Source organism: Tardiphaga sp. 839_C3_N1_4 (assembly GCF_051811045.1).
Lineage (GTDB): Bacteria > Pseudomonadota > Alphaproteobacteria > Rhizobiales > Xanthobacteraceae > Tardiphaga.
In genome coordinates, this window is the sequence record NZ_JBPWQD010000001.1 from 3,687,855 (window position 1) to 3,918,540 (window position 230,686).

General features: G+C 61.4%; 208 protein-coding genes, 2 tRNA genes and 1 riboswitch (2 of these 211 only partly in view). Of the genes, 83 read left to right on the forward strand and 127 right to left on the reverse strand.

All coding sequences use genetic code 11. The annotated features are described in order from the left end of the window. Positions 1 to 1,385 carry the final stretch of an efflux RND transporter permease subunit gene (locus AB8A38_RS17675; protein WP_439086884.1) on the forward strand. It extends 1,726 nt beyond the left edge of the window, so the window shows 1,385 of its 3,111 coding nt (coding positions 1,727-3,111); its start codon lies off the left edge, out of view; it ends in the stop codon at positions 1,383 to 1,385. A gap of 9 nt (positions 1,386 to 1,394) precedes the next feature. Continuing rightward, on the forward strand, positions 1,395 to 2,300 hold the full coding sequence (locus AB8A38_RS17680) for an efflux RND transporter periplasmic adaptor subunit (protein ID WP_439086885.1): 906 nt from the start codon (positions 1,395 to 1,397) through the stop codon (positions 2,298 to 2,300). A 16-nt stretch (positions 2,301 to 2,316) separates the two neighbouring features. Here the strand turns inward: AB8A38_RS17680 and AB8A38_RS17685 are convergent, their stop codons facing one another. After that, the gene (locus AB8A38_RS17685) at positions 2,317 to 3,183 is read right to left on the reverse strand and encodes a caspase family protein (protein WP_439086886.1); all 867 of its coding nucleotides are present in this window, start codon (positions 3,181 to 3,183) and stop codon (positions 2,317 to 2,319) included. A 350-nt stretch (positions 3,184 to 3,533) separates the two neighbouring features. Here AB8A38_RS17685 and AB8A38_RS17690 point away from each other — a divergent pair, with 350 nt between their 5' ends. From AB8A38_RS17690 to AB8A38_RS17705, 4 genes are all read left to right on the forward strand, one after another. Further along, positions 3,534 to 5,270, forward strand: a complete 1,737-nt coding sequence (locus AB8A38_RS17690) for a hypothetical protein (RefSeq protein ID WP_439086887.1) — start codon at positions 3,534 to 3,536, stop codon at positions 5,268 to 5,270. A 114-nt stretch (positions 5,271 to 5,384) separates the two neighbouring features. After that, entirely contained in the window at positions 5,385 to 6,110 is a 726-nt protein-coding gene (locus AB8A38_RS17695; RefSeq protein WP_439088549.1) for a thermonuclease family protein, read from the forward strand. A 53-nt stretch (positions 6,111 to 6,163) separates the two neighbouring features. Then, the gene (locus tag AB8A38_RS17700) at positions 6,164 to 7,015 is read left to right on the forward strand and encodes an LssY C-terminal domain-containing protein (protein WP_089266719.1); all 852 of its coding nucleotides are present in this window, start codon (positions 6,164 to 6,166) and stop codon (positions 7,013 to 7,015) included. An 86-nt stretch (positions 7,016 to 7,101) separates the two neighbouring features. Continuing rightward, positions 7,102 to 8,280: a pyridoxal-phosphate-dependent aminotransferase family protein gene (locus AB8A38_RS17705; protein WP_439086888.1), complete on the forward strand. Its 1,179-nt coding sequence runs from the start codon at positions 7,102 to 7,104 to the stop codon at positions 8,278 to 8,280. Here the strand turns inward: AB8A38_RS17705 and AB8A38_RS17710 are convergent. The 4 genes from AB8A38_RS17710 to AB8A38_RS17725 all read right to left on the reverse strand — a co-directional run bounded on the left by AB8A38_RS17710 (position 8,277) and on the right by AB8A38_RS17725 (position 14,314). After that, positions 8,277 to 9,542, reverse strand: a complete 1,266-nt coding sequence (locus AB8A38_RS17710; protein ID WP_439088550.1) for an MFS transporter — start codon at positions 9,540 to 9,542, stop codon at positions 8,277 to 8,279. The genes AB8A38_RS17705 and AB8A38_RS17710 overlap by 4 nt on opposite strands. Positions 9,543 to 9,629: 87 nt before the next feature. Continuing rightward, entirely contained in the window at positions 9,630 to 10,211 is a 582-nt protein-coding gene (locus AB8A38_RS17715) for a PRC-barrel domain-containing protein (RefSeq protein WP_315840191.1), read from the reverse strand. 59 nt (positions 10,212 to 10,270) lie between these two features. Further along, positions 10,271 to 12,472, reverse strand: coding sequence for an amylo-alpha-1,6-glucosidase (locus AB8A38_RS17720; RefSeq protein ID WP_439086889.1), 2,202 nt, complete (start codon positions 12,470 to 12,472; stop codon positions 10,271 to 10,273). Between the two features lie 75 nt (positions 12,473 to 12,547). Next, positions 12,548 to 14,314, reverse strand: coding sequence for an ABC transporter ATP-binding protein (locus tag AB8A38_RS17725; RefSeq protein ID WP_315840189.1), 1,767 nt, complete (start codon positions 14,312 to 14,314; stop codon positions 12,548 to 12,550). A 17-nt stretch (positions 14,315 to 14,331) separates the two neighbouring features. On the opposite strand from AB8A38_RS17725, the gene AB8A38_RS17730 reads away from it, so the two are divergent. The 5 genes from AB8A38_RS17730 (at position 14,332) to AB8A38_RS17750 (ending at position 18,663) form a co-directional block, all read left to right on the forward strand. After that, positions 14,332 to 14,616 carry a hypothetical protein gene (locus tag AB8A38_RS17730; RefSeq protein ID WP_139285809.1) on the forward strand — a complete coding sequence of 95 codons (285 nt, stop codon included), beginning with the start codon at positions 14,332 to 14,334 and terminating at the stop codon, positions 14,614 to 14,616. Continuing rightward, on the forward strand, positions 14,617 to 15,681 hold the full coding sequence (locus tag AB8A38_RS17735; RefSeq protein ID WP_089266708.1) for a glycosyltransferase family 4 protein: 1,065 nt from the start codon (positions 14,617 to 14,619) through the stop codon (positions 15,679 to 15,681). 182 nt (positions 15,682 to 15,863) lie between these two features. Further along, the gene (locus AB8A38_RS17740; protein ID WP_439086890.1) at positions 15,864 to 17,447 is read left to right on the forward strand and encodes a Na+/H+ antiporter; all 1,584 of its coding nucleotides are present in this window, start codon (positions 15,864 to 15,866) and stop codon (positions 17,445 to 17,447) included. Between the two features lie 113 nt (positions 17,448 to 17,560). Then, positions 17,561 to 18,310, forward strand: coding sequence for a glucose 1-dehydrogenase (locus AB8A38_RS17745; RefSeq protein WP_439086891.1), 750 nt, complete (start codon positions 17,561 to 17,563; stop codon positions 18,308 to 18,310). Positions 18,311 to 18,483: 173 nt separating this feature from the next. After that, on the forward strand, positions 18,484 to 18,663 hold the full coding sequence (locus tag AB8A38_RS17750; RefSeq protein ID WP_315840186.1) for a hypothetical protein: 180 nt from the start codon (positions 18,484 to 18,486) through the stop codon (positions 18,661 to 18,663). Positions 18,664 to 18,670: 7 nt separating this feature from the next. Here the strand turns inward: AB8A38_RS17750 and AB8A38_RS17755 are convergent, their stop codons facing one another. The 10 genes from AB8A38_RS17755 to AB8A38_RS17800 form a co-directional block, all read right to left on the reverse strand. Beyond that, on the reverse strand, positions 18,671 to 20,035 hold the full coding sequence (locus tag AB8A38_RS17755) for an FAD-containing oxidoreductase (RefSeq protein WP_439086892.1): 1,365 nt from the start codon (positions 20,033 to 20,035) through the stop codon (positions 18,671 to 18,673). Positions 20,036 to 20,151: 116 nt separating this feature from the next. Beyond that, complete coding sequence (locus AB8A38_RS17760) at positions 20,152 to 21,147, reverse strand: branched-chain amino acid ABC transporter permease (protein ID WP_439086893.1); 996 nt, start codon at positions 21,145 to 21,147, stop codon at positions 20,152 to 20,154. Then, a complete protein-coding gene (locus tag AB8A38_RS17765) occupies positions 21,144 to 22,010 on the reverse strand; it encodes a branched-chain amino acid ABC transporter permease (protein ID WP_068737690.1) in 867 nt (288 codons plus the stop codon). Before AB8A38_RS17765 ends, AB8A38_RS17760 begins: the two co-directional genes overlap by 4 nt. A 12-nt stretch (positions 22,011 to 22,022) precedes the next feature. Continuing rightward, positions 22,023 to 22,727, reverse strand: a complete 705-nt coding sequence (locus AB8A38_RS17770) for an ABC transporter ATP-binding protein (RefSeq protein ID WP_439086894.1) — start codon at positions 22,725 to 22,727, stop codon at positions 22,023 to 22,025. Continuing rightward, positions 22,720 to 23,439 (reverse strand): ABC transporter ATP-binding protein, encoded by a 720-nt coding sequence (locus tag AB8A38_RS17775; protein ID WP_439086895.1) that lies wholly within the window; start codon positions 23,437 to 23,439, stop codon positions 22,720 to 22,722. The genes AB8A38_RS17770 and AB8A38_RS17775 overlap by 8 nt, the downstream gene beginning before the upstream one ends. Positions 23,440 to 23,484: 45 nt before the next feature. Then, a complete protein-coding gene (locus AB8A38_RS17780) occupies positions 23,485 to 24,729 on the reverse strand; it encodes an ABC transporter substrate-binding protein (protein WP_439086896.1) in 1,245 nt (414 codons plus the stop codon). Between the two features lie 210 nt (positions 24,730 to 24,939). Next, the gene (locus tag AB8A38_RS17785; RefSeq protein WP_439086897.1) at positions 24,940 to 25,887 is read right to left on the reverse strand and encodes a glutathione S-transferase family protein; all 948 of its coding nucleotides are present in this window, start codon (positions 25,885 to 25,887) and stop codon (positions 24,940 to 24,942) included. A gap of 19 nt (positions 25,888 to 25,906) precedes the next feature. Next, positions 25,907 to 26,116, reverse strand: a complete 210-nt coding sequence (locus tag AB8A38_RS17790; protein WP_068737702.1) for a hypothetical protein — start codon at positions 26,114 to 26,116, stop codon at positions 25,907 to 25,909. A 133-nt stretch (positions 26,117 to 26,249) separates the two neighbouring features. Next, the gene (locus tag AB8A38_RS17795; protein ID WP_439086898.1) at positions 26,250 to 27,536 is read right to left on the reverse strand and encodes an MFS transporter; all 1,287 of its coding nucleotides are present in this window, start codon (positions 27,534 to 27,536) and stop codon (positions 26,250 to 26,252) included. Positions 27,537 to 27,619: 83 nt separating this feature from the next. Continuing rightward, on the reverse strand, positions 27,620 to 29,902 hold the full coding sequence (locus AB8A38_RS17800; RefSeq protein ID WP_439088551.1) for an FdhF/YdeP family oxidoreductase: 2,283 nt from the start codon (positions 29,900 to 29,902) through the stop codon (positions 27,620 to 27,622). Positions 29,903 to 30,095: 193 nt separating this feature from the next. Here AB8A38_RS17800 and AB8A38_RS17805 point away from each other — a divergent pair, with 193 nt between their 5' ends. From AB8A38_RS17805 to AB8A38_RS17815, 3 genes are all read left to right on the forward strand, one after another. Then, positions 30,096 to 31,208, forward strand: a complete 1,113-nt coding sequence (locus AB8A38_RS17805; protein ID WP_315840175.1) for an alkene reductase — start codon at positions 30,096 to 30,098, stop codon at positions 31,206 to 31,208. Between the two features lie 81 nt (positions 31,209 to 31,289). Continuing rightward, complete coding sequence (locus AB8A38_RS17810; RefSeq protein ID WP_081422070.1) at positions 31,290 to 31,481, forward strand: hypothetical protein; 192 nt, start codon at positions 31,290 to 31,292, stop codon at positions 31,479 to 31,481. A gap of 96 nt (positions 31,482 to 31,577) precedes the next feature. Continuing rightward, positions 31,578 to 33,665, forward strand: a complete 2,088-nt coding sequence (locus AB8A38_RS17815; RefSeq protein ID WP_439086899.1) for a molybdopterin-containing oxidoreductase family protein — start codon at positions 31,578 to 31,580, stop codon at positions 33,663 to 33,665. A 207-nt stretch (positions 33,666 to 33,872) separates the two neighbouring features. On the opposite strand, the gene AB8A38_RS17820 is transcribed toward AB8A38_RS17815, so the two are convergent. The 3 genes from AB8A38_RS17820 to alr form a co-directional block, all read right to left on the reverse strand. Next, positions 33,873 to 35,510, reverse strand: a complete 1,638-nt coding sequence (locus AB8A38_RS17820; RefSeq protein ID WP_439086900.1) for a GMC family oxidoreductase — start codon at positions 35,508 to 35,510, stop codon at positions 33,873 to 33,875. A 345-nt stretch (positions 35,511 to 35,855) separates the two neighbouring features. Beyond that, the gene (locus AB8A38_RS17825) at positions 35,856 to 37,109 is read right to left on the reverse strand and encodes a D-amino acid dehydrogenase (protein ID WP_439086901.1); all 1,254 of its coding nucleotides are present in this window, start codon (positions 37,107 to 37,109) and stop codon (positions 35,856 to 35,858) included. Beyond that, on the reverse strand, positions 37,106 to 38,269 hold the full coding sequence (alr, locus tag AB8A38_RS17830) for an alanine racemase (RefSeq protein ID WP_439086902.1): 1,164 nt from the start codon (positions 38,267 to 38,269) through the stop codon (positions 37,106 to 37,108). The genes AB8A38_RS17825 and alr overlap by 4 nt, the downstream gene beginning before the upstream one ends. A 153-nt stretch (positions 38,270 to 38,422) precedes the next feature. Here alr and AB8A38_RS17835 point away from each other — a divergent pair, with 153 nt between their 5' ends. Next, positions 38,423 to 38,899: an Lrp/AsnC family transcriptional regulator gene (locus tag AB8A38_RS17835; protein ID WP_309940907.1), complete on the forward strand. Its 477-nt coding sequence runs from the start codon at positions 38,423 to 38,425 to the stop codon at positions 38,897 to 38,899. Positions 38,900 to 39,045: 146 nt separating this feature from the next. Here the strand turns inward: AB8A38_RS17835 and AB8A38_RS17840 are convergent, their stop codons facing one another. Together AB8A38_RS17840 and AB8A38_RS17845 are read right to left on the reverse strand one after the other, a co-directional pair. After that, positions 39,046 to 40,668: an ABC-F family ATP-binding cassette domain-containing protein gene (locus AB8A38_RS17840; RefSeq protein WP_439086903.1), complete on the reverse strand. Its 1,623-nt coding sequence runs from the start codon at positions 40,666 to 40,668 to the stop codon at positions 39,046 to 39,048. Positions 40,669 to 40,756: 88 nt separating this feature from the next. Continuing rightward, positions 40,757 to 41,665 carry a LysR family transcriptional regulator gene (locus AB8A38_RS17845; RefSeq protein WP_315840169.1) on the reverse strand — a complete coding sequence of 303 codons (909 nt, stop codon included), beginning with the start codon at positions 41,663 to 41,665 and terminating at the stop codon, positions 40,757 to 40,759. 165 nt (positions 41,666 to 41,830) lie between these two features. Between AB8A38_RS17845 and AB8A38_RS17850 the strand changes: the two genes are divergently transcribed. The 8 genes from AB8A38_RS17850 (at position 41,831) to AB8A38_RS17885 (ending at position 50,599) form a co-directional block, all read left to right on the forward strand. Then, positions 41,831 to 42,883: an ABC transporter substrate-binding protein gene (locus tag AB8A38_RS17850; RefSeq protein ID WP_315840168.1), complete on the forward strand. Its 1,053-nt coding sequence runs from the start codon at positions 41,831 to 41,833 to the stop codon at positions 42,881 to 42,883. Continuing rightward, complete coding sequence (locus AB8A38_RS17855; RefSeq protein WP_439086904.1) at positions 42,883 to 44,340, forward strand: amidohydrolase family protein; 1,458 nt, start codon at positions 42,883 to 42,885, stop codon at positions 44,338 to 44,340. The genes AB8A38_RS17850 and AB8A38_RS17855 overlap by 1 nt, the downstream gene beginning before the upstream one ends. A gap of 222 nt (positions 44,341 to 44,562) precedes the next feature. After that, positions 44,563 to 45,612: an ABC transporter substrate-binding protein gene (locus tag AB8A38_RS17860; RefSeq protein WP_439086905.1), complete on the forward strand. Its 1,050-nt coding sequence runs from the start codon at positions 44,563 to 44,565 to the stop codon at positions 45,610 to 45,612. A gap of 168 nt (positions 45,613 to 45,780) precedes the next feature. Continuing rightward, positions 45,781 to 46,575 (forward strand): SDR family NAD(P)-dependent oxidoreductase, encoded by a 795-nt coding sequence (locus AB8A38_RS17865; RefSeq protein ID WP_439086906.1) that lies wholly within the window; start codon positions 45,781 to 45,783, stop codon positions 46,573 to 46,575. A gap of 14 nt (positions 46,576 to 46,589) precedes the next feature. Then, positions 46,590 to 48,017, forward strand: a complete 1,428-nt coding sequence (locus tag AB8A38_RS17870) for a dihydroorotase (RefSeq protein ID WP_439086907.1) — start codon at positions 46,590 to 46,592, stop codon at positions 48,015 to 48,017. Positions 48,018 to 48,021: 4 nt separating this feature from the next. Beyond that, a complete protein-coding gene (locus AB8A38_RS17875) occupies positions 48,022 to 48,864 on the forward strand; it encodes an ABC transporter ATP-binding protein (RefSeq protein WP_439086908.1) in 843 nt (280 codons plus the stop codon). After that, positions 48,861 to 49,637: an ABC transporter permease gene (locus AB8A38_RS17880; RefSeq protein WP_439086909.1), complete on the forward strand. Its 777-nt coding sequence runs from the start codon at positions 48,861 to 48,863 to the stop codon at positions 49,635 to 49,637. The genes AB8A38_RS17875 and AB8A38_RS17880 overlap by 4 nt, the downstream gene beginning before the upstream one ends. Positions 49,638 to 49,651: 14 nt before the next feature. Continuing rightward, positions 49,652 to 50,599, forward strand: coding sequence for an acetamidase/formamidase family protein (locus tag AB8A38_RS17885; RefSeq protein WP_439086910.1), 948 nt, complete (start codon positions 49,652 to 49,654; stop codon positions 50,597 to 50,599). Here the strand turns inward: AB8A38_RS17885 and AB8A38_RS17890 are convergent. The 3 genes from AB8A38_RS17890 to AB8A38_RS17900 all read right to left on the reverse strand — a co-directional run bounded on the left by AB8A38_RS17890 (position 50,596) and on the right by AB8A38_RS17900 (position 52,806). After that, positions 50,596 to 51,615, reverse strand: a complete 1,020-nt coding sequence (locus AB8A38_RS17890; RefSeq protein WP_439086911.1) for a carbon-nitrogen hydrolase family protein — start codon at positions 51,613 to 51,615, stop codon at positions 50,596 to 50,598. The two genes, AB8A38_RS17885 and AB8A38_RS17890, sit on opposite strands and share 4 nt — an antisense overlap. A 189-nt stretch (positions 51,616 to 51,804) precedes the next feature. Next, positions 51,805 to 52,068, reverse strand: coding sequence for a hypothetical protein (locus tag AB8A38_RS17895; protein ID WP_315840159.1), 264 nt, complete (start codon positions 52,066 to 52,068; stop codon positions 51,805 to 51,807). 180 nt (positions 52,069 to 52,248) lie between these two features. Further along, complete coding sequence (locus AB8A38_RS17900; RefSeq protein ID WP_439086912.1) at positions 52,249 to 52,806, reverse strand: helix-turn-helix domain-containing protein; 558 nt, start codon at positions 52,804 to 52,806, stop codon at positions 52,249 to 52,251. Between the two features lie 266 nt (positions 52,807 to 53,072). Between AB8A38_RS17900 and AB8A38_RS17905 the strand changes: the two genes are divergently transcribed. The 4 genes from AB8A38_RS17905 to AB8A38_RS17920 all read left to right on the forward strand — a co-directional run bounded on the left by AB8A38_RS17905 (position 53,073) and on the right by AB8A38_RS17920 (position 57,118). Then, a complete protein-coding gene (locus tag AB8A38_RS17905) occupies positions 53,073 to 54,578 on the forward strand; it encodes a sensor histidine kinase (protein WP_439086913.1) in 1,506 nt (501 codons plus the stop codon). Next, on the forward strand, positions 54,571 to 55,212 hold the full coding sequence (locus tag AB8A38_RS17910) for a response regulator transcription factor (protein ID WP_315840156.1): 642 nt from the start codon (positions 54,571 to 54,573) through the stop codon (positions 55,210 to 55,212). The genes AB8A38_RS17905 and AB8A38_RS17910 overlap by 8 nt, the downstream gene beginning before the upstream one ends. A 99-nt stretch (positions 55,213 to 55,311) precedes the next feature. Continuing rightward, positions 55,312 to 55,677, forward strand: coding sequence for a response regulator transcription factor (locus AB8A38_RS17915; RefSeq protein WP_315840155.1), 366 nt, complete (start codon positions 55,312 to 55,314; stop codon positions 55,675 to 55,677). A 136-nt stretch (positions 55,678 to 55,813) separates the two neighbouring features. Then, positions 55,814 to 57,118, forward strand: a complete 1,305-nt coding sequence (locus tag AB8A38_RS17920) for a PQQ-dependent sugar dehydrogenase (RefSeq protein ID WP_439086914.1) — start codon at positions 55,814 to 55,816, stop codon at positions 57,116 to 57,118. Between the two features lie 63 nt (positions 57,119 to 57,181). Here the strand turns inward: AB8A38_RS17920 and AB8A38_RS17925 are convergent, their stop codons facing one another. Next, complete coding sequence (locus AB8A38_RS17925; RefSeq protein ID WP_439086915.1) at positions 57,182 to 58,675, reverse strand: CoA-acylating methylmalonate-semialdehyde dehydrogenase; 1,494 nt, start codon at positions 58,673 to 58,675, stop codon at positions 57,182 to 57,184. 98 nt (positions 58,676 to 58,773) lie between these two features. On the opposite strand from AB8A38_RS17925, the gene AB8A38_RS17930 reads away from it, so the two are divergent. After that, a complete protein-coding gene (locus tag AB8A38_RS17930) occupies positions 58,774 to 59,661 on the forward strand; it encodes a LysR family transcriptional regulator (RefSeq protein WP_439086916.1) in 888 nt (295 codons plus the stop codon). Positions 59,662 to 59,673: 12 nt separating this feature from the next. Here the strand turns inward: AB8A38_RS17930 and AB8A38_RS17935 are convergent, their stop codons facing one another. Genes AB8A38_RS17935 through AB8A38_RS17975 form a run of 9 tightly spaced genes read right to left on the reverse strand, consistent with a single transcriptional unit; the run spans position 59,674 to position 68,507 of the window. Further along, on the reverse strand, positions 59,674 to 60,120 hold the full coding sequence (locus AB8A38_RS17935) for a CoxG family protein (protein ID WP_439086917.1): 447 nt from the start codon (positions 60,118 to 60,120) through the stop codon (positions 59,674 to 59,676). A gap of 27 nt (positions 60,121 to 60,147) precedes the next feature. After that, positions 60,148 to 60,852: an ABC transporter ATP-binding protein gene (locus AB8A38_RS17940; RefSeq protein ID WP_092140474.1), complete on the reverse strand. Its 705-nt coding sequence runs from the start codon at positions 60,850 to 60,852 to the stop codon at positions 60,148 to 60,150. After that, on the reverse strand, positions 60,845 to 61,600 hold the full coding sequence (locus AB8A38_RS17945) for an ABC transporter ATP-binding protein (protein WP_315840150.1): 756 nt from the start codon (positions 61,598 to 61,600) through the stop codon (positions 60,845 to 60,847). The genes AB8A38_RS17940 and AB8A38_RS17945 overlap by 8 nt, the downstream gene beginning before the upstream one ends. Then, on the reverse strand, positions 61,597 to 62,589 hold the full coding sequence (locus AB8A38_RS17950) for a branched-chain amino acid ABC transporter permease (RefSeq protein WP_439078979.1): 993 nt from the start codon (positions 62,587 to 62,589) through the stop codon (positions 61,597 to 61,599). Before AB8A38_RS17950 ends, AB8A38_RS17945 begins: the two co-directional genes overlap by 4 nt. Positions 62,590 to 62,600: 11 nt before the next feature. Further along, positions 62,601 to 63,467: a branched-chain amino acid ABC transporter permease gene (locus tag AB8A38_RS17955; protein WP_092140480.1), complete on the reverse strand. Its 867-nt coding sequence runs from the start codon at positions 63,465 to 63,467 to the stop codon at positions 62,601 to 62,603. An 18-nt stretch (positions 63,468 to 63,485) separates the two neighbouring features. Further along, entirely contained in the window at positions 63,486 to 64,736 is a 1,251-nt protein-coding gene (locus tag AB8A38_RS17960) for an ABC transporter substrate-binding protein (RefSeq protein ID WP_439086918.1), read from the reverse strand. A 29-nt stretch (positions 64,737 to 64,765) separates the two neighbouring features. Further along, positions 64,766 to 67,138: a xanthine dehydrogenase family protein molybdopterin-binding subunit gene (locus tag AB8A38_RS17965; RefSeq protein WP_439086919.1), complete on the reverse strand. Its 2,373-nt coding sequence runs from the start codon at positions 67,136 to 67,138 to the stop codon at positions 64,766 to 64,768. After that, the gene (locus AB8A38_RS17970; RefSeq protein ID WP_439086920.1) at positions 67,135 to 67,647 is read right to left on the reverse strand and encodes a (2Fe-2S)-binding protein; all 513 of its coding nucleotides are present in this window, start codon (positions 67,645 to 67,647) and stop codon (positions 67,135 to 67,137) included. The genes AB8A38_RS17965 and AB8A38_RS17970 overlap by 4 nt, the downstream gene beginning before the upstream one ends. Then, positions 67,644 to 68,507, reverse strand: a complete 864-nt coding sequence (locus AB8A38_RS17975) for an FAD binding domain-containing protein (protein WP_439086921.1) — start codon at positions 68,505 to 68,507, stop codon at positions 67,644 to 67,646. The genes AB8A38_RS17970 and AB8A38_RS17975 overlap by 4 nt, the downstream gene beginning before the upstream one ends. A 150-nt stretch (positions 68,508 to 68,657) precedes the next feature. On the opposite strand from AB8A38_RS17975, the gene AB8A38_RS17980 reads away from it, so the two are divergent. The 4 genes from AB8A38_RS17980 (at position 68,658) to AB8A38_RS17995 (ending at position 75,093) form a co-directional block, all read left to right on the forward strand. Then, a complete protein-coding gene (locus tag AB8A38_RS17980) occupies positions 68,658 to 69,329 on the forward strand; it encodes a TetR/AcrR family transcriptional regulator (protein WP_320446305.1) in 672 nt (223 codons plus the stop codon). Between the two features lie 576 nt (positions 69,330 to 69,905). Next, on the forward strand, positions 69,906 to 71,558 hold the full coding sequence (locus AB8A38_RS17985) for a calcium-binding protein (protein ID WP_439086922.1): 1,653 nt from the start codon (positions 69,906 to 69,908) through the stop codon (positions 71,556 to 71,558). 242 nt (positions 71,559 to 71,800) lie between these two features. Then, positions 71,801 to 73,600 (forward strand): type I secretion system permease/ATPase, encoded by a 1,800-nt coding sequence (locus AB8A38_RS17990; RefSeq protein WP_439086923.1) that lies wholly within the window; start codon positions 71,801 to 71,803, stop codon positions 73,598 to 73,600. Next, complete coding sequence (locus AB8A38_RS17995) at positions 73,597 to 75,093, forward strand: HlyD family type I secretion periplasmic adaptor subunit (protein ID WP_439086924.1); 1,497 nt, start codon at positions 73,597 to 73,599, stop codon at positions 75,091 to 75,093. The genes AB8A38_RS17990 and AB8A38_RS17995 overlap by 4 nt, the downstream gene beginning before the upstream one ends. A 180-nt stretch (positions 75,094 to 75,273) precedes the next feature. Here AB8A38_RS17995 and AB8A38_RS18000 read toward each other — a convergent pair whose 3' ends face one another. From AB8A38_RS18000 to AB8A38_RS18010, 3 genes are read right to left on the reverse strand one after another with little or no spacing between them, the layout of a single operon-like run. Then, complete coding sequence (locus AB8A38_RS18000) at positions 75,274 to 75,894, reverse strand: type VI secretion system-associated protein TagO (RefSeq protein ID WP_439086925.1); 621 nt, start codon at positions 75,892 to 75,894, stop codon at positions 75,274 to 75,276. Next, complete coding sequence (locus tag AB8A38_RS18005; RefSeq protein WP_315840140.1) at positions 75,891 to 76,913, reverse strand: TAXI family TRAP transporter solute-binding subunit; 1,023 nt, start codon at positions 76,911 to 76,913, stop codon at positions 75,891 to 75,893. Before AB8A38_RS18005 ends, AB8A38_RS18000 begins: the two co-directional genes overlap by 4 nt. Positions 76,914 to 76,968: 55 nt before the next feature. After that, positions 76,969 to 78,243 carry a hypothetical protein gene (locus tag AB8A38_RS18010; RefSeq protein WP_439086926.1) on the reverse strand — a complete coding sequence of 425 codons (1,275 nt, stop codon included), beginning with the start codon at positions 78,241 to 78,243 and terminating at the stop codon, positions 76,969 to 76,971. A 626-nt stretch (positions 78,244 to 78,869) separates the two neighbouring features. Here AB8A38_RS18010 and AB8A38_RS18015 point away from each other — a divergent pair. Then, positions 78,870 to 79,397 carry a DsrE family protein gene (locus AB8A38_RS18015; protein ID WP_439086927.1) on the forward strand — a complete coding sequence of 176 codons (528 nt, stop codon included), beginning with the start codon at positions 78,870 to 78,872 and terminating at the stop codon, positions 79,395 to 79,397. A 63-nt stretch (positions 79,398 to 79,460) separates the two neighbouring features. On the opposite strand, the gene AB8A38_RS18020 is transcribed toward AB8A38_RS18015, so the two are convergent. The 14 genes from AB8A38_RS18020 to AB8A38_RS18085 form a co-directional block, all read right to left on the reverse strand. Then, the gene (locus tag AB8A38_RS18020) at positions 79,461 to 82,160 is read right to left on the reverse strand and encodes an AMP-binding protein (protein WP_439086928.1); all 2,700 of its coding nucleotides are present in this window, start codon (positions 82,158 to 82,160) and stop codon (positions 79,461 to 79,463) included. Positions 82,161 to 82,303: 143 nt separating this feature from the next. Continuing rightward, complete coding sequence (locus AB8A38_RS18025; RefSeq protein WP_439086929.1) at positions 82,304 to 84,469, reverse strand: oligosaccharide flippase family protein; 2,166 nt, start codon at positions 84,467 to 84,469, stop codon at positions 82,304 to 82,306. 7 nt (positions 84,470 to 84,476) lie between these two features. After that, positions 84,477 to 86,432, reverse strand: a complete 1,956-nt coding sequence (locus tag AB8A38_RS18030) for a hypothetical protein (protein ID WP_439086930.1) — start codon at positions 86,430 to 86,432, stop codon at positions 84,477 to 84,479. An 11-nt stretch (positions 86,433 to 86,443) separates the two neighbouring features. Further along, complete coding sequence (gene asnB / locus AB8A38_RS18035) at positions 86,444 to 88,429, reverse strand: asparagine synthase (glutamine-hydrolyzing) (protein ID WP_439086931.1); 1,986 nt, start codon at positions 88,427 to 88,429, stop codon at positions 86,444 to 86,446. 3 nt (positions 88,430 to 88,432) lie between these two features. Beyond that, positions 88,433 to 89,686 carry an O-antigen ligase family protein gene (locus AB8A38_RS18040; protein ID WP_439086932.1) on the reverse strand — a complete coding sequence of 418 codons (1,254 nt, stop codon included), beginning with the start codon at positions 89,684 to 89,686 and terminating at the stop codon, positions 88,433 to 88,435. Further along, a complete protein-coding gene (locus tag AB8A38_RS18045) occupies positions 89,683 to 90,903 on the reverse strand; it encodes a glycosyltransferase (protein ID WP_439086933.1) in 1,221 nt (406 codons plus the stop codon). The genes AB8A38_RS18040 and AB8A38_RS18045 overlap by 4 nt, the downstream gene beginning before the upstream one ends. Before the next feature lie 353 nt (positions 90,904 to 91,256). Further along, entirely contained in the window at positions 91,257 to 91,955 is a 699-nt protein-coding gene (locus tag AB8A38_RS18050) for a helix-turn-helix transcriptional regulator (RefSeq protein WP_315840131.1), read from the reverse strand. Positions 91,956 to 92,239: 284 nt separating this feature from the next. Then, the gene (locus tag AB8A38_RS18055) at positions 92,240 to 93,514 is read right to left on the reverse strand and encodes a polysaccharide biosynthesis/export family protein (RefSeq protein ID WP_315840130.1); all 1,275 of its coding nucleotides are present in this window, start codon (positions 93,512 to 93,514) and stop codon (positions 92,240 to 92,242) included. Next, positions 93,492 to 94,661: a hypothetical protein gene (locus AB8A38_RS18060; protein WP_315840129.1), complete on the reverse strand. Its 1,170-nt coding sequence runs from the start codon at positions 94,659 to 94,661 to the stop codon at positions 93,492 to 93,494. The genes AB8A38_RS18055 and AB8A38_RS18060 overlap by 23 nt, the downstream gene beginning before the upstream one ends. A 119-nt stretch (positions 94,662 to 94,780) precedes the next feature. Then, the gene (locus tag AB8A38_RS18065) at positions 94,781 to 95,788 is read right to left on the reverse strand and encodes an SDR family NAD(P)-dependent oxidoreductase (RefSeq protein WP_315840128.1); all 1,008 of its coding nucleotides are present in this window, start codon (positions 95,786 to 95,788) and stop codon (positions 94,781 to 94,783) included. Between the two features lie 5 nt (positions 95,789 to 95,793). Then, the gene (locus AB8A38_RS18070) at positions 95,794 to 96,498 is read right to left on the reverse strand and encodes a sugar transferase (protein WP_315840127.1); all 705 of its coding nucleotides are present in this window, start codon (positions 96,496 to 96,498) and stop codon (positions 95,794 to 95,796) included. A 2-nt stretch (positions 96,499 to 96,500) separates the two neighbouring features. After that, on the reverse strand, positions 96,501 to 97,700 hold the full coding sequence (locus tag AB8A38_RS18075) for a DegT/DnrJ/EryC1/StrS family aminotransferase (RefSeq protein ID WP_410001759.1): 1,200 nt from the start codon (positions 97,698 to 97,700) through the stop codon (positions 96,501 to 96,503). Positions 97,701 to 97,712: 12 nt separating this feature from the next. Beyond that, the gene (locus AB8A38_RS18080) at positions 97,713 to 98,435 is read right to left on the reverse strand and encodes a sugar phosphate nucleotidyltransferase (protein WP_116659414.1); all 723 of its coding nucleotides are present in this window, start codon (positions 98,433 to 98,435) and stop codon (positions 97,713 to 97,715) included. A 559-nt stretch (positions 98,436 to 98,994) separates the two neighbouring features. Continuing rightward, entirely contained in the window at positions 98,995 to 99,795 is an 801-nt protein-coding gene (locus AB8A38_RS18085) for a response regulator transcription factor (RefSeq protein WP_315840126.1), read from the reverse strand. 642 nt (positions 99,796 to 100,437) lie between these two features. On the opposite strand from AB8A38_RS18085, the gene AB8A38_RS18090 reads away from it, so the two are divergent. Next, entirely contained in the window at positions 100,438 to 101,121 is a 684-nt protein-coding gene (locus AB8A38_RS18090; protein ID WP_315840125.1) for a response regulator transcription factor, read from the forward strand. 162 nt (positions 101,122 to 101,283) lie between these two features. On the opposite strand, the gene AB8A38_RS18095 is transcribed toward AB8A38_RS18090, so the two are convergent. The 26 genes from AB8A38_RS18095 to AB8A38_RS18220 form a co-directional block, all read right to left on the reverse strand. Further along, complete coding sequence (locus AB8A38_RS18095) at positions 101,284 to 102,270, reverse strand: helix-turn-helix domain-containing protein (protein ID WP_439086934.1); 987 nt, start codon at positions 102,268 to 102,270, stop codon at positions 101,284 to 101,286. A gap of 173 nt (positions 102,271 to 102,443) precedes the next feature. Continuing rightward, entirely contained in the window at positions 102,444 to 103,085 is a 642-nt protein-coding gene (locus AB8A38_RS18100) for a response regulator transcription factor (RefSeq protein ID WP_439086935.1), read from the reverse strand. After that, on the reverse strand, positions 103,082 to 104,224 hold the full coding sequence (locus tag AB8A38_RS18105; RefSeq protein ID WP_315840122.1) for a sensor histidine kinase: 1,143 nt from the start codon (positions 104,222 to 104,224) through the stop codon (positions 103,082 to 103,084). Before AB8A38_RS18105 ends, AB8A38_RS18100 begins: the two co-directional genes overlap by 4 nt. Continuing rightward, on the reverse strand, positions 104,221 to 105,375 hold the full coding sequence (locus AB8A38_RS18110; RefSeq protein ID WP_315840121.1) for a histidine kinase dimerization/phosphoacceptor domain -containing protein: 1,155 nt from the start codon (positions 105,373 to 105,375) through the stop codon (positions 104,221 to 104,223). The genes AB8A38_RS18105 and AB8A38_RS18110 overlap by 4 nt, the downstream gene beginning before the upstream one ends. Positions 105,376 to 105,503: 128 nt before the next feature. After that, complete coding sequence (locus AB8A38_RS18115) at positions 105,504 to 106,934, reverse strand: alginate export family protein (protein WP_439086936.1); 1,431 nt, start codon at positions 106,932 to 106,934, stop codon at positions 105,504 to 105,506. Continuing rightward, complete coding sequence (locus AB8A38_RS18120) at positions 106,900 to 107,808, reverse strand: glyoxalase (RefSeq protein ID WP_439086937.1); 909 nt, start codon at positions 107,806 to 107,808, stop codon at positions 106,900 to 106,902. The genes AB8A38_RS18115 and AB8A38_RS18120 overlap by 35 nt, the downstream gene beginning before the upstream one ends. Positions 107,809 to 107,825: 17 nt before the next feature. Further along, positions 107,826 to 109,460: an MFS transporter gene (locus tag AB8A38_RS18125; protein WP_439086938.1), complete on the reverse strand. Its 1,635-nt coding sequence runs from the start codon at positions 109,458 to 109,460 to the stop codon at positions 107,826 to 107,828. Beyond that, a complete protein-coding gene (locus tag AB8A38_RS18130) occupies positions 109,457 to 109,879 on the reverse strand; it encodes a DoxX family protein (protein ID WP_439086939.1) in 423 nt (140 codons plus the stop codon). The genes AB8A38_RS18125 and AB8A38_RS18130 overlap by 4 nt, the downstream gene beginning before the upstream one ends. Next, positions 109,876 to 111,762, reverse strand: a complete 1,887-nt coding sequence (locus AB8A38_RS18135) for an amidohydrolase (RefSeq protein ID WP_439086940.1) — start codon at positions 111,760 to 111,762, stop codon at positions 109,876 to 109,878. The genes AB8A38_RS18130 and AB8A38_RS18135 overlap by 4 nt, the downstream gene beginning before the upstream one ends. Before the next feature lie 63 nt (positions 111,763 to 111,825). Further along, positions 111,826 to 112,116 (reverse strand): XapX domain-containing protein, encoded by a 291-nt coding sequence (locus tag AB8A38_RS18140; protein WP_315840116.1) that lies wholly within the window; start codon positions 112,114 to 112,116, stop codon positions 111,826 to 111,828. Between the two features lie 31 nt (positions 112,117 to 112,147). Next, on the reverse strand, positions 112,148 to 112,795 hold the full coding sequence (locus tag AB8A38_RS18145) for a hydrolase (protein WP_315840115.1): 648 nt from the start codon (positions 112,793 to 112,795) through the stop codon (positions 112,148 to 112,150). Between the two features lie 97 nt (positions 112,796 to 112,892). Beyond that, complete coding sequence (locus AB8A38_RS18150) at positions 112,893 to 113,459, reverse strand: hypothetical protein (RefSeq protein WP_439086941.1); 567 nt, start codon at positions 113,457 to 113,459, stop codon at positions 112,893 to 112,895. Positions 113,460 to 113,842: 383 nt separating this feature from the next. Continuing rightward, on the reverse strand, positions 113,843 to 114,370 hold the full coding sequence (locus tag AB8A38_RS18155; RefSeq protein ID WP_315840113.1) for a DUF5943 domain-containing protein: 528 nt from the start codon (positions 114,368 to 114,370) through the stop codon (positions 113,843 to 113,845). 1 nt (position 114,371) lies between these two features. Continuing rightward, positions 114,372 to 115,349, reverse strand: coding sequence for a dipeptidase (locus tag AB8A38_RS18160; protein WP_439086942.1), 978 nt, complete (start codon positions 115,347 to 115,349; stop codon positions 114,372 to 114,374). 82 nt (positions 115,350 to 115,431) lie between these two features. Next, a complete protein-coding gene (locus AB8A38_RS18165; protein ID WP_439086943.1) occupies positions 115,432 to 116,151 on the reverse strand; it encodes an ABC transporter ATP-binding protein in 720 nt (239 codons plus the stop codon). Then, positions 116,148 to 116,936, reverse strand: coding sequence for an ABC transporter ATP-binding protein (locus AB8A38_RS18170; RefSeq protein ID WP_439086944.1), 789 nt, complete (start codon positions 116,934 to 116,936; stop codon positions 116,148 to 116,150). Before AB8A38_RS18170 ends, AB8A38_RS18165 begins: the two co-directional genes overlap by 4 nt. Continuing rightward, positions 116,933 to 118,099: a branched-chain amino acid ABC transporter permease gene (locus AB8A38_RS18175; protein WP_439086945.1), complete on the reverse strand. Its 1,167-nt coding sequence runs from the start codon at positions 118,097 to 118,099 to the stop codon at positions 116,933 to 116,935. Before AB8A38_RS18175 ends, AB8A38_RS18170 begins: the two co-directional genes overlap by 4 nt. Continuing rightward, on the reverse strand, positions 118,096 to 119,007 hold the full coding sequence (locus AB8A38_RS18180; RefSeq protein ID WP_068737795.1) for a branched-chain amino acid ABC transporter permease: 912 nt from the start codon (positions 119,005 to 119,007) through the stop codon (positions 118,096 to 118,098). Before AB8A38_RS18180 ends, AB8A38_RS18175 begins: the two co-directional genes overlap by 4 nt. 22 nt (positions 119,008 to 119,029) lie before the next feature. Continuing rightward, positions 119,030 to 120,214, reverse strand: a complete 1,185-nt coding sequence (locus AB8A38_RS18185; protein ID WP_439086946.1) for a branched-chain amino acid ABC transporter substrate-binding protein — start codon at positions 120,212 to 120,214, stop codon at positions 119,030 to 119,032. Positions 120,215 to 120,480: 266 nt separating this feature from the next. After that, positions 120,481 to 121,332, reverse strand: coding sequence for a formyltetrahydrofolate deformylase (gene purU / locus AB8A38_RS18190; protein WP_439086947.1), 852 nt, complete (start codon positions 121,330 to 121,332; stop codon positions 120,481 to 120,483). Positions 121,333 to 121,623: 291 nt separating this feature from the next. Then, the gene (glyA, locus tag AB8A38_RS18195; RefSeq protein WP_439086948.1) at positions 121,624 to 122,913 is read right to left on the reverse strand and encodes a serine hydroxymethyltransferase; all 1,290 of its coding nucleotides are present in this window, start codon (positions 122,911 to 122,913) and stop codon (positions 121,624 to 121,626) included. A gap of 9 nt (positions 122,914 to 122,922) precedes the next feature. Continuing rightward, a complete protein-coding gene (locus tag AB8A38_RS18200; RefSeq protein ID WP_439086949.1) occupies positions 122,923 to 124,296 on the reverse strand; it encodes an L-serine ammonia-lyase in 1,374 nt (457 codons plus the stop codon). A gap of 29 nt (positions 124,297 to 124,325) precedes the next feature. After that, entirely contained in the window at positions 124,326 to 124,895 is a 570-nt protein-coding gene (locus tag AB8A38_RS18205) for a sarcosine oxidase subunit gamma (protein ID WP_439086950.1), read from the reverse strand. Continuing rightward, positions 124,888 to 127,878: a sarcosine oxidase subunit alpha gene (locus AB8A38_RS18210; RefSeq protein WP_439086951.1), complete on the reverse strand. Its 2,991-nt coding sequence runs from the start codon at positions 127,876 to 127,878 to the stop codon at positions 124,888 to 124,890. The genes AB8A38_RS18205 and AB8A38_RS18210 overlap by 8 nt, the downstream gene beginning before the upstream one ends. Continuing rightward, positions 127,875 to 128,168 carry a sarcosine oxidase subunit delta gene (locus AB8A38_RS18215; protein ID WP_068737808.1) on the reverse strand — a complete coding sequence of 98 codons (294 nt, stop codon included), beginning with the start codon at positions 128,166 to 128,168 and terminating at the stop codon, positions 127,875 to 127,877. Before AB8A38_RS18215 ends, AB8A38_RS18210 begins: the two co-directional genes overlap by 4 nt. 16 nt (positions 128,169 to 128,184) lie before the next feature. After that, a complete protein-coding gene (locus AB8A38_RS18220; protein ID WP_231078505.1) occupies positions 128,185 to 129,438 on the reverse strand; it encodes a sarcosine oxidase subunit beta family protein in 1,254 nt (417 codons plus the stop codon). Positions 129,439 to 129,714: 276 nt separating this feature from the next. On the opposite strand from AB8A38_RS18220, the gene AB8A38_RS18225 reads away from it, so the two are divergent. The 3 genes from AB8A38_RS18225 to AB8A38_RS18235 all read left to right on the forward strand — a co-directional run bounded on the left by AB8A38_RS18225 (position 129,715) and on the right by AB8A38_RS18235 (position 132,028). Next, positions 129,715 to 130,230 (forward strand): prolyl-tRNA synthetase associated domain-containing protein, encoded by a 516-nt coding sequence (locus AB8A38_RS18225; protein WP_231078506.1) that lies wholly within the window; start codon positions 129,715 to 129,717, stop codon positions 130,228 to 130,230. A 250-nt stretch (positions 130,231 to 130,480) separates the two neighbouring features. Then, positions 130,481 to 131,503: a GlxA family transcriptional regulator gene (locus AB8A38_RS18230; protein WP_439086952.1), complete on the forward strand. Its 1,023-nt coding sequence runs from the start codon at positions 130,481 to 130,483 to the stop codon at positions 131,501 to 131,503. Between the two features lie 33 nt (positions 131,504 to 131,536). After that, the gene (locus AB8A38_RS18235) at positions 131,537 to 132,028 is read left to right on the forward strand and encodes a GNAT family N-acetyltransferase (RefSeq protein ID WP_439088552.1); all 492 of its coding nucleotides are present in this window, start codon (positions 131,537 to 131,539) and stop codon (positions 132,026 to 132,028) included. Between the two features lie 736 nt (positions 132,029 to 132,764). Here the strand turns inward: AB8A38_RS18235 and AB8A38_RS18240 are convergent. From AB8A38_RS18240 to AB8A38_RS18260, 5 genes are all read right to left on the reverse strand, one after another. Continuing rightward, entirely contained in the window at positions 132,765 to 133,595 is an 831-nt protein-coding gene (locus tag AB8A38_RS18240) for a hypothetical protein (protein ID WP_439086953.1), read from the reverse strand. 435 nt (positions 133,596 to 134,030) lie between these two features. Continuing rightward, complete coding sequence (locus tag AB8A38_RS18245) at positions 134,031 to 134,489, reverse strand: hypothetical protein (RefSeq protein WP_439086954.1); 459 nt, start codon at positions 134,487 to 134,489, stop codon at positions 134,031 to 134,033. Further along, positions 134,443 to 135,465: a hypothetical protein gene (locus AB8A38_RS18250; RefSeq protein WP_439086955.1), complete on the reverse strand. Its 1,023-nt coding sequence runs from the start codon at positions 135,463 to 135,465 to the stop codon at positions 134,443 to 134,445. Before AB8A38_RS18250 ends, AB8A38_RS18245 begins: the two co-directional genes overlap by 47 nt. A gap of 1,346 nt (positions 135,466 to 136,811) precedes the next feature. Continuing rightward, positions 136,812 to 136,901, reverse strand: a tRNA-Ser gene (locus AB8A38_RS18255). 301 nt (positions 136,902 to 137,202) lie between these two features. Then, the gene (locus AB8A38_RS18260) at positions 137,203 to 138,297 is read right to left on the reverse strand and encodes an ROK family protein (protein ID WP_439086956.1); all 1,095 of its coding nucleotides are present in this window, start codon (positions 138,295 to 138,297) and stop codon (positions 137,203 to 137,205) included. A 248-nt stretch (positions 138,298 to 138,545) separates the two neighbouring features. Between AB8A38_RS18260 and AB8A38_RS18265 the strand changes: the two genes are divergently transcribed. Beyond that, on the forward strand, positions 138,546 to 139,886 hold the full coding sequence (locus tag AB8A38_RS18265) for a TadE/TadG family type IV pilus assembly protein (protein WP_439086957.1): 1,341 nt from the start codon (positions 138,546 to 138,548) through the stop codon (positions 139,884 to 139,886). 95 nt (positions 139,887 to 139,981) lie between these two features. On the opposite strand, the gene AB8A38_RS18270 is transcribed toward AB8A38_RS18265, so the two are convergent. Next, positions 139,982 to 140,875 carry a LysR family transcriptional regulator gene (locus AB8A38_RS18270; protein WP_439086958.1) on the reverse strand — a complete coding sequence of 298 codons (894 nt, stop codon included), beginning with the start codon at positions 140,873 to 140,875 and terminating at the stop codon, positions 139,982 to 139,984. A gap of 155 nt (positions 140,876 to 141,030) precedes the next feature. Here AB8A38_RS18270 and AB8A38_RS18275 point away from each other — a divergent pair, with 155 nt between their 5' ends. From AB8A38_RS18275 to AB8A38_RS18290, 4 genes are all read left to right on the forward strand, one after another. Continuing rightward, positions 141,031 to 142,194: a mandelate racemase/muconate lactonizing enzyme family protein gene (locus AB8A38_RS18275; RefSeq protein ID WP_439086959.1), complete on the forward strand. Its 1,164-nt coding sequence runs from the start codon at positions 141,031 to 141,033 to the stop codon at positions 142,192 to 142,194. 466 nt (positions 142,195 to 142,660) lie between these two features. Beyond that, entirely contained in the window at positions 142,661 to 143,155 is a 495-nt protein-coding gene (gene rplU, locus AB8A38_RS18280) for a 50S ribosomal protein L21 (protein WP_439086960.1), read from the forward strand. Positions 143,156 to 143,235: 80 nt separating this feature from the next. Next, the gene (gene rpmA, locus AB8A38_RS18285) at positions 143,236 to 143,508 is read left to right on the forward strand and encodes a 50S ribosomal protein L27 (protein WP_068737821.1); all 273 of its coding nucleotides are present in this window, start codon (positions 143,236 to 143,238) and stop codon (positions 143,506 to 143,508) included. A 133-nt stretch (positions 143,509 to 143,641) separates the two neighbouring features. Further along, positions 143,642 to 144,232 (forward strand): GNAT family N-acetyltransferase, encoded by a 591-nt coding sequence (locus tag AB8A38_RS18290; RefSeq protein ID WP_439086961.1) that lies wholly within the window; start codon positions 143,642 to 143,644, stop codon positions 144,230 to 144,232. Between the two features lie 72 nt (positions 144,233 to 144,304). Here the strand turns inward: AB8A38_RS18290 and AB8A38_RS18295 are convergent, their stop codons facing one another. Continuing rightward, positions 144,305 to 145,222: a DMT family transporter gene (locus tag AB8A38_RS18295; RefSeq protein ID WP_439088553.1), complete on the reverse strand. Its 918-nt coding sequence runs from the start codon at positions 145,220 to 145,222 to the stop codon at positions 144,305 to 144,307. 164 nt (positions 145,223 to 145,386) lie between these two features. On the opposite strand from AB8A38_RS18295, the gene obgE reads away from it, so the two are divergent. From obgE to AB8A38_RS18310, 3 genes are all read left to right on the forward strand, one after another. Then, positions 145,387 to 146,436, forward strand: coding sequence for a GTPase ObgE (gene obgE, locus AB8A38_RS18300; RefSeq protein WP_439086962.1), 1,050 nt, complete (start codon positions 145,387 to 145,389; stop codon positions 146,434 to 146,436). Positions 146,437 to 146,487: 51 nt separating this feature from the next. Continuing rightward, complete coding sequence (gene proB, locus AB8A38_RS18305; protein WP_068737827.1) at positions 146,488 to 147,618, forward strand: glutamate 5-kinase; 1,131 nt, start codon at positions 146,488 to 146,490, stop codon at positions 147,616 to 147,618. A gap of 137 nt (positions 147,619 to 147,755) precedes the next feature. After that, complete coding sequence (locus tag AB8A38_RS18310) at positions 147,756 to 147,977, forward strand: cysteine rich repeat-containing protein (protein WP_439086963.1); 222 nt, start codon at positions 147,756 to 147,758, stop codon at positions 147,975 to 147,977. A gap of 55 nt (positions 147,978 to 148,032) precedes the next feature. Here the strand turns inward: AB8A38_RS18310 and AB8A38_RS18315 are convergent, their stop codons facing one another. Next, entirely contained in the window at positions 148,033 to 149,718 is a 1,686-nt protein-coding gene (locus tag AB8A38_RS18315; RefSeq protein WP_439086964.1) for an MFS transporter, read from the reverse strand. A 165-nt stretch (positions 149,719 to 149,883) separates the two neighbouring features. Here AB8A38_RS18315 and AB8A38_RS18320 point away from each other — a divergent pair, with 165 nt between their 5' ends. Further along, on the forward strand, positions 149,884 to 151,260 hold the full coding sequence (locus tag AB8A38_RS18320; protein ID WP_439086965.1) for a hydrolase: 1,377 nt from the start codon (positions 149,884 to 149,886) through the stop codon (positions 151,258 to 151,260). Positions 151,261 to 151,484: 224 nt separating this feature from the next. On the opposite strand, the gene AB8A38_RS18325 is transcribed toward AB8A38_RS18320, so the two are convergent. Continuing rightward, complete coding sequence (locus tag AB8A38_RS18325; protein ID WP_439086966.1) at positions 151,485 to 152,315, reverse strand: hypothetical protein; 831 nt, start codon at positions 152,313 to 152,315, stop codon at positions 151,485 to 151,487. A 256-nt stretch (positions 152,316 to 152,571) separates the two neighbouring features. Here AB8A38_RS18325 and AB8A38_RS18330 point away from each other — a divergent pair, with 256 nt between their 5' ends. The 4 genes from AB8A38_RS18330 (at position 152,572) to AB8A38_RS18345 (ending at position 157,130) form a co-directional block, all read left to right on the forward strand. Beyond that, positions 152,572 to 153,957: a cytochrome P450 gene (locus AB8A38_RS18330; RefSeq protein WP_315840088.1), complete on the forward strand. Its 1,386-nt coding sequence runs from the start codon at positions 152,572 to 152,574 to the stop codon at positions 153,955 to 153,957. Positions 153,958 to 154,092: 135 nt separating this feature from the next. Next, positions 154,093 to 155,502 carry an adenylate/guanylate cyclase domain-containing protein gene (locus tag AB8A38_RS18335; protein ID WP_315840087.1) on the forward strand — a complete coding sequence of 470 codons (1,410 nt, stop codon included), beginning with the start codon at positions 154,093 to 154,095 and terminating at the stop codon, positions 155,500 to 155,502. Between the two features lie 157 nt (positions 155,503 to 155,659). After that, positions 155,660 to 156,139: a TerB family tellurite resistance protein gene (locus tag AB8A38_RS18340; protein ID WP_439086967.1), complete on the forward strand. Its 480-nt coding sequence runs from the start codon at positions 155,660 to 155,662 to the stop codon at positions 156,137 to 156,139. 211 nt (positions 156,140 to 156,350) lie between these two features. Continuing rightward, positions 156,351 to 157,130: an SDR family NAD(P)-dependent oxidoreductase gene (locus AB8A38_RS18345; RefSeq protein WP_439086968.1), complete on the forward strand. Its 780-nt coding sequence runs from the start codon at positions 156,351 to 156,353 to the stop codon at positions 157,128 to 157,130. Between the two features lie 111 nt (positions 157,131 to 157,241). Here AB8A38_RS18345 and AB8A38_RS18350 read toward each other — a convergent pair. Beyond that, positions 157,242 to 157,317 (reverse strand) — tRNA-Ala (locus AB8A38_RS18350). A gap of 196 nt (positions 157,318 to 157,513) precedes the next feature. Between AB8A38_RS18350 and AB8A38_RS18355 the strand changes: the two genes are divergently transcribed. From AB8A38_RS18355 to folD, 3 genes are read left to right on the forward strand one after another with little or no spacing between them, the layout of a single operon-like run. Further along, a complete protein-coding gene (locus AB8A38_RS18355) occupies positions 157,514 to 157,804 on the forward strand; it encodes a YggT family protein (RefSeq protein ID WP_068737841.1) in 291 nt (96 codons plus the stop codon). 15 nt (positions 157,805 to 157,819) lie between these two features. After that, positions 157,820 to 158,167, forward strand: a complete 348-nt coding sequence (locus AB8A38_RS18360; protein ID WP_439086969.1) for a DUF167 domain-containing protein — start codon at positions 157,820 to 157,822, stop codon at positions 158,165 to 158,167. After that, positions 158,164 to 159,048, forward strand: a complete 885-nt coding sequence (gene folD / locus AB8A38_RS18365; RefSeq protein ID WP_439086970.1) for a bifunctional methylenetetrahydrofolate dehydrogenase/methenyltetrahydrofolate cyclohydrolase FolD — start codon at positions 158,164 to 158,166, stop codon at positions 159,046 to 159,048. The genes AB8A38_RS18360 and folD overlap by 4 nt, the downstream gene beginning before the upstream one ends. Here the strand turns inward: folD and AB8A38_RS18370 are convergent. The 3 genes from AB8A38_RS18370 to AB8A38_RS18380 form a co-directional block, all read right to left on the reverse strand. Further along, complete coding sequence (locus AB8A38_RS18370; protein WP_439086971.1) at positions 159,045 to 160,526, reverse strand: M20 family peptidase; 1,482 nt, start codon at positions 160,524 to 160,526, stop codon at positions 159,045 to 159,047. The two genes, folD and AB8A38_RS18370, sit on opposite strands and share 4 nt — an antisense overlap. Positions 160,527 to 160,557: 31 nt before the next feature. After that, positions 160,558 to 161,097 (reverse strand): inorganic diphosphatase, encoded by a 540-nt coding sequence (ppa, locus tag AB8A38_RS18375; RefSeq protein WP_315840083.1) that lies wholly within the window; start codon positions 161,095 to 161,097, stop codon positions 160,558 to 160,560. A 103-nt stretch (positions 161,098 to 161,200) separates the two neighbouring features. Continuing rightward, the gene (locus AB8A38_RS18380; protein ID WP_068737851.1) at positions 161,201 to 161,710 is read right to left on the reverse strand and encodes a GNAT family N-acetyltransferase; all 510 of its coding nucleotides are present in this window, start codon (positions 161,708 to 161,710) and stop codon (positions 161,201 to 161,203) included. 279 nt (positions 161,711 to 161,989) lie between these two features. Between AB8A38_RS18380 and AB8A38_RS18385 the strand changes: the two genes are divergently transcribed. Then, positions 161,990 to 162,883 (forward strand): alpha/beta hydrolase family protein, encoded by an 894-nt coding sequence (locus AB8A38_RS18385; protein WP_439086972.1) that lies wholly within the window; start codon positions 161,990 to 161,992, stop codon positions 162,881 to 162,883. A gap of 22 nt (positions 162,884 to 162,905) precedes the next feature. After that, a complete protein-coding gene (locus AB8A38_RS18390) occupies positions 162,906 to 163,328 on the forward strand; it encodes a thiol-disulfide oxidoreductase DCC family protein (RefSeq protein WP_439086973.1) in 423 nt (140 codons plus the stop codon). Between the two features lie 9 nt (positions 163,329 to 163,337). Here the strand turns inward: AB8A38_RS18390 and AB8A38_RS18395 are convergent, their stop codons facing one another. Next, positions 163,338 to 164,591: a flavin monoamine oxidase family protein gene (locus AB8A38_RS18395; RefSeq protein ID WP_315840080.1), complete on the reverse strand. Its 1,254-nt coding sequence runs from the start codon at positions 164,589 to 164,591 to the stop codon at positions 163,338 to 163,340. 93 nt (positions 164,592 to 164,684) lie between these two features. On the opposite strand from AB8A38_RS18395, the gene maiA reads away from it, so the two are divergent. Next, the gene (maiA, locus tag AB8A38_RS18400; protein ID WP_315840079.1) at positions 164,685 to 165,350 is read left to right on the forward strand and encodes a maleylacetoacetate isomerase; all 666 of its coding nucleotides are present in this window, start codon (positions 164,685 to 164,687) and stop codon (positions 165,348 to 165,350) included. A gap of 196 nt (positions 165,351 to 165,546) precedes the next feature. Here maiA and typA read toward each other — a convergent pair whose 3' ends face one another. Continuing rightward, entirely contained in the window at positions 165,547 to 167,370 is a 1,824-nt protein-coding gene (gene typA, locus AB8A38_RS18405) for a translational GTPase TypA (RefSeq protein ID WP_315840078.1), read from the reverse strand. Between the two features lie 229 nt (positions 167,371 to 167,599). Next, on the reverse strand, positions 167,600 to 169,153 hold the full coding sequence (locus AB8A38_RS18410) for an alkaline phosphatase D family protein (RefSeq protein ID WP_439086974.1): 1,554 nt from the start codon (positions 169,151 to 169,153) through the stop codon (positions 167,600 to 167,602). Positions 169,154 to 169,296: 143 nt separating this feature from the next. Further along, a riboswitch (cobalamin riboswitch) is annotated at positions 169,297 to 169,489 on the forward strand. 106 nt (positions 169,490 to 169,595) lie between these two features. On the opposite strand from AB8A38_RS18410, the gene AB8A38_RS18415 reads away from it, so the two are divergent. Further along, complete coding sequence (locus tag AB8A38_RS18415; RefSeq protein WP_439086975.1) at positions 169,596 to 171,863, forward strand: TonB-dependent siderophore receptor; 2,268 nt, start codon at positions 169,596 to 169,598, stop codon at positions 171,861 to 171,863. Positions 171,864 to 171,865: 2 nt separating this feature from the next. Beyond that, positions 171,866 to 173,314, forward strand: coding sequence for a PepSY domain-containing protein (locus tag AB8A38_RS18420; RefSeq protein WP_439086976.1), 1,449 nt, complete (start codon positions 171,866 to 171,868; stop codon positions 173,312 to 173,314). On the opposite strand, the gene AB8A38_RS18425 is transcribed toward AB8A38_RS18420, so the two are convergent. Next, positions 173,311 to 174,729 (reverse strand): TAXI family TRAP transporter solute-binding subunit, encoded by a 1,419-nt coding sequence (locus AB8A38_RS18425; RefSeq protein ID WP_439086977.1) that lies wholly within the window; start codon positions 174,727 to 174,729, stop codon positions 173,311 to 173,313. The two genes, AB8A38_RS18420 and AB8A38_RS18425, sit on opposite strands and share 4 nt — an antisense overlap. Before the next feature lie 201 nt (positions 174,730 to 174,930). On the opposite strand from AB8A38_RS18425, the gene AB8A38_RS18430 reads away from it, so the two are divergent. Continuing rightward, positions 174,931 to 175,254 carry a 4a-hydroxytetrahydrobiopterin dehydratase gene (locus AB8A38_RS18430; protein ID WP_439086978.1) on the forward strand — a complete coding sequence of 108 codons (324 nt, stop codon included), beginning with the start codon at positions 174,931 to 174,933 and terminating at the stop codon, positions 175,252 to 175,254. A gap of 81 nt (positions 175,255 to 175,335) precedes the next feature. Further along, positions 175,336 to 175,719 carry a YkvA family protein gene (locus tag AB8A38_RS18435; protein ID WP_439086979.1) on the forward strand — a complete coding sequence of 128 codons (384 nt, stop codon included), beginning with the start codon at positions 175,336 to 175,338 and terminating at the stop codon, positions 175,717 to 175,719. 22 nt (positions 175,720 to 175,741) lie between these two features. Here AB8A38_RS18435 and AB8A38_RS18440 read toward each other — a convergent pair whose 3' ends face one another. Further along, on the reverse strand, positions 175,742 to 176,716 hold the full coding sequence (locus AB8A38_RS18440) for an NADPH:quinone oxidoreductase family protein (RefSeq protein WP_439086980.1): 975 nt from the start codon (positions 176,714 to 176,716) through the stop codon (positions 175,742 to 175,744). 119 nt (positions 176,717 to 176,835) lie between these two features. Between AB8A38_RS18440 and AB8A38_RS18445 the strand changes: the two genes are divergently transcribed. From AB8A38_RS18445 to argG, 6 genes are all read left to right on the forward strand, one after another. Beyond that, positions 176,836 to 177,675 (forward strand): SDR family oxidoreductase, encoded by an 840-nt coding sequence (locus AB8A38_RS18445; protein ID WP_439086981.1) that lies wholly within the window; start codon positions 176,836 to 176,838, stop codon positions 177,673 to 177,675. A gap of 214 nt (positions 177,676 to 177,889) precedes the next feature. Next, complete coding sequence (locus tag AB8A38_RS18450; RefSeq protein ID WP_439086982.1) at positions 177,890 to 178,507, forward strand: invasion associated locus B family protein; 618 nt, start codon at positions 177,890 to 177,892, stop codon at positions 178,505 to 178,507. 204 nt (positions 178,508 to 178,711) lie between these two features. Next, a complete protein-coding gene (rlmN, locus tag AB8A38_RS18455; protein WP_439088554.1) occupies positions 178,712 to 179,890 on the forward strand; it encodes a 23S rRNA (adenine(2503)-C(2))-methyltransferase RlmN in 1,179 nt (392 codons plus the stop codon). A gap of 2 nt (positions 179,891 to 179,892) precedes the next feature. Further along, complete coding sequence (locus AB8A38_RS18460; protein WP_439086983.1) at positions 179,893 to 180,369, forward strand: hypothetical protein; 477 nt, start codon at positions 179,893 to 179,895, stop codon at positions 180,367 to 180,369. Between the two features lie 45 nt (positions 180,370 to 180,414). Beyond that, positions 180,415 to 181,209: a phosphatase PAP2 family protein gene (locus AB8A38_RS18465; protein ID WP_439086984.1), complete on the forward strand. Its 795-nt coding sequence runs from the start codon at positions 180,415 to 180,417 to the stop codon at positions 181,207 to 181,209. 68 nt (positions 181,210 to 181,277) lie between these two features. Then, complete coding sequence (gene argG, locus AB8A38_RS18470; protein WP_439086985.1) at positions 181,278 to 182,615, forward strand: argininosuccinate synthase; 1,338 nt, start codon at positions 181,278 to 181,280, stop codon at positions 182,613 to 182,615. 85 nt (positions 182,616 to 182,700) lie between these two features. Here the strand turns inward: argG and AB8A38_RS18475 are convergent, their stop codons facing one another. Next, positions 182,701 to 183,363, reverse strand: coding sequence for an O-methyltransferase (locus AB8A38_RS18475; RefSeq protein WP_439086986.1), 663 nt, complete (start codon positions 183,361 to 183,363; stop codon positions 182,701 to 182,703). 90 nt (positions 183,364 to 183,453) lie between these two features. On the opposite strand from AB8A38_RS18475, the gene AB8A38_RS18480 reads away from it, so the two are divergent. Both AB8A38_RS18480 and AB8A38_RS18485 read left to right on the forward strand, forming a co-directional pair. Continuing rightward, positions 183,454 to 184,092 (forward strand): TetR family transcriptional regulator, encoded by a 639-nt coding sequence (locus AB8A38_RS18480; RefSeq protein ID WP_439086987.1) that lies wholly within the window; start codon positions 183,454 to 183,456, stop codon positions 184,090 to 184,092. 109 nt (positions 184,093 to 184,201) lie between these two features. Then, complete coding sequence (locus AB8A38_RS18485) at positions 184,202 to 185,956, forward strand: alkaline phosphatase (protein WP_439086988.1); 1,755 nt, start codon at positions 184,202 to 184,204, stop codon at positions 185,954 to 185,956. Between the two features lie 279 nt (positions 185,957 to 186,235). On the opposite strand, the gene AB8A38_RS18490 is transcribed toward AB8A38_RS18485, so the two are convergent. The 3 genes from AB8A38_RS18490 to AB8A38_RS18500 all read right to left on the reverse strand — a co-directional run bounded on the left by AB8A38_RS18490 (position 186,236) and on the right by AB8A38_RS18500 (position 189,199). Next, positions 186,236 to 188,275, reverse strand: a complete 2,040-nt coding sequence (locus tag AB8A38_RS18490; RefSeq protein ID WP_439086989.1) for an OmpA family protein — start codon at positions 188,273 to 188,275, stop codon at positions 186,236 to 186,238. A gap of 198 nt (positions 188,276 to 188,473) precedes the next feature. Continuing rightward, on the reverse strand, positions 188,474 to 188,713 hold the full coding sequence (locus AB8A38_RS18495; RefSeq protein WP_068737881.1) for a hypothetical protein: 240 nt from the start codon (positions 188,711 to 188,713) through the stop codon (positions 188,474 to 188,476). Then, positions 188,714 to 189,199, reverse strand: a complete 486-nt coding sequence (locus tag AB8A38_RS18500) for a pyridoxamine 5'-phosphate oxidase family protein (RefSeq protein ID WP_089266897.1) — start codon at positions 189,197 to 189,199, stop codon at positions 188,714 to 188,716. Positions 189,200 to 189,346: 147 nt separating this feature from the next. Between AB8A38_RS18500 and AB8A38_RS18505 the strand changes: the two genes are divergently transcribed. Further along, a complete protein-coding gene (locus AB8A38_RS18505; protein WP_439086990.1) occupies positions 189,347 to 189,733 on the forward strand; it encodes an MAPEG family protein in 387 nt (128 codons plus the stop codon). A gap of 37 nt (positions 189,734 to 189,770) precedes the next feature. On the opposite strand, the gene AB8A38_RS18510 is transcribed toward AB8A38_RS18505, so the two are convergent. The 9 genes from AB8A38_RS18510 to sdhC form a co-directional block, all read right to left on the reverse strand. Further along, positions 189,771 to 191,750, reverse strand: coding sequence for an ABC transporter ATP-binding protein/permease (locus tag AB8A38_RS18510; RefSeq protein ID WP_439086991.1), 1,980 nt, complete (start codon positions 191,748 to 191,750; stop codon positions 189,771 to 189,773). A gap of 51 nt (positions 191,751 to 191,801) precedes the next feature. Then, entirely contained in the window at positions 191,802 to 193,931 is a 2,130-nt protein-coding gene (locus AB8A38_RS18515; protein ID WP_439086992.1) for an ATP-binding protein, read from the reverse strand. A gap of 99 nt (positions 193,932 to 194,030) precedes the next feature. After that, positions 194,031 to 194,804 (reverse strand): ABC transporter permease, encoded by a 774-nt coding sequence (locus tag AB8A38_RS18520; protein ID WP_093757930.1) that lies wholly within the window; start codon positions 194,802 to 194,804, stop codon positions 194,031 to 194,033. Beyond that, complete coding sequence (locus AB8A38_RS18525; RefSeq protein WP_439086993.1) at positions 194,801 to 195,589, reverse strand: ABC transporter ATP-binding protein; 789 nt, start codon at positions 195,587 to 195,589, stop codon at positions 194,801 to 194,803. The genes AB8A38_RS18520 and AB8A38_RS18525 overlap by 4 nt, the downstream gene beginning before the upstream one ends. Before the next feature lie 30 nt (positions 195,590 to 195,619). Beyond that, positions 195,620 to 196,636 carry an ABC transporter substrate-binding protein gene (locus AB8A38_RS18530; protein WP_439086994.1) on the reverse strand — a complete coding sequence of 339 codons (1,017 nt, stop codon included), beginning with the start codon at positions 196,634 to 196,636 and terminating at the stop codon, positions 195,620 to 195,622. 205 nt (positions 196,637 to 196,841) lie between these two features. Beyond that, positions 196,842 to 197,624 carry a succinate dehydrogenase iron-sulfur subunit gene (locus AB8A38_RS18535; RefSeq protein WP_068737894.1) on the reverse strand — a complete coding sequence of 261 codons (783 nt, stop codon included), beginning with the start codon at positions 197,622 to 197,624 and terminating at the stop codon, positions 196,842 to 196,844. A gap of 24 nt (positions 197,625 to 197,648) precedes the next feature. After that, positions 197,649 to 199,487 (reverse strand): succinate dehydrogenase flavoprotein subunit, encoded by a 1,839-nt coding sequence (gene sdhA / locus AB8A38_RS18540; RefSeq protein ID WP_315840057.1) that lies wholly within the window; start codon positions 199,485 to 199,487, stop codon positions 197,649 to 197,651. A 3-nt stretch (positions 199,488 to 199,490) separates the two neighbouring features. Beyond that, a complete protein-coding gene (sdhD, locus tag AB8A38_RS18545) occupies positions 199,491 to 199,892 on the reverse strand; it encodes a succinate dehydrogenase, hydrophobic membrane anchor protein (RefSeq protein ID WP_068737898.1) in 402 nt (133 codons plus the stop codon). Next, positions 199,889 to 200,287, reverse strand: a complete 399-nt coding sequence (sdhC, locus tag AB8A38_RS18550; protein ID WP_439086995.1) for a succinate dehydrogenase, cytochrome b556 subunit — start codon at positions 200,285 to 200,287, stop codon at positions 199,889 to 199,891. The genes sdhD and sdhC overlap by 4 nt, the downstream gene beginning before the upstream one ends. Positions 200,288 to 200,533: 246 nt before the next feature. Here sdhC and AB8A38_RS18555 point away from each other — a divergent pair, with 246 nt between their 5' ends. Next, positions 200,534 to 201,382, forward strand: coding sequence for a sulfite exporter TauE/SafE family protein (locus AB8A38_RS18555; RefSeq protein ID WP_439086996.1), 849 nt, complete (start codon positions 200,534 to 200,536; stop codon positions 201,380 to 201,382). A 232-nt stretch (positions 201,383 to 201,614) separates the two neighbouring features. Further along, a complete protein-coding gene (locus tag AB8A38_RS18560; protein WP_439086997.1) occupies positions 201,615 to 202,475 on the forward strand; it encodes a cation diffusion facilitator family transporter in 861 nt (286 codons plus the stop codon). A gap of 74 nt (positions 202,476 to 202,549) precedes the next feature. Here AB8A38_RS18560 and AB8A38_RS18565 read toward each other — a convergent pair whose 3' ends face one another. After that, a complete protein-coding gene (locus tag AB8A38_RS18565; protein WP_439086998.1) occupies positions 202,550 to 204,064 on the reverse strand; it encodes a malonate--CoA ligase in 1,515 nt (504 codons plus the stop codon). 416 nt (positions 204,065 to 204,480) lie between these two features. Here AB8A38_RS18565 and AB8A38_RS18570 point away from each other — a divergent pair, with 416 nt between their 5' ends. The 3 genes from AB8A38_RS18570 to AB8A38_RS18580 all read left to right on the forward strand — a co-directional run bounded on the left by AB8A38_RS18570 (position 204,481) and on the right by AB8A38_RS18580 (position 206,755). Further along, a complete protein-coding gene (locus tag AB8A38_RS18570) occupies positions 204,481 to 205,068 on the forward strand; it encodes a fasciclin domain-containing protein (RefSeq protein WP_315840053.1) in 588 nt (195 codons plus the stop codon). Between the two features lie 256 nt (positions 205,069 to 205,324). Then, positions 205,325 to 205,960, forward strand: coding sequence for a cytochrome b/b6 domain-containing protein (locus tag AB8A38_RS18575; protein ID WP_093757926.1), 636 nt, complete (start codon positions 205,325 to 205,327; stop codon positions 205,958 to 205,960). 12 nt (positions 205,961 to 205,972) lie between these two features. After that, positions 205,973 to 206,755 carry a molybdopterin-dependent oxidoreductase gene (locus tag AB8A38_RS18580; protein WP_439086999.1) on the forward strand — a complete coding sequence of 261 codons (783 nt, stop codon included), beginning with the start codon at positions 205,973 to 205,975 and terminating at the stop codon, positions 206,753 to 206,755. Here AB8A38_RS18580 and AB8A38_RS18585 read toward each other — a convergent pair. Next, entirely contained in the window at positions 206,742 to 207,875 is a 1,134-nt protein-coding gene (locus AB8A38_RS18585) for a YbfB/YjiJ family MFS transporter (RefSeq protein ID WP_439088555.1), read from the reverse strand. The genes AB8A38_RS18580 and AB8A38_RS18585 overlap by 14 nt on opposite strands. Before the next feature lie 191 nt (positions 207,876 to 208,066). On the opposite strand from AB8A38_RS18585, the gene leuB reads away from it, so the two are divergent. Then, the gene (gene leuB / locus AB8A38_RS18590; RefSeq protein WP_439087000.1) at positions 208,067 to 209,179 is read left to right on the forward strand and encodes a 3-isopropylmalate dehydrogenase; all 1,113 of its coding nucleotides are present in this window, start codon (positions 208,067 to 208,069) and stop codon (positions 209,177 to 209,179) included. A 74-nt stretch (positions 209,180 to 209,253) separates the two neighbouring features. On the opposite strand, the gene AB8A38_RS18595 is transcribed toward leuB, so the two are convergent. Together AB8A38_RS18595 and AB8A38_RS18600 are read right to left on the reverse strand one after the other, a co-directional pair. Further along, positions 209,254 to 209,631: a hypothetical protein gene (locus AB8A38_RS18595; protein WP_089266485.1), complete on the reverse strand. Its 378-nt coding sequence runs from the start codon at positions 209,629 to 209,631 to the stop codon at positions 209,254 to 209,256. 186 nt (positions 209,632 to 209,817) lie between these two features. Beyond that, the gene (locus AB8A38_RS18600) at positions 209,818 to 210,621 is read right to left on the reverse strand and encodes a hypothetical protein (protein ID WP_439087001.1); all 804 of its coding nucleotides are present in this window, start codon (positions 210,619 to 210,621) and stop codon (positions 209,818 to 209,820) included. Between the two features lie 115 nt (positions 210,622 to 210,736). Here AB8A38_RS18600 and AB8A38_RS18605 point away from each other — a divergent pair, with 115 nt between their 5' ends. After that, positions 210,737 to 211,771 (forward strand): aspartate-semialdehyde dehydrogenase, encoded by a 1,035-nt coding sequence (locus AB8A38_RS18605; RefSeq protein ID WP_439087002.1) that lies wholly within the window; start codon positions 210,737 to 210,739, stop codon positions 211,769 to 211,771. 102 nt (positions 211,772 to 211,873) lie between these two features. Here AB8A38_RS18605 and AB8A38_RS18610 read toward each other — a convergent pair whose 3' ends face one another. Next, a complete protein-coding gene (locus AB8A38_RS18610) occupies positions 211,874 to 212,527 on the reverse strand; it encodes a carbonic anhydrase (protein WP_315840049.1) in 654 nt (217 codons plus the stop codon). A gap of 129 nt (positions 212,528 to 212,656) precedes the next feature. Between AB8A38_RS18610 and AB8A38_RS18615 the strand changes: the two genes are divergently transcribed. Then, positions 212,657 to 213,535, forward strand: a complete 879-nt coding sequence (locus AB8A38_RS18615; protein WP_439087003.1) for an HpcH/HpaI aldolase/citrate lyase family protein — start codon at positions 212,657 to 212,659, stop codon at positions 213,533 to 213,535. Positions 213,536 to 214,613: 1,078 nt separating this feature from the next. Here AB8A38_RS18615 and AB8A38_RS18620 read toward each other — a convergent pair. From AB8A38_RS18620 to AB8A38_RS18630, 3 genes are all read right to left on the reverse strand, one after another. After that, positions 214,614 to 215,405 (reverse strand): hypothetical protein, encoded by a 792-nt coding sequence (locus AB8A38_RS18620; RefSeq protein WP_439087004.1) that lies wholly within the window; start codon positions 215,403 to 215,405, stop codon positions 214,614 to 214,616. Positions 215,406 to 215,426: 21 nt separating this feature from the next. Then, a complete protein-coding gene (gene leuD, locus AB8A38_RS18625; RefSeq protein WP_089266479.1) occupies positions 215,427 to 216,032 on the reverse strand; it encodes a 3-isopropylmalate dehydratase small subunit in 606 nt (201 codons plus the stop codon). Positions 216,033 to 216,103: 71 nt separating this feature from the next. Then, complete coding sequence (locus tag AB8A38_RS18630) at positions 216,104 to 216,505, reverse strand: metallopeptidase family protein (RefSeq protein ID WP_439073674.1); 402 nt, start codon at positions 216,503 to 216,505, stop codon at positions 216,104 to 216,106. A 205-nt stretch (positions 216,506 to 216,710) separates the two neighbouring features. Between AB8A38_RS18630 and AB8A38_RS18635 the strand changes: the two genes are divergently transcribed. Further along, the gene (locus tag AB8A38_RS18635; RefSeq protein ID WP_439088556.1) at positions 216,711 to 216,998 is read left to right on the forward strand and encodes a hypothetical protein; all 288 of its coding nucleotides are present in this window, start codon (positions 216,711 to 216,713) and stop codon (positions 216,996 to 216,998) included. A 1-nt stretch (position 216,999) separates the two neighbouring features. Here AB8A38_RS18635 and AB8A38_RS18640 read toward each other — a convergent pair whose 3' ends face one another. Then, positions 217,000 to 217,215 carry a hypothetical protein gene (locus AB8A38_RS18640; protein WP_439087005.1) on the reverse strand — a complete coding sequence of 72 codons (216 nt, stop codon included), beginning with the start codon at positions 217,213 to 217,215 and terminating at the stop codon, positions 217,000 to 217,002. A gap of 245 nt (positions 217,216 to 217,460) precedes the next feature. Here AB8A38_RS18640 and AB8A38_RS18645 point away from each other — a divergent pair, with 245 nt between their 5' ends. From AB8A38_RS18645 to AB8A38_RS18655, 3 genes are all read left to right on the forward strand, one after another. After that, positions 217,461 to 217,787, forward strand: coding sequence for a hypothetical protein (locus AB8A38_RS18645; RefSeq protein ID WP_439087006.1), 327 nt, complete (start codon positions 217,461 to 217,463; stop codon positions 217,785 to 217,787). A gap of 163 nt (positions 217,788 to 217,950) precedes the next feature. Next, positions 217,951 to 218,391 (forward strand): hypothetical protein, encoded by a 441-nt coding sequence (locus tag AB8A38_RS18650; protein WP_439087007.1) that lies wholly within the window; start codon positions 217,951 to 217,953, stop codon positions 218,389 to 218,391. 311 nt (positions 218,392 to 218,702) lie between these two features. Next, positions 218,703 to 219,365, forward strand: coding sequence for a hypothetical protein (locus AB8A38_RS18655; protein WP_439087008.1), 663 nt, complete (start codon positions 218,703 to 218,705; stop codon positions 219,363 to 219,365). Positions 219,366 to 219,450: 85 nt separating this feature from the next. Here AB8A38_RS18655 and AB8A38_RS18660 read toward each other — a convergent pair whose 3' ends face one another. From AB8A38_RS18660 to AB8A38_RS18685, 6 genes are all read right to left on the reverse strand, one after another. Beyond that, positions 219,451 to 220,620: a winged helix-turn-helix domain-containing protein gene (locus tag AB8A38_RS18660; protein ID WP_439087009.1), complete on the reverse strand. Its 1,170-nt coding sequence runs from the start codon at positions 220,618 to 220,620 to the stop codon at positions 219,451 to 219,453. A 202-nt stretch (positions 220,621 to 220,822) separates the two neighbouring features. Beyond that, on the reverse strand, positions 220,823 to 222,238 hold the full coding sequence (gene leuC, locus AB8A38_RS18665) for a 3-isopropylmalate dehydratase large subunit (RefSeq protein ID WP_439087010.1): 1,416 nt from the start codon (positions 222,236 to 222,238) through the stop codon (positions 220,823 to 220,825). A gap of 113 nt (positions 222,239 to 222,351) precedes the next feature. Then, positions 222,352 to 222,576 carry a hypothetical protein gene (locus AB8A38_RS18670; protein WP_439087011.1) on the reverse strand — a complete coding sequence of 75 codons (225 nt, stop codon included), beginning with the start codon at positions 222,574 to 222,576 and terminating at the stop codon, positions 222,352 to 222,354. A 16-nt stretch (positions 222,577 to 222,592) separates the two neighbouring features. Next, the gene (gene rplS / locus AB8A38_RS18675) at positions 222,593 to 222,991 is read right to left on the reverse strand and encodes a 50S ribosomal protein L19 (RefSeq protein WP_089266471.1); all 399 of its coding nucleotides are present in this window, start codon (positions 222,989 to 222,991) and stop codon (positions 222,593 to 222,595) included. Positions 222,992 to 223,113: 122 nt separating this feature from the next. Next, the gene (trmD, locus tag AB8A38_RS18680) at positions 223,114 to 223,866 is read right to left on the reverse strand and encodes a tRNA (guanosine(37)-N1)-methyltransferase TrmD (RefSeq protein ID WP_439087012.1); all 753 of its coding nucleotides are present in this window, start codon (positions 223,864 to 223,866) and stop codon (positions 223,114 to 223,116) included. 50 nt (positions 223,867 to 223,916) lie between these two features. Next, complete coding sequence (locus tag AB8A38_RS18685; RefSeq protein WP_439087013.1) at positions 223,917 to 224,351, reverse strand: winged helix-turn-helix transcriptional regulator; 435 nt, start codon at positions 224,349 to 224,351, stop codon at positions 223,917 to 223,919. Between the two features lie 132 nt (positions 224,352 to 224,483). Here AB8A38_RS18685 and AB8A38_RS18690 point away from each other — a divergent pair, with 132 nt between their 5' ends. Continuing rightward, a complete protein-coding gene (locus AB8A38_RS18690; RefSeq protein ID WP_439087014.1) occupies positions 224,484 to 225,353 on the forward strand; it encodes an SDR family oxidoreductase in 870 nt (289 codons plus the stop codon). A 3-nt stretch (positions 225,354 to 225,356) separates the two neighbouring features. On the opposite strand, the gene rimM is transcribed toward AB8A38_RS18690, so the two are convergent. From rimM to ffh, 3 genes are read right to left on the reverse strand one after another with little or no spacing between them, the layout of a single operon-like run. After that, positions 225,357 to 225,881, reverse strand: a complete 525-nt coding sequence (rimM, locus tag AB8A38_RS18695) for a ribosome maturation factor RimM (RefSeq protein WP_439087015.1) — start codon at positions 225,879 to 225,881, stop codon at positions 225,357 to 225,359. Between the two features lie 6 nt (positions 225,882 to 225,887). After that, positions 225,888 to 226,220: a 30S ribosomal protein S16 gene (rpsP, locus tag AB8A38_RS18700; protein ID WP_089266465.1), complete on the reverse strand. Its 333-nt coding sequence runs from the start codon at positions 226,218 to 226,220 to the stop codon at positions 225,888 to 225,890. A 48-nt stretch (positions 226,221 to 226,268) separates the two neighbouring features. Next, on the reverse strand, positions 226,269 to 227,786 hold the full coding sequence (ffh, locus tag AB8A38_RS18705; protein WP_439087016.1) for a signal recognition particle protein: 1,518 nt from the start codon (positions 227,784 to 227,786) through the stop codon (positions 226,269 to 226,271). A gap of 347 nt (positions 227,787 to 228,133) precedes the next feature. On the opposite strand from ffh, the gene AB8A38_RS18710 reads away from it, so the two are divergent. Then, positions 228,134 to 229,198, forward strand: a complete 1,065-nt coding sequence (locus AB8A38_RS18710) for an MBL fold metallo-hydrolase (RefSeq protein ID WP_439087017.1) — start codon at positions 228,134 to 228,136, stop codon at positions 229,196 to 229,198. A 53-nt stretch (positions 229,199 to 229,251) separates the two neighbouring features. On the opposite strand, the gene AB8A38_RS18715 is transcribed toward AB8A38_RS18710, so the two are convergent. Both AB8A38_RS18715 and AB8A38_RS18720 read right to left on the reverse strand, forming a co-directional pair. Beyond that, on the reverse strand, positions 229,252 to 229,959 hold the full coding sequence (locus AB8A38_RS18715; RefSeq protein ID WP_439087018.1) for an SIMPL domain-containing protein: 708 nt from the start codon (positions 229,957 to 229,959) through the stop codon (positions 229,252 to 229,254). Positions 229,960 to 230,029: 70 nt separating this feature from the next. Next, positions 230,030 to 230,686, reverse strand: partial view of a GyrI-like domain-containing protein gene (locus AB8A38_RS18720; RefSeq protein ID WP_439087019.1) — the 3' portion only. It continues 90 nt past the right edge of the window; the window shows 657 of its 747 coding nt (coding positions 91-747); its start codon lies beyond the right edge, outside the window; its stop codon occupies positions 230,030 to 230,032.

Here is a 230,686-nt window from a genome sequence, read left to right on the forward strand (position 1 = left end):
CACGGCTCCGCAAGCGACCTGAAGTGAAGAGCGTGTTCGTCGATGGTGGTCACGTTCCACCCGGCACCTATGAAGTGCGGCGCGCAGCTCTCATCATCAACTACACCCCGAAGAGCGAACGCGACAGCGCACATACACAGCGCCTGCTTGAACTCGATATCAGCAAGGAACTCGAAAGCGTTCCGGATATTCGCTACTGGTTCCTCGACGAGAACGGGCTGCGCGCCATCTCGCTGGTGGTGACCGGCACCGACAGCAATATCGTCGCCAATGTCGCCAGCGAACTGGCGACGCAGATGAAGCGCATTCCACTGATCTCCAACGTGATCTCGGAAACCTCGCTGGATCGTCCCGAGCTGCGCGTGCAGCCGCGTGCCGATCTGGCGGCACGACTCGGCGTCTCCACCGAGAGCCTGTCGGAAACCATCCGCGTCGCCACCATCGGCGACGTCGGCCCGGCTCTGGCGAAATTCGATGCCGGCGATCGCCTGGTGCCGATCCGCGTGCAGCTCGAAGACACGGCACGCGCCGACTTCCAGATCCTCGAACAATTGCGGGTACCGCTTGGCGGCGGGCGCGGCGGCGTGCCGCTATCCGTCGTTGCCGATATCAAGCTCGACCAGGGACCGACAAGCATCAACCGCTACGACAGAGAACGTCAGGCCACCGTGGCCGCGGATCTCGTGGGTACCGCCGCACTCGGCGATGCCCTGAAGAAGATCTACGAACTACCGGTCATGAAGAGCCTGCCGAAGAATGTGAGCGTCAAGCAGTCCGGCGACGCCGAAAGCCTGAACGAACTCGCGGATGGTTTCGCCACCGCAATTTCGGCAGGCCTGATGATGGTCTATGCGGTGCTGGTGCTGCTGTTCGGCACGTTCCTGCAACCGATCACCATCCTGTTCTCGCTGCCGCTCTCGATCGGCGGCGCGATCCTGGCGCTGCTCCTGACGGGCAAGCAACTCACGACGCCTGTCTGGATCGGCATCCTGATGCTGATGGGCATCGTCACCAAGAACGCCATCATGCTGGTGGAATTTGCAGTGGAAGCCATTCGCGAAGGCAAGCCGCGAGAGGTCGCGATCATCGACGCCGGCATGAAACGCGCGCGGCCGATCGTGATGACCACCGTTGCCATGGTCGCTGGCATGATGCCGTCCGCACTGGCCTTCGGGGCCGGTGGCGAATTCCGCTCGCCGATGGCGCTTGCTATCATTGGCGGGCTAATCTTCTCGACAGCGCTATCGCTGCTGTTCGTGCCGGCGATGTTCATGATGATGGACGATGTCGGACAATTAGCATGGCGCTTCGGGCGCAAACTGCTGGCGTCGAGCGGTGAGGAAGACCCGCAAAACGGTCAACCACCCGCCGTCCCGCACAAATAGGCATATGCAATGACCCTGCCCGTCGCCTCTTCCAAGCGAACCACCACATGGGCCAGATTGCTGGTCGCGTTGTCGCTATGCGTGTTCACGCAGCCGGCTCTGGCCGCCGACGATCCTGCTGATGCCCCGAAGGGTGCAGCAGTGACCGTGCTGACCGCCGCGAAGTCCTGCTTCTCCGCGACGGTCGAAGTCTCCGGCATCCTGATCCCGCGCGAGGAAGTCTCGATCCGTCCCGATCGTCCGGGCCTCAAGGTCGCAGAGGTCATGGTCGACGCCGGCGAGAACGTCACCGCGGGCCAGATCCTCGCACGCCTGACGCCGCCCGAAGGCGGCTCGCTGCAAGTGCAGGCGACGGTTGCAGGATTGGTCAGCGCCTCGTCCGCCGTGGTCGGATCACTCGCATCGGCCAAGGGCGAGGCTCTTTTCAACATCATCGCGCGGAGCGAGTTCGAATTCATCGGCCAGGTGCCGACGCGCGACCTGCCGAAGCTGAAAGTCGATCAGCCGGTCAAGGTCAAGGTGATCGGCGCTGGAGAGCTGGACGGTAAAGTGAAACGCGTCGCCTCCACCGTGGAGCCCAACAGCCAGCTCGGCCAGGTCGTGGTCTCGATCACCTCGGGCCGGCGGCTGATGAGCAATTCCTACGCGCGTGCCATCATCAAGACTGGCGAAAGCTGCGGCGTCGCAGTGCCATTGACCGCCGTTCTCTATAGTGCCGGCGGCACCGTCGTGCAGGTGGTGCGGCGGCAGCGTATCGAGACGCGGCGCGTCGAGATCGGGCTGATGTCAGGCGGACGCGTGGAGGTACGCGAAGGTTTGAGCGATGGCGATGTGATTGTCGCGCGGGCGGGCGCCTTGCTGCGCGAAGGCGATCCGGTTCGTCCCGTGATGGCCAGCGCAGACGCTAACAAATAAACGCGATGGGGAAAGCTTAGCTGCCGGCTTTGGCCGTTGCGCTATCGCCGAGCAGGACGTCTTCGACGAGCGACGACGACACGGCAGGAACCTGCTCACCGGCGGTCGCGCGGGTAACCGCAACGCGGGTGTTGGTGAAGACGGACTCGGCACTCGCCGGCTTGGCCTTCATGTTCTTCAGTAATTCGGTTGCGAGCAGGCTGTTCTGACCATCCACATCGTCGGCAACCTTGCCCGGCGTCGCCGAGGTCAGGATCAGCGCATTCTCAGGAACATCGATCGGCGCGAGACCACGGGAGTAACCGCGGAAGCGACGCTCATAGGGATTGCGGCGGGACGCATCCAGCACGACCAGTTTGGCCTGGGCACCCTGCTCCTTCATAATATCGAGAACGGCCTCGACGCTCATGCCATCGCGACGGATGTCACGCTCTTTCCAGATCGCGGCATCGACCGGGATCATGTAGCTCTGGCGGCCGACCTGGACGCCATAGCCGCCGAAATACAGCATCACGACGGTTTCAGGCTTGATCTTGGCCTTCAGGCGCTCGACAGCGCGGGTCATGTCATCGCGGGTCGCGTCTTCCACCACATCGACGTCGAAACCGTCGCGGCGGAGTGCGCTCGTCATGGCACGTGCATCATTGATCGGCTGGCTCAGCGGCGCGCCGGCGTCGGGGTAATGACCGTTGCCGATCACCAGCGCGATGCGCGACGCCTTCGCCACGGGATTGATCGTCCCGGTCACCGTCTCGGCCTGTGCGGCTTCCAGCGAGCGCTTGTTCAGCGCGGCATTGGCGCCAAGCACCAGCGACACCAGACCGACAAAAGCTGCGGCCACAGTGATCGAGCGACGGGATACGCGAAACTGCCGTACGTTCATAACGTCATTCCTGCTCATCGTTCAGGCACAACCGTGGGTCGCGCGAACGTCGAAATAGGTTTGAAGGGATGCCAAACCAATGAGTATTAAATGCGCTCAATTTGCGGCATCGCAGCAAACTGGTTGTTAACCCGCCAGGGCCACCCGGGCAACCGGTAAAGGCCGGGATTTAAGACAGGGTTACTGACTGACCAGGCTAAGGTCTTGAACGCGCTTGCGCTTCACGCAATTGTAATCCCGACCGATTCGTGCAACTTTTCAAAGGCTTGCAGGTGTCGGGAGGCGATTGCGCCGCAGCAGCGGCGGGCGGTTTTCGAAGCGTGCGCAGGGACCGCACTGAAAGAAACCTCATGGGTGTGACTTATTTTGCCGGCGCCGCATACCGCGCGCTGACAGCCAGCAAGGACGGCCCGTCGCTTTACGACCTCTGCGACCCCCTCTTTCACAAGCACACCGGCGGCGACGCCCATATCGTCAAGTTCTACAAAACTGCGCTCGGCAATGCCGCGCTCCGCCCGTTACTTTGCCGCGCGGGCCTGCCCGAGCTGCGCGATCCCTCCCGGTTCAAAGCCTTACAGCAGGCCCTGAGAGCGGCGCGCGACGACGAGAACCCCGATTGGGAAGCCATCGGCCAGCCCATCGCCGAGCTGCTCGACACGGTTACATTGAGCCATCCAAAGCCGAAGCCCGTGACGGCGTCAGCGCAGGCGCCGTCGCTGCGCGAGATCGACAATGTCATCAAGGCCTGCGGCACGCATCTGCTGCGCTCGTTCGACCGCAACGGCTTCATTCCTACTTACGCCGCGTTCAACCTGATCGGCGATCCCGACATGCATGGCCGCGATTTCCTGATGGCCCTGACGGGCCTCAATTCGCGCGGCTACAAGAATTCGACGCTGCTGTTCACCCTCGCGCGCATCTTCATCGCCCGCTCACCGGCCGGAAAACTCATCAATCCGCCATGGACCGGCATTGCCGAACCCATGTGGGAGCCGGTGCAGATCCGGCATCGCTCGGCCTATTACGACGCCTTCTTCACCGAGGCGCTGCTCAGCTTCGGCGAAACCGGGCTGCCGTCGCCGGACCAGACGACATCCTCGCGCCGCGCCATCGATGCGATGGTTGAATTCTGTCTGGTCACCAGCCGCGAGGAAGTCCGCTCGCATGACGGGACGAGCGTGAACGTCATCACCGCGCTGGCGCCGCCGCCGCATCCGCGCTTCAGCCGGCTGTTCGCACAGATCAAGCAGGACCTCGGCTTCGGCATCTATGTGCCGGACTGCGACACCACCGCCTGCTCGTTCTCCGCCGCCACACAGGCCGGCTCCACCGACCCGATCCTCGATCAACCCCTGCTCGACTTCTATGCCGGTTATCAGGTCGGCAACGGCAGCAACGAGCCGATGGTCACCGTGCCGATCAACGACCACATCGACTATGACGGCGCCATCGTCACCTGGATCGACAATCTCGCGGGCGAACGGCCCTATGGCAACGATCTCGATCCGACGCTCAATCTCGACGTGCTCGAGGTCTCGTTCCGGAATCTCGTCCGCTGGAAGGTGATGGAGACGCCGACACGTCTGGAAACGATGCAGCGGATCATCGGCTTCCAGCGTCGCCTCGTGGCATCCGGCGCCTTCGCCGATCCGAAATCGCACATCTACTATCTGCCGGAGCTCTACAGCGCCTATTTCGGCCGCTGCTATGCGGCTTTCCGTGAATTGCCGGCCGCGACGCAACAGGCCATCGATACCGACGGCACGTTCGACTTCATCCGCCTGCGTGTGCTCGCTTATGTGCAGGACGAGTTGATTGCGTGCGAGATGAATACCTTCGATGCGGCACTCGCACTGATCGCGCTCGGACATCTCGGCGGTGAGCTCGCGCATTTCGCACCTGCGCTGCGCTGCATCATCACGGCAACAGGCGAAGGTGGCCGCAAGGGCCCGTTCAAGGCCTATGAATGGAACAAGATGAAAACGCCGACACGGATTCTCGTCGGCGGTCCCGAAGTGACCTCAGCCTTCGTGCTGATGGGTCTCGCGCTGGCGCGGCGGAGAATGATGAACGGCCACGCGGCATAGTTCATCGCGCGAAGTTGAAGGTATGAAGGAGCGACTGCGCTGGCATGGGCGGCGAAATGCCCGCACTGTCTCCGGATTGTCGTCATGATTTTGCAATCAAACGGTTCGATGCGCATGTTCCGCACCTTCTCTCTTTTTATCGCAATGCTTTGCATTCCCGCACTGGCACAGGCCGCCGACGTGACCGGGGTGCCGAAGATTCGCGATGGCGACCAGATGACCATTGGCGCGACCCGCATCCGGCTCGCCGGCATGGACTCGCCCGGTCTCGATCAGTTGTGCCTGAATGCCGCCGGCGAGCGCTGGACCTGCGGCGTCGCGGCACATGAAGCGCTTGTTGAACATGTCGGCGACAAGAGCTGGACCTGCCACGTGCTACGGACCGATCGCTTCGGTCGCTCGGTCGCCAGATGCGAGGTGGACGGCGAGGATATCAGCCAATGGATGGTAAAGAGCGGCTGGGCGCTCTCCTATGTGCGCTTCTCGCATGCCTATGATGCCGACGAGAAAGCCGCACGTGAGGCCAAGGCCGGACTTTGGGCCGGCGCATTCTTTGCGCCCTGGGACTGGCGCGTACGCAACAAGAAAACCACCATTCTCGGCTCGATCAAGCCTCCGGAGGATGCCTTGCCGATCCTGCTGGCCTCGGCATCCGGCCACGTGGCGCCGTCGCCGGCCTGCCGGATCAAGGGCAACGTCAACCGGGCCGGCGTCTGCATCTACCACACGCCCGAAAGCCGCTGGTATGCCAAGATCAGCATGCGGATCAGCAAGGGAACACGCTGGTTTTGCTCTAAAGAAGAGGCCGAAGCCGCCGGCTGCCGCGAGACCCGACGATGACATCGTGGCGCTGACGTGGCAGGTTCCCCGCTCAGATTCGATCGAGCGGAACCGTGGCTGACCTGCAGACGGATGTCATTGCGCAAAAACAACGCCGCAGCCGGACATTCCGGGCGGCGCGGCTGACGCTGCTCGCTTTGGTCATCTATGGCGGCATCGCCTATCTGTTGCTCCCGGAACTCTGGACTCATTACGAGCACCAGAAGAGCCTTGCCGGATTGCCGATGACGACGATGACCGCGCAAGGCATTCCCGGCGATCCCATCAATGTCGGCCTGATCGGCGACAAGAAGGACGTGCTGTGCGCGATGCATGCTGCCGGCTGGTATCCCGCCGATCCCGTAACCTTGCGCTCGTCCCTCGAGATTGTCGGCAGCGTCCTGCTCGACCGCCCCTACCGCGAAGCACCGGTGAGCCCGCTGGTTTATCTCGGCCGCCGCGAGGATCTCGCTTTCGAGAAGCCGGTCGGCAACAGCGCTGATCATCGCCACCACATCCGGCTCTGGAAGGTCCTCGACAAGGGGCAGGAAGATCGCCCGGTCTGGCTCGGCGATGCGACTTTCGATCGCAGCGTCGGGATCAGCAAATACACCGGCGCGATCACGCATCACATCGCCGCCGATATTGACGCCGAGCGCGCGGTGCTCGCGGGCGATCTCGAAAAGGCCGGCATGGTCGAGGCCAAATATCAGGTCACCGGAATCGGCCCAACCGTCGCCGGCCACAATGGCGGCGGCGACCTGTACTACACGGATGGCGAAGTCTGGATCCTGCGGCTGGTGGTGGCCTGTGCCAAACACGACGGCCCTCCCGAGACGATCCCGAGCCCGGCGGCGACCGAGATCAAGGACCAGATTTTCCAGGCCATCGCGAATGTGATCGGGCGTGATGCGCTGACTCACTAAGCAGTGAAATTCAAACCACCTCACACGCGCTTTGATTTCGCGCTGCGCCATGGCACCATGGCCAAAAATACCAACAAGGATTGAAAATGGTCGTTCGTGCAGGTCGTGAATTTCTCGCCATCCCCGGCCCCACCACGATGCCAGACGAAGTATTGCGGGCGATGCATCGTCCGCCGCTGGATATCTACTCCAAGGAAATGGTGCAGCTCACATTCGGGCTGCTGCGCGATATCGGCACGTTGTTCGCCACTAAAGGCAACACCTATATGTATATCGCCAACGGGCATGGTGCCTGGGAAGCGACGCTCACCAATGTGCTGTCGCGCGGCGACAAGATCCTGGTGCTGGAAAGCGGGCGATTCGCGGTCGGCTGGGGCCATGCGGCGCGCGCCATGGGCGTCGAGGTGCAGAGCCTGAAGGGCGACTGGAATCGCGCCATTCGTCCTGCCGAAGTTGAAGCAACGTTGCGACAAGACACCAAGCACGAGATCAAGGCTGTGCTTGCAGTGCAGATCGACACGGCGTCAGGCGCGTTCAACGACATTGAAGCCATCGGCAAGGCGATCAAGGCCGCCGGTCATCCCGCGCTGTTCATGGTCGACACCGTGGCGTCGCTCGGCTGCATGCCATTCGAGATGGATGCATGGGGTATCGATGTCGCCATGTCAGGCTCACAGAAGGGCCTGATGACACCGCCCGGCCTCGGCTACGTCGCGGCGAATGATCGTGCGCGCGAAGTGCACAAGACTGCCAATCTGCGCACGCCCTATTGGGACTGGACCGAGCGCGACGGCGACGAGCACTACCGGAAACATTCGGGCACCGCGCCGGTGCACCTGATGTTCGCGCAGCGTCAGGCCATCGACATGCTGTTCGACGAAAAGCTCGTCAACGTATTCCAGCGCCATCGATTGCTGGCGGAAGCCGTGCGCCGCGCCGTTGCCGTATGGGCCGATGGCGGCGTACTCAGCTTCAACATCATCGAGCCGAAAGAACGTGGCAACACGGTCACGACGGTGCGGATGGACAACCCGACGCCGTTGCTCGATTACTGCCGCGACAAATGCGGCGTCATTCTCGGCGTCGGCATCGGCGACCTGCACGGAAAAGCATTCCGTATCGCCCATATGGGCCATGTCAACGCGCCCATGATTCTCGGAACGCTCGGCGTGATCGAGATGGGACTGCAGGCGCTCGGCATTCCGCACGGCAAGGGCGGCGTCACGGCGGCGGTCAACTTCCTCGGCGAAAGCGTCGCGCCCTAAGGTCCGCTCTCAACCTCGCCGTGGTCGCGGCGGGTTTCCGGCATCACCAGCCAGATCAGCAACAAGCCAAGCCCGGCGACGCAGGCCAGGCCGACAAAGGCAACCGGCGCGCCGAGCTTGTCGGCGACGAAGCCGGCGGTCACCGTGCTGAGCGACGCGCCGATGCCGGTGGCGGTGCCGACAATGCCTTGCGCAAGGCTGAAGCGACCGCTGCCAAAGGCGATGTCGGCGACGATCAGCGGGATCATCACGCTGAACACGGCTGCAGTGACGCCGTCGAAGACCTGCACGGCGACCAGCGCAAACGGGTCGGTGACCACGGCGAATAGCAATCCGCGAATCACGAGCGCGGCGAAGGCGATCAGCAGCAGCGGCCGGCGGCCCCATTGCTGCGCCTTTCGGCCGACCGTCGGCGAGGTCGCCGCGACGATGGCCTGCGGTACCACGATGCAGAAGGCGATCAGCGCCGGTGCCCAATCGGCCGAGCGCGTCGTGACGACGCCCGCCATCAAAGGCAGCATCGCGGCATTGGCAAGCTGCAGCAGCAGCACAGCGCAGGCGAAAATCAACAGTGGTTTCTGGCGCACCAGATCGCGAAAACGGATCGGCTTCTTACTCTCGGCCTCTTTGGTGCCGGCACCATGGGCCTGAGCAGAGTTGATCTCCTGGGGCCGAATCCGCGACAGCGCATAGAGCACCGGCAGCGCCAGCAAGAAGGTGACGATAAACACCGACCGGCTGGACAGCAGATAGCCGCAGGTGCCCATGACGGCGGCAGCGACGCCATTGCCGAGCGAGGCGAAGCGCGCATTGCGCCCCAGCCGTTCACCGATCCGCATCGGCCCGACCAGCCCCAGGCTGATAGCGGCAATCGCGGGGCCGAGCACACAGCTCGCCATCGCATGCAACGTCGCTGCCGCGACGATGACAGGAAACACCGGCAGCGCCGCGTAGGCTAGCGCACAGCCGCCGATCGTTGCGACCGCGGCGCCGGCGACCAGCCGCGTCGAGCGCGCCGCATCGATGATCGCACCACCCGGAATTTGGCCGAGCAGCGCGACGATGCCCCCGATCGACAGCACGAAGCCGATCTCGACCTGCGTCCATTTCTGCGTGGTGAGATAGACCGCGACGAACGGACCGAATCCGGTTTGCACATCGGCGAGAAAGAAGATGAACCAGTCGAGCCCGCGCAGGCTCTGCTTCGACGGCTCAGGACCCCGCTGCGGCTCCTGCGGGCCCAGCTCGGACTCCGGCGCAATCCCCGGCGCACAGGCGACCTCAGGCACCGCCGCGACATCATCGCGGCGGGAGAGATCAGCTGCACGTGTGGTCGCGTGAACCGCCAATTAGCGCTCCTGCATGGTGAGAGGCGGAAACCTCAGCGGCGTCAGTGTGCCGGACGCGCCGAGCACGACGATGGGCTGGTCGTCCTTGTATTCCGGCGCGGCACGCACCTGTTCGCGCGTGAGATCGAGCGTGATGCTGGCGGTCTTGTCGGCCACGTTCCAGAAATGCAGCGCCCCCCAATCGACCACGATCTTGCGCGAGCCGACCCCGAGGAATCCGCCGAAGTCGATGACCGCGCCGCGCACCTGTCCCGCGCGATCGACGATCACGTCGGCAATGCGTCCCATATTCTCGCTTGCGGGACTGCGCACGTCGCGGCCGAGAATGCCCTTGGCATCGAAAGCGTCGATCACCGTAACCGATGGCGGCTTGGCGACAGGCGCAGACGCGACCGGGGGTGGCGTTGCCGGCTGCACGGCAGCCGCATCAGGTGCGGGCGACGGCACGGACGGCTGCGCTTCAGGGGTGGATTTCGCTGACGACGCGGGCGGAGGCACAGGCGCATCCGCCGCCTGGCACACGGCCACGGCGTTCAACGCCAACGCGACAGCCAATCCGGCAACGGTGCGAATTGCAGGCATAGAAACTCCCTCACTCACGCGTTTCGCTGATGGGCACGACCCCAGCGCCAGGCGACGCGTCAATGCGTCAATACGATCGATACCTGGATTTGACCGCGGGTTCGCAGCACTTCCAGCGACACATCGTTCTCGTGTTTGCGCAGGCAGAGATCGACGCTCGACTCGCCGAGCCGGAGATCACGCAAAATGACGTATTGCAGGAAAGCGGGCAGCCGCGGATTGCGGAAACGAATCTCGCCGCGCGCGACATCGAATTCGATTCCTAACGCTGCCTCGAGCAGAGTATACGGCGTTGCGCTGGCCCAGGCCTGCGGCGCGCAGGCCACCGGATACAAGGTCGGGCCGCGGCGTTTTTCGCGCTGAAAGCCGCAGAACAATTCCGGCAATCGTCGCAAGTCCATATAGGCCGCGGTGTCGAACAGGCCCTTGAAGACGGCCTCGACCGAATGCTTCAGGCCATAGCGTGCCAGACCGAGTGTAATCAGCGCATTGTCGTGCGGCCAGATCGAGCCGTCATGATAGGACATGGGATTGTAGCGCGCCTCCCCGCGCGCAATGGTGCGAATGCCCCAGCCGGTGAAGAAATGCGGACGCATCAGGTCAGCGGCGACCATGCGCGCACGGTCTTCACGGACGATGCCGGTGAACAGCAACTGGCCCGCATTGGAGGCGCGAACCGCGCAAGGCATCTTCTTGCCGTCGAGCGCAAGCGCATAGGTGCCGAGTTCCTCGCACCAGAAAGCTTCCTCGAACCGCGCAGCAAGATGCTCCGCTTCGGCCTCGAGCTGCCGGGCCTTGTCGGGCAGGCCTATGCGCAATGCGAGACGCGACGCCAGATGCTTGGCGGCGAAGACATAACCCTGCACTTCCGCCAGCGCGATATTGCCCTCAGCGAGCTTTCCATCGGCATGGAAGATGGCGTCATACGAATCTTTCCAGCCCTGGTTCTGAAGCCCCTGTTCGGTAGCGCGCTGATATTCTACGAAGCCATCCTTGTCGGGATCGCCCGGACCGTCGATCCATGCGAGGGCCGCCTCAACGGCCGGCCACAGCTCGCGCAGGGTTTCATCATCGCCGGTGCGCTCGACATACATCCCTGCGAGCATCACAAAGAGCGGCGTGGAGTCGACGCTGCCGTAATATTGCGCGAACGGAACTTCGCGGAGCGCAGCCATCTCGCCGCCGCGCATTTCGTGCAGGATCTTGCCGGGCTCGGCATCCGCCAGCGGATCGACCGATTTCGCCTGAAATGCCGCAAGCCGTTTGAGCACGCCGCGCGCCACGCGCGGATCGATCCACAACAGTTGCAACGCCGTGATCAGGCCATCGCGGCCGAATGTCGTGGAGTACCAGGGAATACCGGCATAGGGGTATCGCCCCTGCGGCGTATTCGTCATCAGGATGCTGAGATCGGCCATCGCCTGGCAGAGCACCTCGTTGAAAATATCATTCGAGGTCTCGACCGTCGCCGCACCCTTGCTGAAATTGCGCATCTCGCGGCGATGCGCGAGCAACCCACGAAAGAACGGCACAGGCTTGTGGCCGGCCTCGGCGTTGCAACTGGCGGCAACGAACAGCGACGTCGTTTGCTGCGGCTTCAGCTCGAAGTGGTAGGTCGCGGTATTGGCTGCCAGCCGCGTCGGGCGCGGATCGAAATGCACCATCGTGCTAAGCGACCGGCCGTCGAGGCCGGTATATTCCAGCGCAACGTCACTCGGTCCGATCAGGCGACTCGTGGCGATGCCGCGATGCTTGCGTTTTTCGCCGCGCACCTCGAACAGATCGGCAAAGTCATTGTCGAATGTGAGCGTCAGATCGAAACTGGCGCGGTGTTCGCCGTGATTTTGCAGGCCGATCCGCTGATAGGCCGCACCACGCCACAGGAAGAACGTACGCACGATGTGCAGCATATCTTTCTGCAGCACGAGGCGGCCGTTGCGATAGATATCCGGATTGGTCAGATCGACGGTCAGCGACGAGTTGTCATCGCGCAGATTCGAGCCGAGCAACAGCGGCTGAACGTCATTCAGTGCCAGTTCCAGCCGCGCGAGATAACGCGTATCGGCATTGAACAGGCCATCCGGCCCACCCGCGGACGCGCCGATGTCACCATGGCTGTCGAGCACCACGAACGTATCGTCGTGCTTGAGCGCACGCCGCGGACGCGACGCAGGACCCGTCATCGGAATGTAAAACGGCGATTCGACTGCCTTTTGATCGGCGATAGCGTTCAACTTGGTCGCGGCGGCATCGATGGGCATGGACGACCTCGGCCGGTTGTAAGGTGAAGACAGGCACAAAGATAAACGCAGCGCCTGGAGAGGATAACTGAGTCGTCAGGCTGCGTGCTGCGCGAGACGGCTCATTTCCTGTGTGACGAGTTCCCTATACGGCCCCTCGCCCTGCATCAGATGATCAGGTTTACCGTCCTCAATGATCTTGCCGCTCTGCAGCATGACCACGCGATCGAAATTCCGCAGCGTTGCGAGACGATGCGCGATCGCGATCACCGTGCGGCCACGCATCAGACGCGCCAGCGCCTCACGGATCGCCTCCTCCGATTCACTGTCGAGGGCAGCCGTCGCCTCATCCAGCAACAAAATGGGCGCGTCCTTCAGGAAGGCGCGTGCAATGGCGATGCGCTGGCGCTGCCCGCCGGACAGTTTGACGCCGCGGTCCCCGACCATGGTGTGAAGACCTTCCGGCAGCGTCTCGACGAAGTCGCAACGCGCCGAAATGGCTGCACGCAATACCTCATCATCCGTCGCTTCGGGACGTCCGTACCGGATGTTCTCCATGATGGAGCGATGGAACAGTGAGATGTCCTGCGGCACCACGGAGATCGCGTGACGCAGGCTGTGCTGGGTCACGCGTGAAATATCCTGGCCATCGATGGTGATGCTGCCATCCTGCACGTCGTAGAAGCGCTGCAGCAATACAAACAGGCTCGACTTCCCGCCGCCGGATTGGCCGACAAGGCCAACGCGCTGGCCGGCATTGAGCCGCAACGTGAACTTGTCGAATACCTGCAGACCGCCGGGGTAGCGGAACGAGATATTGTTGAAGGCGATCGCTGCACCTGATTTCACCAGCGGCTCGGCTTCAGGATGGTCGCTGAGTTCATGCGGCACCAGCAATGTGGAGAGCGCCTCGGACAAGCGCGCAACATGTTGCGTGACATCCACGAGCGCCACCGCAAGATCTCGCGTCGCGTGCAGAATCGAGAGACCGAGCGTGCAGATCAGAACGACGTCGCCGGTGCTGGCACCGCCGCCTTGCCAGAGCATGATCGCCCAGGCGAGCAGCCCGATCGTCAGCACGACCGTGATGGCCGCATGCGTCAGGCGCAGACGCTCAAGATAGCGCAGGCTGCGACCGCGGGCGTTCAGCTCACGATCGACCGTTTCATCGAAGCGGTCATGCTCGAAGCTCAATCCGCAGAATGCGCGGACCAGCGGCATATTGTTGATGACATCGACCATTTCGCCATCGACGGCGGCCGCCTTGCTGGCGAAATCGTCATGCAGTTTCTTGCCGGCCGCGGCCATCTTGAACATCATCACGACCACGGCGCCCGCCACGACTGTCAGTCCCGCCGCCATCGGCGGGCTGACGGTTCCAATCAGCATGATCGCCGCGAATGTCGCGACGCAGGGCGGCAACACGTTCCAGACAAACATGTTTTCGACGGTGAAGACCGCGTTGGATGTTGCCGTGATACGGCTGGTCAGCATGCCGGGCAGCCGATCCGAGAAGTAGCTCGGTGCGTGTCCGGTCAGATGGCGAAAGATGTCGCGCCTGAGATCGCCGGTGACACCAACGAATGTGTAGCTCGCGGTCCAGCTGGCCACGCGCCACAGGAACATGTCTGCCGTGATCAGCGAAATCAGAACGCCAAATGCGATCCAAACGGTATTACCGGCTCCCTGAGGTCCCGATGAGAGGCCATCGACTAAAAATTTAATTCCATATTGCGTGCCCACCGAACAGGCGACGGCAGCAAGCACGGATATCAGGATGATCAGATGCGATGCAGAACGCATCCTGATGTAGCGCATCACGAAAGCGAAAGGGCGATACGCATATCCGGAAAGACTGTCCATGTGATTGTCAAAACCCGTTGAATAAGAACAAGAATCTCGACGGACAGCGTCCCCGCCCGCTGATGGAGATGATGCCATCCCGAATTTCCCACGCTCTCGCCATCTCGGCGCAACATTCGGGCAGCATTAACACTCCGGAAACCGTGGTTGAACGTGATGGCATCAGCAAGACCACAGTGTGGACGAACTACGCAGATCACATAGGAACCTCGCAGATGCGAGAACGTTCCAGCTTCAGGCATACCGGTACCGACACGTCGTCGCTGAAGTTGTTCATCACTTCCAACATGGGAGATATGTAAATGCGCATCGCGCAAGTTGCTCCGCTGACAGAAGCCGTTCCGCCGAAACTCTATGGAGGCACGGAACGCGTCGTCCACTGGTTGACCGAAGAGCTGGTGGCGCAGGGGCATGATGTTACGCTCTTCGCCAGCGGTGACTCTCAAACGTCAGGCAAGCTTGACGCCGGATGGCCGAAGGCGCTGCGGCTCGATGGCTCTGTCCGCGATCCCAACGCCCTCCATATGGAAATGCTCGAGCGCGTAAGACAGAAATGTGACGACGACGAATTCGACGTTCTGCATTTCCATCTCGATTACTATCCGTTCTCGCTATTCTCCCGCCAACCCACACCATTTCTCACGACGCTGCACGGCCGTCTGGATCTTCCGGAACATCAGCCGACCTTCACGACTTTCTCCAAGATTCCCGTTGTTTCGATTTCGAATGCGCAGCGGCGCCCAGTGCCGCAGGCGAATTTCGTGCGCACGATCTATCACGGCCTTCCCGAGAAATTGCTGACGCCGCAACCGATCACGCCGAGCTACCTCGCCGTGCTCGGGCGTATTGCGCCCGAGAAGGGCGTCGACCGCGCGATCAAGATCGCCATCCGCGCCGGCATCCCGCTGAAAATCGCGGCCAAGATCGACCGCGCGGATGAGGACTATTACGAGCAGGTCGTTCGCCCACTGATGGATCATCCGTTGGTCGAATATATCGGCGAGATCAGCGACCGGGAGAAGCCGGAATTCCTCAGCGGCGCCTATGGCCTGCTGCTGCCGATCGACTGGCCCGAGCCGTTTGGCCTGGTGATGATCGAATCCATGGCCTGCGGCACGCCGGTCATTGCCTATAACCGCGGCTCGGTGCCGGAGATCATCGACGAGGCCCTCACCGGCTTCATCGTCGAGGACGAGACCAGCGCGGTTGCCGCGGTGGGTCGTCTCGCCGGCATGGACCGTACAGCGATCCGCAAGCAGTTCGAAACCCGCTTCACCGCCCGGCGTATGGCTCTCGATTATGTGGCCACTTATCGCAGCATGATGGAGCATAGGGTGTCGCTGCGACTGGTCAGCAGCGCAGAGTAGTCTGAAGCGCATGGCATCGAAGGGCGGCCCGTCGGGTCGCCCTTTTTCGTGCTGGCCTGCTGCAAAATCACTGGCCCGCTGTACAGCCCGTGCGACATTTGCAAGATAGATGACAGACATCAGATCACGGCATTGGCCCGAATCGACGTCCGACCGTTTTTCTCGCATTTCGACAGGCCATCATGACCGCCGTTTCCCGCTTCGAAATTATCCTCCTGCTGATGGCTGTCATCGTTTTGCTCGACATGATCGCGCGGCGTTTTCAGCTCCCGCGCGCGGCTGCACTGATCCTCGGCGGCATCGGCTTCGCGCTGATCCCGGGCACCCCGGATGTCGAGATCGACCCCGAGCTGGTGCTCGTGTTGTTTCTGCCTCCGCTGCTGATGTCGAGCGCTTGGTTCACCTCTTGGCGGGATTTCCGCGCCGATCTGCGCATCATATTGCAGCTCGCTGTCGGCGCCGTCTTCTTCACCACCCTAGTGGTCGGCGTCGTTGCGCATCTGGTGATGCCGTCGCTGCCCTGGGCCGCCTGTTTTGCGCTCGGCGCCATCGTCTCGCCGCCGGATTCGGTGGCGGCCAAGGCCGTACTGCAGAGCGTGCCGCTCCCGCCGCGCATCATCGTGCTGCTGGAGGGCGAGAGCCTCGTCAACGACGCATCGGGCCTGGTGCTGCTGCGCTTCGCCATCGCGGCAGCGCTGACCGGCTCGTTCAGCGCCACTGCAGCCACCGTGAGTTTCTTCTCGGTCGCCATCGGCGGCCTGCTTGTTGGCATCGCCTTCGCCTTCGCCGCCATCCTGGTGATCAAGCGCATCAAGGAAATCGACCTCGCCATTGCATGGACCTTCCTGGTTGCCTGGATCTCCTATATCGCCGCGGAAAAACTGCACGTCTCCGGCGTGCTGTCCACCGTCGCCTGCGGCATGATCCTCGGATGGAAGCAGCACGAGTTCTTCGGCGCTGCGACGCGCACCCGCGCCACCGCAGCGTGGAGCGTCGTCGTGTTCGTCCTGGAATCTCTGGTGTTTATCCTGATCGGGCTGTCGCTGCGCGGCGTGCTGTATCGCCTCGGCGGCTATGACGCGGTGGTGGCGCTGTTGCCGGTGACGGCTGCGGTCATCGCAGCAGTGATCCTCGCGCGCTTCGCCTGGATGTTTCCGGGCACCTATCTGCCGCGCATGCTGATGCCGAAGCTGCGCGCCCGCGACCCCGCTCCGCCATGGACAGTGCCGTTCATCATGAGCTGGGCCGGTTTGCGCGGCGTGGTGAGCCTCGCTGCCGCATTATCATTGCCGGAGGAATTTCCGGGCCGCGACGTCATCCTGGCGATCACCTTCGCAGTCATTCTGGTGACGGTCCTTGTCCAGGGTTCGACCCTGGCACCGATCGTGCGCCGTCTGATCAAAACCGACAATGTCCGCACACCGCATCACTCCAAACTGAGCGAGGCGCAGGCGCGCGCGCGGGTTGCAACCGCGCAATTTTCTGCCGTCGAGAAGGCGTCACGCAATGATGACGGTACACATCGCCATCCGCGCCTGTTCGAGCAATATACCTATCGCAAGGGCGCCGCGGCGCGCTATGCCGAAGAGGCTGAGGCACTATCGCCACACCGCATCGACCATTACACGACGGTGCTAGCCGCCATCGAAGCCGGCCGTGCAGAGCTTCTGAAGATGCACCGTGAGGGCGAAATCCACGACAGTGTGCTGCATGCGATCGAGGAAGGCCTCGATCTCGAAGAAGTCAACGCAAGACGTTTCCTGTAAAGGCCACGCTTCCTCTAGCAGCCATTCGCCGTGGCGCCTTCACAGTCGCCGCCATCGGCTCTAACCTTGATCGTCAAGCGCCAGACAAGGCGCAAAATCCGGGAGAAAACAACATGCGACTTCAAGGCCTATCCACCATCGTCACCGGCGGCGCATCTGGTTTCGGTGCCGAGATCGCGCGATCTTACGCGCGCGAGGGCGCCAAGGTCGTCATCCTCGATCTGAATGCCGATGGCGCGAAGAAGGTTGCGGCCGAAATCGGCGACAGCGCAATCGCCCTTGGCGGCAGCGTCACCAGCAAGGCCGATGTTGATGCTTCGGTGAAGCTCGCGGTCGAAAAATTCGGCAAGCTCGACGTCGTTGTCAACAATGCCGGTTGGACCTTTCGTAACAAGCCCTTGCTCGAAGTGACCGAAGAAGAATTCGACAAGGCATTCGACATCAATGTGAAATCGATCTTTCTGATGACCAATGCCTGCGTGCCCGTGATGAAGAAGCAGAAGAGCGGCCGCATCATCAATATCGGGTCCACCGCCGGTGTCCGGCCGCGCCCGGGCCTGACCTGGTACAACGCCACCAAGGGCGCGGTGAACCTGATGTCGAAGTCGATGGCCGTGGAACTGGCGCCCGATGGCATCCGCGTCAATTGCATCGCGCCGGTGATTGGCGAAACCGCGCTGCTGGAATCCTTCATGGGCGTGCCGGATACGCCGGAGAACCGTGCGAAATTCATCGGCACGATCCCGCTGGGCCGCATGTCGTGCCCCTCGGATATCGCCAATGCCTGCGTTTATCTGGCGGGCGAGGAATCCGAGTTCCTCACCGGCGTGATCCTGCCCGTGGACGGCGGGCGGACGATCTAGAACGAGGAAATTCATAAACCATCGAATCCGGTCAGATTCGATTCACCACTCGCGTTAAGCAGTTCACCGGCCATTCATGCGATGGTCGCGTCATGATCGAGGGACACACCTCGGCAGGGAAGGCGTCAGGGTCAGGCCGGTCAACGGTCTGACCCCTCTCTTTGGGGATCGGCATGGCACAAAAGAAGAAACCGGCTCCGCGCAAGAAGACTGCTGCGCCCGATGCGGCTCACCCCGCTTCTGCGGTCGTGACAATGGCAGCCCGTAATCTGATCAATATGGCGATTGTGTCTGCATCCTGCGCAACCACCTTGTTGACGCTGATGGCCGTACTCAAGTTCCAGACTGCCTGAGCGGCGATCACTTCATCTCGTTGAGCAGCGTCGGGATCAGTTCCGATACCGTCGGATGGATCGGCACCGCCCATTGCAGCTGGGTGTAATCGGCGCCGGCATTCATGATGTCGAGAATGCCATGGATCGCCTCGTCGCCTCCGGTGCCGAGGATGGCAGCTCCCAAAATCTTCTTCGTCTCCGCATCGACGACGACCTGCATCATGCCCGCGGTTTCGCCCTTCTCGACGGCGCGGCCCACATGGGTCATCAGCCGGGTGCCGATCAGCAGCTTCTTTCCCGTGGCTTTTGCTTGCGTCAACGTCATGCCGACGCGGCCAAGCGGCGGATCGATGAACAGCGCGTAGCCGGGAAGCCGATCGCTGACGCGGCGGCTTGCGCCATCGAGCAGGTTGGCGGCAATGATCTCGAAGTCGTTGTAAGCCGTATGCGTGAAAGCGCCGCGGCCGTTGCAATCGCCCATCGCGAAAATACCGGGCACATTGGTAGCGAGACCGTCATCGACCTTGATGTAGCCGCGGTCATCCACAGCGACGCCAGCCTTGTCGAGACCGAGATCGTCGGTATTCGGACGGCGTCCCACCGCGAGCAAAACATCGCTGCCGATGATCTCCGGCGCGCCTTCGGTGCAATCGACACCGACAGCCACGCCATCGGGATGCGGCTTGAAGGTGATGCATTCGGCATTGGTTCGGATATGGATGCCTTCGGCGAGCAGGATATCGCGGATCGCCTCTGAAATCTCAACATCCTCACGCGAGACCAGATGCGCGCCCTTCTCGACCACCGTCACTTCGGCGCCGAAGCGGCGATACATCTGTGCGAATTCGAGGCCGATGTAGCTGCCGCCTATGACCACCAGATGTTTCGGTACCCGGTCGAGCTGCAGGATGCCCGTATTGGTCAGATAGGTGACGTCGTTGATGCCCGGCATATCAGGCACGACAGCCCGCCCACCGACATTCAGGAAGATCCTCGGAGCTGTCAGCAGTTCATCGCCAACACGGATCGTATCCGCAGATTCGAAGCGCGCATGGCCGTTGATGACCGTGCATTTGTCCATACCGCGCAACCAGCCTTCGACGCCATTGCGCGAGTCGTGGATCACCTTGTCGGCGCGCGCCTTCACGCGGGCCATATCGATCCGCACGGGCGCGTCAATCATGACGCCATAGTCGGCACCGCGGCGTGCGAGATGTGCGGCATAGGCGCTGGCGACCAGTGTCTTGGTCGGCTTACAGCCGGTATTTACGCAGGTGCCACCAAACAGATGACGCTCGACGATCGCGACCGACATGCCTGCGGATGTGAGCCGACCCGCGAGCGAGGGTCCAGCCTGCCCGGCCCCGATGATGATCGCGTCGAAGCGCATGATTTCAGCTCCTAACCGGGGCGGAGCCAATGCTCCGCCGCGGCGAGAGACTATCGTTGGAAACGGCATCAGCCAACGGATGACCGAAGTTCCAGCGCCAGCAATTCCCGAACCGCTTAGGGCTTGCCGGCAACCGCAGGGCCGCGCCAGCGCGCCCAGAGCCGCTCAAACAGCGGCAGCAGCCCACGCGGCGTGACCAGAATGACGGAGATCACGACGATACCGTAGATGAAATAGTGCAGGCCGGGCAGCGTGCTGCCGAGCTTGCCGCGCAGGATTTCGCCAAGCGGCACCAGCAGCAATGCGCCGAGCGCGGGGCCATAGGCGCGGCCAAGCCCCCCGACCGTCGCGAACAGCACGATCTCGATGGTGATCACGGGCGAAATCAGCAGATAGGGATCGGCAAAAGTGAGATAGCGCACATAGGCGGTGCCGACGACGGAGGCGAGCATCGCCGAGATCACCATGGCGGTGATCTTGTAGCGCAGGATGTTGACGCCGATCGCCTGCGCCGCCTTCTCGTTGTCGCGGATGGTGCGCAGATAATAGCCGAGCGGTGAGTTGAGGATCGCGACATTGACCAGCACACAGATCGCCGCCAGCCCCAGCATCATCCAGAACGCGCCGTGGCCACCGCCAAACTGGAACGCCAGGAAATTACCCGTGTCCTTCGGCAGCAGCAGCCCCGACGCACCGCCGAGGAAGTCCCAGCCCTCGACGACAATGCTGCCCATTTCCGCAAAGGCCAGCGTGATCAGCACGAAAGAGAGATGACCGAGCTGGAAGCGGAAGTCTATCCAGGCGATGACGGCGCCCAGGATTCCGGAGATCACCGCCGAGATGACGAGACCCAGCCACATATTGATGCCGAGTTTGAGCAACAGCGCGGCCGAGAACATCGATCCGATGCCGATAAACAGGCTGTGCGCCAGCGAGATCTGCCCGGCCATGCCGCCGACGATGTTCCACGACGAAGCCAGTGCCACATAGACCAGCGCCAGCGTGAGAATGTGGACGTAATAGCTCGACAGCACGAAGGGCATGATGGCGGCGATGACCAGCGCGCCCCACCAGATCGGCGACGACAGCGTCTTGTAGAATTCCTCTCTCATCGTGCCGAGCTCCAGGTCAGGCCCTTCGGAAGAAACAGCATGATCGCCACGAAGATGATGTAAGGCAGCAGCAAGCCGATCGGACCGTCGAGATAGATGGTGCCGAAGGCTTCGGCGATGCCGATGATCAGGCCGCCGAGCATGATGCCGACGAAATTGGTCATGCCACCAAGCACAACGACCAGCAGCGTGATCACGGTGTAACGCAGACCCTGGGTCGGCTGGATCGGCGTGCCGGGCAGCAGCAGCGCGGCAGCCAGCGCGAGAATGCCGATGCCGAGCGCAAACGTGAGCACCTGGACGCGGCCGACATTGATGCCCATCAGCGCGGCGGCATGGGCATTCTGATGCACGGCGCGGATCGAGCGGCCGAAATCGGTCGAGCGCAGCATGATGTAGAGGCCAATGGCGAGCGCGAAGGAGACGACGAAGGCCACGATATGCGGCACCCGCAGCACCACGTCACCGAGAATGATCAGCTTGGACTCGACGAAAGACGGTGTGCGCGCCGGCTCACCGCCAAACACCATCAGGATGCCGTTCTGCAGCACCAGGCTGAGACCGAGCGTAAGCTGCACCACCATCAGGAACTGATGCCCGACCATCGGCCGTATCAGAAAGATGTAGACCAGCGCGCCGATCGCGGTCATCAGCGGCACCGTGATGATGATCGACACATAGGGGTCCATGGCGAAGGCCGAATACAGCGCGAGGCACATGAACATGCCGAGCGAGATGAAATCGCCATGCGAAAAGTTGACGACACCCGAGACGCCGTAGACGAGCCCCATGCCCAGCGCCAGCAAGCCATAGGTGGCGCCGATCAGAAGACCTTGGGCGAGAGCCTGATAAAGTTCGGTCACATCACTCTCCGATCACAGACCAAGATAGGCGCTACGGGTACGCGGATCGTTCTTCACGGTCTCCGCATCGCCCTCCACCGCCACCTGCCCGCGCTCCAGCACGTAGCAGCGCCTGGCGTGGCGCAACGTCAGATTCAAATTCTGCTCGACCAGCAGGATAGTCAGCCCGTCAGCATGTAGTTTGTCGATGATCTCGAAAATATACTGCACGAACAGTGGCGACAGACCGAGCGAGGGCTCATCGAGCATCAGGAGCTTGGCTTCCGCCATCAGCCCGCGGCCGATCGCCAGCATCTGCTGTTCGCCGCCTGACAGTGAGCCGGCACTCTGGGTCAGCCGCTCGCCGAGCCGCGGAAACAACCCGATGACTTTCTCCATCTGCTGCGGACGATGCTTGCGCGCATGCGCGTTGATGCCGCCGAGCAGAAGATTTTCGCGGATGCTCATTTCCGGAAACACCAGACGTCCTTCCGGCACCTGCACGATGCCGAGCTCGACACGCGCCTGCGGCGTCAATTTGCTGATGTCCTCACCCAGAAACAAGATACGGCCGGATATCGGCTTGACCATTCCGGACAGCGCATTGATCAGCGTGGTCTTGCCGGCATTGTTGGCGCCAAGCAGGCCGACAATCTCGCCCGCAGCGATCTTGGCGTTGACATCACGCAGCACCGGCACACCGCCATAGCCTGCAACCAGGTTATCGATCTCAAGCATCGAGATGATCTCCGAAATAGGCATCGACGACGCGCTGATCCTTGAGAATCTCGTCGGGCGTGCCTTGCGCGATCTTCTCGCCGAAATTGATCACCACCATACGCTGCGCCAGCCGCATGATGACGGGCATCACATGCTCGACCATCACGATGGTGACGCCCTGCTTGTTGAGCTCTTCGATGATCGCGATCGGCGCGGCGGTCTCGGCCATGGTCAAGCCGGCCATTACTTCGTCGAGCAGGATGCAGCGCGGATCGGTGGCGATGCACTTCGCCAGCTCCAGCAGCTTCTTGTCCTGCAGCGACAGTGTCGCCGGCGTCTTGTGCTCCTTGCCGCCGAGGCCGACGCGCAGCAGCGCCTGGGCTGCATAGTCGATGGCCTCGCGCATCGGCCGGCGTGTCAATGCTGCGGTCGTGACGACGTCGAGCGCCGTCATGTCGGCAAAGGACTGAACGATCTGGAAGGAGCGCATCAATCCGCGGCGCACCAGGCGATCCGGCGACACCCGGATGATGCTTTCGCCGTCATAGACGACGTCGCCCGCGCTCGGCGGAATGAAGCCGGAGATCACACCGAACAGCGTGGTCTTGCCGGCTCCGTTCGGGCCGATGATGCCGAGAATCTCACCCTTCTCGACGTCGAAACTCACCGCGTTGAGCGCGACCAGCCCGCCAAACCGCCTGGTGATGTTGGAGACTTCCAGAAATGCCACAGCCGTCCACTCTTTATGTTGCGCTCAGTCTTACTACAGCGCCGATCAGGCCTTCGGCCGCGGCGGCACCTGGGCAAATTCCTTCGGGAATACGACCTGCTGATCCTGCTCGGGAGTCCACTGGATGAACATCGCTGAACCATCCTTGAGCAGACGGTCTTCTGCGAATTGCAGGCCCTTCGGCTTGGCGATGTAGAGGTTCGGATCGCCGGCCGGAATATTGACGTTCTTCAGCGCCTCGAGCAGCGCATCGCTCTGCAGCGACTTGGCATTCTCGAGCACCTGCTGCAGCACGCGGGCCGCCTGGGCATATTGCACCGCGCCCTGGCCGATTTTTTCGAGCTTGGCGACATCGCGCAATTCCGTGACGATCTTCTGCATCGACTCGATCTTGGCGCCGGCGCTGAAGCCGGTCATACCGAACAGGTTCTTCGTCAGCACGGCCTTGCCGATCTCGGGGCCGAGATCCTTCCAGAGCGACAGATCCGAATAGCCGCCAGTGCCACCGCAGAAGATACTGCCGTGATAGTTCAGATTGTAACGCGCCTGATGCAGCAGAATGCCATCGCGCGGCGTCACGAGGCCGACAACAACGTCCGGCTTGAGCGAGCGAATGCGAACCATGGCCGCGGTCTGGTCCTGCGCACGAATATCGAGCGCGGCTTCGCCGATGATCTGGATGCCGCTCGCCTTCAGCTTCTCGACAAGGAACTTGTTGGACTGCTGGCCGGCCTCGTAATTCGAATAGGCCATGACGGCAGTCTTGATCGGAAACTTGAAATCATCGCGCAATGAGACGACGAAATCATGCATGGTCTGCGCATAGCCGCGATCATAAGGATATCCCAGCGTGAACATATAGTTCGACTGCGACCCACCGGCCCAGACCGACAGCGTCGGAATCTTGGCTTCGTCGACCACCGGCGTCAGCGCCAGCATCTGTGCGCTGAGAATGGTGCCGGTCAGAAGCTGCACCTTTTCCTCGGTGATCAGACGCCGTGCTTCAGCGGCAGTCCGCGCCGGCTGGCTGGTATCGTCCGCCAGCACCAGCTCAATCCTGGCGCCGCCCTTGCTCTTGATGCCTCCCTCGGCATTGATCTTCTTGATGATGTATTCGAAAGCCGGCTGACCTTCCTGCGCGTAAGCCGCAAGACCGCCGCTCATCGAATTGACCATGCCGATGCGGATCGCCGGCTCGGCAGCGCCTGCGCTACGAATGAACGGCGCAGCGATCGGCCTCGCCAGAACGGCAGAGGCACCAAGTCCAAACGTGCGGCGGGTCATGGTCATGTCATATCCTCCGAGTTCGCAACGTCGCTGCGGCGGCGCGCTTTCTTGTTCTGTTACGGGGCGCTGAAGTGTCGAACACTGCGTTGCAGATTGGGAGTCTGCATATCGCAGTCAGGCAGCGTTTTTTGGACTTAGCCGCCTTTGCGCAGCTGCGTCAAATTGCGGCGCGAGGAAATAACGAATGAGGGCCATGCATCCGTGATGGGGCTTTCACAGCCGGGCAATCGCAAAGCCTGCGCGCGGAAAATGTACAACCGTCGCGCCGACATCGGGATCGTCACGGCGCAGAGCGATGCTGTCATGACCCGCAGAAACAAACGCACCAATGACGGGATCGAAGCCCCAATCGATCGGCATGACCGATATCATCGCGCCTTCCGGAAATGAACCATGCTGATCAGCTGCACTGTCATCGCAGGCAGCACGAGGCGTCGCCGCAGGTTGGCAAAGCCGGGCCGTCTCCAGCGCCTGCTCGGGTGACAGATCCTCAACCGTTCCGTGCCCCAGCGCGGCAACCCGGTCCATCCACGCGAGAACGCGCGGATGCTCGGCAAGACCTTCGCTCTCACCGAGATTGCCGCGCGCGTACCAGAGCGGGTGGTAGACGGCGATGTCGGCAAGTGACGGCGCGTTGCCGAGCAGGAATGCGTCGCTCTGCGCAAGCCAATCGCTGAGCCAGGCAAGATGAATGCGAAACTGGTTGCGCAGCGCAGGAATCTGCTCACGCATCTTCACGCTGTCCCAGCCATCGAACTTGCCTGACGTGAAACTCGCGCGATCAGCATGCAGCTCCGGCGGGAAACGATCTCCGTTCAGGCCGAAGACCAGTCCAAGAGCATTGGCGAAGAGCGCGCTATCGGCCCAGGCCGCGATGATATCGGCCTGGCCGCGCGTGCCCGTCGGATAAAGCGTCGGCTCGGGAAAACGCCGCTCGAGTTCGGCCAGAATACGGCGCGTATCGCAATAGATATCCGCGCCGATCTGCAGCACCGGAATGCGGCGATAGCCTCCGGTGAGCGGCACAAGCTCTGGCTTCGGCGCAATCCGCGGCTGGATCACCGAGCGCCAAGACAAGCCCTTCAATCCGAAGGCGACGCGCACTTTCTCGGCAAACGGCGAACGCGGATAGTGATGCAGAACAAGATCGGTCGCCGTCACTGCATCCCTTGCCTGTCAGCTATGTCGCATGCACCGCCGTCGTCGCGCCGGCGGAATACATCGCCTCGAATTCGGCAATCGGATGCGGAAGTCCATCCGGACCGGTGATCTCGACATCCCAGCTGCCGTCATCGAGCAGCTCCCTGGCCTTCTTGACAGCTCCGGCCGCGTTGTCGCGGCGGAGTGAAACAGTCCCTGACGTATCGGTTCCCCTGACGAAAAACGGCAAGTCACGTCCTCCCTGTGTGAGGCGCCCCGCAAAGCGAGACCGCGCGCGACGTCTTGATCGCGTCACTCTGCGCATCAGACCACAGGACTCACGGCAATTCCAGCAACTTGCCGTCGCAATCGTCATGAACCTGTTATGCAGCCCCGCGCTGCGCTGCGGGACGCGTCAACACGAAGAAGATGAGCGTGCAGACGGTCAGAAATACCGCCATTGAGATTAAAACTGCGGGCAATCCCCAGGCTGCGGCAATCGGACTGGTAACGGATTGCATCACAGCCGTGCCGAGGAAGAATGATAGGTTCACCGCCGACATCGCCTTGCCGACATTTTCGAGACCGCTCACCTGGCGCGTCATCGCATAGATCAGCGGCTGCACGCAGACGAGCAGGCCAATAGAGACCAGCATCACGACATCGAACGACGCCGGCATCAGCGTCAGCCCAAATGCGCTGGCGAGCGGATAGCCCGGCGCGCCCAATGCCATCACCACGAACAAGGCCGCAGCGAGCAGTTGCGTCACCAAGAGCAACAGGCGGCGCTTGCCGAATTTGCGATCGAGAATGCCGGAAAGTGCTGGTGCGACGACCAATGCAACGGTGAACAGCGCCAGCGCATTGCCGGCCTCGATTCGCGACAGACCCTTGAGGTTCATCAGCCATGGCCCGGCCCACAATCCACGCAGCACAATCTGCACGGCGAGCGAAACGAAAGCGAGAATGACGATGCCGCGCAGCAACGGCGACATGCCAAGCCGCACCACCGTTCCCATCTCGGCAAACAGCGCGCGGCGCTCGCCCCGAACGGGCTTGTCCGCGGGCACGATCAGCATCACCAGACCGGCCACGACTACACCGGCTGCGGCCGCGATCCAGAAGCCGGCGCGCCAGCCCCAGTGCTCCACCACATAAGCGAGTGGGCTCGACGACAGCAGCATGCCGGCATTGCCGAGCGACAGGATGAGCCCGGACCACAGGCCGAACTGCACGGGCGTCAGTTTCTTGGCGGCCAGAGCCATTGGGCACATCAGCATGCCCGAGGTCGCCATGCCGATCATGGCCTGTGCGACAAAGAACGAGACGGGGCCGCTCGACGTGGCAGCCAGGCTGGCGCCGGTAACGGTGCCTGCGAACAGCACGAGCGATACCGAACGGATGCTGTAGCGATCAAGCGCGACGCCGATGGGAATCTGCAGCAGCGCGAAAAAGAAATGATAGGCCGATGTCAGCGCCGCCACCGTCTGCGCCGGCGATTTCAGATCGGCGGCCATCAGATCGAGAGCCACGGCCGGCGTGGTACGCAGCAGGTTCGACAGGACGTGACCGCAGGTCAGGATGACCAGAGCGGCCATCAGCGCCACACTGATGCGCGGTGCATCGGCTTCAGGCTGGATTTTCATGGCAGGTTCGGCGGCGCTATTCATGGCGCCCGCCTACGCTGAAAAAACGCACGCGGCAACTACCGCCAGAGATGAGGCGTCATGCTCTCTCAATGCTGCGGTGCAGCTTAAGCGGCAGATGCCTCGATCCGGATTGGGATCGATTTGTAAGCCGGCGTTCCCGACTTCAAATCGTGCTGGTCGAGCGACACGAGCACATTGGCCTCGGGATAATAGGCCGCCACCGATCCTTGCGGGATGTTGTAAGCCACCGCCGTCACCCGACGCAGCGCGCGCGACGCGCTGTTCGGACGATCCAGCACGATGTCGATCAGATCACCGTGGCTCAGCCCGCGGCGGGCGAGGTCTTGCTCGTTGACGAACACAACATCGCGCCGCCCGGTGATGCCGCGATAACGATCGTTCATACCGTAAATCGTCGTGTTGTACTGGTCGTGGCTGCGCAGCGTCGTCAGTGTCAACGCGGTCTCGGCGGGGCCGTCCTCATAGAGGCCGGAGAAAACCAGGAACTGCGCCTTCTTGCTCGGCGTCAGCCATTCCCGTTCCGAGGCGGCATTGCGCAGCCGGAAGCCACCCGGCTTCTTGATCCGCGCATTGTAATCCTCGAAGGCCGGAAAGACCGACTCGATGGCCTCGCGGATCTTGCTGTAGTCGGCGACGTAGTCGAGCCACTTCACCTTTGTATTCGGCAAAGTCGCGATGGCCATATCGGCGACGATCGCAGTCTCGGACTTCAGATGCTCGGATGCCGGCTTCAAGCCGCCACGCGAGGCGTGCACCATCGACATCGAATCTTCCACCGTCACCAGTTGCGGTCCCGTCGCCTGCACATCGATCTCGGTACGGCCAAGGCATGGCAGGATGATCGACTCCTTCGCGATCAGCAGATGCGAGCGATTGAGCTTGGTGGCGATATGCACCACGAGATCGAGGCTGCGCATCGCCGGATAGGTTTCCTCGGGATCGGACATCGCCACCGCGAGATTGCCGCCAAGACAGATCAATGCCTTCGAACGCCCGTCACGGATCGCCTTCACGGAGGCGACGGCATCGTGACCATGTGCGCTCGGCGGCTTGAAGTTGAACGTGCGTTCGATACCGGCGAGCAGTGCGGCGTTGGGTACTTCGGTGATCCCTACGGTGCGGTCGCCCTGCACGTTGGAGTGCCCGCGTAGCGGCGAGATGCCGGCGCCGGGACGGCCGATGTTTCCGCGCAGCATCAGCAAATTGGCGATCTGCTGCACATTGCCGGTGCCGTGGCGATGCTGGGTAATACCCATGCCGTAATTGATGATCACGCTCTTGGCCCCGGCGTAGATGTTGCCGAGGTTTTCGATATCAGCGCGCGGCAGGCCAGACGATTTCTCGATCGCCTCCCATGAGGTCGCGTCGAGATCCGCGAGCAGTGCATCAATGCCGTCGGTGTGTTCGGCGATGAAGGCGCGGTCGAGCACGCCGGGGCCGCCTTCGGCAAGGCTCGCGGCGTCGAGCGCCACAACGGTCTTCATCATGCCCTTCAGCACGGCAATGTCGCCACCGACCTTGACCTGGTAATAGGTCGACGAGATCTGCGTAGAGCTCAATGTCAGCATTTCCGCTGGATGCTGCGGGGATGTGAATCGTTCCAGCCCGCGCTCGCGCAGCGGATTGATTGAAACGATGGCAGCACCGCGCTTGGAGCATTCGCGCAGGGTCGTCAGCATGCGCGGATGATTGGTGCCGGGATTGTGCCCGATGCAGAACACAGCATCCGCATGGTCGAAATCCTCCAGCGTCACTGTGCCCTTGCCGACGCCGATGGATTCCGGAAGGCCGACGCTGGTGGCCTCGTGGCACATGTTGGAGCAATCGGGGAAATTGTTGGTGCCGAATTCGCGCACGAACAACTGATACATGAAGGCTGCTTCGTTAGAGCAGCGCCCCGACGTGTAGAACTCGGCCATGTTCGGATCGGGCAAAGCGCGCAGGCCAGCACCGATCCGCGCCATCGCATCTTCCCACGAGATCGGAAGATACTTGTCGCTGACCGGGTCATAGGCCATCGGATGGGTGAGACGCCCCTCGTTTTCGAGATCGTGATCATGCCAGCCCCAGAGTTCGCTCACCGTATGGGCCGCAAAGAATTCCGGCGTCGTGCGCTTGGCCGTTGCTTCCCACGACACCGCCTTGGCGCCGTTCTCGCAGAACTCGAATGATGACGTATGCTTTGGATCGGGCCAGGCGCAGCCCGGGCAATCAAAGCCATGCGGTTGGTTCATCGTCAGCAGGCCGTGCGTTTCGTTGACCACCGCCATCTGTCCGCGCACCGCGTCGGCCACCGCTTTCAACGCGCCCCAACCTGCGGCCGCACCCTTATAGTCTTCGACGCCCTGAACCTGCTTCTTCGCCATCGCGATCCGTCCTTCGTCGTCAGGGCCCATATGGCCCAACCTAATTCCGCCTCGTAGCATTAAAGGCTGTAGTGCAGCGAATAGATGCCATCAACTTTGATTGACCAGGGCCTGCGCTGTATTGAACGATACGAATGCCGCGACACCTGTTCACCAAGGCTATCGCCCGATTGATATTTTGAATGGAGCGCCCATGACGTCTTCTTCCCTGTTCCAGCCGCTGCAAGTCGGCCCGTATCGATTGAGCCACCGCGTCGCGATGGCGCCGCTGACGCGCATGCGCGCCGAGAAGACATCCCTCGCTGCATGGACGCTCAATGCCGAATATTACACGCAGCGCGCGACCGAAGGCGGATTGATCATCGCCGAGGCGTCGCAGGTCATGCAGGAAGGACAAGGCAACCCGAACACGCCGGGCATCTATTCGAAAGAGCAGATCGCCGGCTGGCGTCAGGTCACTGACGCCGTGCATGCCAAAGGCGGCATCATCTTCCTGCAGCTGTGGCATGTCGGCCGTGCCTCACATTCCTCGTTCCAGCCCGGCGGTGGGCTTCCGGTCGCGCCGTCAGCCATTGCGATCAACGCTACCACGCGGACGGCTTCAGGCGAGACGGTATCTTACGAAACGCCCCGCGCGCTCGAGACCAGCGAGATTCCCGGCATTATCGACGCCTACAGGCAGGCCACGCACAACGCCAGGGAAGCCGGCTTCGACGGCGTCGAGGTGCACGGCGCCAACGGCTATCTGCTCGAGCAATTTCTGCAGACCCGCAGCAATCGGCGCACCGACCAATATGGTGGCTCAATCGAGAACCGCGCCCGCCTGCTGCTCGAAGTGACCAATGCCGTCATCGGTGCCTGGAGTGCGGATCGTGTCGCCGTCCGCCTGTCGCCTTATGGTGTCTCGAATGACTCCGGCGAAGCCGATCCGATGCCGCTCTACAGCTATGTGGTCCGTGAGCTCGACAAGCTCGGCCTCGCCTACCTCCATTTCGTCGAGCCGCGCACAAGCGGCGTCGGCCGCGCGGAAGTGTTTCATAACAATGTGCCTAAAGCCTATGAGCTGTTCCGGCCGATGTGGAGCGGCGTGCTGGTCACCGCCGGCGGATTCGACGGCACCTCGGCCGAGGAGGCCGTCGCTTCCGGCAATGTCGATATCATCGCCTTCGGCCGCCCGTTCATCGCCAATCCGGATCTGCCGGAGCGTATCAAGCGGAAGGCGCCCTTCACCCCCTATAACCGGGCGACGTTTTACGGCGGCGATGTGGCTGGCTACACCGACTACCCGGTGCTTGGCGCAGGTTAGTGCCGCAGATTATTCAATAGAAAGCACTTCTGACGCGCTATAGTCTGTGTACGGCCCGTAGCGGGTCAGGAGTATCGCCCCATGGATTCCACCCTCTCAGCCGCCGAGCTCGACGATCGCATCGCCATCCTTCGCGACAATATCCGGCAGTTGATCGAGCAGGCCACCGCGGCTTCCGGCGAGAGCAACGAGGAGCGCACCGCGGATCGGCTGGCTCAGCAGAATGAGGAGCTGGACCGGCTGATCGCCCAACGTGACGCCCTTGGCAAATAGCCGAGAGGACTACGGACTGGAGGCCTGCCCGGTTGACGGGCGGGATGCGTAAAACCACGGCTTTTCCTCCAGTAAACTTTTGGCTAGCTTGGCTGCATGAACGTTCAAGCCAAGATCGACATCAAGCACTCCACCTGCCCGCATGATTGCCCCTCTGCCTGCGCCCTCGACATCGAGGTGATCGGCGGGAACACCATCGGCCGGGTCCGCGGCTCCAAGGAGCAAACCTATACCGCCGGCGTAGTCTGCGCGAAGGTCGCGCGCTATGCCGAGCGCATCCATCATCCCGAACGGCTGATGTATCCGATGCGCCGCACCGGCCCGAAAGGCTCCGGCCATTTCACCCGCATCACCTGGGACGAGGCGCTCGACGAGATCGCTTTGAGGTTCAACGAGGCCGAGCGCGACTTTGGCGCGGAGTCGGTATTTCCCTATTACTATGCCGGCACCATGGGTCTGGTGATGCGCGATGGCATCAACCGCCTCGCCAATGTGAAGAAATATTCGCGCTTCTATTCGACGATCTGCGCGACCATCGCCTGGGCCGGCTTTGCCGCCGGCACCGGCAAGGTCGCTGGCGTCGATCCGCGCGAGATGGCGAAGTCGGACCTGATCGTGATCTGGGGCACCAACCCTGTCTCGACGCAGGTCAATGTCATGACCCACGTCTCCCGCGCCCGCAAGGAGCGCGGGACCAAGCTCGCGGTTGTCGACATCTACGACAACGACACCATGAAGCAGGCCGACATCAAGATCCTGCTGCGGCCCGGCACCGACGGCGCCTTCGCCGCCGGCGTGATGCATGTGCTGTTCCGCGACAACCTTGCAGATCGCGACTATCTCGCCAAATACACCGATCACTCACCCGAGTTCGAGGCGCATCTTTCCTCGCGGACGCCGGAATGGGCCTCAGCCATTTGTGGCGTGCCGGCCGCCGAAATTGAGGCCTTCGCCCATCTCGTCGGCGAAAACAAACGCAGCTATTTCCGCCTCGGCTATGGCTTCACCCGCAGCCGCAACGGAGCCGCGCAGATGCATGCCGCGCTGTGCGTGCCCACCGTTACCGGTGCCTGGCAGCAGGAAGGTGGCGGCGCTTTCTTCAACAATGCCGCGATCTGGAAATTCGACAAGACGCTGATCGAGGGCCTCGACGTGCTCGACGAGAGCGTTCGGCGCCTCGATCAGTCGAAGATCGGTCGCATCCTGACCGGTGACGCGGAGGCCTTGCACAACGGCCCACCGGTCAAGGCGATGCTGATCCAGAACACCAATCCGATGACGGTGGCGCCCGAACAGGCCTTGGTGCGGCAGGGCTTTGCCCGCGAGGACCTGTTCGTCGCGGTACATGAGCAGTTCATGACCGAGACCGCCATGATGGCCGATATCGTGCTGCCGGCGACCATGTTCATGGAGCATGACGATCTCTATTACGCCGGCGGCAACCAGCACATCTCGGTCGGCGCCAAGCTGATCGACGCGCCGGAAGAATGCCGCTCGAACCACGACGTTCTGCAGGGCATCGCCATCCGCCTCGGCGCGAAACACCGCGCTTTCGACATGCATCCGCGCGATATCATCGACGAGACGCTGCAAGTCAGCGGCCGCGGTGGCATCGAAGGGTTGGAGGCCGACAAATGGCGCGATATCCAGCCGGATTTCCGCACCTCGCACTATCTCGACGGTTTTGCCCATGCCGACGGCAAATTCCACTTCAAGGCGGACTGGTCGGCAGTGCCAATGCCCAATGCCGGGCTGATGGGCGCATGGGACGAGATGCCGTCATTCCCCGACCACTGGGCGGTGATCGAACAGGTCGATGAGGCGCATCCGTTTCGCCTGGCCACCAGCCCGTCGCGCTCGTTCCTCAACACCTCGTTCAACGAGACGCCATCATCGCAGGCCCGCGAGGGTGCACCCAGTGTGATGATGCATCCGGTCGACGCTGCGAAATTGGGAATCGCCGATGGCGATGCCGTGACGCTCGGCAACACGCGCGGCGAGACGACACTGACCGCGCGCATCTTCGAGGGCCTGCGGCGCGGTGTGCTGATTGCGGAATCGGTGCACCCCAACAAGGCGCATATCGGCGGCCACGGCATCAACATGCTGACAGGAGGCGAAGCCGTCGCGCCTTACGGTGGGGCTGCGTTTCACGACAACAAGGTGTGGGTGAAGAAGGCGTAATCCCTTCTCCCCGCTTGCGGGGAGAAGGTGGCCGCGCGAAGCGCGGTCGGATGAGGGGCATGGCACACAACCAGCCTATATCCGCTCTATCGAAGCGAAGAAGATGCGATCCGCGAGAGATCGCCAAGCTGAAATCACGTACCACGCCCCTCACCCGCCGCGAAGACGCGGCGACCTCTCCCCGTAAAGAACGGGGAGAGGTAAGCTTCAGCGCGCATCCTCCAGAATCATGTCCGACGCCTTCTCGGCGATCATGATCACCGGTGCGTTGGTGTTACCCGACATCAGGTCCGGCATGATCGACGCGTCGATGACGCGCAAGCCTTCGAGCCCGCGCACGCGCAGCCGCTGATCGACCACCGCTTTCGCATCATTGCCCATCCGGCAGGTCGAGGTCGGATGATAGACCGTGCTGCCGCGCTGGCGGCAATAAGCGAGCCATTGCTCATCGGTCACCGTGCCCGGGCCGGGCTCGACCTCCTTCGTCACGAAGGGCTTCATCGCCGGCGCGTTCAGCATCTTGCGCAGGATCTTGAGCCCTTCGACATTCGCCGTACGATCCGTTTCGGTCGCCAGATAGTTGATGCGGATCGCCGGCGGCACCGAGGGATCAGCGCTCTTGATGCGCAGCGAGCCGCGGCTTTCGGGGCGCAACTGACAGACCGACGCCGAGAAGCCGGAAAACGGATGCAGTTTCTCGCCCATCTTGTCGGTGGAGAACGGCAGGAAGTGGATCTGGATATCCGGCGATGCCATGCGCGGATCGGTCTTGAAGAAGGCGCCTGTGGTGCCAGCAGCATAGGTCAGCGGACCGGTGCGGAACGCCGCATACTGCAGACCCATCATCGCCCTGCGAACCGGATGATTGACGAAATCATTGAGCGTGATCTTCTGCGGACACTCCATCACCATGCGGACCTGCATGTGATCCTGCAGATCGCTGCCGACGCCGGGAGCATCGAGCAGCACGTCAATGCCATGCTCTTTCAAGAGATCCGCAGGACCGACGCCGGAGAGCTGCAGCAGCTGCGGCGAATTATAGGCACCGCTGGACACCAACACTTCCTTGCGGGCGCGCGCCTTGCGTACCACGCCGTGCTGCTTGAACTCGATGCCCACCGCGCGTTTGCCTTCGAACAGGATACGCTGCGCCAGTGCTTCGGTCTCGACGCGGACATTGCCTTGCTTCAATGCCGGGCGCAGATAGGCCCGCGCGGTCGAGGCGCGGCGACCGCCTTTTGTCGTGGTCTGGAACCAGCCAGCCCCTTCCTGCGTCGCACCGTTGAAGTCGTTGTTCACGGGAATGCCGGTCTCGGCAGCAGCGGCGATGAAGGCCTCCGACAGCGGGTCGGGGCAACGCGAATCCGACACCGGCAGCGGACCACCGACGCCGTGATACTCGCTCGGTCCACGCGTCTGATTTTCTGCTTTCTTGAAATAAGGCAGCACATCGTCATAGCCCCAGCCGGTATTACCCAGCTGGCGCCAGCGATCGTAATCCTCGTGCTGGCCGCGCACATACAGCAGCCCGTTGATCGAACTGGAGCCGCCGAGCACTTTGCCGCGCGGCTGGAACACCGAGCGTCCATCGAGGCCCGGTTCGGGCTCGGTCTGATACATCCAGTTGACAGTTTTTTCCTTGAACAGCTTGCCATAACCGAGCGGAATGTGGATCCAGATATTGCGATCCTTCGGGCCGGCTTCCAGCAGCAGCACCGAATATTTGCCGGAGGCCGACAGACGATTGGCGAGCACGCAACCGGCCGAGCCGGCACCGACGATGATGTAATCAGCCTCAATGGCATCAGCCGACGCGCGATGCGCCTGCGCAGTTTGACCGCTCATGTTTCCCCCGATTGTTTTCAGCAACTGAAAACGGAAATGTCGGAGATGTAAATGGGCGTGGCCGGAAGCATGGCACGCATGCGGCTAGAATCGTCGCAATGCGAAGAGCCGCGCGACACGCGAGATCATCTCCCTCTCCCCGCTCTGCGCGGGGAGAGGGTTGGGGTGAGGGGCGAGGCACACAGCCTCTCCAGCGAAACACCATCGAATCGGAACATGTGCGATCCGATGGTTGTTTGATTGTCGCACTGTCCGTGGATGCCCCTCACCCGCCGCGAAGACGCGGCGACCTCTCCCCGCAAAGGGCGGGGAGAGGTTAAGCAAGCGAACGGCCTCAGGCTGGCGTCAGCTGTATCGCGCGATCGCCAGATCCTTGACATCCAGCTCCGGCGCCTTGCCCGAGATCTGGTCGGCCAACACGCGCGCGGTGCCGCAGGCCATGGTCCAGCCGAGCGTGCCGTGACCGGTGTTGAGATGGAGATTGCCGAGATGCGTCGGTCCGACGATGGGCGGGCCATCCGGCGTCATCGGTCGCAACCCGCTCCAGAAGGTCGAGCGCGAGAGATCGCCGGCGGTCGGAAACAGATCGGTCACCGATTTATCGAGCGGCATGCGGCGCGGGGCGGTCGGCACCGGGTGATAATTGCCGACTTCGGCGGTGCCGCCGACGCGGATGCGGTCACCAAGGCGCGTGATGGCCACTTTGTAGCTTTCGTCCATGATCGTCGACTGCGGCGCGACGCTCTCGTCGGTGATCGGCACGGTGAGGGAATAGCCCTTCACCGGATAGACCGGCGCATCGATGCCAAGCGGACGCAGCAACAGCGGCGAGAAGCTGCCAAGCGCCATCACGTAACTATCTGCGGTGAAGACACCCTTGTCGGTCGTCACCTGCGCGACCCGGCCGCCGGTGACATCCACGGACTTGATCGTGGTCTCATAGATGAATTTCACACCGAGCCCGGCTGCGATCTTTTCCAGCCGCTGCGTAAACAGATGGCAGTCACCGGTTTCGTCCTCGGGCAAACGCAGACCGCCGACGAACAGATCCTTCACACCGGCGAGGCCCGGTTCATATTTCACGCAGCCGGCACGATCGAGCACCTCATAGGGCACGCCATATTGCTTGAGCACGTCGATATCGCCGCCGGTCGCATCGAGCTGCGACTGCTTGCGGAACAATTGCAGCGTGCCCTGACTGCGATCGTCATAGGTGATGCCGGTCTCGGTGCGCAGCGTGCGCAGGCAATCGCGGCTGTATTCGGCGATGCCCACCATACGCGACTTGTTCAGCGCATAGCGTGCGCTCGTGCAGTTGCGCAGCATCTGCAGCATCCAGCGCCACTGGTGCGGATCGGCCTGCGGCCGCACCACCAGCGGACCGTATTTGTCCATGATCCAGCCGAGCGCCTTCTTCGGCACGCCGGGGCCGGCCCAGGGCGAGGCGTAGCCGGGCGAGACTTCGCCGGCATTGCCGAACGAGGTCTCCAGCCCGGCGCCGGACTGCCGGTCGATCACCGTCACCTCGTGGCCTGCCTTGGCCAGATAATAGGACGTGGTGACGCCGATCACGCCCGCGCCAAGAACCAGAACCTTCATCGCACCGTGCCTCCAGACCGGGCGGTCCACCGCGCATCGATCTCATCCGAGTAAATTCTCTCATAGCGCTGACCCAGCGAGGTCAGCATTTCATAGCCAATGGTGCCCGCGGTTGCGGCCAGCGCATCGAGCGACTGATGCCCGCCGATGATCTCCACTTGCGAGCCCCGTGCCAACATGCCGGGCGGCAGATCGCCGAGATCGACGGCCAGTGAATCCATCGAGACACGTCCGGCAATCGCCAGCCGCCGTCCACGGAAATAGACCGCGCCGCCATTGCCGAAGGCACGTTGCAAACCGTCGGCGTAGCCAATGGCCAATGTCGCCAACCGCGTCGGCTTCGTCGCGCGGAAAGTCCAGCCATAGCCGACATGGGCATCGGCCTCGATCTCCCGGGTCTGGATCACCTGCGCGGTGAGACGGACCACCGGCAGCATCGGGTTGCTTTGCGCGGGATTTGGGTTGAGGCCGTAGAGGGCAGCACCCGGACGGACGAGATCGTGATGATAGTCGCGGCCGAGGAAAATGCCGGAGGAGTTGGCGAAGGATTTTCGCGCGCCGGGGAAGCGCTTCGCAAGCGTCTGAAATGCCGCGAGCTGATGCGCATTGGCCGGATGCTCCGGCGTATCGGCGCAGGCGAGATGGCTCATCACCATCTGAATATCGAGAACACTGATGTCCATGCCCGAGAGATCAGCGACCTCACGCGGCGACATGCCCAGTCGCGACATGCCGCTATCGACCTGAACGACCGCGGGCAGAATCCGGCCGCGTTGCCGCGCCTGATCCGACCAGGCCTCAAGCTGTTCGCGCGAATTGAGCACCGGAACGATACCGGCTTCGGCGCAATCGCGCTCGCCGCCTGAGGGCAGACCGTTGAGCACATAGATCGCGACATCGCGGGGCAGATGGGTCTGGAGATCCAGCCCTTCGTCGAGATGTGCCACGAAGAACGTGCGGCAACCGGCGCGATAGAGCGCGGGCGCGACGCAATCGGCGCCGAGGCCATAGGCGTCGGCCTTGACCACGCCGGCGCAGGTGACGCCGGGGCCGACCCGCTCGGCCAATAGCCGGTAGTTGCGTGAGATGGCTTCGAGATCGATGGTGAGCACCGCGCTCGCGTGGCGCGTGCCCGTTCCGCCTGTCCAAGGTGCCAGCATCACATCCCCCGCCACGAATGATCGCAACGGCAGTATCTCACCTTCCGCATGACGCTTTACGGCGATTCCGGCCGCTGCTACGGTCATAAACGGTGATTATCGGCGTAAATTTACGTCCTTGTAGAGAAATCCTGCAAAACTTTGGCGAGAACCATGGCAAGCGACCTCGATTCGACCGACCGGAAGATCCTTCGCGAGGTGGTCCGGGATGCCCGGATCAGCCAGATGGCGCTGGCGGAGAAAGTCGGCCTGTCACCCACCGCCTGCACCCGGCGGCTCACGGCCCTGGAAAAGAAGGGTGTCATCAAGGGCTATGCCGCCGAGATCGACGCATCCGAGCTCGGCTACATGATGACGGTCCACGTCCACATCACGCTCGACAAGCAGAGCGAGGATGCGCTGTCCGCCTTCGAGCGCGAGATCGCCAAATGCCCGGATGTCGTGTCGTGCTACCTGATGTCGGGCAATGACGACTATCTCGTCCATGTGCAGGCGCGCGACATGGAGGACTATGAGCGCATCCACAAGCAGCACCTGTCGCGGATGCCCGGCGTGGCGCGGCTGCATTCGAGCTTCGCGATGCGCAGCGTGGTGAAGCGCGGTGTCTCGCTGTCGGCGCTGACGGGGTAGCACGGGCGTCTCGCCGCAAGCTCCCCCCCTCATCCTGAGGAGCCGTGCACTTGCACGGCGTCTCGAAGGATGGCGGCAGGCTCCGTGCCCGGCCAGCCATGGTTCGAGACGCGCGCAAGGGCGCGCTCCTCACCATGAGGACTGAGTTAAGGATGCAAACCCGGCGCTTCCTGGCCGGTGCGTTCGACATATTCAGTATAGCCGCCGCCATATTGCTGGATGCCGTCCGGGGTCAGTTCGAGCACGCGGTTCGACAGCGCCGCGAGGAAGTGGCGGTCATGCGATACGAACAGCATGGTGCCTTCGTAATCGGCGAGCGCCTTGATCAGCATTTCCTTGGTGGCCATGTCCAAATGGTTGGTCGGCTCATCAAGCACCAGAAAATTCGGTGGGTCGAACAGCATCTTGGCCATCACCAGACGCGCTTTCTCGCCACCCGACAAAACACGACAGCGCTTCTCGACATCGTCACCGGAGAAGCCGAAGCAGCCGGCGAGTGCGCGCAGCGTGCCCTGGCCCGCCTGCGGAAATGAGTCTTCGAGATTCTGGAAGATCGTGCGCTCGCCGTCCAGCAGATCCATCGCATGCTGCGCGAAGTAGCCGAGCTTGACGCTGCCGCCGATGGTGACGTTGCCGTTGTCGGGCTCGGCCGCGCCGGTGACAAGCTTCAGCAGCGTCGACTTGCCGGCGCCGTTGATGCCCATCACAGCCCAGCGCTCTTTGCGGCGCACCGAGAAATCCAGCCCCTCGTAAATCGTGCGGCTGCCATAGGCCTTGTGAATGCCTTTCAGGCTGACGACGTCTTCGCCCGAGCGCGGCGCCGGCAGGAAGTCGAACGACACGACCTCGCGGCGCTTCGGCGGCTCGACGCGCTCGATCTTGTCGAGTTTCTTGACGCGGCTCTGCACCTGCGCGGCATGGGACGCGCGGGCCTTGAAGCGTTCGATGAACTTGATCTCCTTGGCGAGCATCGCCTGCTGGCGCTCGAACTGCGCCTGCTGCTGCTTCTCGTTCATGGCGCGCTGCGCTTCGTAGAATTCGTAATCGCCGGAATAGGACGTCAGCGATCCCGAATCGATCTCCATGATCTTGGTGACGATGCGGTTCATGAATTCGCGGTCATGCGAGGTCATCAAGAGCGCGCCCTCGTAACCCTTGAGGAAACCTTCGAGCCAGATCAGGCTTTCGAGATCCAGATGGTTCGACGGTTCGTCCAGCAGCATCACGTCGGGCCGCATCAACAGAATGCGCGCCAGCGCCACGCGCATCTTCCAGCCGCCGGAAAGTTTGCCGACGTCGCCGTCCATCATCTCCTGCGTAAAGGACAGGCCGGCGAGCACTTCGCGGGCACGACCTTCCAACGCGTAGCCGTCAAGCTCCTCGAAGCGCGCCTGCACTTCTCCGTAACGCTCGATGATGGTGTCCATATTGTCGGCCTGATCCGGATCGGCCATCGCGGTTTCCAATTCCTTCAACTCGCCCGCGACCACGGCGACCGGGCCGGCGCCCTCCATCACCTCGGCGACGGCGCTGTGGCCCGCCATTTCGCCGACATCCTGGCTGAAATAGCCGATGGTGACGCCGCGCTCGACCACCACTTGCCCCTCATCGGGCAGTTCACGGCCGGTGACCATCCGGAACAGGGTCGTCTTGCCGGAACCGTTGGGGCCGACCAAGCCGATCTTCTCGCCCTTCAACAGCGCGCCGGCGGCTTCGATGAAGACGATCTGATGACCGTTCTGCTTGCTGATATTGTCGAGGCGAATCATGGGAACTACGGGCTCACGGGACAGGATTTAGGCCTGCCAATAAGGCATCCGGGCCCCGTACGGAAGGATATTTTGCACCGCAAAAGAACTAGGTGCCCGCCCGCATCTCGTTCAGGCTCTTCATCAGGATTTCCGCGAAAGTCGCCGCGGCTACCGGTAGCGTGCGACCGCGCAGCTGGCACAGCACCAGATCGGCGGTGGGCACATCGCGAGTATCGATCGGGCGGCCGACCAGCCCCATGCCGAGGTTCCCGGTGGGAGCCCCGATCTCGATCTGGAACGAGATCATGTCGCAGCGGAACACCAGCCCGCGCAGCATCTCGAAGGAGTTTGACTCCGCGAGCATGTTGAGGCGCAGATCGCGCCGGGTCGTGACCTCATCGAGAATCTGGCGACCGCTCAAAGTCCGATCCGGCAGGGCTGCGGGATAATCGACACAATCGGAGAGGCGCAGCATTTTCTTGGCTGCCAGCGGATGATCCGAGCGGGTGATCACCACAAGACGCTGGGGAATGCTGGCGATGACACGCAGCGACGGCCACATCGTGGGGCGATGCACCAGCGCGAGATCGACGTCGTAAGCCGCCAGCGCGGCCAGCGCGCGCTCGTGATCCATCACCTTGAGGTCGAACACCACTTTCGGATGCTTCTTCTGGAACGCAGCGACGCGCAGCGCCAGAAAATCCAGCGCCAGCGCCTGGCTGCAGGCGATCTGGATCGGACCGCGCCGCAGACCTCTGAGATCCTCCACCTGCGATCTCATCCGCTCGGCATCGGCAATCTGGCTGCGAGCGTAGCGCACGAACATCTCGCCGGCGGTGGTCAGCTTCACGCCCCGCGGCCGGCGCTCGAACAAAGGCGTGCCGATTTCGGCTTCGAGGTCCTGAATACGCCGGTTCATCGCGGAGGGTGTCAAGTTGAGCAGTTCCGCGGCGCGACGGATCGAGCCGGTGCGGGCCACTTCGACCACATGGGTCAGCAACCGCAGATGCCTCATTGCCCTCGCCTCTCGAGTGATGCCTTTTTTACACCGGTCACTGGAAAAGATAGCAGCAGATGTGGCCACCCGGATAGGCCTATCCTGATTCACGCAGGAAGATAGTCGCGAGAGCGACGTCGCCCACCGACCAATCATGTCACGTTTCGCAACAGGAAAGCATCGATGACCGAATGCCGGGCACTTCGTGGATTACTGACGCTCGTCTTGGCCTTGGGCGTAGCCGCAGGAACGCTCACTCTTGCCCAGGCTGCCGGGCCAACCAAGATCAAGTTCACCCTCGACTGGAAAATCCAGGGTCTGCATGCGTGGTACTACTGGGCGAAGGCCAAAGGGTACTTCAAAGATGAAAATCTCGACGTGACGATCGATCAGGGCGAAGGCTCGGCGGCGACCGTCACGCGGATCATGTCGGGCGCTTATGATGCCGGCTTCGGCGATATCAACGCCATCATTCAGAACGCCGCCACCAAGCCGGACGATGCACCGGTGATGGTCTACATGATCTATAACAAGACGCCGTTCGCGCTGCTCAGCAAGGCGGATGGACCGATCAAAACTCTCAAGAATCTCGAGGGATCCAAGCTTGCTTCGCCCTCCGGGAGCGCGTCGCTGAAACTACTGCCGCTGCTCGCCAAGCAGAACGGCATCGATTACAGCAAGATCAGCATTCTCCAGGTTTCGCCGGCCTTGCAGGAACAAATGCTGCTGCAGGGCCAGGTGGATTCGATCGCGGTGTTCGCGGCCACCAGCTATCTCAACCTGGTGTCGCTCAAGGTCGATCCCGACAAGGACTTCCGCTGGAATTTTTATTCTGACGCCGGCCTCGACCTCTATTCCAACGGCGTAATGGTGTCGCAGAAGCTGCTGAAGGAACATCCGGAGGCGGTGAAAGGTCTGCTGCGCGCCATTAACCGCTCGATCAAGGAAACCGTCCAGGCACCGGACACCGCCATCGACCTGCTCGCCACCGAGGAACCGCTGATCAAGAAGGATATCGAGAAGCGGCGCCTGACCTACGTTTACAACAACTTCATCAACACGCCAGAGGTCGGGGATCTGGGCCTCGGCGAGCTCGATCAGAAGCGCCTGACTTCAGCGATCTCCACCATCGTCACCTCGTTCGAACTGCCGCGCACACCGAAGCCCGACGACGTGTTCAACAATACGTTCCTGCCGGCCAAGCCCGACCGGATTCCCCCGACCATCGCGCCGTAATGACAACGGCTCGCTCCACCGGCGCGCCGCGTCGCATCACCTGCGCTCATGTGCTTGGCCCGGACGGGCCGATGCCCGGCGCGCAGGTGATCGCGCTGCAGGGCGGCAAGATCCAGTCGATCGCACGGACAACTGAAGCAGCAGAGCCGATCGTGGCGCTGCCCGCCTTGGTCAATGCCCACGACCACGGCCGCGCGGTCCGGACCAGCTCCATCGGCGCCGACGCCAAGCCGCTGGAGTCCTGGATCCACTATCTCGCATTGTTTCCTGCGGTCGATCCCTATGTAGCGGCCTGCGTCGCGTTCGCCAGCAGCGCGGTGGGCGGCGCCGGTATCGTCATGAACCATTATACCTGCGTGCAGGGCTTCACTGATCTGCCGACCGAACTGGCCGAGGTATCGCGCGCGGCACGCGATGTCGGCGTGCGCGCCGGCCTCGCCGTGGCAATGAGAGATCGCAATCCTTTGGTCTACGGTCCCTCGGAACCTGTGCTGGCAGCGCTGCCGCCGGACGTTCGGGCGGAGATCGCGCAGCGCTTCACGCGTCCGCCGCTGTCGCCGCGCGATTACATGACGCTGGTGGACGAGATTGTCTCCGCGGCCGATGGCCCGAAATTCGATGTGCAATATGGTCCTAACGGCGTGCAGTGGTGCAGCGACGCGCTGTTGCAGGCGATCGCCGAAGCCTCGGCACGCACCGGCCGCCGCGTTCACATGCATCTGCTCGAGACCAAGTATCAACGCCAGTGGTGTGACGCCAATTATCCTGGCGGGGTCGTCCGCATGCTGGACGAGATCGGTCTGCTGTCCCCGCGGCTGACGCTGGCACATTGCGTCTGGGCCCGGCCCGATGAACTCGAACTCCTGGCCGAACGCGGCGTCATCATTTCGGTCAATACCAGCTCGAACCTGCATCTGCATTCGGGCCTGGCTCCGATGACCCGGATGTGGACCGCCGGATGCCGGATCGCCCTCGGCATCGACGGCAAAGCATTCGACGACGACAACGATGCACTGCGTGAGCTCCGATTGTCACATCTGCTCCATGCCGGCAGCGGTTTCGATCAAGTCGTGACCCGCCACCGGGCGCTGCATGAGAGCGTAAGCAACGGCCGCTTCGCCGTCACCAATATCGCCAGCGACGGCGGCCTGCGCGACCGCGCCGATGCGGACATGCTGCTGCTGGACTGGAACGCCCTCAACGACGACGCGCTGCGCAGCGATCTCGCCCCGATCAATCTCCTGTTCTCGCGGGCAACCGCGCGCCATATCCGGGAGGTGATCGTCGCCGGCCACACTATCGTGCGCGATGGACATGTCACCGGGATCGACTTCACGGCCGCGCGGCAGGAGATTCTGGCGCAGATGCGTGCCGGCATGCCCTCTGGCGAGAACCTGGCTGGGGCCCTCGCCGCGCTCGACGGCGTGATTGCCGCAAGCTTTTGCGGATGCTGCTGACGCGCCTGTGCCTCGCGGTTCTGCGAGCGCCGGTCCGAACAACGCGTTATCCGGGACGATTCCAAGCGATGCCTTTTTGGCACCACTCATGCGAAAAGATAGCAGCAGATAAGCTCACTCGGATAAGCTTAACTTTGCTCCTGAGGGCGGCCGCAGAGCAAGAGACGCCACCGGCCGAACGTGTCGCACACTGCAACGGGACCACACCCAGGAGCACTTTGGATGACCGGACACCATGCATTTCGTGGCTTGAAGACGCTTGCGCTCGCGCTGGCGGTGACCGCCGGATCGCTTGTCGGCGCGCAGGCTGACACCAAAATCAAGATGGTCCTGAACTGGAAGTATGAAGGTCCGCAGGGCATGTTCTTCCTCGCGCAGGATCGCGGCTATTTCAAACAGGAAGGCCTCGACGTCACCTTCGACCAGGGTAACGGCTCCGGTGCGGCCGTGCCGCAGGTCGCCAACGGCGCCTATGACATGGGATTCGGCGACATCAATGCGCTGATCGAACTCGCCGCCAAGAAGCCAGACGAAGCGCCGATCGGCGTCTACCAGATGTACAACCGCCCGCCCTTCACGGTGGCGGTGAAAGCCGACAGTCCAATCAAGACACCAGCCGATTTCGTCGGACGCAAGCTCGGCGGCGCAGCCAACGACGGCGCGTTGAAGCTGTTCCCGGCGCTCTGCGCGGCGACCAAGATCGACTGCACCAAGGTCGAGGTTACCAACATGCAGCCGAACCTGCGCGAACAGATGCTGATGAAGGATCAGGTCGACGGCGTGTTCGGCTACATCACCACCATCCGCTTCAGCGCCAGGTTGATCGGCATCGATCCTGAAAAGGAGATTCGCTTCATCAAGTTCGGCGACTACGGCATGGATCTGTATTCCAACGCCATCATCGTCTCGCGCAAGTTTGCCAAGGAAAGCCCCGACGCCGTGAAGGGCTTCCTCAAGGCGCTCAACCGCGGCGTCAAGGATGCGATGGCCGATCCGAAGGCTGCCATCGAGGCCGTGCAGAAGCGCGAACCGCTGATCAAGCCGGAGATCGAACGCGCGCGCCTGGAAGCCACGCTGTCCGACGAGATGACCTCCCCGGAAATTGCGAAGATCGGCCATGGCGACATCAATGACGAGCGCATGGCCAAGGCGATCGACATTCTCGTCAGCGCCAAGGAGCTGCCGCGCACGCCGAAGGTCGGCGACGTATTCGACCGCAGCTTCATGCCGCCGCTGGCCGATCGCCCAACGGCCATCAAGGCCGCGATGTAACTCCCGAGCAGCCTCAACTCCGAGGCAGCCTCATGGTGAGAAGGCGCCCTCTTGGGCGCCGTCTCGAACCATGGGGCGGGCGGATCAGCATCCTTCGAGACGCGGCGCAAGGGCGCCGCTCCTCAGGATGAGGACTGAGACTAGACATTCGACAAAAAAGGACACCCTATGAAACTCTCCCTCGAAAATCGCGTCGTCATGATCACAGGCCCCGCCAAGGGTATGGGCGCCTCCATCACCCACGCCTTTGCGGAGCAAGGCTGCAAGCTGGCGCTGCTGGGCCGCGACACCTCGGCGATTGAGCCGGTTGCCACCGAGGTGAAAGCCAAGGGCGGCGAGGTGATCGTCATTCCCTGCGATCTCACGAAGTCCGAGCAATGCGAGGCCGCGGCGGAGAGGACCAAGGCGGCGTTCGGCGGTCGCATCGACATTCTTGTCAATGTCGCCGGCGGCTCCGGCCCGATCGGCAAAACGGGGGTGCAGACCACGCCGGAGGAATTCGACGAGATCGTCACGCTCAATATGAACGGTTGCTTCCACTCCATGCGCGCGGCGTTGCCGACCATGATCGATCAGCGCTACGGCAAGATCGTCAATGTTGGCGGCACCTTCGGCATGCGCGGCCGCGCCGGCCGGATGGCCTACTCGGCCTCGAAATGGGGTCTGCGCGGCATCACCAAGAGCTTCGCGCTCGAGGTCGGCCCGCACAACATCAACGTCAATTGCGTGGCGCCTGGCATGGTCGATGGCCCGCGTTTTCGTGACAAGGTCTGCCGCGACATGGCGCTGAAGCTCGGCATCACCGAACAGGAAGCCGCCGAGCGCCACGCCATGGACTACGCGCTGCGCCGCGTCACCGTCGATGCCGACGTCGCCAATGCCTGTCTGTTTCTGGCCAGCGACGTCTCGCGCCAGATTACCGGCGTCGACCTGCCGGTCGATGGCGGTTGGGCAATGCTGTGAGCGAGGGGGCTAGCATGGGCGACAAGGTTGATCTGGTCATCAATGGCGGCACCATCGTATCGCCCGATGCAAGTTACAAGGCTAGCATCGCCATCAAGGACGGCGTGATTCACGCTATCGGCGCGCCGGAGGCGATGCCGCCGGCAACGCAGATACTCGACGCCACGGGCCTTCATATCCTGCCCGGCGCGATCGACGTGCACGTGCATTTCCGCGATCCCGGCTATCCGCAGAAGGAAGACTTTGCCAGCGGCACTGCCGCGGCAGCCTTCGGCGGCGTCACATGTGTGTTCGACATGCCGAACACGCTGCCAACCATCAACAATGCTGAATCATTGGCCGACAAACACAAGATCGCATCGTCAAAGGCTTACGTCGATTACGGGCTCTATGCGGTGCTCGGTGAAGACAGCATCGAGCATGTCCCCGCCCTGATCGACGGCGGCGTCATCGGCTTCAAGCTCTATATGGGCAACACCTTCGGCCGCATCCCCTCGCCCTCCACCGGCGCCATGCTGGAAGCCTTCGAGGTCGTCGCGCCGACCGGCAAGCGCATCTCGCTCCATGCCGAGACCAACACCATCATGGAGCGTCGCGAGGCCCGGCTGCGGGCCACCGGCCGCACCGAGCCGATCGCGCATCTGGCAGCACGGCCCGCCGTGGTCGCGATCGAAGCCGTCGAGCGGGCGGCGACGCTCGCCGAATGGACCGGTGCACGCATTCATGTGCTGCATATCTCGTCGGCTGCCGAATTGCGTCCGCTGGCCGAAGCCAAGGCGCGCGGCGTGGACATCACCGGCGAGACCTGCCCGCAATATCTGCTGCTCGACGAGACCGATTACGACAAATTCCGCGGCGTCGTGCGCGTCAATCCGCCTGTGCGTGAAAAGCCGAACCAGCAGCCGATCTGGAACGCGCTGATGGACGGCACCGTGGACATGATCGCCACCGACCACGCCCCGCATTCCATCGAGGAGAAGACGCGCGAAGATATCTGGACGGTTGACTGCGGCTTTCCCGGCGTCGAGACGCAGATGCCGTTGATGCTGACCGAGATCAACAAGGGCCGCGCCACCATCAACGATTACGTACGCTGGAGCGCCGACGCGCCAGCCAAGGTTTGGGGCCTCTATCCGCGCAAGGGCACGCTGACCGTCGGCTCCGACGCCGACATCGCCATCGTCAACCTCACGCGGGAATGGACTGTGGATGACGCTATCATCCAGTCGCGCGCGAAAATCTCGCCATGGCATGGCCGCAAGGCCTCGGCGCTGCCGATCCATACCATCGTGCGCGGTCGCTTCGTGATGAAGGACCGGATCTTGCAGGAGGATGCGCGCGGCACCGGGCAATCGGTGCATGCGATCCAGCAGATGCCACCGGCCGCGCCTCTGAACACCGACTCGACCATGGCTGCCATCACCTCCGTGCAGAAAGCCTGACCCGATGAACGCACCGCTCGTCCACTCAAAGCCCCGCGTCGCGGACAATGTGATCGAGCTCGAAAAGGTGCGCGTCACCTTCGGCACCGCGAAGAACGCCGTGACCGCGCTGGCCGAGACGTCGCTACGCATAGACAAGGGCGAATTTGTCGCCCTGGTCGGTCCGTCCGGCTGCGGCAAGTCGACGATTCTGAAACTGGTGGCCGGCACGCTGAATGCGACCCTGGGCAACGTGTTCGTTGCCGGCCGCGAAATCGGCGCGGGCGCGGCACGGATCGGCATGGCGTTCCAGAACCCCACGCTGCTGCCATGGCTGAATATCCGCGACAATGTCATGCTGCCACTGAAGATCGTGCCGCCGTTCAAGGAAAGCTTCAGCGCAAAGCGCAAGAACGAATATCGCGACCGCGTCGAGGCCTCTCTGACGCAGGTCGGCCTCGGCGGCTTCGGCGACAAGTTTCCCTGGCAGCTGTCCGGCGGCATGCAGCAGCGTGCCTCGCTGTGCCGGGCGCTGATTCATGATCCGACCTTGCTGCTGCTCGACGAGCCATTCGGCGCGCTCGACCAGTTCACCCGCGAGGAATTGTGGGAGATCATGCAGAATCTCTGGATCGAGAAGCGCCCGACGGTGCTGCTGGTGACTCACGACCTCAAGGAAGCCGCCTATCTCGCCTCGCGCATCTGTGTGATGCAGGCGCGGCCCGGTCGGATCGTCGATGACAGCGCGGTGCCGTTCGCGCGGCCGCGCACCATCGACGTGTCGTTCGAGCCGGATTTCGTCACGCTGACCCAGCGCCTGCGCCAGCGCATCGTCGCGGCTCGCGCCGTTCAGGAGATCGTGTCATGAGCGAACGCGTCCGCCGCCAGGTCATGTCCACCGCCTGCATCATCGGCTTCTTCGTACTGTGGGAATTGCTGTGCCTGATGTTCCATGTCTCGGATATCGTGCTGCCAAGGCCGAGCCAGGTGCTGGCGACGCTGTGGATGCGCTTCCCCGCGATCTGGCCGCATGCGCTGCAGACGCTGTACACAACCATGGTTGGGTTCGGCTTCGGCATCGCAATCGGCATTCTGCTGGGCATGCTGATCGGCTCGTCGAAGCTGGCCTATGACGTCGCCTATCCGATGCTGGTGGGATTCTCGTCGATCCCGAAAGTCGCGGTGGTGCCAATCTTCGTACTGTGGTTCGGCGCTGGCACCGTGCCGGCAATCCTCACCGCGATGATCATGTGCATCTTCCCGATCGTCGTGAACGTCGCCACCGGCCTTGCGGCGACAGAGCCCGAATTGCAGGATGTCATGAAGACACTGCGCGCGACCAAGCTGGAAATTCTGTGGAATGTGGGCCTGCCGCGCACCATGCCGTACTTCTTCGCCTCATTGAAGGTGGCTGCGACGCTGGCTTTCGTCGGCACGGTGATTTCGGAGACCGTGGCCTCCAATCGCGGCATCGGCAATCTGATGATGATCGCGTCGTCCAGCTTCGATGTGCCGCTGGTGTTCGCCGGCCTGTTCATTCTGGCTGCATTGGGCGTCGGTTTGTATATTGTGTTCTCGCTGATCGAGGCGCGCGTCACCGGCTGGGCTGTGCGCAGCGACAGTTTCGCCGCCGGCGGCTGAACACAGGACATTCCATGACGCAGACACTGCTTCCGAGCCCGACGACCGTTCATTGGGGTTATTTTGACGCCACGCTGAAGCCAATCGCTACCATCGATCCCGGTGAGACGGTCACGATCACAAGCGTAAGCGGCACACGCGAGAACCTCCCGACAGAAGCGGGCATGACCGTCCGCCCCGAACTTGTCGCCATCCTGGATGCCGTCACGCCAGAACTCGGGCCGCATATCCTCACCGGGCCTGTCGCCGTGCGCAGCGCCCAACCGGGTGACGCATTGCGTGTCGAGATCCTTGATGTCCAGCTCGCGGATGACTGGGGCTATACGCTCTTCAAGCCCGGCATGGGCACGCTGCCCGACGACTTCGACTATTTCCGCCGCGTCCATATCGGACTTGATCGGGCCAATGGCGTGGTGAAGACGCCATGGGGCATCACGCTAAAGGCGCGGCCGTTCTTCGGCGTGATGGGCACCGCGCCGAAACCTGCGGTTGGCCGGGTCAGCACGACAATGCCCTCGCATTTCGGCGGCAATATCGACAACAAGGAGCTCGGCGCAGGCTGCGTTCTCTATCTTCCTGTCTGGACCGAGGGAGGCCTGTTCTCCTGCGGTGACGGTCACGCCGTGCAAGGCGACGGCGAAGTCTGCGTGACCGCCGTCGAGACCGGCCTCACCGGCACGTTCAAGATCGATCTCGTCAAGAATGCGCAGTTGGAGGCACCCTATGCCGAGACGAAGGATCACCTCATCTCGATGGCCTTCGATCCCGATCTCGACGAAGCCGCGCGTATCGCGCTCCGCCGGATGGTCAGCATGATCGTCGCACGCACAACGCTGACGCCCGACGATGCCTATATGCTCTGCAGTCTCGCCGCCGATGTCCGTGTCACCCAGCTGGTCAATCTTGACAAGGGCATCCATGTCATGATGCCGCATGCGGTGCTGAACCAGTCGAAGCGCTAGACCGCGCGTTCGACCGGCTCCGGAGTGGTCTCTTCGTCTTCAAGCTGATCGACGAAGGTCGCAGGCACCAGACGCTTGCGATTGATGGTCAGATCGAACACGTCGAATCGATTGTAGTAACCGACCACGTCGTGGAACTGCTTCGGTTCGATGCAGCGGCGCAGGTCGAATTCGGCATAGGCGATGCCCTCCTCGTCCTGCAGCATGTCGCCGAGCACTTCGCCGGTCGGGTCGACGAAGAAGCTGGCGGCGCGCTGCGTGCGATCGATCACATCGACCACATCGGGATCCCGTGCGATCAGGAAGTCGCGCATTGCCTTGTCCATGTAGCCGGCGGTGATGATGCCGAAGGCCTTGGCCTCGAACGAATGCGCGCTGGCGCGAATGCGGTTGGCCGCGACGTTGTTGAAATTGCCGCCGCTGCTCGGGCGGCGCGTCGGCCACATCGGCGGCCAGCTTGAAATGTGGATCTGCTCGGCCTGCGCCATCAGCGTATAGCGTGCCAGCGGATTGGTATTCTCGCCGCAGATAAGGTTGCCGACACGGCCCACAGGCGTATCGGCAACGCGCAGACCTGCGCCATCGCCGGCAGCCCAGATCAGCTTCTCATAGAAGGTCGGCACCAGCTTGCGGTGATGATTGAGGATGTTGCCGTCGGGCCCAATCAGGACATTGCTGTTCCAGATCAATCCGACGCTGACCGGCGAACTCTCGCTGATGCCCATCGAGACGGTCACGCCAAGCGCCCGCGCCTCGTTGCGCAAGGCGGCCATTTCCGGACCGGCGATCGACACCGACTGCTCGGCCATCGTCACGAACAGATCGTGATTCTCGATCGGCGCCCACAGCGCCGCCCAGACCGGAAACGCCGGGATATAGGTCTCGGGAAAAGCGATCAGCTGCGCGCCTGCGGCGGCAGCCTCGCGAATGATCGAAATCGCCTTCGCCGTGGTCGCCGCGCGATCGAGAAATACCGGCGCAGCATGGACCGCAGCGACTTTAACCTGTGACGACATCGTCATTCTTCCTCTTGCATCGATGCGGCGATGTCTCAGGCTCGTCGGAAGGCCCGGAAACGTCGCTGAACCATGTTCGAGGAGGAACCTATCCATTCGGGGCCGCGGGACCACGGGGCATTTCTGCAACCCGGGCTGCACGGACCACTATGCTTCGAGGATCGGCCGGGCCTAGGTCGGCACCTCGCTTCACCACGTCTGATTGCGGGAGTTGTCGCCGATACCGTAGCCATAGCTGGCCGGCGCACTCGCATAGGAATCCATCGGCCGCACCGACGGAGCAACGGAAGGAACAGTCACGCGGGCGGGAGCATGGACACGTCGCTGCACGCGGCGGGCTGCGCTGATATCGGTCGCCAATCGGGGATCTCCGATCCAGCGATAGGCCTTGTCCGATGCCGCGGAGCTCTCCGCCATGGAGGTCAACATCACGAAAGCCACGGACGCGGGCACCAAGAGCCACCGCCGGGCCGATTTTATCATCGTCTTGCGCGCAGACATTTGAGCGATCCTTTCATCATGGTTGGGGTAGCGAGATATCTTCGGGTAGAACGTCGATGCGAACTATTCGTCAAAGGCGGGGACGATCATGCAAGCGCCCATGGCCCGTTTCTGGATACTCCCCGAGGAGCATCACTGCTGTGTTGCGAGTGCGGACATCATCATGTTGTGGCGGCGCCAGGCGTTGGGACTAGCCCCGGTCGCGCGGCGAAACTGGCGGCACATGTGGGCCTGATCGGAGAAGCCGCAATCGATGGCGATCTCGCAGAGTGACTTGCCGCTGGATGTCATCAGCTCCATCGCACGCGTCAGACGGCGGGAGACGATATAGGCATGGGGAGACTGGCCGAACGTGGTCTTGAACGCATTTGAGAAGTAACCGCAACTCAGGCGAGCGATACTCGCGAGATCCGATACTTGGATCACTTCATCCAGATTTGAATCAATGTGGCGCCTGATTCGCTCCGCCTGCCAGCGAGCGAGGCCGCCTCTCGCGGGGCTGACGGGCGACGGTTGGGAGGGCGCCTCGAGCAGCGATGCAGCCTGCTTGATGCAGCGAAGAGCCGCACCGACATCCGATCCGATCGCCTGCCGTGCATCTAGCAGGAGCTGGGCGACCGTCGTAGAACTTGCGTCAGACAATACACCGGCAAACGAGTCAGAATTCTGGGACTGTGAATCGAGCAGCATATCGGTCTCCTTTGGGTGGTGAATGCCATCGACATCGCGATGACTTCGACGATCCAAGGATGAGAGATTCCGGCCGCGCTAACCATTCTACGAGGATAGAGATTCAAGAAACGAAGGTAATCCCGCCCTATACCAAGGTTTATCCCGGGCGAGACGCCACCGACTTCGGACGACTTCGCCATTCCCCGCAGGACGCATGCCCTGCTTCCTATTTTACGGCTCAAATGACCAATTCTGATCGGGTGCAACGACCCTCACAGCTGCCCATGGCCGTTGCGACAGCTATCCTTGCCGCAGGCATTTTCGCGTTCGACGCCTTCAGCACATTCGAGATCGCCGTCGCGGCGCTTTATATCGTCGTGCTGCTGATGGCGCTCCGTTTCACCAATGTCACGGGCATCATCCTGATCGCCCTCGGTTGCATCGGCCTGACAATCCTCGGTTATCTAATCGGCCACGCGAACGACCCCAATGAGGGAGCAATGCTGCGCGGCGCCGTCAGCGCGCTCGCCATTGCCATCGCTGCCGTGCTCTGCGTCCAGATCAGGATGTCGGACGCGAGGCTTCGGCAGAGCGAAGAGCGCTATCGCAACATCTTTCAGGGCACGAGTGTTGCCATCTGGGAGCAGGACTTCACGGAAGCGGCCAATGCCTGCGCGCCAATCCTGCAACAAAGCATTCCCCGGTTGCGCGATTACTTCATCGCCAATGAGGGCTTCCTCAAGCATTGCCTGTTTCTCGTCCGGACCCTCGACGCGAATGACGCCGCAAAGCAATTAATCGGCGATCTCGACCAGAAGAACGTTCAGCAGTCCTGGGATGCAGCACTCGAGCCGGAGACTTTGGTCGCCTTTCGCGAAATCCTGCTCGCATTTCTTGCGGGAGAAAGCTCATTCACGATTGAAGTGGCCATCCGTGCCGTCAACGGCGAGTTGCGCACCACCATCGTCACGGCAACCTTCCCCGCCGATCGGTCTCGCTCCGTCCTGATCAATTCGCTCGATGTCACCGCCAAGATCGCAGCCGAGCAAGCACTCCAGCAGAGCATCGCAGAACTTACCCGCGTGTCGCGCATCGCGACCTTGGGTGCCTTGACGGCATCGATCGGCCACGAGGTCAATCAGCCACTTGCCGCCGTGGTGACCAACGCAGAGGCGGCCTTGCGCTGGCTATCGCGGGAGCGGCCCGATCTCGGCGAAACCACGGCCTGCCTCAAGGAAGTCGTGCAGGAGGGCCGCAGGGCCGGCGACATCATTCACCGGCTGAGGTCGCTCGCCGTGAAGGGCGAGTTGGCGCGCGGGCCGGTCGACGTCAACGCCATTGTCACGCAGGTACTGGCGATGGTTCAGCGCGATCTGGCACAGCACCAGATTTCAGCAGTCCTCGACCTGACACCCGATCTGCCCACCATCGCCGGCGACGAAGTACAGCTTCAGCAGGTGCTGATGAATCTCGTCAACAACGCCGTCCACGCCATGAAGGCGACCGCGACGAAAGAGCTGAAAGTGTGGTCGGCATTCGACGCGACGCGGGGAATTCTCGTCTCGGTGCGTGATTCAGGATCGGGTATACCGGACGACCATATGCAACGCCTGTTCGCGCCGTTCTTCACGACAAAGGCCGAGGGGATGGGCATCGGCCTCTCGATCTCCCGATCCATCATCGAGTCGCATCACGGGCGTATCTGGGCGGAACGAAACGAGAGTGGTGGAACCACCTTTCATTTCATGATACCGACAGCCACCGCAGAAGGACCCGGCAACCTTGCCTAACGACGCAGAAGCACCTTTGGTCGTCGTCGTGGACGACGAAGCCGCCATCCGCACTGCGGTTGGCAGTCTGCTGCGCTCGGTTGGATATGAAGTCAGTTTCGCCTCCTCGGCGGTCGAGCTTCTCGAGAGCGACATTCTCACCAGGGCCAGCTGTCTTGTCCTCGATATCCGACTGCCGATCGTCAGCGGCCTCGATTTTCAGAAGCGTCTTGCGGATCTCGGCGGCAATACGCCCATCGTGTTCATGACTGGCCATGCCGATGTGCCGATGACGGTCCGCGCTATGAAGGCCGGCGCCGTCGACTTTCTCGCCAAGCCGTTTCGCGACCAGGAAATGCTCGATGCCGTCGCCGGCGCCGTGGAGCGCGACCGCAAGGCGCGGCAAGAGCGCGATGGACTGGCCGATATCAAGGAGCGTTTCGGCACTTTGAGTGCGCGGGAACGCGAGGTGATGGAATTGGCCACCGCGGGGCTGCTGAACAAGCAGATCGCCGCAAAGCTGAACCTCAGCGAAATTACGGTTAAGATCCATCGCGGCAAGATGATGAAGAAGATGGATGCAAAATCCTTCGCCTCTCTGGTGCGCATGGCCGAGGCCATCGGCATGAAACCAGCCCCGGGTACCTCCCGATAAACCTCAGTATGATTTCGCTGCACAGCGATATTTGACAGTATTCTAGGCGAAACGGCTCAACACTGGGGTCGCTGTCAAAGCCGCCGTGTGGAGATTGCGTTGAACTCTGAACATGCCATTGCCATCATCGACGATTCCTCGTCGGTTCGCCGCGCGCTTGAAAGCCTGCTGCGATCGCTGGGCTTTGTCGTCCTCAGCTTCGAATCCGCCGAAGCGTTTCTGACCTCGCCGGTGGTCCGCGAGACGTCCTGCGTGGTGACCGACGTCGAAATGCCGGGCCTGACCGGCATCGACCTCTATGAGCGCATGCGCTCGGACAAGAACCAGACGCCGGTCATTTTCATCACCGCCAATTCCGAAGAGAAAGTGCGCGCGCGACTGGGCAGCACGCCCTGCATCCTCAACAAGCCGTTCGAAGTCGACGAACTCGCCGCATGCATCAACCAGGCCATCGCGGCGCCATAGCCGCACTGCTCTTCCGAAGATGCATGGCGCCGATCCCCCAATAGCGATGGGCTCACATGCCCAGCACGCCGTCACGCGAAGGTTTTAACGCGCGTAGGTGTCGGATAGTGTGCGCGCACTTACATGGGGGAATGATATGAGCATGTCCAGAATATTTGCGCGCGTTGTCGCGGTGATCGGCGGTGCCGCGCTGCAATGGCGCCGCCTGCAGGGCAATACACACGCGCCAGCCTGGGGCAGCGCGCCGGTGGTGCCAGAGGCGAAGCCGCAAGGCGCCATCCCCACATTGAAGATGCCGACTGCCCAGGGCTGGGCCGCGGGACAGAAGCCCGTGGTCGCACCCGGGCTCAAGGTCAATGCCTTTGCGACCGGCCTGAAACATCCGCGCTGGATCAATGTGCTGCCCAATGGCGACGTCCTGATCGCCGAGGCGACGCAGGTTGCCGGTCCCGTCCGCAACATGTTCGGCTATGCGATGCAGGCGACGATGCGGCGGGCCGCGGCGCTCGGTGTCAGCGCCAACCGCATCACGCTGCTGCGCGACCGGGATCGCGATGGCGTCGCCGAGACCAGCCAGACCTTCATGGAGGGACTGAACCAGCCGTTCGGCATGGCGCTGCTGAACGACACGTTCTATGTCGGCAATGTCGATGGTGTGGTGGCCTTCCCCTATGTGGCGGGCGCGGACAGCATCACGGCACCGGGCAAGAAACTCACCAATTTCAAGTCCGGCGGCCACTGGACCCGGAGCATCCTACCGAGCCCGGATGGCAGCAAGCTCTATATCGGCGTCGGCTCGCTGAGCAATATCGCTGAGGGCGGCATGGAGGTCGAAGAAGGCCGCGCGGCTGTCTATGAACTCGATATCGCCAGTGGCAAGAGCCGCATCTTCGGCGCCGGCTTGCGCAATCCCGTCGGTCTCGCATGGGAGCCGACGACCGGCGCGCTGTGGACCGTGGTCAATGAGCGCGACGGCCTCGGCGACGAGACGCCGCCGGATTATCTGACCTCGGTGCGCGATGGCGGCTTCTATGGCTGGCCCTATTGCTACTGGGGCAAGACGGTGGACGACCGCGTGCCGCAGGATCCGGCGCTGGTCGCCACCGCGATCACGCCCGATTACGCGCTTGGCGGCCACACCGCCTCGCTCGGCCTGTGCTGGCTGCCCGCAGGCACGCTGCCGGGATTTCCGGACGGCATGGTCATCGGCCAGCACGGCTCATGGAATCGCAGCACGCTCAGCGGCTACAAGGTCGTCTTCATCCCGTTCGTGAACGGCAAGCCGTCCGGACCGCCGCGGGATATCTTGTCGGGCTTCCTCGCACCCGACGAGAAGGTGTCCTATGGACGCCCTGTCGGCGTCACGCTCGCCCCGGACGGCGCGTTGCTGGTGGCCGACGATGTGGGTGACGTCATCTGGCGTGTGACGGGCGCGGCCTAAGACCCGCGGAATAATCCGGCGGGCTCGTGAGGCGCGCGTTAATCGCGCGCCCCACGCTCCGACCTATTTCATTGTCGGCATCACGAATTCCGGCCCCTGCGCAATGCTGGTTGGCCAGCGGCTGGTGACGGTCTTCAGGCGGGTATAGAAGCGGACGCCTTCCGGCCCGTGCATCGAATGATCGCCGAACAGCGAGGCCTTCCATCCACCGAAGGAATGGAATGCCACGGGCACCGGAATCGGCACGTTGATGCCAACCATGCCGACGCGGATGCGATGCGCGAATTCACGCGCAACGTCGCCGTTCTGCGTGAAGATCGCGGTGCCATTACCGTATTCGTTGTCGTTGATCATGCGCGCTGCCGTCGCATAATCCGGCGTACGCACCACGGCCAGCACCGGCCCGAAGATCTCTTCCTTGTAGATCGTCATGTCCGGCGTCACCTGATCGAACAGCGAACCGCCGATGAAATAGCCGCCTTCGTTGGACCGGAAGTCCCGGCCATCGACGATCAGCTTCGCGCCCTGCTCGACGCCGGAATCGACATAGCCGCGCACCTTGTCGAGCTGCTGCTGGGTCACCAGCGGACCCATTTCGGATTCAGCATTGAAGCCAGACCCGACCTTGAGCGCACGAATCTTCGGCTCCAGCTTCGAGATCAAGGCATCCGCCGTTTTCTCCCCGACGGGCACTGCGACCGAAATCGCCATGCAGCGTTCGCCCGCGGAGCCGTAGGCAGCGCCCATTAATGCGTCCACCGCCTGATCGATATCGGCATCGGGCATCACGACCATGTGGTTCTTGGCGCCGCCGAGGGCCTGGCAACGCTTGCCGGTGCTGGTAGCTGTCGAATAGATATAACGCGCGATCGGTGTCGATCCGACGAAGCTGATCGCTGCAACATCGGGATGATGCAGCAGCGCATCGACGGCTTGCTTGTCGCCATGCACGACGTTGAACACACCTGCCGGCAGACCGGCTTCGGCCAGCCATTCGGCAATCAGAAGCGATGCCGATGGGTCACGCTCGGAGGGCTTCAGCACGAAGGTGTTGCCGCAAGCCAGCGCCACCGGGAACATCCACATCGGCACCATGACCGGAAAGTTGAACGGCGTGATGCCGGCGACGACGCCAAGCGCCTGACGTACGCCATAGCTGTCGACGCGTGTGCCGACATTCTCGCTGACTTCGCCCTTCAGCAATTGCGGAGCGCCCACGGCGAATTCGACGACTTCGAGGCCGCGCTGGATTTCACCCTTGGCGTCCGACAGCGTCTTGCCGTGCTCCGAGGTGATGACCGCGGCAAGATCGTCGATGCGGTCTTCACAAATGCGCAGGAATTTATTGAGAATGCGGGCGCGGCGCAGTGACGGCGTATCGGCCCAGTTCTCTGCTGCTGCAAGCGCGGCAGCAACCGCGGCGCCCACTTCGGACGTGCTGGCAAGACCCACCTGAGCCGTCTGCTCACCGGTGGCCGGGTTGAAAACAGGCGAAGTCCGGCCGCTACGGCCCGCAACGAGCTGCCCGCCGATATAGTGCTTGATTTCCGAAGCCATCGAACTCTCCTTTGATGCTCCTGCGGTCTTGCGCCGCTTCCCTTTCCCGAACAACGCGAAGTATTGCGGCTTCGATGTGCAGCAAATAGAGTCCGGGGATGGATTGGGACAAAGTTCGGATTTTCCTGGAAGTCGCCCGTACCGGCCAGATTCTGGGTGCCGCCAAGCGGCTGAAACTCAATCATGCGACAGTGGCGCGCCAGCTCACCGCCCTCGAAAAAGACCTCAAGACAAAGCTGCTGAACCGGCAGACGACGGGCTCGTCCCTGACGCCATCGGGGGTTGCGCTGCTCGCGGCCGCGGAACGCGCCGAATCCGAACTGCTCAAGGTGGGATCGCAGCTAACATCGGCCGCTGACAAGGTGGCGGGCACGGTGCGGATTGGTGCACCGGACGGCCTCGGCAATTATTTTCTGGCTGACAAGCTCGGCGGCTTTGCCGCAGCCAATCCGGATCTGATCGTCCAGCTCGTGGCGCTGCCGCGCACATTTTCGCTAGCCAAGCGCGAAGCCGATATAGTCGTGACGCTGGAGCGCCCCGACGAAGGGAAACTGATCTGTACCAAACTCACCGACTACACGCTGAGCGTCTACGCGTCGGAGGACTATCTGGCTCGGTCGACGCCGATCCGCGAGCCCGGCGATCTCGCCGACCACCTGCTGATCACTTATATCTACGATATCATCTACAGCCGCGCACTGGACTATGCATCGACCTTCAGCAAACTGATCACCCGCCGCTTCGAATGCGGCAGCGTGGTCGGCCAGCTTGAAGCAGTTCGTGCGGGCCACGGAGTCGGCATCCTGCACGATTATGCCGCGCAGCTTTATCCCGAACTGCGGCGAATTCTGCCGGCCAGCCGCTTCACGCGAAGCTACTGGCTCGTGTCACATCCCGATACGCATGACACGAGCCGGGTCCGCGAGGTGCGGCGCTATATCGTCGCCAAAGTCCGCGAGGCCCGCAGCCAGTTCGTCGTGCAATAGCTGGCGTTACGCTCAGCTTGCGGAGACGACCGCGCCGAATTTGGTGAAGAACTCGCCCGCCAGTTTCTTGGCTGTGGAGTCGATCAGTCGCCCGCCGAGCTGCGCCAGCTTGCCGCCGATCTGCGAATCGACCTCGTAATGCAGGATCGTTTCATTGTCGCCGGCCGCCTCGAGCCTGATTGCTGCGCCGCCTTTGGCGAAGCCTGCGACACCGCCAGAGCCTTCACCGGTGATCCTGTAGCCGTTCGGCGCATCGAGATCGCTCAGCGTCACCTTGCCGCCGAAGGTCGCTTTCACGGGTCCGACCTTGATCACAACCTTCGCCGTCATCTCTGTCGGCGATGTCATGTCGAGTTCTTGGCAACCGGGAATGCACTGCTTCAGCACAGCGGGATCGTTGAGTGCGGCCCAGACCTTGTCGCGTGAAGCCGGGACGGTCTGGCTGTCTTTCATCTGCATGGGATCACCTGTCTGCGAGCATGCGCGTCAAACCGCGCAATAACGTTCTTGAATTTCCTTGTCGGCAAGCAGTGCCGCGGAGCTGCTCTCGTAAACGACCTCGCCCTGGTCCATGATGATCGCGCGATCAGCAAGGCGCAGCGCCCATTCGACATTTTGCTCGACCAGCAGCAGCGTGACGCCCTGATCGCGCAGCTTGCGGAACAGCACGCCCATCTCCTCGACCAGCACCGGCATGATGCCTTCGGAGGGCTCATCGAGCAGGATCATCTTGGGCTTGGCGATGGTCGCGCGCGCGATGGCCAGCATCTGCTGCTCGCCGCCGGACATGGTGACGCCTTCCTGATCGAGACGCTCCTTGAGGCGCGGAAAGCTCTCTGCGATTTCCTCGATCGCGTCTTTCTCGTTGATCTGGCCGCGGCTGGCGACGAGACCGAGCTGGAGATTTTCGCGCACAGTGAGTCCAGGAATGATCCGGCGCTCTTCAGGCACATAGGCAAGGCCAAGCCTGAAACGATCATGCGCGGGCATCGACGTCAGGTCATTGCCATCGAAGGTCATGCCGCCCGTGGTTTTCGACATCAACCCCATGACCGAACGGATCGTGGTGGTCTTGCCAGCGCCGTTGCGGCCGACCAGTGCGACGACCTCGCCCTGCGCCACCGAGATCGAGACCCCATGCAGCGTATGGCTGGCGCCGTACCAGGCGTTCAGGTCTTTGGTTTCAAGCATAGCCATCGTTCTGTCCCAGATAGACGCGACGAACCTCGGGGTCCGTCTGAATGTCGCGCGGTGAGCCGTCCGCAATCAGCCGGCCATGATGCAGCACCAGAATCCGGTCGCTGAGGCCGAGGATCATCTTCATCTTGTGCTCGACCAGCAGGATGGTGCGCTCAGACGCAAGCTTCTCTAGCAGCGCCACCATCTCCTTGGTCTCTTCCGGCCCCATGCCCGCGGTCGGCTCGTCCAGCAGCAGCACTTCCGGATTTGAGATCAGCGCGATGGCGATCTCCAGCGCGCGCTGCTGGCCATGTGCCAAAAACTTGGCGGTCTCGTCCCGCCTGCCGACAAGCCCCACGGCTTCCAGCGCCGCGTCAGCCCTGGAATCCAGCTCCGTGAACTTCTTCCGGTTGGTCCAGATATTATAGCGCGAGCGGCTGGCTTGCGCTGCGACGCGTACGTTCTCGTGGACGCTCAGATCGGGAAAGATGTTCGTGATCTGATAGGAGCGCGCGATGCCGCGATGCACGAATTCGTGCTGCTTCGTGCCCTTGAGATCGTCCCCCTTGAAGCGGATCGATCCGCTGGACGGCGTCAGCACGCCGGACAGCACGTTGAAGAACGTGCTCTTGCCGGCACCGTTGGGGCCGATGATGGAGGTGACGCGGCCCGGCCGGAACTCCGTCGTCACGCCTTGCAGCGCGACGAAGCCGCCGAACCTCACTCCGATATCGTTGACGGCGAGAAGCGGCGCGTTCATCGCATGACCTTTGTGAGAAATGTGCCCCAGATGCCCTTGGGCAGAAACAGCACGAACAGCACGAAGATGGATCCGACGATAATCTGCCAGTGCGACGTCCACAGCGAGAACACGTCCTCCATCACCAGGAAAACCAATGCACCAATGAACGGGCCGAAGAAGCTGCTGGCGCCGCCGAGCAGCGTCATCATCACGATCATGCCGGAGGACAAGTAGTGCAGCGAATCCAGCGGCACGAAGGCCAGATGCAGTGCCGACATGGTGCCACCGAGGGCGCAAATCGTGCCTGACAGTGTGAATGACAGCAGCTTGGTGCGCTCGACATTGTAGCCGCAGGTCCGTGCGCGACGCTCGTTCTCGCGGATCGCCTCGATGGCTGCGCCGAATGGCGAGTTGAGAATGCGCGAGACGAGCCACAGCGCCAGCGCTGCGAATACCATCAGCACGTAGTACTTGTTGACCGGGTCGAGAAAATTGATCTCGAATCCGAACAGGTTGATCTTGTTGACCGTGAAACCGCGCAGTCCGTTCTCGCCACCTGTCCAGGACGGCGTCTGGAGCGCCACGTAATAGACCAACTGGGCGAGAGCGAGCGTCACCATCGAAAAGTAGATGCCGCGTGTGCGCGTGGATAGTGCTCCCATGACGAAGGCCAGCAATGCGCCGCCAATAACGCCCATCAGCACTGCGAGATACCAGGGCACACCGAACTGGCCGATGGCGATGCCGGTGATGTAGGCCCCGGTGCCGACAAAGGCCGCATGGCCGAACGACAGCAAACCAGTATAGCCGAATAGCAGATTATAGCCGACGGCAACCGTACCGTAGATCAGGACGTTCACTGCCAGCGCCTTGGACGGCAGCAACCACGGCAGCAGGCATAGCGCGAGGATCGACAACGGAACGCGATACTTGGTCACGAGCGATTTGAAGCGCGCAGGCTTTCGCGCACTGGCGGAAGGAGAAACGGCGAGCGCCGGGGATGTCATGGTCCGCTCCGTTACGCGAGTTTGCCGAACAGGCCCTGCGGCCGGATCAGAAGGACGATGGCCATCAGCGCGAACATCACGATGGTCGCCATTTCCGGTGCGAACAGCGCGGTCATGCTGATCACGACGCCGACCAGAAGACCCGCGATGATCGAGCCGACCAGCGAGCCGAGGCCGCCAATGACAGTCACCACAAAGGCTTCGGCCAGCACCAAGGCGCCCATTTCCGGATTGACTGACCGCATCGGGCCGGAGAGCACGCCGCCGAGCGAGGCCAGTCCGACACCGAGCCCGAACACCAGCAGCCAGACCTTGCTGATATCGACGCCAAGCACCTTCATCATGGTCGGATCACGCGCTCCTGCACGCACGATCAGGCCGAACTTGGTCTTCTCCAGCCCGAGCCATAACAGCACCACGACCAGGAAGACAACGCCGACGACGAAGATGCGGTAGATCGGGAAGAAACCGACGCCGAGATCGACCACGCCGGTCAGTGACGACGGCGTGGGAAACGGAATGCCGTCACTGCCGAACACGATGCGCACGCCTTCCACCAGCACGTAACTGAGACCGAAGGTGAGTAGAAGCGGATCGTCGATCGAACGGCCGTAAAGCGGACGGATCAGGACATATTCGATCGCCATCCCGAACACGCCGATCATGATGGGGGCAACGAGCAGCCCCCACCAGAAACTGCCGGTCAATGAGGCAACCCATAGCCCGGCATAGGCGCCGACCATGAACAGCGCGCCATGCGCGAAATTCACCACACCGAGCATGCCGAAAATGATCGACAGGCCCAGCGCGGTGATCACGAGGATCGCACCGAGGGCAACTCCGGAGAAGAGTTGCATCAGAATGAGTTCTGTATCCATGGACGACGAATGCTTTCGTTAGGCCGGGAAGCCGAGTTCAGTGCAGCTGCGCAGCACGTTTTCCGAAGCCGGCTCATTGGCCACGATGCTGAACAGATCGCTGTCGCCGTTCATGTCGGCCTTCTTCTTGGACTCGAGCACGAGGACCGACTGGACCGACTGGTGATCGCATTTGCGATAATATTGTGAGCCCTTGGCGACATCGTATTTCAGGCCTTCCAGCGCCGCGATCACCTTGTCGGTGTCGGTACCGCCAGCCACCTGCATCGCCTGCAGCAGCGACGAGACGCCGGTATAGCCATAGGCGCCGTAGTCGGTCGGGATCGCACCACCATTAGCTGCGCGATAGGCGTCGTTGAACGCCTTGGCACTCGGCAACTGACTATCAAGACCCCAATAGTAGTTGGAGCCGCCAACGACCCCTTCGAACACTTCCGGGCTCACCGCCAGTCGCTGGTTATGCAGCAATACCGGCACGACGATCTTGGCCTGCTGCTTGAGGCCGAAATCGACCGCCTGCTTGATCGAATTAGCCTGATCGCGACCGAAATTGCTGATGCACAGGATGTCCGGGCGCATCGAGCGCAGACGCGGCATAAAGGTCGAGTAATCCGCGGCACCGAACGGGTGCATGATCTCGCCGACGGTCTCAGCGCCGATTACGGCCTGCGCACGCTTGAAGCCGCGCAGCATTTCATGGCCATAGGCATAGTCGGCCACGAGATGCGCAACCTTGGTTCCCTTCTTGAAGGCGTGCCGCGCCACGGCACCTGCGGTCATGGTCGGGTTGAGCGCTTCATGGAAGGTGTATTTGCTGAAGTCTTTGACTTCGTTGATGGTGTCGGACTGGCTGATGGAGACATAGAGCACGCCGCGGGCACGCGTCACTTCATTGACCGCGAGCTGAACCGCGCTGGACAGCGATCCGACAATCGCATGCACCTTGTCTTTTTCGATGAGCTCGAGCGTGCGGGTCGCGGCCTCGCCGCCATTGAGCTTGTCATCGCGCACCAGCAGCTCGATCTTGCGACCGTTGACGCCGCCCTTGTCGTTGAACTGCTTGACGGCAAGCTCTGCGCTCTTGACCTGATCCTTGGCTTCCGCCGCGAACGGGCCGGTCAGCGGTGTCGGAAAGCCGATGCGGATCGTGTCGTCGGCAGCGCGTGCGATCCACGGCATGGCGACGACGCTCGCGCCGGTGCCGAGCGCGGCCAGCACGTGGCGGCGCGAAATATGATTGCGTTTGGTGTCTCGAATGTCCTTCGTCATGATGTCCTCCGTTTGATTTCTTTTATGGGTCAGATGTGTCCAAGCGCCTTGAGTATTCGCGCCGGTGTCATTGGCACCTGCGCGACCGTGCCTCCGAATGGCTTCATCGCATCATTCATCGCATTAAGCGCTGCTGCCGATGCCGCAGCCGTACCGGCTTCGCCGACACCCTTGGCGCCGAGCTGGGTATCCAGCGTCGGCGTCTCGACATGTCCGATTTCGATGTCCGGCATCTCCACCGCCATCGGCACGAGATAGTCGGCGAGCGAGCCATTGGTGAGCTGGCCGTTGTCTCCGTAGACGCATTCCTCGAAGAACGCCGCGCCGAGCCCCTGCACGACGCCGCCGCGGATCTGCTCATCGACCAGCAACGGATTGATGACACGGCCGCAATCCTCGACCACCCATAGCTTGAGTATCTTGACCAGACCTGTCTCGACATCGAGTTCGAGATGACAGGCCTGGACACCATTGGTGAAGGCGAAGGGATAGCCTTGCGGCGCGTAATGATGCGCGACCGACAGTTGCGCCTGCGTGCCGGGCGGCAGTGTATCCGACCGGAAGTAAGCGATGCGCGCGATCTCGGAGAGCTCCATGCGCTGCTGCGCCGTCACAGCGTCAACGATCCAACCACTGTGAATATCGAGCTTATCCGGTTCGTCCTGCAAGATGGCCGCGGCCACCGCGAGCACATTAGCCTTCAGCTTCTTTGCGGCCTGCAACGCAGTTTCGCCGCCGATGCCTGCGCCACGGCAGGCATAGGTCGCACCGCCATGCGGGGTGGCGTCCGTGTCGCCTGTCATCACCTTGATGCGATCGCGATCCACACCGAGATGTTCGGCGACGATCTGTCCGATGATCGTTTCCGTGCCCTGCCCGAGTTCGGTCACCGAGATCGAGCAATGAACATCCCCTGACGGCGTGATCTTGATGATGGCACCATCCTGCGACGAGATGCGCGCACCGCCGACGCCATAGAAAGCCGGGCCGGGATTGGTGATTTCCACAAAGGTGGCGATACCGATTCCGCGATGAATGCCCTTGGTGCGCAGTTCGGCCTGCTCGGCGCGCAGCCGCTCGTAGCCCATCATCGCCTTCAGCCTGGCGAGACAGGCGTGATGCGACAGCGCTTCGAACTGGTAGCCGGTCGGAGATGTACAGGGATAGGCGTCGTCCGCGATCATGTTGCGGCTGCGGATGTCGAACACATCCTGCGCCGTTTTGTCGGCGATCATGTCCACCAGACGCTCGGTGACGGTGCAGGCCACCGGATGCCCAACGGCCCGGTATTGGCTCATCTGCACCTTGTTCTGGAACACCACCTGCAGATCGGCCCTATAATTCCTGAATGTGTAAGGCGCGCCCATCAGGCGGTAGACCTGATTGCCTTCGACCACACTGGTGCGCGGATAGGCCGAGAATGCCCCGATGCCTGTAACGTCCTCCACATCCATCGCCAGGATGTTACCCTCTGCATCGGCCGCCATGCGTGCGCGGACGCGATGATCGCGCGCGTGGATATCCGACACGAAAGATTCGATCCGGTCGGCGACGTATTTCACCGGGCGGCCCAGCATCATGCTGAGCCCGACCACCGCCATGTCCTCGTGATACATGTGCAGCTTCATACCGAACGAACCGCCGATATCCGGTGCGATCACGCGGACGCGGGATTCAGGGAGGCCGTAGTGGCGGGCATAGATGTCCTGGAACTGATACGGCGTCTGCGTCGCATGATGTACCGTCAGTTGCCCTTCGCTGGCATCGTAGTCAGCGATGATCGCGCGCGGCTCCATGGTGACCGCCGTGTGGCGACCGAAGTGAAACTCCTCTTCCACCACATGCGCGGCGCCGGCGAAGACATCCTCGACACCGCCGGTATCGATCTTGCCATGGAAACAGAGATTGCTGCCGAGTTCCGGTGAAATCACCGGCGTATCCAGTGCGCGCGCAGCGTCGATATCGACAACGGCGGGCAGTTCATCGAACTCGATATACACCGCCTCCGCTGCATCTTCAGCCAGCGCGCGCGTATCGGCCACGACCGCGACCACCGCCTGCCCGGACCATACGACCTTGTCGATAGGCAGCGGCAATTGCGGCGGCGATTTCATGCCCTTGAAGTGATCCATGGTACCGACCCATGGCGTGCAGAGCCCGGCGAGGTCCTCGCCGGTGGCCACCAGCCGCACGCCGGGCATCTCGCGCGCCGTCGTCGCATCAATCGAGACGATGCGGGCGTGGGCATAAGGACTGCGCACATAGGCGACATGAAGCATGCGCGGCAGCGTGATATCGGTGACGTATCGGCCGCGACCGGCGAGCAATCGCTTGGCATTCGGGCGCGGCACCGAACGGCCGATATAGGAATTCGGACGATCGAGTAGGGTCAGCACGCTCATGCGCCGACCTCCTCGGACGCCTGAGCAATCCCACCAGCATCGCGGTCGCGCGCGACCTTCTCGATGGCATCGACGATGGCTTCATAGCCGGTGCAGCGGCAGTAATTTCCAGATAGCGCGTCGCGAATTTCCTCACGCGTGGGCACGCCCGGCTGTGACAGCAGGCTATGCGCGGTCATCAGCATGCCCGGCGTACAGAAGCCGCATTGCAGGGCGTTGCGCTGATGAAATGCCTCCTGAAGATCGGCAATCGCAGTGCGCTCGCTAAGACCTTCGACGGTCTCGATGGCCGCCCCGCTCGCCTGCACCGCGAAGGTCAGACAAGAATGTACGACGCGGCCATCCAGAATAACCAGACAGGCGCCGCAAACGCCCATCTCGCAGCCGGTATGGGTGCCGGTCAGTTCCAGTGTCTGGCGCAGGAAATCCGCTAGCGTGATGCGCGGCGCGATGCTGTGCGACACCTCAGTGCCGTTCACCGTCATGGTGACATGGACGAGATCGTTCATGCGCCCTGCCTCGCGATCTCGCCCAGCAATCGGCCGAGAAGAACGCGCGCAAGATGGCGCTTCATGGCAGGCGGCGTGTGCTCGTCTTCAGGCGGATCGAGATCATCGCCGACGGCGGCCTGCGCAGAAGCGATTGCAGCCTGATCCAGCCTCTTGCCGATCAGAGCTTCTTCCGCCTGCCGGGCGCGCAGTGGCGTGCTGCCTACAGAGAAGAACGCGATACGCACCTGTTTGACGACGTCATCGACGAATTCGGTGAGAATGCCGCAGCCCACCAGCGCAAAGTCGCCACGCCGACGCGCAAGCTCGTGAAAGGCCCAGCGATGATTTGGTCGAACCACCGGCACGTGAATCGCGACAAGAAGCTCGCCCGGTTCGATCGCTGTCTGAAACAAATCGAGGAAGAAATCGTCGGCCGGCACGCGACGTACGCCGTCGCGGCCAGCAATTTCGAGCTCAGCGCCCAGCGCCAACGTCATCGCCGGGAATTCCGAGGCCGGATCGGCGTGTGAAATACTGCCGCCGAGCGTGCCTTTGTTTCGTATGGCCGGATGCGCCACATGCGGCGCGGCTTCGCTGTAGAGCGGCGCGTGCCGGCGGATCAACGGATCGGTCAGCACTTCGTGATGGCGGGTGAGCGCGCCAATGCGCAACCAATCACCCTGCAGGTCGATGCCACGAAGCGTCAAGATATGCGCGATGTCGATCAGCAATTGCGGCGCCTGCAAACGCAAGGCAAGCGCCGGTACGAGGCTCTGGCCACCTGCGATGTAACTCGCATCGTCGCCGGCTTCCTCGAACGCTTTCAAAGCCTCCACCACGGTGGAAGCCCTCACATAGTTGAACGCCCTCGCCTTCAACGTCTTCTCCCTAAACGTCTCGCGGACGTCCAGTTGTGACCATTTGGTCGGAAATCTAGAACACGTCGATTTCCCCGGGTCAACTTAAAATGACCATTTGGTCTCTTTTTCGAATTGAGCTATTCAGAACTCCCGCAACGCGAAGCAAAAATGGCAAAAAAGCCCATCAAATCAGTCGAAAAGCCACCGCGTCGCAACATGCGCGCGGCGGAGCGCGAGCGCTTCATCGTCGATGAAGCGGTGAAATTCTTCGCCGAACACGGCTTCGGCGGGCAGACGCGCGAACTGGCGAAACGCATGGGCATCACCCATTCGGCCATCTATCGGCACTTCCCGAGCAAGGAAGCGCTGATCGAGCGCGTCTATGAAGAGATCTATCTCAGCCGCTGGTCACCCTCGTGGGCCGGCCTGATCCAGGATCGCACGCTGTCGCTGCAGGCACGGTTGTCGCGCTTCTATCTCGAATATGTCGAGCAGGTCTTCGAATACAACTGGGTGAGAATCTTCGTCTTCTCCGGCATGAAATCCTTCGACATCACCAAGCGCTATCTTCAGATCGTCCGCGAACAGATCATCGAGCCCGCCTGTCGCGAGCTTCGTCACGAGTTGAAGCTGCCTTCAAGCGATCAGGTGCCGCTGTCGGAGCGCGAGGTCGAAATGTTCTGGGGTTTGCACGGCCGCATCTTCTATATGGCCATCCGGCGTTTCGTCTACGACACGCCGACACCGGAGCGACTGGACGACATAGTCAACGACGCAGTGAGGGTGTTTCTTGATGGCTCAAAACAGCTGATGCCTGAGCTTGTACAATCGGCATCGTGACGCTTGTGGCACAGCCACGCCGGCAGATTGATCAAGTTGCCCGAGCACTTGAAGTGCATTGACGGAACCAGGTTTTGCCGCGGCATTAATGCGGCCGGTACTGGCGCACGCTTTTCCGGCGAAGGAGTGAGATCGCACCACGCCGGCATAGCGGGCTTTCCGAAGCGCGACGCTCGAAATGGTCATGCCGAGGTCGGAGAGACGCTTGCTGTCGTTGTCGCGGGTGTAACTACAGCAGAGGAAAGCGAAACGCGCGTCACCGAGTATCATTTCTCTCAGCGATACTTATGCGCGCGTTTGTGTAGTTCACCGTGTCGGAATTACTGAAAAGTACCGCTGCGAACAGATTGAAGCGTTACGCACCGTGCTACCACTTCTCTGATACCAGCCTCCAAGTTTTAGCACAATAAACTCACCGTTTTGCCCAAAGCCGCGCCAAACTCCCGCCTCAAACGTAAACAAACGTTAATCCATGGGCGCTTCGATCGAAGCTAATGCAGAACTGTAGTTACGTACCTGCACTTTCTTTTACGAAGTTTCTTGGGGGCTTCGTCAACACAATACAGGGGAACGGTATTGGCAACATTACACTACACATCCGGCGATAACATCGACGCGCAAGGTAACTTCACTCCAGCTCAGGCAGGCTTCAATCTCGCCGACGTTTCGTCGGTGGAGCAAGTGAACGCTTTGCCAGCAGGTGTGAAGGGCCTCGTCTGGCTCGATCAGGGCGATGGCGTCACCCAGAGCTTCATCGACGCTGTGAAACCTTACATCGGTAATCCCAACGTCTACGGTTTCTTCCTTAAGGATGAGCCAGATCCCACGGGGCAGTGGAATACCCTCGTGACCGCTGCAAACCTGAAGGCTGAGTCCGATTGGATTCACGCCAACGTTCCGGGCGCGAAGACGTTCATTACCATGATGAACATGGGATCTTCAGATAATCCCAGCTTCGCGAATACGTACACTCCGGAAAACACCCACATCGACCTCTTCGGAATCGATCCGTATCCGGTGCGGTCGGGTAGTGGGACAGTCGACTACAGCATGATTGACAAGGCTGTAGCTGCGGCTGAAGCCGCCGGGATTCCGCATGCCAGCATCGTTCCGGTCTTTCAGACGTTCGGTGGCGGCAACTGGGTCACCGATCAGGGAGGCCACTATGTGATGCCGACCGCCGCGCAGGAACAGCAAATGCTCGACCATTGGGCATCTGTCGTTCCCAATCCGGCATTCGACTACGCCTATGCCTGGGGATCGCAGAACGGAGACGTGGCGCTCGAAAACTCGCAAGAGCTCCAGAACGTATTCCTGCAGCACAATACGAGCACCACGACGACGGGGTCAACGTCGACTGGAAGCACGACTCCGGTCGATACGTCGAGCAGCAGCCCGACAACGCCGATCGACACGTCGCATAGCGGCACCTCGACAGACACGACGTCTTCGAGCGATCCTTCGACGACGCCCACGACCTCCCAGCCAACGACGACGGCGCCGACCACCGACACCAGCAGTTCCGGGCACAACCACCATCACAGGGCTGACTCCTCCCAATCGACAGATGGAAGCACATCGTCCGGATCCGGAGGCGGACACCATCACCACGGATCCACGGCAAACGCGTCGGTGAGCACTGCAACGGATACCGCTTCCAGCAGCGTTACCGACAAAGCGTCGGTCGATACGTCAACAACGACGGACTCGACCTCATCTGCCGACACCTCGACTGCGCCCACGACCACGGAGCCAGCGACGGCGCCGACCACCAACGCTGGCCACTCCGGGCATAACCACCATCACAAGCTGGACTTCTCCCAGCTGACCGATGGAAGCACGTCATCCGGAGGTGGACACCATCACCACGGATCCGCGGCAACCGCGTCCGTGAGCGCTGCAACGGATACCGCTTCCAGCAGCGTTGTCGACACCTCGACTGCGGCGGCCACCACCGAGCCGACGACGACGGCTCCGGCCACCGACGTCGGCAACTCCGGGCACAACCACCATCACAGGCTGGATTTCTCTCATCTCACGGATGGGAACAAATTTTCCTGGGTTGGTCATCATAACCAGGCATCCGCTTCGCCCGCTGCAGCTGCGGCAGCGACGGCTGCAACCGATACGGCTTCGAGCGACGTCACCGACGCAACTCTGGCGCCGCATCTGGATCTCGCCAGCCTCCACAACAACCATCACGTGGATCACCATTCGTGGCACTGGTAAGCCCGCAGAACTGAGTCTGCGACAAAGAACGACATATGCGCGGTGATCCGCACATATGAAAGCGACTTGGGGGGCCTTCATGGCCCCCCATTTTGGGGATCATCGCGGCCAGTATGGTCGCGAGAGGAATGCCGTCTCGCGCAGTGCGGGATGTGTTGCGTACGAGCGCATTCGCGCTCGCTTCTTCGCATATGGCTTCTCTAACGTTAGCGCCGTCCGATTCGGGCGGCCCGGATGCACACATGTATACTTCGACAAGACCGCCCGCACTTGCGGATGCGTTCCGCCAGATACGTCCAGGCCTGCTTGCCGCGGGCGGGCTGTCTATCTTCATAAATCTTTTGGTGTTCGTTTCGCCGCTCTATACAATGCAGATCTACGATCGCGTGCTGACGAGCCGAAACGCGATGACGCTGTTGCTGCTTTCGCTGATCGCGCTCGCGCTTTTCATCAGTTACGCAGCACTCGAGCACTTTCGCAGCCGTGTTCTTGTGCAAACCGGAATTCGCTTCGACCATTTGCTGTCAGGAGAAGCTTTCGAAACGGCTCTCGCGCAGGCAGTGCGCACAGGAAGCTCGCATCACGTTCAGCTGTTGCGCGACGTCGACACATTGCGCGACGTTCTGTCCGGCGGCGTGATCACGTCTCTGATGGACGCACCCTGGACTCCGATTTTTCTCGGCATGTGTTTTCTGCTTCATCCGTCGATCGGCATGGTTGCTTTGACAGGCGCGCTGGTCATCCTTGCGCTCGCCTTTCTCAATGAGCGCGCCACCAAAGCGCCGCTGATGGCGGCTTCGTTCAAGAATCTCCACGCTCTGGACCGATTGACGTCCTCGCTTCGTAACGCGGAAGCGATCCGTGGTCTCGGAATGGGGCCTGCCATACGCGCCGCCTGGGGCGTCACGCATGGACAGGCGCTCGTTGAAAGCGCCAAGGCCGGAGAACGCGGCGGAACGCTGCTCGCAATCTCGAAATTTCTGCGGATGGCGATTCAAGTGGCGATTATGGGCGTCGGGGCCTACCTGGCAATTCATCAGGAGATTTCGGGAGGCGTTCTCTTCGCTGCCTCCCTGATCATGGGGCGAGCGCTGGCGCCGGTTGAGGCAGCTGTCGCGCAATGGAGAGCGTTCGTGTCAGCGCGTACGTCTTTTTCCCGCCTCGACGAGGCTCTGCGGACGCGGGCGACGGAAAGACAACCGACGCGATTGCCGCCCCCGGTCGGCAACATCTCCGTAGAGGCTTTGACCGTTATGGTACCGGGATCGCAGTTGGCGGCGATTGCCGACGTCAGTTTCCGGCTGTCACCTGGCGAAGTTGTTGCGATCGTCGGCGCCTCCGGCTCCGGCAAATCCTCCCTGGCGCGTGCGCTGGTTGGAGCCTGGCCAGCCGCACAGGGTTGCGTACGCGTCGATGGAAATGACATCCGGCATTTCGAGGCCAGTTTCCTTGGGCAAAGTTTCGGTTACCTGCCGCAGGATGTTGAATTATTCGCCGGGACCGTCCGCGACAACATCGCTCGCTTTCGTGACGGCGCGTTGGATGAACAGGTTGTCGAGGCGGCGCAACTGGCTTCGGCGCACGCCATGATCCAGCGGCTGCCGCAGGGCTACGATACTGTCATCGGGGAAAACGGGGCGGGTCTTTCCGGTGGCCAGCGACAACGCATCGGGTTGGCCCGCGCACTTTTTGGCAGGCCCGTCTTCGTCGTGCTCGATGAACCAAATGCCAACCTGGACGGCGACGGCGATCGCGCTCTGGCTGACGCCATCCAAATGCTCCGTCAGCAGCGTGTGACGATCGTGATCATCAATCACAGACCGAATCTCCTTTCATTGGTCGACAAGATTGTTTTCATGCATGACGGGCGCATCGGGCGCGCGGGTACGCGCGAAGAGCTCCTTCCCTTGCTCCTTGGTGAGACCGTTGCGCCCATACGCCGCGAGTCCCGGGGGGTGGTGGAAGATCATCGAGTTGACAGGGTTTCACGCCACGCGCCGTTCCCAAATTCGGCGCGGCCTGTCCATGTGACGAGGCAATGATGAAGATTACCAGACTGCGAGCAGAGATTGCTGCTCAGGACGAACTCGCGCGACTCCTCAGACGTTTGAGTAATGGCGGCCACGCGTTTGGCAGGTCCGACGTCTTGCATCGATTCATCGAGATCAAGGAGCGGTCGCTGACCTGGCTCTCAAAAGTATGGCGGTCGATATTCCAGAATTGCGACGCTGGAAGCGCAAATGGCGACCCATCGGGCGATTGGCGCACTCCGGCGAGACGGGGCTTTGGCATCGTGTTCCTGACCTTCGTTGTGTTTGGTGGTTGGGCTGCCCTCGCCTCCATCGACGGTGCCGTCGTGGCTGCAGGCTCGGTCGTTGTCGAGAGCGATCGTAAGTCCGTTCAGCACCTTGAAGGTGGCATCGTCCAAAGCCTGATGGTGAAAGGCGACGCGCATGTGGAACAGGGACAGGTGCTGTTGCGGCTCGATCCAACACAGGACCGGGCACGGGAGGAGATGGCGCGCTCGGCCGTGTATTCGGCAATAGCGGAGGAGGCGCGCCTGCTTGCGGAAGCCGAGGGAGCCGATACGATCACGTTTCCGTCTGAACTGACGCAGAAGGCCTCCGACCCCTCCGCGCAGCGCGCCATGGGCGACCAGAAGCGGCGGTTCGAGGAACGCCGCGCGGCGCGAAAGATCGAGGTTTCGATCCTTGAAGAGAAGATCGGACAAGCGCAGCGCCAGATCCAGGGAAACGCTGCGCAAAGCAAGGCTGCACGCGCGCAGTTCGACAGCATGGCGCAGGAATATACCAAGCTCAAGCCGCTCGCCGACCAGGGGATTGTTCCGTTCGCGCGGATTGCGACTCTGGAACGTTCCAAATCCGACCTTGAGGGCCGAATTGGTTCATACGACGCCGACATCGCGCGCTTCGGACGGATCATCGACGAAGCACGGTTACAGATCAATCAGGTCGGGCAGAAAGTTCTGGAGGAAGCCACCGGTAAGCTTGCCGACACCCGCGCTCAGCTCGCTGACGCGCGCGAGAAGCTGCGCATGGCCGCAGACGTTCTCGGTCGGATGGACGTGCGTGCATCTCGCTCCGGGCGTATCGTCAATCTGAAAGTCCATACGGTCGGCGCGGTGATCAAGCCGGGCGACGTCCTGATGGAGATCGTGCCGGACAACGACGTCCTCGTGGTTGCCGCGAAAATATCCTCTCTCGACGTCAATCACGTACAAATCGGCATGCCCACGGAAGTCCGGCTTCCCTCGTTCAAGGCTCGCTCGACGCCGATCGCCATCGGTGAGGTTCTCTCGGTGGCGGCCGACGCGCTTCGCGACGAAGCCACGCACCAACCTTACTATGAAGTCAAAGTTTCAGTACAAGTGACGAAATTTCCCGACAAAATTCGCGAAAAACTGAAACCCGGCATGATGGCCGACGTCTTGATCGCGACTGGTGAACGCACCGTTCTTGCCTATCTCATGCAACCGATGACCGATGCGATAAGGCGTGGCATGCGGGAGGACTAAGAAAACCACCGGCGTCGCGACTTACCAAGGCCTCGCCGGCGACTTGGTTCAGTTCAGCACAACCGTCGTTGCCGCAATGCCAAGACATTGCAGATGTTGGAGCGTTGAATGGACGAGCGGGTGCGAGGGGCAGCTGCGAACGGGTCGCGTTGTCCTGCACTCGTTTAGCATCTGCGTCGCTCAGGGCGCGGGCCAGTTGCATGCTGTCGCTATCTTGCGTCGGACTGAATCCAAGCCGACCAATTGAAACGTACTTTCATATGGCGGACCTTTCCCAACGCGGACCTTAACGAGAAGTTGGCTGCCCTCCGGCATTGAGCGGAGCAAGCGAACAACGTCGCCTGGAAAGGCAAGACCTTTCCCCGTTTCTAACGTCCGCCAGCGCTGTTCAACAACTGGCTCTTCGTTGATCCGGTGCGCGACCTTCACCTCGCCATCCGCGCCCTGCTTCCAGGATCCCGTTGTGGAAATGGTCAGCTCCGTGCGATGGGCGCGGCAATGGATGGCGAGCGCGGAGGCAGCATTTTGCGATGCTGTGCGCGCTGTCATCAGCGCCTCAATCTGCGGCTGATAATCCACCGGAGAGGTGGTCTCGCTGATGATCCAGTTCGGACTTGGAGACGGCGTGGTAGCGTGGGTTTCGGTCATCTCCCCCAACAGCTCATCGACGCACTTCAAGCGCTCCATGCCTTCAAACTGTGAGCAGGTCTTCAGGCGATCTATGGCGCCACCGGTTTGAGCACACACAGTCTGGCTCATAACCAAGAGCACCGCCAGACCGAGAGTACTCGTGTCCTTCATGGGGACCGTCCCGCTGTTACGGCTTGCGGAAGATCGAGCCATTCCTGCGCCGGCTTAAACCGGCCGAGGCTCGGCACGCTGGCCCGCAGATTGACCTCTTTCCATTTCGGATCGAAACCAGGGGACTGCAACCGGTCGAAGCGACCAAACAGATGATCGACAAGGCGCGCCACGCGCCGGTATCGGTCAGACTGTTGTGGCCAGTTATAGGCTGCAAGAATGGTGGGGACTGCAATCGTCGCTATCCGCTCACCTTTCGGCACCAGACTCGGATAGTCCGCCGCGTCGATAGACGATGGAAGATAGTAGTCCTCAAATTTGGCGCCGTATTCGACGGGGAGGAACTTAAATCCGGGATCCCAGCGTCCCTTCAGAAAGGCGTCGACGGGCTTTGACGTCACAAACACAACGGCCGCGATTTCTCCGCGCTTCATTTGCTCCAATGCGACCTGGTGCGGAATGAACATCTTTTCCACGTTTAGTCCCAGCCGACTGAAGATCAGCGGACCGGAATAGGCGGCTGCCGTACCTTGCGTATTGAAATTGACCTTTTTTCCCTTGAGCTCTTCGAGCGACCGTATCTCCGGGCGGACGAATATGTGCAGTTCGGACGGAAAGAGGTTCAGAACGTAAACGATGCGCCGTTCGATAGACGGAACTTGAGTTTTATATTCCTCAAGAGCATCCGTGTTGATGATCGCCGCATCAACGCCTCTAAGATACAGCAGCGAATTGACGTTTTCCGTTGCTCCGCGCGTCACGATCGGGAGGACGTGAAGCTTATCCTCCTCATTTACGACGCGAGCGATCTCTGCCGCGAGACGAAGCGGAGCCCCTTCAATGAGCCCGCCGGCGAGGCCGACAGTCCATGCATTGATGCGCTCTTTCGCGGCCGTTTCGGTCCTTTTCACCGCCGCCGTAGCCTGCGTCTCGCGCGTCGGGAGAGATTGGGCATTGGCAGCCAGTTGCAGCCCGAACGCCGCTAATGCCATGGCAAATGAGAACTTGATGAGCGACATGCGAGTCTCCATTCTCGGAATGACCATCTAGGCCTGACGCGTCAGGAGCTGGCAGCTATTTCAACGACTCAATCCTCGCCTTCGCATCCTCAATGCCGCCCGCCTGTGCCTTTTCATACAGTTCGCGTGCCTTTCTGGAATCACCGAGGACCCCACGTGCGCTCCACGATTTCAGCACGCGAGCGTCGTAGGTCTCCGCCAGCATAAAGGCGGCTCGCGCGCTGCCATGTCCAAGAGCGTGTTCAAGCAATGGGCGCGCCCCGCTGATGTCAGCTTGCCGGAGCAATGCGTTGGCCCGAACAAGCAGTCTCTGTTCGTCCGTCACAGAATAAGGAGCGACACTCGCCAGCACGGTTGCCTCTGATGCCACGGGGACTTTCGGCTCCACACTTGGCACGGCTTCGCGAGCGGTCGACCGTGCTTGCGGTGGCGTTTCCAACACGGACGATCGTTCCGCATATGAAGCGACGGCCTGAGTGGAAGCCCACTGCGGCAAGGCGCTCTTTCCCTCGGTCGTCTTCGCACGGGGCTCCGCCGCGCCTTCGTTCCGGCCAGTAGGGGCGGGTTGGCGCGAAGCGAGAGTCTGAGAAGCACTCACGGCAGCAAGCTGCTGGTTTCCAGCCTTCAGTTGGTTCTTAACAAGAGCGAGCTCCTGCGCAAGTACGTCAGCACGCTCGCGCTCGCTGGCAAGAGCTCGCTTCTGCTCCGCTGCCGTGGTGTTGCTGGCCTCCGTCACCCGAAGCACCTCAGCGTGTGCCGCCGCGAGACGGCTGGCATGCTCCTCGATCTGCTGGCGCGCCGAGGAGAGCTCGCGGGCGACTGCCTCGGTCCGGCTGCGCTCCTTTGCAGATGCGCGCTCTTGTTCGACCTTCGCAGCCTCAACGATCCGCGCAGCCTCCGGCGTCGCGGCGCGCGCCGCGTCGAGTTCCGTCCGGAGAGAGATCAATTCACGCTTGAAGGCTTCTGCTCCGTCTTGCTGCTGTTTGAGCTGCTGTTCGAGCGCCTGCTTTTGTACGATCTCTGCCGCTGTGGCTTTCGCGGCGTCCGAAGCGGCGATCCGCACCGTATCGAGTTCCGCCCAAAGGGAAGCAAGGTCATGGGCGGGCGCGTCTGCCTTCCGCCGCTCCTGCTGTTCGAGCGCCTGCTCTTGCTCGATCTCTGCCTCGGTGGCTTGCACGGCTTTCGAAATCACGATCCGCGCCGCGTCAAGTTCCGTCCGAAGGAAGGCAAGCTCACGCAAGAGGTCGATTGTTTTGTCTCGCTCCTGTTCGAGCGCTTGCGTTTGCCTGATCCCTACCTCGATGGCCTGGGCAGACTCCTTGCCTGTCACCCGCGCCGTCTCGAGTTCCGCCCGGAGGGTCGCAAGTTCACTCGCAAGGGCGTCTGCCCTGGCTCGCTCTTGATCAAGCGCGTGTCTTAGCGTGGTGCTGGTCGCTTCGGGCGTCGACTGGGCCGCATTGAGTTCTGCTCGGGGGGGCGCGACAAGCACAGGTACAAGAGCTTCAGCCCTGTTCCGCTCCCGTGTTTGAGAGGATTCGGAGGACTGCGCGCGAAATTGGCTTTCACCGCATAGCCCATCCTCCGCAGCCCCAATGAGGACCCACAGAATGCAAGCTCCTACCGCAGACGAGGCACGCGCAACGGTTCTGCCTGTTGCGCGGGAGCCCTCAACAGCTTTGGATTGCGGTAGCCAATGCGATGCTGCCTCAACTGCCTGTGACCACATCGTGACAACTCGGGTGAGCTTTTATGTGTGTCCATTTTCATGACACAGCCTTCATCGGCCGTTTGTCGATGTAGCAATGGAAGTAGTCACAACGAGGTAGGCGCACCAATCGCGGCAATTAAGTAGATCACGCCTGCATTGTCTGAACCATTCTTGACCCGCCTGTTCGCGCGCGATTACGCTATCGCGCACACTTGAGCCCGCACTCCCAGCACACTCAAGGAAACAACATGAACAGATCACTCGTCGTCTTCGCCAGCATGGCCGCCGTGGCGGGTATCTTGATGCTGAGCACCCAAACCAGCGGCGCTGTGGAAATCAATACGTCTGCCAAGACTTCTACCAAAATGAACGCCAACGCCAAGGTGACCACTGCCGCCATCCGAACGCAGCCCCATCGGCTCGTTGTACAGGTTGACGTCAATGACCCCGCGACAATGAATCTCGCTCTCAACAATGTCAGCAATGTCGCTCAGCACTACAGTGAGATCGGTCAAAAGGTTGGGATCGAAGTGGTCGTTTTTGGACCCGGACTGCATATGCTGCGGGATGACACCTCTCCCGTCAAAGCGCGCATCAAATCCATGAGCGAAACCATGCCACAACTGACCTTTTCAGCATGCGGGAACACCCGCGAGAATATGACAAAAACCGAGGCGAAAGATATTCCTCTTATCCCGCAGGCCAAGGTCACCAAATCCGGAGTGGTACGGATCATGGAGCTGCAAGAGCGAGGCTGGAGCTACTTGCGACCTTGATCCGGAGGGGCCTCTGCGATCTGCATCGCCTCGTTCCAATCTGTTGGATCTGTTGGTCGAAGATCAGGAACAGGACGACGTGATCGCTCGTTCGATGACCGGTCGGTTGACGGTCAAATGCGGGTCGATCACGAGATCGAGGTGTCCGCCAGCAATCGGAATTACCTCCAGTTTTGCAAACAGTGAGTCCCATCCGAGATGTGCTGGTGACCCTCGCCGGTTGCAAAGGAATAGCGTTCCGGTGATGGGGAGGCGGGGTTTGGCACTCGCCACCCAGCGGCCGAATTCCTGCATCCGGAGAATCTCCTCAAGCTCCAACTTGAGCATGAAGCGGGTGCCGGCCAAGCGCGTCCAGATCCTCGCATCGAGAATTCGACAGAACTTCACCTCCCAGTGGAGTCGAGCAACGCATTTTGCGATAGCGCGACACAGCATTCGGTACATCGTGACCCGGTGCGATCTAACTCTCTGCAGAGTACGCGACAGGGTCTCCCGATAATCACTCCTGCGGGGGCCGATATTCGTGTCCAATATGCCCAGAAATTTCACCGACCGGCCTTCCGCAATCAGCCGCGCTGCCACTTCAAATGCGACGCCGCCACCCAGCGAATAGCCGATCAGACGTATGTCGCCGCGAGGATGAACGGCGTTGATCTGTTCCAGAGCCAACGTTGCCATGTGGTCGACCGAGCCGCATCCGGTCAGGGCAGACGTCAGATCCGGGTAGCGGATCGGGATCACATGAGCCGTCTTGCTCAACTGTGCCCCGAACGCCGCCAAACTCGGACCATAACCTATCGAGCCTGGCAACATCACCAGATGAGGCAGGAGTTCTCCGGCGGCTTGTTGCCGCTGCGATCGGCCACCTGCAGCGACGATCTGAATCATATCGGCTGCGCTCATGTCCACCGTGAAAGCTTCCATGTTGAGCTCTTGGCCGACCAGCTCTTCCAGCTCCATCACGCATCGCAGAAGCTTGAGGGAATCACCACCTGCCTCGTCCCACCGGCTGGCAACGTCGGTCGTACCGAGGATCCGCGCCCATACCTGCGCCACTATTTTTTCGGCTTGCTTCACTTCACCCGCCCCTGGGGGCTGAGGTGGGGCTGGACCTCTTCGGCTCTCGGTATCCAGCACTTTGAGTTTCGCGACATCTATCTTTCCGCCAGCGAGGCGCGGAATCTCCGCGATTTCATGCAATCTGGTGGGATGCAATGCGGTCGGAAGCGTCTGCCTGATGACGTCTCGAACGTCAGCTGTGAATGTTGCCTTCGCCTCGGCGCCTGGCGATGCAAAAATAATCAGCTCGTTTGAATCGGTGACGATCGCGACGGCGTCGCTTACATAAGGAATTCTGCGTACGACAACCTCGAGTTCAGCCGGTTCGACACGCCGTCCATTGATTTTGAGTTGACGCCCCTTTCGTCCCAGCATCTGCATCAATCCGCGCGCATCGATAATAACAAGGTCGCCTGTCGGGAAGATGCGGCAATGGCTATCATCCGGGTCGGGTAATGCAGGAAGCACCTGACCGTTCTCCCAGTAACCAAGCAGCACATGCATGCCCTTGATGATCAGCTCCCCAACCTCGCCGGTGGGCACAGGCATCCCGTTGTCGTCGACGACGGCAAACGACATTCCCGGAAGCAAATAGCCAACCGGGGGCATGCTGAAATCGCTTTCGTAGCAGTCGTCGGGAAGAAACCACTGCGAACCGGTGGTTTCGGTCGACAAGTAGCTGATCTGAATGAAGCAGGAGGGCTTTACGACCTTTCGGATGAGCGCGATATCCGTCCACAACACCTTCTCGCCGCCGATCCGGACAACCCGAAGCGATTCGAAATCATCGGGATCGCTCGCGGCAATCACTGCCCTCAAGAGAGCGGGAACGATATACATGATCGTTACCTGTTGCGATCGGATTTGACACAACACGCCGCGAAGGCCCAGGGCCTCGACATCCGCCATATGCAACCTTGCGCCGGTCAACAAGGCCGTCAGCATCTCTCTCGTGCCCGCAATGGTCGTGGGGCCACTCAGAGGCATGAAGACGTCGGTGGCGTCGACGTGGCATGCATCCGCATATTGCTGGACGCGCTGGAGTAAGCTGCGCTGGCTATTCACAACGCCCTTTGGTTGTCCGGTGCTGCCCGACGTGTAGAGCACGAGGGCAGGCGCATCCACCGAGACTGGCTCAAGCGACGCGGTGTCGCCGAAAAATTCGTTGGCGCGCGTAATATCGATCCAACGCAGGCCGTTTTCGTCGATCCATTTGGTTGAGCTACCGTCGCCCTGGCCGATCAGTACAGAAATCTGCGCATTTGCAACGATGTGGGCAAGTCGCTGGTCGGGATCGCGCGGATTGAGCGGCACCAAGGGGCGCCCTGCGGCCATACATGCAAGCATGGCGATCGGATGCCAGATCGAGTGGCGCAACAACAGGCCGACGGCCTGCCCTTCGGGAGCCACCGCTGCAATCGCCTGCGCCAGCGTCAAAACTCTGAGCAGAAAATCCGAATATGTGATTTGGCGGGTGTTATCGCTGATGGCTACGTTGCCTGGAAATTTCTTTACCACCGCATCCAAATGCGTGATCGCGGGCACGCCGGCAAATTCGGCCCCCATACGATTGAACGGACGACCGACAGGCCCACCAGCGTCGAGGGGAAATTCGGGAGGCGTCATCCAGATAGCTTTTGCAGAATCTCCAAAATCTCCGGAAAGTGCGCGCCGGCTAGCAAACGTCTTCGCGCGTTTCGGCATGGATCCATCGGGAAATCTTTGAAGTTGCATGACGGTACTCACCGTTGCGGAACGAACATCGTAGGTTAACAAGTCGGCTATTGGCGTCCTTCGAGTGAATGATAGGACTGCACCAATTTTCTGGCCTCTATCCAATTACCGGGTTACTTGGCGGCGGCGGGTCGACGAAACTCCACAACGGCAAAGAGCAGGCCGGCCGTCATGTTCACGCGTTTGTAGATGTAGATCGCCATTGCCATATTCCAGGCAACATTCGTCACGGCCGTCGCAACGGCGGCACCGATCACGCCAAAAAAAGCAATGCCGATCGCACAGGCAAGGACGTTCATGACAGCTCCGATCGCTGTGATTGCGGCTGCTGCCCGCTCGTGCCCAGTCATGGTCAGAAGGTTTTGCTGCGGACCAGTAGCGGCAGCAAAGATCTGTCCGACGATAAGAATTTGGGCGACCGGAGCTGTTGCAACGAATTCCTCGCCAAAAAAGCGGAGTAGCGGTACCGTCAGCAACAAAAGTGGAAGTGCCAGCACGACTGTTCCCGCCAGCGACAGCACGGTTGCTCGGGCAAACAGACTCTGAAGCGCTGCCTCATTCCGATGCGCGTGAAGCTTCGAGACGTTCGGTGAAAAGAAAGTCCCTACTGCCATCCGGGGGAGAACAAGAAAAAGAGCTAAATTCAACCCTAGTGCAAAGATGCCGGCCTCGTGGGCATCGCCGGTCCAGCCGAGGATAATCACGCCGGCGCGGCTCATGAGAACCTCAACTCCAATCAGGATCATGACAGGACAGGCGAGATGCCACCAGTCGCGGGGCGCATAAGCCGGCACCGCCGAGCGTAGCTGTGGCGGCCACAGCTTCCGCATGCTTAGTCCGACGATAGCTGCCGTGACTGCAGAGCTCGCCATCAACGCGATCAGGACTGTTGTCGCATCGATCGGCGTGACGTTGAGTGCCACAGCAAGGAGAAGCAGAACGACCATAAGGCCGTCCCGAACGAAGCGTTCGGGCGCAATTGCCGATATGACGCCACCCAGCGCACGTACCGTAGCGGAACCGAGCACGTAAAGCGCGACCAATGGGACGGTCGCCATGCCAACCGCCAGACTGATAGTCAGCTCCCGATGAAGGGTCTCCGACAGGAATAGTGCGGTGGCAATTCCGCAGAGCGCGATCAACATCCCGACCAGCAATGATCGCCCAAATGCAAATTGAATGACTCCGCGTGCCAACGGCCACTTTCCGGTCGCACTGTAGGTCGGCACATATCGCAGTAGAACCGTATTGAACCCCAGTCCCGCGATGTAAGAGAGAAGGGTCGTCCAGGCCAAAACGTATGAATAGATACCGTAACTCGTCGCTCCTATCGTACGGGCAATGACAAGTTGAGCTACGCACGTCAGCCCGGCGCCGCCCACATAGATAACGAACGCCCACAGGCTTGCGCTGGCCATGCGCCGAGCCAGCTCGGGTTGAGCTTGAGCTGTGAAAGTCCCGATTGTCTCGGGCGCCGGCAAAGGTGGTGTGAATTTCTCCGCACAGCGCTCCAAGCTTTCGTCTGCTGCCCCAGGTGACAAATCGACCGTCCTGTCGGGCCTGAACTTGCTGGAGACCTCCTCTTCGATACGATCGAGAGCCTTGGACATCAGGCTAGGATCGAGCGAATTGATGCAGATCATCTGTTGATGCTCGGCCGCGAGCAGTGAGCCAACGTAGTCAGTAATCGGCTTTGCCTTGAGAAAGGTACCTACATCGGGGTCGAACCATTTCTCCATGTACGTTTTCTGGCGTACTCGCTCATGGAGGCGCCGCTCCAACAGTTCCCTCGGAGCATCAAAACGAATCAATAGATCTGATTGCGTCCGCATACCTATGGCATGAGCGATCGTCTTCTCGTCCGCTCGGCTAAACAGGGCCAGAGTGCAAACGATCTGCACAAAGCCCTGGTCGAACAAGACGATGCGATCCGGCTTGTGTGAACCTCTCCACACGCAGGAAAATCGAACGACGTATTGGCTAAGCCTGATCCACCAGACGGGATTGTCGGGCGGCATCAGTTGGAGCAACTCTTTCGCCAGACGTAGCCCTCGGGCATTTGCGACAGGACGGCACAAGATTGCGATAGTGGCGAAGATGGCAAGAGTGACGCGCTGCAGCGCTGGAAGGAATCCACCAAAGTTGAGAAGATGATTGGATAGATGCGGCAACGTAAGTACGAGGTCGACCTCATACCCACGGTCGCGCAGGCGTTGAGCGAGTGCCTCACTAAAGGTTGTTTTTCCAGCGCCTGGTGGACCGAAAGTCTCGATAATCATGCTGCCCTCAATCGCTTCTCAACCAATTGCGGGGGTTCAGTTTGGGCGATCCGGAGCGCTTCAGTTCGATTGCGTCTCCGCCCCACATTCGCCAGGTGATTGCTCTCTTCGACCGCTGGCGGAGTGCGCCCCAAGTCCTCTTGAACAGTTGCTGAGCCCGCCCGCCGAACTGGTCCTGCTGTGGCGGTTCGACGCGAGTTAAGACCGACGAGAATCTCGTGTTCTGGGCGGGATTGAGATGTTCCGTCCGAACAAGTTGACGCAGCGCGGTCTGCGCCGCCTCACGATCGGTGCTTCCAGAGTGAATGGCGAGCAAAACGTGGTCTGCCCAACTCGCCAGAAGTCGTGCTTCCGGAGCTTCTAGCAGCGAGGGCCCGTCGATGATTACGAAATCATAGGTGTCGCTCAGTTGCCGGAGCAACGAAGGAATCTTGGGGTCGGCGAGAATCCGAAGTCGATGCCCCCCAAACGATGTAGCGGGCAGGTAGTCAATTCCGGACTCATCGATATGTTCGATCGCGTCTGCAAGTGGACGACCATACGCCAGTACGCTGAGTAAGTTGGCGCCCTCGCCACCCGGTCGACGAGTGAATTGACCAAAGTCAAGGAGTAGAGTGCGCCACCCGAGCCGGGCAGCGTAAAGACCAAGGCTCCATGCAAGCGTGGTCTTGCCTTCCCCGCCGATGCTGGAGCTGACGAGGACAACGCGCTGCGATCGTGGGGTTGCCGGGTCGGAGGCCAGTATGGATACCAGAATGGAGCGGATTGCTCTGGCATAGTGGCTCGCAGGCTCCTCCAAAACATAATGCGGCTGCTTGCCTGGCTCCAGCGGAATCGAAGGTATCTGTCCGGCGCATGGAATACGCAGAGCCTCAGCTGCGTCGGCTTCCGTGTGCAGGGTCCGATCGAAGTGGTTTAATATGACCGCGAGAACACAAGCCAGCAGAGCGAAGATAATTGCCGCAGGAGGAATCATAAGTAACGGGTGTAACGAGGTCGCTCGTTCCGGCGGCGTGGCCGTGGCGAGAATACTGACGTCTGATTGCGCGGTCAGACCTTTTGCGGTGAGCTCCTGCCGTCGCCGCAGGAGCGTTTCAAACTGTTGCGCCAGCGTTGTGACCTGCCACTCTAGCGCGGCGTCCCGTGAGGGCGATGACTGGCCGAGACGGGAGGCTTTTAGTTCCTCCTCGGCCTTTACCAGGTCGCGCTGAACTTTGGATGACTGTGCCGCGATGGAGCTCAAAGCATACTCGACATCGCTTTGCTTCTGACGCGCGACCTCATCGACATACGATTGTGCCACCGTATTGGCGATCTCCGCCGCTCGTTGCGGATTGGAGGCCGTAGAAGTAACGGCGATGATTCTGGAGCGCCGCTCCTGACCAACCCTCAGGCTGCGCTTTAGCGCAGCGAGAGCGGATCCGTCATCGGGCTCATGGTTCTTGCCAAGGAACAGCTCCTTGGTTGCTGACCATGTACGACGAAACAGCGTGCGCAAGCTTTTTATCCACGTTTGTGAACCCGTTTCCGCACCGTGCCTCGCATCCTCGAGAGCGCGGAGCGTTGGGAGAAGTCGCCGCAGATAGGCGTCGGAGAGCAGCACCGTGACATGTGTGTCGATGGTGGACTCCTCAGCAGCCGGTGTAGGCGCTGCGGACGCGCCACCGACATTCAAGGCATCGGCTGCGCCGGATTGTCGGACGTCAACAGCAAGTTGCGCCGTCGCGATGTAAGAAGGAGACATAAGAAAGCCGGCTACTCCGGCCAGCAAGGCGCCGACGACAATCATCCTGACGACAAGCCGCCTGTACTTCCGCACGCTATCCAGCACGCGATTCAAAGAGTGGAGACCATCATTTGAAGCCAGGGATTGTTCCGTCAGGCGCCGCCCAAGTTCGTCCTCTGCCATATCCGGCGAAAGCGCCTGCAAGGGTCGAATGCGTCTTCCTACTAACGCTTCCATAGCTCGCTCCTTTACTGTGCGGGCTCGAGGGTATCTGTCGATCGGGACGTACTCTGTTCAACCATCGTTCCCAGCCATGATTGCAACATCAGGACGGCCCATAGCATTCGCGAGTGATCGCGGTTGCCACTCAGATGATCCTGCCAGCAGCTCTGGACTCGTTGTACGTCCAGCAAATTCTGGCGGTTAAGGCGTGATTCGGAGAGCAGGTCTGCAGCCCATGAGCGCAGGGGGCCTTTCAACCAGGCGCCAACAGGCACGTCGAAACCCTGCTTGGGTCGATCTATCAAGTGGCGCGGCAAGTAACGGCTGAGAACCTGCCGCAAGATCCACTTGCCCTGTCCGTCGCGCACCTTGGCCGTGTTCGGCAGCCGCCAGGAGAATTCCACGACGCGATGGTCAAGAATTGGACAGCGCGCTTCCAGACCTGTCGCCATGCTAGCGCGATCGAGCTTCACCAGAATGTCGCCGGGGAGATAGCCGATCATGTCCCGCACAATGAAGTCGGATAGAAGATCGTCCAGCGGCGGCACCTTAGTCGAATCGGGGACCTGCTCCGGGGTCAATTGCAGCTCGGAAAGCCGCATGACTTTCCGGTACATGTCGCCGGCGTCGCTGCCTGCAAACAGTTGCGCAAGGCGGTTAATCCGGTCGCTTCCGATCATCCGTCGCAGACGGCCTGGAAGAGGCAACGCATCGGCGATGTCCTCCCGCAAACCGCGGGCGAGCAATGACACACCCATTGCCGCCGTTCGCCGAAGTGCTCGATTGGAGTTAAGGAGGGGAGCGAGACGAGCGGTCAAAAGATGCCTGGAATATCCAGCAAAACATTCGTCTCCGCCGTCACCGGAGAGGACAACAGTTACATCCCGGCGGGCGAGGCGGGATAGCAGCAGTGTCGGAATCTGCGATTCGTCGGCGAACGGCTCGTCCCAAATACGGGGCAGTTCGGGAATGACATCCATGGCCTCCGAGGGAGTGAGACGTAGCTCCGTGTGGTCCGTGCCGAGGTGACGAGCCACGGCCGCGGCACTGGCCGCTTCGTCGAAGGCGGGCTCGCCGAAACCGATAGTGAACGTGCGGACGGGCCGGGTGGATTGGGATTGCATCAGCGCGACGACAGTTGAACTGTCGATGCCACCAGACAGGAACAGCCCGATTGGCACGTCGGCAACCATGCGCTCGCTGACGGCCTCGCGAAGCAAGCCATCAAGATGCGACACGAGCTCGCAATCGTCCGCGGAAACGAGGTTTTCTCGGCCGTTCTTTGCTATCTCAGTCAGCGACCACCAGGTGTGCGTCTTTGTCCGAAGCTCTGCTGCATCCCGCGATGCCAGAAGATCATCGGCGCTGAAGGATAGCATACCGCCGGGCGGAAGTTTGAAGACGTCTTTCCATATGCAATGTTCGTCCGGTAACCAGCCGCGGGCGAGAAACTCAGCGACCCCGCACGGATTGATCTCCGGATGGAAATCGGGGAACGCATTGATCGCCTTTAATTCTGAAGCAAAGACAGCGGCGTTTCGCGTTCTGGCGACGTACAGGGGTTTCTTTCCCATTCGATCGCGAGCCAGATGGAGAGTGCGGGTCTGACGATCCCAGAGGCCGATTGCGAAGATGCCATTGCTGCGCCCCAGGGCTGCCTCAAATCCCCATCTCTCGATCATCGCGAGCAAGACCTCGGTATCGCTGCCGCCGATGAAGTTCTGGCCGAGGCGTTGGAGCTCCTGTCGCAGCGACAAGTAATTGTAGATCTCGCCATTGAAGGTGATGACGAACCGACCGCTCTCGGAAAGCATCGGTTGTCGCCCCGCATCCGTGAGGTCAACGATGGCGAGCCGGCGATGCCCGAATGCAATCCCAGCGTCGCGATCACACCACGAACCGTGGGCATCAGGTCCGCGATGATGCAAAGAATTCGTCATTCGGCCAATCGCATCCAGATCGGCGGATCGGGGAGCGGTTGGCATCTGAAGAATTCCGGCGATTCCACACATGATCTAGCTTCCGATGCGCGTGCGCGGCGGCGAGGCCCGCGCCGATCCGAGGATCAGACTGAGAGCGAACGCGAACCACACAATGGGATGACGCAAGATGAAATGGCTGATGCTGAAAATGGCCAGCGCAACGAACAATGCTGCCAGAGCATCGAGCTTCGCGCGGAACATGAGTATGAACGTGCCTGCGAAGAGGCCGCAAACGGCAATCACAGCGAGCAGGCCACCTTGCGTAAATATATCCAGCAGTGTGCTATGGGCTTCGAAAGGAGTTGGAAGCGCCTTGTTATTGGCGACGTTCGGCTTCTCGAGATGCGGGCCTGGCCCCAGCCCGAGCGATCCGGTTTCCAGCCCCCGATGGAGTGCATCTTCCCAGAGTTGTAGTCGCAGAGACGCGGTGCGCTTCGTTGCCTCGCCGCCACGGTCCTTGGCCAGACTGATTGCCAGACCTTCAAACTCATCGGCGGTCGCAACGGCATACGGTGCTAATGCGAGCGCCAGAGGGACGGCGGCGGCGATGACCAGAACCGCGACCATCGACCGGAAATTCAGTCTGTGCTGTGGCGAGGTCAGCCAACTGCGCAAACGCAGCAAAGAAAAGATCGCGGTGGCAATCACCATCGCAACAAGAAATGTATCGCTTTTGGTCAGGCGCCCGACGGCGAAGGTTAGCAGGCAACTGAATGATGCCGCGATGCGGCCAAACCCTTTGGCCGATAGGGCAAGGCTGAGAGACAGCGGCGTCAAAACGGCGCAATAGAGAGCGATCTGATTGGGATTCTCCGCCCAGCCTCGAAATCGATCCCAATACCATGGATCGACCGACGGTAGGCTGATGATGGACCAGCCCGCAGCGATCTGAAGGACCAGTGCGATGTTCCAGAAAGCGAGCAGGAACCATTGGGTTTGACGTAGGGCAGCGTTGGCTTCCATCGTTGCGACGATGAGGCAGGTCAAAGTTGCCACCAACAGATACGCGAAGGTGTCGTGCAACATCGTAGGAAGATCCAGCTCCTGGCTCAGATAGGCCACGCATGTCCCTATGCTCAGGGCGAGTGCAAGACACGCCCAAAACGCACCGATTCGGAGCAAAGCTGTCGCGTTGTAAATCTGGCCGGTAACAATGACTCGCAATGAGACGAAGGCTAGCCACAGGACAAGACAGACCTCGCCAACACCCAGCGGAACCCCGGGAAGGCGCAGTTGTGAAGCTGTCGTAAGTACGATGCCAAAAGAGAGAAGCGCATTGGCGATCATGGTGATTTCCCGCCGTGCTGGCTAACCCTTCGATCTTCATGGATGTCACGAGATAAAACAGCCGGATCTTCGCTTCGCCTCCCGGTGAGAATCAGCTTCCTGTAAAGATCGGCGTAGCGGTCAGCCACGACGTTCAGGTCGAATTCACGGCGCACGAGTGCGATCGAGCGCTGTCCCATGCTCTCTGCGCGGGCAGGATGCTGGAGAAGATCGAGAATGGCTGCAGCGAGCGCACGCGGGTCCCGGGGCGGCACCAGATGGCCATTGCAGTTCTCCACCACAACATCGCCGCAGCCTGGCATACGCGTGGCGACAATAGGCACACCCGCCAATCCTGCTTCCAGCAGAACACGGGGGATTCCTTCGCGATACTCCGTCGGGAAGGCAAAGACATTCGCAATCCCCAGAAGCGCAGGAACGTCGGATCGCGCACCGAGAGCGATTACGTGTGGTGCGTATCGATCGATCAAAGCCTGATCCACGGCGAAAGGACCTTCGCTCTCCCTTGGACCGACAAGCACGAAACGAACCCGGGGCCGCGCTTCGCGGACAATCGCCGCCGCATCCAGAAACGTGGGTATGCCCTTCTGTACGGTCAGTCGGCTCACAGTCATGACGACTTCGTCGTCACCGAGTCCGAGTTCTCTACGAAGTTGTGCGGTGGACGGCGCCTGGGCCCGCGCTGTGTCGAAAGCGTCGACATCGATTCCCGAACTTCCGATCAGTACAGCGGGGCTGTTGCCAAGCAGACGATAGCGGCGGAAAAAGTCGCCATCCTCCTTGTTTTGAAATACCGTTGCCGAGGTCCAGCAGGCAGCCAACCGCTGCAGCGCCAAGTAGGCTGGCCTTAATGCAAGAGCCTTCAGGTGCGCCGAGGAGAATACCCAACCCATTCCGTTGATGGTGCGCACAATGGGGATTGCGCCTCTCACCGCAAGAGGGGCAAGCAGATTTGGTTTGGTATCGAACGTTTGAACAACGTCCGGTCGAATGCCACGCACAAGCTGTGAGAGCTGGCCGACAGCTAGGCGGTCCGCAACCCGTGCGCCGAATCTATTGAAGTCATAGCGATGATAATCGATGCCGCTATTTGAGAACGGGAGTGCAGCGCCGGTACCGGCAGCGCTCACCCGAAAGCCACGACTGCGCAAAGCTGCCAGAAATGGGATCCGCAGGGCATGATCCTCGCCTCCCACACAAAGCACATGCAACGTCATGCTAATCCTTTCGGTCGCAATCAGAATGCAGCTCAGTCGATCCGAAGAATCGGCTACAGATCGAATATGAGCGGACGGTGTGAGCTTACGAGGCGATCACAAAGTGTCTTCATTCGTTCGAATGACGGCCGCGTCGGAAGTACTAGGCGATCCCGAAGAATTGAGACATCGACACCACGAGGATTACTCCGAAGCGATTTTGGCATGATGTACGCAAGCTGAAGCGTCGCGTCGTCAGATCCGGACTCAGTTCAAACGTCGGAGCAAAGCGGGCCTGTCGGCGACCCGTTTCACTTGCGCTGTGTTTATGCCTGGACGCACAAGGAGGCTTGCCTGGGTGCCTATCGTCGGACTCAATTACCGGGAGAAGGCAGGACGGCGACACGCCCGAGTAATGCAACCAGCTCCGCCTGCCGCCGTGTCTGTGTCTTGACGAACAGGGAGGCCAAGTGTGAACGGATCGTCGTCCGGCTCAGTCGTCGGGCGCGAGCAATATCAAGCAAATTATGGCCGCGCGCCAATTCGACTGCAAGCTGGGTTTCCGCGGCTGTGAAGCCGAACAAACACCGGAGCGCCTGGGGCGTCGGCTCTGGATGAGCGTCGAGATCGAGCAGAATGATGGTGCTGGTCTCATCCGTCCAAACATTGACCATCTGGCTTACAAGGCTGGTGACGCCCTCCTTGAAGGAAGTCGCGAGCCATGATGTCGAGCCAACGGGAATTTGGGCCCCCGCGCGGCTCACCAGCTGCTTGACGGCGCTGTAGAGCGTTTCAGGGCTAGTGGTGAGGTTGCATTCGCGTTCCAATATCGCACGTCCGATTGCGCTGACGTCAAGCACGCAGCCACGTTTGAGCAGAACTTGCCCGCAGCCAATACGCGCCAGAACTGCGTGTAGGACGTCACGTTGTTCGCCAAGGTCGGGCTTCTTGCCTGGATCAGCCTCTGGCCGGATAGCGGGAGCACGATTCGAAATGTTAAAGATGGATTCCCTGCAGGGATGAAGCGATGCAATTGCGCCGGGCAATGTGGCACTCTGGTTCAAATTCAACATGTCGTCATTCCCTTCGCCTACTACTTCAATCGAATGACAAGGATTGATCGGAGGGAAAGCATTCCAATTTCAACGAGCCATGTAAATGTTCAAATTGGGGTAACCCGACTGCACATTTTGCTGAGGCAGTCTACTATTCGTGGGGCCTCTAGCGGCCTGAATGACATGGAGGAAATGTCGGCCGGAAAAGCGATGCGCGCCTCAGCGCGCAGTTTTGTGCAGGTATCCGGCCAGAGATCGTTAACGCGGTATCCTTTGTGGGTACCCCCGCTTGTGCCAATGGCTCAATTGGATGCGCTGGCTACTCCCGAAGGGCGCAGCGAAACTTCGACCACATCTCCCGGTTCTACATCGAAATCAACTGATGCAATGATCCTGTTCCACTGCTGGCCGACCTTTCGCGCGATCGTTACTTCTGCTCGGAGATCGCTGGTTCCGACAGGCAGTGCTCCCGCACCACCGACAGGCTGCAATTTTTGACTCAACGCCTGCAATTTAACCCGTAAGTCCGCCATGCGAACGGTCGAATCCTTCAGCTCGCGCAACAGATTGATGGTTCGCTGATTAGCGACCCGCTCGATCTGGCGCACGAAGTCGTCGCGCTGACGTTGCAGCCGCATGACTTCGACCATCGTCTGAAGACGCCTTGTCGACGACAACAGAAGAGCGCGTCGGCTTTCCGTAACACGGGGGCTTGGCAATGATCCTGCGCCAAACAACTTGGCTACCCGATCCAGCTCATCCTCATCGGCCTGAACACCCTTTTCCTCACCGTCTTGCTGCTTCCTGAGAGTTACGAGCTGCGCTTCCGATTGTTTGACAGCATCCTCCAGAAAGCTTCGTTCCTTACGATAGTCGATTTGCGCGGTCTTTAGCGACGCCGCCTCGGATTGCATGATCGACTCGATGACGGAGGCCGGCAAAGATACTTCGCTGGGTATCTTCTGATCGAAGCTGTCATTTCCCTGGAGTTCCGCATTGGTGCGGATCACGTGGATATACTCTTTGATGTACTCGGTCGACAAAGATTGGTAATCGCGCAACAGATCCGCCGGATCGACGGCACCGATCTGACCGCGAGAACGCAACAGACTAAAGCCCCCGGCGACCGCAACCGCTTGGCGTACGGTCATGGACGCGCGATACACCAACTGTCCGGGCGTGAGAACATCGCCAGTGACGTAGATCGGTCGATATTCCACGACGCTAGTGATCACGTCCCCAGGCTTGATGACGAGCGCCTGCTCGCGCCCATCGGGTGAGCGCTGACGCAGAATCCTGGACTGCAGCAGCGTCTCCATGCGGGTCTGTAGTTCCGACGGCGTCAGACCAGCAACCGGCACCGTACCGACCCCGGGAAGAGCAATGGTGCCGTCAATCTGGATCTGAGCTCTATTGCGCTGTTCAGGCGCTCCACCGACGGATACCTCGACAGTATCGCCCGGCGCGAGGCTGTATTGAGCTCCAAGGCAAGCGTCGCTGCCCGCCAAGACAACGATTCCTGCCCAGAAGCTGACGGAGACATAGCTGAAAGTCTTACTGCGCCTGTTGCCCTTCATGACGATCTCCTTGCGCTAAGTCGTTTCCGCTGTCTCGATCAGACCAGTCGATGCGGGAAACAAAATCAAATACCGGCCCGCCTCGTTGCCCCCAGTTGCTCGACCAGATGACTTGCGATCCATCAGGAGAAGGTGAGCCATGCGTTTCGCTCCAATAGTCATACGGAGCATTGCGCGTATGCGCGATACGTCGAAACTCACCACTGCCATCGATTTTAAGTGCGATAACTTCCTGAGCGAACGGAGCTACTTTCTTACCGCCGGCGGGAGCGAGCGCGGCGCCGGCATAACTCATGAAGACCCAGCCGGGACGGCGTATCGCTCGCATCGATGCATGCTGAGCTTCTCCATAGGGAGCGAGCGCCGTGACCTGTCCGTCCTGGAGTCTCCGTTTGATGACCTGATACTTGTCGGGCGCCGACTTGCTGATGCCTACATAAACTTCATAGCCATCGATATCGACAGTCATGTCGCCGTGGCCGGGCCGGTGATGCTCGGTCCAGCTCTGCAGGAGATCGCCCTCAATGCTGAAGACAAATGCTTGATCCGTGAAGTCAATGAGAGACTGCTGGCAGAATATGTGCTTGCCCAGCGGCGAGATCCCGCAATAGCTGTTTTTACCGGGAATTCGCGCCAAGTCGATGTCGGGAAATTTCCGGCGGTCCGAAAGATCCAACGCAAATGCGACAAGCGTGCCCTGTTGGCTGATGGCGCGCACCACGATACGGTTGCCGTCCCATGAGGGATTGCCCTTGTAGGGGCCGAATTGAAGCTCGCGATATGCTTCAGTCTCAAGAATTACGTCTTCGGCGTTGCTTCGCGGCGACCATCGCGAAATGCGGCGCCCGGCGACACAAATCATGAGCTCCGGATCTTGCGGATGCCATTCGCATTCACCCCCGCGCTGTCGCCGGAACAGTGGAGCATAAGTGCGCCCATCAAGAAAGCACAGGCCATTGCAGCCGTTGACAATCAAAAGCAGGCTCTGGTTGGCGTTCCACGCCTGCGCGCTCGAATAGCGATGAGTGCAGTAGGAACGCTTGCAAACCATGCCGTTTCCCATCGGACTGTCAGGCGTGGTCACACGTACAAAGGTCGTACCGAGGGATGCGTCGGCGGCTGGCGCGAGATAGCCAGGCAAATCCATGGCGGGCGCCGGGAGGAATTGGGCGTTTGCGAGCGATTCGGTTGAGGCGGGTCTTGAGGAAGCGAGCAAGACAAGGGCGCCACAGCACAGGAGAGCTCGGGCATAACCCAGCCGGGCCATCATGTGATGAAATCCCTCTGCCGCCGGACTTGCTTTCCCGAAAGGCGATGACGCCACCAGTCCACTGTCCGTTCCAACCCTTCCCGCAGCGTAACCTGCGGTGACCATCCCGTTGCATGGACGAAGCGGGTACAATCAGCGAGCAACGCTCGCACTTCCGAATTTGTCGGTCGCAGACGCTTCTCATCCTGAAGCACAGGCTTGTCGCTGGAAGTAAGGTCGACGATGACATCAATCAGGTCGCGGATCATGATCGCCCGCTGACTACCTGCGTTATATGGCTGGCCGTATTCGATGCCCTCGGCCAGCCCGGCAGCCATGAACGCGGCTGCCGTATCCGCGACGAATGTAAGGTCGCGCACGGTCGTTGCATCCCCGATCATGATCGCGGGGCAGGAAGGGTCTAGCGCTTGCCGTATGATGGCAGCGATGATCGCCCTTTCGCTCTGTCGTGGCCCAAATGTATTGAATGGTCTGAGGATGACGACCGGTACGCCGAACGACTTCGCAAAGGCCCCTGCCATCATGTCCGCGGCTATTTTAGAAGCTGAATACGGCGATTGTCCCTGCAGCGGATGAGTCTCATCGATCGGCATTGTTATGGCCGTGCCGTAGACCTCGCTGGTCGACGTATGAATGACCCGCTCGGTGCCGTACTGCCGCGCCGCTTCGAGCACATTCAAGGTGCCGAGCACGTTCGTTTCGATGTAGGATTGCGCAGCGACGTAGGAATAGGGGATCGCGATCAGTGCCGCGAGATGAAAGACGATTTCGTGGCCGGGTACGAGGCGACCAACGAAAGCCGCATCGCGGATGTCGCCGCGAACGAGATTGACTTTCTTTCGAGTCGAGTCTGGCAGATCGTCCAGCCAACCATGGCTATCGAAGGAATTGTACTGGGCAAGAGCGGTGACGTTGGCTCCTGCCGAAACAAGCGCTTCGGTCAGGTGCGAACCAATGAAACCGTCGGCTCCCGTAACGAGAATTCTGGCACCAAGGTAATTCATGGCCGTCAATGTCCGGTTTGTTGTTCAGAGTCTTCCGATTGATTCTTCGGCGTGCATTCGGTCCACGATCCCACCGCGATTGCCCAGGCCGCACGAACAATCCAGCCGAGATCAGAAGCCAGTGTTCGGCGCGGGAAATAAGCGAGATCGATTTTCGCCTTGGTCGGGAACAGAACTTGTCGATAGAAATCCACAGCCGCAACGTCAGCGGGATAGAGCTTGCTTTCATGTCGAAACATCACCTGGCACGGACCAACAAGACCGGGCTTGTGGTCGAGAAGCTTCTCGAACCCACCGTGAAAGCAATCGAAGAATGCGAGCGATTCAGGCCGCGGTCCCACGAGCGCCATGTCGCCGCGCAGAACGTTCCAGAGTTGCGGTAACTCGTCCAGCTTGCTCGCTGCGAGGATGCGGCCAATTCTAGTCAGGCGGCCGTCTCCCTCCATTGTGAGCGGACATCCATGCCGGTCGCAATCCGGCCTGAACTTGCGAAATTTGTACATGCGGAATGGTCGTCCATTTTGCCCGAGACGAAGTTGCGAGAACAAAATCGGCCTTCCTCCTTCGATCCAGATAGCGAGTGCTACGATCAGGAAGAGAGGAGCGAGAGTGACTGTCGCAGCACCGGCAAACAGAATATCAAGGGCGCGCCGCAAGCCCACCTGCGTAACAGGAGTTGACGCCAGGAGCTGGTTCGCTGCCTCGCGCATGGCTACGCGATTGCCCCTAAAGGAAACTCCGTGCCCAGTGCGGCCGCAAGGGAATTCACCACCTGTTCCACGTCGGCCGGGTTCATCCGGGGGTGCAGCGGCAGCGTGAGCTCCCGTTGGGCAAATTCCTCGGTGCGCGGCAAGAATGTATCGGGATAGAGCTCTCTGTAGAATGTCAGGTGGTGGACCGCGGGATAGTGAATGGTGGTCTGTATGCCGCGCTTGCGTAGCCGATCGATTACGGGCTGCCGATCGGTTGCCGTCGGCAGGACGACCGGCATCAGATGGTGCGCCGATGGCCAAGGATTCGCGAAGGGTATCATCACCGCTGGGCAATGCTCCGCCATCAACTGACGATAGCACAGCGACAGGCGTCGCCTGGTGTCATTCCATTCCGGAAGCTTCTTGAGTTGGGCAAGGCCGACGGCAGCGCGCAAATCGTCCATACGATAGTTGAATCCGAGGATCGTAACATCGTAATCGGGACGACGACTGGTGAGGCGCTGCCGCGTGCTGCTTGTCATGCCATGAGACCGTGCTCGCCTGATGGTTTCCCTCAAAGCGCGGCTGCGGGCGATAATGGCGCCCCCCTCGGCGGTCGTCATGTTCTTGTTGCCGTAGAAGCTGAATGCTGCCGCCTCGCCAAAGGTCCCCACTGCGGCCAGTCCGGGCGCATGAGCTGCATCCTCGATCAGGAGCAGGCCCTTGCGACGAGCGAAGGACTGCCACGTGTCGCGATGCGCGAGGTAGCCAGCGAAATGGACGAGAATAATCGCTTTGGTTCTCGATGTGCATTTGGCTTCAGCATCATCCAGCGACATCAACGGAATCTCGGCTGAATCGATATCGACGAAGACCGGTCGCGCTCCCACATAGAGAACGCTATTGGCCGTGGCGACGAAGGTCAGCGATGGAACGAGAACTTCGTCGCCCGGTCCAATGCCGAGCGCGTGCAGGATGAGGTGGAGGGCTGCCGTACACGAGCCGACGGCGATCGAATCCTCAGCCTCATGAAGATGGGCGAACGCTTGTTCGAATTCGCGGACGCGGTCTCCCATCGTGACCCAGCCACTCTCGATGACAGAGGCTAGGGCTGTTTGCTCGTCCGAACCCAGGACTGGCTCTGATACCAATAGCATGTGCTTTTCTCCGATCCCGGATTCAACGAAACGTTTGAGCGGCACGGGCAACAGACGTGACAAGCGGCGTCTTGGTCACGCCGCAACGGTTGCCACGAAGGCCGGAGGCGACTGCTCGTCCCATGCAATATCCTGAGCCTTGAGGAAGTCGTCCACCCGCCCGATGTCGAGCCACATGCCGTTGTGCTTGAATACGTTCACGGGTATTTCCTCTTCCAACATCTGGGCCATCAGATCGTCGAAGCCGAATGGAACACCTGACGGAATGCGATCCAGCACCGAGGGATCCATGCAGTAGATGCCCATGCTCACGAGATGCGACAGTTCAGGCTTCTCGCGAAATCCGGTCACGCAACCGCCCGTCTCATCGATCACGCCAAAGTCCATCTTGGTAGGACGTGTGGCGGTGGCGATGGTGAGGGGACCTTGGTGCCGTCGATGACAGCTCACAAACTGACTGAGGTTCAGATCCGTCAGCACATCGCCGTTGAGGACCAGAAACGGCGTGTCGAGTTGTTCTCGCAGAAGTGACAGCGGGCCGATCGTTCCAAGCGGCTCCACTTCCTGCGTGTAAACGATCTGCATGTTCCACTGATTGCCGTCGCCGCAAACACTGCGAATAAGGTGGCCCAGATATCCAGTCGTGATGAAGACTTCTCTGATCCCATTTCGCCTGAGCCATTTGAGCAGGAGCTCGAGTACGGGCCGCGATCCGATCGGCATAAGCGGTTTCGGCAAGATGGATGTATGCGGACGCAAGCGCATTCCCTTTCCGCCGCATTGGATGACAGCCTTCATATTATCCTCCTGTGTTGCTGAAGCGCGCAATCGTTCATCATATCAACGCGACAGCCCGATCTGGCGCTGATGGCCGAACCGGAATGCCATTGACGAGAAAACTAGACGCTGACTATCCACGCGTCTTCGTGCGTTTGCATGAGATGTCGGAATGATAGTTGGATTGCACGCGAGCACCGTATTGCAGCGGCAATACTGCAGCTCGCAGTGGCGCATGATGGGACAGGACAGACCGGATCGGACTTCGGCTACATCGCTGACGCGTGATATCGCGAGGCACGATTGATATCGCGGCGCTTGGAATGACGACGACAACGCAACGAGCCGGCTTTTCAGCAAGCCTGTTAAAAACTGACGCCCGGCATCCGTCACGCGCGCGAGCGACATCGCACTAACCGTCGCCGAAGATCGCTGGAATAATTTATTGAATCGCATCGGCAAGGACACGCGCGATCGTCAGCGCCTCACGTGTCCATGCTCGATGATTCACCGGCGTGAGTGCCACGCTCCGACAAGCATCGATCGGCGCGACTTGCTCGCCTGCGTCAACAATCGCTCACTATTTGCCGATTCGTGCCGTGCCGCAGATCTTTCCGTTGATGCCCTTAGGGATCAGACCGTCGATGCGCGAGACCTCAATATGATTTGGCTCGTGGTTGATCACACCTAGTGGCACTGGCGTCTCGTTTTTCTTGATCTCGGAGATCATCGCAACGGGATTTGAAAGCCGACCGTTCGAATCGCCAGCTAAAGGCGGAGAGTTGCTGTTTGCCGGCTCTGCCAGTGATCCGTTGTTCATCCCCCAAATCGCTGCCTGTGTCCGATTCTGGACCCGGAGCTTGCGAAGGATCGCCTTGACGTGGACTTTTACAGTTGCTTCGGCGATATGGATCGTCCGCGCGATGCTTTTGTTGGAGGCGCCTTCAATCAGGCAGTGCAAAATTGATTTTTCCCGCGGAGAAAGCTGCGGCGTGGTCATATCTTCTGTAGCGATAAGAATCGCCTGCGTCTTGTTTTGGTCGCGCGCGCCCGGCTCGCCTGGGTGACTGCCTTCGGGAGCAAGAACAGATGATAGAAATGCCGGAGGAAAGATCGTTTCACCCATCATTATCAGTTCGATGGATTTTATGAATACATCGCAGGTCATAACGTTGACAAAGTAGCCGTTGGCACCTGCCCGAAACGCAGAAGCCAGTTCGTCCATTCGATAATGATCGGCCACGATCGCAATGCGCCCGCCCGGATGGTAGTCCCTGAAAAGTTCGATTTGTTCAATCGCGGCGTCAAAATCATCGCCGGTGTGAGCAATAAGAAGCAGAGGCTGGTGTGCTTGCGGTTGACCCGGGAGCAAATCATCCACGCTTGATACTGAGGCTAGGATACGAAAATTTGCTGAGCGTAAAATCCTGGCAAGACCTTCTCTGAGTAAAGTATTTTTCCCAACGAGAATTGTAAAAAAAGACTGTTGCCTCCGCATCGCGACCCTCCCAACCATACGCAAACTGATTTAAAAAAACGGAGCGATTGAAATTCAGCTCATTCTTGGTGATCTGTCGGCGGTTAAGCCCCGCTTCTTCGGCAGAAATTTTGGCATTGGAATATTTTCAGTCGGCAAGAAACTCTGTCTTTTTAGAAGCATTTCGTCGTCGAATTGAAGAAGCCTCCCTTCTCGTTTGAGACGATTTTATGAATGTTAGATGCGAATTCCCGATCTCCCTATATACCTTTAGTTATAGGCGATCGGCCGGTACTGAGGGATGTCGTTCATAATAGTAAACGGGGAAATCACCGCAGACTCCGCAAAGGGAGTGCGTGCTTCGTCATATGGAAATCCATCCTTGAGTGACAGTTTCTGACATATCCACCCAAGGTTGCGATCTGTTTTCGTTGTTGCGTTGCGATGTAGCGTAACGAATTTGAGCCTCCCGAAAATTAGGCTAAGAAGGGAATATCCGGGGTAGCGTGGAGTTTAAGTTTTGGGGGGCTAGGCTGAGGACCGCCCATGCGTTGCACCAGTGTCGTGATCGCAGACCGCCATCCTGTGGTTCTGCAAGGTTTGACGAGCGTGCTTGAAGCGCAAAACGGCTTCAAGATTGTCGCGTGCTGCAGCACTGGCCCGAGCTGTATCGAAGCGATTCGAAATTTAACGCCGGACATCGCCATTATAGACATCGCAATGCCGGGCCTGACCGGGCTGGAAATCGTTGCCATCGCCAACTCCGAGGGGCTTTCAACGCGGGTCGTCTTTTTCACCGCTGTCGTTGAAGATCGCCAACTGGCTTTATCGGCTGCTGCTGGCGCCTACGGTGTCATCCTGAAGGACATGCCGCTCGACCCCCTGGTGCAGTCCTTGCGGGAAATCGCGGCCGGCCAAAGGCTATTGCCGCTTCCCGCGGTCAATCACGTTATACCTTCCGAGCAAAAGAGTATCGCGATCACGGAGAGTGTTCTGGCGGTGCTGACAGAGCGCGAGCGTCAGATCATGCGCCTGGTCTCTGAAGGGTTGTCGAACAAGGAAATTGGGCGACGGCTGAATATTGCTGACGGCACCATCAAGCAACATCTCCATCACATCTATCAGAAGCTTGAAATCAACAACCGGACAGTGCTTGCGGCGCTTGCCATATCGCACAACGAACGTGGGGGCTTTCTTGAGGATCGGGCTCTGTCGATTCATTGTGACTAAGCGTCTGCAGCCGCACGCTGACCCATATGCCATTGCCACGCTGATACGGGCGCTGATTGGCGCACAAGCCTGGTCGGCAACATCCACCTTACCGCCAGCGCGGAGGCTGAAAGGACCCTGATGCGCGGCTTCACCACCCTGCGCGACATCGGTGGGCCTTCTTCAGAAAATCGCTGGGGAACCTGCATTGCCACTCGCGCGGCGCCATGCCCCCGGCGGCAGTCCGGTCGCCGCGGAAAAGACGCGGGTGAAGTGGCTTTGATCGGCAAAGCCACAAGCCAGTGCGACATCGGCCAACGGCGTATCGGTTTTCATCAGAAGGCCTCGGGCCTGCTCGACGCGCTGGGACAGTATCCACTGGTGAGGCGCCTTGCCCGTCGCTTTCTTGAAGCCGCGAATGAAATAGCCGCGCGACAACCCGCAGGCCTGGGCAACATCGGCAACCCGCACATTGCCGGCAGCGTTGCTGCTCAGCATTTCGATGGCGAGCGCCAGTTGCGGCCGCGATAACGCCGCGCCCTGCGACGTGGCTTCGAGACTGGTCGCATTGTTGTATCGCTCGATCAGATGAATACCGATCGTTGTTCCGAGCTGGTCGAGGAACAACGGACTCGCCTCGCTACTCTTCTGCAGAAAGGGCTCGACCACGCTGACGAGCCGCAACAAGACCGGATCAGTGTCACCGGCGTGGCACGCAAGGTCGACCGCGCCGCGCCACCCATGCTCCTGCGCCAGTTCGATCAAGAACGGCCGCGACACCTCCATCAGGAGAAAATCGAACGCGCCGCGCAGATCGGCACGATAATCATCCGCCAGGTTTCGGATATAAATCGAGCCTTCCTCGAACTCCTGGCCCGTGGCGTGATGCTCGTGAAAAACACGCCGCCGATGACCACGACCTTGCGAGATGCCGATCAGGAAACCGCGATCGTCGGCTGCGGTCACGACCTGCCCGAGATGCGGATCCTCGCTCCCTTTGCGGAAAAACTTGATCCCCGCGCCGCGCAGCTCCTGATCCTGGTGGAGTTTGCTGGCGGGACAGCCGAACACATCGATCTTCGATTTCGGCTTCAGCGAAACAGGCAACGGCTCAAGCATGTGGATCGGTCCGGCATATGATGCACCGTCGGGAATTCGGGTACCCGCCATCATGCACCCCCATCGCTGCACGCTGCAGATCGCCCGGACGTTCTCATGCGTCCCAACAAACTACCTCAGATTTCAGTTTAGCCACGCACATGGCTGCGGCTCCATGATTCCAGAATGCGGAATTGCATGCGGACAGACAATTGGAGCATGGTGGAGGCTGACTAGACCTTGGTCTAGGCGAGCGATGGAGGCTCATATCCCAACTGGTCGGCCATCCGCACGATGTCAGCGAGCGAGTTCGCCCGCATCTTACGCATCATCGTGCCGCGGTGGAGCTTGATCGTGGCCTCGCTCAGGTCCAGCGCAGCCGCAATCTGCTTGTTCATCAAGCCGGCGGCGACATGCGCGAACACCTCACGTTCCCTGACCGTCAACGTCTCGAAATCCGCCTTGAGGCCAGCGATTTTCTCGGCCGCCTGCTTCATTGCACGATCGCGCTTCACGGCCGTCTCAACCGCAGCGAGAAGATCCATCGCGCGAACCGGCTTGGTCAGGAATTCGATAGCGCCGGCCTTCATCGCCCGCACCGACATCGGCACATCGGCAAAGCCGCTAATCACGATCACCGGCGTTGTGACACGCAGGGCAGCCAGATCATCGAGAAAATCGAGACCGTTGCGGCCGGGCAGATGCACGTCGAGAACGATGCAGCCAAATTTGTCCCGGTCGTCTTTGGTCAGGAACTCCTGCGCCGAGGCAAAGCACTCGACCTGAAGACCGACAGAGCGCAGCATGCCGTCCAGGGCCTCGCGAATACCCTTGTCATCGTCAATAACGGCGACAACTGCGGTGACTGGCTCCGGGTTTGCGATCACGGTGCCACCTGCAGCGTATGTGGCGGCAGCGTGAAGCGAAAGCGCGTGCCAGTGGGCACGCGTGGCTCCGCCCAGAGCCTTCCGCCATGGGCATCGATGATGGAACGGCAGATCGACAGCCCCATACCAATGCCATCCCGCTTGGTCGTGAAGAACGGATTGAAGATCATATCGAGATGATCGGGGTCGATACCCACCCCCGCATCTTTGACGGTGACGCAGACCTCTCCCAGTGGGTCCATCGCCGACACAACAGTCACACGCCGTTGTAGATTCTCCGATGAATTGATGGCATCCGCCGCGTTGGATACCAGGTTCAACATTACCTGTTGCAGCTGCACCCGATCACCAATGATCGATGGCTGGTCGGGCTGAAGATCGACTTCCAGCGCAATCCCCCGCCGCGACAGTTCCGGCTGCACGATCGAGAGGACGCCTTCGATCATCTCGTTCAGGTCGAGCTCTTCGAACACCACCGGTGCGTTGCGCGCAATCGCGCGGACGCGCTGGATGATCGCTCCGGCGCGATGCCCCTCCGCGATGGCCCGCTCCGCGGCAGCGCGGGCTTCGCCGACATTGGCCTTCTCGCCCTTGAGCCATTGCACGCAGGCCTCGGCATTCATGACAACGGCCATCAGCGGCTGATTGACTTCATGCGCAATGGACGCGGTGAGCTGCCCCATCGTGGTGATCCGCGACATGCGCGCCAGCTCCGCATGCGCCACCTGAAGCGCCGCCGTGCTCTCGCGCAGCTTGCGGTCGGCGCGGTCCTTGTACAGGGCCATTTCGATCACGGTGCGCAGTTGCAGATCCTCGAACGGCTTGAGCAGATAGCCGAACGGCTCGGCCTGACTGGCGCGCCGAACCGTCTCGTCATCGGCATAGGCCGTGAGGAACACTACCGGGATCTGGCATCTGGCGCGGATCTGCCGGGCGGCATCGATGCCGTCTATCTCGCCTTCCAGACGGATGTCCATCAGCACCAGATCGGGGCGATTGCTGATCGCAAGCTCAACGGCCGCCTCGCCGCGGGCGGTCACCCCGATCACGGAATGACCGATCCGGCCGAGCTGCTCACTAATATCGCGCGCAACGATGCGATCATCTTCGACCACCATCACGCGGGCGCGCGTTGTCATGGCGCAAGCCTCGCGCTACGGCCAGCCTGGAATGTAAGGGTGCAGGTGGTGCCGCCGGTGCGATCAACCGAGAAAGTGCCGTGCAACTGCTCGACCAGATCGCGCACCAGCTGCAGACCGAGTGATCTGGTTTCGATGAAGTCGAACTGCTCGGGCATCCCGATGCCGTCATCCGCCACGGTCAGAATGCATGTCCCGTCGTCGCGGCTGCCGAACCGAACCTTGATATATCCGCTGCGTTTGCTAGGAAAGGCGTGCTTGAACGCATTGGACACGAGCTCGTTGATGATAAGGCCGCAGGACACCGCGCGATCCATATCCAGCGTGACGTCATCACTTTCGGCCGTGATCTCGACGCGAGCCCGCCCATAGGCGCGGCGCAGATGCGTGCACAGACTGAGCACATGGGTCTGCATCTCGATCTCAGCGAAGTTGCCGGCACGATAAAGGTTTTCATGCACGAGTGCCATCGACCGCACGCGGTTGCGGCTGTCCGCAAACAGAGCCGCGGTGATCGGGTCGCTGATGCGCGACGCCTGCAGATTCAGGAGACTGCTGATGAGTTGCAGGTTATTCTTGACGCGGTGATGCACTTCCTTGAGCAAGGCTTCCTTCTCGTTCAGCGATGCTTCCAGTCTTTCCCGCGCAGCGTTTCCGGTTGTGATGTCCATCATCGCGCGGCGGAGCTCGAGCTGGTTCATGATCTGCCGCGCGAGCGCCTGCAGCGTGAAGCGCTGGCGTGTCGACAGACCATCCGGGCGCGGCGTGTGGTCCAACACACAAACGGTACCGATCGGCAGGCCATTCTGTGTTTCCAGCAGCGCGCTGGCATAGAAGCGGAGCCTGGGACCCCCGCTCACCAATGGATTATTCTGGAAGCGTGTATCCGAAGACAGATCGGAGATCACGAAAAGATCCGTCTGGCGGATCGCCTGCGCGCAGATCGAATGATCGAGCGGCAGTTCCCGATCGCCGCGCCCGATACCGGTAAGGGTCCAGTGCCGGTCGCCATCTATCAGATTGATGGCCGCGATCGGCGCATCGCAGATATCCGATGCGATCTGCACAAAGTCTGCGAAATCCACATCAGATGCAGAATCGAGAATATCGTATCGATGCAAGGCCGCGATGCGATCGCGTTCATTCCACATGTCAGGCACTTATGTCGGCGTCATCCGAACCATCACGCCAAAACGGGGACCGATGGCGGGCGATCGCGTAACCTATTCTGCGGCGGCACAAAATGAAACTGCCTCCGCGTGGCCAGCGGGGCGCCCGATTACCACCCATATCTCAGCTCCAGCCCGAGATAATTGCTGTCATGGCCGCCGGCATTCCGCACGGTATCACCGACAGCATAATGCACCGCCTCAACGGCTCCGGTCAGGTTGGCGTTGAAGACGTAATCCGCCCGAAGCTGCGAATAGACCCCGGTCCAGCGACTGCCCTGCCCGGCCGTGCCCGCAACGGCAACGTTGGGCTGAACATAGACGGCATCGGCAACCGTCTGGCGCCACTGCATGCCGACTCCCGCGGTCACCGTCAGATTGGCAACGGGCTTCACCGTCAGTGTCGGCTTGAGATGGATCAGGTTGGCGTAGCCGGTATAGCCTGCCAGCGAAAAATAGTAGCCGTTCGGGAACAGCGGATTGAACGTACCGATCGTGTTGTCACCCGCACGCCCGTCACCTGACGCCGCATCCGCCTGCAAGCCGATCCTTGGCGTCCATGCGACGTTAGAGAATGTGTGACCGGTGCGGGCGCCCAATGCCCAGGCTTCGATGTCCTTAGCGCCGACATGGCCGGTCTGCCCCATCGCCTCGAGATCCCAATCGAAGCCATTGGCATTGCCGGCAAAGCGGACGTCGAAGATGTGCCGCGTCTCTTCGCCCAGGGCGTCGAGATAACGCGCCGATGATCGCTCGAACAGCGAGTAGTAGCCGGAGAGTTCGTTGTCGCCGAAAACCTTGCGTTCGATACGCGCCGTGCTGAAGCGGAAATTCTGGCCGGAGAAGTCATCGAACACATCGCCAAAGCGATATTGCACGGGCTGACTGACAAAGCCGATGAAACGCCACAGCCCGGTCTCGTAATCCGCCCACATCGCATCGAATGACTGCCGCACATTCGGTCCGTCACGCGACGACACGAAGCGCTGCAGATCGAAGGCAAAATCCTGCCGGCCGACGCGTGCCTTGAAGATGCCATCACCCAGCGCACCGCTATAGGCGATAAAGGCCAGTCTCAGATCGAGCTGGTTCTGATCGACCGGTGAGATGCTCGCCTTGTCGACGGTCCGCACGTCTTCGAACTGGGTGAAGATCTGCCAGTTCTCGTTCAGCCGGATGTCGACATGCATCTGCAGCCGTTGCAGCAGATAGGAATCGCCCCGCGTATTGCCGACGCCGAAATTCGGTGCGTCGTTGAACTCGAACCGCTCGCGCAGATTAGCACCAAGCGAGATATAGCTTTTCAGATCGGTGACAAAGAGCGGGATATATTTCAGTGCGTCGAACGGCTCGGTCCGCAACGCCGGATTGGCGAGCGCGGACCAGTCTTCCTGCCAGCGATTGGTGAGAACCTTCGGGCGTGACGGCGTTACCGCTGAATCGTCGGCATGCGCGAGCGGCAGCATCGCCGCGCTGAAGGCCAGCGCGGTCGCGGCTGCCCACGCCTTACTTGCCGACGGCAGAGTGAATCTCGGCAACATAGCCTCCGGGGAATCTTACCAGCGCGGCGCGGCGTGCATCCGCGGCATAGGGCTCGACTAGCACGGCGGCACCGGCTGTCTTCGCCTTGGCCAACGTCTCGTCGAGCGACGGCACTTCATAGCCGGTCAACTCATGACCGTAGGGATAAGGAAGCACACCGTCGGTCACCAGCACAGTCATCTTGCCGAACTTCGACGTGATGTGAATCCGCCGATAGGTGTCGTTAGGGCGGCCGATCTCGATGCCCGGCGCCTTCGCCGTGTCGGAGACAACGCTGCCTTTCGAGAAAGCGACAAAGCTCTTCACGAACTGGTCGGCCCGGCCGGCTGGTACGTAGACGCGATTCTCCGGGACCGTCTGCAGTTCCGGATAGGACGGCGCCGTCGTGTGCCAATAAAGCTGCATGTTGATGCCGCCCGGCCATTGCACCACGACGTCGCGGCCGATCGGATCGGGAAACGTCTTGACCAGCACGTCGGCGCCTGCGCTCTGCGCAGCTTTGACTGCGGCGTCGATATCGGTGACGAGATAGCCGGTGCGCTCATGGCCAAAGGGATACGGAATCGGAGTCTTGAAGCCGAACACCGAGACCGAGCCCGCCGGCGTCAGTAGAAGCTGCGACGTCGTGCTGCTCGGCGTCGGCGTCACTGTCGCGACCACCTGTTTGGTGCTCTTGCCGCCAAAGGTCGCGATGAAGCTTTCGACAAAGCGATCGACCTCGTCCGGCGCAACATAGACATGCGTCGTGTCATATTGCGCGCCGACGGCAAAGCCGGCCCTCACCGGCGCCTCGCGCGCCCATGTATCTTGCGGCGCGGCCAATAGCAACGCGACGGAAACAATAGCGGCGGTGAATTTGAACAAACGCATCATGGCAATCCTTGTGGCGACTAGTGCTGGTTGACCAGTTCGAGCTTCGACATCGGGTTTTTCAGATCCAGCGTCAGAAAATGCCGGACCACGGGGGCGGCGGGCCCGATGTGATATTGCGTCATCTCGCGCTGCACATCGGCATCAGCCTTCGAGACGCGGTGATGCTGCCGCAGATGCTCCGCCCATGATTCCACAAGGAACCATTCGACGATCTTCTCCGGATCGGCCGCATCCTCGGTGATGCCCCAGCCATAAGCGCCATCGCGACGACGCGCTTCAGAGAGGCGCTTGAGCCCGGTGAAGAACGGCGCGCGGTTTTGACGCGCGATTCGGTACTCAATCAGGATCAGGACGGGGCCGCGGTCATGTTCGACCTCATCCGACGTCAGCGGCTCCGGCCAGTAGTTGGACGGCGCGAGATCGGCTTCACCTGTCGGCAGCTTCACCCGGTGCATGATGAAGGCGGCGACGGCGAGACCGCATGCGCTAACCAGCAGTGTCGCCGGTAGGCTCAGCGCTTGGGCCACCACGCCCCAGCCAAGGCTTCCAGCAGCCATGGCACCATTGAACACCATCAGATAGACGGCGAGACCGCGACCACGCACCCAGTTCGGCAGCACCGCCTGTGCGACGCCACTGAACGTCGTCAGCGCCGTGATCCACGCAGAACCGAGCAGCAGCAGAACCGGCAACGCAACCCATTTCGGCGGCGCGAAGGACAGTACAGCCATCACGCACGCCGATAGCAGCGCGGCGATCAGCAGCAGCACGTCGGAGTCGAGCTTCGCGCGGAGCTGCGGCAGCACCAGCGCGCCACCGATCGCGCCCACGCCAACCGCACCAAGCAGCACGCCGTAAAAACTGGCATCGCCACCCAGCAGATTACGCGCCACCAGCGGCAGCAGCGCCCAAATCGAGCTGGAGAATGCAAAGAAGATCGCTGCCCGCAGCAGCACAATATGCAGTTCACGGCTGGAACGTGTGTAGCGTAACCCCGCCCGGAACGCGCCGAAGAACTTCTCCGATAACACGTCGTTCTCGGCCTTGGCGCGCGGCCACCACAGTAATGCTACGATGACGAACATGTAGCTGATGACATCGGCGCCATAGGTGACGGCGGCGCCGAATGTCGCCAACAGGATACCGCCTGCCGCAGGACCGATCGAGCGCGAGACATTGATGCCCAATGAATTCAGCGCGACCGCACTCTTGATGTCCTGTCGCGGCACGAGCTCCGGCACGATCGCCTGCCATGTCGGCCCGACCAGTGCCGCTCCGACCCCGCCAATGAAGGTCAGGCCGATCAGCAGATTGACCGTCAGCAGCCCGTAATAGGACAGCATCATCAGCGTCGCACTCACCAAGGCGAGCAGTACCTGCACCGCGATCAGGAATTTGCGGCGATCGAGAATATCGGACAGCACCCCGGCGGGGATTGCAAACAGGAAGATCGGAAGCGTGCCCGCGGCCTGGATCATGGTGACCGCTGCGGGCGCTGCCGACAGGTCGGTGACGAGCCAGGAACTTGCCACGTCGCGCATGAAGCTGCCGGTATTGCCCATCACCGTCGCGACCCAGATCACCGCGAAGATGGATTGGCGGAATGGCGCGAAGGCGCTGGTTGCCTTGGCCGGCTCGGCGGCTCCGCTCATGGTTTTGCCTTCCTGGCCCGGTCATTAAGGTCATGCCAAGCGACGAGCAGGAAGCCGCCGCACAGGCCGAGATGTTCGAAAAACGAATTGGCGCTCATAAAGCGCTCGGACGGAGCCAACTCCCAGAACCGGTTTGCCAGAAATGTCGCCATCAGCGTAAAGCCTGCCAGCGAGAGTGCACCGAGCCAGCGCAACACGCCACCGAGAATCAATAGCGAGGCAACCAGTTCGAGCCCGATCGTCGCCAGCGCGAAGGGCGCTGCCGGCTGCAGTCCGAAATGGTTCATCTCGGCAATCGCTCCCTGAAGGTCGAACGCCTTCACCAGCCCACCTTGCAGATAGGCCGCACACAGGCAGAGCAAACCCAGCCAATACACAAAGGGCGCACCGATCACGCGACGTGCGAGATTCGTGATCATACCGCCCAGCACGCGCAGCCGAGTGCGCCCCAGAAGCTCTTGAGATCGGCGATCGGCAGCTTGCTGGACCATGCCGTGGCATGATCATGGCCATGCACGCCGCATGAATTCGCGCAGCCGCAGCTCATCGCCATCTTCTGCGCGACGACCTGTCCATTCGCATCGGGAGCGGCCCACGCGCCATAGCCACCAAAGGTGCGCACCGGCGACCAGTCCGGCATGGCCGGCGGCGGCGCATTCTCGTCGAGCTTGGCGAAATCACCGACGGCATAGACAACCTTGCCGCCGACGATTGTCAGCACTGCGCTCGTGTCGGCAATCTCGTTCTCCGCGCAGGAGAAGAAATCGCGATCGGGTACGACGATATCGGCGAGCTGGCCGACCTGGATGCGGCCCTTCTTGCCTTCTTCGTTCGAGAACCACGTCACGTTTTCCGTCCACATGCGCAACGCCGTCTCGCGATCGACGCAGTTGCGCTGCGGATAGAGCTGCATACCGCCAACGGTGCGGCCGGTGACCAGCCAGGACAGCGACACCCAGGGATTATAGGACGCGACGCGCGTCGCATCCGTGCCGGCGGAAACCTTGACGCCCTTGGCGAGCATCTTCGACACCGGCGGCGTGGCTTCCGCCGCGCCATGGCCGTAACGCTCGACGAAATATTCGCCCTGATAGGCCATGCGATGCTGCACCGCGATGCCGCCGCCAAGCGCCGCGATACGGTCGATGGATTGATCCGAGATCGTTTCGGCGTGGTCGAAGAACCAGTTCAGCCCTTTCAGCGGCATCTCCTGATTGACGCGCTCGAATACATCCAGCGCGCGGCTGATGGTCTCATCATAGGTCGCATGCATGCGCCACGGCCATTTGTTTTGCACGAGAACGCGAACGACCTCCTCGAGCTCGCCTTCCATCTCCGGCTCCATATCAGGACGTGGCTGGCGGAAGTCCTCGAAGTCTGCGGCAGAGAACACCAGCATTTCGCCGGCGCCGTTGTGGCGGAAGTAGTCGTCGCCCTGCTTGTATTTGGATGTTTTCGTCCAATTGAGGAAGTCGTCCTTCTCGCCCTTCGGCTTCTGGGTAAAGAGGTTGTAGGCCAAACGAATGGTCAGCTGATTCTCGTCATGCAGTTTCTGGATGACGGCATAATCTTCGGGGTAGTTCTGGAAGCCGCCGCCGGCGTCGATGGCGCCGGTGACGCCGAGGCGATTGAGTTCGCGCATGAAGTGGCGGGTCGAGTTGACCTGATAGTCGAAGGGCAGCTTCGGGCCCTTGGCCAGCGTTGCGTACAGAATACCGGCATTGGGCTTGGCCAGCAGCATGCCGTTCGGATTTCCGTTAGTATCGCGAATGATCTCGCCGCCCGGCGGGTTCGGCGTGTCCTTGGCGTAGCCAACCGCGCGCAGCGCAGCGCCGTTGAGCAATGCACGGTCATAGAGATGCAGCAGGAACACTGGTGTATCCGGCGCGACGGCATTCAGCTCGTCGATCGTCGGCAGCCGTTTTTCGATAAACTGATGCTCAGTGAAGCCACCGACCACGCGCACCCATTGCGGCGGCGGCGTGATGGCGACCTGACGCTTCAGCATGTTCATGGCATCGGAGAGCGAGCGTACGCCGTCCCAGCGCAGCTCCATGTTGAAATTCAGACCGCCGCGAATGATGTGCAGGTGATTGTCGATCAGGCCGGGCAGCACGCGCTTGCCCTTAAGATCGACGATCTTCGTCTTTGGTCCCGCCAGTGGCAGGATGCCCGCGTCATGGCCGACATGGGTGAAGCGACCATCCTTGATGGCCACCGCGCTGGCGACGGGATTGGAGCGATCGAGCGTCGTGAACAGGCCACGATGGAGAATGAGATCGGGGGTCTGCGGCTCGCTCATGGGGAGTTCCTTCGGCGATAGTGAATTGAACGGTCGATGGGATCGTGAAGCGTGTGCCGGCGACTAACCGCCGGCGGGCGGCTGCGGCGTTATGTCGCCAGCGACACGCGTATCGGAGCGCTGGCCCTTCGGCAGATGGCCGAACATGTGTGGCTTCACCTGCTCGAGCCAGGACTGCACCACCGGCTCCTTCTGCCAGAGCGTGCGCACCAGCGGCGGCAATTGCTCGCCAACGAGAATGCCGAGCAGGCCAACCAGCGCCACCACCGGTGGCGCCGGAGAGCGCACATTGATCAGACTGTAGATGACGCCCACCAGCAGGCCTGCGCCCAGCGAGATCATATGTGCTTTCATATCGTTGTCCTCGGTTGTGTCACCTGACGGCTTACTTGGCCGAGCCGCCTTCGGAAGCGTGCTCACCAAGCGCCCACTTCGAGAAACGGATCTGGATGCCGTAAGGCGAATGTGCACGCTGGATGTCCATCATGCCCTCATAGGTCTCGCTGCGCGCCCAATCCTGCTGCAGCTCATAAGCATATTGCGAGGACGTGATCGGCACCGCGCCAGCCTGGATCGCGCGCTGCATGGCGCGCTCATGCGCTTCCGGCGAGAGATCGCCGCAGGCGTCGGCAGCAATGTAGATCTCAAAGCCTTCGCGCAGCATGTCTAGGGTCGGAAAGATCACGCAAGCCTCGGTCCACAAGCCCGCGATGACGAACTTCTTGCGGCCGGTGGCGGCAACGGCCTTTCGGAAGTTGGCATCGAGCCACGAATTCATTGAGGTGCGATCGATGATCTCCTGTCCCGGAAACAGCGACACCACCTCGGGGATGAATGGGCCCGAAAACGACTCCGCCGCGACGGTGGTGAGAACGGTTGGAATCTTGAACAGCTTCGCAGCTTTTGCAAGAATCTGGACGTTGTTCAATGTGACAAGACGATCATGCGACTGGACACCCTGGAACATCGCGGGCTGAAAATCGATCAGCGCGATAGCGCTATTCTGCGGGGTCAGCATTTCCTGAAATGACATTCGAATTCTCCATGAAAGAGTTGTGACGGCTTCGCTCGTGTCCGCAAAATGGCAGCTCTTCTGCTGATCCGTACGCCGACACCGATCAATTCGTCGATCAGGAGACCACGGGCCACGAAGCCACCACGCGGGATAACCCGGGAAGAAACCACGGTCTTGTCTGGAAGTCATCGGCATTGAACGATCGGCCACCACGCGGCGTTCCGAACGCTTCTCCGCGGCCTGACTTGCACCCTTCTGCTATGCTTCGGAAACTATGTCGATGCATGCAGCCGTGCATATCGATGCGCCGACGTAGGCGCATAAGATCGTGAGCACCGCCGATCTTGTTGCCGCCATCAGGAGCGAAGCAAGATAGGCTTGGGCCTGTCGCCGTCCTTGCCATGTCGATGGCCGAGCCGACGCTGAAATAGTACGGTATGACCTCTCCCGGACAGCGGCCGAGATAGATCATCTTCAGCGCGTCCGGACATGCGAGCGATACGGTGCAGCCGCTCGCGGTCGCCAACCGCTGTAACTGCTCGTGGGCAACGGGCAGAACTCTCATGTTGCGCAGTAGCGAAAACACCAGCGTCAGAACGCGCCGACGCAACTGATATTTGCCACCAACGGGTTCGTAATCGAGGTAACCCGCAGCCACCAAAGCTCGGATCAGCCGGGACACGGTCGGCTTCGGAAGGTACTCGACGATACTCCCAAGACAATCTCGGAGAAGCCTGTCGAACGCGCTTGTATCGACCGTTTGCGCCGAGACGGGACAATCCCATAGGGCGGAACCCTCGCGGTCGTTGCGTGGACGCACTACGAAGCCCACCATGAAATGTTAGATTCCAATCATGGTTCTACGCGGAATACTCGTGCGGCAAGCCGCCCCTTGGCAGCACAGACCCACGATCATTCGCGCGAGAACTCACGGTGACCCAAATGCGGCACTGCCGCCGGAGGCCTCTCGTCTACTGCGACTTTCTGAATGCTTGGCCGATCTCATTGACCTAGTCAGGCTAGGCGCGTCTCAATACCGTTGCAGACGGATTTCGCCGGCTCAAATTAAGCCGGCTCGACCTTAAACAGACAATGATCGTGAGCGCCTTCGGCCTCGCAATAGACCTCCTGCGCCCGCAACCTGACCTCACGACCGGCACTTGCGGCAACATATTCGAGCGAGCCCTCGAGCCAAGACGCAAACATGTAACACACCTTGCGACCACTGTTGCGGCGCTCGCCATCAACCATTGCCGAATTTCGCAAGCGCACTGTCGCCGTCCCTGCTTCCGGCGACACGTCGAGGACGTCGAACTGGCCCCATCCGCGCTGCGTGATGCGGCGCATATAGTGACGGAACACATCGACGCCGGACATGCCGTGAAATTCGGCTTCCTTCTCGCACCAATAATAGGCCGAGCGATGGCCGGCCGGTCGCAGAATGCGCTCGAGTTCCTCAGCGCCCACTGCCGCCTCGATGGCAAAGTGGTTGTTCATGTAAAAATGCTGCGGCACCAAGATCATATTGGTCGCGTCGACCGACCAACGCCCGGTCTGGTCATCGACATTGATGTCAACCTGCGGCTTCCCCATCTCAGGCCCCCCAGACAGTCTTCAGGAGATTGACCCAGTTCTTGCCAATGACGGCCTCGATGCGTGAGGCCTTCCAGCCGCGCTTCTCCATAGCGGCCGTGAGATTCGGCCATTCGCCGATAGTCTTGATGCCTTCGGGATTGATGACGTCGCCGAAATTAGTGAGGCGACGGCCATATCCCTTGTCATGGGTGATCCAGTCGAAGAATTCCTGGCCATAGCCCTGCGTGAAGTCGGTGCCGATGCCGACGCTGTTCTCGCCGCAGATATCGATGACGTATTCGATCGCCTCGACATAATCGTCCACAGTCGATGCCGGACCACGCTTCAGGAAAGGTGGGAACATGGTGACGCCCACAAAGCCGCCGTGATCGACGATGAAGCGCAGCTGCTCGTCGGACTTGTTGCGCGGATGCTCCTTCAAGCCGGCTGGCAGGCAGTGCGAATAGGCAACCGGTTGCTTGGAGGTGAGGATGACGTCTTCGCTGGTCTTCGATCCGACATGCGACAGGTCGCAGAGGATGCCGAGACGATTCATCTCGGCGACGACCTCGCGGCCGAAGTCGGACAGGCCACCGTCCTTGGACTCGTAGCAGCCGGTGCCGACCAGGTTCTGCGTGTTATAGGCCATCTGGATGATGCCGACGCCGAGCTCCTTGAACAGACCGAGGTAGCCGATCTGATCTTCGATACCAGTGACGTTCTGCCAGCCCAGGATGATGCCGGTCTTGCCTTCTTCCTTGGCCTTCAGGATGTCAGCGGTGGTGTAAACTTGCTTGAGGATGTCGTCGTTGTCTGCGAACCAGCGCTTCCACTTGACCACATTGCGCATGGTGGCTTCGAAGCCTTCCCAGACGCAGCAGGTGCAGTTGGCGGCGGTCAATCCGCCCTTGCGCATGTCCTCGAAGACCGGACGCCCGAAGTCCGAGATGATCAATCCATCGACGACGATGGCGCTTTCATGAATGGTTGAGGACATGACGTTTCCTTTCAGATGATAGTCTGACTTTTCGTTGTGATGCGGCAGCCATATATATCAGCTAGCGCGACGTTCTTTCTGATCAGTGCGCTCCACCGAAGTAGGCGCTTTGGACTTCCTCGTTCTTTGCCAACATCTCGGAGTCGCCCTGGACGATGATCCTGCCCTGCGACAACACATAACCGTAATGGGCGATGGCGAGGGTCTGGTTGACGTTCTGCTCGACCAGGAGAACCGTCACTCCAGTTTCGTTGAGCCGGCGGACAATGTTGAAGTTCTCCTGCACGAATAGTGGAGACAGGCCCAGCGATGGCTCGTCGATGATCAGAAGCTTGGGATCCGTCATCATTCCGCGGCCGATCGACACCATCGCCTGTTCGCCACCGGACATGGTGCCGGCAAGCTGCTTGGCGCGCTCTTTCAGGCGCGGAAACACCTCATACACCTTGCCAAGGCGCGCTTTGACCGTCTTCTCCGCATTGACGAGATAGGCGCCGACCCGAAGATTCTCTTCGACCGTCATCTTCGCGAAGATCCGGCGCCCTTCGGGAATGCACGCAATCCCGAGATCGACAATCTCATGGGTCGCCATCTGATCGAGCGTCTTGCCTTCGAATGCGATGGAGCCGGCGCGGGGCGGCGTCAGCCGCAGAATCGAGCGGATCAGCGTCGACTTGCCGGCACCATTGGAACCAAGAATACAGGTGATCTTGCCCGGCTGCACGTCGATCGAAATGCCGGACAGCACGTCGGCCCGGTCATAGGCAGTGAAAATGTTCTCGACTGTGAGATGACCGCTCATGCTTGCCCCAGATAGGCTTCGCGGACCACAGGATCGGCCGCGACATCACGGAATTTGCCTTCACAGATCTTCTTGCCGTAGTTCAGCACGACGCAGCGATCGGTGACGCGTTCGATCAAGCCCATTTCGTGCTCAACAATGATGATCGTGAGCCCGCCGAGCGATTTGCGGATGCCGAGAATTTCATCCACCACCTGATCCGTCTCGTCATGGGTCATGCCGGCAGACGGTTCATCGAGCAGCACAAGCTTTGGCTTGCCGATCAATGCGCGGCAGATCTCGACCCTGCGCCGATCGATCATGCCGAGCGAGATCGCCGGATCGAACAGTTTATCCGGCAGCGCGGGATTGAAGACGCGCAGCAGTTCGCGAGCTTCCTCCGCGATCTTCCGCGCTTCCGCAGCGAATAATTTCCGCTGCACGATATTGTGCCAAAGGCCATTGTTCAGCGTTCGCTGCGCACCCAGCGCAATATTGTCGAACACCGATAGCGACAGGCATAGGCGCGATCGCTGAAACGTGCGCGACAGGCCATAGGACGAGATATTGTGAGCCTTCTCGCGGGTGATGTCGATGTCGCCCAGCAAGATCTTGCCTGCACTTGCGGAATAGACGCCGCTGATTACATTGAGAAACGTGGTCTTACCCGAGCCGTTCGGCCCGATCAGCCCGAGCACTTCGCCATTGCGGACGTCGATGTTTAGCTCATTAAGTGCGAACAGGCCGCCGAAACGGACCGTCAGGCCGCGGCTCTCGAGCAGCACGTCGTTAGACAATCTCGTCATGCGCTTGCCTCCGTATGCAGTTTCCGGACCCGGCGCGCCACGAGGCCGTCCGGGCGCATGGTCAGGATCGCGATGACCAGGACTGCATAGAAGATCAGCCGGTATTCCTGGATAAACTGGAGCTTCTCGGGCAGCAGGACGACGATCAGCGCCGCCGGCAACACGCCCCAGCGATTGCCGATGCCGCCCAGGATCACGATGGACACCATCACCAGCGAGTCGCCGAATGTGAAATTCGCGGGCGCGATGAACCCCGTCATTTTCGCATAGACCGCCCCCATCAGGCCGGCCAAAAAGTTACCGAGCGTGAATGCCAGCACTTTCCAGTAAGCTATCTTCAGTCCGAAAACGGATGCTGCGGTCTCATCGAGGCGCACCACATCGAACCAGACACCGACCCAAGAGCGGTCCAGCAGTCCGACAAAGATCATCGCCAGTGCCGTCAGAATACCGGTCAAGATCACGTAGTTCACATAGGACGACAGCACGAGGCCGAAGATATGGATGTCATTGGTGAAGTCCCAGCCGAACAGATTGATGCCGGGAAGCTTCAGGCCCTGCGGACCGCCAAAGAAGTCATTCGCGTCGAGAAAGACGTTGAACATCACGCCGAACGCCATGGTCGTCAGCGCGCCGTAATGTCCGCGGGTGCGCAGCACCGGGAGGATGAGCAGCGAGCCGATGAAGACCGCGACCAGGCCGCCGCAGACCAGAACCAGCGCATCGGGCAGACCGCCCTGCTGCCCCAGCATCGCCGCGGTATATCCGCCGGTGCCGGCGAAAGCTGCGGCTGCAAAGTTGGTCAGGCCGGCATAGCCCATCTGCACAGTGAGGCCGAGGCAGATGGTCGCGTAGATCAGCACCGTTGCCAGCATCAGCAGGCCGAAATTGTCGTCGCGCAGCACGAAGATGACGGCGAGCGACGCTACCGTGATCAGGCCACGCAGCAGCCAGGGATTTTTTGAGGCGGCGACTTCCGTCGCGGCGACGCCTCCGAACCGGGCGGCGCAGAAGCAGACCGCAGCCGTGATCGCCAGTGCGGCACCGAGCAATTTCTGATTTTCGATCAGGACCAGCGCCGTGAGCGCGACTGAAGCGAAGGCCACAGCAACAAACAGCGGCCACACCGACACCCGTGCAAGCGTCCGAGAGGTCGGCGTCATACCCGCTCGCTCCCGCGTTCGGCGAGAAGCCCGGTCGGCCTCCAGGTGATGAGGACGATGATCAGCACGAAAGCAAACACGTTCTTGTAATCGCTCATCGACGGCATCGCAGCGACGACGAAAGTCTGCAGCCCCGCGAACAGATAGCCGCCGATGATCGCGCCCCAGATATTGCCGAGACCGCCCACGATCGCAGCCGTGAAGCCGATCACGGCCAGCAGCAGGCCCATGCTGTAATTGATCTCGCTGTAATACAGCGCATAGATCATGCCGGCGAAACCTGCGGTGATGGAACCCAATGCAAATGTCAGCGGGATGATGCGACCGAAATTGATCCCCATCACACGTGCCGTTTCGGTGTCTTCGGCCACCGCCCGCATCGCGAGGCCGAATTTGGAGTGGTTGATGATCCAATAAACGGCGCCGATCGAGGCGGCGCCGGCAATGATCAGAATAATCGCGTCGGTGCGGAAGAACGACGGACCGATATTGAAGCCTCCGGCCGGCAGCAGCTCCGGAAAACGCTGCGGATTGGTGCCGTTCGGAAAAAACAGCCGGATGGCTTCGCGGATGGCCGTACCAACCATCATCGTCATCAGCAACATGTTGAGCGGCGGCGCATTACGCAGCGGCATGATGAGGAAATGCGAAATGCCGGCGCCGACCACCGCGGTCAGTGCCATTGCCACGCACAGCGCGACAATGAACTGCAGCGGCACCGACAGTCCCAGCGCGTTCGCCGCCCAGACGGCGACGAGGCCTCCGAAGGCGCCGAGCGTGAGCACGTCCCCGTGCGAGAACTTGATCACGTTCATGACGCCAAAGAAGATGGTGAACCCCATGGCGACGAGGCCATAGATCGTTCCTTGCATCAAGCCGTTCAGCAGGTGTTGACCGATCATACCCATGGGATGCCCCGACGATCCGCGCTTACGGCAGGTTCTTGAGCTTGCGCTTGCCGGACACGTATTCGCTTTCTTCCCAGACCACCCACTTGCCGTCCTGGACGACATAACTCGTGGTCAGCGGCGTGATGTTCTGGCCATGGTCGTCGAAGGTGACCGGACCGACGATGGACGGACGGTCCTTCACATCGCCAAGGTCGGCGGTGACCTTGGCGCGATCCGGCCCGACCTTCTCGATGGTCTCCATGACCAGACGGGTGGCGACATAGGCGAACGGTCCGTAAGCTTCCGGCGGTTCGGAATAGCCGGCAGCCTTGTAGGCATCCGAAAACATCTTGCCGCCCGGCATCTTGGACAGCGGCGGGCTGTCGAAGAAAGTCAGCGCGCCTTCGGCGAGCTCCGGACCAGCGGCGTTGACGAAGGCATCGCCCATGATGCCGGAATTGCCCTCCAACTGCGCGTTGATGCCGAACTTGGCCATCTGCGTGCGGAGGCGCGCGCCGAGCGGCGTCAGGCCACCAAAATAGATGACCTCCGGATTGAGCTCCTTGATCTTGGTCAGCTCGGCGGACAGATCCTGCTGATCCGGCGGCACCGAGAAGCTACCCAGAATCTCATTGCCGTTCTCGAGCGTGAACTGGGTAAAGTACTTGTTCATCGACTTGCCGTAGTCCGTGGAGTCGGCGAAGGACACGAACTTCTTGTAGCCGCGCGCCTTCATGAACTGTGCGCCGATGCGGTTCTGGCCGATCAGGATGCCGCTGACGCGGTGCACTTCCGGATATTTCTTGGCATAGGTAATTTCGGGCAGCACTGCCGCCCACACGATCATCGGCATCTTGAAGCGATTGAAGATATCGACGGTGGCAATCGCCGTAGCGGAACAGTAATGCGGGATGGCGGCAATGATCGAACGATCGGACGCGATCTTGGTGACGACCTGCACGCCAACGTTGGGCTTGCACTCGTCGTCAAGCACGACGAGCTCGTACTCATATTTGGTGTTGGGCTCGGCATTCATCAGCTTCACGGCCAGTTCGGCCGAGTTGCGTCCGCCAATACCGTGAGGCGAAATAGCGCCGGTCAGCGGACCCACGAAAGCGATCTTCACCTTGTCCTTGGCGAAGGCCGCGCTGAAGCTGCCAAAGGCCAGTGGCAACACGCTCGCAACGGCCAATGCGGCCAAACCACGCTTGCTAATCGTCCCCATCGCTGATCCTTCCAGGTTGATCCAGCCTGCAACGCTAGTGGTCCGCGAATACGGCAGATAGGATGCACGCGCGCTGTTGCTTGTAGAATTGCGTCATAACTACCGAATATCGACTGCCTGTTCTTGGTTGGCGCGCCAACTGCTCGTCGAGACTATTTTGCGTAGCAAACACAATGATTTCCGCTGCGCTGCAAAATTCATCGCGAAGATTAAATCTTGGCCCGTCGATGCTTTCCAAACGAGCATTCGTCGTCGCATTCCGGGCGCTAGAACACCACCGTTCTGCGTCCATTCAAAAGGACACGACGCTCGAGATGAAGCCGCACGGCGCGCGCCAGCACTCGCGACTCGATGTCGCGCCCAACGGCGACGAGATCGTCCGAGGACGACGCATGGGTCACCCGTTCGGTCTCCTGTTCGATGATCGGGCCCTCATCGAGATCCGGCGTCGCGTAATGCGCGGTAGCGCCGATGATCTTGACGCCCCTGTCGTGAGCCTGGTGATAGGGCCGCGCTCCCTTGAAGCTCGGCAGGAAGGAATGGTGGATGTTGATGACGTGACCATAGAGCTTGCTCGACAGGTCGTCCGAGAGGATCTGCATGTAACGTGCAAGGATGACCAGATCGGCGCCTTCCTTCAAATACAGCTCGTAGAGTTGCCGCTCCTGCTCTGGCTTGGTCTCGTTGCTGACGGGCCAGTGGTAGTACGGAATCCCCGCCTTCTCGGCGATCGCTTCGCAGTAGCGGTGGTTTGACACGATCGCGACGACCTCGGCTTTCAGCCAGTCGACTTTGACCTGATACAGCAGCTGCTCGAGACAATGGTCCGACTTGGAGACCATGATGATCACCCGGGGACGCGACGCTGCATCGACCAGAACGGCGTTCATCTCGAATCGAGACAACACCGGATTGAGCACCGATTCCAGTATCTTTCGACTGACCGCATCCGGCGTCTCGAAAGCAATGCGCATAAACAGGCGGTTGGTCGTCCGGTCCCAGAACTGCGCGCTTTCCAAGATGTTGCTGTCGACATCGGAAATCGCCGTCGCGACGGTCGACACGATGCGCGGGCGATCCTGGCAATAGAAGGTCAGGATCCAGTTCTTCTTCGTCATCTTGCTTTTCTCGGTGGTGGATCGATCGCGCGGCTGCGATCGCTATGGGGTGAAACATGTTGGTGTGGCTGCCGCGCAGCGGGATCGGCGGACGCCTGCATCACGCGGTCCGACGATGCCTGTCGCCGCGGCATCGCGTCAGCCTTATGCCAACACCTTCGAAGATCGCCGCGATCGGCGCCTGCGGCTTGTGGATGGTGACGCGCACGGCGCTGGCGCGTGAACATTCGGCCCTTGGATAAATATCCCGTCGGCCTGCCCCTCTCCGAAACGCTCCATCAAGCGGCCTGATCAGGACCGATAGATCGGAAACGACGCAACCAGCTCGGCGACGCGGCCACGTGCCTTTGCCTCGACCTCCGACGCTCCCTGGTCTGGCGCGCCAGAATTCGCATCCAGGACGGCGGCAATGAGCCTGCCTACTTCTTCGAATTCACCGACGCCAAAGCCGCGCGACGTCGCGGCTGGTGAGCCGAGCCGGATGCCCGACGTGATGGTCGGCTTCTCCGGATCGAACGGGATACCGTTCTTGTTGCAGGTGATGTTCGCCCGCCCGAGCGCCGCCTCGGCGAGCTTGCCGTTCAGGTTCTTCGGCCGGACATCAACCAGCATCAGGTGATTGTCGGTGCCGCCGGTGACGATCGGATAGCCGGCCTTTGAGAGCGTGTCCGCCAGCGCGCGCGCATTGGCGACGACGTCGGCCGCATATTGACGGAACGAGGGTTGCAGCGCTTCGCCGAACGACACCGCCTTGGCGGCGATGACATGCATCAACGGCCCACCCTGCAGTCCCGGAAAAATCGCCGAATTGATTTTCTTGGCGATGTCCTCGTCATTGGTCAGGATCAATCCGCCGCGCGGTCCGCGCAGCGTCTTGTGGGTGGTCGAGGTCACCACATGCGCATGCGGGAACGGCGACGGATGAGCGCCGCCGGCGACGAGACCAGCGAAATGCGCCATATCGACGAACAGATAGGCTCCGACCGCATCCGCGATGCGGCGGAACGCGGCAAAATCCCAGAACCGCGAATAGGCCGAGCCACCGGCGACGATCACCTTCGGCTTGTGCTCCAATGCCAGCTTCTCAAGCTGCTCCATGTCGATGGTGCAGTCGTCGCGCCGAACGCCATAGCTGACGACGTTGAACCACTTGCCCGACATGTTCGGCTTGGCGCCATGGGTGAGGTGACCGCCTGCGGCGAGATCGAGACCCATGAAGGTGTCGCCGGGTTTCATCAGCGCCATGAAGACGGCCTGATTGGCCTGGCTCCCGGAATTCGGCTGCACATTGGCATAGCTGCAGCCGAGCAGCGTCTTGGCGCGCTCAATCGCCACCTCCTCGACTTCGTCGGCGAAGTGACAGCCGCCATAGTAGCGCCGGCCGGGATAGCCTTCGGCATATTTGTTGGTCAGCACTGAGCCCTGCGCCTGCAGCACTGCACGCGATACGATGTTCTCGGATGCGATCAGTTCGATCTCGCCACGCTGCCTGCCGAGTTCTCCAGCCAGCGACGACGAGATGGTCGGGTCCGCTTGAGCGAGATCAGTCGTGAAGAATGCCGCGAGTTCAGCTTGGGTCATGGTCTTCCCTCAACACTCTGCCAGATTGACAGCGAGACCTCCCAGCGAGGTCTCCTTGTATTTCGATTGCATGTCGCGTCCGGTCTCGCGCATCGTCGCGATCACCTTGTCGAGCGGCACCACATGGGTGCCGTCGCCCTGTAATGCGAGCGACGCCGCATTGATCGCCTTCACGGCCCCAAAGGCGTTGCGCTCGATGCATGGCACCTGCACCAGCCCGCCGATCGGATCGCAGGTCATGCCGAGGTGATGCTCCATGCCGATCTCGGCGGCGTTCTCGATCTGCTCATTGGTACCGCCGAGCACGGCCGCGAGCCCCGCCGCCGCCATCGAACAGGCCGAGCCGACCTCGCCCTGGCAGCCGACTTCCGCGCCGGAAATCGACGCATTCATTTTGAATAGCGCGCCGATAGCCGCCGCAGTCAGCAGGAACACGCGCATGTTTTCAGGTGACGCCTCGCGGCAATGGTCGCGGAAATAGCGGAGCGTGGCGGGAATGATGCCGGCCGCGCCATTGGTCGGTGCCGTCACCACCTTGCTGCCGGCCGCATTCTCCTCGTTGACCGCGATCGCATACAGACTGACCCAATCCATCACCTCATGCTGGGCGCGGCTGTTTGAACTTGCAGCGGCGAGAAGACGCCGATGCAGTGAGGGCGCGCGGCGCTTGACGTTCAATCCGCCCGGCAGCTGCCCCTCTTTGGTCATGCCGCGATCGATGCAGTCCATCATCACCTGGATGATGCGATCGAGCCGCTGCTCGATCTCTTCCGCCGGGAGCGACGACATCTCGTTGGCCATGACGATCTGCGCAATCGACAGACCGGTTTTTGCACCGATCTCGAGCAGCTGCTTGCCCGACCTGAAAGGATGCGGAACGGGAACGTCCTCGACAATGCCGACGACGCCGACCTGCGCTTCCGGAACGACAAAACCGCCGCCGACGGAGCACCAACGCTCGCCGTGAAGAACATGACCGGCCGCATCAAAGGCAGAAAGCGCCAGCGTATTCGGATGGGTTGGCGGCTCGGTTACGCCGTCGAAAACGATGTCATTGGCGAAATCGAACGGAATATTGCGCCGCTCGGCCACCCGCAGCGTGCCCGCCGCGCGGGCGCCATCGACCAGCGTCTCCGCTTCTTCCGGATCGATCGTTTCGGGAAACTTGCCGGCAAGACCGAGAACGACCGCCTTGTCGGTGCCATGACCGCGACCGGTCCAGGCCAGCGAGCCGAACAGCTCGACCTTCACGCGCGCGACATCCTTCAACAGACCGCGCTCCACAAGCTGGCTGGCAAACAGCGCCGCAGCCCTCATCGGTCCCATCGTATGCGATGACGACGGCCCGATGCCTATCTTGAAGAGATCGAACGTTCCAACCATCGCGCGGTCTCCAGGGCGCAGCCGGGCTGCTAGGACAGGCTTCGCGCTTCGTCGAGGAACTGCCAGACATAGGGCGCAAACGAACGCCATACATCCACATGGAACACGTGCTCTTCAGAACGTGACAGCAGAAGTGATGCCTTGCCCAGCACCGTGCGCGTGCACATCCCGACCGGGAACGCCTTGAGGGACAGATCCAGCGGGCAGCCATGGTTCAGCACCAGCGCCGCCGTCGGACCCGCAATCGCGATGCCATCCGAACGATGGCTGACATCCACGAGCGAGCAGGCCTGCACTTGCAGCGCTGCCGACATCCCGCCAAATATCTCGATCGGATCCTCGTTCACAGCCTGGAACAGCCATTCGTCCGGCCCCAGCCAATAGACCGACCGGCCGCCGACCGCCGCGAAGCGGCAGGCCTCAAGGCTCGGCTTGACGCCAAAATGCGCCCCGGCAGCCTCGATCGCCTCGCTCTTGCCGCGAAACACCAGCTTCGCCGCATCGGGAAGAATCGAGAGCGTCGTGGTGGACGCAGCAGTGGTGCCGGATGACCGCATTGGGGACAACGCGTTCGAACGCATGATCGCAGGACTAAGCATTCAAACGTTCTCCCTTCGGATCGAACAATATCGAGTCGACGACTTTCGCCTTGATCACGCCGTCCGGCATCGGGATCGAGAGCTCCTCACCCATCCGCGAGCGACCACCGCGAACGAGTGCCAGCGCGATCGAGCGGTTCAGCGTCGCACTCCAGTAGGCGGAGGTGACATGTCCGATCATCGGCACCGGGATCGGATGGGTCGGATCGAGCACGACTTGGGCGCCCTCTTCGAGGACCACCTTGGGATCCGTCGTCAGCAACCCGACCAGTTGCTTGCGGTCTTCCCTGACCAGCGCCGGCCGCGACAGCGAGCGCTTGCCGACGAAATCCCGCTTCGCCTTGCCGACCGCCCAGCCGAGGCCGGCGTCATCGGGCGTCACCGTGCCGTCGGTTTCCTGACCGACAATGATGTAGCCCTTCTCCGCGCGCAGCACGTGCATAGTCTCGGTACCGTAGGGCGTGATCCCGTAGGGCTTGCCCGCCGCGAAAATCGCTTCCCAGACCGCCCGGCCATAGCCGGCGGGAACGTTGACCTCGAAGCCCAGTTCGCCGGTGAACGACACCCGGAACAGCCGCGTCGGCACGCCGCAGACGCGTCCTTCGCGGACGCTCATATGCGGCATGGCATCGGCCGACAGATCGATGCCCTCGACCAGCGGCTCCAGCACCTTGCGCGCATTCGGCCCCTGCAAGGCAATGACGGACCACTGCTCGGTGGTCGAGGTGAGCCACACTTCGAGGTCCGGCCATTCGGTCTGGAGGTAGTCCTCCATCATGGACAGCACGCGGGCCGCCCCGCCGGTCGTCGTCGTGACGTGGAAACGATCAGTTGCCATGCGGCCGACGACGCCGTCATCCATGATGAAGCCGTCTTCGCGCAGCATCACGCCATAGCGCAGCCGGCCTGGCTCCAGCTTGGTCCAGGCATTGGTGTACATGCGATTCATGAATTCGGCGGCGTCCTTGCCGACGATCTCGATCTTGCCGAGCGTTGAGGCATCGAAGATGCCGACCGACTCGCGCGTCGCCTTGCATTCGCGCGCGACGGCAGCATGCATGTCCTCGCCCACCTGCGGGAAATACCAGGCGCGCTTCCAGACGCCGACATCCTCGAACTGTGCGCCCTGGGCTTCGGCCCATGGATGGATGCTGGTCTTGCGCACGGGATCGAACAGATCGCCACGCGATTGGCCGGCAAAGGATCCGAAGGTCGTCGGTGTGTAAGGCGGCCGGAACGTGGTCAGGCCGACCTTCGGCACTGCGACATCGATCTGCTTCGACACGACACCGAGGGCGTTCATGTTGGACAGCTTGCCCTGGTCGGTGGCCATGCCGGTGGTCGTATAGCGCTTGACGTGCTCGATCGACCGGAACCCCTCGCGGGTCGCGAGCCGGACATCCTTGGCCGTCACGTCGTTCTGGAAATCGACCCAGGCCCGCTTTTCCGCCTGATGATCGGTCATCACGGAGCCGATGAACGCATCGGCACCCACCGACTGCGCGGAGACCGTATAGCTGCGCTCGCCACGCGGAGAGAAGCCGGCCTTGGCCGCAGCGTCCCGCCCCCCCTTGGCGCCGCTTTCGATGACGCTTTCGAGCGCGAACAGTCCCTTGCACGCCCCGACCGACCGCTCGCGCTCGACCGACTCGCCCGGCACATAGGCCCGCAGCTCTTCGCTGTAGCTGAGCTTGCCGCGGCTCTGCGAGAACAGATGCACCGACGGGGTGAACCCGCCGGACATCAGGATGAGATCGCAAGCCACCGTCTCGGCATCGCCGCCCTGCGCGTTGGAGATCTGCGCCGACTTTACCCGCAGCCAGCCCGACGTGCCGCGAACGATGCTGTCGGAGCGGACCTTGATGCCTTCGGCGCGCGCCTTGTCGACCCAATGGCCCGACACGCTCTTGCGCAGATCCACGATCACCTGGATCTTGGCTCCGGCTGCCTTGAGGTCCAGCGCCGCGCGATAGGCGCTGTCGCAGGCGGTGAACACGACCACCTGCTTGCCCGGCACCACGCCGTACCGATTCACATAGGTCCGGGCAGCATCGGCCAGCATAGTGCCCGGCCGGTCATTGTCGGTGAAGACGAGCGGCCGCTCGATCGCGCCGGCGGCCAGCACGACTTCCTTGGCCCTGACCTGCCAGAGCCGCTCACGCGGCTGGTTCGCCGCGGGATTGCTGAGATGATCGGTGACGCGCTCGTTGAGACCGACAAAATTGTGCGGATACCAGCCGAACGCCGTCGTGCGCGACATCAGCTTCACATTGGAGCACTTGCGCAATTCATCGAGCGCCGCGCGCGCCCATTCGGCGGCCTGCATGCCGTCGATCGATGCCGAACGATCGGACAGCAGCGAGCCGCCCATCTCCGCCTGCTCGTCGCACAGGATCACGGTGGCATCGCTGTTGCTGGCTTCGATGGCCGCGGCAAGTCCTGCAGGTCCGGCGCCGACGATCAGCACGTCACAATGCGCAAATACCTGCGTATAGCGATCGGCATCCGGCTCGGCTGGCGCCTTGCCGAGACCCGCCATCCGCCGGATCACCGGCTCATAGAGCTTCTTCCAGGCCGCGCGCGGCCACATGAAGGTCTTGTAGTAGAAACCCGCAGGCAGGAAAGCCGAGAAATATTCGTTGAGGAAACCGGCATCGGTCTCAAGCGACGGCCAGCGATTCTGGCTTTCGGCCACCAGCCCGTCATAGATCTCGACCTGGGTCGCGAGCAGGTTCGGCGTATAGCGCGACTGGGTCGCACCCACACCGACCAGCGCATTCGGCTCTTCCGAGCCGGCGGAGACGAAGCCGCGCGGCCGGTGATACTTGAACGAACGGCCGACCAGATGCACGCCATTGGCGATCAACGCAGAGGCCAGCGTGTCGCCGGCCAGGCCCTGATACGACTTTCCGTCGAACGTGAAATGAACTGCGTTGCGTCTTTCAGCGCCGTCGCCGCGCCGCACGCGATACGTATCCGTCATGGCTTGGCCCCCTGATGTTCGGCTTCGGGGCGCTCGCCCATGCGATAGGTGCGCTTGATGACGTCCGTGGTCGTGTCGCGGCTGGCATTGAAGAAACGGCCGCAGCCATTGGCGTGCCGCCAACGCTCGTGATGCAGCCCCTTGGTGTTGTCGCGCATATAGAGATAGGCGGCCCACTCGTCGTCAGTGAGGCTCATCGGGTCGGCCGGGCGGGCGATATGCGCCTGCCCGCCATTGGCGAATTCGGCCTCCGGGCGCGGCCCGCAATAGGGGCAATTGATCAAGAGCATCTCGTTTTCCCCGCTATCAATGCGCCACGGCGGCCGCAGCCGCTTCGTCGATCACGGCGCCATCGCGGAATCGCTCGATGGTGAACGGCGCATTGATCTTGTTCGGCTCATCCTTGGCGATCGTGCTGGCGAACACCTCCCCCGATCCCGGCGTCGCCTTGAAGCCGCCGGTGCCCCAGCCGCAATTGACGTACAGCCCGGATACCGGCGTCTTCGCCACGATCGGCGAGCGATCCGGCGTGACATCGACGATGCCGCCCCAGTTGCGCAGCATGCGCAGGCGCCGGAACGCCGGCACCAGTTCGCAGATCGCATCCAGCGTATGATTGACGATGTGCAGGCCACCGCGCTGCGTATAGGACGTGTAGACGTCCGTTCCCGCGCCGATCACCATCTCGCCTTTGTCCGACTGCGAGATATAGGCGTGGATCGTGTTCGACATCACCACACAGGGGAAGATCGGCTTGACCGGCTCGCTGACCAGCGCCTGCAGCGGGAAGCTTTCCAGCGGCAGGCGCACGCCGGCCATATTCATCACCGTGCTGGTATTGCCGGCCGCGACGACGCCGATGCGCTTCGCATTGATGCTGCCGCGCGTCGTATCGACGCCGACCACCTCGCCGGTCGGCGCGCGGCGGATGCCGGTGACTTCGCAATTCTCGATAATATCCACGCCGAGCGCGTCAGCAGCGCGGGCATAGCCCCAAGCCACAGCGTCGTGGCGCGCCGTGCCGCCGCGGCGCTGCAATGCGCCGCCAAGGATCGGATAGCGCATGGACCCGCCGACATTCAGCGGCGGACAGAATTCTTTGCATTCCTCCGGCGACAGCCATTCATTGTCGATGCCGTTGAGACGGTTGGCATGAACGTGTCGCTTGAAGCTCTGCACGTCGTGAATGTTGTGCGCTAGCATCAAGACGCCGCGTGGTGAATACATGACATTGTAATTCAGTTCCTGCGACAGCCCTTCCCACAGTTTGAGGGCGTGCTCGTAGATCCCGGCGCTTTCGTCGAACAGATAGTTCGAACGAATGATCGTGGTGTTCCGGCCAGTATTGCCACCGCCGATCCAGCCCTTTTCGAGAACGGCAACGTTTTTGACGCCGTAGCGGCTAGCCAGGTAGTAAGCCGTTGCAAGCCCGTGGCCACCACCACCGACGATGATGACGTCATAGCCCGGCTTCGGTTCAGGCGAACGCCACTGTCGCTGCCAGCCGGCATGACCGGTCAGCCCTGCCCGTAGTAATGAAAGCGCTGAAAATTTCTGCATGGCTGTCCACGTTGTGATTGGACGGAGCCTACAACTCGCTGCCGCTTCGCGGCCAGCATCAGCCCGCCAATCATGTTGGATCAGAGCGACATCGGAACGCCGCGGGTTTGCAAAGCCCCGACACGAAACACGTAGATTTGCGACAAGCCGCCCGGCTTCGCTCGCCAGGGTCTCGAATTCGCGACGTATCCATGCGACACGGATCGCTGCCATGTAGACAGGACGGCATGCCCCGGGCGCACGCAGTCCCGCCCTCGACGATCAAGGACACGCAGGATGAGCATAGAGCGCAGCGACGAGATTCTTCAGTATCTCAAAGACAAGTCGATCGTGGTGGAGACGTTCGAACACCCGCCCGTGCATACGGTGGAAGAGTCGCGTGCGCTGCGCGGCGACATTCCCGGCATTCACACCAAGAACTTGTTCCTCCGCGACGGCAAGAAGCGGTTCTTCCTGTTCGTCACCGACGAAGCCGCGACCGTTCACCTGAAGTCGCTGGCAAAGGCGATTGGCGCCAAAGGCGGGCTGTCATTTGGAAGCGCGGAAGCCCTGAAGGAATTGCTTGGGATCGAACCGGGATCGGTCTCGATTCTGGCGCTCTACAACGATGCCAATCAGGCGGTCACTCCCGTCATCGATGCGCGCTTACGGTCGGCGGAGCGCATCAATTGCCACCCCGTCATCAACAGCCGCACGACATCGCTGTCGGTCGGTGCACTCGACGCATTTCTTGCTGCGATCGGCCGCGAAGCGCAGTTCGCGACGCCAGAAGAACCGCCGTCCGCCGGCTGACCCCTCCTGCGCCGAACCGGCCGACCTGGGCTTCCGGTTCCCAGCCGACGCCCCAACGTCGCGCGCCAAGCGAGACGCTTCGCCGCCCTTGCACGCGCGGCAATGTATTTTTAGGATCAGTCCGTCGCAAATGCCTGCCCCGGCGCGCTGGAGGTATGTAATGATGCGACATGGGTCCGTTTTGGAGCATCGTCTCGCGGCGACTACCGGATTGCCATTCGACCATATGGTGAATGCGAAGGCAGGGGTGATGCAACCAAAGGTCCGTCCGCTGCGCGTTGGCTTCATTCTGACCAAGAATTTCACGCTGACTGCGTTGGCCAGCTTCGTGGACGTGCTGCGTCTCGCCGCCGACGAGGGCGACAACAGTCGGCCGATCCGCTGCCAGTGGCACATCATGGCCGACACCGACGAGCCGATCCGTTCGAGTTGCGGTCTGCTGATGTATCCGAATTCCCGGTTCCTCGATCCGCGCGAGCTCGATTATGTCGTCGTCGTGGGCGGCCTGCTGCATCAGGGCCCGCAGATCGATGACAAGATCAAGCGCTATCTGCTGGAGGCTGCGAACACCAAGGTCGATCTGATCGGCGTCTGCACCGGCAGTTTCGTGCTGTGGCGTCTCGGCCTTCTCAACCAGAAAAAGTGCTGCATCAGCTGGTACCACTATCGCGATTTCCTGGAGGAATTCGGCGAGACACTCCCGGTGGCCGACCAGCTCTTCGTCATCGACGGCAACCGCATCACTTGTTCGGGCGGCATGGGCGTTGCCTACCTCGCCGCTCATATCGTGGAACAACGCATGGGCCTGTCGAGCGCGCAGAAGGCGCTCCACATCATGTTAATCGATCGCATGAAACCCGGATCTTCGGCTCAATCGGCGCCGCCGACCGAATTTGCCGAGACCGACGGACGGATCTCGCGCGCGCTGCTAATGATGGAGCAGAACCTATCAGCGCCGCTGTCTGTCGCGCGACTGGCCGGCAAGGTCAGTCTGAGCACGCGGCAACTGGAGCGTCTTTTCAAAGAGGAAACCGGACAGTCGCCGCAGGCGACATATCTGCGACTGCGCCTGAAACATGCACGGTGGATGTTGAAGACCGACCTATCGCTGGCCGCAATCGCCGCCGAAACCGGCTTCGTCGATGGTTCGCATCTCAGCAAGGCGTTCAAGGCCGCCTTCAATACCAACCCGTCCGAGGAACGCCGCAGAATAATCGGTCAATCGCACAGGCAAGATGCCGGCGAAGGTCGGCGTATATTCAGTCTGGCTTAGGCGGCACTTTCTATGGTCATGCACTCCGACGACCTGATCATTCGCCCGGCTGAGCCGGCAGACCGGACAGACATCTGGTCGGTCATCGAGCCGACCATCCGTGCAGGCACGACCTACGCCCTGGACCCCCTGATGACGAAGGACGATGCTTTGTCCTACTGGCACGGTCCAGATAAACGAACCTTCGTTGCCGTGCGCCAAGGTCAGATCGTGGGATCCTATTATCTCCGTGCCAACCAGGACGGTGGTGGCAGCCACGTGGCCAATTGCGGCTACATGACGCTAGCGAGCGCGCAAGGCGGCGGTGTGGCGCGCAAGATGTGCCTACACTCGCTCGACTATGCCAGAAGCTCGGGATTTCGCGCGATGCAATTCAACTGTGTCGTGAGCAACAACACGCGCGCGGTGAAACTCTGGACCACGCTCGGCTTCGCGATCGTCGGGCGGTTGCCTGAGGCTTTTCGGCTTCCGACTGGCGAATATGTCGATGCGCTCGTGATGTTTCGTAAGCTTGACGCTCAATGACGGCATCGCGAGGCGCACAAGACATAGATCGAGCGATGTGTACCACCCGAGTGTACCAATCAGGTGGCAAAAGCCTATTTCTTTCAATGGCCTATTGATTTCATTGCGATTTTCGTCTGGCTGGCGGAGAGGGGGGGGGGACTGTCCCCCGACCAACGCAAATCCGGCAATAGAGACAGTTTTATAGGCTGTTTTCAGGTGTTCTTGATCCGTCGGTTCTACACCGAGGTTCACCTCGTAGGGTCCCGCCGTCGCGGTCATGCCGCCGACCGCGGCAGTCCCGCCGACCGCAGCTCCTGGCGTGGCGGCGCCGCCCGTCGGCTCGTAGGGTCGCGCCGCCTCCGCAAGGTGGGCAGGAGTAGTTGCGGGAATTGCCGGCTTAAAGAGGTAGGAGTGCGTGGCGGCGACGTGATGCTGAGCGTAGGCAATAACTTCGTCGAGATCATAATGCAGCTGTAGGTCTTGGAACGTAGTGTAGTTTCCGACCTTCGCAACGAATCGTCGCGTCAGACCGATCCAAGCAAAATGACACCCTACCAGGACAGGAGTACGCTTCGGGTCCGTGGCTAAGAAGCCTGAGATATCAGCTGCGGACGCAATGCGGGTGCGCTGCTGCCCCTCATCTCTAGACGAATCCTTGTCGGGCTCGATGAACTGCTCGGGTCCAGGAACGGGGTCAGCAACCGCAGCCGTCGGAGCTTGATTTTCGATGCCCTCGGCGCCGTTGAGATGATCCTCATCGTCGTCGGGCACGTTCTCCAAAGCCGCTTTCTGCTTGCGGAACCTCGCGAAACGGACCGAGAGCATCGACGGATCGAAGTCCCAGGCTTTGTTCGAAAAAGCTTTTGAGATTGGCGTCTTTTACCTTGTTCCAGTCCTCGTTCGCTTGACGCCACACTGGATAAGCTGACGTCCGCGCAAAGCTGCGGATCTCGTCCGGCTCCATTAGACTGCTCGTCCAAACCTGGGCGGATCCGAAGGTGTGTGTAAGGTATTCGTGCGCCTGCCAGTCAGCGCCATTCCGCATTTGGACCACAACATGCGCGTGAATGTCGAAGTAGTCGCCGGCTTTGAGCGGCCGCAGATGTCGTGCAACGAGGAGCGGTGTCAGCAGCTGCTTACGATCAAGCTCAGCGAGCGCCCGCTGTACGGAGTTGTTGAACGCCCTCTGAGCGACGCGAAGGTCGTCGATTGAACATCGGCCGTTCTTGAACAAAGCGTGCTCGCCGTCATCGTGCGCGCAAAGAAGTGGTGACGGACGGAGCACGATGTGGACTATGTCGGTTGGTTTGCACTCGCGCTCAAACGCCTCAATATCCAGGGTCATCTGATAAGCCGCTATCGCAGCTTGCGAGTTAAAGAGCTTGTTATGGCGAAGCTGGACCCCGTTAGGTTCGATCAGATTTCCATATGTAGCGAGATCAACCAGGAAAAACGGCACCTTATCTTTATAGATTTTTATACCTTGCGCATGCAGCCGAGACGCGAGCTGAAAATCGCGGCCAAAGCGTGCCGCAGTAGTTGCGGCGTCGAGCGGTGTTCGCAGATAGTTTCGGTCTGGAGTCATCCCGGATACCCTAAAGCCGGATGCGTCGGACCTCTTGCCGATGGAATACGCGCAGGCGATTCGAGCGCCTACGCGATAACTCGGTCAAAGGCATCGGCATCATGTTGAGGAGGGTGTGTCCGGTTAGTCCGGACCTTTCCGACGAACAGAGCTGCATCTCATTAGATGCGTAGAAGGCTCTCTCGTCCCGGAGCTCCTGTTACGGCCGACCGGGGAACAATGACTAATCTGGAAACTTCCACGGCTTCCAGAAACCAGCACGTGGCGTGGTTCATCACCCTACGAGTTACTCAACAGACCCGGGTCGTCAAAGCGAAACGATCGCGTTGGTTAACGAGGCATGCCTCTTGCGCCTTAACGCGTGCATCGCGCGTCCGTTCGGAGGCGCGGTGATGCAGCTAGTTGCGGCCCGGCGGCAATCGCTTTCGACATCGGTCACGGCGCCGGAAATGGCATCTGACTATTGCGCGCGGGACGCTGCCGCTCGCCATCTTCGGTTCCAAGGCCTACGGCTACCGGCTGGGCATCCTCGGCGCGCTGGCGCTCATCACACGGGCGTCGGCGCCGCTGGCGTTCAGGCGCCTGATCGACCAATGTCGGGTGATCGGAGATCAAAATACTCCGGGTGGAAGCGGCAAGCCGACAGCTATTTAACCTGCCGAACTGTGCGAGCGCGTTCAGGCACCAGCGGACGACCTTGAGATCCTGGCCGTCCCGAAGCACGATGCCGTTGACGATCGTCTCGACATCGTTGACTTGGTCGGAGGAAAGAATGAAACCCTTCCGATAGAGCGCACAAACGTCCTGAAGCGCGACCTTGATCCTCTTGGCGTTGCCACGGGTGAGCTCAAAACGTAGGAGAGCGACTTGCCCGTTCTGTATTCTTTTCGCCATGAAGAGGTTTCTGACCAACGTTTTCGATGAATGCGGATATAGCCGTCGCCGACCATGGCTCGAATTCGTCGATGTCGTTAGGCATGTGGGTGCCGTCGATCCATCTGACGTCGTTCAACGACAACCGGCGCGCCGTCGGCTCGAACCAATGCGGGCACTGCCACTCCATGATGAAGAGTATCGCCGCTTCGCTTTCACCGTCGCCCGATATATCCACCCGCAATATCGACGGACGGAAGAGTTCGCTTTTGTCCCTGAAGGCCGAACGGGAGAGGTCGAGATCCGTCAATACCGCGTTGAGACCGCAGTCGGTGATGCCGGAATCATCGACGAAAAGGCTGTCGTTCTCGAAGCCTACGAGCTCGGCAAAGCCTATCGACTTCCTGTTCGTGAACGCGCTTCGGTCGTCGCGGTACTTACCCACGTTGTAGCAGAGTATCTGGTCTCCACGACGCACCACCGAAAAGGCCCAAACGAAGACGAGTCCCGATGCCTTCGACCTGGAGTCGGCGTGGCGAAGCGCCCTCTCCTTTTCCGCCAGCTGCAGAAAGCTTCTCCAATTCCGCATCGCACTCTTTGCCATCCCCCGGGCAAAGGATCCATCCACGGCCAGCGCGCATGTTTTCTGCAGATCGCGAGTCCGACGGCGTGCATGAAACGGGTCCTTGAACTCGTTGGGTATGCTGGGATCGGACCTCATCTCGGACAGAAAGAAGTATCCGGGATCCGTCCGAAAGAAGCGGCTCTCCAACCCCTTGCGCAGAATCTCTTCGCTGAGTCTGGCCTGCAGCGTCTTATGCTGCGCCTTGCCGAAAAGATGAGGCGGCACGATCTCGCCGCCGAACGCCGCCTTCATGATCGCCCGGGGCGTCATCGGTCGACGAGCGGCGCGTAGAACCGTCTCTGCGATTTCGAGATAGGCGCTCAAATCGAGCTCACCCGAGGTTGTTGGATGGACGCCGGCATAGCTGGGCAACCTTAGTCCGCGCGAGAACCTCCCGCAACCTCCCGAGCCTGGTCACCAGCGCCCTCGTCACATCAAGACGACCGGCTTAAGGAAGGTTGTCAGGTTGACTGCAGCCGTCGATCTCTCCACAGCTACGTCTTCCAGTCCATTCGACGTTGGACGAGGAATAATAGCGGACATAGAGAAAGGCGAACGAAAACTGCGATGGGCTTAGGCAATGGATGCTGCGGGCTGCACGATAGCTGAGGTGGATCTTTCCGGGAGGCAGGAACATCCTCGAGATTCGACCATCCGGATTTTCGCATGCAGTCCGTGTATGCTGTATTTCCGGGCCCGGATGACAGCGGGGCCGCCGACCGCTGACAGCCCTCGCGCCGGACCGTTCCATGACAACCACGTACTTCCGCGCGATCCTCTCGATCAAGCGCGTCTCAGTGCAGTCGGTACGGCCCTGCTGGGCCTCAACTCAGACAGCGCCAGAAGATGCTGCTCGCGCAGCGCACGAGTGCGGAGATCGATAGCTTCGGCATTCGACCTGGCGGGAGGCGCGATCGGTCTGAGAGCGACCACGTTTGGTCGAGGAGCTTCAAGCTGGATGACTTTCGGAGCAATTCGCTCTTCGAAAGCAGCGATCATCATCCGGCCTTCGTAATTCCTCTCGTCGTTATCCTCTAGGCAAGAAGGAAATCCCATGTGCTGCGCCTCGATCGATTAGGGGCGGTTGACGCTATCATCGGAGCCTAGGTGAGGTGATCACTTGCCCGTGTCGGGACTGCGACAGTTGCGCCTACGTTAGCAACGACGACCGATATCGCCGGGCAACACATCGGTTTCGCTGTCGGCATTCCCCAAGCAGATCGAGATGCGTGGCCCACTAACATCGCTCACGCGGTCCATGATTATTCTGACTTTTAAGGCGGCGGTTCTGGATCGGGACGCCCAGCCTGGCGCGGGCCGCAGGGTCGGCGAGGACCGCTTTCCAGTAGGCGTTTGTCATCGGATCAGCCGGACCGAGGGCAGGCGTCGGCGGGGGCGTGCGGCAGCCTGCAAGCGGCGCACAGCGTCCTCGGCGGCAGCCTGTTTCTCGTTCGAAAAGCCCCACTCAGCACATCGTCGACTCGCCATGATCAGCCCTCCATCGTCGTAAGAACGAATAGAGAACATTTTCGTTTCGAATCAATGAATGAGTGGCGGCTTTGCAAGGATTCGATATTGCTCTGGACCGTCCAATGATGGCACCTTGGCACGCGGCGAGGTTCTCCACCCGGGGTTCTCCGCGAAGGTTCTCCACCACCAAAACTGGGCGGTTCGGGAAGCACCTGATGTTGCTGCAGAATTGGCTTCCGTAGGAAGTCTGGCGGAGAGGGGGGGATTCGAACCCCCGATGGGCTTGCACCCATGCCGCATTTCGAGTGCGGTACAATCAACCACTCTGCCACCTCTCCAAGGCGCCAAGACCCCCGGTCGCCCGTGGGTGGTTGCGCGGAGTTCTAGGCGAGGATGGCGGGTCAGACAAGACGGGCAGAGCGGAAAATCCGCACCCAATCGCCCGCTGAGCCGCAAAACCTGGCTCGGGCTGGCGCGTAGACTAGAAAGCCAGCCTTTTCGTTGCAGATTCGCAGCGGCAACGCACGCTATGGTTGGACGCGCGGCATGACGAGCCATGGCGGCGCCGGGATGATTCGCCGACGGATGCATGCACTCGGCCGTTGGCCGAGGCGGCACCGGGACGCTCAACGGTCCTGCTCAATCCTTGTCTTTCTTCGCTTTCTTGTCGTCCTTCTCTTTCTTGCGGTTGGTGAAGCGGGCATTGCCCAGCCCCGTTCCGATCGTCAGCACGCCCCATCGTTCGAAGTCCTGCATGAAAGGGACTTCACTGAGGCCTTGGACAACGCCGTCATTGTGCATGAGCACCGCAGTATCGTGATCCCCGATTGTGGGAATGCCTTCGGCGAGCAAGGCCGGCAGGTTGAACTTGCTGCTTTCCCAATTACCCGGAAGATTCTGCGCTCCCTTCGCGATGGTGCCGTCTTCGTTGATCACCCCCGGGCACGAGATGCCGATGAACGGCGCCAGCTTGAGGCCTTCCTTGTCGGCGGCGGAGATCAGATCCTTCAGCATCTTCACCAGCCGTTTGATGGCGCCTTCACGCGTCGGCTCGTCATCGGCATGTCTCCAGAGATCAGATTTCCACACCGAGGCCTTGGACAGATCCTTCGATTTCTTCCATGCGGTTTCGACCACACCGCAACGGATGTTGGAGCCGCCGATGTCGACCGCAAGAATGCTGTCGTAACCTTCGAAAATCCACGACGGCGCCAGATGCAGGCAACCGATCAGGCCGGCTTCATCTGGATGAAAACGGATAGGCACCAACGCAACCTTGAGATCCTCGGCCTTGAGAATAATGTCCGTGCGCGCAATAACAAGTTCCCCGACACGGCTCTGGCGGAAACCGCCGCCGACCACGATGCATTCCGTATCTGCCCAGGCCTTCGTCTTGAAGAAGCGCTGCGTGACATAAGCCAGCTCCCGCGCGAATTCTTCGATCGCACCATGAACGAGTGCAGCCGCGGCCACATCGTCGCCAAGCAGGATTTCGTCAAGGCTGGATTTACTGATCTCGTTGGCAGCCTTTTTGCCGAGCGGATCGTCGCCGTTTTTCTTCAATGGCTTTCTGAGATCATCCAGTATGCGCTGAAACGCGCCCTTGCTGGCGCGGTCACCGAGAAAGCCGTTGTCGTCCTTCAGCTCGATGTTGAACGTGTCCACGTCAACGGATGGCAGCCGCTTGGCACCGTGATTGCCGATGCCGACGGTCGTCATTGTGTCTTCAGCCATATTGCCCCTACCAGACTAGAACCGCACGACAATGCGCAGGGAGCCGGTTTGTTTCATGGCCCCCGCAGGACGATCGTACCGCTCACCTGTTGCGTCGGTCCTGCGAGCCGGTTTTCGACCGATGGCCGGTAGAACATCCTTAACTAACCAACAGGGCAGCAACCCAAGCCACTACCTTTCTGCGATCGACCTAACAGTAAATTTATCAGCTCAGGTAATTATCTCCGCATTCATTCGGGTGCGTATTCATGCTGAAGTCATTCCTCGGGCTATCGTTCCTCAAGCTAACTAATCGTTTTTGCGGCGACCGGCGCGGCAATGTCGCGATCATATTCGCGATCACATGCATCCCCCTTATTTCCATGGTTGGCGCCGCGGTCGACTATACGCGCGCACTACAGATCAGATCCCAACTGCAAGCCGCCCTTGATACTGCGAGCGTCGGCTCCATCGTGCAGAAGTCTGCTGCATTCATTACCGCAGGTTCGATGGCGGCGGATGGCCCCGTCCCCGGGGGCGACGTCGACGCAATCAATATTTTCAAGGGCAACACATCAGGCAGGACCGGCTTCACGCTGACCAGCACGACAGCGACCGTCAATCGCGCCAACGGCGTCGTGACGGCCACTATGCAATTCTCGGCGGATGTGCCGACCAGTCTCACATCCGTCATGGGCTTTTCCAAGATGACCGTCACCGGCAGTTCTGTCGCGACGGCGACGATGCCGAATTATATCGATTTCTACCTGCTGCTCGACAATTCGCCATCCATGGGCGTCGGCGCAACACCGGCCGACGTGGCCATGATGGTCAAGAACACGTCGGACAGCTGCGCCTTCGCCTGCCACGACCTCAACAATACCAACAACTACTACAAACTCGCCAAGACACTTGGTGTTACCACGCGCATCGACGTGCTGCGGACGGCCACCCAGAAGTTGATGGATACCGCAGCCAGCACACAGACCTATTCCAACCAGTTCCGCATGGCGATCTACGACTTCGGCGCTGCCGCCTCGACGTCCGGTTTGAGAGCCCTGTTCGCATTGTCGTCCAGCCTCTCGAATGCAAAGACAGCGGCCGGAAACATCGACTTGATGACAGTGAACGGCCAGAACGACAACAATGATCAGGACACCGGCTACAGCGCCATATTCCCGGCGATCAACACCGCCATCAGCGCCCCGGGAGCCGGTACAGCCAGTGCACCGCTCAAATATCTCTTCTTCGTATCCGACGGCGTGGCCGACGAATACAATCCAAGCAACTGCCTGAAGCCGACGACTGGTGGACGATGCCAGTCGCCGATCAATCCGGCGCTTTGCACCACGTTGAAGAATCGCGGCATCAAGATTGCCGTGCTCTATACGACCTACCTCGCACTCCCGACCAACGCCTGGTACAATAGCTGGATCGCGCCATTCAACGCTGGGCCTTACGGACCTTCACCCAACAGCCAGATCGCCAGCAATATGCAGAGCTGTGCTTCGCCGGGCTTCTATTTTGAGGTCAGCCCTACCCAGGGCATCTCGGAAGCGATGACTGCGCTGTTTCAGCGTGCCGTCGCCGATGCGCGCGTGAGCCGCTAACCAGCGCAACCTCCGGGGAAGCCAGCTAGCTCCACGACATCGATTGCGCGATCCATCTTCAAGATCATGCAGGACACCGCAGTCGTGGCGAATTCTCATTCGCTCGCGCTCTCCTTCAGGCTATCCAGCAGCAATTGCGCCGGCCGACTGAGGCCCTTGTCGCGCACGGCGACGACGAATTGCCGCTTAGCCCAGTCATTGCTGAGCGGAATGACCTTCAGTCCCAGCGTCTGCTGGATGGTGGAGGCTTCTTCCTGCGGGATGATGGCAACAGCCAGTTGTGCGGCGACGATGCGATAGGCGGCATCCACCGTGGAGACCTGAATGCGGTAGCGCATCTGCTTGCCGGCCGCAGCCGCGACGCTTCGCTGCATGGTTTGCATGATGCTCCGCGCGACGATATCGACATGCTCGAAGTCGATCGTATCCTCGAACGACACTGACGTGCGTTTCGCAAGCGGATGAGCGGGGTGCACCACCACCGCGAGATGATCGCGGTGATAGGGAATCGTCTTGAGGCCGCGCAGGTCGACGGCATCCCAGCACACGCCGATATCGGCGCGCCCTTCCTCGACGCCGCGGACGACCTCCCAGATCTCGCGCTCTTCCAGACTGACGCGCACATCGCGATAGCGCTTGGCGAACAGGCTGATGTCTTCCGGCAGCACCTGCGCCACCGCCGACTTCGAGGCGAACACCCGCACATGGCCCTGCACGCCATCGGCGAACGCGCCGAGTTCGGCCTGCATCCGGTCGAGCAATTGCAACGACTCCCGTGCATAGCGACACAGCGCTTCACCGGCCGCCGTCACCGTGACGCCGCGGCGACCGCGTTCGAGTAACTGCACGCCGGCTTCCTGCTCCATCTGGCTGATGCGCTTGCTCACCGCGGAGGGCACGATGGCCTCGCGCTTGGCGGCATTGGCGATATTGCGCTCCTCGCAGACGGCGATGAACAGGCGGAGCGAAATTGGATCGAAGCTTTGCATGGAACGTCCGAGATGGCACTAGCCATCTTATCTCGGAACTTCTGTGATGAAAAATGACCATTTCAGAGATGGCTGGGGAAGGCGTATGTCATCTCAAACTGGCCGGAAGTCGGCCTCAAGCATCTCAAGCCTGCCTCAGGAAAGTCACAGGATCCATGCGTATCGTCGACATCCGGGAGCGCACCGCTCCGATCGCCTCCCCCATTGCTAACGCCTTCATCGACTTCAGCAAAATGACATTGAGTCTGGTCGCTGTGGTCACCGACGTGATCCGCGACGGCAAACCCGTGATCGGCTACGGCTTCAATTCCAACGGCCGTTACGGCCAGGGCGGCCTGATCCGCGAGCGCTTTGCACCGCGCATTCTGGAAGCCAAGCCCGACAGCCTGATCGACGCCTCCGGCGACAATATCGACCCGCACAAGGTGTGGGCCACCATGTTCACCAATGAGAAGCCGGGGGGCCATGGCGAGCGTTCGGTCGCTATCGGCACCATCGACATGGCGGTGTGGGATGCGGTCGCCAAGATCGCCGGCAAGCCGCTGTTTCGTCTGCTCGCGGAGCGTTACGAAACCACGGCCGACCCGAAGGTCTTCGTCTATGCCGCGGGCGGCTACTACTATCCGGGCAAGGGCCTCGAAGGCCTAGCGTCGGAGATGAAGGGCTATCTCGATCGGGGCTACAATGTCGTGAAGATGAAGATCGGCGGCGCGCCGCTGGCCGACGACTGCAAGCGCATTGAACATGTGCTGAAACTGCTTCCAGCAGGCGCTAAACTCGCTGTCGACGCCAATGGTCGCTTCGATCTGGAGACGGCCGTCGCCTATGCCAAGGCGCTGCGTGAATACGATCTCTTCTGGTACGAGGAAGCTGGTGATCCGCTCGATTACGAGCTGCAGGCAAAGCTCGCCGAGCATTATCCGGGCCCGATGGCGACCGGCGAGAACCTGTTCTCGATGCAGGACGCGCGCAACCTGATCCGTTACGGCGGCATGCGCTCGGACCGTGACTGGCTGCAGTTCGACTGCGCGCTCAGCTACGGCCTCGTCGAATATCTACGCACGCTGGAGATGCTGAAGAGCTACGGCTGGTCGTGGCGCCGCTGCATCCCGCATGGCGGCCACCAGATGTCGCTCAACATGGCGGCCGGCCTCGGCCTTGGCGGCAACGAGTCCTATCCGGACCTGTTCCAGCCCTATGGCGGGTTCCCAGACGGCGTGAAGGTCGAGAACGGCCATATCGTGATGCCGGAACTCCCCGGCATCGGCTTCGAGGGCAAGTCCGACCTGATCAAGGAAATGCGCAGCCTGGCATCGTGAGGGCGACCGAGAGGCTAAGCCTCTGATTTGGAGAACAAAACTCCGTCATGGCCGGGCCTGGCCCGACCATCCACCTTTCCTCCATTCCGTCCGAAGAAGGATGCCCGGGTCATCTAGCGAAGCTCGCTTCGCGCTGCCCGGGCATGACGACTGAAGGCAGGCCGAAAAAAACGGGGCGGCAGGTTAAATGGTACGCTCCATCGCAGGCACGGACCCATCCGCCAAGACTCTGTTTTTGGCTCGCTTTTCGCCCCTCTTTCCTTGACTCTCCGCCTTCACCCTCTATAAAGCACGCTTCGGCGCAAGCTTTGCTTGGCGCCGATTGTTTTTGCGTGGGGTCGCAACGTCGACCAGAAAACGCAGAAATTCGCGACTTCGTAGAAGTCGCGGTGAACCCTTATCGACTGAACAAGAAGCCGTCCCGGATCTGGTCCGAGGATGGGATCGAACACGAAGGAATATAACGATGTTCGCAGTCATCAAAACCGGCGGCCGGCAATACCGCGTCGTTCCGGATGATGTGCTCGAGATTGGCAAGATCGCCGGCGATGTCGGGACGATCGTGCAGCTTGGTGAAGTTTTCGTGCTGGGCGGTGATACGCCTGTGCTCGGCCTGCCTCTGGTGGCTGGTGCGTCGGTTGCGGCCGAAGTGCTCGACCACAAGCGCGGCCCCAAGGTCATCTCTTTCAAGAAGCGCCGCCGCAAGAATTCGAAGCGCAAGCGTGGCTACCGTGACGAGCTCACGATGATCCGCATCACCGAGATCCTGGCCGACGGCAAAGCGCCGACGATCGGACCTCGCCCGAAGCGTGAGAAGCCGGTCGTGACCGCTCCGGTTGATGGCGACGAAGCTCCTGCCAAGAAGGCGCCGGCGAAGAAGGCCGCTGCTCCGAAGACAGCCGCTGCCAAGCCGGCTGCAGCCAAGAAGCCGGCTGCGAAGAAAAAGCCCGCCGCGGAATAAGCCGCTGCGAAAAGTTGAGAATCTGTGAGACAATTCCTTCAAGGAATTGATCTAGAACTTATCGAGATCGGAGACGGGCTATGGCTCATAAAAAAGCAGGCGGTTCATCGCGCAACGGCCGCGATTCAGCTGGCAAGCGCCTCGGCGTGAAGGCGTTCGGCGGCGAACGCGTGATTCCCGGCAACATCATTGCGCGTCAGCGCGGCACCACCTGGCACCCCGGCCTTAATGTCGGCATGGGCACAGACCATACCCTGTTCGCCAAGGTCGAAGGCCACGTGGAGTTTCGCGCCAAATCGAATGGCCGCACTTTCGTATCGGTACTCCCGATTACTGAAGCCGCGGCCGAATAAACGGTGGACACATTGGAGTCCGCCGGGTCCTGTTGAACCGGCGGAGCGCCAGAATTGGGCTCCAGGGGAGGCGGGAAACCGGCCTCCCCTTTTCGTTTGGTGCGTCGCTTCGGGGCGCACACAGGAGCCCGAGATGTTGCAGGATATTCCGACCCCGACGTTGAGAGAAACCAGAGGCTGCGTCCTCGAGACCGAACGGCTGGCCTTGCGCAAGCCGACACTCGCGGACGTAAAAGCCATCGCGCTTCTCGCCAATGATCGCCGCATCGCCGAGATGACGCGCCGCCTGCCCTTCCCGTATCAGCAGGATCACGCAGTCGATTTCGTCAATTCGCTGAGCAGCACGACAAGCGACAGCGTGTTCCTGATCGAACTCGATCGTCGTCCCATCGGCATGGTCGGAATCGACTGGCGCGAAGCCGAATCGCCAGAGCTCGGCTACTGGCTCGGCGTCGATCACTGGGGCCAGGGTTTTGCCACCGAAGCTGCTCGTGCCGCGATCGATTACGCATTCGACGAATTCGACATCGAACACCTGATCTCGGGTGCGCGCGTTGCCAATCCGTCCTCGCGCAACATCCTGGAAAAGTGCGGCTTCCAGTGGAGCGGCGTGCAACTGCACCGCTTCGAAGCCATCGGCTCATCGACTCCCGTCGACTGCTTCAAGCTGACAAGGGGCGTGTGGAGTTCGCTGAAGAACTGGGGAACGTCGACGAGAAGGTGAGCGACTCTTCCTTCCCCTCTCCCCCGCGCGAAGCGAAGCTTCGCCAGGCGGGAGAGGGGAAGGAAGAAAGCCTCACACCGCCGGCGGCACCTCGTCGGCGATCTTTCCGAGCTGCTGCTCGCGCAGGAAGATATAGAGCCCTGCCGCAATGATAACCGCGGCGCCGATCAGCGTCGCCCATGACGGTAACTCGCCGAACACGAGATAGCCGAAGATCACCGCCCAAATGATCATCGAATACTGATACGGCACCACCGTGCTGGCCGGCGCCAGTTTCAGCGAGCGATTGACGCAGAGCAGCGCGCAGACCGAGACAACGCCCGCGAGAAAGAACAGGCCGAGATCACGCAGGTCGGGCGTCACCCATCCGAATGTCGTGAAGACAGCGCCGAAGGTAAACGTGCCGATGAACTGGGTCGTCGCGAGTACGACGTCCGGCGCGGAACGCAGCGAGCGGGTGATCAGCATCAGCGCGGCGAAGGACAGACTGCCGCCGAGCGCGATCAGTGCCGGCCAAGTCACCGTCTGCGCCGAGGGCTGCAGCGCGATCAGCACACCGCAGAAGCCGACCGCCACCGCGCTCCAGCGCCGCCAGCCGACCTGCTCGCGCAAGAAGATCGCGGAGCCCGCGGTGACGAAGATCGGGCAGGCGAGATAATAGGTGATGACATCCGCCAGCGGCAGATAGGCCGCCGCCCAGAAGAAGGCCGCGACTTCCAGCGTCGACAGCACCACGCGAATGAGCTGTAGACCCGGCCGGTCGAGCTGCAGGAAATCCGCACGATGCCGCCAGATCGACGGCGCCAGCAGCGCCAGCGCCGCGCAGGCGCGCAGCAGCATCAATTGCCCGACCGAATAGGTGCCGACGAGGAATTTGCCGATCGCATCGCCGCAGGAGAACATGCTGATGCCCAGGAGCATCAGGCCGATACCGGCCAGCCGGGCGGCACGATTGTCGGCTGCGGTCGAAATGGTCGCAAACATGCCTATATGAGCCTGTAGGAAAGTCGCGGAATGCGCACGCTTGGTTAACGGCAAGATGAGTCGTTTAGGACGTCACCTGATGCGCAGCAAGGCCCCCAAATAAGGGCTTTTCACGATGCTCCGGCGACGAAGTGGTTGCCGCGACCACCCCCCTGCGATACGGATACGCTATGAAATTCCTCGATGAAGCCAAGGTTTACATTCGCTCCGGCGACGGCGGAAACGGCTGCGTGGCCTTTCGCCGCGAGAAGTATATCGAGTTCGGCGGTCCCTCCGGCGGCAATGGCGGCCGCGGCGGCGATGTCATCATCGAAGTGGTCGATGGCCTCAACACGCTGATCGACTATCGCTACCAGCAGCACTTCAAGGCGCCGCGCGGCACCAATGGCATGGGCAAGGACCGCCATGGCGCCAATGGCAAGCCGATCACGCTCAAAGTTCCGGTCGGCACCCAGATCATCGATGAGGATCGCGAGACGCTGATCCACGACTTCACCAAGCTCGGCGAGACCTATGTGCTGGCCGAAGGCGGCAATGGCGGCTTTGGCAACGCGCATTTCAAGTCATCGACCAACCGCGCACCGCGCAATGCCAATCCCGGCCAGCCGGGCGAAGAGCGCTGGATCTGGCTGCGGCTGAAACTGATTGCGGATGCGGGCCTCGTCGGATTGCCCAATGCCGGCAAGTCCACATTCCTGTCCAAGGTCAGCGCTGCGCGGCCGAAGATTGCGGACTATCCGTTCACAACACTGCATCCGCAGCTCGGCGTCGTCGATGTCGATGCGCGCGAATTTGTGCTGGCCGACATTCCCGGTCTCATCGAAGGCGCTCATGAGGGTGCCGGCCTCGGCGATCGCTTCCTCGGCCATGTCGAGCGTTGCCGTGTTCTGCTGCATCTGATCGATGCGACCTGCGAACATGCGGGCAAGGCCTACAAGACCGTCCGCGCCGAACTCGATGCCTATGAGGGCGACCTCGCCAACAAGGTCGAGATTGTTGCGCTCAACAAGATCGATGCGGTCGAGCCGGACGAGCTGAAGAAGCAGAAGGACCGGCTAAAGCGCGCTGCGAAGCAAACGCCGCTGCTGATCTCAGGCGCGACGGGCGAAGGCGTGCCGGAAGCTTTGCGGGCGCTGGTCGCGGTGATCGGCGAAGCGCCGGTGTCGGACAAGGCCAAGAGCGCAGCGCAGTCTGCGCCATGGGCGCCGGCGACGAGCTGATCTGCCTCTGACGTCCGTCCAAGCATCAAACGCACTGCCAAAGCCCACATCATGTCGCGCCCCGAGCTAAAGAACTTTCGCCGTATCGTCGTCAAGGTCGGCTCGTCGCTGCTGATCGATTCCACGGCCGGCGAAGTCAGGGCCAAGTGGCTCGCGGCGCTTGCCGCCGACATCGCCAAGCTGCATGCGGACGGTCGCGACGTGCTGGTGGTCTCGTCCGGCTCGATCGCGCTCGGCCGCAGCCGTCTCAAATTGCCGCGCGGTCCGCTGAAACTCGAAGAGAGCCAGGCCGCCGCTGCCGTCGGACAGATCGCGCTCGCACGCATCTGGTCGGAAGTGCTGGGGCATCACGGCATCGGCGCCGGACAGATTCTCGTGACACTGCAGGACACCGAGGAACGCCGCCGCTATCTTAATGCGCGCTCGACCATCGGCAAGCTCCTAGAATGGCGCGCCGTGCCGGTCATCAACGAGAACGATACGGTGGCGACCAACGAAATCCGCTATGGCGACAATGATCGCCTCGCGGCACGTGTCGCGACCATGGCATCCGCCGACCTGCTGGTGCTGCTGTCGGATATCGACGGTCTCTACACTGCGCCGCCCGGCGCCAATCCCGATGCGAAACTGATTCCTATTGTCGACAGCGTCACCGCCGAGATCGAAGGCATGGCGGGCGCGGCCGAGAGCGAATTGTCGCGCGGTGGCATGTACACCAAGATCGAGGCAGCGAAGATCGCGACCACGGCCGGCACGCACATGATCATCGCGTCCGGTAAGGTCGAGCATCCGCTGCAGAAGATCGCCGATGGCGGCCTCTGCACCTGGTTCCTGACGCCTGCCAATCCCGTCACTGCACGTAAGCGCTGGATTGCGGGATCGCTGGAACCGAAGGGTACGTTGACCATTGATGCAGGTGCTGTTGCTGCACTCCGTGCCGGCAAGAGTTTGCTGCCTGCCGGCGTCATCAAGGTGGAAGGCGATTTCGCACGCGGCGACGCCGTTATCGTGCGTGGACCGGACACGCACGAAATCGGCCGCGGCCTCGTGGCTTATGACGCAGACAATGCCGAGAAGATCAAAGGCCGCTCATCTCCGGACGTGATGATTATTCTTGGCATCAGCGGCCGCGCCGAAATGATCCATCGCGACGATCTCGTGATCTCGGGATCGCGAAGTTAAGCAGCGACAGTTCGCCTGAATGACGTAACGCGCAATCCGTGAACTTGGTGCCGGACGCTCGCCATCATTGCGCCATTCCCACGTACTTCGTTGCGCGCCATAGAATGAGATAGCCAATTTTTAGGGAGGCCCATTTCATGACCCGACTTTTGATCATCCCGTTCCTGCTGATCGCCACGTCCGCTTTCGCGCAGGGGAGCAACACATCAGCCAATCAGTCGGCCTGCTCGCGCGACGTCTCACGCTTCTGCCGCGCCAAGATGAATGATGGCGACATGGCCGTGCTCAGCTGCCTCAAGGAAAACCGTTCGAAGCTCAGCAAGGCCTGCGCGAAAGTTCTCGCCGAGAATAATCAATAGCGCGACCAGCGTTTTCGAGCGAAGTGGGCACCGGCTCGCGTCAAAATAAGAAGTTCTAACCGCTGCTGCCGGCCGGCGTCGCGACAGGAAGCACCTCGGTCGCTGCGCGATCGGGCGTATCGTCTTTCCAGCGCACCGAACCGAACGGCCGCTCCAGCATGCGACGCACGCGGACCGGATCCGGCCCGAGATGGAATGCCACTGCGCGCTGATACAACGCGCGTTCGGACTGTGTCGCGCGGTTGCGCTGGCGCAGGAAGTCGAGCCAGGTCGGGCAGTGATAGCGCTCGGTCCACAATTCGGGATCGGCGATATCGCGCGCGATCGACCAGCCATAGGCGCCGTTGCGCTGGCGCGAGAGCTGCACGTCCTGCATCACGCCGTGGAACGCCCGCGCACTCTCCTGATCCACGCGATATTCGATCTCCACCACCAGCGGGCCGCTGCGCGCTGTGAGCTGCAGCTGTACTTCGGGGTCAGCCAGCGTCTCGGCATCCTCATCGCGTGCGCCGGTCGGCGGCATCCGCAAGAACAGACCGAACAGTGGTGACAGAAACATCGACGCGCCGGACACTAGTAGCGCGGCCTCGACGCCGACCATATCGGTGAGATGACCCCAACCCCAGCTGCCAATCGCAATGCCGCCGGCAATCGCCGCCTGGAATGCCGCAAGCGAACGCCCGGCGACCCAGCGCGGTGCGGAGAGCTGCACGCCAATATTGAACAGGGCGACCGCCAGCATCCACACCGCCCCCGCCACCACCAGCGCCGCCGCGGTGATCACGGGCTCACTGCTGACCGCAACGACAGCAATCGCGACACCCATAATCAGCGCGCAGGCGCGGATCGCGCCTTCGCCGCTGAGATGCTTGCGGACATGGCCGATATTCATTGCGCCGATCACCGCACCCATGCCGAAGGCGCCGAGCATGATGCCATAGGTCTGCGCGCCGCCATGCAGAAGGTCGCGCGCGACCAGCGGCATCAGTGCCGACACCGAGCCACCGCAGATGCCGGTGATCAGCGTGCGCGTCAGCACGATGCGGATCGACGGCGAATTGGCGATGTAGCGCACGCCGGACACGATGGCGCGGCTCATCCGTTCGCGCGGCAGCCTGGAAACATCGACCTTGCGACGCCACAGGAACAGCACCACCAGCAATGGGATGTACAGCACCGCATTGGCCGCGAAGGCTGCGACGGCACCGGCGGTGGCAACCACGATGCCGCCGATCGCCGGGCCGAAACTCCGCGCGATATTGTAGCTGATGCCGTTCAGCGCCACGGCGGATGGCAGTACCTCCGGCGGCACCTGCTCGCCCACTGAGGATTGCCAGGCCGGCCCGAACAGCGCCATGCCGCTGCCGATGATGAAGCAGAAGGCCAGCAGGATGTTCGGCGTGATGTGGCCGGTCCAGTCCAGCATGGTCAGCATGGTGGCGCCGACCAGCGACAGCACCAGCGACACCAGCGACACGACACGGCGGTCATACATGTCGGCGACGGCGCCTGCGGGCATGGAGATCAGCATGATCGGCAGCATCAAGGCGGTCTGCACCAGCGCCACCTTGTCTGCCGACGCAGTCATCTGGGTCATCGCCCAGGCAGCACCCACGCTCTGGATCATCAGGCCCAGATTGGACAGCAGGCTGGCGAGCCAGATCCGCCGGAACACCGCAAACCGCAGCGGGGCGGCAATGCCGTCGGAGGGAAGAACCACTGGTTTCGCTGCTTCAGCCATCATCGTCCCGTCGTCTGCTGCAGATAGCGACTGCAGGGCCATACGGGGCCTGATTCCCCGCGGGCGTATCCAAGGTGATGCCTGCGAAACGCGTTGTCTGTCCAGTGCCTGCTCCGCTATCACAGCAGCAAGCGCCGGTAGTGCGCAGATAGAGGGAGACCAGCTATGACGCTGTCGCGACGAACCATTCTCACAGGCGCGGCGATGCTGCCGCTGGCCCTCCATACGCTCCGTTTCGAGGCGGTTGCACAGACCAACCCTAGCGCAGCGGCCGGTTCCGACATTCCTCCGATTCTGTTCGTCCACGGCAATGGCGACCACGCGGCGCTCTGGATGACGCAGATCTGGCGCATGGAATCCAATGGCGTTCCGCGCAACCGTCTGATGGCGCTCAATTTCACCGATCCGCTGGCGCGTTCCGACGATGCTGTGGCGCAGCAAGGCCGCTCCTCCACGGAGGACCAGCGCCGCGAGCTCGGCGAGGCCATCGCGGAACTGAAAAAGCGCACGGGCGCGGTGAAAGTGGCGCTCGTCGCCAATTCCCGCGGCGGCAATGCGGTGCGCAATTACGTCAAGAATGGCGGCGGAGGCGATGTCAGCCACGCCGTGTTGTGCGGCACGCCCAATCACGGCGTATTCGACTGGGCCGACAATCCCGGCAGCGAATTCAACGGCCGCGGGCCGTTCCTCAAAGGGCTCAATGGCAGCGAAGGCCCGGAAGTGACCGAGGGTACTGCGTTCCTGACGCTGCGCAGCGATGGCATCGACAAATATGCGCAGCCCGATAGCCGGCTGCTCGGCAAGCCGGGCGTGGCGACCGGCGTCACCTCCGATGGTCCGGCACTGCGCGGCGCCACCAATCTCGTGATCGGCGCCATCGATCATCGCGAGACCGGCTTTCACCCCCGCGCCTTCCGCGAGATCTACAAATTCATCGCCGGCCGCGAACCCGCGCGGATCGATATCGCGCCGGAAAATGAGGTGAAAATCAGCGGTCTCGTCACCGGCACGCCTGGCGGCGTGCCGACCAATCGTCCGGTCGCGGATGCTCTGGTCGAGGTGTATCGCGTCGCACCTGACAGCGGCGAACGGATCGGGGCGGCGCTCTATGCGACCCGCACCTCCGCCGATGGCCGCTGGGGTCCGGTTCAGGTCGACCCGACCTGGCCTGTCGAGATCGTGCTGACATCGGCAGGCGCGCCGATCACGCATTCCTATCGCTCGCCATTCCTCCGCTCGTCCGACGTCGTTCATCTGCGCGCCGGTCGCGCCCTGGGTCCCGCCGACACCACTGCCGGCGCGGTGGTGTCGATGTCGCGCGTCCGCGGCTATTTCGGACTGCCGCGCGATGTCGTGCTGCTCCACGGCAAGGAGCCGACCGACGTGAAAGCCGGCGTGCCCACGGATTCGCTCTCGACCATCCGCCTTCCGGTCACAGATATCGGACGTCCGGTGGCGGCACTGTTCAATCAGGAGCGGATCGTGGTGCGTGCCTGGCCGGCTTCGGAAAACCGGATCACGGTGGCGGAGTTCACCGAGTAGATCACGCCAACTCTCGCGCGCCTCGGGGCTTGGCTTCCATAACGCTGCTTTTGCGCGCGCCTTCCGTCAGATCGCGTGAAGCATTGTTCGAATAGCATAGAGCCCCGCCGGGTACGGGGCTCTGTCGTTATTCTGTTATCGCAGCAACAGCACCAGGATGATGAGGGGAAGCGGGATTCCGAGTAGCCACAGAAGAATGGGCATGGTTGTCTCCTTTGATTGGGTTAACGACGTTTTTTCCAGGTACCGTCACGAAGACCGCCACCTTCCGTCGCAGCAAGGCTGGCGGAGAAAGCACCGATCAGCAGCGAAGCCGTGAGCCAGAATGCGAGTTGCATCGCAGCCTTGCGTGCAGCATCCGCAGCGGACTTCGCATCATTGATGACTTCGGTGACACGCTTGTCCGCATCGGCCTCGCTCAAGCCGGTGCGGCTGGCGACGACCTTGTTGACGTAACTGCGATCAGCAGGCTTGACGTCCCCGCCGCGGAAACTGGCAGCCATCAGACGCGACAGTTCACCGCGCGCTTCCATGCTGTTGCCATCGGCCGATGGCGTCGTCGGGCGGAGCAGCGAATCGATGTAGCCATCATTCGGACCCGCCTGGGCCGTTGCAGCGGTTGCACCTGCGGCAACACCTGACGTAGCCCCGCTCAACAGGGTCGTGGCAGGAGACGCCAGCAGAATTGCCCCCAAGACTGTTGCGAACGACCAGGCCAGGAATCCATGCGCAGTGTCGCGAAAGTAGACCTCGTCCGAATGCACACCGATCCAGCGCGACCGCAGGCGGCCGGCCAGATAGCCGCCGATCGATGATGAGATCATTGCGATCACGACCAGATAGATGCCGGTCGTGATCTTGAATGTCGTGGTGGAGGCGCCTGAGTTTGCCCAAGGCGATACGACCGACAGGCCAAGACCGGTGCCAAAGGCAATCAGAATCAGCGTAAGTGCGAGCGAAGTAACCGCGCCGGCGGCGACCGCAGCCCACGACACGCCCGAGGTTTGCGGTTCGTCGACGCCTGCGGCGGGTTGGACGACAACTGTATCGATCATTCTACATCCCCAAATCGTTCCGGTACGGAACGTTGCCTCCCTAATGTGCATGAGTGAGTATCGTTCCGAGGAATGCATCCGTTTGGGCCGCAAGTCGTCGCAGAGTTCGTCTCGGCTCGCCCCTTTCGGTGAGCACGGGGGCGAAGAAGCAGCTAGCCATTACCGCGCGACAGGCCGACGCCTTCATGGCGCCCGGATTAGCAACTGCTATAGTGAAGCCACAGCCGGCACCGCATTTCAGGTTGCGAGGTCCATCGTGAGCATTGCCGAAGTCTATGACTTTTCAGCTCCACGGCAGCCCCTGGTGCCGCCGAGCCCGCCGCGTGCGCCCGAGAACATGGGGGCACTGGGGCGTATGTCGGCCATGCGCCGCAGCGCCATCGAGACCTGGGGCCAGCGTGCCTATGAAGATGACATCATCAAGGGCCGCTTCTTCGGCCATGCCAGTTTCATCCTCAATAACCCCGATGCGATCCGCCATGTGCTGGTAGACAATTACGAGAACTATACCCGCACGCCTGCGGCATTCCGCGTGCTGCGGCCGATGCTCGGCGAGGGCCTGCTGCTCGCCGAAGGCCGCACTTGGAAACACCAGCGCCGGACACTGGCGCCGGCCTTCACACCGCGCGCAGTGACGACTTTGGTGCCGCACATGATCTCGGCGGTCGATGACACGCTGGCCGACCTGCACCGCGCGGAGGGCAAGCCGGTCGATCTGCGCGCGATCATGCAGCGGATGACGCTGGAGATCGCAGGCCGCACCATGTTCTCGTTCGGCATGGCCGAACATGGCGCGAAGCTGCGCGACTTCGTGATGGAATACGGCATGAACCTAGCACGGCCGCATTTCCTCGACCTGCTGCTGCCGCTGGGCTGGCCAACGCCGCAGGATATCTCGCGCGCCTTCTTCCGCAGACGCTGGACGAGATTCGTCGGCGAGCTGATGACCGCACGTCGCGCCGCCGGCAAGAACGACGACGCGCCGCGCGATCTGTTCGATCTGATGGTGGCCGCGCGCGATCCGGAAACCGGCGCATCCTTCACCGACGTGCAACTCGGCGATCAGGTGGCGACGATGATCCTCGCCGGCCATGAGACGACGGCAACGGCGCTGTTCTGGGCGCTGTATATGCTGACGCTCGATCCGGCGACCCAGGAGCAGGTCGCGGCCGAAGCCCGCGCCGCCAGTGCGAACGGTACGTTCGATATCGAACATCTGAAATTCACCCGCGCCGTGATCGACGAAACCATGCGGCTCTATCCGCCGGCTTTTCTGATCGCGCGCGCCGCCGCGGGCCCTGATCGTCTGGCTGGCCAGTCCGTTGCCAGCAAGGACGTGATCCTGATCGCGCCCTGGCTGCTGCATCGGCACGAGAAATTGTGGCACGAGCCCAACGCCTTCATGCCGTCCCGCTTCATGCCCGGCGCGACGCCGCCGGACCGCTTCGCCTATCTGCCTTTTGGCGTCGGTGCCCGGGTCTGCATCGGCGCGCATTTCGCGCTTGTCGAGGCCACATTGGCGCTGGCGAAAATCATCGGCGCGTTCCGCATCGAGCTGCCGGATAAAGCACCCGTCATGCCGATCGGCGTGGTGACGACACAACCGGATCGCTCGCCACAGTTCTGGATTGAGCGACGCTGACGTTATGTCAGCACGTCCTCTCCTCACGTCTTCCCCGCCCCCGCGCGCTCATGGCACGCGGGCGGAACGACAAGTTGAAGTGTTGCGGCAAAGCCCTGTCTTGGATGCAGCGCCTATTTGGCCTAAACTGATGCCATGAGTGATGTTCAGGCACTATTCGCGACATTGAACCAGGCGACCGATCCGGCCGTAGCCGATGCCATTGCACAACTGATCCGCGACGGTGCGGACCACGAACTCAATCGTATCAATGTGCTGGATTTTGCGGCACGCCGTGGCCTGAACGAAGAGCGCGTCATTTCCGGCTTCCTGCATGCCTCCCGCCTCGGCCTGTTCGACCTGACCTGGAATGTGTTGTGCCCGGGCTGCAGCGGCGTCCTCGACGCCCACAGCACGCTGAAATCGCTACGCCATGACGACTACCATTGCGGGCTCTGCGCCTGCGGCTATGAAGCGTCGGTTGACGAGCAGGTCGAGGTGGCGTTCACGGTCGCACCGCGCGTCAGGCACATCGCTGCACACGACCCCAATACGCTGCCGCTCTGGGAATATTTCAAGCAGGTGTTCTGGAGTTCAGGCGTCGATCTCAATCAGGAATCGTTTGCGTCACTCACCGATGAAGTGACACTGGACGCAATGGAATTGCCGGCACATGAAAAAGCGGTGATGTCGCTGCACTTGCCGTCGGAATTCGTCATCGTGTTCGAGCCGGTAACCCATGCCGCGCAGTTCATTGACGTGCAGGGCGAGCCGACCAAGGAACGACAGCATCTGTCGCTGATCTACAACCGGCAGCATACGCCGACCGGCACCATCACAATGCAACCCGGACCGCTGCGATTGTCCCTCGAAAACCAGACCGAGGTGCGCGTGCTGCCATCGGTATTTGTCGCGGCCGAGGGTCTCCATCACCTGATCGGCAAGCGCAAGCCGTTCCTCACAGCCAAGCGGATACTCACCAACCAGACCTTTCGCGACGTCTACAAGGCCGACAACCTCAATATCGATCAGCGACTGAAGATTACCTCGCTGACTTTCCTGTTCACCGACCTCAAGGGCTCGACTGCCTTGTACGAGCGCGTCGGCGATCTCGCAGCCTTCGATCTGGTGCGTGCGCATTTCCACGCACTGCTGGAGATCATTGCGTCGGAAGCCGGTGCCGTCGTGAAGACCATCGGCGATGCCGTCATGGCGACCTTTACGCGGCCCGAACAGGCGCTGGCCGCAGGTTTGCGCATGCGCGCCGCGATGGAGCGGCTGAATGAAGAGCGCGGCACCAAAGACCTCGTGGTCAAAATCGGTATCCATGAGGGACCCTGCCTCGCTGTGATGCTGAACGAGCGGCAGGATTACTTTGGCCAGACCGTCAATATCGCTGCCAGGGTGCAGGGCCTGTCAACCTCGCAAGCGATCCACGTTACCAGCCCGGTGATATCGGCGCAGGCCGTGGAAGCCATTCTGCGGAAGGCTGAGATCACGCCGATCCAGAAACATGCGGCCTTGCGCGGTATCGCCGACAAAATGGTGGTCTATGAAATCCCGTGACATGAGCCCCCGTAAACTGCCAATCGTCTCAATCGTTACTTAACTGTCATCAGCGCTTCGGGAACCCGGCCGCATTGCGCGCGTTCCATTTTCGCGCGACAAAGCACGAGCGCTTTCGCCGCATGGCAGCCCGCTCGATCATCTGGTTCAAGGAATAATGCTGGAAAAACTGCGCCAATTCATTGCCGACGTGGTGTCTCCCGATGCGCACGGAAATCAGGCATTCGACGATACCGGCTTCCGTCTTGCCGCCACGGCGCTGATGCTTCACGTCATCTCGCTGGACGGTGAGCCCTCAGCTATCGAGAGAGCCAAGTTGCACAGCCTGATCGAGTCGCGTTTCGAGCTCGATCCCGGCACGGCTGACAGGCTCATCTCGGCTGCCACCCTCGTCGAAGGCGAAGCCGTCGATCTCTATCACTTTACGAGCGTCATCATGCGCGTGGTCGACGAGCCCGGCCGTGTCCGTCTCGTCGAGATGATGTGGCAGCTGGTCTATGTTGACGGCCGCGTCAGTGAGTTCGAGGAAAATGTGGTCTGGCGCGCAGCCGACCTGCTCGCAGTTTCATCACGTGACCGGATGGAGCTCAAACGACGCGTGGCGGGCGGTACGGCCACAACGGATACCACTGTCTGAACAGGCGCAGCCTGACCGGCAAATGACAGCACCACGACGCATAACCAAAGTTTAATGCGCGGTCCCCGATAATTCATGCCACTGCTACACGCTCGGGAACTGGATGTCCTGCGGTACTCCGGTGGTCATTCCGACTTGCACATCACGGGTATCCCTATTACGCCTGTAGATGCATGCAAATCGTCCTCACGTATTTTAAGAGTACCTTATTGTGACTGAGCGCGTGACGTTAATAACCGGAGCCTCGGCCGGAATTGGCGCCGAACTCGCCCGCGTCTTCGCTGCGAACAAGCATCGCGTCGCTCTGGTTGCACGCCGTGCCGAGCGCCTGAATGCGCTGGCCGCTGAAATCACTGCTGCAGGCGGTGCTGCGCCCATCATCATTCCCTGCGATCTCGAACAACGCGACGCCTGCGCCCAGATCGCGGCTGCCCTCGCTGCTGCCGATGTCGAAGTGGAGTACGTCGTGAACAATGCCGGCTTCGGCATGTTCGGTCGCGCCATCGACATGGACCGCGACCGGCAACTCGGCATGCTTGAGGTCAATGTGCGCGCACTGACGGATCTGTCGCTGCGCTTTTCCGAGAGCCTGATCCGCAACAAGGGCGGCATTCTCAATCTCAGCTCGATCGCGGGTTTTTTGCCGGGTCCCGGAATGGCCGTGTACTACGCCAGCAAGGCCTATGTGCTGTCCTTCACCGAAGCACTGCGTCAGGAGCTCGGCTCAAAGGGCGTGCGCGTCACCGCGTTGTGCCCCGGGCCGGTGCCTTCGGAATTCCAGGCGCGCGCCGGATTCACGCCGGGCCTCGACTCAGCCATCCTCAATGTCTCGGCCGCCGATGTCGCCCTGCTGGGCTATCAGGGCCTGATGGCCAACAAACGCACGGTTTTCCCCGGCCTCGGCATCAAGATCGTGCCACTACTGCTGCGGCTGTTTCCGCGCGGCTTCATCGCGGGGGCGGTGGCAAGGTTGCAGTTGAGACGGGTGTGAATCCGGTCCGCCTACGCCCTGCGGGCCTCGGCGAGACGTCCTTCGTTTGCTTCGCTTTTTATGGTCGGGAGGATGGCTTGCCGAACCGGAGCTTGCGACGCAAGCGAAGAATGGTGGAGCCAGGCGGGATCGAACCGCCGACCTCGTCATTGCGAACGACGCGCTCTCCCAGCTGAGCTATGGCCCCGATACGAACCGGGTCGCCCATGCGATCCGGTCAGCAATCGGCGCCATTTACAATCCCCGTTAACGGCAAGTCAAGAACGTCGCAAAAGCGCGGTTTTCCGGCACTTTTCGCCCGGAACTTCCCTTGTTTGAGGGGGGCTGAACCGATATTTAGCGGACAGTCGAATCCGCGACCTAACCCGCGAGCCATCCCCGCCATGCGCGCCGTTCTCGATATCGTGCTGATCATTCTCGATCTCTATGTCTGGCTGCTGATCGCCTCGGCGATCCTGTCCTGGCTGATCGCTTTCAACGTCGTCAACACCCGCAACCAGTTCGTCTCCGCGATCGCCGAATTCCTGTTCCGGATCACCGAGCCCGTGCTGGCGCCGATCCGCAGGATGCTGCCGAGCCTCGGCGGCCTCGATATCTCACCGATCATCCTGATCCTGATCATCATGTTCCTGCAACGGGTGATTACCTACTACATCTATCCCAGCGTCTTCTGATCGGCCGCCGGGTTCGTGGCGGAGCCCTGGCGCTACGCGACTGACGGTGTCAGCATCACCGTTCGCGTGACGCCGCGGGGTGGCCGAGACGATATCGACGGGATCGAGACGATGGCCAATGGCCGCTCGGTGGTGAAAGTGCGGGTGCGCGCCATCGCCGAGGGCGGCGAAGCCAACCGCGCCGTAACTGAGCTGCTTGCCAAGCGGCTCGGCGTGCCGAAGCGCGATGTGCGCGTGCTGTCCGGCACCACGTCGCGCGTGAAACAGATCGCGGTCGATGGCGACCCGACAAAACTGGGCGCCATGCTGCGCAGTATCGCTGCAGCAGTGCCCGACGACACAGACGACAGGAGCGACACATGACCGCCAGCATCATCGATGGAAAGATCATTGCCGCTGAATTGCGTGGCCGCGTCGCAGCTGAAGTCGCGCGCGTCAAAGCCCAACATGGCGTGACGCCTGGCCTCGCCGTGGTGCTGGTCGGCAGCGATCCCGCCAGCGAGGTCTATGTGCGCAGCAAGCACAAGCAGACCCAGGAAGCCGGCATGGCCTCCTTCGAGCACAAGCTGCCGGCCGATGTGGCTCAGGCCGATCTGATCGCGCTGGTACAGAAGCTCAACGCCGATCCCACCGTACACGGCATTCTCGTGCAGCTGCCGCTGCCGAAGGGGCTCGACACCGACGCCGTCGTCAACGCAATCGATCCCGGCAAGGACGTCGATGGCCTGCACCCGACCAATGCCGGACGCCTTGCCAGCGGCATGCCCGCTTTGTCGCCCTGCACGCCGCTCGGCTGCATCATCCTGACCAAGAGCGTGCATAAATCACTCGAAGGCATGAATGCCATCGTGATCGGCCGCTCCAATCTGGTCGGCCGTCCCCTGGTGCAACTGCTGCTCAATGAAAACGCCACGGTGACCATCGCGCATTCGAAGTCGCGCGATCTCGCCAAGCTCTGCGCGCAGGCGGATCTGGTCTATGCGGCAGTGGGCCGCCCTGAAATGGTGCGCGGCGACTGGATCAAGCCCGGCGCGACCGTGATCGATGTCGGCATCAATCGGCTGCCCGGTGCCGAAGGCAAGACGCGCCTCGTCGGCGACGTGGCCTATCAGGAAGCGCTGAAGACCGCCGGCGCGATCACGCCGGTCCCCGGCGGCGTCGGTCAAATGACAGTCGCCTGCCTGCTGGTGAACACGCTGCGGGCCGCCTGGGCGATTCACAAGCTGCCGGCGCAGGCGGTTTAGTTCGCCGTATTCTCGATCAGCCGTCGATAGAACCGGATCATGTCAGCGTAGTTCGCGACGCTCAGCCGTTCGTTGGTGCCGTGAAAACGCTTGAGGTCTTCCGACGTCGCGCGCACCGGCGAGAAGCGGAAGATGTTGTCGGTGACGTCCGTGTAGTGCCGCGAGTCTGTCGCCGCGACCATCAGGCCCGGCGCCACCAGCGCATCGGGGAATATCTCGCGAATGGTCTGATTGAGCGCGCGATAGGACGGGCTTGCGGTACCGGTCACCGGAGGCGGATCGGTATTGCCGGGGAACGCCGCGATGGAAATCTTGTCATTACTGACCGCGTTGCGCACATGTTCGGTGACACTGGCCTGGGTATCCCCGGGCAACAGCCGGAAATTCACTGTCGCCTCGGCATTGCCCGGCAGCACATTGTCCTGCTCGCCGGCCTTGAAGATCGTCAGCGCCGTGGTCGTGCGCACCGTCGCCTCGGTCGGGCCGCTCTTCTCGAATTCGCGCAGCAACAGCGGCTTGAACAGCCACAGGTTGGACAGCACCACGCGGTTGAAGCCGCTCATCTCCGGCGCGATCGTGTTGAACATCTCGCCGACGGTGCCGCGGATCTGCATCGGCAGGCGCTTGTTCTCAAGCTGCGCCAGTGCTGCGCTCATCATGCCGATGGCCGTTTCGCGGGGCGGCATCGACGAATGACCGGGCGTGCCATGCGCGGTCAGCACCAGCGTCGCATAGCCCTTCTCGGCCACGCCGATCAACGCCATCGGTCTGTCGAGGCCCTTGAGAATCCCCTCGGTGATCAGCAGGCCTTCGTCGAGCACGAAGTCGAGTTTCGCGCCGCGTGATTTCAGCAGCGCCGCGATCGCCCGCGCGCCGCGCTTGCCGGACACTTCCTCGTCATGACCGAAAGCGAAATAGATCGTGCGTTTCGGCTTGAAACCTGCCTTCGCCATGGCTTCGGCGGCTTCGAGGATTGAGTACAGATTGCCCTTGTCGTCCCATGACCCGCGCCCCCAGATGAAGCCATCGGCGACGACGCCCTTGAACGGCGGCTGCTGCCAGTCCTTTTCGGTGCCCGGGGCAACAGGCACGACATCCTGATGCGCCAGCAGCGCGATCGGCTTCAAGGCAGGATCGCTGCCTTCCCATGTGTAGAGCAGGCTGTAATCGCCGACCACTTCGCGCTTCGCCGCCGCATGGAAAGCCGGAAAGCTCGCCACCAGATGCGCCTGCATCGCACGAAGCGGTTCGGCAGCCTGATCGGGATTGAGAAAATTGGAGATGGTCGGAAAGCGGATCGCCTCTGCAAGGCGCTCTGCGGCCGCCTGCTCATCGACGGGCGCTTTCGCCGCTGCGGTCACTTGCAGCTGCCGCGATCCCCCGCTGAACGTCTTGACGAGTACGACGCCCGCAAGAAGCAGAACGGCCGCGATGACGATCAGCGCGGCCGTTCGGAGCAGTTTGATCCATCGGCGCATCGGAAGTCCCCTTCTGCTACGCCGGTCTCTGTTACTTGGTCTTGGCGGCCTTGGCGCGCTCGACGCCTTCCATGATCAGGCGCTGCGCGTCGGCGGCATCGCCCCAGCGCACCACCTTGACCCACTTGCCGGGCTCGAGATCCTTGTAGTGCTCGAAGAAGTGCTGAATCTGCTGCAGCGTGATCTCCGGCAGATCGCTGTAGTTCTTCACCTTGTCGTAGCGCTGGGTCAGCTTCGAGGTCGGCACCGCGATGATCTTCTCATCGAGGCCGCCTTCGTCTTCCATCAAGAGCACGCCGACTGGACGCACGCTCATCACCGCGCCCGGCACGATGGCGCGGGTGTTGGCGATCAGCACATCGCAGGGATCGCCGTCGCCAGACAAAGTGTGGGGAATGAAGCCGTAATTCCCCGGGTAGCGCATCGGGGTGTAGAGGAAGCGATCGACGAACAGGGCGCCGGATTCCTTGTCCATCTCGTATTTGATGGGCTCGCCGCCCACCTGGACCTCGATCACGACGTTCACTTCATGCGGCGCCTTGGCGCCGAGCGGGATTGCGTCAAGACGCATCAAACACTCCAGATTTCATAGGACAGGTTGCGACAGGCGTAGCCGAGCGGGAGCCCGGATTCAACGCCTGCGAGACCAGAAAATCATGAACCGGCTTAATGGCTTAATTCGTCCAGGCGAATGCCACTTTATCGAGCGATTTTGCGCCGAAACGCTCCGAGGAACGGGCCACCATGCGGCCACCCAGAGCGCGGTAGAACTCCGTCGCGCCCTCATTGTCCGACAGCGCCCAGATGACCATGCTCTTCAGCCCGCTCTGCACGAGGTCGCGCTTGGCGGAGGCGAACAGCCGGCGGCCGAAGCCGAGGCCCTGGAATTCCGGACGCAGGTAAAGTTCGTAGATCTCGCCTTCGAACTGCAGGCTGCGGGCGCGGTTACGACCGTAATTGGCGTAGCCGGCGACCTTGTCGCCGAAGCACAAAACGCTGACGCGGCTGCCCTTGCGGATCGCCGAATCCCACCAGCCGGGACCGCGGCGATTGATCAGCTTTTCCAATTCGGGGCCCGGGATGAGACCTTGATAGGCCGCGCGCCAAGCTTCGTCATGGGTGGACGCCACCGCGGCTGCATCCGCAGCTTTGGCCGGCCGAACCTCGATCAGGGTTGTGCTCATGAGGGGATCAAAGCAAGTCGGCGGGCGCTCTTCAAGGTCCATCGTTAATTATCGGTTAACGTGTGGATTTTCAGCATCAGTTTACCGAAAGAGTTGTATCGAAAAAGGACAGAGCTGCATCCAATGCGCGCCGAACGCCATGTTTTCCACTGCTGGCACGTATCGCGCGAGTCGTGTCGCAGTTGCACCCGCGTATCGATGTGCACAACTGCATCGATGTGATTCGCGGCGTGTAGAGTTCGACAGGCATGGCGTCCGCACGAAAGTCCCTGAGCGCATATGAAATACGTCCAAGCGCTTTGCCTGCTGGCTGCATTGCACGGAAGCGCTGCTATCGCCGCGGCCCAGACATCAGGCGCGCAGGGCCCGGAAGAAGCGCCGCATCGCCGGCAGGTCTGGTCGGTAGCGTCGCCCGATCCAAATACCAGTTCCCGCGCCGTGCTGTTTCGCCCGCCCGGCAATGGCCCGTTCCCGCTCGCTGTTATCGCGCATGCCTCCACACAGAACGCGCTGCGCCGCGCGCAGATGCCGCAACCGGAATATCGCGCACTCGCCTCCTGGTTTGTCAGGCGAGGCTACGCCGTGCTGGTCGCTGAACGTCCCGGCCATGGCGTCACCGACGGACGCTACCTGGAAGACCAAGGCGGCTGCGACAATGCCGACTATCTCGGCGCCGGCCGCGCCACGGCGGATAGTATCGCCGCAGCGATGACTGATATTCGCGGACAACCCTTCATTCGCAGCGACGGCACGATCGTCATCGGCCATTCCGCGGGCGGCTGGGGCGCGCTCGCCATGGCCGGCGCCAATCCGCAAGGCGTCAGAGCGGTCATTGCCTTTGCCCCCGGACGGGGCGGCCATGCCAATGACCGGCCGAACGACGTTTGCGCGCCGCAGCGCCTGATCGCCGCGGTCGCAACCTTCGGCAAGACGGCGCATGTGCCTGTGATCTGGCTCATCGCGCACAACGACAGCTATTTCTCGCCGGACTTGTCACGCCAACTGGCGGATGCATTCCGCAAGGGCGGCGATAGAGTCGATTTCCATGAATTGCCGGATTTTCGAAGCGAAGGCCACTGGCTTGCGGAGAGCGACGGCGGTGACGACATCTATGGTGCCGCACTGGACAAGGCACTCAAGGCAGTTTTGACCAGTCCGGCGACAACGCGATGACGCGCAAGCTTGCGCAACCGGGATGGACAGTGCAGTGACCGAGCCTTGGCCCGATGACAATGTCATCCTTTATGACGGTGTCTGTATCTTCTGCTCGCGCTGGATCCAGTTCGTCGCCAAACGCGACACCGATCGTCGCTTTCGCTTCACCCCGATCCAGTCCGACTATGGCAGCCGCCTCGCCCGCCATTTCGGCATCGATGCCGCCGACCCCGACACCAATGCAGTGATTCATGGCGGCGTGGCTTATGTCAGATCCGATGCGGCGCTGACGGTGTTGTCGACGCTGCCCGGCTGGCAGTGGGTGCGCGTGCTGTTCGTGGTGCCGAAGGCGCTGCGCAATCCGGTCTACAGCCTGATCGCAACGAACCGCTATCGCATCTTCGGAAGGACCGAGGCGTGTATCGTGCCGGACGCGGGGATGAGGGCGAGGGTGATTGAGTAGCGCGGCCAATTACGCTTTCGCGCGCTTACCTGCACTCACCACCTCCTTGGCCGCCCTCTCCCCGCTCTCCCTTGCCCCGTGCGCTGTCGAGAAGAAATTCGGCGACGTCGCTTCGCCGGCAAAGAACAGCCTGCCATCCACCGGCGCCGCGAGGACCGCGCGAGCATCGGCATGGCCGGGCTTCGCCGCCGAATAGGCGCCCTGCGCGAAGCGATCATGGCCCCAGCGGGATTCCGCGAGCGGCGTGAGCTTGCTGCGGATGTCTGAGCCGAGCAGTGCCACGATCTCGTCGATGCTTTGCGCGGCGAGCGCGCCCTCACCGGCGTCTTCCAGCTCGCGCGCGAAACTCCCCCCGAAGAAGCCGGCGATGCAGGGGCGACCGGACGGGCGCAGGTGAAAACTGCCGACGCCGGTGCGCAGGGCGGCGCCGCGCAACCCGATATCCGACGGCCACTTCTCCGCGTCGGAGAGCGCCAGCATTACCTTGTTGTCGGCGCCGAGCGGCAGGCCTGCGGCGGCCTCGACCTTGCCGGGCAACGGCGGCGTGAAGCGGATATTCTCGTTGGCGATGAGATTGGCCGGCACGCAGACGATGACTTTCGCCGCGCTGAGCGTGCCGCGCGATGTTTCGATGCGGGTGCGCGCGCCGGAATGATCGATAACAGTGACTTCGGTGTTCAGCGCCACCGGACACGGCGCGCCATAGGCCGCAATCAGCGCGCCATAGCCATCGGGCAGGCGCCAGTTGATGTCAGTGTCCTCATAGGCATCCATGTCGTGCAGCGACACATCCTTGAGCTCGAAGCCGTTGATATAGGTCGAGATCGCATCGATCATCGGATTCCATGGATTGCCGGGCTCGAGGCACGTCGCGGCCGGCGCATCGATCTCGTTTTCCGCGGCCTCCTCGGCGCGCTCATAGAACGCGTCGATCGCGGCGAAGAACTCATCGCGCTTCGCCTTTGAGAAGGCGGCGTCATAGGCCTGATCGCGCCACGGCGGACGCGACTTGTCGACGGCGAAGCCGAGCTCTTTCGCGATGCCGACGAAGTCATTCTTGTCGGCGGAGTGTAGCCACTCACAGCCCAGATCGAACGGAATGCCGGGGGCCGCCATGATCGTATGGGCACGGCCGCCGATCCGGTCGCGCGCTTCCAGCACAATCACCGAGAGCCCGGAACCTTCCAGCATACGAGCGGCGCCGAGGCCGGCAGCGCCGGCTCCGATGATGGCGACATCTACTTCGGAAGGCAGTCTGGTCATCGCGTCGGTATTCACAGCGAATGGGAAACGGGTGACAACGGGATAAAGGCTTGCTTGAATTATTCAAGCCACCGCTGCCCTCGGAGAAGATGCATGACAGCCCCACACGATTTCGAACTCTACGGCTTCTGGCGGACGTCCGCGACCTATCGCGTCCGCGTGGCGCTCAACCTGAAGGGATTGGAAGCGCACGAGCGCGTGATCGACCTCGACAAGGGCGAGCAGCGCGGCGACGAGTTCCTCAAGATCAATCCGCTCGGTGCGATTCCGGCCCTGATCGAGCCCGGCCACCTGCCGCTGACGCAATCACTGGCGATCCTGGAATTCCTCGACGAGATCCATCCGACCCCGCCGCTGCTGCCGAGCGATCCACACGGCCGCGCACGGGTGCGTTCGATCGCCGCGATGCTGGCCGCCGACACCCATCCGCTCATTACGCCGCGTGTGCGCAAATATCTCGCCATTACCGCCGGCTTTGACGATGCCGCAGTTCGCGCTTGGCTGGTGCACTGGTTCACCACGGGCCTCGCCGCCGTGGAAAAGCGCCTCGCCAGCGAGCCCGTCACCGGCCGCTTCTGTCATGGCGACGAGGTGACCATCGCCGATATCTGCCTGCTCAGCATCACCGCAACCATGAAGGTGCTGAAGATCGAAATTGCGGGCATCCCGACCATCGACCGCATCGTCGCCGCCTGCGAGGCGATGGAGGCGTTTGCGAAGGCCGATCCGTTGAAGCAGGTCGGGGCGCCGAAGGTCTAACCATAGAGCTTGTCATTCCGGGGCGGGCGCTCAGCGCAGCTGAGGGCACGAGCCCGGAATCCCGAAGTGTTCAACCATGTCGGGATTCCGGGTTCGCCCGCGCAAAGATGCGCGTGCGCCCCGGAATGACAGTGCCAAACAAAAAATGCCCGGCTCTCGCCGGGCATTTCGTAACTCGCCAAAGAAAGCTCGTCGCTTACGCGATCACTTCCTTGGTCTTTTCGGCGCGCTTGCGGTCGTTGGCATCGAGATGCTTCTTGCGCAGGCGGATCGACTTCGGGGTGATCTCGACCAGCTCGTCGCTCTCGATATAGGCGAGCGCCTTTTCGAGGGTCATGCGGATCGGCGGCGTCAAACGCACCGCTTCGTCCTTCGACGTGGTGCGGATGTTGGAGAGCTGCTTGCCCTTGAGAACGTTGAGTTCGAGATCGTTCTCGCGGGTGTGCTCGCCGATGATCATGCCCTTATAGACCTTCCAGCCCGGCTCGATCATCATCGGGCCGCGATCTTCCAGCTTGAACATGGCGTAGGCCACCGCTTCGCCCTGGTCGTTGGAGATCAACACGCCGTTGCGGCGGCCGGCGATCTCGCCCTTATAGGGCAGGTAGTCGTGGAACAGGCGGTTCATGATCGCGGTACCCTTGGTATCGGTCATGAGTTCGCCCTGATAGCCGATCAGGCCGCGGGTCGGCGCGTAGAAAACCAGACGCAGGCGGTTGCCGCCCGACGGACGCATCTCGATCATCTCGGCCTTGCGTTCGCTCATCTTCTGAACGACCACGCCGGAGAATTCCTCATCGACGTCGATGACGACTTCTTCGACTGGCTCCAGCGTGTTGCCGTTCTCGTCCTTGGTGAGAACCACGCGCGGACGCGACACCGAAAGCTCGAAGCCTTCGCGGCGCATGTTCTCGATCAGGATCGCGAGCTGCAATTCGCCGCGGCCCGATACTTCCATCGCGTCGCGATCGGCAGATTCGACGACCTTGAGCGCGACATTGCCTTCGGCTTCGCGCAGCAGGCGGTCGCGGATCAGGCGGCTGGTGACCTTGTCGCCTTCGGTGCCGGCGAGCGGCGAGTTGTTGACGATGAAGGACATCGACACGGTCGGCGGATCGATCGGCTGCGCCTGGATCGGAATTTCAACCGACGGATCGCAGAAGGTGTCGGCGACAGTGCCCTTGGGCAGGCCGGCGATGGCGACAATGTCACCGGCTTCGGCGAGCTCAACCGGCTGACGCTCAAGACCACGGAACGCCAGAATCTTGGTGATACGGCCGGTTTCAACGACCTTACCGTCACGCGACAGCACCTTGACACTCTGGTTCGGCTTGACCGAGCCCGCCGAAATGCGGCCGGTGATGATACGGCCGAGATAGGGGTTGGCTTCGAGGATGGTGCCGAGCATGCGGAACGCACCTTCTTCAACCACCGGCGGCGCGACATGCTTGATGACGAGATCGAACAGCGGCTTCATGCCGACATCGTGCGACGCGTCCGGGCTGTCGGCCATCCAGCCGTTGCGGCCCGATCCGTACAGAATCGGGAAGTCGAGCTGGTCGTCGGTGGCGTCAAGCGCTGCAAACAGGTCGAACACTTCGTTGACGACTTCGGTGATGCGGGCGTCCTGACGGTCGACCTTGTTGATGGCGACGATCGGCTTGAGGCCGAGCTTCAACGCCTTTCCGACCACGAACTTGGTCTGCGGCATCGGGCCTTCAGCAGCGTCGACAAGCACGATCACGCCATCGACCATCGACAGGATGCGTTCAACTTCGCCGCCGAAGTCGGCATGGCCCGGGGTGTCGACGATGTTGATCTGGACCTCATCCCACAGCACCGAGGTGCACTTGGCGAGAATGGTGATGCCGCGCTCTTTTTCGATGTCGTTCGAATCCATCGCGCGTTCCTGGACGCGCTGATTGTCGCGGTAGGTGCCCGACTGTTGCAGCAGCTTGTCGACGAGAGTCGTTTTGCCGTGGTCAACGTGGGCGATGATAGCAATGTTGCGAAGGTTCATAGGTCTTCTTCTGGTTACGGTCTGGGTGCCCTTGAGCGGGTTCAACAAGACATGCTCGACAAAAGGCCTCAGCCTTGCGCTCGAGCGCGTTCGATAACTGCCTCGTCTGAAAACGCGCTGGGGCAATCCCTCCAAAAGCAAACCCGGCCAGAAGGGGCCGGGTACTCGGACGCGTTGCGGCGCAATATAGGGGAAAATCACCGAAAAACAATGCGAATCTGCCAAATGGTTAGCCCAATTTCGGGTCCAGAACCGTGGCCCAAAGGGCCATATCGGCCCGATCTCGCAAGGTAACGGTCATTTGGCCGCTTTGGCCGTCGATTTTGACGTGGCCGAAGAACTGCATGCCTGCCGACGGGGGCAAATTCTGCTTATCGGGCCCCGGCGCCTTCACGAAACGGACCTCAGGACCGAAGGTATTGTCGAGCGCCGCCGGCCCGAAAGTTCCGGCGTGAAACGGGCCCGAAACGAACTCCCAGAACGGCTCGAAATCCTGAAACTGCGCCTTGTCGGGATTGTAATAATGCGCCGCCGTGTAATGCACGTCGGCGGTCAGCCAGACCGTGTTGCGGATACCGGCCGATTTGATGAAGCGCAGGATATCGGCAATTTCCAGCTCGCGGCCCCGCACTGGCCCGTCGCTCTGCGCGATGGCCTCAGACCCGGTTTTGTCGGCGGCATTGTCATAGACGACGAGGCCGATCGGCATATCGGAGGCAATGACCTTCCAGGTCGCCTTCGACGCCATCAAGGCGCGCTTCAGCCAGGCCATCTGCTCCGGGCCAATGAAATACGCATCCGGACCATAGCTCTCCTGCAGGTTCGGGCCGTTGGGCCCGCGATAGCTCCGCTCGTCCAGCATGAAGACGTCGAGATGCGGGCCGTAATTCAGCGTGCGATAGACCCGGCCGGGTTCGGCCGGATTGATAGAGATCGGATACATCTCGTGAAAGGCACGCGCGCCCCGCGCCGCGAGCATTGTGATGTCGCGCTCCTTGTAAGACGACGGCAACTGCTTCGAGAGCGACCAGTTGTTGGTAACCTCGTGATCGTCCCACTGGCCGAAGATCGGCACCTGCGCATTGAATGCGCGGACATTGTCGTCGAGTAGATTGTATTTGTGCGCGGCGCGGAATTCATCGAGCGTTTCGGCGACCTTCGCCTTCTCCGGCACCGTGATGGTGTTCTTCCAGATCGTGCCGTCAGGCAGTTTCGTTTCAGCCAGGATCGGACCATCGGCGTAGATCGTATCGCCGGAATGGATCAGGAAATCTGGGTTGTGCTTGCGCATGGTGGCGAAGGTGACCATGCCGCCATCCTCGGCATTGATGCCCCAGCCCTGCCCGGCGACATCGCCGCCCCAGACAAAGGATACATCGCGGCGATCGGCCGGCGCGGTGCGAAAGCGGCCGATCACAGGTTCGCTGACGATTTCGGGATGCGACAGATCGCGGAATTTGACGCGGTAGAAGATGTCCTGTCCCGCGGGCAGATTATCGAGCAACAGCTTCGCCGTGAAATCGCTCTCGAGCAGCGCCGTGATAACCGGCAACATGCGCACATTGCTGAAGGATTCGGTCGTGGCGACTTCCACCATCATCTGCGCCGGGCGATCGGCGCGCGACCAGATCATGCCGCTGCTCGTCCCGACATCGCCGGACTGCACGCCATGCGACACGACCGGACGATCCTGCGCGCGGCTGAGGTAAGGCATCGCCAGGAAGCTTGCGCCTGTTACGGCTGAGTGCGCGAGGAAGCGGCGACGGGATAAACGTAGTGCCATGGCGAACTCCTGATCCTGGCTCTGGCACCAGTGGCTCTAGGCAGATCGCTTGACGCTGCGATGACAGGTGATGCGCAATATCAACACCCGCCAAAGCAAGCTGCGAATGACTGGCAGCTTGATTGACACATTTGGAAATTTCACCTTAACGTGAATGCGACGGTTCCCCTTCGGGGATCAAAAGGGAATGCGGTGAGGGGGATCCCCCGATTCCGCGGCTGCCCCCGCAACTGTAAGCGGCGAGCCTGCGCCAAGAGCCACTGGGTATTCACCTGGGAAGGCGGCGACAGGCACTGACCCGCGAGCCAGGAGACCTGCCGCCAGTCGTGGTCACACGCGAGCACATTGGGCGGGGTGTCCTGGTGGAAGTCACACTGCCTGTTTGAAAGCGGCGGGGCGACTTGGTTTGCGGTGACGTGCCACGTAACCGCGAGTCCTGTTCATGACCTCCGTTTCTCCAGTCGCATTGAAGCGACATACGCCCTTTCTTTATTCTATTGCTCTCTCCTGCTTGTTGTGTCCGAGTGAAAGCTGGGCACAAGCTGCACAGCCCAGCCAGACGCTCGATCCTGTTGTAGTTCAGCCGTCAGCGACGCCTCAGCGGGCACGCCGCGCCACGAACGGCACTGCATCGCGCGCTGCGCGCTCGCGGCAGCAGCGCAATGTCGCCGCCAATACCGGCGCGCCGGTTGCCACGCCGACAGGCCCTGTCTTCGCAGCGCCGACGCTCAACCTCACCGGCACGACATCCACGGGCAGCCGCCTCGGCCTCACGCGCCTGCAGACGCCGGCCAGCGTCGAAGTGATCTCCGCCGAGACTATGGCCGAACGCGGCCAGCAGAACGTGGTCGATGCCGTCACGCAGAATGCTACCGGCTTTACGGCCATCGGCGAACCCGGCAATGGCGGCATCGCTTTCAGCACCCGCGGCTTCGCCGGAAGTGGCTCCGTCACTTCGCTTTATGACGGCACGCGCCTCTATGTCGGCTCCGGCACGGTGAACTTCCCCTTCGACACCTGGACCGCCGAGAAGATCGAAGTACTGCGCGGCCCGGCCTCCGTCATGTATGGCGAAGGCGCTATCGGCGGCGCCATCAACGTGATTTCGAAATTGCCGCTCTGGGTGCCACGCAACCAGGCTGAAATCTCGCTCGACAGCAACATGACGCGCCGCATCGCCCTCGATAGCGGCGGTCCGGTCAGCAAGGACGTTGCCTATCGCATCGCCGTCACCGGCAACGCGTCCGATGGCTGGGTCGATCGCGACAACACCTCGAACATCGCGCTGCACGCCGCGGTGCAGATCAAGCAGACCGAGGACATCACCTGGACGCTCTCCACCGACTATGGCGACCGCCATCCGTCAAAATATTTCGGCACGCCGCTGATCAATGGCCAGCTCAATGAGGCGATCCGCTTCAAGAACTACAATGTCAGCGACAGCAACATTCGCTATCAGGACAGCTGGAGCCAGGTAAAGACCGAGTGGCAGGTCAGTGACGGCATCACCCTGCGCAACACGCTCTATTACATGTATGCGAAGCGCCACTGGAAGGAGGTCGAGATCTACGGCTTCAACTCCGGCACCGGCCTGATCGATCGCAGCGACTATTTCGAAATCTTCCACCAGCAGCAGCAGATCGGCGACCGCATGGACGCCACCTTCCAGGGCCATCTGTTCGGCATGGTCAACACCTTCGTGGCAGGCTTCGACGTCAACCGCATCGACTTCAAGCACACTAACAATTCGCCCTATGGCGGTACGTCGTCGGTCAATCCATATAATTTCGATCCCGGCCTGTTCAGTAGCCCCGATCCGACGATTCCCGGCTTCAAGAGCGTCGCCAATCAGTACGCGTTCTTCGCGGAAAACCGACTGGCCGTCACCGAACAATTGTCGCTGATCGCGGGCGTCCGCCAGGACCAACCGACCGTCGAACGAACCGACTACCGCAATCCCGCCAACAGCTACACACGGGACTATTCGGCGACATCCTGGCGTGTCGGTGCGGTCTATACCCCCATCCAGAATCTCGCGTTCTACGGCCAGTATTCCACGGCGGCGGATACGGTCGGCGGACTGATCTCGGCGAGCAACGCCAATGCGAAGTTTGAGCTGGCGACCGGCAAGCAGGCCGAGATCGGCGTCAAGCAATCGTTCTGGGGCGGCCGCGGCGAGTGGACGCTGGCCGCCTATCAGATCGAGAAAAACAATCTGCTGGCGCGCGACCCGAACAATCTCGACTTGGTGGTGCAAGTCGGCCGGCAGTCGTCGCGCGGTGTCGAGGCGTCGATCGGCCTCGTGCTCGATCACGGCTGGCGCATCGATGCCAATACCGCTTTCCTGCGCGCGAAGTATGACGACTTCCTGCAGCCCAGTGGCGTGAACTTTGCGGGCAATGTTCCCGTCAGCGTGCCACAGAACGTCTCCAACATCTGGGCAACATGGGGTTTTGCGCCGAACTGGTCGGCTAATGCCGGTGTGCAGATCGTCGGCAAGACATTCGCCGACAGTGCCAATACGCTGGAAATGCCGAGCTACACACTGGTCAATGCGGGCCTGCAGTGGAAGCCGGACGTCAACACCGCGGTGTCACTGCGCGTCTACAACCTGTTCGACAAGATCTATGCGACGTCGAGCTACAGCGACAATCAGTGGATCCTCGGTATGCCGCGCACCGCCCAGCTCGCCGTCAACGTGAAGTTCTGAGCTTGTCGCGCAAGCTGACACGAACACTCCGGCGGTGGCTGTATATCGGCCACCGCTGGATCGGCATCGTCACCTGCCTCTTCTTCGCGATGTGGTTCATCTCCGGCGTGGTGATGATGTATGTCGCGTTTCCCGGCCTCTCCGATAAAGAGCGGCTGGCGGCATTGCCCGATATCGTCTGGGAGAAAGTGGCGCTCTCTCCCGACGAGGCGATGAAGGCTGCCGGTGCCACGCGCTATCCGCGCGAATTGCGATTGAACATGGTTGCCGACGAGCCGGTGTATCGGTTGACTGGCTGGGACGGCAAACGGCAAACCATCTCCGCCGTCGATGGCCGTACCATCACCGAGATCAACGAACTGCAGGCACTTGCAGTCGCGCGGCATCATCCCGCCAGCAAGTTGCCTCAGCTCGAAGAGACCGTCGATCGCGATCAATGGAGTGTTACCGCACGCTACGATCCGCTGCGACCATTGTATCTGATCACACTCGGCGACGATGCCGGCACCAAGCTCTACGTCTCCTCGCGCTCCGGCGAGGTCGCACTCGATACCAATCGCACCGAACGCGTCTGGAACTGGCTCGGCTCGATCCCGCACTGGATCTATCCGACCGTGTTGCGCAAGGACGGACCGCTGTGGCGGCTCGTCGTGCTGTGGATCTCCGGCATCTGTTTGATCGTCGGCGTTACCGGAATATGGATCGGCATTCTGCGCGTGCGCCTCAAGCGACGCTATGCGAGCGGCAACATCACGCCCTATCGCGGCTGGATGGCATGGCATCACGTCACGGGCCTGATTGCCGGCCTGTTCGTGCTGACCTGGATGTTCTCGGGCTGGCTGTCGCTCGATCCCGGCCGGGTTTTTGCCGACCGCAATACGCCACGCGAGGTATTGCAGCGCTACGCCGGCCACGATGCGCCAACCATCGCGGCAGCCCTTCGCGCACCAGCGGACAAAGCCGCGGTCGAAGCGCGCTTCGTGTGGCTCGACGGGGCGCCTCTTATGATTGTCGCGAAGCGCGACGGCACGAAGACGGTGATCGATCCGGCAAGCGGCGAAATCGCGAGACTGCCGCAAGATCGTCTCTGGAAAGCCGCAACAACACTGCTGCCGGGCTCACGCCTAGAAACCCAGCTAAGTATCAGAGAATACGACGCTTATTGGTACGCACACCACAATGACCGCGAATTGCCGGTGTTGCGCGCCAAATTCGATGACGACGCGCAAACCTGGTTTCACATTAGCCCCGTCACCGGCGACATCCTCGGCCGTATCGACTCAAGCCGGCGCACCTATCGCTGGCTGTTCAACGCGCTGCACAGTTTCGATTTTCAGTTGCTGCTGATGTATCGCCCGGCCCGGGACATCGTGGTGTGGCTGCTGTCGATTCTCGGCACCATCGTCTCGGTGAGCGGCGTCGTGATCGGCTGGCGTTATCTCAAACGCTAGACTGCGAGCGGCCGCGGCGGCTGTCGCAATTGCTCCGGCGGATTCATCGGCTCGGGCGGGATCATGCCAATCAGCGCCTTGCGGTCGGCAACGGCGTTGTGGAATTGCTCAAGCGCAATGTTGAAGGCTGTCAGCGTGCCTTCCTCGATGGCGCCGTGCTCGTAGCAATTCAGCGTATGACGCAGAATATCGTCGGCCTCCGCCTGCATCGTATCGAGCTCTTCGAGAGACTCGCTCTTGCGTGCGGCGGCAATCATGTCGAGCAGACGATCGCGCTCCGACACATTCACGTTGCGCTCGTCCTTCTTGAGATAGCTCGCGAACCAGGCGCCGATCGAGCCCATCGCCGAGAGCCCCATCAGGCTCCACCAGATGTAATCGCTGTAGCGATCGAGGAAGGTCTTTTCTTCACCATCCACATAGGCGGCCGCGCCGGGATGCACAGGAATAACCGCATCCTTGTCGGTATCGGGCGTCTCGATCTTCGCCGCCAGCGGGAAGTCGTTGATGATCTGCTGACGGATCGCAAACAGCTGCCGCGTGAAGGCGGCGATGGTCACATCCGACAGGCTCTGCCGTGCCACGATGTGATGCGAAAAACTGATGGTCTTGACGTCATCGTCGGGCCGCGCCGGCGCGCCGCCGAATGCGCCGGCAGGAATTTCCGATGATTCATACATCGGGAAATTCTGCGCGATGGCTTCGGCCGAATCGATCGCGAGGAAAGTCGGCGTGCCATCGCGGCTCGAAGCCTGGATGGCGTCATTAGTGATCTTGCTGTTCACGGGACCTGCCGCGATGAACGCATCGACCTTCTGGTCCTTCACGGCCTCGGCCACTTCGGTGGTCGAGAACTGCACGATGGTGACCTTGGCGGGATCGACGCCGTATTGCCGCAGGATGATGTTCAGCAGGTTGACGTTGGCCTGCGTCTTGCCGATCACACCGACACGGCGTCCGGCGAGCTGCGAGAATTTGGTGATCTTGGGTCCCGACTTCTTGCCCTTGGCCGCCGGCGGCACCCATATCACAGCGACGTTCTTGCGCAGCGTAGCGACCGCGCGCGCATTTTTTGGTACTTCCAGATCGCCGCGGATGATCGCGAGATCGGCCTTGCCATCCGCAAGCGCCTTGGCGCTGGCTGTGGCACCTTCGGTGAGGATCGGCCGCAGCCGGACTGTATAGTGATCACGCGAGAACGATTGCACCAGCGCCTGCACGACCTTGACGTCATCGCTGTTCGGTGGACCGACGGCGATGCGCAGCGGCACCGGCTTCATGGCGAAGTAGTAAGCGCCGGCCACGGCCGCGACGATCGCCAGTGTCCCGGCCAGCGTGATCAGCGTCATCTTGCGCCGGATGGACCGCGGCGACGGCGGTCCCACCGGCCCGATAACATCGGGACCATCTGCCATGGATCTGGAAAACAATCGCTTCAAATTCATCTGCGCCAAATGGGGTTCGAGCGACAATGTAGCAAAGTTTCGGGTCGACGCGCCGTTCCACCGGCAGCATGGTTACCAGCACGCTTGGTTACCGTTCTGCATGCGCGGCATTTGCTGCCTTATTGTGGCATGGATCCCAACTGTGTCACCGGGCGTTAGAGTAAAGTTCAAGTGAAGCAGGAGGTTGGCATGGTGGAACGACTCTCGGCCGAGGCCCGCAAGACGGCGCTGAAGGAGCTCTCGGGCTGGAGCGAGGTTTCCGGGCGCGATGCCATCGCCCGGACCTTTACGTTCAAGGATTTCAATGAGGCCTTCGGTTTCATGGCGCGGGTCGCCATGGTCGCCGAGAAGAGCGACCACCACCCGGAATGGCGCAATGTTTACAAGACGGTGGAGGTAGTTCTGTCCACCCACGACGCCGACGGTGTCACCAAGCGCGACATCGATCTGGCCAGGGCCATGAATACTATCGCCGGGCAACTCGGCCACTCCTGAGCGTTGCTGAACGTTGCGACCGCCGCGCCACATCACCATTTAAAGAGAACGCTGCAAACTGCAGCCGCGAGGACATTGCCGATGGCAACCGACCACAGCGTGGGCTTCGAGCCAGCCGATGAACTGGCCAAAGACCGCGAAAGCGTACGCAAGCAGTTCTGGCGCAAGCTGAAAAAGCTGGCCGTCAGGCTACCTTTCGCCGAAGATCTGCTGGCCGCGTATTATTGTGCCTTCGATCGGCAGACGCCGCGTCATGTCCAGGCGGCGCTGCTCGGCGCCATCGCCTATTTCGTGCTGCCATTCGATTTCGTGCCGGACATGCTGCCCGTTCTGGGATTCACGGACGATGCCGCGGTGCTGGCCACCGCCTTGCGCATGGTGACGAGCCACATCAACGAGGACCATCGCGCGGCTGCCAGAGCGGCCATCGCGCGTGGATTGGCGAAGGGTGAGGCGGACGCGTAATCCGCGTCCGCCTCATTCAGTTTTATGGATGAAGGATCACTTTACCCATGGCCTGACGGCCTGCCAGTACCTTCAACGCATCGGCTGTCTTGGCCAACGGGAAAGTCCTGTCGACATGGGATGAGATCTTCCCTTCGGCCGCCCACTTCACCAGCTTTTCCAGATTGGCACGGTTCTTCTCTGGGTTCTGCCGTACCCAGGCGCCCCAGAACACGCCGCGAATATCGCAACCCTTCAGCAGCGCGAGATTGAGCGGCATTTTCGGAATGTCACCGGCAGCAAAGCCGATCACCAGGAAGCGGCCTTCCCAGGCAATAGCGCGCAGCGAGGCTTCGGCATATTTGCCGCCCACCGGATCGAAGATGATGTCGACACCCTTGCCGTCCGTCAGCTTCTTCAGACCTTCCTTCAGATCTTCGGTCGCGTAGTTCAGGCCGATATCCGCGCCGTGCTTCTTCGCGAATTCCAGCTTCTCATCCGACGAAGCGCAGGCGATGACCTTGAGGCCGAGCAGCTTGCCGAGTTCGCAGGCCGCGAGCCCAGTGCCCCCCGCGGCGCCGAGCACGGCCAGCGTTTCGCCGGGCTTCGGGCTGGCGCGATCTTCCAGCGCATGCAGCGCCGTGCCGTAAGTGATGATCACGCCGGCGGCGCGGTCGAAATCGAGATTGTCGGGAATCTTCACGGCGGATGCCGCAGGCACCGCGATCTTTTCGCGGGCGCCATTGTGACCCACGGAGGCGACCACACGGTCGCCGACCTTGAGGCCGCTCACACCGCTGCCAATGCTCTCGATGACACCAGCGACTTCCGCAGCCGGCGAGAATGGGAACGGCGGCTTGATCTGGTACTTGCCCTGGATCATCAGGATGTCGAAGAAATTCAGCGCCGCCGCCTTGATGGCGATAACGACCTGACCGTCACCGGCAACGGGATCATCGATATCGGCGAGAACGAGATCATCGGGTTCGCAAAATTGCGAGCAGAGAATGGCTTTCATCTGATCATCTGACCTTCGGCTTGAGACAGTTGAAGGGAGTCATGCCGGATTTGACGGCGCGCTACAATCTGATTCGAGAAAAGGTAATTCCGCCACGCGGCCAACCGAGGAACCGTCCCATGTTCGAGACAACGCTGCTCGCCAACAAGCGCATTCTGGTCACCGGCGGCGGTTCCGGCCTCGGTGCGTCCATGAGTCGCCGTTTCGCAGAGCTGGGCGCCGAACTCGTTATCTGCGGCCGCCGGCTTGAATTGCTCGAACAGACTGCGGCACAACTGCGGACCGATTTCAGCGCCAAGGTCAGCACCTTCACCTGCGACATTCGTGACGCAGCTGCGGTCGAGGCGATGATGGAGACGATCTGGCGCGACGGGCCGCTCGACGTCCTCGTCAACAATGCCGCAGCCACCTTCATCGCGCAGAGCGAGCACCTCTCTGCCCGCGCGGCCGACGCGATCCTCGCACCGACGCTGCACGGCGCGATGTATTGCACCCTTGAAGCCGGACGGCGCTGGATCGGGGGGCACCACAAGGGCGTGGTGCTGAGTATCCTCTCGACATCCACCATCACCGGCCGCGCCTTCACGGTGCCATCGGCGATGGCCAAATCCGGACTCCTTGCAATGACGAAGTCCCTTGCGGTGGAGTGGGGACCGAAGGGCATCCGCACCGTTGCCATTGCGCCCGGATCGTTCCCCACCACTGGCGCAACCGGGCAGCTGCGGCCCGAGGGACGCGACAACGGCCCTGCGGCGCAGAACCCGCTCGGCCGCGTCGGCGAACACAGCGAACTCGCCAATCTCGCAAGCTTCCTGATTTCCGATCAGGCCGGCTACATCAATGGCGAGATGGTGGTGCAGGATGGGGGCGCACACTTGCGCGCATCTGGCGCAGAGGATCTGCTGCAGTGGAGCGATGCGCAGTGGGCGGCGCAGCGAGCCGCGCGCACCAAGAACTGAGCCGAAGGCTGGACAAAAAACTGAGGATGACTCCTGCGCCGTCAGCGCGCAGCAAGGCAAGGACTGCTATCCTTGCGGGAGTCGCGTCTGCCTTTTCAAGAAAGCGATTTGCGGATATGGCAGACATCGTGACGTCAGCGATTCCAGATCGTCTTGGTGAAGCCGTCTTGTTGCGAGCCATCTTCCAGTCACAATGATAGAGGATCGAGACTTGATGTCCGTGCGGCGATTCCTGACAGTTGTGTCGATGAGTGTAGCGATGGTCGGTATCTCCGATATTGCGCAGGCGCAGAGCGCTGCATCGAAGGGCAAGGCCGCCGCACCGAAGGCAGCGCCCACACCGGCGAAGCCAGCAGCCGCGGCGCCTGCTGCAGCGGGTGGCGCAGAGCCCACGCTGGTCGGACAGTTCGGCTCGTGGGGCGCCTACACCGCGACACCGAACGGCAAGAAGGTCTGCTTCGCGCTGGCCAAGCCCGCGTCGTCGAAGACCAATCCGGCGAACCGCCCGCGCGATCCTGCTTACGCCTTCGTCTCGACCCGCCCCGCCGAGAAGGTAACCAACGAAGTCTCGATCATGATCGGCTATCAGTTGAAGCCGGGCTCCGAGTCCACGCTGGAAGTCGGCGGCGCGCGCTATGCGATGTACACGCAGGGCGACGGGCTCTGGATCAAGAATGCCGCCGAGGAAGAGCGTATGGTGGAAGCCCTGCGCAAGGCAGCGGACGTGACCGTCAAAGGCGTCTCCGCCAAGGGCACCGAGACCACCGACACGTTTTCGCTGAAGGGTCTGGCCCAGGCGCTGGACCGTCTGGCGCAGGATTGCCGGCGGTAATTACCGCCAAAATCCCGGCTAAATCCTTGTCGTCGTTAATATTGCCGCATTTCGCGCCTTTTCATTCGGGCGCGAAAAGCTTATTTGAGGTCGGCCTGTTTAAGGTCAGATTTCCCGCGACATCATAGATCGAACGCCATGACCCCCGTTTCAGCCGAGGCCGGTTCCGCCATCGACGCTTCCCGCGCATTGCCCGCGGGCGAGATGCCGCTGGAGAAGATCGCCGCGGAGACCTATGTGCCGCTGGCCAAGCCGTCCTTGATCGGCCTGTCGCGCGCGGAAATCGCCGAGAAGCTCGGTTCCATCGGCGTGGCCGCGGCCCAGCGCAAGATGCGCACCCAGCAGATCTGGCACTGGATGTATGTCCGAGGCGTCCAGAATTTCGCTGAAATGTCCAGTATTTCCAAAGGCATGCGCGAAGACCTCGAAAAGCATTTCACAGTGGCGCGGCCCGAGGTGATCGTCGAACAGATCTCCAATGACGGCACCCGCAAATGGCTGCTGCGGCTGCCCTCAGGTACCGCCGGCGAAAGGGCCCATGAGGTCGAGTGCGTCTATATCCCCGAGACCGACCGCGGCACGCTCTGCGTCTCCTCCCAGGTCGGCTGCACCCTGAACTGCTCGTTCTGCCACACCGGTACCCAGCGGCTGGTGCGCAACCTGACGGCCGGCGAGATCGTCGGCCAGATCATGGTCGCCCGCGATCGCCTGGGTGACTGGGCCGACCGCGAGACCCCGGACGGCAACCGCCGCGTCACCAATATCGTGATGATGGGCATGGGCGAGCCGCTCTACAATTTCGATGCGGTGCGCGACGCGCTGCTGATCGTCTCCGACAATGAAGGCATCGGCATCTCGCGCCGGCGCATCACGCTGTCGACCTCCGGTGTGGTGCCGAACATTGCGCGCACCGGCGACGAGATCGGCGTCATGCTGGCGATCTCGCTGCACGCGGTGCGCGATGAACTGCGCAACGAGCTGGTGCCACTGAACAAGAAATATCCGCTTGAACAGCTGATGCAGGCCTGCCGCGATTATCCCGGCGCCTCCAACGCACGGCGCATCACCTTCGAATATGTGATGCTGAAAGGCGTCAACGACTCGCTCGAGGACGCCAAGCTGCTGGTCAAGATGCTCAAGGGCATCCATGCCAAGATCAACCTGATCCCGTTCAATCCGTGGCCGGGCACGCGCTACGAATGTTCGGACTGGGACCAGATCGAAAAATTCTCCGAATACATCTTCAATGCCGGCTATTCCTCCCCGGTGCGCACGCCGCGCGGCCGCGACATTCTCGCCGCCTGCGGCCAGTTGAAGTCAGAGACCGAGAAACTGTCGGCGCGTGAGCGTCAGGCATTACGCGCGATGGCGATGACGGACTGACGATGGCGCTGATCGGCCGCCTGTTCGTCATCTTTCTCGGCTTCTGTGCCGCCTGTCTCGTCGGCGGCGCGATCGTGGTGTTCTCGATCCTGTTTCCGGAGCTCAGCGCGCTCGATACCGGCGTCATCGATCCCAACACCATCAATATCCTGCTCGGCTTCGGCTTCGTCTTCATCAGCGGCTTCGCGCTGATTCCGGCGATGCTCGTCGTCCTCATGACCGAGGCTTTCTACATTCGCAGCGTCATCATCTATGCGCTCGGCGGCGCGGCGGTCGGGCTCGCCTGCTATCTCGGCCTGATCCCCTATGACCCTGCCACGATGAGTTTCGACGGCATTGTGCGGCGGCATCTCGAAGTGATGACCGGCGCGGGTATCGTTGCCGGACTGATCTACTGGGTGATCGCCGGCCGCAATGCCGGCGCCTGGCGGCAGTCACGGCGCGCACCACCGCAGCCCGATGTCGCGGCTGGTCCCTAGTGCACTGTCTTTCCTTCAACTCCTGCCTCGGTTAAACCGCCCGCCATGAACCGGACCGGACTCCTCATCGCGCTTGGGCTGTTTGCCGCCATTGCCATTGTCTTCGGAGTCTGGCCCGAACTCGACCTCAAGCTCGCGGCGCTGTTCTACGATCCCGAGACCAGACGCTTCCCCACGACGTCGCTGCCCTATGCGCAGTTCGCCCGCGATGCGGCGATGTGGATCGCATGGGCTTTCGTCGCCCCCTCAATCCTCGCGCTGATCGTGAAGCTGATCTGGCCGAACCGGCCGCTGCTGGTGAAGGGCCGCACCGTCGCCTTCCTGATCCTCACCATGCTGATGTCGGCCGGGGTCCTGACCAATCTGACCTTCAAGACCTTCTGGGGCCGACCGCGGCCGGTGATGGTCTCCGAATTCAACGGCCCCTGGCAGTTCAAGGCCTGGTGGGATCCGACCGGCCAGTGCGGGCGCAACTGCTCGTTCTTCTCCGGCGAAGGCGCCACGGCGTTCTGGACCTACGCCCCCGCCGCACTCGCGCCGCCGTCGGTGCAGCCCTACGCCTATGCGGCAGCGACGGTGTTCGGCATCGCCACCTCGGGCTGGCGGATGGCCTTCGGCGGCCATTTCTTTACCGACGTGACCATCGCCGGCCTCGTCTCATTCCTGGTCATCTGGTTGATTCACGGATGGATTTACCGCTGGCCCTCGACCCGGAAGACCGACGAGGAGATCGATGCCGCGTTGACGCGCTTTGCTTGGCCGGGCTATCGCTGGCGGCAGAAATTGCGCGGTCGCGACATCGGTCCCGTGCCGGACGCGATTCCCGTCAACCGCCGTTAAACGGGTAATCTTTCACGGGACGTTGATAGCGCCCCTATGTACCCGAAACTGCCCCGATTGGACGTTCGATGACCACGATCTTGAAGAGCCTGCCCCAAGGAAAAAACGTCGGCATCGCTTTCTCCGGCGGGCTGGACACCTCAGCCGCGCTGCTCTGGATGAAGCAGAAGGGCGCCAAGGTCTTCGCCTATACCGCCAATCTCGGCCAGCCTGACGAGGCCGATTACGACGAGATTCCGCGCAAGGCGATGGAGTTTGGCGCCGAGAAGGCGCGCCTCGTGGATTGCCGCACCCAGCTGGTTCACGAAGGCATCGCCGCCATTCAATCGGGCGCGTTCCACGTCTCGACCGGCGGCATCACCTATTTCAACACTACGCCGCTTGGGCGCGCCGTCACCGGCACGATGCTGGTCTCGGCCATGAAGGAAGACGGCGTCAATATCTGGGGCGACGGCTCCACCTATAAGGGCAACGATATCGAACGGTTCTACCGTTACGGACTGCTGACCAATCCGGACCTCAAGATCTACAAGCCCTGGCTCGACGATCAATTCATCGACGAACTGGGCGGCCGCGCCGAAATGTCCGCCTTCATGACGGCCCACGGCTTCGCCTACAAGATGAGCGCCGAGAAGGCGTATTCGACCGACAGCAATCTGCTCGGCGCCACCCATGAGGCCAAGGATCTCGAACAGCTCGATAGCGGCATCACCATCGTCAACCCGATCATGGGCGTGCCGTTCTGGCGCGACGACTGCGTCGTCAAGGCCGAGAAGGTCGTGGTGCGGTTCGTCGACGGCCAGCCCGTTGCGCTGAACGGCCAGACCTTCACCGATCCTGTTGCGCTGTTCCTCGAGGCCAATGTCATCGGCGGCCGCCATGGCCTCGGCATGAGCGACCAGATCGAGAACCGCATCATTGAGGCTAAGAGCCGCGGCATCTACGAGGCGCCCGGTATGGCGCTGCTCCACCTCGCCTATGAGCGTCTCGTCACCGGCATCCACAACGAAGACACCATCGAGCAATATCGCATGAGCGGAATGAAGCTCGGTCGGCTGCTCTATCAGGGACGCTGGTTCGATTCCCAGGCCCTGATGCTGCGCGAGACGGCGCAACGCTGGGTGGCCCGCGCCATCACTGGCGAAGTAACGCTCGAACTGCGCCGCGGCAATGACTACTCGATCCTGAACACCGAGAGCCCCAACCTGACCTACGCGCCGGAGCGGCTCAGCATGGAGAAGGTCGAGGATGCGCCGTTCACGCCGGCAGACCGGATCGGCCAGCTCACCATGCGCAATCTCGACATCACCGATACCCGCGCCAAGCTGGATCTGTATGCGAAGACGGGTCTGTTAAGCGCCGGCGAAGGCTCGAACATTCCGAAGCTGGACAACGACAAGAACTGACGACCGTGGCGTTGTGACGCGTAGGATGGGTTGAGCGTAAGCAAAACCCATCCTACTCTCGCGTCTAGGTCTGGCACCTTCACCGCTACATCCGCATCGACAGCTCGACATCATCTCCGAACGGGACCGACAGGTAACCGTTCGCGGGATTGCGGACATAAGCGAGATAGTCGGGGCTGTAATCCGCATTGTCCGCAATGACGAAAGCACCGGGCTTGAGGCGGCTTTCGACGATCGCAAGCACGTCCGGATAGAGCGCCTTGGCGCCATCGAGCAGCAGCAGATCAATCGTATCGGGCAGATCGGTACGCAGCGTCTGCAACGCATCGCCTTCACGGAATTCAACGAGATCGATCAGGCCGCCTTCGGCGAGATTCTGCCGCGCGATGACGATCTTCGAGGGTTCGAATTCACTCGTGATCAGGCGGCCTCCGCCGTTGTCGTTAAGCGCCGCCGCCATATGCAGCGTCGAGATCCCGAACGATGTGCCGAATTCGACGATTGATCGAGCACACGTAGATCGCGCCAGCATGTAAAGCAGCGCACCGGTCGCACGTGACACGGCGAGCGGGACGTCCCTGAACCGGCTGTACAGATCGACATAGTCGGTCTTGCTCTGCATCATCCGCTGCCGATCGTCGTCAGGCAGGTCGGCGACGGCCTGGCTCGTGCGGGACCGTGCGGCATCCGCTTCTGCGAACAGACGTTTGAGAAGGGGGGCGACGGGGTCCGTCGTAAGTGTGGTCATGATAATTCCTGCGAAAACGACGCTTGATTGCGCCCCTCTGCAAATACGAATATTTATTCGCATTCGCTAATCGCATTGCGGAGGCCGCAAATGGCACGTCGGACAAGCCCTTCGATTCATTCGAGAAAACAGCCACAACAGGCCCGCTCCGAAGAGCTGGTCAGCGCTATTCTCGAAGCTGCTATTCAGGTTTTGGCGAAAGAGGGATTTCACCGCTTCACCACCGCGCGCGTCGCGGAGAAGGCCGGCGTCAGCGTTGGATCGCTGTATCAATACTTCCCGAACAAGGCATCGATCCTGTTTCGCTTGCAGAGCGACGAGTGGCGAGACACCAACGACATGCTCCGCCAGATCCTGGAAGATGAAGGCGCCTCGCCATCTGCGCGTCTCCGCAAACTGGTCCATGCCTTCATCAAATCAGAATGCGACGAAGCCGCTATTCGCCACGCGCTCGATGGCGCCGCGCCGCTCTACCGGGACGCCCCAGAGACCCGCAAGGCGAAAGCGGCTGGACGGCGTACATTCACGGCCTTTATCGCCCACGCCCTTTCAACGGCAACTGAGGAAAAGCGATCGCTCGTCGTCGATGTCATCACCTCGACTTTAAGCGGAGTAGGAAAGGACTTTTCCATGCGCCCCCGATCCGTCGCGGAGATTGCAGCTTTCGCGGATGGCTTGGCAGATATGCTCTGCAGTTATCTGGAGAGCTCCGGGAGCTATGAGACCTAGCATTTTGGCCTCCGTTCCGTTGGCACAGCCGCACGTCACCTGCCAGTCATCCAACTGTCGTAATGCAGGCCCGCGCCCTAAGCCGGGCGCCTCAGGGGGAATATCCATCATGACGAGAACCTTTATTGTGGCCGCTGGAATGCTGTTGCTGACGAGCGCATCGCTGCCAGCACAGACGATCTATCCGCTCGACCGCGCTGATATCCTCGCGGGCGCGAAATTCGACTTTAAGGTCGAGTTTCCCGAACTCGTTCAGGCCGCCGACATCAAGGTGACGATCAACGGCGCCGATCAGACCGCAGCGTTCGGCAAATCCGCTGATTACATCGCGAAGGAAGACGGCAAGGATCAGTCCGCCCTGCTGCTGCGCGATGTGACGCTCGATAAAGCCGGGACTTACAAGATCGAAGTCAGCGACGGCATGCGCAGCCGCGCGGTGACGTGGAACGTCTACGACACTGGCCCGCGCAAGGCGAAGAACGTGATCCTGTTTATCGGCGACGGCATGTCGCTGTCGCATCGCGTCGGCGCACGCTTGCTGTCGAAGGGCATTTCCGAAGGCAAGAGCCGCGGCAAGCTCGCCATGGACGACATGCCGCATATGGCAATGGTAGCAACGGCGGGCTCCGACTCCATCATCACCGATTCCGCAAATTCGGCCAGCGCCTATGCCACCGGCCATAAGACCGCGACCAATGCGATGGGCGTCTATGCGGATCGCACGGCGAATGTGTTCGACGATCCGCAGGTCGAAACCATCACCAGCCTCGCGAAGCGCAAGCTCGATCTGGCGATCGGCATTGTCACCAATACCGAGGTCGAGGACGCGACGCCCGCCGCGATGATCGCGCATACCCGCCGCCGCGCGGCCTATGACGAGATCGTTGCGCAGTTCCTTGCGGCCAGGCCGGACGTGTTGATGGGCGGCGGCGCTGCGAATTTCCTGCCGCAGGCGGCCGCGACATCGAAGCGCAAGGATGACGTCGACTATGTCGCGCGCTTCCGCGAGGCCGGTTATTCGGTTGCGACCACGGCGCCCGAATTGAACGGCCTCGCCAAGAAGCCGGAGACGCGCAAACTGCTTGGACTTTTCACGCCTGGCAATATGGACGGCGTGCTGGATCGCAAGTTTCTCGGCGGCGGCGGCGTGAAGAAATTTCCGCAGCAGCCTGATTTGACCGAGCAGGTGCATGGCGCGCTCAAGATCCTGTCGCGCAACGACAACGGCTTCTTCCTGATGGTCGAGTCCGGCCTGATCGACAAATACGCCCATCTGCTCGACATGGACCGCGCCGTCTATGACGTCATCATGCTCGACAATGCCGTGAAGCTGGCGCGCGACTGGGCCGCCAAGCGCGGCGACGATACGCTGATCCTTGTCGTCTCCGACCACAGCCATCCCAACAGTCTCGTCGGCACCGTCAATGACGATATGAGCAAGGAGTCAAACCTGCCGCTGCGCGAACGGCTTGGCGTCTATGAGAAGGCCGGCTTCCCGAACTATCCCCCGCCGGATGCCGAAGGCTATCCATCGCGCGTCGATGTCAGCCGGCGCCTTGCGATCATGTCGGCGAGCCTTCCCGATCACTACGAGACGCTGCGGCCGAAGCTCGACAACCCCAACGATCCGACCGAGAAGGGCGATGAGCCCGGCACTTTCAAGGCCAATGAGAAATACAAGAATGCGCCCGGCAGCATGCTGCGGCTCGGCAACCTGCCGGCAATGATGGGCGCCAGCGTGCATTCCGGCGAGGACGTAATCCTCACCGCCATCGGCCCCGGCAGCGACCGTGTGAAGGGCTCGATGGACAATACGGACGTGTTTCGCGTGATGGTGGATGCGTTGGGACTGGCGGCGAAGTAGTAGCGGAGCTCCGCTTATCCCTCCCCCTAGCGTGGCGTAGCCACGCTAGGGGGAGGGTGGCACAACTGCGAGCGTTCAGCGAGCATCGTGACGGATGGGGTGTTGCCACACACTCCGTCCTTCCGTGGGAGATACCCCACCCCGGCCTATCGGCCGCCCCTCCCCGCTGCGCGGCTTCGCCGCTTGGGGGAGGGAGACCGCAACGACAGCGCCTCAACAATCAACGAAAACAAAAATGGCCGGGATCGCTCCCGGCCATTTTCTTTCATATCAATCCGCTCAGCGACGCGGCGGTGCCGTGCCCGGAGGCGGCGGGGGCAGCGAAGCCTGACCACCATTGAGCAGCGGCGTGATGTTGCGGATCGTGACGCGGCGGTTCTGGCGCTCCGGACCGTCGGTCTGGATCTTTAGATACTGCTCGCCATAACCCTGCGACGTCAGGTTTTCTGCCGGCACCTGGAATTGCTGGGTGAGCAATTCAGCCGCCGACTGCGCGCGGCGATCCGACAGCGACAGATTGTCGACATCGGAGCCAACCGCATCGGTGTGACCCTCGATGAGGAACACCGCGCGCGGGTTGCGCGAGATCGCCCGGTTGAGACCATCTGCGATCACCTGCAGCTTCGAGGCCTGATCCGGCGGGATATCCCACGAGCCTAGCTCGAAGTTGATCGAGTCCAGATCGATCGACGGCATGCGCTGGCGCACCATCGGGCTGTAGCGGATTTCATCGAGCGTATAGCGGCGCTCGATGCGATCCACCGGCGGCGCGATCAGCGTATCGTAGACCAGATCGGGCGAGGCCTGATCGTAGTCGACAATGTAACGGTTCTGCGGAATCCGGATCATCGGCGGCGGCAGATCGACATAGAAGCCGAGACCACCCGGACCGCCGGGGCCACGCGGACCGCGGAACGAGTTATCGATGATGATGATCTCGCGTCCCTCACGATCCCTGCGGATACGTCGCAGCAGCTGGCCGTCGCGGCCGACCACCGTGATGATCTGCGAACCATCGGGACGGATCACGATGGTCCGGTCCTCGCCGCCGACCCGATCCGTACGGATGTCACGCGCGCCGTAGCGGAAGCGATCGACTTCGTTGTGGCGGATGAACGATTGACCGCTCGGATCCTGCACGATGATGCGTCCGGGCTCGGTGATGATCGTGCGACCGCCTTCCTGGCGCTCGCTGCGCTGGCCGCGGAAATCGCCCATGTTGCGCGGCCCTTGAGGGGCAGCGCCCGGTGCGATCGGCGTCAGCGCTACTGCCGGCGGCGGCGCCTGAGGGATCGGTGCCGTCACCGTTGGTGCAGGTGGCTGCACGACCTTGATGTTGCCGCCACCGGGGGCGACCACGAGAGGTGCAGCAGTGCTCGTGGGCGGCGCAGCGGCGGGTGCCGTAGCGTTCGGCGCGACACCGGGCGCAGCAGCGTTGGGCGGCGTGCCGGGTGCACCGGGCGCGCCTGCGCCCGGACCACCAGGAGGACCACGGCGGCCATCCGAACCTCGTCCGTCAGGACCACGCCCATCAGGGCCACCGGGGCGACCAGACGGAGGCGCACCCGCAGCAGGCGGTGTGCCAGGCGCAGCCGGAGCTGCCGACGGCGCCGGTGCTGCAGCAGGAGGCGTTGCCGCAGGGGGAGTCGCAGCCGCTGGTGGCGTCGCCGGTGTTGGAGCCGGTGGCGGCGCAGCAGCAGGTGTCTGCCGCGCGGCAGGCGGAGTTGCTGCAGGCGCTGTCGCCGGCGCCGCGGCTGGTGGCGTTGCAGGCGCAGGACGTGCACCAGCCGGCGGCGTTGCACCGGGTTCACGGCGCTCAGGACGTCCTTCGCCGGGCTCGCGACGTTCGGGACGCGCAGCGGGCGGCGTTGGCGCCGACGGAGCTACAGGCGCAACGGTGGGCGCAGGAGGTGCGGCACGCGGGGCCGGAGGCGCGACGGGAGCCGGCGGCGGGGTTGGGCGCGGCGGCGGAGCGGCCGCAGGTGGCGGGGGTGGCGGCGGTGCCGGGCGCGGAGGTGCAGCCGCAGGCGGCGGCGCAGCAGGAGGTGCCGGAGGCGCGGGACGCGCAGCAGGGGGAGCCGGTGGCGGCGGTGGCGGCGCAGGGCGTGCGGCCGGCGGCGCAGCGGCGGGAGGCGCAGCAGCTGGCGGAGCCTTGGGTGGTGCCTTCGGGGGAGCCTTGGGCTCACCTTCAGGCGCAGCAGGTGCGGCCTGCGCGAGCACGATCGGCGCATCGACACTCGACGCATAAGCAGCGGTCGCTGCGATATGCGCAACGCCGAGCGTCGTCGTGGCCAGCAATACGAGACGAAGTTTTGTCATGATAGACCTTGGGCCCCCGGATAAGGATCTTCGACAAACTGATTTTTGTCGGCCGAACAAATCGGCACATTGATCAACTGATATGCATTGGGCCGGAATGTGGCGACAGGCAAATGCAAATTCGTTTTTATTTTCGACACGACAATGGCCCAAACGCGCTTTGTTCATTGCGCGTTCAGGCCATCGATCTGTAGTTCGCTACATCACTGCAGGCGGCCGTTGACCCGGATTGATATCAGGATTTGGCACCGGCATCTCATCAGGCACATCTCCAGGTAGCTCTTCGGGTCGCGACGGCTCACCGGGGTCGCGCACCGGCGGCGGTACCTCGGGCCGCGGATTGCCCGGCGGGCTCTCCTGCGGCGGTTCGGAGGGTTGACCGGGCTTGATCGGCGGATCCTCGACGGGATCGATGCCGGGTGAATCGTCTTTAGGCATCTAGATTGCGACCTTACGGTTGGTGCCGATGTCCGGACGCGTACCAGTCACAGCCGCAGCGGCCATCTTCACATAGCTGATCACAGTGCCCGGCGAGTCCCAGAACTCGGCATCGTCAGGCGTGAACTTCAGCACGCGAATATTCGGATCTTCTGCGCTGTCCCACCACGCCTTTGCGGAGGTGGTGAACAGCTCCTTGATCTTGGCGCGATCGTTCGAGACGGCAGCCGTGCCGCTCACCGACACATACTTCTGATCGCTCGCATCTGCGAAAGAGAGATTCACGTTCGGATTGCGCTTGATCTCATCATCCTTGTGTCTGCGCGCATCGCTGAGGAAGTAGACCGCATCGGCTTCGCGATCCACATAGGCAGCCATCGGGCGCGCTCGCAGCTTGTCGCCATCATGCGTCACCAGCATGGCAAAGCCGATCTTCTTCATCAATTCCCAGGCACGCTCGATATCGCGGGTATTGTCATTGGCCATCATCTGTCTCCTTTGGGGTTGAACTGACAACGGCGCGATCGATGCGATGTTCCGCGACAACGGGCCAGATGAAGGCGAGTTTGACAGCGGAACAGGAACCGCTCATCAAGACGCAGTTTGGCCATACTATTTCATCTGGGGGATTCGATGCCGTTCGCCTATTGGAGCATTTTGATTGCTGCACTGCTGCCGCTGATTATTATTAGTTATGCCAAAGCGGGATCGCGCGATAACAGCGCACCACGCGACAGCGCCGAGAACCTTTCAGGCGCCAAGCGCCGCGCCTATGCCGCGCATCAGAATGCCTTCGAGAGCTTCCCGTTCTACGCCGTTTCGGTCGTCGCAGCGCTGAACTTTGGCGCATCAACGACGACGGTGAGCGTGCTGGCCGCCCTCTATCTCGCGTTTCGGATTGCGCACGCGCTGCTGTACATCGCGGATAAATCGTCGCTGCGCTCAGCCGCCTATGCCGGCGGGCTCTTCGCCAATATCGCGATCTTCCTGTCGCCGGCGCTGAAGATCAACTTCTTCTAAGTCGAAACACGCAGCAAGCGCCTCATAGCGCATGGTGTCACGCCGCGCTCCTGGCCGGCTTGCGATGGCGCAGGAAGCGGCCGAGCAGACGGCGCTTACCCTTACGCGGGATGAGATCGATGTCGCTGACCAGCTTGGCGCCGCCCTTGCGGCGCTCCAGCACGATCTTGCGGCTGTGGAAGGCTTCAAGCTCGACTCGATGCGCGACAGATACCACCGTGGCGTTGGGCAGCTCCTTGGTGAGCAGCTCCATCATCTTGTCCTGGCTCTTCGCGTCCAGCGCCGAGGTCGCTTCGTCCAGCACAATGATATCAGGGCGGTGCAAAAACAGCCGCGCGAAAGCGAGACGCTGCTTCTCGCCGCCGGACAGCGTCTGGTCCCACGGCGCATCCTCCTCGATCTTCTCCTTGAGATGACCGAGCCCGACCTTGTCGAGGGCCTCGCCGATCTGCTCGACGGTCCAGTCCTCCGACGCCGCGGGATAGGCGGCTGCGCGGCGCAAGGTGCCTGACGGCACATAGGGCTTCTGCGGCAGCATGAAGAGCCGCCGGTCCGGATGGAAATTGACGCTGCCACCACCCCATGGCCACAGGCCCGCAATGGCACGCACCAGCGTGCTTTTGCCGGTGCCGGACTCGCCCGCGACAAGCAGACGTTCACCAGGCTCGATCTTCACTTCGGCGTCGCCGACGACGGCAGTGCCGTCGTCGAGCGTCACGGAGAGATCATGCAGGCTCAGCATCGTCTCATCCGTCGTTTCGCCGCGCTTGATACGGCCGATACCGTCACCAAGCTCGGCGCGTTCGAGGCCATCCAGCGACATCATCAGTGAGGCGATGCGGCGCGCGCAGGCGTTCCAGTCGGCAAGGCGCGGATAGTTGTCGACCAGCCAGCCGAATGCGCTTTGCACGATGGTAAACGCAGACGCCGCCTGCATCACCTGACCGAGCGACATGCTGCCGTCAAGAAATTTCGGCGCGCACAGCAGCAGCGGCACGACGGGCGCGATCAGGCTCGAGCCCTGCGACACCAACGTGGTACGCATATGCTGTCCGGCGAGACGCGCCCATTGCCTGAGGACATTGCCGAAGGTCTTGTCGATCCCGTCGCGCTCTTCCTCTTCGCCGCCGAGCAGCGCGATACTCTCGCCGTTCTCGCGCACGCGGGTGAGCGCATAACGATACTCGGCCTCGGCCTGGTTCTTGTCTTCGGAGATCTGAACGAAACGGCGGCCGATCACCATGATCGAACCGGATGCGATGGCGGCATAGATGATCGCGGCAATGACGAGGAAGCCGGGAATGGTGATGACGCTGCCGCCGACCGTCAGCGTCAGCGCACCGCCGATCGTCCACAACACAACGATGAAGGTGGTGGCGGAGAGAAACGCGGCAATGACGCCGGAGACGAAGTCGACCGGCGAGTCGGTCGCGATGCGCAGATCCTCGGCGATTCGATATTCGGGATTCTGGTGATCGCCACCGACAAGATTGAGCTGATAGTAGCGACCGTTGGTGAGCCAGCGCGACACCACAGAATTGGTCAGCCATGCGCGCCAGCGACGCTGGATGCCCATACGGCCATAGACCTGCGCGACGCCCAGCAACACGCTGCCGATGGCGAGCGGAAAGAACACGCCGGTGAGATGAAACACGCTGGCCGCATCGCGTTTCTCGATGGCGTCGAAGATCGCGCGGTTCCAGACATTGATGCCGTATTGAAACGCCACATTGGCGACGATCATCAACAAGAGGCCAATCGAGAACACCCAGGCGAGTCTGTCACCCGACTTGCCCCAGAAGCCGCGCGCACTGATCCAGAACCGCGTCAGCAGATAATCCTTGCGCGCCTGCTCGGCCTCTTCCGGCGTCAGGTCCGGATCGGGTTCGACCACTTCAGGCGGCGGCGGCTCGATATGCTTGCCGTCCTCGCCAACGACCCCGACAATCGGCCCCTTCACATCGGACGCGTCGGATGCGGGTGCAGGCTTGGATTCGTTAACGGAATGTTTGCTCATGGCGCGATAACGCCAAGGAAATCAAAAGGTTCCTTGGAGTTCCCAGACGGCTCAAACAGCCTCGCGCTGGGCCTTGCGCCAGGTGCCGGCCTTGCTGAGCACGCGCGACAATTGCTCGATCGAATAGGGCTTATGCAGCAGCTCGAACCCGAAGGTGCCGTTCTGCGCCAGCACGTGACTGTAGCCGGAGGTCAGCACCACCGGCAGATCCGGATAGAGTTTTCGAATCTCCTGCGCCAGTTCGATGCCTGTCATTCCCGGCATCACCACGTCCGAGAAGACGACGTCATAGTGCGTGGCGTGGCGGGCGAGTTCGGCGAGCGCTTCCTGAGCGTTCGGCCGCAGCACGGTGGTGTAGCCAAGCTCGCTCAGCGCATCGGTCGCAAAAGTCCCGACGTCGCGATTGTCCTCCACCACCAGCACCGACATGCCGTGGCCATCGACGACGGGCGCTTCGCTCGCCGACAGCGCCGGCGCGATGCTGTCGCCGGGGACGCGCGGCAGATAGAGCGTGAAAGTGCTGCCCTTGCCGACTTCGCTGGCGACCATGACCTCACCGCCGGATTGTTTGGCAAAGCCAAACACCTGCGAAAGTCCGAGGCCAGTGCCCTGCCCGACTTCCTTGGTCGTATAGAATGGCTCGAAGATGTGCTCGAACTGATCGGCAGGAATACCGGCGCCGGTGTCGGATACTGAGATCGCCACATAGCCGTCAGACCTCAGGGCGAGCGCAACAGGGATTTGCTCTGCCGCGCTGACAGCGATCGTCAGCCGCCCCTCGCCCGCCATGGCATCGCGCGCGTTAACCGCGATGTTGATCAACGCGGTTTCGAACTGACCGATATCCGCATCCACGAACAACGCCTCATCAGGCACATGGGTCATAATCTCGATGGGCGCCCCCGTCAGCGTGCCGATAATCTCGCTCACCGAATGCACGCATTGGCCGACATCGAATACTTCAGGCTTCAGCGTCTGGCGCCGCGCAAAGGCCAGCAATTGCGCCGTCAGCTTGGCGGCGCGATTCACGGTTTCGGAGATCGCTGCAATGTAGCGGGCACGACGATCCGGCGAGAGATCGGGCCGTTGCAGCAAGTCGACTGACGAACGGATCACTGTGAGCAGATTGTTGAAGTCATGCGCGACGCCGCCGGTCAACTGCCCGAGCGCTTCCAGCCGCTGGCCATGTTTCAGCGCTTCTTCGGCCTCACGCCGTTTCATCGCTTCGAAATTAAGCCGGCGGGTACGGCGGATCGCGAATGCCAGCAACAGGAACAGCAACGCCGTCGCAGGAACACCGAAGATCAGATGATAGCTGATGGTGCGCAGCCAGCGCGCACGGATCGCTGAAGTTTCAAGACCTGCCGCGACATAGACCGGATAGCCGGCGAGCCTCTGATAACCGATGCGGCGCTCGACATTGTCGCCGGGCGAGACAAGCGTGACCAATCCTCCGGCGGGATGGGCCGACAATGTGCGGCCCACGGGCCCCTTAGGATCGAGGCGCACCTCACGGTCGAGCTGCGGATATCGTGCCAGGATCGAACCATCGGTGAGACCAAGCGCAAAGAAGCTCCCGGCATCGTGGCCGATGCGCGCATAGAAACGATCGAAATATTCCGGAAAGACAGAGGCCTGCACTACGCCGGTGAAGCTGCCATCGGTCGAGACCCGCCTGCGACTCACGCCAAAGAACGGAGCGCCCTGATAGGGCGGTCGCGGTAACAGCGATTGACCGATGAACGTGCCGGCATCACCTGCGATATGGACCCTGTAATAATCGCGATCCGAGAAATCGAGATCCGGCAGCGTCAGATCCAGACTGTTGACCAGCGCGCGGCCTTTATTGTCGAACACCCAGACCGACTTCAACTGCGGCAGCGCATCGGTGAGCTGCTTCAGCCGGCCCGCCATCTGGTCCGATTGCGCACGCAGCTCGTCGTCGGATTTGCCGCGTACGATCTCGTTCATTTCGGACAGGCTGCGGTCGATCGTCTCGAACACCTTCAAAGCGTGTTCGTGCGCCACATCGAGCGCGCGCTCGATCTCGCGATCGGCGATCTCGCGCGTCGACACCCACGACGTCGCCGCCGCAAACAGAAACAGTGCAAGCGGAAGGGCCAGCGATGCAGCCATCATCCATTGCAGCGTTCTCAACGAATTTTGGTGTTCGGTCTTCACAGCACCTGCCCGACTCCCTGCAGTCTAGCGCAAGGGCGGTATCTCACCAACCGCTCCGCGGGCGGGAACCCGCCGTGGGCGGGAGGAGGTCCTGTGGCGTTAGCCGGCCGCGCTCATTTGCGACCGGAAGGCCCATTTGGTGAAATGCTGCTCGATCCCCGCGAACACCGCGTACATGAGCACGCCTTCGAAGGCGAGCAGCAGCAAGGCGGCGTAGACATTCGCCATGCGGAAGCTGGCACCCTCCAGCGCAATCAGGTAGCCGAGCCCGGCATTGGCGCCGAGCGTCTCCGATACCACCGTGCCGACGAAAGCCAGCGTGATGGCGATCTTCAGCGAGCCGAAGAAATATGGCAGCGCACGCGGAATGCCGACCTTGAGCATGATGTCGAGCTTGCCGGCGCCGAGTGCCCGCAACACATCCTCGAGTTCCGGCTCGGTTGTCGCCAGACCGGTGGCGATATTGACCACGATCGGAAAGAACGAAATCAGGAAGGCGGTGACGATCGCCGGCACTTCGCCGATGCCGAACCACAGGATCAGCAGCGGCACAATGGCGACCTTCGGGATCGTGTTGAAGCCGATCATCACGGGATAGAGCCCGCGATAGATCGCCCGCGACCACCCCACCACGAGGCCGAGAATGATGCCGAAGCCGACGGCCAGGGCAAATCCGACCATGGTCACCCAGAGCGTGACCCAGGAGTGATAGAGAAACACCCGCCAGAGTTTGAACATCGCCGCGAAGGCGGCCGATGGCGGCTGCAACACCGACGTGTTGACCTTGAAGACGATGCAGGCCAGCTCCCAGACTAGGAAGATGGCAATGGTGAAGAGCCAGGGCGAGAGCTTTTCGAGTGTCCTCGGGTTCATGACTGGCGCACCTCGGCGATCTTCATGCGCAGCTCCATCACGATGTCGCCGAACTCCTTTTCATAGGTCACCTGCAGATCGCGCGGACGCGGGAAATCTACCGGCTTGATCTGGACGATGTGGCCGGGGCGCGCGCTCATGACGTAGATATTATCAGCAAGGAACGCCGCTTCGCGCAGATCATGCGTCACCAGAATCACGGTGAAGCCCAAGCGCTGCCAGAGATCGCGCAGCACGCACCACAGTTCCTCGCGTGTGAACGCGTCAAGGGCGGCGAAGGGCTCGTCGAGCATCAGCAGCGCTGGCTCGTGGATCAACGACCGGCACAGGGAGACGCGCTGTTGCATGCCGCCGGACAATTCCCAGGGATAGCGGTCACCGAAGCCGGCGAGACCGACCGTGGCCAGCAACTGCTCGGCCTTGGCGCGGAATTCGGCCTTCTTCGATCGGAACTGCGAGCGATGCGGTTCTACAATTTCCAGCGGCAGCAGGACGTTGTCGATGACCTTGCGCCACGGCAGCATATTGGCGTTCTGGAACGCCATGCCGGCCATCTTCACCGGTCCCGTCACTTGTTTACCGTCGATGGCGATGGTGCCAGCCGTTGGCTTGTGCAGGCCGGTGACGAGCCGCATCAAGGTGGACTTGCCGCAGCCAGAGGGGCCGACCACCGCGGCGAATTCGCCGCGCTGGACTTTGAGCGTCGCATCCTGAAGCGCGACAATGTCACCCGAGGCGCCACGGTATTTGAGCGTGACGCCGTCGATATCTACGAACGCTTCCATGCGCGGCGACCTGACCTTCTGTCGTGGCGCTTAGAACTTGCGTGCGTCGGCCGGGGGCAGATACTCCGACGTGAACAGATCCCCCGCCTTCGGCTTCGGATTCTTGAACTCGTAGGTCACGGCGATCTGATCGATGGCATCCGTCATGCGCTTCTCGTCGATGCCGCCGACGCCATTCGCCTTCACCCACGGGGTCACAAAGTTGTCCCTCAGCGACATCTTGAGACGGGCGAGTTCGATCTTCTCGTCAGCGGTCTCGTTGCGCTTCATCACCGACTTGATGGCGGTGTCGGGGTCCTTGATGGTGTCGATGATGCCCTTGACGGTCGCGCGCACGAAGCCGGCCACGAGTTTCGGATTGGCCTTGGCGAATTCGGGGTTCACCATGATGGCATTGCCATAGAGCACGATGCCGTAGTCCGACATCAGCATTACCTTGATGTCCTTCTCGGCTATGCCCTTGGACATCAGGTTAAAGTAGGACGAGAACGAGAAGCCGGTGATCGCATCGACCTTGCCGTCGGCGAGCATCGGCTCGCGCACCGGGAAGCCGACATTCTCGATCTTCACCTTGCTGTCGTCGATCTTGTTCTCTTTGACGAAAGCCTTCCATTGCGCGAAAGCGCCATCCGGTGCCGGCGCGCCCAGAATCTTGCCTTCGAGGTCCTTCGGCGAATTGATGCCGGACTTCGCGATGCTGACGATGGAGAACGGTGGCTTGTCATAGACCATGAGGACGCCCTTGACGTCCTTGTCCGGATTCTGGTCGCGGAAGCGCGCCAGCGAATTGATGTCGAAGAAGCCGATCGGATAGGTGCCCGCCGCGACGCGGGCAATGCCGGCGACCGAGCCCGGACCGGAGTCGATGGTCACGTTGAGGCCTTCGGCCTTGTAGTAGCCCTTGTCGAGCGCAACGAAATAGGGTGCGGACGGACCTTCGAATTTCCAGTCGAGCGCGAATTTGACATCGGTATCGGCGCTCGCAGATAGCGCAGACGCCAGCAGCGCTGCACCCGCCATGACGCTCAAACCCAGCTGACGAAACATGGAAAACTCCCCCTGATCAATTATCAGGCACAGGCTAGCACAGCCCGTGCCAACCTTGGCGAGTCCCCTTTTCAACGAGAAATAGAGCCACAACGGCAAGGGATCGGGGTTAGGGGAGGCAATCCGCTCAAATAATGGGCAAAAAAGAACACCGGCCTGCTGGGCAGACCGGTGTTCTCCTTGGCAGATCCAGATCCGTCGAAGGTCAGACCTGACGTTCGACCATCTTCATTTTCAGCTCGGCGATAGCTTCGGAGGGGTTGAGGCCCTTCGGGCACGCTTTGGCGCAGTTCATGATGGTGTGGCAGCGATAGAGCCGGAACGGATCTTCGAGATTGTCGAGACGCTCGCCGGTGGCTTCGTCGCGGGAGTCCTTGACCCAGCGGGTGGCCTGAAGGAGGGCAGCCGGACCGAGGAAGCGGTCGCTGTTCCACCAGTAGCTCGGGCACGAGGTCGAGCAGCAGGCGCACAGGATGCATTCGTAGAGACCGTCGAGCTTCTCGCGATCCGAATGGCTCTGCTTCCATTCCTTCTGCGGGGTCGGCGTGGTGGTCTTCAGCCACGGCTCGATCGACGCATACTGGGCGTAGAAGTTGGTGAGATCCGGCACCAGGTCCTTCACGACAGGCTGATGCGGCAGCGGATTGACCTTGATAGCGCCGTCATCGACTTCGTCCATCGCACGGGTGCAGGCCAGCGTGTTCTGGCCATCGATGTTCATGGCGCAGGAACCGCAGACGCCCTCACGGCAAGAGCGCCGGAAGGTCAGCGTCGGATCGATGTTGTTCTTGATCCAGATCAGACCATCGAGAACCATCGGACCGCAGTCGTTGGTGTCGATGTGATAGGTGTCGACCGACGGGTTCTTGCCGTCATCCGGATTCCAGCGATAGACGCGGAATTCGCGCGTCTGCGTGGCACCGGCCGGCTTCGGCCATTCCTTGCCGCCGGTGATCTTGGAATTCTTCGGAAGTGCGAACTCAGCCATTCTCTCAAGCCTTCGCTGTCATCATTAGTACACGCGCGCTTTGGGCACGATGTACTGAACGTCGTTGGTCATCGTGTAATCGTGCACCGGGCGATAATCGATGGTGGTCTTGCCACCCTGATCGATCCACGCCAGCGTGTGCTTCATCCAGTTCTTGTCATCGCGATCCGCGAAATCCTCACGCGCATGCGCGCCGCGGCTCTCGGTGCGGTTCGCCGCCGAGTCCATGGTGACGATCGCCTGAACGATCAGGTTGTCGTATTCGAGGGTCTCGATGAGATCCGAATTCCAGACCAGCGACCGGTCGGACACGGCGATGTCGCCGATGCCACTATAGACCTTGTGAATCAAGGTCTTGCCCTCGTCCAGCACTTCGCCGGTACGGAACACGGCGCAGTTGGTCTGCATGACGTGCTGCATGTTCTCGCGCATCTTCGCGGTCGGCGTGCCGCCCTTCGAATAACGATAGTGATCGAGACGGCCGAGCGCGCGGTCGGCCGAGTCCTTCGGCAGGTCTGGCTGCTTGGCATTCGGCGTCAGCTTCTCGGCGCAGCGCAGCGCGGCCGCGCGGCCGAACACCACGAGATCGATCAGCGAGTTGGAGCCGAGACGGTTGGCGCCGTGCACCGACACGCAGGCGGCTTCGCCCACGGCCATCAGGCCCTGCACCACCGCATTGTCGTCGCCATCCTTCTTGGTGACGACTTCGCCGTGATAGTTGGTCGGGATGCCGCCCATATTGTAGTGCACCGTCGGAACGATCGGGATCGGCTCCTTGGTGACATCGACGCCGGCGAAGATGCGCGCCGAGTCGGAGATGCCCGGCAGACGTTCCGCCAGCACCTTTGGATCGAGATGGTCGAGATGAAGGAAGATGTGATCCTTCTTCTTGCCGACGCCGCGGCCTTCGCGGATTTCGATGGTCATCGCGCGCGAAACGACGTCGCGCGAGGCAAGGTCCTTGGCCGACGGTGCGTAGCGCTCCATGAAGCGCTCGCCTTCGGAATTGACGAGATAGCCGCCTTCACCGCGTGCACCTTCGGTGACAAGACAGCCCGAACCGTAAATGCCGGTCGGATGGAACTGAACGAATTCCATGTCCTGCAGCGGCAAGCCAGCACGCAGCGCCATGGCACCACCGTCACCGGTGCAGGTATGCGCCGAGGTGCAGGAAGCGTAAGCGCGGCCATAGCCGCCGGTGGCGAGAATGACGGTCTGCGCCTTGAAGCGATGCAGCGTGCCGTCGTCGAGCTTGAGCGCAATGACGCCGCGGCAGACGTTCTGATCGTCCATGATCAGGTCGATAGCGAAGTATTCGATGAAGAATTCAGCCGAGTGGCGCAGGGCCTGGCCGTACATCGTGTGCAGCATGGCGTGACCGGTACGGTCGGCGGCCGCGCAGGTGCGCTGGGCCTGGCCCTTGCCGTAATCCATGGTCATGCCGCCGAACGGGCGCTGATAGATCTTGCCGTCTTCGGTGCGCGAAAACGGCACGCCCCAGTGCTCGAGCTCGTAAACGGCGTCGGGCGCGTTGCGCACCATATATTCGATCGAGTCCTGATCGCCGAGCCAGTCCGACCCCTTCACGGTGTCGTACATGTGCCAGCGCCAGTTGTCCTCGTGCATGTTGCCGAGCGAGGCGGAGATGCCGCCCTGTGCTGCAACCGTGTGCGAGCGGGTCGGGAACACCTTGGTGATGCAGGCCGTGCGCAGACCGGCCTCGCCGCAGCCGACGGTGGCGCGCAGGCCGGCGCCGCCGGCGCCAACGACAACGACGTCATAGGTGTGATCTTCGATGGGATAGGCGTGGCCGTTGGTGGCGGGGCCGCCAACGCCGTTCGCGCCAGTGCCGTTGACGGCCATGCGCTACACTCCGGATGAAAGTTTAAGGATGGCGTAGATCGATGCCAGCGCCACGGCGGCAGAGAAGAAGTTGTTGCCGATGATCGAGATCAGCTTGATCTTCTCGTCATGGACATAGTCTTCGATCACGACCTGCATGCCGATCTTCATGTGCCAGATGCTAGCAACGATGAAGAGCAGCATGACGATAGCCACGATCGGCGAACCGAGGACCTGCGCAACGCCGGCCTGATTGCTTCTGAAAACCGACATCACGATGAAGATCACAGGGATCATCAGCAGCAGCATGGCCACGGCGGTCAGGCGCTGACGCCAGAAGTCCGAGGTGCCGGAATGCGAGGAGCCGAGACCACGGACGCGGCCGAGCGGCGTGCGCACCGACTTCGGCGAGTTGGAACCGCTCATCGTCCGCCTCCGACCGCGTATGCAATGATCCAGAGCAGGATGGTGATGCTGATGCCGCCGATCAATGCGGCCCAGGTGAGCCATTCACGCTCGGATGGCTTGAATCCGTAGCCGAGATCCCAGACCAGATGGCGGATGCCGCTCATGGCATGATGGATCAGCGCCCACGTGTAGCCGAATGCGATCAGGCGACCGATGATGCTGCCGGTGAAGGCCTGCACATGCGCATAGGCTGCTGGGCCGGACGCAGCGGCGATCAGCCACCAGACAAGAAGCAAAGTGCCGAAATACAAGGCGACGCCGGTAGCGCGATGCACGATGGACAGCGCCATCGTCAGGGTCCAGCGGTACACTTGCAGATGCGGCGAAAGGGGTCGTTCGATCCGAGCGGTCATTTAGCAACTTTGACAGGTTAATGGGCAGACGGTGCCCGATTGGGGATCGCGTAGAGCAATTCTATTTACGAACTCAAAACAACCAGTGCAATCGCGAAATGACATACTCCGAACAATCGTTCAGAGCTTCAAATGAGCCTTGCATTTGCGGGTATTGACAGTTGCCAGGCTTGTTGCTGACAGCCTTGGTGAAGCGCGATTCATGAGAACTTCATGATGCGATAGCAAATGGCAATCGGGGCGGGAATGACCGGACTCAATGTAACCGAGATTGTCGAACTGGCGGCGCTTCTTATTGCCGTCGGCGCACTGGCGGGTTTCCTAGCAGGTGTCTTCGGGATAGGCGGCGGCGCCATCCTGGTCCCCGTATTTTACGAGTGTTTCCGCATCGCCGGAGTGCCTCTGGAAGTGCGGATGCCGCTCTGTATCGGCACCTCGCTGGCCATTATCATCCCGACCTCGATCCGGTCCTTCCGTGCCCATATGGCCCGCGGCGCCGTAGATATGGAGATCCTGCGGAAGTGGTGGTGGCCGATCCTGATCGGCGTCATCATCGGCAGTGTCACCGCCCGCTATGCGCCGGAGCGGCTGTTCAAGATCGTTTTCGTTGCCGTTGCCTGGTCCGCGGCGGCACGGCTGCTGCTCGCGCGCGACGGCTGGAAGCTCGGCGACGACCTGCCCGACGGCCCGCTGATGAAGATTTACGGCTTCTTCGTCGGTCTGCTCTCCACGCTGATGGGCATTGGCGGCGGATTGTTCTCGAACCTGCTGATGACCTTTTATGGCCGGCCTATCCATCAGGCGGTGGCGACATCCTCAGCACTCGCCGTGCTGATTTCGATCCCCGGCGCCATCGGCTACATCTATGCCGGCTGGCCGGCCGCCGCGCGCTTTCCCGATGTCGCAGCGCTGCAGCTGCCCTTCGCTGTCGGTTATGTCTCGCTGATCGGCGCGCTGCTGGTGATGCCGACCAGCCTGCTGGTGGCGCCGCTCGGCGTGAAGGCGGCACATGCGATGTCGAAGCGCGCGCTGGAAATGGCGTTTGGAATTTATCTATTCATCGTCGGCAGCCGGTTTGTCATCGCTCTAATATGACCCCGTAAATCAGAGCGGCCGACGCACAACAGCTACCGTAATAGTATCCGGATCATAACTTGCTATGGATGCCGTCAGACCACGCGACGGAACACCGATGGCGCACTCACATCACGATCATGACGACCACGGTCACACACACGACCATGCCGGCCACGACCACGCGCAAGGCGATCACGCCGGTCATTCCCACGGTCCCGGCGGACATGTGCATGCGCCCGCTAATTTCGGCATGGCTTTTGCCGTCGGCATCAGCCTCAATACCGTCTTCGTCGTCATCGAGGCGATCTATGGCTATGCCAGCGGCTCGATGGCGCTGGTGGCCGATGCCGGGCACAATCTCTCGGATGTGCTCGGGCTGATCGCGGCATGGACCGCAGCTGTGCTGTCAAAGCGCGCGCCGACGCCGCGCTTCACCTATGGCTTGCGCGGTTCTTCAATTCTCGCGGCGCTCTTCAACGCGGTGTTCCTGCTGGTTGCCGTCGGTGCCATCGCCTGGGAAGCCGTATTGCGACTGTTCAATCCCGAACCGGTAGCCGAGATCACCGTGATGATCGTCGCCACCATCGGCATCGTCATCAACGGCGTGACCGCCTGGCTGTTTGCCTCGGGCCGCAACAGCGACCTCAACATTCGTGGCGCCTATCTGCATATGGTCGCCGACGCCGCGGTCTCGGTTGGCGTGGTCATTGCCGCGATCGTCATCATGTTCACCGGCTGGCTGCGGATCGACGCCCTGACCAGCCTCGTCATCTGTGTGCTGATCGTCTGGGGCACCTGGAGCCTCTTGCGCGACTCCGCTGCGATGTCGCTCGCCGCCGTTCCGCGCGGCATCGACCCCGTTGCCGTGCGCGGCTACCTCGAACAATGCCCGGGCGTCGCGCAGGTGCACGACCTGCATATCTGGCCGATGAGCACAACCGAAGTGGCGCTGACCTGTCACATGGTGATCCCGTCAGGCGCACCCGGCGACGCCTATCTGATGGAAGTCGCCGCGCGCCTGAAGCGTGACTTCGGCATTGAGCACGCGACGATCCAGATCGAGATGGATCCGAATTCGGCCTGCGCACTCGCGCCGGAGCATGTGATCTAGGGTATGGCCACACAGCATCTCATGGTTCGAGACGGCGCTACGCGCCTCCTCACCATGAGGGATCGTGCGAGGACTTACTTCGCGTAGATATCCTTGTAGCTATCGCGCAACACGTTCTTCTGCACCTTGCCCATGGTGTTGCGCGGCAGATCGTCGACGAAGATCACGCGCTTCGGCATCTTGAACTTGGCGATCTGGCCATCGAGTGCCTTGAGCACGGAGGCCTCATCGATCGCCGTCTTCTTGTCGCTCACGACCACCGCGGTGACGCCCTCACCGAAATCCGCATGCGGCACGCCGATCACGGCGCTTTCGATCACGCCGGGCATGGCGTCGATCTCGCTTTCGATTTCCTTCGGATAGACATTGAACCCGCCGGAGATCACCAGATCCTTGCCACGACCAAGAATGTGCACATAGCCCTTGGCGTCGATCTTTCCGAGGTCGCCGGTGATGAAGAAACCGTCGTCGCGGAATTCCGCCTTGGTCTTCTCGGGCATCCGCCAATAGCCCTGGAACACGTTCGGGCCCTTCACCTCGATCATGCCGATGGTGTCACGCGCGAATTCCTTGCCGGTCTCAGGATCGGTAACGCGCACGGACACGCCAGGCAGTGGGAAGCCCACCGCGCCGGGTACCCGCTCGCCGTCATAGGGGTTCGACGTGTTCATGTTGGTTTCGGTCATGCCGTAACGCTCGAGCACGGCGTGGCCGGTGCGCGCAAACCATTCGCGATGGGTATCGGCCAGCAGCGGCGCGGAGCCCGAGATGAACAGCCGCATGTGGCTGCAGGACTCTTTCGTCAGGTTCGGCGACTGCAGGATACGCGTGTAGAAGGTCGGCACGCCCATCAGCACGGTGGCGCGCGCCATCAGCTTGATGATGAGTTCCGGATCGAGCTTCGGCAGGAAGATCATCGACGCGCGCGCAAACAGCGTCACATTGCTTGCCACGAACAGACCATGCGTGTGATAGATCGGCAGCGCGTGGATCAGCACGTCGTCCCTGGTGAAACGCCAGTATTCAACAAGGCTGAGCGAATTCGAAGCCAGATTGTCGTGGCTCAGCATCGCTCCCTTGGAGCGGCCGGTGGTGCCCGACGTATAGAGGATTGCGGCGAGATCCTCGTTCTTGCGCTCGACTGTCTGGAAGTCCGGCTTTTCCTTCGCTGCCGCATCGGTCAGCGACCCCTTGCCGTCCGCGCCAAGCGTCTCGACCTTCGCGCCAACCTTGGCCGCAATGGTGGCGAAGCCTTCAGCCTTGGAGGGATCGCACACCACCAGCGAGGGTTCGGCGTCGGTAATGAAGTAATCGAGCTCGTTGAGCGTGTAGGCCGTGTTGAGCGGTAGATAGATCGCGCCGGCGCGCACGGTCGCCAGATACAGCACCAGACCGGGCACTGACTTCTCGGTCTGCGCCGCCACACGGTCACCTGGCTTGACGCCACGGGCCACCAGAACATTAGCCATCTGGCCCGCCAGCGCGATCAGATCGCCATAGCTGATGTGCTTGCCCTCGGGCGTCTCGATCGCGAGACGCGAAGCATCGTCGAGTTTGTCGAACAGGCGAGAAAACAGGTTGGCGTTCATGGCAAGGTCACGCGGTGCAGGAGTGCGGGAGCGACCGGTGCAGAAGGCCCAACGATCGCGTCAATTTGTCCCGTTCCTTAGCAAGAATGGCCATATCTAGGCAACGCATCCTGCAGGCGGCTGGACCGCCATATCCGGTGGATCAGCCCCTCAAGTCGCGTCATCTCGTCGCGACTTCCGCTCATGATTGTATCAAACGCGATGCATCGAACTCGTTATTGATTGCCGCGCGCGAACGAAATGCACCCGCAAAAGTTTCAGCGGTGACAAAAAATATAGACTGAAACTGGCCCCCGAGGCCTCGCGTAACTCGGGCATCGACGGCGCAATCGAAACTCCAAGGGATTGCCGCGGTCGATACCCAATCATCGCACCAGCGAGATCGCTGGTCACTTACATCACTCGGGAGACGATCCATGTCCAAGCGCATTGCACTTCTGTCGGCCGTCGCATTCAGCACCCTCGCCATCACTGGCGCCGTGCTTGCCCCCGCACAGGCCGAAGACAAGAAGATGATGAAGAGCGAAATGTCGGGCGAGAAGACCGTCATGGTCGGCGGCGCGCCGATGTATCCGTCGAAGAACATCGTCGAGAACGCCGTCAACTCGAAGGATCACACCACGCTGGTCGCCGCCGTAAAGGCCGCCGGCCTGGTCGATACGCTCTCCGGCAAGGGCCCGTTCACGGTGTTCGCACCGACGAACGCCGCCTTCGGCAAACTGCCGGCCGGTACCGTCGACACGCTGGTGAAGCCTGAGAGCAAGGCGACCCTGACCAAGATTCTGACCTACCATGTGGTCCCCGGCAAACTGAATGCCGCCGACCTCAAGGACGGCCAGAAGCTGAAGACCGTGGAAGGCGAAGAGCTGACCGTGAAGGCTTCTGGCGGCAAGGTGATGATCGTCGACGCCAAGGGCGGCTCCTCAACCGTGACCATCGCCGACGTCAACCAGTCGAACGGCGTGATTCACGTCATCGATACTGTCCTGATGCCGAAAGCCTGATCTCCGGCTTCTGCGAAACAAGTTCGCGCATCCTGACTTGTCCCCACCGGATGCGCGCGCGTCCCCCAAGGATACCGAGGGGCGCACAAAGGAGCGAGCCGGGGCAACCCGGCTCGCTTTTTTGTGATCGGTATGAGCCGACCCGACCGGGGTTGTTATAAGAGCCGCCGTAACGAACGACCGGTTATGCCGTATAGCTGCTAATAACTCGCGTCACCGAGCACCATCGAACCACTGCTCAGCCCAGGATATGCCTATGTCGAGCATCACAGCCGCCGGCGACCGCGCCGCAACCAAGGTTACGAATACCAAAGTCATCCAGCCAGCCTGGGTGCGCGTCGTGCACTGGATCAACGCCGTCGCGATCGTGCTGATGATCATGTCGGGCTGGCAGATCTACAATGCCTCGCCGCTGTTCAATTTCACCTTCTCATCGTCGATCACGCTCGGCGGCTGGCTCGGCGGCGGCATCATGTGGCACCTCGCCGCGATGTGGCTGCTGGTGATCAACGGCCTCGTCTATCTGACGCTTGGCATGGTCACCGGACGCTTCCGTAAGAAGCTGCTGCCGATCTCAGCGAAAGGTGTGCTCGACGACACCAAGGCTGCGCTGACCGGCAAGCTCTCGCACGCTGATCTCTCAACCTACAATCAAGTGCAGAGGCTGCTCTATACCGGGATTATCGTGGTCGGCATTCTGATCGTCCTGTCGGGCCTGGCCATCTGGAAGCCTGTCCAGCTGCAATATCTTACTGCGCTGTTCGGCGGCTACGACACCGCCCGCTATGTGCATTTCTTCATGATGGCGGCCATCGTCGGCTTCCTCGTCATCCACGTCGCTCTGGCCCTGATCGTACCGAAGAGCCTGCGCGCGATGATCATCGGACGCTGAGGAAATACGACCATGATCAAGAAAATCCGCTCCCTCATCATTCCCGGCGTCGACAAGAATCTCCTCGTCAAGGACGCCACGAAATTGATGCCAGACCTGTCGCGCCGTCGTTTCATCGCGTCGGGTGCAAGCTTCGGCGCGTTAACGCTGCTCACCGGCTGCGACGTGAGCGACAGTCTCTCGGCCGAGAGCCTGCTGACACACATGTCCAAGTTCAACGACATGGTGCAGGCCCGAATCTTCAATCCGAACACGCTGGCGCCAACCTATTCCGAGAAAGACATCAAGCGTCCATTTCCGTTCAATGCCTTCTATGCCGAGGACGACGCGCCGAATGTCGACGGCAAGGAATGGAAGCTCGAAGTCTCCGGCCTCGTCCAGGACAAGAGGTCCTGGACGCTGGATGAACTGCACAAGCTGCCGGAAGTATCACAGATCACCCGCCATATCTGCGTGGAAGGCTGGAGCGCCATCGGCTCCTGGCAGGGTACGTCGCTGCGTGACTTCCTGAAACTGGTCGGCGCGGACACCAATGCAAAGTGGGTCCATTTCCGCTGCGCCGAGGACTATACGAGCTCACTCGATATGCCCACGGCCATGCATGCGCAGACCCAGATGACCTTCAAATTCGACAACCAGCTTCTGCCGCGGGCCTATGGTTTCCCGATGAAGATCCGCGTACCGACCAAACTCGGATTCAAGAATCCGAAATACGTCGTCGCGATGGAAGTCACCAACGACTACAAGGGCGGCTATTGGGAAGACCAGGGCTATAACGATTTCAGCGGGAGCTGATCGGCTTCTGGAACATCGACATGGCAGCGCCAATCGCGAGCGTCGCCGCCGAAACCACCAGCGCCGACGTCAGACTTCCCGTCGCATCGGTGATGGCACCCACCGCGATCGGGCCCAGGGTCTGGCCGATGCCGAACACGATCGTCACCGCTGCAATGGCCTTCGACCATGCCGCCCGAGGATAGTTGAAGCGCACGAAGGCCGTGGTCGCCGCAACCACCGCGAAGAATGCAACGCCGAAAACGGCGGCGGAGATGCCGAGCACCACAGGCGAATGCCCGAGCAGCGGCATCGCCGCGCCTACCGCATTGGTGCCGAGAATGATTGCCATGGCGCGGCCGCTCTGGCCACGCGCGAGCACGCCGCGCCACAGCCATGGCGACGCGAACGAGCTGACGCCGATCAGACACCAGAACGCACTCTGGGCCACCGCGCTGCCGCCGCCATCGCGTACATAGGCAATCATGAAGGTCATGTAGGCGATGTAGCCGGCGCCAAACATGAAATAGGCAATGAGGTAAATCCACATCGGGCGGATCGCGACGGATGGCGCGGCCTCAGTGGACGTGCCTTCCGCCGCATCGACCAAACGCCGCAGCAACGGCAGGCCCATCACCACCGAGACGAGGCCGATCACCAGCCAGACGATCCACCAGGAGCCTGCGCCAAAGCCTTGCAGCACAAAAGGCGCGATCAGGCCGGACACCAGAATGCCCATTCCCGGCCCGGCATAGAACAGGCTGAGCAGATAGGACGAACGCTCCGGATGCGCGAGACCGATGGTCGCCGCCAGCGCGCCGCCTGCCACAAACGAGATGGCCGCGCCAAATCCGGTGACGAAACGGGCGATGCTTAGCAGCGTGAAATCCGCCGTGATGCCACAAAGCAATAGCGACGCAATGCAGGCCGCCGTGCCGATCTGGATCACCGCGAACAGACCATACCGTTTGCCGAGACCTGCTGCCGCGAGTGCGCCGAGCAGATAGCCGGCCGCGTTGACGGTATTCATGAAGCCCGCGGCCGAATAGGACCACTGCAAGCTGTCGCGCATATCCGGCAATACAAGCGAATAGACGAAGCGCCCGATGCCGAGCCCGATGGCGGGCGCGAGCGACAGCATGAGGATCAGCACAGCCGGATCACGGCGCGAAAACGAAGGGGTGGATGACGTCACTGGCTACTCCGGCTGGGCGTCACTGTCGCAGGTTTTGCGCCGGCTGCAATCGACGCTTGCAGCAAGGCTGTCTTGCCAATGCAGCAATGACGGCTTAGCACTCGCCCGAAATTCAGCGTTCAGAGAAGGAAACGATCATGGCGGCGCACAAACTGCTGGTTCTCCCCGGCGACGGGATCGGCCCCGAAGTGATGGCGGAGGTGACGCGCCTGATCGACTGGATCGACGCCCAGGGCATCGCCAAATTCGAAACCGAGACCGGCCTGGTTGGCGGCGCATCCTATGATGCCGACAAGCTGCCGATCACCGATGCCACCATGGCCAAGGCCAATGCTGCCGACGCCATCATCTTCGGCGCTATCGGCGGCCCGAAATGGGACGGCGTCCCCTATGAGCATCGCCCGGAAGCCGGCCTGCTGCGCCTGCGCAAGGATCTCGGCCTGTTCGCCAATCTGCGTCCGGCGGTCTGCTATCCCGCCCTCGCCGACTCCTCGAGCCTGAAGCGCGAAGTGGTTGAGGGCCTCGATATCATGATCGTGCGCGAACTCACCGGCGGTGTCTATTTCGGCGAGCCGAAGACCATCACCGATCTCGGCAACGGCCAGAAGCGTGCCGTCGATACGCAGGTTTACGACACCTATGAAATCGAGCGCATCGCCCGCGTCGCTTTCGATCTGGCCCGCAAGCGCCAGAACAAGGTGACGTCGATGGAGAAGCGTAACGTCATGAAGTCGGGCGTGCTCTGGAACGAGGTTGTCACTCAGGTGCATGGCCGCGAATACAAGGACGTCACGCTCGAGCATCAGCTCGCTGATTCCGGCGGCATGAACCTCGTGAAGTGGCCGAAGCAGTTCGACGTCATCGTCACCGACAATCTGTTCGGCGACATGCTCTCCGACATCGCAGCGATGCTGACCGGCTCGCTTGGCATGCTGCCCTCGGCCTCGCTCGGCGAAGTCGATGCCAAGACCAAAAAGCGCAAGGCAATGTATGAGCCGGTGCACGGCTCAGCGCCGGATATCGCCGGCAAAGGCATGGCCAACCCCCTGGCCATGATCGCCTCGTTCGGCATGGCGCTGCGTTATTCGCTGGAGATGGGCGAGTTGGCCGACAAGGTCGACCAGGCGATCGCCGCGGTGTTGGCGAAGGGCCTGCGCACGGCGGATATCAAGTCGGACGGCGCGACCATTGTGAGCACGTCCGGCATGGGCGAAGCGCTGCTGAAGGAACTGCAGGCGCTGCACGCTTAAGCGCGCACGAACCTCTCCCTAAACAAAAAATGCCCGGCTGAGCCGGGCATTTTCGTATCGATAGATCATTGCGCTCAGTAGAGCGGAAAGCGCTCGGGATAGCCGCCGAGATCCCACTGCGAGTTGAGCGGCTGGCGATCCAGCGGACGGTTGTTGTTGTCGCGGGCGAAGGAGTAGCCGGGCGGATAGGCGTAATCGGTGAACTTGCGGTCGCCCGGAAGCACTTCAACGCCAGCATCGAGCCAGGAGCGGCGCGTCACATAAACGCGGGTGCGGCCCTGCTGATAGGACACGTTCGGGCCGCGTGCGCCATAAACAGCGTCACGGTCAGAAACACGAACCTTCTTCTTGGTGGCAGCATCGGCCGGCGAGACGGCAACGGCGGTCGCGATGACGGCAACCGTCGCGAACAACATGGCGAGAGTTTTCGCGGCGGGGAATTTCAAGGTCATCAGGTCCTCATTGCAGTCAGAAGATCGGCGTTCAAAAGCCGAGTCGGCAAATCCGATTTGCGGTCAATTTAGCTGGCCGGGGTATCCGGCCACAAGGTCTATCCGGCCACAGTCGTCGATATAATGCGCGGTGTGGCCGAATGTTGCATGTAATCCAAGGTCTTGGTCCAACCCATCACGAAGAGGTCACAGGCTGCCGCGCAGCAGCGGGTTCTGGGCGCCGGTGACCCAGTCGGCCGAGGTGGCTGACAGCGCCACGCCACTGATGCAGCCCATCTGCCTCAGATCTGCCTGCGCGAACGCTTCCTGCAGCCGGGGTTCATTGCCGGCTGTCAGCAGCACCAGCCGGTTCAAGGTGCAGCCTATGGCCGCCCGCCGGGCCGGCAGGCCGTCGCCCTGGCACGACCAGCCGGAAATCCTGAGATTGGCGGCATCCAGGGTCTTCATGAAGCCGAGGCAGCGCTTGCTGTCCTTCAGCCGGTCGGCAAAGCCCATCAGGGCAACCGGCCCGAATTTGCTGTCGATGATGCCCTCGCCCACCACTTCACGGACGCCGCCGGGGTCCATGCGGCCCGCGATGTCCGCCGCTGGCGGACCTGCCCGCTCGGCCTCGGCACCAGGGCGATACAATTCCAGTTCGGCCACCGGGGGCTCCCCTGGCGACGCCCAGCGCAGGACATCCTTGCGGCCCCCTTCGGGGTGCCTCATGATCTCGTAAGACGCTGTTTTACCTGACAAATCGAACTGGCTGACGGCAAAAGCGGGATGGGAGCGGCTGGCGACACTCCAGCCAGCCTTGGCGGCTGGTTCACTGCCGAAATCGAATTCCAGCCCATCGAACACGGTGACCGCGGCCATGACAACCAGTGCCAGTGCCCCCATATAAGCGAGCAGACGCACGGCGATGGCGCCGCACTCGTCGGCAAAGCTCTGCAGGACCGGATGGACGCCTGCCGACTTTGGGTGGTGCGAAACCAAAATTGAACGCATCAAAACACGCAAACATGCTTAGGACGTTGTCTTTGCGACGTTTCTCGCATAGAAGCGCGGCTCTTCCCTTTCCACGGTATGTGGGGGTGAAGCATATTTCTTCGGAGAGTGAACGATGGGTTACAAAGTCGCGCTGGTCGGAGCGACCGGCAATGTCGGGCGTGAAATGCTCAGCATTCTGGATGAACGTAAATTCCCCGCTGACGAGGTCGTGGCGCTTGCGTCGCGCCGCAGCATGGGCGTTGAGGTTTCCTTCGGCGACAAAACCCTGAAATGCAAAGACCTTGCGACCTATGACTTCAGCGACGTCGACATCTGCCTGATGTCGGCCGGCGGAGCCGTGTCCAAGGAATGGTCGCCGAAGATCGGCGCAGCCGGTGCCGTCGTGATCGACAACTCGTCGACCTGGCGCATGGACCCGGACGTGCCGTTGATCGTGCCGGAAGTAAACGCTGCTGCCGTTGATGGCTTCAGCAAGAAGAACATCATCGCAAACCCGAACTGCTCGACTGCGCAGCTCGTGGTGGCGCTGAAGCCACTGCATGACAAGGCAACCATCAAGCGCGTCGTCGTCTCGACCTATCAGTCGGTGTCGGGCGCCGGCAAGGATGCGATGGACGAGTTGTTCTCGCAGACCAAGGCCGTCTACACCAACAGCGAGCTGGTCAATAACAAATTCCCGAAGCGTATCGCCTTCAACGTCATCCCCCAGATCGACGTGTTCATGGAGGACGGCTACACCAAGGAAGAGTGGAAGATGATGATGGAGACCAAGAAGATTCTTGATCCCAAAATCAAGATGTCCGCGACCTGCGTGCGCGTGCCGGTGTTCGTCGGCCACTCGGAAGCGGTCAACATCGAATTCGAGAACCCGATCTCGGAAGATGAAGCCCGCGACATCCTGCGCAATGCGCCAGGCTGCCTCGTGATCGACAAGCGCGAGCCCGGTGGCTACGTCACGCCTTATGAAGCCGCCGGCGAAGACGCTACCTATATCAGCCGTATCCGCACGGATGCGACGGTCGATAACGGTCTCGTTCTGTGGTGTGTCTCGGACAACCTCCGCAAGGGCGCGGCGCTCAACGCCGTGCAGATCGCGGAATGCCTGATCAACCGCAAGCTGATCACCGCGAAGAAGAAGGCCGCGTAAACTTCCCGCAGCCTCGCAAAAACAACGAAGCCCGGTCGCAAAAGCGTCCGGGCTTTTTCTTTTCATAGCGCGTGGAAGCCGCCCGATGATGAGGTCGGGGTATCAGGAGGCCTTTGCCTGGCTGACCGGCCGAAACTCTTTCGCGACCTGATCCAGCACCGACAGCGATCCCACCGCGACGCCAAAGTAAGCGCCGTGCAATTCGAGTTCGCCCTTCGCGACCTTGCTGCTCACAAACGGGAACGTCATCAGGTTCTCAAGGCTGCGGAACACGGCGGCCTTTTCGATACGGGTGACGAAATCCTGGAACGCCTCGTGCTCGCGGATCTCGACCTTTTCGTCGGGCTTGATGAACATCGACATCCAGCGGCCGATGAAGTCACCCGGCGACAGCGGCGCCGCATTGTCGACGAAAGCGCGGATACCGCCGCATTGCGCGTGGCCAAGGATGACGATGTGTTTCACCTTCAACACCTGCACCGCATATTCCAGCGCTGCCGAGACGCCATGGGCGCCGCCATCGGGTTGATAGACCGGCACCAGGTTGGCGATGTTGCGCACCACGAACAGTTCGCCGGGCGAGGCATCGAAGATGACCTCCGGCGACACCCGCGAGTCGCAGCAGCCGATCACCATGACTTCCGGCGACTGGCCCTTTTCCGATAATTCGCGGAAGCGCGACTGCTCGGTCGGCAATCGCTCCGACGTAAAGGTCTGGTAGCCGGCAATCAGTTGCTGCGGAAATGATGCTGTCATGGTCTGCCTCATGGGTCCCCACGGATAACCATAGGACGCCAGCGCGAACAAGCCTTCCGGGCGGCGTGCTGAAATGTTATCGCGGATGCCTGAATAACGAACAGGCCATAGTTACAGGGAAATGACGCCATGATCCGTCCGCGCCGCAGCCATTTGTTCATGCCCGGCTCGAACCCGCGCGCGCTGGAGAAGGCCCGCACCGTACCGGCCGACGGCATCATCCTGGATCTCGAAGACGCCGTGGCGCCGGACGCCAAGGGAACCGCGCGCGACGCCATCGCGCAGACGCTGGCCGCCGGCGGCTTCGGCAAGCGCGAGGTCATCATCCGCATCAATGCGCTGGATTCGCCATGGTGGATCGACGACGTCACCATGGCCGGCAAGGCCAAGCCCGATGGCATCCTGGTGCCGAAGATCTCCAGCGTCGAGGATCTCTCCGCCATTGCGGATCGCCTGAGTGACATCGGCGCCGACATGTCGATCAAGGTCTGGGCCATGATCGAGACCTCGCGCGCCATCCTCCATGCGGAGGAACTCGCGGCAGCCTCCAGGGATTCCGAAAATCGCCTGGCCGGCTTCGTGTTCGGCCCCAACGATATCGCGCGTGAAACCCGCATCCGAATGATGCCCGGCCGCGCGGCGATGTTGCCGATGATTACCCATTGCGTGCTGGCGACGCGGTTGCATGGTCTCGAAATTCTCGATGGTCCCTACAGCAATTTCAGCGATACCGAGGGCTTCATCGCCGAAGCCGAACAGGGCCGCGACATCGGCTTCGACGGCAAGACGCTGATCCATCCGAGCCAGATCGAGGCCTGCAACAAGGTCTTCACGCCCCCGGACGACGAAGTTGCCCAGGCCCGCCGCATCATCGCAGCGTTCGAACAGCCGGAAAACGCCAGCCGCGGCGCGATTCAGCTCGACGGCAAGATGGTCGAGCGGCTGCATGCGGATATGGCCAAGCGCACAATCGCGATCTCGGACGCGATTGCCGCGATGGGGAGCTGACGCGCAGGCGTCATTCCGGGGCGGGATGGACAGCGCGACGCGCGTTTTACGATGAGACCGGACCTCATGTCATGGCCGGGGGCGCGAAGCGAGCTTCGCTAGATGCTCCCGGCCATCCACGTCTTCCTTGTGGCCAAGACGTGGATACCCGGCATTCGCCGGGCATGACGTGGAGTTTGTTGTGAGCGTTCGCACGTCACGCGATTTCAGATTCAACTGTCAAACAGCCACTGTTCTGGAGAGTCTTGTCCTTCAGACATGCGTCATCGCCCCCATTATTTGCGGCGCGGGGGCGCCGTCGTCTGCTGCATTCCCGCCCCCTTGTGAGAGGGCGTGCGGAACGCCAGGTGCCCGTTGCACCCTTGGGCCTGATGCGAATGCGGTCTTCCGCAATTGAGAGTGCATCAGGACTTTCGGAGGCGCCGAGCGATTGCCCGACGTTCCGCATACGGTGTTTTTTCGGTTGCTTGCGCGTTGCCATGGCGAACGATCCGATCACCAAAATTACAGTCCCAAGGCGAATGGGACAGGGTGCCTCAAGCGAGTAAGCCGGACGCGTTTCGATTTGGTCGTCCGTCACACTGTCCAGGGGTCTTTCCATCCCAAGGCTAAACGTCTCCTTGCCAGTGGCAGTGCTGGCGCAGATCCGTCCTGCCCGAAGACAGACGTCCCCCATGAACCGCGTAACGCCGCATCTCCGGCGTCCACCGCATCCTGCCCCGCGAACGTGACGATCGCGATCGCCCCTCTCGGTGGGGCAGGACGAAGGGGAATATAATCAAGGCGGGGATATTGTCAACGAAGAATAGGAAAAAATGTTTAAGCGCTGTCTTGCCACCTCACACCCGTCATTCCGGGGCGCTGGAGCGACAACGTCGCGCAAGCGAACCCGGAATCTCCGCATGTTCAACGCAAAACACTCTGAGATTCCGGATTCGCACTACGCGGCTGCGCCGCTTCGTGCGCCCCGGAATAACGAGAGTGGGTCGGGAGGTCAGCTTCGCGCTCTGCCGGCTTCGCCGGCGACGCTCGCCCCGGAATGACGTAGGAGGCCGGCCGCTTCGAGAGTCTGGCTCGCCTATCTCTTACCGACCCGCTCGGCCGCCCAGGCATAAAAGCTTCCCGGCATCGGCGCTTCCTTCCCGCGTCCCTTTGGCGAGATATGAAAGCCGAGAATATCCGGATCGCCGACCAGCGTCGCAAAGTCCGACGGCTCAAAGAATAGCTTCGGCTCCGCGTGAATCGAATAATAAGCCTTCCGCGGCAGCGCGTGATGCTGCAAGCCGTGGCGCTTCGCGAGCGCCGTCAGCGATGCCGGGCCGAAGATCGCGACGCGCACGTCGCTAGCGCGCTTCGCACTACCGCGCAGCTTGCGCCATGCAAAGGTGAGGCGATGACGCAATGACATCCAGTCTGGCGTCAACTCGTCCTGCCTGATCAGCGCCTCAAACGCCGCAACGATCGGATCGTCCGGCGGTAGATATAGCACCGAATTGCCGAGCTGACGTCGCTTCTCCCAGGCGAAATAGGGTTTTGCCGGATCAATCTCGATCGGCTTCAGCAGCAACACATCCGCGTCGAGCCAGAGGCCAAGACCTTCGGCCATCAGCCGAATGCGAAAGAAATCGCTGAACTGCAGCGGGGTCCAGCCAACCCACGCGCCATCGGGATCTGACGGGCGCAGCCGCTCGGCAAAGGCGCGCGGCAACACGGCTTCCGCATCGGCATTGCTCACGCCATCCGGCAGATCGAGTATCGGTGCAAAACTGTAGAGCGTGACGCGATGGCCCGCCTCGACCTGTGATCTCAGGCACAGCCTGCGCAGCGCATCGAGCGGGCCCTCCCAAAAGGTGACGACGTCAGGAATCACGCGTCACCTTCCGAAGTGAGATCAGGCCCAGGCGCGTGCGGTCTTGAGCTTCTCTTCGTAGCTGTCGATGGAAGCCTTCTTCTCCATTGTCAGGCCGATATCGTCGAGACCGTTGAGCAGGCAGTGCTTGCGGAACGGATCAATCTCGAACTTCACCGTGCCGCCGTCAGGACCGCGGATTTCCTGGTTCGGCAGATCGATGGTGATGGTCGCATTGGCGCCGCGCTCGGCATCGTCGAACAACGCGTCGAGATCCTTCTGCGAGACGCGGATCGGCAGAACGCCGTTCTTGAAGCAGTTGTTGTAGAAGATGTCGCCAAACGAGGTTGAGATCACACAGCGGATGCCGAAATCCAGCAGCGCCCAGGGCGCGTGTTCGCGCGACGAACCGCAGCCGAAATTGTCGCCGGCCACCATGATCTTGGCGTTGCGATAGGCAGGCTTGTTGAGGACGAAATCCGGGTTTTCGCTGCCGTCATCGAGGTAGCGCGCTTCCGAGAACAGGCCCTTGCCGAGACCGGTACGCTTGATGGTCTTCAGATACTGCTTCGGGATGATCATGTCGGTATCGACATTGATGATCTTCAGCGGCGCCGCGACGCCTTCCAGCGTGGTGAACTTGTCCATGAACGTATCCTCGGATTGAGCGGGCGTTTTAGCCCGATCGGGCGGCCCGTCCAAGGGTGATTTATGCAGGGCTAATCGGCGACGCCAGCCTCGATGGCCTCCATATCGGCGTCCGACAGGCCGAAATGGTGGCCTATCTCGTGGATCAGCACGTGGCGGACGATATGGCCGAGGGTTTCGTCGTGTTCGGCCCAGTAATCCAGGATCGGCCGGCGATACAGCCAGATCATGTTGGGCAACTGCCCGGTATTGTCCTGGCTCTGGAATGGCAGGCCGACGCCCTGGAACAGGCCGAGCAGGTCGAATTCGGTCTCGGCCTGCATCTCCTCCAGCACCTCATCGGTCGGGAAATCGTCGACCCGGATGATCACGCCCGCACAGAGCTTGCGGAAACCCTCCGGCAGGAGGGCGAGCATGGCATGGGCCATGTCCTCCATTTCGGCGAGATCGGGAGCTTTTGCCTGATGCCACATGTTTCCCTGTCTAGCCAATTCCCGTGACATGGCAATGCGCCGGTGCAGCGCGTTCACGAGCGGTTGACGCGCGGGCGTCAATCGGAGACTTTGCGGCGTTGTTTGAGGCATGATCTCTCGACAAACGAACCCGTTTGTCGGCGAAAACCGGCATTTACTTTTCGGGATCATGCCTATGGCGGTTTGGGGCGTTAAAATGCGGATCATGATGGCGGCACTGGGATTGGCGGTTGCGCTCGGCGCGCTGCCTATGGTTGGCGTCGCACAGGCACAGACGGCCACGCAGGTCGCCCAGTCCGACGACAGCGTTCAGCCTCGCCGCGCGCGCCCGCGCGTTCGCATCTATCGCACCCCGGACGAACGCGGTGTCTATCCCAGCTACAATCCCGGCCCGAATGCCGTGCGCGATTGCACCGCCAATCTGGTGCAGGAATATCGCCCGAGCGGCACCGTGATCGTGCCGCGCATGAACTGCTACTGGCGCCGCGGCTGACCTAGCGGCGCTCTCGCGCGGCACCGATCAGACCCGCTGCAATCACTATCGCCGAACCGCCATAGACGATGATCGCCATGGCGAGTTGTGTTGCCTTGCCTGCGGTGCCAGGCATCACGCCGGGGCCTTGCGACGCCTGCGCCTGTTCGATCCACGGATCCAGAGCGGCGGAGACAAATGCGAGCGTGACAACAATCGTCGAGATCAAGCGCATCATGATGGCCTCCATCATTGCATGATCGAGATACGTGTCGCACAGCGGTTTGGTTTTACAACCATGCTTCACATTGGCGCGATGACGCGCATTCGTTCCGCGGCTGCGACAGTCCGCCACCGCGTCATATCGCTCACGCACCATTCACATCGCGTTCACCTCTCAAACCCTAGCGTCATCAGCATGGGCTATGATCCATTCGTGAAGCTGCATCTCGACATGAACGCAGCAGACCCAGGAGAGAACACGTGAACGTAAAGAAATTTTTCGGCTTCGCTGCCATCGCAGGATTGCTGTTTGTCGCAGCGCCGACACAGCAAGCAAATGCAGTCTCGCTGAACAGCCCAGGCATCGCATCGTCTGTGCAAGGCAGTGAGAAGCTGACGACCGAGGTGCAGTATCGCCATCACCACGATCGCGGCTATCGCGGGCATCACGGCATGCGCCGTCACCACGGCTGGCATCGCCCGCATCACGTCCGCCGCCATCATGGCTGGCACCGGCCGCATCACGTGCGCCGCCATCATGGCTGGCACCGGCCGCATCACGTGCGTCGTCACGGTTGGCGCTACTGAGAATATCTCTGAAATGGAAACAGGCGCGCGCAAGTGCGCCTGTTCTCGTTGACGGGATGTTGACCGCGTCTCTCTGTCGCGGGAAATCTCTGCCCCCATATGCGTTATGGGGTGAAGGCGACGAAAGACGATCGATGGAAAGCCATCGAGGCAAGGAAAGATCATGAAGAACTGGGTAGGCGCAGCCATGCTGGCTGCAACACTTTCACTCGGCGGCGCATTGACCAGCGCCCCCGCCATGGCTGACACGCAGGCGACTCAAAAGGCTACGTCGGACAACAAGGCGAAGGCGACGGACTTCAGCGCACAGCGGCGCCATCGCCACTTCCACCACCGCCATCACTTCGGTCACCGGCATTACGGGTATCGCGGCTATTACGGCCCGCGTTATGGCTACGGATACGGCTATCGTCCGTACCGCTCCTATTACGGCCCGGCCTATTACGGACGCCCCTATGCCTATCGCCCTGCCTACTACGGCGGATACGGCTACCGGCCCTACGGCTATTACGGCGGCTATCGTCCCTATGGCGCCTATGGTTATGGCCCGGGCGTCGGTTTCGGCGGCCCGCTCAGCGTCGGCTTCAGCTTCGGCCGCTGGTAAACTCTGACATCACCGGACGACATCGACGGGCGCCCTTTGCGGCGCCTGTTTTTTTGTGCGCACCGCGCGGCTTCCGCCCGCGTCATTCATGACGCGTTCAGATCAGCATCCTTAATTTTCGGTCAAGGCGCGACAACCCACATGACACGACCATGCGCAAACGCACCGTTGGCGCAAGCGAGGACCTGTGCCGTCAGGTTTGCGCGATCGATGTCCCATGCGCTGATCGAGGGAGGATGTTTCTGATGAGACATGTTCAAGATCGACGATCTGTCCTGAATACCGAACGAGGTTTTGCGATCAGACAATTCATGACGCGCTCGCTCGGCGTGGCTGCCGCCGCAGCGATGATGATGTCGCTGACGCCATCGGCGCGGGCAGTCTCGCTGATCAATCCCGGCGCGGCACCCGCAGCCAAGCAGGCGCATGATGCTTTGTTCACGCAGGTCCAGCATCGCGGTGGACGCGGCGGTGGTGGCGGAGGAGGTTTCCGCGGCGGTGGCGGCGGAGGTCACGCCTTTCATGGCGGAGGCGGCGGCGGATTTCGCGGCGGCGGCATGCCGGCGCTTCGGGGTGGCGGTGGAGGCGGAGGCTTCCGTGCCGTAGCGCCTGCGTTTCGTGGCGGTGGCGGTTTCCGCCCGGGCCCGGCCTTTGTCGGCGGCGGCTTCCGGCGCGGCCCCGCCTTTCATGGCGGCGGCTATCGCTACGCGGCGCCATTGATCGCCCGGCGCCCCTATTATGCGCCGGCGCGTTACTACGGCGCGCGCCATTACGGCTATCGCCGCCATTTCCGCCCGCACTATTACGGCTACGCGCCGAGCTACTATTACGGCCCCCGCTACTACCAGCCGCGACGCTTCTGCCGGATCGTCTGGACCTATTACGGCCCACGCAAGATCTGCCGCTATCGCCCATGGCATCACCGCCACTGGCACTACCGGCGGCATTACCATCGCTTCCATGCTTACTGGTGAGTTGGGCCGGTTTGACTAAAGCCACGCTCCACACTCTCGGTTATGACCGGGCTTGTCCCGGCCATGACGACTGAGTGTTAGTCGTTCACTCGCCCAACTGAAACGACTCGAACCGCCCGAGCTCTTCTTCGATCCGCCGCTTCCACTCCTTGCGCGGCGTTTTCGGCTTCGCGCCATCGCCGACCCAGCTCCATTGCTGCATCAGCAATTTGCGCTTCTGCCGATCGGTCTTGAGGTCGACGGCCGCCACGATCTGATCGTCCACCAGCACCGGCAGTGCGAAATAGCCGAGCTGACGTTTTTCCTTCGGTACATAGGCCTCGAAACGATGATCGTGGCCGAAGAACAAATTTGTTCGCTTGCGTTGGATCACCAGGGGATCGAATGGCGACAGCACATGCACCAGCCCAGCCTCGCCCGGGCTGGTGTCCTCGATCGCAGCGGGCGTCGTCCAGTGCTCCTGCTTGCCGGCGCCATCAAGCGTAATGGCCATCAGCTCGCCCTTGCGCAGACGGGCCTCGATCAGCTTGCGTATGCCGGCCTTGCTCGGTGCATCCAGATGGCAGATCGAGTCCAGACTGACGATGCCCTGCGACCGCAGCGCGCGGTCCAGCAGATAGGCGAACTTCTCCGTAGCGCTCGCCGCTTTCGGCAGCGTGTCCCAGCCGAAATGCCGCAACAGAAGATCATAAGTCTTCAGCATGCCCGTGCGTTCGGAGATCGTGAGATGCCCCTCATAGAACGCCAATTGCAGCGCCCGCTTCGACGGCTTGCGGCTGGCCCATTCATGATCCTTCTCGCGCAGCACGTCGTCATCGATGTCGCGAATCGACAGCGGGCCGGCTTTGGCCAGCCGCATCACCTTGCGCTTGTCCGCGGACGTCACCGACGCGAACCAGCCGTGGCCCTCACGGCGATAATATTTCATGTCCGGCACGAAGAGGCCGATGTCGTCGGTCGGCACGTAAGCGAGCGCGTGGGTCCAGTATTCGAACACGCTCTTGTCGTGCGTCTGGGCCTGTTTGAGATCAGCCCGCCTGTAATCGGGAATACGCGAGAACAGGATGTGATGATGGCTGCGCTCGATCACATTGATGGTGTCGATCTGCACATAGCCGAGATGCTGGACGGCAGCCTTCACCGCCTCCGCGCCGTCACCGAACGGCGCACGCGCATCGAGCCGCTGCGCGCGCAACCAGATGCGGCGGGCGGCGGTGATATCGAGATTGATGGGTTTCGAGGGCGGGCGCGGCATGTCGCAAAGTTAGCCCGGATACACGTGGCTGTCATTCCGGGGCGCATGAAGGCGGCGTAGCCGCTGCAATGCGAACCCGGAATCTCGGTGTATTCATCGCCTGCTCATTCCAGGCGAGGAAGACGCGGACTCACGTCGGGATTCCGGGTTCACGCCGGCCCGCTACGCGACCCGGCCTGCCCCGGAATGACGAGCGAGTGACTCAGCGCCACTCTCTGATATCGACGAAGTGCCCCGCGATCGCAGCCGCAGCCGCCATCGCCGGCGACACCAGATGGGTGCGGCCCTTGTGGCCCTGACGACCCTCGAAGTTGCGGTTCGAGGTGGCGGCGCAGCGTTCTTCCGGCGCCAGCTTGTCGGGGTTCATCGCCAGACACATGGAGCAGCCCGGCTCGCGCCATTCGAAGCCGGCTTTCAGGAAAATCTTGTCGAGCCCTTCGGCTTCCGCCTGCTCCTTCACCAGACCCGAGCCCGGCACGATCATCGCCGAGACATGGCCGTTGACAGTCTTGCCGTCGACGACCTTGGCCGCGGCGCGCAGATCTTCGATACGGCCATTGGTGCAGGAGCCGATGAAGACGCGATCCAGCTTGATATCGGTGATTTTCGTACCCGCAGTCAGACCCATATAGGCCAGCGCGCGCTCCTTGGAGAGACGCTTGGCTTCATCCGCGATGTCCGCCGGGTTCGGCACCTTGCCGGTGATCGAGATGACGTCCTCGGGCGACGTGCCCCAGGTCACGATGGGGGGCAGCTTGGCGGCGTCGAGACGTATCTCGTGATCGAAATGCGCGCCTTCGTCAGAGCGCAGCGTTTCCCAGTAGCGCACGGCCTGTTCCCACATATCGCCTTTCGGCGACATCGGGCGACCCTTGAGGAATTCATAGGCCTTCTCGTCGGGCGCGATCAGGCCGGCGCGGGCGCCGCCTTCGATCGACATGTTGCAGACCGTCATGCGGCCTTCCATCGACAGCGCGCGGATCGCCTCGCCGGCATATTCCAGCACATAGCCGGTGCCGCCGGCGGTGCCGATCTCGCCGATGATGGCCAGGATGATGTCCTTGCCGGTGACGCCGTCGGGCAGTTTGCCATCGACGGTGGCGCGCATGTTCTTCGCCTTCTTCTGGATCAACGTCTGTGTCGCCAGCACGTGCTCGACTTCCGACGTGCCGATGCCATGCGCCAGCGCACCGAATGCGCCATGCGTCGAGGTATGGCTGTCGCCGCAAACGATCGTCGTGCCCGGCAGCGTAAAGCCCTGCTCGGGGCCGATGACGTGAACGATGCCCTGACGCTTGTCGAACTCGTTGTAATATTCGATACCGAATTCGCGCACGTTCTCGGCCAGCGTCGCAATCTGCTCGGTGCTTTCCGGATCGGGATTGGGCTTGGTGCGATCCGTGGTCGGCACGTTGTGATCGACGACCGCGAGCGTCTTCTCCGGCGCATGCACACGGCGGCCTGCAGCACGCAGACCTTCGAAGGCCTGCGGGCTCGTCACTTCGTGCACCAGATGGCGATCGATATAGAGCAGGCAGGTGCCGTCGGCGGCTTCCTCGACCAGATGGTCGTTCCAGATCTTGTCGTACAGGGTGGTCGGCTTTGCAGAGTCAGTCATGAGATCAGGCCTCGAAAGAAAACGTGGGCCAGTTGCGTGCTGCTAAATGATCTGCCGCATCGGCGGCGCAAAGCGCGCAACTGAGAAACGGGGAAAGAAACGCGTGAGATTGCTCACGCGCTTCTAAGCGCACCCACGATCGACGTGGTGAAGCGACCGAAGAAGCGACCGGGCAGCCGGCTATGATCGTCGATGACGATGCGCAATGCGTGCTGGTGCAGGTCTAGAAACATTCCAGTCATATAGCACTCGGCGATCACGACGCCAATGCGACCGAGGTATGCAGTCTTCACGTAACAAAAAAGCGCGGCTTGCGCCGCGCTTTTCGTCTCGCACATTCGGTGATGCGGAAAATTACTTCGCTGCAGCCACAGCCGCGACCTTCGCCGGGCGCTCGGTCTTCTTCTCGACGATACGGGCCGACTTGCCGCGCAGATCGCGCAGGTAATACAGCTTGGCGCGACGCACCTTGCCGCGACGCACAACCTTGATCGAATCGATCATCGGGGAGAGCAGCGGGAACACGCGCTCGACACCCTCGCCGTAGGAGATCTTGCGAACGGTGAAGCTCTCATTGATGCCACCGCCGTTACGGCCGATGCAGACGCCTTCATAGGCCTGAACGCGGGAGCGCTCGCCTTCGACAACCTTCACGTTGACGATGAGGGTGTCGCCGGGACCGAATTCCGGGATCGACTTGGTGGCGGAAAGGCGGTCGAACTGCTCTTTTTCAAGCGTCTGAATCAGGTTCATCGAAAATCTCCATCGGCGGCGCGCCCAGACGTTGCGCGGGCTGCGCTCGAAACTCTTACCCTGCCATTGCACGGATTTGGCGCTGCTATACGGGAAAGCGAAGCCGTTGTCACCCGTCTCTGTCACTCGCCCGTCGTGATTTTTAGCGGTTTTCGTTTTTTGCCTGATTCCGGCACTTTCGGACGGACCGCCCACAAATCGGGCCGTCGTGCGGCGGTCAGCGCCTCCGCCTCGGCCAGCCGCCATTTGGCGACCCTGGCGTGGTCCCCGGAGATCAGAACGTCGGGAATCTCTCGCCCTTCAAAGGTCTGCGGGCGAGTATATTGCGGGTATTCCAGTAGTCCATCGGAGAAGCTTTCGTCGGTTCCCGAGACCAATTTGCCCATCACTCCCGGCAAAAGCCGCACGCAGGCGTCAATCAGCGTCATGGCGGCAATTTCGCCGCCGGACAGCACATAGTCCCCGATCGAGACTTCCTCGAGCCCGCGGGCGTCGATGACGCGCTGGTCGATGCCTTCAAAACGGCCGCAGACGATCAGCGGCCCCGGCCCCGCAACCAGTTCCGCCACCCGCGCCTGGGTCAATGGCCGACCGCGCGGGCTCATGACGAGCCTGGGGCGGTCTTGCGCATCTGCCGCATCGATCGCTGCCGCCAGCACGTCTGCCCGCAGCACCATGCCCGGCCCACCGCCCGCCGGTGTGTCATCGACGCTGCGATGCTTGTCGGTGGCCGAAGCACGGATATCGCGCGGCTCCAGCGCCCACAGGCCGGAAGCCAGCGCCTTGCCTGCGAGGCTGATGCCGAGCGGTCCCGGAAACATTTCGGGAAACAGCGTCAGTACCGTCGCGCGCCATGGTGGGGGTTCGATAGTCATGGCTCTCCATCGCGCGTCCGGCGCGAGGCGTCAAACCCCCGCGAGCCCGTTCAAGCCGCCGACATCTGCTCGCTGGTGTCGCCGGCATCGAACGCGGCGCGCGACGCCTTGATCTCCTCAAAACTGCGTTCCGCCCAGTCGATCAGGCCCGCCAGCGGCGCCATCGCGGACTGGCCGAGCGGCGACAGGCGATACTCCACCGAGGGGGGCTTGGTCGGGAAGACGTGGCGGGTGATCAGCCCATCGCGCTGTAGGTCGCGCAGCGACTGGGTCAGCATGCGCTTGGAAATATCCGGCACCGCACGATGCAGCTCGCTGAAACGATGCGGCCGGGCCGCCAGCACCACCAGCAGCAGCGACGTCCATTTGTCGCCAATGCGGTCCAGCACGTTGCGCACCGGGCAGGCATCGGCATCGAAGCCCCGCGCCCGCCATTCGTCGAAGCGGGTGGCCAAGGGGGCATTGTCAGAAGCTTTTTGGGGCATCGGGAGACTCCTTCCGGCCGACCGCAGGTCACTTCCAGGTAACCTGGCGATAAAAAACTGCCTCCTTACGGTACGATCAGGCAGTCTCTATTCAAGACCTATCGTCAATTAGAGACCTTAGGAGATTTTGCCATGTTGAACCACCGTATTCTCGTCACCGCCGCCAATGGCCAGCTTGGTCGCCTCACCATCGACGCCCTGCTCAAACTTGTCCCGGCCAGCCAGATCGTCGCTGGCCTGCGCGATCCGGCCAAGGGCGCCGATCTCGCCGCCAGGGGCGTCACCGTCGTCGCTGCCGATTACAGCAAACCGGACACGCTGGACGCCGCCTTCAAGGGCATCGACCGCCTGCTGCTGATCTCGTCGAACGAACTGGGGCAACGTGTCCCGCAGCACCGCAATGTGATCGACGCCGCCAAGAAGGCCGGCGTGAAGCTGATCGCCTATACGAGCGTACTGCGTGCGGACACCTCACCGCTCTCAGTCGCCAAAGAGCATTTGCCGACGGAAGAATTGATCCGCGCTTCCGGCATTCCTTTCGCGCTGCTGCGCAACGGCTGGTACACCGAGAACTACACGGCATCGATCCCCGCGGCATTGGCGCACAACGCGCTGATCAGCAGCGCCCGTGATGGCCGCATCGCATCGGCCTCGCGCGCAGATTACGCAGCAGCGGCTGCAGCCGTGCTGACCTCGACAACGGATCACGCCGGACAAATCTATGAGCTGGCTGGCGACGAAGCCTACACGCTGGAAGCTTTTGCAGCGGAGATCACGAAGCAGTCCGGAAAGACTGTCGCCTATGTCCGCTTGCCCGAAGCCGACTTCAAGGCAGCGCTGCTCGGCGCAGGTTTGCCGGAAGAACTCGCAGAACTGATCGCGACGTCGGATACGGCCGCGGCTGATGGCGCGCTGTTCGATGACAGCCATACGCTGAGCAAACTGATCGGGCGGCCGACCACACCGTTTGCAACAACGATTGCGGAAGCGTTGAAAGCGTAAGAGTTATGCCGCGGTGGGATCGTCGCCGATGATCTCACCCGGCAATTCGATCACGACACGGCCGGCCGCGAGGTCAACGGTCGGCACCACCGCATTGGTGAAGGGCAACAGCATGGTCGCGCCCTCTAGCGGCGCGATCTCGATGATGTCGCCGGCGCCGAAATTATGGATGCCGACGACACGACCGATCGCATCGCCCGCTGCATTGACCGCAGCGAGGCCGATCAGGTCGGCGTGGTAATATTCGTCGTCTTCGGTGTCGGGCAGCGCATCGCGCGCCACATAGAGCTCGACGCCATTGAGGCGCTCGGCGTCTTCGCGGGACGCGACGCCCTTCAGCGTCGCGACCAGATGGCCCTTGGCCTCGCGGACGTCATCGACCTCAAAGCTCCGCTTGCCGTCCTTGGTGACAAGCGGACCGTAGTCGCACACGGCGAATGGATCTTCGGTGAAGGTCCACAGCCGGACCTGACCGCGCACACCATGCGGCGCGCCGATGCGCGCGACGCAGATTTGCGCGGAGGTCATTCCGCCTTACTTCTTGGCGGCGGCTTCAGCGTTGGCCTTGCGCTCCTTGCGCGGCACGGCCTTCTCCGGATTGTTGCGGGCTTCGCGCTTCTGAACGCCAGCGGCATCGAGGAAACGAGCCACGCGGTCCGACGGCTGTGCGCCCTTGGCGATCCAGGCCTTGGTCTTGTCGAGGTCGAGCTTCAGGCGCAGCTCGTTGTCCTTGGCGAGCAGCGGATTGAAGTAACCGAGACGCTCGATGAAGCGGCCATCACGGGGAAAACGCGAGTCGGCGACGACGACGTGATAGACGGGACGCTTCTTGGTGCCTGCGCGGGCGAGGCGGATAACGACGGACATGGGATTCTCCTAAGTGTGTTCGATTTGAATGTGAGTTGAATGGGTCGGTTATTTCTTTTTCCCGAGACCGGGAAAGCCGCCGAGTCCCGGCAGCGTCGGTTTGCCCAGCCCTGAAAGGCCCGGGAAATCTTTCGGCAATGACGGCATGCCCTGCGGCATCCCGCCCGGCATCTTCTCGGCCATCGCCTTCATCTGTTCGGGGGATGGCATGCCACCGCCACCGAAGCCCATGGCCTGCGCGATGCCGGCCATCGGGCCACGCTTGCCGGAGCCCATGGCCTTCATCATATCGGCCATGTTCCGGTGCATCTTCAGCACCTTGTTGACTTCCTCGACCTTGAGGCCGGCGCCGGCAGCGATACGCTTCTTGCGACTGGCCTTGAGGATGTCGGGATTCTTGCGCTCCTGACGCGTCATCGAATCGATGACTGCGATCTGGCGCTTCACCACGCGGTCATCGAGACCGGCGGAGGCGATCTGGTTCTTCATCTTAGCGATGCCGGGCATCATGCCCATCAGGCCGGATAGACCGCCCATATTGGTCATCTGGATCAGCTGCTCACGCATGTCGGTGAGATCGAACTGGCCCTTGCGCATGCGCTCGGCAGTACGGGCGGCTTTTTCCGCATCGATATTTGCAGCAGCGCGCTCGACCAGCGACACCACGTCGCCCATGCCGAGGATGCGGCCGGCGATACGGCTCGGATGAAAGTCTTCCAGCGCATCGGTCTTTTCGCCGGTACCGATCAGCTTGATCGGCTTGCCGGTCACGGCGCGCATCGACAGTGCAGCACCGCCGCGGCCATCGCCGTCGACGCGGGTTAGCGCGATGCCGGTGAGGCCGACGCGCTCGTTGAAGGAGCGCGCGAGATTGACGGCGTCCTGACCGGTCAGCGCATCCGCGACCAGCAGCACTTCATGCGGATTGGCGATCGCCTTGATCTCGATCGCTTCCGTCATCATTTCTTCGTCGAGCGTCGTGCGACCGGCGGTGTCGAGCAGAACCACGTCATAGCCGCCGAGCTTGGCAGCGGACAGCGCGCGCTTGGCAATCTCAGCCGGCTTCTGGCCTTCGACGATCGGCAGCGTCTGAATGTCGAGATCACGGCCGAGCACCGCGAGCTGCTCCATGGCAGCCGGACGATAGACGTCGAGCGACGCCATCAGCACCTTGCGCTTGTCGCGCTGAGTGAGACGGCGCGCAAGCTTCGCGGTCGTGGTGGTCTTACCGGAGCCCTGCAGACCGACCATCATAATGGCGACGGGCGGCACAGCCTGAAGATCGATGCCGCCTTCGCCATCTGCGCCGAGGGTCGCGACCAGTTCGTCATGGACGATCTTGACGACCATCTGGCCGGGCGTGACCGACTTGACGACGGTGGCGCCAATGGCCTGCTCACGCACGCGATCGATGAAGGAGCGGACCACGTCGAGCGAGACGTCGGCTTCGAGCAGCGCGCGGCGCACTTCGCGCATCGCGGCATCGACGTCAGCCTCCGACAGCGCACCGCGTCCGGTGAGCCGGTCGAGAATTCCGCCAAGTCGTTCCGACAGATTGTCGAACATCGCTGCTTCGCTTCCGATATCGCCATCACCATGATGACGAAAAACCAAACACTTTTGCGCCCGAGGGCGCATCGCGCTGTCGGGCGTTGACCTCCGGACTCCAGGACCGGTCGGCGGGTCGAAAAGAGAACTTTTCGAGAATTGGTGGGGACTTACAGCGCCGGGGCCCGGCGAGTCAAGGAAATATGGCCGCCGCGCCGTCGCCCGAAACGGCAACCCATTCAAGATAAAGGATATTCTCTGCAGCAGGCGATTAAATTGACAATAGGCAATTGGATTTCTGGGTGAGCTGCCCTAGATGTGAGTGATCGCTCACCTCAGGTTCCCCTTTTCGGCTTTTGACATTCATGACCATCACCCGCCGCAAGCTTCTCGCATCCATCGGCGGCCTCGCCGCAGCGGCGGGGCTGTCGGCCATCTGGGCTTCCCACATGACCAATTATGACGGCCCCGTCTCCGATCACTTCGACGGCAAGATCTTCTTCGATCCTGATGGCGCGCCGCCGAGGTCGCTCGGCGAAGTGCTGCGCTGGCAATTCGGCGGCGGCCGTACGCGCGAGGTCTGGCCGGACTGGGTCGATAACGAGTTTGCCGATACGCCGCCGGCCAAGGTCGAGGGTACGGGCGTTCGCTTTAGTTACGTGGGTCACGCGAGCTGGCTGATCCAGACCGCGGGAATCAACATCCTGTTCGATCCGGTGTGGTCCGACCGTGTCTCGCCGTTCTCGTTCGCCGGCCCGAAGCGCCACACCGCGCCCGGCATCGCCTTCGACAAGCTGCCGAAGATCGATGTCGTGCTGGTATCGCACGGTCACTATGACCATCTCGATCTTCCGACACTGTCGAAGCTATCGGCCAAATTTGCGCCGCGCGTGATCACGCCGCTTGGCAATGACGTCACCATGAAGAGCGCCGACAGCGCGATCAAAGCCGAGGCCTATGACTGGACAGATCGCGTCGAGCTCGGCAACGGCCTCGCCGTCACGCTGGTGCCGACGCGCCACTGGACCGCGCGCGGCCTGTTTGATCGTAACAAGTCGCTCTGGGCGAGCTTCGTGCTGGAGACGCCAGCCGGCAAGATCTACATCGTTGGCGACAGCGGCTATGGCGACGGCCTGCACTTCCGCCGTGTGCGCGAGACCCATGGTGCTATCAGGCTCGCGATCCTGCCGATCGGCGCCTATGAGCCACGCTGGTTCATGAAGGACCAGCACATGAATCCGGAAGATGCCGTGAAAGCCTTTGGCGATTGCGGAGCGCAGCAGGCGCTGGCCAGCCATCACAGCACATTCCAGCTTACTGATGAAGCGATCGACGGACCGGTGAAGGGATTGGCCGCCGCATGCAGCGCGGCGGAATTGCCCAGCGAGAAGTTTATGGCGCTGAAGCCGGGACAGGTCGTGGAGATTTAAACTGTCGTCCCCGCGTTCGCGGGGACGACATGCGGAGGGGTGTCACGCTGCTATCACTGCGCGGGCTTGATTTCCCAGCTCACGCTGACATTCACGCGCAGCACTTCCTCGCCTTGCGCCACCGGGGCCGATGCCGCGTCGGCACCCATCTTGCGCAGCATCATCGGTGCCGGCGCGCTGCCGGAGTCCTCGGAGATGCTGATCGGCGCGCCGAGCTTGACGCCGGCCGCCTTGGCGTAAATCTCCGCCTTGCGCCGCGCGTCAGCGACCGCTTCGCTGCGCGCGTCGTCGAGCAGTTGCGACGCCTTCGTCACCATGAAATTGATGCCGCCGACCTCATTGGCGCCCGAAGCTACCAGCGCGTCGATCGTGCCGGCCACCTTGGTCACGTCGCGTACGCGGATGGTGACGCGGTTGCTGGCGCGATAGCCCGAGATCACGTTGGGGCCAGGATTGGGGCGGGTCTGCTGCGCATATTGCGGAAACAGCGACAGCCGCGACGTCTGCATGTCCTTTTCCGCAATGCCGGCACTCTTCAGGGCCGCCAACACCTTGGCCATCGCGACATTGTTGGCCTCGGCGGCCTCGCGTGCCGTCTTGGCATCAGTCGTGACACCGCCATCGACGACAGCGAGATCCGGCGGCACCGAGACGGTGCCTTCGCCGGAGACGGAAATCGTCGGCGGTGGATTGACCTGCGCGAGCGCAGGAGTGGCGATGAGCGCAATGCCGAAAACGGCCAGAGTCAGATGATTTTTCATGCCCGATCTGTCGCGACCGTCCAAGGCTTCTTTATGACCAGAGATTCTTTATCGCTGGCCTTCGCTTCTATTACTTCAGCGGCACATAGACATTGATGACGAGCTTGTCTTCCGCCGTCTTCAAGGGATCGGTCATGTATTCCTCGATGAAGGTGTCTTTCGCCTCTAGCTTTTTGTCGTCGAGGTGATTGGTGATCGCCTCATAGGTGTTGTCCATATTGTCGTAGGAGCCGCGATGGACGAACTTCAGTGCCTTGCCATCCGGTGACAGACCCATCTTCATCGCCTTCGGCAGGTTCTTCACCTCCTGATCGACCGGGATTTCCGCGAGGAAGGTGAAGCCGGTGTCGTCGGTGGTCGTATAGACGATCATCGGGTTGCCGGATGACTTGACGCCCTGTTTGTCGAGCACGGTGGTGATCTGCTTGAACGCATCCATCAGCGTATCGAAGGCCGAATCCCAATTCGCCTTGCCGACGAAGGTCACCATCTGCTTCGGCGATAGCGTGATTTCCTCGCCGAACGGATCGGCAACCTGGACCTGAGGCGCGGCTGGCGTTGCGGGAGCCTGCGCCGCGGCGGGCGGCGTTGCCGGCGCGACGGGGGCCGGCGTCTCCCGTGCGGCGGGAGCGGGAGTGGCGGGAGCCGTTGCCGCCGGAGCTGGTGTGGCCGGTGCGGGCGCGGGCGGGGTCGCCGGGGTGCTTGCCGCTGGCGGCGTGGCGGGTGG

Bases quoted from the DNA above. Each gene is read 5' to 3' on its own strand.
- AB8A38_RS17680 (WP_439086885.1), top strand. From the start codon at position 1,395: ATGACCCTGCCCGTCGCCTCTTCCAAGCGAACCACCACATGGGCCAGA.
- AB8A38_RS17685 (WP_439086886.1), bottom strand. From the start codon at position 3,183: ATGAACGTACGGCAGTTTCGCGTATCCCGTCGCTCGATCACTGTGGCC.
- AB8A38_RS17690 (WP_439086887.1), top strand. From the start codon at position 3,534: ATGGGTGTGACTTATTTTGCCGGCGCCGCATACCGCGCGCTGACAGCC.
- AB8A38_RS17695 (WP_439088549.1), top strand. From the start codon at position 5,385: ATGTTCCGCACCTTCTCTCTTTTTATCGCAATGCTTTGCATTCCCGCA.
- AB8A38_RS17705 (WP_439086888.1), top strand. From the start codon at position 7,102: ATGGTCGTTCGTGCAGGTCGTGAATTTCTCGCCATCCCCGGCCCCACC.
- AB8A38_RS17715 (WP_315840191.1), bottom strand. From the start codon at position 10,211: ATGCCTGCAATTCGCACCGTTGCCGGATTGGCTGTCGCGTTGGCGTTG.
- AB8A38_RS17720 (WP_439086889.1), bottom strand. From the start codon at position 12,472: ATGCCCATCGATGCCGCCGCGACCAAGTTGAACGCTATCGCCGATCAA.
- AB8A38_RS17725 (WP_315840189.1), bottom strand. From the start codon at position 14,314: ATGGACAGTCTTTCCGGATATGCGTATCGCCCTTTCGCTTTCGTGATG.
- AB8A38_RS17735 (WP_089266708.1), top strand. From the start codon at position 14,617: ATGCGCATCGCGCAAGTTGCTCCGCTGACAGAAGCCGTTCCGCCGAAA.
- AB8A38_RS17740 (WP_439086890.1), top strand. From the start codon at position 15,864: ATGACCGCCGTTTCCCGCTTCGAAATTATCCTCCTGCTGATGGCTGTC.
- AB8A38_RS17745 (WP_439086891.1), top strand. From the start codon at position 17,561: ATGCGACTTCAAGGCCTATCCACCATCGTCACCGGCGGCGCATCTGGT.
- AB8A38_RS17750 (WP_315840186.1), top strand. From the start codon at position 18,484: ATGGCACAAAAGAAGAAACCGGCTCCGCGCAAGAAGACTGCTGCGCCC.
- AB8A38_RS17755 (WP_439086892.1), bottom strand. From the start codon at position 20,035: ATGCGCTTCGACGCGATCATCATCGGGGCCGGGCAGGCTGGACCCTCG.
- AB8A38_RS17760 (WP_439086893.1), bottom strand. From the start codon at position 21,147: ATGAGAGAGGAATTCTACAAGACGCTGTCGTCGCCGATCTGGTGGGGC.
- AB8A38_RS17770 (WP_439086894.1), bottom strand. From the start codon at position 22,727: ATGCTTGAGATCGATAACCTGGTTGCAGGCTATGGCGGTGTGCCGGTG.
- AB8A38_RS17780 (WP_439086896.1), bottom strand. From the start codon at position 24,729: ATGACCATGACCCGCCGCACGTTTGGACTTGGTGCCTCTGCCGTTCTG.
- AB8A38_RS17795 (WP_439086898.1), bottom strand. From the start codon at position 27,536: ATGAATAGCGCCGCCGAACCTGCCATGAAAATCCAGCCTGAAGCCGAT.
- AB8A38_RS17800 (WP_439088551.1), bottom strand. From the start codon at position 29,902: ATGGCGAAGAAGCAGGTTCAGGGCGTCGAAGACTATAAGGGTGCGGCC.
- AB8A38_RS17805 (WP_315840175.1), top strand. From the start codon at position 30,096: ATGACGTCTTCTTCCCTGTTCCAGCCGCTGCAAGTCGGCCCGTATCGA.
- AB8A38_RS17810 (WP_081422070.1), top strand. From the start codon at position 31,290: ATGGATTCCACCCTCTCAGCCGCCGAGCTCGACGATCGCATCGCCATC.
- AB8A38_RS17815 (WP_439086899.1), top strand. From the start codon at position 31,578: ATGAACGTTCAAGCCAAGATCGACATCAAGCACTCCACCTGCCCGCAT.
- AB8A38_RS17820 (WP_439086900.1), bottom strand. From the start codon at position 35,510: ATGAGCGGTCAAACTGCGCAGGCGCATCGCGCGTCGGCTGATGCCATT.
- AB8A38_RS17825 (WP_439086901.1), bottom strand. From the start codon at position 37,109: ATGAAGGTTCTGGTTCTTGGCGCGGGCGTGATCGGCGTCACCACGTCC.
- alr (WP_439086902.1), bottom strand. From the start codon at position 38,269: ATGCTGGCACCTTGGACAGGCGGAACGGGCACGCGCCACGCGAGCGCG.
- AB8A38_RS17835 (WP_309940907.1), top strand. From the start codon at position 38,423: ATGGCAAGCGACCTCGATTCGACCGACCGGAAGATCCTTCGCGAGGTG.
- AB8A38_RS17840 (WP_439086903.1), bottom strand. From the start codon at position 40,668: ATGATTCGCCTCGACAATATCAGCAAGCAGAACGGTCATCAGATCGTC.
- AB8A38_RS17845 (WP_315840169.1), bottom strand. From the start codon at position 41,665: ATGAGGCATCTGCGGTTGCTGACCCATGTGGTCGAAGTGGCCCGCACC.
- AB8A38_RS17850 (WP_315840168.1), top strand. From the start codon at position 41,831: ATGACCGAATGCCGGGCACTTCGTGGATTACTGACGCTCGTCTTGGCC.
- AB8A38_RS17855 (WP_439086904.1), top strand. From the start codon at position 42,883: ATGACAACGGCTCGCTCCACCGGCGCGCCGCGTCGCATCACCTGCGCT.
- AB8A38_RS17860 (WP_439086905.1), top strand. From the start codon at position 44,563: ATGACCGGACACCATGCATTTCGTGGCTTGAAGACGCTTGCGCTCGCG.
- AB8A38_RS17865 (WP_439086906.1), top strand. From the start codon at position 45,781: ATGAAACTCTCCCTCGAAAATCGCGTCGTCATGATCACAGGCCCCGCC.
- AB8A38_RS17870 (WP_439086907.1), top strand. From the start codon at position 46,590: ATGGGCGACAAGGTTGATCTGGTCATCAATGGCGGCACCATCGTATCG.
- AB8A38_RS17875 (WP_439086908.1), top strand. From the start codon at position 48,022: ATGAACGCACCGCTCGTCCACTCAAAGCCCCGCGTCGCGGACAATGTG.
- AB8A38_RS17880 (WP_439086909.1), top strand. From the start codon at position 48,861: ATGAGCGAACGCGTCCGCCGCCAGGTCATGTCCACCGCCTGCATCATC.
- AB8A38_RS17885 (WP_439086910.1), top strand. From the start codon at position 49,652: ATGACGCAGACACTGCTTCCGAGCCCGACGACCGTTCATTGGGGTTAT.
- AB8A38_RS17890 (WP_439086911.1), bottom strand. From the start codon at position 51,615: ATGTCGTCACAGGTTAAAGTCGCTGCGGTCCATGCTGCGCCGGTATTT.
- AB8A38_RS17900 (WP_439086912.1), bottom strand. From the start codon at position 52,806: ATGCTGCTCGATTCACAGTCCCAGAATTCTGACTCGTTTGCCGGTGTA.
- AB8A38_RS17905 (WP_439086913.1), top strand. From the start codon at position 53,073: ATGGCCGTTGCGACAGCTATCCTTGCCGCAGGCATTTTCGCGTTCGAC.
- AB8A38_RS17920 (WP_439086914.1), top strand. From the start codon at position 55,814: ATGAGCATGTCCAGAATATTTGCGCGCGTTGTCGCGGTGATCGGCGGT.
- AB8A38_RS17925 (WP_439086915.1), bottom strand. From the start codon at position 58,675: ATGGCTTCGGAAATCAAGCACTATATCGGCGGGCAGCTCGTTGCGGGC.
- AB8A38_RS17930 (WP_439086916.1), top strand. From the start codon at position 58,774: ATGGATTGGGACAAAGTTCGGATTTTCCTGGAAGTCGCCCGTACCGGC.
- AB8A38_RS17935 (WP_439086917.1), bottom strand. From the start codon at position 60,120: ATGCAGATGAAAGACAGCCAGACCGTCCCGGCTTCACGCGACAAGGTC.
- AB8A38_RS17940 (WP_092140474.1), bottom strand. From the start codon at position 60,852: ATGCTTGAAACCAAAGACCTGAACGCCTGGTACGGCGCCAGCCATACG.
- AB8A38_RS17945 (WP_315840150.1), bottom strand. From the start codon at position 61,600: ATGAACGCGCCGCTTCTCGCCGTCAACGATATCGGAGTGAGGTTCGGC.
- AB8A38_RS17950 (WP_439078979.1), bottom strand. From the start codon at position 62,589: ATGACATCCCCGGCGCTCGCCGTTTCTCCTTCCGCCAGTGCGCGAAAG.
- AB8A38_RS17955 (WP_092140480.1), bottom strand. From the start codon at position 63,467: ATGGATACAGAACTCATTCTGATGCAACTCTTCTCCGGAGTTGCCCTC.
- AB8A38_RS17960 (WP_439086918.1), bottom strand. From the start codon at position 64,736: ATGACGAAGGACATTCGAGACACCAAACGCAATCATATTTCGCGCCGC.
- AB8A38_RS17965 (WP_439086919.1), bottom strand. From the start codon at position 67,138: ATGAGCGTGCTGACCCTACTCGATCGTCCGAATTCCTATATCGGCCGT.
- AB8A38_RS17970 (WP_439086920.1), bottom strand. From the start codon at position 67,647: ATGAACGATCTCGTCCATGTCACCATGACGGTGAACGGCACTGAGGTG.
- AB8A38_RS17980 (WP_320446305.1), top strand. From the start codon at position 68,658: ATGGCAAAAAAGCCCATCAAATCAGTCGAAAAGCCACCGCGTCGCAAC.
- AB8A38_RS17990 (WP_439086923.1), top strand. From the start codon at position 71,801: ATGTATACTTCGACAAGACCGCCCGCACTTGCGGATGCGTTCCGCCAG.
- AB8A38_RS17995 (WP_439086924.1), top strand. From the start codon at position 73,597: ATGATGAAGATTACCAGACTGCGAGCAGAGATTGCTGCTCAGGACGAA.
- AB8A38_RS18000 (WP_439086925.1), bottom strand. From the start codon at position 75,894: ATGAAGGACACGAGTACTCTCGGTCTGGCGGTGCTCTTGGTTATGAGC.
- AB8A38_RS18005 (WP_315840140.1), bottom strand. From the start codon at position 76,913: ATGTCGCTCATCAAGTTCTCATTTGCCATGGCATTAGCGGCGTTCGGG.
- AB8A38_RS18015 (WP_439086927.1), top strand. From the start codon at position 78,870: ATGAACAGATCACTCGTCGTCTTCGCCAGCATGGCCGCCGTGGCGGGT.
- AB8A38_RS18020 (WP_439086928.1), bottom strand. From the start codon at position 82,160: ATGCCGAAACGCGCGAAGACGTTTGCTAGCCGGCGCGCACTTTCCGGA.
- AB8A38_RS18025 (WP_439086929.1), bottom strand. From the start codon at position 84,469: ATGATTATCGAGACTTTCGGTCCACCAGGCGCTGGAAAAACAACCTTT.
- AB8A38_RS18030 (WP_439086930.1), bottom strand. From the start codon at position 86,432: ATGGAAGCGTTAGTAGGAAGACGCATTCGACCCTTGCAGGCGCTTTCG.
- asnB (WP_439086931.1), bottom strand. From the start codon at position 88,429: ATGTGTGGAATCGCCGGAATTCTTCAGATGCCAACCGCTCCCCGATCC.
- AB8A38_RS18040 (WP_439086932.1), bottom strand. From the start codon at position 89,686: ATGATCGCCAATGCGCTTCTCTCTTTTGGCATCGTACTTACGACAGCT.
- AB8A38_RS18045 (WP_439086933.1), bottom strand. From the start codon at position 90,903: ATGACGTTGCATGTGCTTTGTGTGGGAGGCGAGGATCATGCCCTGCGG.
- AB8A38_RS18050 (WP_315840131.1), bottom strand. From the start codon at position 91,955: ATGTTGAATTTGAACCAGAGTGCCACATTGCCCGGCGCAATTGCATCG.
- AB8A38_RS18055 (WP_315840130.1), bottom strand. From the start codon at position 93,514: ATGAAGGGCAACAGGCGCAGTAAGACTTTCAGCTATGTCTCCGTCAGC.
- AB8A38_RS18060 (WP_315840129.1), bottom strand. From the start codon at position 94,661: ATGGATTTGCCTGGCTATCTCGCGCCAGCCGCCGACGCATCCCTCGGT.
- AB8A38_RS18065 (WP_315840128.1), bottom strand. From the start codon at position 95,788: ATGAATTACCTTGGTGCCAGAATTCTCGTTACGGGAGCCGACGGTTTC.
- AB8A38_RS18070 (WP_315840127.1), bottom strand. From the start codon at position 96,498: ATGCGCGAGGCAGCGAACCAGCTCCTGGCGTCAACTCCTGTTACGCAG.
- AB8A38_RS18080 (WP_116659414.1), bottom strand. From the start codon at position 98,435: ATGAAGGCTGTCATCCAATGCGGCGGAAAGGGAATGCGCTTGCGTCCG.
- AB8A38_RS18090 (WP_315840125.1), top strand. From the start codon at position 100,438: ATGCGTTGCACCAGTGTCGTGATCGCAGACCGCCATCCTGTGGTTCTG.
- AB8A38_RS18095 (WP_439086934.1), bottom strand. From the start codon at position 102,270: ATGGCGGGTACCCGAATTCCCGACGGTGCATCATATGCCGGACCGATC.
- AB8A38_RS18105 (WP_315840122.1), bottom strand. From the start codon at position 104,224: ATGACAACGCGCGCCCGCGTGATGGTGGTCGAAGATGATCGCATCGTT.
- AB8A38_RS18110 (WP_315840121.1), bottom strand. From the start codon at position 105,375: ATGTGGAATGAACGCGATCGCATCGCGGCCTTGCATCGATACGATATT.
- AB8A38_RS18115 (WP_439086936.1), bottom strand. From the start codon at position 106,934: ATGTTGCCGAGATTCACTCTGCCGTCGGCAAGTAAGGCGTGGGCAGCC.
- AB8A38_RS18120 (WP_439086937.1), bottom strand. From the start codon at position 107,808: ATGATGCGTTTGTTCAAATTCACCGCCGCTATTGTTTCCGTCGCGTTG.
- AB8A38_RS18125 (WP_439086938.1), bottom strand. From the start codon at position 109,460: ATGAGCGGAGCCGCCGAGCCGGCCAAGGCAACCAGCGCCTTCGCGCCA.
- AB8A38_RS18130 (WP_439086939.1), bottom strand. From the start codon at position 109,879: ATGATCACGAATCTCGCACGTCGCGTGATCGGTGCGCCCTTTGTGTAT.
- AB8A38_RS18135 (WP_439086940.1), bottom strand. From the start codon at position 111,762: ATGAGCGAGCCGCAGACCCCCGATCTCATTCTCCATCGTGGCCTGTTC.
- AB8A38_RS18140 (WP_315840116.1), bottom strand. From the start codon at position 112,116: ATGAAAGCACATATGATCTCGCTGGGCGCAGGCCTGCTGGTGGGCGTC.
- AB8A38_RS18145 (WP_315840115.1), bottom strand. From the start codon at position 112,795: ATGTCATTTCAGGAAATGCTGACCCCGCAGAATAGCGCTATCGCGCTG.
- AB8A38_RS18155 (WP_315840113.1), bottom strand. From the start codon at position 114,370: ATGGGGAAGCCGCAGGTTGACATCAATGTCGATGACCAGACCGGGCGT.
- AB8A38_RS18160 (WP_439086942.1), bottom strand. From the start codon at position 115,349: ATGTCCTCAACCATTCATGAAAGCGCCATCGTCGTCGATGGATTGATC.
- AB8A38_RS18165 (WP_439086943.1), bottom strand. From the start codon at position 116,151: ATGAGCGGTCATCTCACAGTCGAGAACATTTTCACTGCCTATGACCGG.
- AB8A38_RS18170 (WP_439086944.1), bottom strand. From the start codon at position 116,936: ATGACGAGATTGTCTAACGACGTGCTGCTCGAGAGCCGCGGCCTGACG.
- AB8A38_RS18175 (WP_439086945.1), bottom strand. From the start codon at position 118,099: ATGACGCCGACCTCTCGGACGCTTGCACGGGTGTCGGTGTGGCCGCTG.
- AB8A38_RS18180 (WP_068737795.1), bottom strand. From the start codon at position 119,007: ATGGGTATGATCGGTCAACACCTGCTGAACGGCTTGATGCAAGGAACG.
- AB8A38_RS18185 (WP_439086946.1), bottom strand. From the start codon at position 120,214: ATGGGGACGATTAGCAAGCGTGGTTTGGCCGCATTGGCCGTTGCGAGC.
- purU (WP_439086947.1), bottom strand. From the start codon at position 121,332: ATGACGAAGAAGAACTGGATCCTGACCTTCTATTGCCAGGATCGCCCG.
- glyA (WP_439086948.1), bottom strand. From the start codon at position 122,913: ATGACCCAAGCTGAACTCGCGGCATTCTTCACGACTGATCTCGCTCAA.
- AB8A38_RS18200 (WP_439086949.1), bottom strand. From the start codon at position 124,296: ATGGTTGGAACGTTCGATCTCTTCAAGATAGGCATCGGGCCGTCGTCA.
- AB8A38_RS18205 (WP_439086950.1), bottom strand. From the start codon at position 124,895: ATGCTTAGTCCTGCGATCATGCGTTCGAACGCGTTGTCCCCAATGCGG.
- AB8A38_RS18210 (WP_439086951.1), bottom strand. From the start codon at position 127,878: ATGACGGATACGTATCGCGTGCGGCGCGGCGACGGCGCTGAAAGACGC.
- AB8A38_RS18215 (WP_068737808.1), bottom strand. From the start codon at position 128,168: ATGCTCTTGATCAATTGCCCCTATTGCGGGCCGCGCCCGGAGGCCGAA.
- AB8A38_RS18220 (WP_231078505.1), bottom strand. From the start codon at position 129,438: ATGCAGAAATTTTCAGCGCTTTCATTACTACGGGCAGGGCTGACCGGT.
- AB8A38_RS18225 (WP_231078506.1), top strand. From the start codon at position 129,715: ATGAGCATAGAGCGCAGCGACGAGATTCTTCAGTATCTCAAAGACAAG.
- AB8A38_RS18230 (WP_439086952.1), top strand. From the start codon at position 130,481: ATGCAACCAAAGGTCCGTCCGCTGCGCGTTGGCTTCATTCTGACCAAG.
- AB8A38_RS18240 (WP_439086953.1), bottom strand. From the start codon at position 133,595: ATGACTCCAGACCGAAACTATCTGCGAACACCGCTCGACGCCGCAACT.
- AB8A38_RS18245 (WP_439086954.1), bottom strand. From the start codon at position 134,489: ATGGCGAAAAGAATACAGAACGGGCAAGTCGCTCTCCTACGTTTTGAG.
- AB8A38_RS18260 (WP_439086956.1), bottom strand. From the start codon at position 138,297: ATGGCTGAAGACACAATGACGACCGTCGGCATCGGCAATCACGGTGCC.
- AB8A38_RS18265 (WP_439086957.1), top strand. From the start codon at position 138,546: ATGCTGAAGTCATTCCTCGGGCTATCGTTCCTCAAGCTAACTAATCGT.
- AB8A38_RS18270 (WP_439086958.1), bottom strand. From the start codon at position 140,875: ATGCAAAGCTTCGATCCAATTTCGCTCCGCCTGTTCATCGCCGTCTGC.
- AB8A38_RS18275 (WP_439086959.1), top strand. From the start codon at position 141,031: ATGCGTATCGTCGACATCCGGGAGCGCACCGCTCCGATCGCCTCCCCC.
- rplU (WP_439086960.1), top strand. From the start codon at position 142,661: ATGTTCGCAGTCATCAAAACCGGCGGCCGGCAATACCGCGTCGTTCCG.
- rpmA (WP_068737821.1), top strand. From the start codon at position 143,236: ATGGCTCATAAAAAAGCAGGCGGTTCATCGCGCAACGGCCGCGATTCA.
- AB8A38_RS18290 (WP_439086961.1), top strand. From the start codon at position 143,642: ATGTTGCAGGATATTCCGACCCCGACGTTGAGAGAAACCAGAGGCTGC.
- obgE (WP_439086962.1), top strand. From the start codon at position 145,387: ATGAAATTCCTCGATGAAGCCAAGGTTTACATTCGCTCCGGCGACGGC.
- proB (WP_068737827.1), top strand. From the start codon at position 146,488: ATGTCGCGCCCCGAGCTAAAGAACTTTCGCCGTATCGTCGTCAAGGTC.
- AB8A38_RS18310 (WP_439086963.1), top strand. From the start codon at position 147,756: ATGACCCGACTTTTGATCATCCCGTTCCTGCTGATCGCCACGTCCGCT.
- AB8A38_RS18315 (WP_439086964.1), bottom strand. From the start codon at position 149,718: ATGGCTGAAGCAGCGAAACCAGTGGTTCTTCCCTCCGACGGCATTGCC.
- AB8A38_RS18320 (WP_439086965.1), top strand. From the start codon at position 149,884: ATGACGCTGTCGCGACGAACCATTCTCACAGGCGCGGCGATGCTGCCG.
- AB8A38_RS18325 (WP_439086966.1), bottom strand. From the start codon at position 152,315: ATGATCGATACAGTTGTCGTCCAACCCGCCGCAGGCGTCGACGAACCG.
- AB8A38_RS18335 (WP_315840087.1), top strand. From the start codon at position 154,093: ATGAGTGATGTTCAGGCACTATTCGCGACATTGAACCAGGCGACCGAT.
- AB8A38_RS18340 (WP_439086967.1), top strand. From the start codon at position 155,660: ATGCTGGAAAAACTGCGCCAATTCATTGCCGACGTGGTGTCTCCCGAT.
- AB8A38_RS18355 (WP_068737841.1), top strand. From the start codon at position 157,514: ATGCGCGCCGTTCTCGATATCGTGCTGATCATTCTCGATCTCTATGTC.
- folD (WP_439086970.1), top strand. From the start codon at position 158,164: ATGACCGCCAGCATCATCGATGGAAAGATCATTGCCGCTGAATTGCGT.
- AB8A38_RS18370 (WP_439086971.1), bottom strand. From the start codon at position 160,526: ATGCGCCGATGGATCAAACTGCTCCGAACGGCCGCGCTGATCGTCATC.
- ppa (WP_315840083.1), bottom strand. From the start codon at position 161,097: ATGCGTCTTGACGCAATCCCGCTCGGCGCCAAGGCGCCGCATGAAGTG.
- AB8A38_RS18380 (WP_068737851.1), bottom strand. From the start codon at position 161,710: ATGAGCACAACCCTGATCGAGGTTCGGCCGGCCAAAGCTGCGGATGCA.
- AB8A38_RS18385 (WP_439086972.1), top strand. From the start codon at position 161,990: ATGAAATACGTCCAAGCGCTTTGCCTGCTGGCTGCATTGCACGGAAGC.
- AB8A38_RS18390 (WP_439086973.1), top strand. From the start codon at position 162,906: ATGGACAGTGCAGTGACCGAGCCTTGGCCCGATGACAATGTCATCCTT.
- AB8A38_RS18395 (WP_315840080.1), bottom strand. From the start codon at position 164,591: ATGACCAGACTGCCTTCCGAAGTAGATGTCGCCATCATCGGAGCCGGC.
- maiA (WP_315840079.1), top strand. From the start codon at position 164,685: ATGACAGCCCCACACGATTTCGAACTCTACGGCTTCTGGCGGACGTCC.
- typA (WP_315840078.1), bottom strand. From the start codon at position 167,370: ATGAACCTTCGCAACATTGCTATCATCGCCCACGTTGACCACGGCAAA.
- AB8A38_RS18410 (WP_439086974.1), bottom strand. From the start codon at position 169,153: ATGGCACTACGTTTATCCCGTCGCCGCTTCCTCGCGCACTCAGCCGTA.
- AB8A38_RS18415 (WP_439086975.1), top strand. From the start codon at position 169,596: ATGACCTCCGTTTCTCCAGTCGCATTGAAGCGACATACGCCCTTTCTT.
- AB8A38_RS18425 (WP_439086977.1), bottom strand. From the start codon at position 174,729: ATGGCAGATGGTCCCGATGTTATCGGGCCGGTGGGACCGCCGTCGCCG.
- AB8A38_RS18435 (WP_439086979.1), top strand. From the start codon at position 175,336: ATGGCAACCGACCACAGCGTGGGCTTCGAGCCAGCCGATGAACTGGCC.
- AB8A38_RS18440 (WP_439086980.1), bottom strand. From the start codon at position 176,716: ATGAAAGCCATTCTCTGCTCGCAATTTTGCGAACCCGATGATCTCGTT.
- AB8A38_RS18445 (WP_439086981.1), top strand. From the start codon at position 176,836: ATGTTCGAGACAACGCTGCTCGCCAACAAGCGCATTCTGGTCACCGGC.
- AB8A38_RS18450 (WP_439086982.1), top strand. From the start codon at position 177,890: ATGTCCGTGCGGCGATTCCTGACAGTTGTGTCGATGAGTGTAGCGATG.
- rlmN (WP_439088554.1), top strand. From the start codon at position 178,712: ATGCCGCTGGAGAAGATCGCCGCGGAGACCTATGTGCCGCTGGCCAAG.
- AB8A38_RS18460 (WP_439086983.1), top strand. From the start codon at position 179,893: ATGGCGCTGATCGGCCGCCTGTTCGTCATCTTTCTCGGCTTCTGTGCC.
- AB8A38_RS18465 (WP_439086984.1), top strand. From the start codon at position 180,415: ATGAACCGGACCGGACTCCTCATCGCGCTTGGGCTGTTTGCCGCCATT.
- argG (WP_439086985.1), top strand. From the start codon at position 181,278: ATGACCACGATCTTGAAGAGCCTGCCCCAAGGAAAAAACGTCGGCATC.
- AB8A38_RS18475 (WP_439086986.1), bottom strand. From the start codon at position 183,363: ATGACCACACTTACGACGGACCCCGTCGCCCCCCTTCTCAAACGTCTG.
- AB8A38_RS18480 (WP_439086987.1), top strand. From the start codon at position 183,454: ATGGCACGTCGGACAAGCCCTTCGATTCATTCGAGAAAACAGCCACAA.
- AB8A38_RS18485 (WP_439086988.1), top strand. From the start codon at position 184,202: ATGACGAGAACCTTTATTGTGGCCGCTGGAATGCTGTTGCTGACGAGC.
- AB8A38_RS18490 (WP_439086989.1), bottom strand. From the start codon at position 188,275: ATGACAAAACTTCGTCTCGTATTGCTGGCCACGACGACGCTCGGCGTT.
- AB8A38_RS18495 (WP_068737881.1), bottom strand. From the start codon at position 188,713: ATGCCTAAAGACGATTCACCCGGCATCGATCCCGTCGAGGATCCGCCG.
- AB8A38_RS18500 (WP_089266897.1), bottom strand. From the start codon at position 189,199: ATGGCCAATGACAATACCCGCGATATCGAGCGTGCCTGGGAATTGATG.
- AB8A38_RS18505 (WP_439086990.1), top strand. From the start codon at position 189,347: ATGCCGTTCGCCTATTGGAGCATTTTGATTGCTGCACTGCTGCCGCTG.
- AB8A38_RS18510 (WP_439086991.1), bottom strand. From the start codon at position 191,750: ATGAGCAAACATTCCGTTAACGAATCCAAGCCTGCACCCGCATCCGAC.
- AB8A38_RS18520 (WP_093757930.1), bottom strand. From the start codon at position 194,804: ATGAACCCGAGGACACTCGAAAAGCTCTCGCCCTGGCTCTTCACCATT.
- AB8A38_RS18525 (WP_439086993.1), bottom strand. From the start codon at position 195,589: ATGGAAGCGTTCGTAGATATCGACGGCGTCACGCTCAAATACCGTGGC.
- AB8A38_RS18530 (WP_439086994.1), bottom strand. From the start codon at position 196,636: ATGTTTCGTCAGCTGGGTTTGAGCGTCATGGCGGGTGCAGCGCTGCTG.
- AB8A38_RS18535 (WP_068737894.1), bottom strand. From the start codon at position 197,624: ATGGCTGAGTTCGCACTTCCGAAGAATTCCAAGATCACCGGCGGCAAG.
- sdhA (WP_315840057.1), bottom strand. From the start codon at position 199,487: ATGGCCGTCAACGGCACTGGCGCGAACGGCGTTGGCGGCCCCGCCACC.
- sdhD (WP_068737898.1), bottom strand. From the start codon at position 199,892: ATGAGCGGTTCCAACTCGCCGAAGTCGGTGCGCACGCCGCTCGGCCGC.
- sdhC (WP_439086995.1), bottom strand. From the start codon at position 200,287: ATGACCGCTCGGATCGAACGACCCCTTTCGCCGCATCTGCAAGTGTAC.
- AB8A38_RS18555 (WP_439086996.1), top strand. From the start codon at position 200,534: ATGACCGGACTCAATGTAACCGAGATTGTCGAACTGGCGGCGCTTCTT.
- AB8A38_RS18560 (WP_439086997.1), top strand. From the start codon at position 201,615: ATGGCTTTTGCCGTCGGCATCAGCCTCAATACCGTCTTCGTCGTCATC.
- AB8A38_RS18565 (WP_439086998.1), bottom strand. From the start codon at position 204,064: ATGAACGCCAACCTGTTTTCTCGCCTGTTCGACAAACTCGACGATGCT.
- AB8A38_RS18570 (WP_315840053.1), top strand. From the start codon at position 204,481: ATGTCCAAGCGCATTGCACTTCTGTCGGCCGTCGCATTCAGCACCCTC.
- AB8A38_RS18575 (WP_093757926.1), top strand. From the start codon at position 205,325: ATGTCGAGCATCACAGCCGCCGGCGACCGCGCCGCAACCAAGGTTACG.
- AB8A38_RS18580 (WP_439086999.1), top strand. From the start codon at position 205,973: ATGATCAAGAAAATCCGCTCCCTCATCATTCCCGGCGTCGACAAGAAT.
- AB8A38_RS18585 (WP_439088555.1), bottom strand. From the start codon at position 207,875: ATGCTGTCGCTCGCGCCCGCCATCGGGCTCGGCATCGGGCGCTTCGTC.
- leuB (WP_439087000.1), top strand. From the start codon at position 208,067: ATGGCGGCGCACAAACTGCTGGTTCTCCCCGGCGACGGGATCGGCCCC.
- AB8A38_RS18595 (WP_089266485.1), bottom strand. From the start codon at position 209,631: ATGACCTTGAAATTCCCCGCCGCGAAAACTCTCGCCATGTTGTTCGCG.
- AB8A38_RS18600 (WP_439087001.1), bottom strand. From the start codon at position 210,621: ATGCGTTCAATTTTGGTTTCGCACCACCCAAAGTCGGCAGGCGTCCAT.
- AB8A38_RS18605 (WP_439087002.1), top strand. From the start codon at position 210,737: ATGGGTTACAAAGTCGCGCTGGTCGGAGCGACCGGCAATGTCGGGCGT.
- AB8A38_RS18610 (WP_315840049.1), bottom strand. From the start codon at position 212,527: ATGACAGCATCATTTCCGCAGCAACTGATTGCCGGCTACCAGACCTTT.
- AB8A38_RS18615 (WP_439087003.1), top strand. From the start codon at position 212,657: ATGATCCGTCCGCGCCGCAGCCATTTGTTCATGCCCGGCTCGAACCCG.
- leuD (WP_089266479.1), bottom strand. From the start codon at position 216,032: ATGGACAAGTTCACCACGCTGGAAGGCGTCGCGGCGCCGCTGAAGATC.
- AB8A38_RS18630 (WP_439073674.1), bottom strand. From the start codon at position 216,505: ATGTGGCATCAGGCAAAAGCTCCCGATCTCGCCGAAATGGAGGACATG.
- AB8A38_RS18635 (WP_439088556.1), top strand. From the start codon at position 216,711: ATGATGGCGGCACTGGGATTGGCGGTTGCGCTCGGCGCGCTGCCTATG.
- AB8A38_RS18640 (WP_439087005.1), bottom strand. From the start codon at position 217,215: ATGATGCGCTTGATCTCGACGATTGTTGTCACGCTCGCATTTGTCTCC.
- AB8A38_RS18650 (WP_439087007.1), top strand. From the start codon at position 217,951: ATGAAGAACTGGGTAGGCGCAGCCATGCTGGCTGCAACACTTTCACTC.
- AB8A38_RS18655 (WP_439087008.1), top strand. From the start codon at position 218,703: ATGACGCGCTCGCTCGGCGTGGCTGCCGCCGCAGCGATGATGATGTCG.
- AB8A38_RS18660 (WP_439087009.1), bottom strand. From the start codon at position 220,620: ATGCCGCGCCCGCCCTCGAAACCCATCAATCTCGATATCACCGCCGCC.
- leuC (WP_439087010.1), bottom strand. From the start codon at position 222,238: ATGACTGACTCTGCAAAGCCGACCACCCTGTACGACAAGATCTGGAAC.
- AB8A38_RS18670 (WP_439087011.1), bottom strand. From the start codon at position 222,576: ATGTGCGAGACGAAAAGCGCGGCGCAAGCCGCGCTTTTTTGTTACGTG.
- rplS (WP_089266471.1), bottom strand. From the start codon at position 222,991: ATGAACCTGATTCAGACGCTTGAAAAAGAGCAGTTCGACCGCCTTTCC.
- trmD (WP_439087012.1), bottom strand. From the start codon at position 223,866: ATGACTATCGAACCCCCACCATGGCGCGCGACGGTACTGACGCTGTTT.
- AB8A38_RS18685 (WP_439087013.1), bottom strand. From the start codon at position 224,351: ATGCCCCAAAAAGCTTCTGACAATGCCCCCTTGGCCACCCGCTTCGAC.
- AB8A38_RS18690 (WP_439087014.1), top strand. From the start codon at position 224,484: ATGTTGAACCACCGTATTCTCGTCACCGCCGCCAATGGCCAGCTTGGT.
- rimM (WP_439087015.1), bottom strand. From the start codon at position 225,881: ATGACCTCCGCGCAAATCTGCGTCGCGCGCATCGGCGCGCCGCATGGT.
- rpsP (WP_089266465.1), bottom strand. From the start codon at position 226,220: ATGTCCGTCGTTATCCGCCTCGCCCGCGCAGGCACCAAGAAGCGTCCC.
- ffh (WP_439087016.1), bottom strand. From the start codon at position 227,786: ATGTTCGACAATCTGTCGGAACGACTTGGCGGAATTCTCGACCGGCTC.
- AB8A38_RS18710 (WP_439087017.1), top strand. From the start codon at position 228,134: ATGACCATCACCCGCCGCAAGCTTCTCGCATCCATCGGCGGCCTCGCC.
- AB8A38_RS18715 (WP_439087018.1), bottom strand. From the start codon at position 229,959: ATGAAAAATCATCTGACTCTGGCCGTTTTCGGCATTGCGCTCATCGCC.